This window comes from Leeia oryzae DSM 17879 (assembly GCF_000376945.1).
Lineage (GTDB): Bacteria > Pseudomonadota > Gammaproteobacteria > Burkholderiales > Leeiaceae > Leeia > Leeia oryzae.
On record NZ_AQXU01000024.1, the window covers coordinates 57,672 to 287,115 of the forward strand.

General features: G+C 54.1%; 224 protein-coding genes, 1 tRNA gene and 1 riboswitch (2 of these 226 only partly in view). Of the genes, 136 read left to right on the plus strand and 89 right to left on the minus strand.

What is annotated here, in order from left to right:
* The 4 genes in view from F552_RS19255 to F552_RS0111780 are tightly spaced (at most 23 nt apart) and all read left to right on the plus strand, a layout consistent with a single transcriptional unit that may run on beyond the window.
* Window positions 1-1,428: the 3' portion of a two-component system sensor histidine kinase NtrB gene (locus F552_RS19255; protein ID WP_018151944.1), read on the plus strand. 141 nt of this gene lie to the left of the window's left edge; 1,428 of the gene's 1,569 nt are visible here — the last part of the coding sequence; the start codon falls outside the window, past its left edge; it ends in the stop codon at window positions 1,426-1,428.
* 10 nt (window positions 1,429-1,438) lie between these two features.
* Entirely contained in the window at window positions 1,439-2,818 is a 1,380-nt protein-coding gene (locus tag F552_RS0111770) for a sigma-54-dependent transcriptional regulator (protein WP_018151945.1), read from the plus strand.
* Between the two features lie 23 nt (window positions 2,819-2,841).
* Complete coding sequence (locus F552_RS0111775; protein ID WP_026182652.1) at window positions 2,842-3,678, plus strand: isocitrate lyase/PEP mutase family protein; 837 nt, start codon at window positions 2,842-2,844, stop codon at window positions 3,676-3,678.
* 9 nt (window positions 3,679-3,687) lie between these two features.
* Window positions 3,688-4,446: a HesA/MoeB/ThiF family protein gene (locus F552_RS0111780; RefSeq protein ID WP_018151947.1), complete on the plus strand. Its 759-nt coding sequence runs from the start codon at window positions 3,688-3,690 to the stop codon at window positions 4,444-4,446.
* A gap of 37 nt (window positions 4,447-4,483) precedes the next feature.
* On the opposite strand, the gene F552_RS0111785 is transcribed toward F552_RS0111780, so the two are convergent.
* Window positions 4,484-5,929 (minus strand): M48 family metalloprotease, encoded by a 1,446-nt coding sequence (locus tag F552_RS0111785; RefSeq protein ID WP_018151948.1) that lies wholly within the window; start codon window positions 5,927-5,929, stop codon window positions 4,484-4,486.
* A 332-nt stretch (window positions 5,930-6,261) separates the two neighbouring features.
* Here F552_RS0111785 and F552_RS0111790 point away from each other — a divergent pair, with 332 nt between their 5' ends.
* From F552_RS0111790 to xylB, 8 genes are all read left to right on the plus strand, one after another.
* The gene (locus F552_RS0111790) at window positions 6,262-7,566 is read left to right on the plus strand and encodes an ABC transporter substrate-binding protein (RefSeq protein WP_018151949.1); all 1,305 of its coding nucleotides are present in this window, start codon (window positions 6,262-6,264) and stop codon (window positions 7,564-7,566) included.
* Between the two features lie 124 nt (window positions 7,567-7,690).
* A complete protein-coding gene (locus F552_RS0111795; RefSeq protein WP_018151950.1) occupies window positions 7,691-8,551 on the plus strand; it encodes a carbohydrate ABC transporter permease in 861 nt (286 codons plus the stop codon).
* Between the two features lie 10 nt (window positions 8,552-8,561).
* Entirely contained in the window at window positions 8,562-9,377 is an 816-nt protein-coding gene (locus F552_RS0111800) for a carbohydrate ABC transporter permease (RefSeq protein ID WP_018151951.1), read from the plus strand.
* 9 nt (window positions 9,378-9,386) lie between these two features.
* Window positions 9,387-10,439, plus strand: a complete 1,053-nt coding sequence (locus F552_RS0111805; protein ID WP_018151952.1) for an ABC transporter ATP-binding protein — start codon at window positions 9,387-9,389, stop codon at window positions 10,437-10,439.
* Window positions 10,436-11,809, plus strand: coding sequence for a D-arabinitol 4-dehydrogenase (gene dalD / locus F552_RS0111810; RefSeq protein WP_018151953.1), 1,374 nt, complete (start codon window positions 10,436-10,438; stop codon window positions 11,807-11,809). Before F552_RS0111805 ends, dalD begins: the two co-directional genes overlap by 4 nt.
* Window positions 11,810-11,815: 6 nt before the next feature.
* Complete coding sequence (locus tag F552_RS0111815; protein WP_018151954.1) at window positions 11,816-12,604, plus strand: L-iditol 2-dehydrogenase; 789 nt, start codon at window positions 11,816-11,818, stop codon at window positions 12,602-12,604.
* Window positions 12,605-12,755: 151 nt separating this feature from the next.
* A complete protein-coding gene (locus F552_RS0111820; protein ID WP_033375549.1) occupies window positions 12,756-13,676 on the plus strand; it encodes an AraC family transcriptional regulator in 921 nt (306 codons plus the stop codon).
* 81 nt (window positions 13,677-13,757) lie between these two features.
* Window positions 13,758-15,218 carry a xylulokinase gene (gene xylB / locus F552_RS0111825; protein WP_018151956.1) on the plus strand — a complete coding sequence of 487 codons (1,461 nt, stop codon included), beginning with the start codon at window positions 13,758-13,760 and terminating at the stop codon, window positions 15,216-15,218.
* A 12-nt stretch (window positions 15,219-15,230) separates the two neighbouring features.
* Here the strand turns inward: xylB and F552_RS0111830 are convergent, their stop codons facing one another.
* Entirely contained in the window at window positions 15,231-16,163 is a 933-nt protein-coding gene (locus F552_RS0111830; RefSeq protein WP_018151957.1) for a DMT family transporter, read from the minus strand.
* Window positions 16,164-16,249: 86 nt separating this feature from the next.
* Between F552_RS0111830 and F552_RS0111835 the strand changes: the two genes are divergently transcribed.
* The gene (locus tag F552_RS0111835) at window positions 16,250-17,080 is read left to right on the plus strand and encodes an AraC family transcriptional regulator (protein ID WP_245546686.1); all 831 of its coding nucleotides are present in this window, start codon (window positions 16,250-16,252) and stop codon (window positions 17,078-17,080) included.
* A gap of 201 nt (window positions 17,081-17,281) precedes the next feature.
* Window positions 17,282-18,349: a transaldolase gene (tal, locus tag F552_RS0111840; RefSeq protein WP_018151959.1), complete on the plus strand. Its 1,068-nt coding sequence runs from the start codon at window positions 17,282-17,284 to the stop codon at window positions 18,347-18,349.
* A 75-nt stretch (window positions 18,350-18,424) separates the two neighbouring features.
* Here tal and F552_RS19260 read toward each other — a convergent pair whose 3' ends face one another.
* From F552_RS19260 to ampD, 3 genes are all read right to left on the minus strand, one after another.
* Entirely contained in the window at window positions 18,425-20,446 is a 2,022-nt protein-coding gene (locus F552_RS19260; RefSeq protein ID WP_018151960.1) for a methyl-accepting chemotaxis protein, read from the minus strand.
* Between the two features lie 212 nt (window positions 20,447-20,658).
* Window positions 20,659-21,465, minus strand: coding sequence for a tRNA threonylcarbamoyladenosine dehydratase (locus tag F552_RS0111850; protein WP_018151961.1), 807 nt, complete (start codon window positions 21,463-21,465; stop codon window positions 20,659-20,661).
* The gene (ampD, locus tag F552_RS0111855; protein ID WP_018151962.1) at window positions 21,462-22,034 is read right to left on the minus strand and encodes a 1,6-anhydro-N-acetylmuramyl-L-alanine amidase AmpD; all 573 of its coding nucleotides are present in this window, start codon (window positions 22,032-22,034) and stop codon (window positions 21,462-21,464) included. The genes F552_RS0111850 and ampD overlap by 4 nt, the downstream gene beginning before the upstream one ends.
* Window positions 22,035-22,183: 149 nt before the next feature.
* Here ampD and F552_RS0111860 point away from each other — a divergent pair, with 149 nt between their 5' ends.
* Window positions 22,184-23,065, plus strand: a complete 882-nt coding sequence (locus F552_RS0111860) for an HD-GYP domain-containing protein (RefSeq protein WP_018151963.1) — start codon at window positions 22,184-22,186, stop codon at window positions 23,063-23,065.
* A gap of 88 nt (window positions 23,066-23,153) precedes the next feature.
* Here F552_RS0111860 and F552_RS0111865 read toward each other — a convergent pair whose 3' ends face one another.
* The 5 genes from F552_RS0111865 to gpmI all read right to left on the minus strand — a co-directional run bounded on the left by F552_RS0111865 (window position 23,154) and on the right by gpmI (window position 30,437).
* Window positions 23,154-23,990, minus strand: coding sequence for a CsgG/HfaB family protein (locus tag F552_RS0111865; protein WP_156802310.1), 837 nt, complete (start codon window positions 23,988-23,990; stop codon window positions 23,154-23,156).
* Window positions 23,991-24,240: 250 nt separating this feature from the next.
* Window positions 24,241-25,530 carry a guanine deaminase gene (gene guaD / locus F552_RS0111870; RefSeq protein WP_018151965.1) on the minus strand — a complete coding sequence of 430 codons (1,290 nt, stop codon included), beginning with the start codon at window positions 25,528-25,530 and terminating at the stop codon, window positions 24,241-24,243.
* A gap of 191 nt (window positions 25,531-25,721) precedes the next feature.
* Window positions 25,722-27,182 (minus strand): S41 family peptidase, encoded by a 1,461-nt coding sequence (locus F552_RS0111875; protein WP_018151966.1) that lies wholly within the window; start codon window positions 27,180-27,182, stop codon window positions 25,722-25,724.
* Between the two features lie 124 nt (window positions 27,183-27,306).
* Window positions 27,307-28,671, minus strand: a complete 1,365-nt coding sequence (locus F552_RS0111880) for a murein hydrolase activator EnvC family protein (protein ID WP_033375518.1) — start codon at window positions 28,669-28,671, stop codon at window positions 27,307-27,309.
* Window positions 28,672-28,892: 221 nt separating this feature from the next.
* On the minus strand, window positions 28,893-30,437 hold the full coding sequence (gene gpmI / locus F552_RS0111885; protein WP_018151968.1) for a 2,3-bisphosphoglycerate-independent phosphoglycerate mutase: 1,545 nt from the start codon (window positions 30,435-30,437) through the stop codon (window positions 28,893-28,895).
* 262 nt (window positions 30,438-30,699) lie between these two features.
* Between gpmI and grxC the strand changes: the two genes are divergently transcribed.
* The 4 genes from grxC (at window position 30,700) to F552_RS0111905 (ending at window position 32,992) form a co-directional block, all read left to right on the plus strand.
* Window positions 30,700-30,954 (plus strand): glutaredoxin 3, encoded by a 255-nt coding sequence (gene grxC, locus F552_RS0111890; RefSeq protein WP_026182658.1) that lies wholly within the window; start codon window positions 30,700-30,702, stop codon window positions 30,952-30,954.
* Between the two features lie 123 nt (window positions 30,955-31,077).
* Complete coding sequence (gene secB / locus F552_RS0111895) at window positions 31,078-31,536, plus strand: protein-export chaperone SecB (RefSeq protein WP_018151971.1); 459 nt, start codon at window positions 31,078-31,080, stop codon at window positions 31,534-31,536.
* A gap of 43 nt (window positions 31,537-31,579) precedes the next feature.
* A complete protein-coding gene (locus F552_RS0111900; protein WP_373280221.1) occupies window positions 31,580-31,981 on the plus strand; it encodes an SH3 domain-containing protein in 402 nt (133 codons plus the stop codon).
* 3 nt (window positions 31,982-31,984) lie between these two features.
* Window positions 31,985-32,992 (plus strand): NAD(P)H-dependent glycerol-3-phosphate dehydrogenase, encoded by a 1,008-nt coding sequence (locus F552_RS0111905; RefSeq protein ID WP_018151973.1) that lies wholly within the window; start codon window positions 31,985-31,987, stop codon window positions 32,990-32,992.
* 69 nt (window positions 32,993-33,061) lie between these two features.
* Here F552_RS0111905 and F552_RS0111910 read toward each other — a convergent pair whose 3' ends face one another.
* On the minus strand, window positions 33,062-34,333 hold the full coding sequence (locus F552_RS0111910) for a COG3904 family protein (protein ID WP_018151974.1): 1,272 nt from the start codon (window positions 34,331-34,333) through the stop codon (window positions 33,062-33,064).
* A 130-nt stretch (window positions 34,334-34,463) separates the two neighbouring features.
* Between F552_RS0111910 and F552_RS0111915 the strand changes: the two genes are divergently transcribed.
* Window positions 34,464-35,513, plus strand: coding sequence for a DUF475 domain-containing protein (locus F552_RS0111915; RefSeq protein WP_018151975.1), 1,050 nt, complete (start codon window positions 34,464-34,466; stop codon window positions 35,511-35,513).
* A 94-nt stretch (window positions 35,514-35,607) separates the two neighbouring features.
* Here F552_RS0111915 and F552_RS0111920 read toward each other — a convergent pair whose 3' ends face one another.
* From F552_RS0111920 to bioB, 6 genes are read right to left on the minus strand one after another with little or no spacing between them, the layout of a single operon-like run.
* Window positions 35,608-36,072, minus strand: a complete 465-nt coding sequence (locus tag F552_RS0111920; protein ID WP_018151976.1) for a tRNA (cytidine(34)-2'-O)-methyltransferase — start codon at window positions 36,070-36,072, stop codon at window positions 35,608-35,610.
* A gap of 2 nt (window positions 36,073-36,074) precedes the next feature.
* Window positions 36,075-36,782 carry a dethiobiotin synthase gene (gene bioD / locus F552_RS0111925; protein ID WP_018151977.1) on the minus strand — a complete coding sequence of 236 codons (708 nt, stop codon included), beginning with the start codon at window positions 36,780-36,782 and terminating at the stop codon, window positions 36,075-36,077.
* A gap of 23 nt (window positions 36,783-36,805) precedes the next feature.
* The gene (bioC, locus tag F552_RS0111930; RefSeq protein WP_018151978.1) at window positions 36,806-37,684 is read right to left on the minus strand and encodes a malonyl-ACP O-methyltransferase BioC; all 879 of its coding nucleotides are present in this window, start codon (window positions 37,682-37,684) and stop codon (window positions 36,806-36,808) included.
* Window positions 37,681-38,484 (minus strand): pimeloyl-ACP methyl ester esterase BioH, encoded by an 804-nt coding sequence (gene bioH / locus F552_RS19265; RefSeq protein ID WP_018151979.1) that lies wholly within the window; start codon window positions 38,482-38,484, stop codon window positions 37,681-37,683. Before bioH ends, bioC begins: the two co-directional genes overlap by 4 nt.
* Window positions 38,481-39,659, minus strand: coding sequence for an 8-amino-7-oxononanoate synthase (gene bioF / locus F552_RS0111940; protein ID WP_018151980.1), 1,179 nt, complete (start codon window positions 39,657-39,659; stop codon window positions 38,481-38,483). Before bioF ends, bioH begins: the two co-directional genes overlap by 4 nt.
* 6 nt (window positions 39,660-39,665) lie before the next feature.
* The gene (bioB, locus tag F552_RS19270) at window positions 39,666-40,766 is read right to left on the minus strand and encodes a biotin synthase BioB (RefSeq protein WP_018151981.1); all 1,101 of its coding nucleotides are present in this window, start codon (window positions 40,764-40,766) and stop codon (window positions 39,666-39,668) included.
* Window positions 40,767-40,886: 120 nt separating this feature from the next.
* On the opposite strand from bioB, the gene F552_RS0111950 reads away from it, so the two are divergent.
* Entirely contained in the window at window positions 40,887-41,579 is a 693-nt protein-coding gene (locus F552_RS0111950; protein WP_026182662.1) for a ComF family protein, read from the plus strand.
* 14 nt (window positions 41,580-41,593) lie between these two features.
* On the opposite strand, the gene F552_RS0111955 is transcribed toward F552_RS0111950, so the two are convergent.
* Entirely contained in the window at window positions 41,594-42,535 is a 942-nt protein-coding gene (locus F552_RS0111955; RefSeq protein ID WP_018151983.1) for an ABC transporter substrate-binding protein, read from the minus strand.
* 536 nt (window positions 42,536-43,071) lie between these two features.
* Between F552_RS0111955 and gap the strand changes: the two genes are divergently transcribed.
* From gap to F552_RS0111990, 6 genes are all read left to right on the plus strand, one after another.
* The gene (gene gap / locus F552_RS0111960; protein ID WP_018151984.1) at window positions 43,072-44,088 is read left to right on the plus strand and encodes a type I glyceraldehyde-3-phosphate dehydrogenase; all 1,017 of its coding nucleotides are present in this window, start codon (window positions 43,072-43,074) and stop codon (window positions 44,086-44,088) included.
* Between the two features lie 272 nt (window positions 44,089-44,360).
* Window positions 44,361-45,839 (plus strand): pyruvate kinase, encoded by a 1,479-nt coding sequence (gene pyk, locus F552_RS19275; protein ID WP_018151985.1) that lies wholly within the window; start codon window positions 44,361-44,363, stop codon window positions 45,837-45,839.
* A 92-nt stretch (window positions 45,840-45,931) separates the two neighbouring features.
* Window positions 45,932-46,303, plus strand: a complete 372-nt coding sequence (gene mgsA, locus F552_RS19280) for a methylglyoxal synthase (protein ID WP_018151986.1) — start codon at window positions 45,932-45,934, stop codon at window positions 46,301-46,303.
* A 330-nt stretch (window positions 46,304-46,633) separates the two neighbouring features.
* Window positions 46,634-47,236 (plus strand): hypothetical protein, encoded by a 603-nt coding sequence (locus F552_RS0111980; RefSeq protein WP_018151987.1) that lies wholly within the window; start codon window positions 46,634-46,636, stop codon window positions 47,234-47,236.
* Window positions 47,236-47,982 carry an oxygen-binding di-iron domain-containing protein gene (locus F552_RS0111985; RefSeq protein WP_018151988.1) on the plus strand — a complete coding sequence of 249 codons (747 nt, stop codon included), beginning with the start codon at window positions 47,236-47,238 and terminating at the stop codon, window positions 47,980-47,982. The genes F552_RS0111980 and F552_RS0111985 overlap by 1 nt, the downstream gene beginning before the upstream one ends.
* A 184-nt stretch (window positions 47,983-48,166) precedes the next feature.
* Window positions 48,167-49,561 carry an MBL fold metallo-hydrolase RNA specificity domain-containing protein gene (locus F552_RS0111990; protein WP_018151989.1) on the plus strand — a complete coding sequence of 465 codons (1,395 nt, stop codon included), beginning with the start codon at window positions 48,167-48,169 and terminating at the stop codon, window positions 49,559-49,561.
* A 15-nt stretch (window positions 49,562-49,576) separates the two neighbouring features.
* On the opposite strand, the gene F552_RS0111995 is transcribed toward F552_RS0111990, so the two are convergent.
* Entirely contained in the window at window positions 49,577-50,941 is a 1,365-nt protein-coding gene (locus tag F552_RS0111995) for an NAD-dependent succinate-semialdehyde dehydrogenase (RefSeq protein ID WP_018151990.1), read from the minus strand.
* Between the two features lie 129 nt (window positions 50,942-51,070).
* Here F552_RS0111995 and F552_RS19285 point away from each other — a divergent pair, with 129 nt between their 5' ends.
* Window positions 51,071-52,999 (plus strand): transglycosylase SLT domain-containing protein, encoded by a 1,929-nt coding sequence (locus F552_RS19285; RefSeq protein ID WP_018151991.1) that lies wholly within the window; start codon window positions 51,071-51,073, stop codon window positions 52,997-52,999.
* A gap of 61 nt (window positions 53,000-53,060) precedes the next feature.
* Here F552_RS19285 and F552_RS0112005 read toward each other — a convergent pair whose 3' ends face one another.
* The 3 genes from F552_RS0112005 to F552_RS0112020 form a co-directional block, all read right to left on the minus strand.
* On the minus strand, window positions 53,061-54,200 hold the full coding sequence (locus tag F552_RS0112005; RefSeq protein ID WP_018151992.1) for an MFS transporter: 1,140 nt from the start codon (window positions 54,198-54,200) through the stop codon (window positions 53,061-53,063).
* 304 nt (window positions 54,201-54,504) lie between these two features.
* Window positions 54,505-55,395, minus strand: coding sequence for a DMT family transporter (locus tag F552_RS0112015; protein ID WP_018151994.1), 891 nt, complete (start codon window positions 55,393-55,395; stop codon window positions 54,505-54,507).
* A 1-nt stretch (window position 55,396) separates the two neighbouring features.
* Complete coding sequence (locus F552_RS0112020; protein WP_018151995.1) at window positions 55,397-56,572, minus strand: S1C family serine protease; 1,176 nt, start codon at window positions 56,570-56,572, stop codon at window positions 55,397-55,399.
* 17 nt (window positions 56,573-56,589) lie between these two features.
* Here F552_RS0112020 and F552_RS0112025 point away from each other — a divergent pair, with 17 nt between their 5' ends.
* From F552_RS0112025 to F552_RS0112075, 9 genes are all read left to right on the plus strand, one after another.
* Window positions 56,590-57,336 (plus strand): Nif3-like dinuclear metal center hexameric protein, encoded by a 747-nt coding sequence (locus tag F552_RS0112025; protein WP_018151996.1) that lies wholly within the window; start codon window positions 56,590-56,592, stop codon window positions 57,334-57,336.
* A 169-nt stretch (window positions 57,337-57,505) separates the two neighbouring features.
* Complete coding sequence (locus F552_RS0112030) at window positions 57,506-59,530, plus strand: methyl-accepting chemotaxis protein (protein ID WP_018151997.1); 2,025 nt, start codon at window positions 57,506-57,508, stop codon at window positions 59,528-59,530.
* A gap of 256 nt (window positions 59,531-59,786) precedes the next feature.
* Window positions 59,787-60,197, plus strand: coding sequence for a type IV pilin protein (locus F552_RS20975; RefSeq protein ID WP_018151998.1), 411 nt, complete (start codon window positions 59,787-59,789; stop codon window positions 60,195-60,197).
* Complete coding sequence (gene pilV, locus F552_RS0112040) at window positions 60,191-60,763, plus strand: type IV pilus modification protein PilV (protein ID WP_018151999.1); 573 nt, start codon at window positions 60,191-60,193, stop codon at window positions 60,761-60,763. Before F552_RS20975 ends, pilV begins: the two co-directional genes overlap by 7 nt.
* A gap of 27 nt (window positions 60,764-60,790) precedes the next feature.
* Window positions 60,791-61,987 (plus strand): PilW family protein, encoded by a 1,197-nt coding sequence (locus tag F552_RS20370; RefSeq protein WP_156802311.1) that lies wholly within the window; start codon window positions 60,791-60,793, stop codon window positions 61,985-61,987.
* Window positions 61,984-62,493: a pilus assembly PilX family protein gene (locus F552_RS0112060; protein ID WP_018152002.1), complete on the plus strand. Its 510-nt coding sequence runs from the start codon at window positions 61,984-61,986 to the stop codon at window positions 62,491-62,493. The genes F552_RS20370 and F552_RS0112060 overlap by 4 nt, the downstream gene beginning before the upstream one ends.
* 19 nt (window positions 62,494-62,512) lie before the next feature.
* Window positions 62,513-65,629, plus strand: coding sequence for a pilus assembly protein (locus tag F552_RS0112065; RefSeq protein WP_018152003.1), 3,117 nt, complete (start codon window positions 62,513-62,515; stop codon window positions 65,627-65,629).
* A 38-nt stretch (window positions 65,630-65,667) separates the two neighbouring features.
* Complete coding sequence (locus F552_RS0112070; RefSeq protein ID WP_033375578.1) at window positions 65,668-66,180, plus strand: GspH/FimT family pseudopilin; 513 nt, start codon at window positions 65,668-65,670, stop codon at window positions 66,178-66,180.
* A 46-nt stretch (window positions 66,181-66,226) separates the two neighbouring features.
* Complete coding sequence (locus F552_RS0112075) at window positions 66,227-66,892, plus strand: energy transducer TonB (protein WP_018152005.1); 666 nt, start codon at window positions 66,227-66,229, stop codon at window positions 66,890-66,892.
* On the opposite strand, the gene ispH is transcribed toward F552_RS0112075, so the two are convergent.
* From ispH to F552_RS0112110, 7 genes are all read right to left on the minus strand, one after another.
* On the minus strand, window positions 66,876-67,805 hold the full coding sequence (ispH, locus tag F552_RS0112080) for a 4-hydroxy-3-methylbut-2-enyl diphosphate reductase (protein ID WP_018152006.1): 930 nt from the start codon (window positions 67,803-67,805) through the stop codon (window positions 66,876-66,878). The genes F552_RS0112075 and ispH overlap by 17 nt on opposite strands.
* Complete coding sequence (gene lspA, locus F552_RS0112085; RefSeq protein ID WP_018152007.1) at window positions 67,802-68,311, minus strand: signal peptidase II; 510 nt, start codon at window positions 68,309-68,311, stop codon at window positions 67,802-67,804. The genes ispH and lspA overlap by 4 nt, the downstream gene beginning before the upstream one ends.
* Window positions 68,304-71,099 (minus strand): isoleucine--tRNA ligase, encoded by a 2,796-nt coding sequence (gene ileS, locus F552_RS0112090; RefSeq protein ID WP_018152008.1) that lies wholly within the window; start codon window positions 71,097-71,099, stop codon window positions 68,304-68,306. Before ileS ends, lspA begins: the two co-directional genes overlap by 8 nt.
* Window positions 71,100-71,182: 83 nt before the next feature.
* Complete coding sequence (locus tag F552_RS19290) at window positions 71,183-72,154, minus strand: bifunctional riboflavin kinase/FAD synthetase (RefSeq protein ID WP_051078311.1); 972 nt, start codon at window positions 72,152-72,154, stop codon at window positions 71,183-71,185.
* A gap of 120 nt (window positions 72,155-72,274) precedes the next feature.
* A complete protein-coding gene (locus tag F552_RS0112100; protein ID WP_018152011.1) occupies window positions 72,275-73,237 on the minus strand; it encodes a sensor domain-containing diguanylate cyclase in 963 nt (320 codons plus the stop codon).
* A gap of 1 nt (window position 73,238) precedes the next feature.
* Window positions 73,239-73,853 carry a chemotaxis protein CheC gene (locus F552_RS0112105; protein WP_018152012.1) on the minus strand — a complete coding sequence of 205 codons (615 nt, stop codon included), beginning with the start codon at window positions 73,851-73,853 and terminating at the stop codon, window positions 73,239-73,241.
* On the minus strand, window positions 73,850-74,218 hold the full coding sequence (locus tag F552_RS0112110; RefSeq protein ID WP_026182664.1) for a response regulator: 369 nt from the start codon (window positions 74,216-74,218) through the stop codon (window positions 73,850-73,852). The genes F552_RS0112105 and F552_RS0112110 overlap by 4 nt, the downstream gene beginning before the upstream one ends.
* 359 nt (window positions 74,219-74,577) lie before the next feature.
* On the opposite strand from F552_RS0112110, the gene F552_RS0112115 reads away from it, so the two are divergent.
* The 7 genes from F552_RS0112115 to fliR all read left to right on the plus strand — a co-directional run bounded on the left by F552_RS0112115 (window position 74,578) and on the right by fliR (window position 78,892).
* A complete protein-coding gene (locus tag F552_RS0112115) occupies window positions 74,578-75,075 on the plus strand; it encodes a flagellar basal body-associated FliL family protein (protein WP_018152014.1) in 498 nt (165 codons plus the stop codon).
* Window positions 75,076-75,124: 49 nt separating this feature from the next.
* Complete coding sequence (gene fliM / locus F552_RS0112120; RefSeq protein WP_018152015.1) at window positions 75,125-76,126, plus strand: flagellar motor switch protein FliM; 1,002 nt, start codon at window positions 75,125-75,127, stop codon at window positions 76,124-76,126.
* Window positions 76,119-76,553, plus strand: coding sequence for a flagellar motor switch protein FliN (gene fliN, locus F552_RS0112125; protein WP_018152016.1), 435 nt, complete (start codon window positions 76,119-76,121; stop codon window positions 76,551-76,553). Before fliM ends, fliN begins: the two co-directional genes overlap by 8 nt.
* 15 nt (window positions 76,554-76,568) lie before the next feature.
* On the plus strand, window positions 76,569-77,009 hold the full coding sequence (fliO, locus tag F552_RS19295) for a flagellar biosynthetic protein FliO (protein WP_018152017.1): 441 nt from the start codon (window positions 76,569-76,571) through the stop codon (window positions 77,007-77,009).
* Window positions 77,010-77,022: 13 nt separating this feature from the next.
* Complete coding sequence (fliP, locus tag F552_RS0112135) at window positions 77,023-77,745, plus strand: flagellar type III secretion system pore protein FliP (RefSeq protein WP_018152018.1); 723 nt, start codon at window positions 77,023-77,025, stop codon at window positions 77,743-77,745.
* A gap of 65 nt (window positions 77,746-77,810) precedes the next feature.
* On the plus strand, window positions 77,811-78,080 hold the full coding sequence (gene fliQ, locus F552_RS0112140; protein ID WP_018152019.1) for a flagellar biosynthesis protein FliQ: 270 nt from the start codon (window positions 77,811-77,813) through the stop codon (window positions 78,078-78,080).
* 17 nt (window positions 78,081-78,097) lie between these two features.
* Window positions 78,098-78,892: a flagellar biosynthetic protein FliR gene (gene fliR, locus F552_RS0112145; protein ID WP_018152020.1), complete on the plus strand. Its 795-nt coding sequence runs from the start codon at window positions 78,098-78,100 to the stop codon at window positions 78,890-78,892.
* A 12-nt stretch (window positions 78,893-78,904) separates the two neighbouring features.
* Here the strand turns inward: fliR and astE are convergent, their stop codons facing one another.
* Window positions 78,905-79,945: a succinylglutamate desuccinylase gene (gene astE / locus F552_RS0112150; protein WP_018152021.1), complete on the minus strand. Its 1,041-nt coding sequence runs from the start codon at window positions 79,943-79,945 to the stop codon at window positions 78,905-78,907.
* A 214-nt stretch (window positions 79,946-80,159) separates the two neighbouring features.
* Between astE and F552_RS0112155 the strand changes: the two genes are divergently transcribed.
* From F552_RS0112155 to F552_RS0112175, 5 genes are all read left to right on the plus strand, one after another.
* Entirely contained in the window at window positions 80,160-82,073 is a 1,914-nt protein-coding gene (locus F552_RS0112155; RefSeq protein WP_018152022.1) for a DUF294 nucleotidyltransferase-like domain-containing protein, read from the plus strand.
* A 223-nt stretch (window positions 82,074-82,296) separates the two neighbouring features.
* Window positions 82,297-82,842 carry a cytochrome b gene (locus tag F552_RS0112160; RefSeq protein ID WP_018152023.1) on the plus strand — a complete coding sequence of 182 codons (546 nt, stop codon included), beginning with the start codon at window positions 82,297-82,299 and terminating at the stop codon, window positions 82,840-82,842.
* A 4-nt stretch (window positions 82,843-82,846) separates the two neighbouring features.
* Window positions 82,847-83,401 carry a YceI family protein gene (locus F552_RS0112165; protein WP_018152024.1) on the plus strand — a complete coding sequence of 185 codons (555 nt, stop codon included), beginning with the start codon at window positions 82,847-82,849 and terminating at the stop codon, window positions 83,399-83,401.
* 73 nt (window positions 83,402-83,474) lie between these two features.
* Entirely contained in the window at window positions 83,475-84,038 is a 564-nt protein-coding gene (locus tag F552_RS0112170; RefSeq protein ID WP_018152025.1) for a YceI family protein, read from the plus strand.
* A gap of 174 nt (window positions 84,039-84,212) precedes the next feature.
* Window positions 84,213-85,664: a DNA recombination protein RmuC gene (locus F552_RS0112175; protein ID WP_211208274.1), complete on the plus strand. Its 1,452-nt coding sequence runs from the start codon at window positions 84,213-84,215 to the stop codon at window positions 85,662-85,664.
* A gap of 9 nt (window positions 85,665-85,673) precedes the next feature.
* Here the strand turns inward: F552_RS0112175 and F552_RS0112180 are convergent, their stop codons facing one another.
* Window positions 85,674-86,318 (minus strand): DedA family protein, encoded by a 645-nt coding sequence (locus F552_RS0112180; protein ID WP_018152027.1) that lies wholly within the window; start codon window positions 86,316-86,318, stop codon window positions 85,674-85,676.
* 186 nt (window positions 86,319-86,504) lie between these two features.
* Here F552_RS0112180 and alr point away from each other — a divergent pair, with 186 nt between their 5' ends.
* The gene (alr, locus tag F552_RS0112185) at window positions 86,505-87,575 is read left to right on the plus strand and encodes an alanine racemase (protein WP_018152028.1); all 1,071 of its coding nucleotides are present in this window, start codon (window positions 86,505-86,507) and stop codon (window positions 87,573-87,575) included.
* Window positions 87,576-87,579: 4 nt separating this feature from the next.
* Here the strand turns inward: alr and F552_RS0112190 are convergent, their stop codons facing one another.
* Window positions 87,580-88,041: a hypothetical protein gene (locus F552_RS0112190; protein ID WP_018152029.1), complete on the minus strand. Its 462-nt coding sequence runs from the start codon at window positions 88,039-88,041 to the stop codon at window positions 87,580-87,582.
* Window positions 88,042-88,086: 45 nt separating this feature from the next.
* Window positions 88,087-89,523: an aminotransferase-like domain-containing protein gene (locus tag F552_RS19825; RefSeq protein WP_018152030.1), complete on the minus strand. Its 1,437-nt coding sequence runs from the start codon at window positions 89,521-89,523 to the stop codon at window positions 88,087-88,089.
* 123 nt (window positions 89,524-89,646) lie between these two features.
* Between F552_RS19825 and F552_RS0112200 the strand changes: the two genes are divergently transcribed.
* From F552_RS0112200 to F552_RS0112320, 25 genes are all read left to right on the plus strand, one after another.
* On the plus strand, window positions 89,647-90,561 hold the full coding sequence (locus F552_RS0112200) for a PhzF family phenazine biosynthesis protein (RefSeq protein ID WP_018152031.1): 915 nt from the start codon (window positions 89,647-89,649) through the stop codon (window positions 90,559-90,561).
* The gene (locus F552_RS0112205; RefSeq protein WP_018152032.1) at window positions 90,552-91,451 is read left to right on the plus strand and encodes a DMT family transporter; all 900 of its coding nucleotides are present in this window, start codon (window positions 90,552-90,554) and stop codon (window positions 91,449-91,451) included. Before F552_RS0112200 ends, F552_RS0112205 begins: the two co-directional genes overlap by 10 nt.
* A gap of 122 nt (window positions 91,452-91,573) precedes the next feature.
* Window positions 91,574-92,623, plus strand: a complete 1,050-nt coding sequence (ltaE, locus tag F552_RS0112210) for a low-specificity L-threonine aldolase (protein WP_018152033.1) — start codon at window positions 91,574-91,576, stop codon at window positions 92,621-92,623.
* A gap of 43 nt (window positions 92,624-92,666) precedes the next feature.
* Window positions 92,667-93,248: a D-sedoheptulose 7-phosphate isomerase gene (gene lpcA, locus F552_RS0112215; protein WP_018152034.1), complete on the plus strand. Its 582-nt coding sequence runs from the start codon at window positions 92,667-92,669 to the stop codon at window positions 93,246-93,248.
* Window positions 93,249-93,301: 53 nt separating this feature from the next.
* Window positions 93,302-94,177: an NAD(P)-dependent oxidoreductase gene (locus F552_RS0112220; RefSeq protein WP_018152035.1), complete on the plus strand. Its 876-nt coding sequence runs from the start codon at window positions 93,302-93,304 to the stop codon at window positions 94,175-94,177.
* Window positions 94,178-94,359: 182 nt separating this feature from the next.
* Window positions 94,360-95,094, plus strand: coding sequence for a 30S ribosomal protein S2 (rpsB, locus tag F552_RS0112225; RefSeq protein ID WP_026182671.1), 735 nt, complete (start codon window positions 94,360-94,362; stop codon window positions 95,092-95,094).
* 147 nt (window positions 95,095-95,241) lie between these two features.
* The gene (gene tsf / locus F552_RS0112230; RefSeq protein ID WP_018152037.1) at window positions 95,242-96,120 is read left to right on the plus strand and encodes a translation elongation factor Ts; all 879 of its coding nucleotides are present in this window, start codon (window positions 95,242-95,244) and stop codon (window positions 96,118-96,120) included.
* A gap of 145 nt (window positions 96,121-96,265) precedes the next feature.
* On the plus strand, window positions 96,266-96,985 hold the full coding sequence (gene pyrH, locus F552_RS0112235) for a UMP kinase (RefSeq protein ID WP_018152038.1): 720 nt from the start codon (window positions 96,266-96,268) through the stop codon (window positions 96,983-96,985).
* A 25-nt stretch (window positions 96,986-97,010) separates the two neighbouring features.
* Window positions 97,011-97,568 carry a ribosome recycling factor gene (gene frr, locus F552_RS0112240; RefSeq protein ID WP_018152039.1) on the plus strand — a complete coding sequence of 186 codons (558 nt, stop codon included), beginning with the start codon at window positions 97,011-97,013 and terminating at the stop codon, window positions 97,566-97,568.
* 195 nt (window positions 97,569-97,763) lie between these two features.
* On the plus strand, window positions 97,764-98,516 hold the full coding sequence (gene uppS, locus F552_RS0112245) for a polyprenyl diphosphate synthase (protein WP_018152040.1): 753 nt from the start codon (window positions 97,764-97,766) through the stop codon (window positions 98,514-98,516).
* Window positions 98,517-98,518: 2 nt separating this feature from the next.
* Window positions 98,519-99,343 (plus strand): phosphatidate cytidylyltransferase, encoded by an 825-nt coding sequence (locus tag F552_RS0112250; protein ID WP_018152041.1) that lies wholly within the window; start codon window positions 98,519-98,521, stop codon window positions 99,341-99,343.
* The gene (gene ispC / locus F552_RS0112255) at window positions 99,343-100,542 is read left to right on the plus strand and encodes a 1-deoxy-D-xylulose-5-phosphate reductoisomerase (RefSeq protein WP_018152042.1); all 1,200 of its coding nucleotides are present in this window, start codon (window positions 99,343-99,345) and stop codon (window positions 100,540-100,542) included. Before F552_RS0112250 ends, ispC begins: the two co-directional genes overlap by 1 nt.
* A 31-nt stretch (window positions 100,543-100,573) precedes the next feature.
* Window positions 100,574-101,926 carry an RIP metalloprotease RseP gene (rseP, locus tag F552_RS0112260; RefSeq protein ID WP_018152043.1) on the plus strand — a complete coding sequence of 451 codons (1,353 nt, stop codon included), beginning with the start codon at window positions 100,574-100,576 and terminating at the stop codon, window positions 101,924-101,926.
* Window positions 101,923-104,220: an outer membrane protein assembly factor BamA gene (gene bamA, locus F552_RS0112265; protein ID WP_018152044.1), complete on the plus strand. Its 2,298-nt coding sequence runs from the start codon at window positions 101,923-101,925 to the stop codon at window positions 104,218-104,220. Before rseP ends, bamA begins: the two co-directional genes overlap by 4 nt.
* 1 nt (window position 104,221) lies before the next feature.
* Window positions 104,222-104,788, plus strand: coding sequence for an OmpH/Skp family outer membrane protein (locus F552_RS0112270; protein WP_211208275.1), 567 nt, complete (start codon window positions 104,222-104,224; stop codon window positions 104,786-104,788).
* 98 nt (window positions 104,789-104,886) lie between these two features.
* Window positions 104,887-105,906 carry a UDP-3-O-(3-hydroxymyristoyl)glucosamine N-acyltransferase gene (gene lpxD / locus F552_RS0112275; protein WP_018152046.1) on the plus strand — a complete coding sequence of 340 codons (1,020 nt, stop codon included), beginning with the start codon at window positions 104,887-104,889 and terminating at the stop codon, window positions 105,904-105,906.
* A 10-nt stretch (window positions 105,907-105,916) separates the two neighbouring features.
* On the plus strand, window positions 105,917-106,363 hold the full coding sequence (gene fabZ, locus F552_RS0112280; protein ID WP_018152047.1) for a 3-hydroxyacyl-ACP dehydratase FabZ: 447 nt from the start codon (window positions 105,917-105,919) through the stop codon (window positions 106,361-106,363).
* A 9-nt stretch (window positions 106,364-106,372) separates the two neighbouring features.
* On the plus strand, window positions 106,373-107,152 hold the full coding sequence (gene lpxA / locus F552_RS0112285) for an acyl-ACP--UDP-N-acetylglucosamine O-acyltransferase (protein WP_018152048.1): 780 nt from the start codon (window positions 106,373-106,375) through the stop codon (window positions 107,150-107,152).
* A 94-nt stretch (window positions 107,153-107,246) separates the two neighbouring features.
* Window positions 107,247-108,404, plus strand: coding sequence for a lipid-A-disaccharide synthase (gene lpxB / locus F552_RS0112290; protein WP_018152049.1), 1,158 nt, complete (start codon window positions 107,247-107,249; stop codon window positions 108,402-108,404).
* Window positions 108,401-109,018 carry a ribonuclease HII gene (gene rnhB / locus F552_RS0112295; protein WP_018152050.1) on the plus strand — a complete coding sequence of 206 codons (618 nt, stop codon included), beginning with the start codon at window positions 108,401-108,403 and terminating at the stop codon, window positions 109,016-109,018. Before lpxB ends, rnhB begins: the two co-directional genes overlap by 4 nt.
* An 88-nt stretch (window positions 109,019-109,106) precedes the next feature.
* The gene (motA, locus tag F552_RS0112300) at window positions 109,107-109,964 is read left to right on the plus strand and encodes a flagellar motor stator protein MotA (protein WP_018152051.1); all 858 of its coding nucleotides are present in this window, start codon (window positions 109,107-109,109) and stop codon (window positions 109,962-109,964) included.
* Between the two features lie 52 nt (window positions 109,965-110,016).
* Window positions 110,017-110,916: a flagellar motor protein MotB gene (gene motB / locus F552_RS0112305; RefSeq protein WP_018152052.1), complete on the plus strand. Its 900-nt coding sequence runs from the start codon at window positions 110,017-110,019 to the stop codon at window positions 110,914-110,916.
* A 34-nt stretch (window positions 110,917-110,950) separates the two neighbouring features.
* Window positions 110,951-111,733, plus strand: coding sequence for a class I SAM-dependent methyltransferase (locus tag F552_RS19305; RefSeq protein WP_018152053.1), 783 nt, complete (start codon window positions 110,951-110,953; stop codon window positions 111,731-111,733).
* A gap of 5 nt (window positions 111,734-111,738) precedes the next feature.
* Complete coding sequence (locus F552_RS0112315) at window positions 111,739-113,187, plus strand: HDOD domain-containing protein (protein ID WP_018152054.1); 1,449 nt, start codon at window positions 111,739-111,741, stop codon at window positions 113,185-113,187.
* A gap of 11 nt (window positions 113,188-113,198) precedes the next feature.
* Window positions 113,199-113,999 carry a TrmH family RNA methyltransferase gene (locus F552_RS0112320; protein ID WP_018152055.1) on the plus strand — a complete coding sequence of 267 codons (801 nt, stop codon included), beginning with the start codon at window positions 113,199-113,201 and terminating at the stop codon, window positions 113,997-113,999.
* A gap of 103 nt (window positions 114,000-114,102) precedes the next feature.
* Here F552_RS0112320 and guaB read toward each other — a convergent pair whose 3' ends face one another.
* Window positions 114,103-115,563, minus strand: coding sequence for an IMP dehydrogenase (guaB, locus tag F552_RS0112325; protein WP_018152056.1), 1,461 nt, complete (start codon window positions 115,561-115,563; stop codon window positions 114,103-114,105).
* 184 nt (window positions 115,564-115,747) lie between these two features.
* Here guaB and F552_RS0112330 point away from each other — a divergent pair, with 184 nt between their 5' ends.
* From F552_RS0112330 to F552_RS0112345, 4 genes are all read left to right on the plus strand, one after another.
* Window positions 115,748-116,227 (plus strand): low molecular weight protein-tyrosine-phosphatase, encoded by a 480-nt coding sequence (locus F552_RS0112330; RefSeq protein WP_026182673.1) that lies wholly within the window; start codon window positions 115,748-115,750, stop codon window positions 116,225-116,227.
* A gap of 70 nt (window positions 116,228-116,297) precedes the next feature.
* A complete protein-coding gene (locus F552_RS0112335; protein ID WP_018152058.1) occupies window positions 116,298-116,672 on the plus strand; it encodes a response regulator in 375 nt (124 codons plus the stop codon).
* A 92-nt stretch (window positions 116,673-116,764) separates the two neighbouring features.
* Entirely contained in the window at window positions 116,765-117,253 is a 489-nt protein-coding gene (ispF, locus tag F552_RS0112340) for a 2-C-methyl-D-erythritol 2,4-cyclodiphosphate synthase (RefSeq protein ID WP_018152059.1), read from the plus strand.
* Window positions 117,254-117,379: 126 nt separating this feature from the next.
* Window positions 117,380-117,503, plus strand: a riboswitch (cyclic di-GMP riboswitch).
* Window positions 117,504-117,610: 107 nt separating this feature from the next.
* Window positions 117,611-119,893, plus strand: a complete 2,283-nt coding sequence (locus F552_RS0112345) for a DUF1631 domain-containing protein (RefSeq protein WP_083917505.1) — start codon at window positions 117,611-117,613, stop codon at window positions 119,891-119,893.
* Between the two features lie 83 nt (window positions 119,894-119,976).
* Here F552_RS0112345 and aroG read toward each other — a convergent pair whose 3' ends face one another.
* On the minus strand, window positions 119,977-121,062 hold the full coding sequence (aroG, locus tag F552_RS0112350) for a 3-deoxy-7-phosphoheptulonate synthase AroG (protein WP_026182674.1): 1,086 nt from the start codon (window positions 121,060-121,062) through the stop codon (window positions 119,977-119,979).
* Window positions 121,063-121,491: 429 nt separating this feature from the next.
* Window positions 121,492-122,928, minus strand: coding sequence for an oxygen-independent coproporphyrinogen III oxidase (gene hemN / locus F552_RS0112355; RefSeq protein ID WP_018152062.1), 1,437 nt, complete (start codon window positions 122,926-122,928; stop codon window positions 121,492-121,494).
* 1,012 nt (window positions 122,929-123,940) lie between these two features.
* On the opposite strand from hemN, the gene F552_RS0112360 reads away from it, so the two are divergent.
* A tRNA-Gly gene (locus F552_RS0112360) sits at window positions 123,941-124,014 on the plus strand.
* Window positions 124,015-124,299: 285 nt separating this feature from the next.
* On the opposite strand, the gene F552_RS0112365 is transcribed toward F552_RS0112360, so the two are convergent.
* Window positions 124,300-124,725 (minus strand): hypothetical protein, encoded by a 426-nt coding sequence (locus F552_RS0112365; protein ID WP_018152063.1) that lies wholly within the window; start codon window positions 124,723-124,725, stop codon window positions 124,300-124,302.
* Between the two features lie 317 nt (window positions 124,726-125,042).
* Here F552_RS0112365 and F552_RS0112375 point away from each other — a divergent pair, with 317 nt between their 5' ends.
* Both F552_RS0112375 and F552_RS0112380 read left to right on the plus strand, forming a co-directional pair.
* Window positions 125,043-126,239, plus strand: coding sequence for an amino acid aminotransferase (locus F552_RS0112375; RefSeq protein ID WP_018152064.1), 1,197 nt, complete (start codon window positions 125,043-125,045; stop codon window positions 126,237-126,239).
* Between the two features lie 236 nt (window positions 126,240-126,475).
* The gene (locus F552_RS0112380) at window positions 126,476-128,887 is read left to right on the plus strand and encodes an AsmA family protein (RefSeq protein ID WP_018152065.1); all 2,412 of its coding nucleotides are present in this window, start codon (window positions 126,476-126,478) and stop codon (window positions 128,885-128,887) included.
* A 98-nt stretch (window positions 128,888-128,985) separates the two neighbouring features.
* On the opposite strand, the gene F552_RS19310 is transcribed toward F552_RS0112380, so the two are convergent.
* From F552_RS19310 to hutH, 9 genes are all read right to left on the minus strand, one after another.
* Window positions 128,986-129,522, minus strand: a complete 537-nt coding sequence (locus F552_RS19310) for a MarR family winged helix-turn-helix transcriptional regulator (RefSeq protein ID WP_018152066.1) — start codon at window positions 129,520-129,522, stop codon at window positions 128,986-128,988.
* 104 nt (window positions 129,523-129,626) lie between these two features.
* The gene (locus tag F552_RS0112390) at window positions 129,627-129,863 is read right to left on the minus strand and encodes a DUF2789 domain-containing protein (RefSeq protein WP_018152067.1); all 237 of its coding nucleotides are present in this window, start codon (window positions 129,861-129,863) and stop codon (window positions 129,627-129,629) included.
* Between the two features lie 167 nt (window positions 129,864-130,030).
* Window positions 130,031-130,825 carry an N-formylglutamate deformylase gene (gene hutG, locus F552_RS0112395; RefSeq protein WP_018152068.1) on the minus strand — a complete coding sequence of 265 codons (795 nt, stop codon included), beginning with the start codon at window positions 130,823-130,825 and terminating at the stop codon, window positions 130,031-130,033.
* A gap of 12 nt (window positions 130,826-130,837) precedes the next feature.
* On the minus strand, window positions 130,838-132,223 hold the full coding sequence (locus tag F552_RS0112400; protein ID WP_018152069.1) for a formimidoylglutamate deiminase: 1,386 nt from the start codon (window positions 132,221-132,223) through the stop codon (window positions 130,838-130,840).
* Between the two features lie 4 nt (window positions 132,224-132,227).
* On the minus strand, window positions 132,228-133,436 hold the full coding sequence (hutI, locus tag F552_RS0112405) for an imidazolonepropionase (protein ID WP_018152070.1): 1,209 nt from the start codon (window positions 133,434-133,436) through the stop codon (window positions 132,228-132,230).
* Between the two features lie 29 nt (window positions 133,437-133,465).
* Window positions 133,466-134,050 carry a HutD/Ves family protein gene (locus F552_RS0112410; RefSeq protein WP_018152071.1) on the minus strand — a complete coding sequence of 195 codons (585 nt, stop codon included), beginning with the start codon at window positions 134,048-134,050 and terminating at the stop codon, window positions 133,466-133,468.
* A 2-nt stretch (window positions 134,051-134,052) separates the two neighbouring features.
* Window positions 134,053-135,726, minus strand: a complete 1,674-nt coding sequence (gene hutU, locus F552_RS0112415) for a urocanate hydratase (RefSeq protein WP_026182675.1) — start codon at window positions 135,724-135,726, stop codon at window positions 134,053-134,055.
* 70 nt (window positions 135,727-135,796) lie between these two features.
* Window positions 135,797-136,492 carry a histidine utilization transcriptional repressor HutC gene (gene hutC, locus F552_RS0112420; RefSeq protein ID WP_026182676.1) on the minus strand — a complete coding sequence of 232 codons (696 nt, stop codon included), beginning with the start codon at window positions 136,490-136,492 and terminating at the stop codon, window positions 135,797-135,799.
* A 6-nt stretch (window positions 136,493-136,498) separates the two neighbouring features.
* Window positions 136,499-138,028 (minus strand): histidine ammonia-lyase, encoded by a 1,530-nt coding sequence (gene hutH / locus F552_RS0112425; protein ID WP_018152074.1) that lies wholly within the window; start codon window positions 138,026-138,028, stop codon window positions 136,499-136,501.
* Window positions 138,029-138,427: 399 nt separating this feature from the next.
* Between hutH and mutY the strand changes: the two genes are divergently transcribed.
* From mutY to F552_RS20100, 5 genes are read left to right on the plus strand one after another with little or no spacing between them, the layout of a single operon-like run.
* A complete protein-coding gene (gene mutY, locus F552_RS0112435; protein ID WP_018152076.1) occupies window positions 138,428-139,477 on the plus strand; it encodes an A/G-specific adenine glycosylase in 1,050 nt (349 codons plus the stop codon).
* A gap of 28 nt (window positions 139,478-139,505) precedes the next feature.
* Window positions 139,506-140,741, plus strand: a complete 1,236-nt coding sequence (gene argJ / locus F552_RS0112440) for a bifunctional glutamate N-acetyltransferase/amino-acid acetyltransferase ArgJ (protein ID WP_018152077.1) — start codon at window positions 139,506-139,508, stop codon at window positions 140,739-140,741.
* Window positions 140,742-140,759: 18 nt separating this feature from the next.
* Entirely contained in the window at window positions 140,760-141,599 is an 840-nt protein-coding gene (locus F552_RS0112445; RefSeq protein WP_033375590.1) for an ATP-binding protein, read from the plus strand.
* Window positions 141,600-141,607: 8 nt separating this feature from the next.
* Window positions 141,608-142,306, plus strand: a complete 699-nt coding sequence (locus F552_RS20375) for an NUDIX domain-containing protein (protein ID WP_018152079.1) — start codon at window positions 141,608-141,610, stop codon at window positions 142,304-142,306.
* A complete protein-coding gene (locus tag F552_RS20100; RefSeq protein WP_018152080.1) occupies window positions 142,296-142,748 on the plus strand; it encodes a hypothetical protein in 453 nt (150 codons plus the stop codon). The genes F552_RS20375 and F552_RS20100 overlap by 11 nt, the downstream gene beginning before the upstream one ends.
* A 35-nt stretch (window positions 142,749-142,783) precedes the next feature.
* On the opposite strand, the gene F552_RS0112460 is transcribed toward F552_RS20100, so the two are convergent.
* The 8 genes from F552_RS0112460 to F552_RS0112495 form a co-directional block, all read right to left on the minus strand.
* On the minus strand, window positions 142,784-142,981 hold the full coding sequence (locus F552_RS0112460; RefSeq protein ID WP_018152081.1) for a DNA gyrase inhibitor YacG: 198 nt from the start codon (window positions 142,979-142,981) through the stop codon (window positions 142,784-142,786).
* A gap of 40 nt (window positions 142,982-143,021) precedes the next feature.
* The gene (gene zapD / locus F552_RS0112465; RefSeq protein ID WP_018152082.1) at window positions 143,022-143,777 is read right to left on the minus strand and encodes a cell division protein ZapD; all 756 of its coding nucleotides are present in this window, start codon (window positions 143,775-143,777) and stop codon (window positions 143,022-143,024) included.
* A 120-nt stretch (window positions 143,778-143,897) separates the two neighbouring features.
* Window positions 143,898-144,548, minus strand: a complete 651-nt coding sequence (coaE, locus tag F552_RS0112470) for a dephospho-CoA kinase (protein WP_018152083.1) — start codon at window positions 144,546-144,548, stop codon at window positions 143,898-143,900.
* 3 nt (window positions 144,549-144,551) lie between these two features.
* Window positions 144,552-145,451, minus strand: a complete 900-nt coding sequence (locus F552_RS0112475; RefSeq protein WP_018152084.1) for a prepilin peptidase — start codon at window positions 145,449-145,451, stop codon at window positions 144,552-144,554.
* The gene (locus tag F552_RS0112480) at window positions 145,451-146,686 is read right to left on the minus strand and encodes a type II secretion system F family protein (protein WP_018152085.1); all 1,236 of its coding nucleotides are present in this window, start codon (window positions 146,684-146,686) and stop codon (window positions 145,451-145,453) included. Before F552_RS0112480 ends, F552_RS0112475 begins: the two co-directional genes overlap by 1 nt.
* Before the next feature lie 18 nt (window positions 146,687-146,704).
* Window positions 146,705-148,417, minus strand: a complete 1,713-nt coding sequence (pilB, locus tag F552_RS0112485; protein ID WP_018152086.1) for a type IV-A pilus assembly ATPase PilB — start codon at window positions 148,415-148,417, stop codon at window positions 146,705-146,707.
* Between the two features lie 263 nt (window positions 148,418-148,680).
* Window positions 148,681-149,943, minus strand: coding sequence for an HlyC/CorC family transporter (locus F552_RS0112490; RefSeq protein WP_018152087.1), 1,263 nt, complete (start codon window positions 149,941-149,943; stop codon window positions 148,681-148,683).
* Between the two features lie 56 nt (window positions 149,944-149,999).
* Window positions 150,000-150,806, minus strand: coding sequence for a cytochrome C assembly family protein (locus F552_RS0112495; RefSeq protein ID WP_026182679.1), 807 nt, complete (start codon window positions 150,804-150,806; stop codon window positions 150,000-150,002).
* Between the two features lie 301 nt (window positions 150,807-151,107).
* On the opposite strand from F552_RS0112495, the gene ffh reads away from it, so the two are divergent.
* From ffh to F552_RS0112555, 12 genes are all read left to right on the plus strand, one after another.
* A complete protein-coding gene (gene ffh, locus F552_RS0112500; protein WP_018152089.1) occupies window positions 151,108-152,466 on the plus strand; it encodes a signal recognition particle protein in 1,359 nt (452 codons plus the stop codon).
* A gap of 144 nt (window positions 152,467-152,610) precedes the next feature.
* Window positions 152,611-152,847 (plus strand): 30S ribosomal protein S16, encoded by a 237-nt coding sequence (gene rpsP / locus F552_RS0112505; RefSeq protein ID WP_026182680.1) that lies wholly within the window; start codon window positions 152,611-152,613, stop codon window positions 152,845-152,847.
* A 35-nt stretch (window positions 152,848-152,882) separates the two neighbouring features.
* Window positions 152,883-153,419: a ribosome maturation factor RimM gene (gene rimM, locus F552_RS0112510; protein WP_018152091.1), complete on the plus strand. Its 537-nt coding sequence runs from the start codon at window positions 152,883-152,885 to the stop codon at window positions 153,417-153,419.
* Window positions 153,420-153,482: 63 nt separating this feature from the next.
* A complete protein-coding gene (gene trmD, locus F552_RS0112515; RefSeq protein WP_018152092.1) occupies window positions 153,483-154,298 on the plus strand; it encodes a tRNA (guanosine(37)-N1)-methyltransferase TrmD in 816 nt (271 codons plus the stop codon).
* A 10-nt stretch (window positions 154,299-154,308) separates the two neighbouring features.
* Window positions 154,309-154,692 carry a 50S ribosomal protein L19 gene (gene rplS, locus F552_RS0112520; protein WP_018152093.1) on the plus strand — a complete coding sequence of 128 codons (384 nt, stop codon included), beginning with the start codon at window positions 154,309-154,311 and terminating at the stop codon, window positions 154,690-154,692.
* A 161-nt stretch (window positions 154,693-154,853) separates the two neighbouring features.
* Complete coding sequence (locus F552_RS0112525) at window positions 154,854-156,524, plus strand: hypothetical protein (RefSeq protein WP_018152094.1); 1,671 nt, start codon at window positions 154,854-154,856, stop codon at window positions 156,522-156,524.
* Complete coding sequence (gene xerD / locus F552_RS0112530; RefSeq protein WP_018152095.1) at window positions 156,521-157,429, plus strand: site-specific tyrosine recombinase XerD; 909 nt, start codon at window positions 156,521-156,523, stop codon at window positions 157,427-157,429. Before F552_RS0112525 ends, xerD begins: the two co-directional genes overlap by 4 nt.
* A 149-nt stretch (window positions 157,430-157,578) precedes the next feature.
* The gene (locus F552_RS0112535) at window positions 157,579-159,465 is read left to right on the plus strand and encodes a potassium transporter Kup (protein WP_018152096.1); all 1,887 of its coding nucleotides are present in this window, start codon (window positions 157,579-157,581) and stop codon (window positions 159,463-159,465) included.
* Window positions 159,466-159,491: 26 nt separating this feature from the next.
* Window positions 159,492-159,986 (plus strand): pantetheine-phosphate adenylyltransferase, encoded by a 495-nt coding sequence (gene coaD, locus F552_RS0112540; protein ID WP_018152097.1) that lies wholly within the window; start codon window positions 159,492-159,494, stop codon window positions 159,984-159,986.
* Window positions 159,983-160,969, plus strand: a complete 987-nt coding sequence (locus F552_RS0112545) for a class I SAM-dependent methyltransferase (protein ID WP_018152098.1) — start codon at window positions 159,983-159,985, stop codon at window positions 160,967-160,969. The genes coaD and F552_RS0112545 overlap by 4 nt, the downstream gene beginning before the upstream one ends.
* A gap of 63 nt (window positions 160,970-161,032) precedes the next feature.
* Window positions 161,033-161,572 (plus strand): adenine phosphoribosyltransferase, encoded by a 540-nt coding sequence (locus F552_RS0112550; protein WP_018152099.1) that lies wholly within the window; start codon window positions 161,033-161,035, stop codon window positions 161,570-161,572.
* Between the two features lie 237 nt (window positions 161,573-161,809).
* On the plus strand, window positions 161,810-163,000 hold the full coding sequence (locus tag F552_RS0112555; RefSeq protein WP_245546688.1) for a BaiN/RdsA family NAD(P)/FAD-dependent oxidoreductase: 1,191 nt from the start codon (window positions 161,810-161,812) through the stop codon (window positions 162,998-163,000).
* Between the two features lie 31 nt (window positions 163,001-163,031).
* Here F552_RS0112555 and tatC read toward each other — a convergent pair whose 3' ends face one another.
* The 25 genes from tatC to F552_RS21115 form a co-directional block, all read right to left on the minus strand.
* Window positions 163,032-163,757 (minus strand): twin-arginine translocase subunit TatC, encoded by a 726-nt coding sequence (tatC, locus tag F552_RS0112560; RefSeq protein WP_018152101.1) that lies wholly within the window; start codon window positions 163,755-163,757, stop codon window positions 163,032-163,034.
* Entirely contained in the window at window positions 163,754-164,293 is a 540-nt protein-coding gene (gene tatB, locus F552_RS20105; protein WP_018152102.1) for a Sec-independent protein translocase protein TatB, read from the minus strand. Before tatB ends, tatC begins: the two co-directional genes overlap by 4 nt.
* Window positions 164,294-164,361: 68 nt before the next feature.
* A complete protein-coding gene (tatA, locus tag F552_RS0112570) occupies window positions 164,362-164,607 on the minus strand; it encodes a Sec-independent protein translocase subunit TatA (RefSeq protein WP_018152103.1) in 246 nt (81 codons plus the stop codon).
* Window positions 164,608-164,665: 58 nt separating this feature from the next.
* Entirely contained in the window at window positions 164,666-164,998 is a 333-nt protein-coding gene (locus F552_RS0112575) for a histidine triad nucleotide-binding protein (RefSeq protein WP_018152104.1), read from the minus strand.
* A 60-nt stretch (window positions 164,999-165,058) separates the two neighbouring features.
* Window positions 165,059-165,394, minus strand: a complete 336-nt coding sequence (locus F552_RS0112580; protein WP_018152105.1) for a phosphoribosyl-ATP diphosphatase — start codon at window positions 165,392-165,394, stop codon at window positions 165,059-165,061.
* Window positions 165,381-165,806 carry a phosphoribosyl-AMP cyclohydrolase gene (hisI, locus tag F552_RS0112585; RefSeq protein WP_018152106.1) on the minus strand — a complete coding sequence of 142 codons (426 nt, stop codon included), beginning with the start codon at window positions 165,804-165,806 and terminating at the stop codon, window positions 165,381-165,383. The genes F552_RS0112580 and hisI overlap by 14 nt, the downstream gene beginning before the upstream one ends.
* A 48-nt stretch (window positions 165,807-165,854) precedes the next feature.
* Entirely contained in the window at window positions 165,855-166,625 is a 771-nt protein-coding gene (hisF, locus tag F552_RS0112590; protein WP_018152107.1) for an imidazole glycerol phosphate synthase subunit HisF, read from the minus strand.
* Window positions 166,626-166,679: 54 nt separating this feature from the next.
* A complete protein-coding gene (hisA, locus tag F552_RS0112595) occupies window positions 166,680-167,420 on the minus strand; it encodes a 1-(5-phosphoribosyl)-5-[(5-phosphoribosylamino)methylideneamino]imidazole-4-carboxamide isomerase (protein WP_026182685.1) in 741 nt (246 codons plus the stop codon).
* A gap of 21 nt (window positions 167,421-167,441) precedes the next feature.
* On the minus strand, window positions 167,442-168,092 hold the full coding sequence (hisH, locus tag F552_RS0112600; protein ID WP_018152109.1) for an imidazole glycerol phosphate synthase subunit HisH: 651 nt from the start codon (window positions 168,090-168,092) through the stop codon (window positions 167,442-167,444).
* 5 nt (window positions 168,093-168,097) lie between these two features.
* Window positions 168,098-168,691: an imidazoleglycerol-phosphate dehydratase HisB gene (hisB, locus tag F552_RS0112605; RefSeq protein ID WP_018152110.1), complete on the minus strand. Its 594-nt coding sequence runs from the start codon at window positions 168,689-168,691 to the stop codon at window positions 168,098-168,100.
* An 8-nt stretch (window positions 168,692-168,699) separates the two neighbouring features.
* Complete coding sequence (gene hisC, locus F552_RS0112610) at window positions 168,700-169,773, minus strand: histidinol-phosphate transaminase (protein ID WP_018152111.1); 1,074 nt, start codon at window positions 169,771-169,773, stop codon at window positions 168,700-168,702.
* A 104-nt stretch (window positions 169,774-169,877) separates the two neighbouring features.
* Window positions 169,878-171,185: a histidinol dehydrogenase gene (gene hisD / locus F552_RS0112615; RefSeq protein WP_018152112.1), complete on the minus strand. Its 1,308-nt coding sequence runs from the start codon at window positions 171,183-171,185 to the stop codon at window positions 169,878-169,880.
* 21 nt (window positions 171,186-171,206) lie between these two features.
* The gene (hisG, locus tag F552_RS0112620; RefSeq protein WP_018152113.1) at window positions 171,207-171,848 is read right to left on the minus strand and encodes an ATP phosphoribosyltransferase; all 642 of its coding nucleotides are present in this window, start codon (window positions 171,846-171,848) and stop codon (window positions 171,207-171,209) included.
* A gap of 8 nt (window positions 171,849-171,856) precedes the next feature.
* A complete protein-coding gene (locus F552_RS20570; protein WP_156802312.1) occupies window positions 171,857-172,231 on the minus strand; it encodes a hypothetical protein in 375 nt (124 codons plus the stop codon).
* A gap of 18 nt (window positions 172,232-172,249) precedes the next feature.
* Window positions 172,250-173,503, minus strand: coding sequence for a UDP-N-acetylglucosamine 1-carboxyvinyltransferase (gene murA, locus F552_RS0112630; RefSeq protein WP_018152115.1), 1,254 nt, complete (start codon window positions 173,501-173,503; stop codon window positions 172,250-172,252).
* A gap of 174 nt (window positions 173,504-173,677) precedes the next feature.
* The gene (locus F552_RS0112640; RefSeq protein WP_018152117.1) at window positions 173,678-173,923 is read right to left on the minus strand and encodes a BolA family protein; all 246 of its coding nucleotides are present in this window, start codon (window positions 173,921-173,923) and stop codon (window positions 173,678-173,680) included.
* Between the two features lie 14 nt (window positions 173,924-173,937).
* Complete coding sequence (locus F552_RS0112645; protein WP_018152118.1) at window positions 173,938-174,693, minus strand: ABC transporter permease; 756 nt, start codon at window positions 174,691-174,693, stop codon at window positions 173,938-173,940.
* A complete protein-coding gene (locus F552_RS0112650) occupies window positions 174,690-175,595 on the minus strand; it encodes an ABC transporter ATP-binding protein (protein ID WP_018152119.1) in 906 nt (301 codons plus the stop codon). The genes F552_RS0112645 and F552_RS0112650 overlap by 4 nt, the downstream gene beginning before the upstream one ends.
* Before the next feature lie 127 nt (window positions 175,596-175,722).
* Window positions 175,723-176,457 (minus strand): MlaA family lipoprotein, encoded by a 735-nt coding sequence (locus F552_RS0112655; protein WP_018152120.1) that lies wholly within the window; start codon window positions 176,455-176,457, stop codon window positions 175,723-175,725.
* 73 nt (window positions 176,458-176,530) lie between these two features.
* A complete protein-coding gene (locus tag F552_RS19330; RefSeq protein WP_018152121.1) occupies window positions 176,531-176,830 on the minus strand; it encodes an STAS domain-containing protein in 300 nt (99 codons plus the stop codon).
* Complete coding sequence (locus tag F552_RS0112665; RefSeq protein WP_018152122.1) at window positions 176,827-177,438, minus strand: MlaC/ttg2D family ABC transporter substrate-binding protein; 612 nt, start codon at window positions 177,436-177,438, stop codon at window positions 176,827-176,829. The genes F552_RS19330 and F552_RS0112665 overlap by 4 nt, the downstream gene beginning before the upstream one ends.
* A 37-nt stretch (window positions 177,439-177,475) precedes the next feature.
* Entirely contained in the window at window positions 177,476-177,946 is a 471-nt protein-coding gene (mlaD, locus tag F552_RS0112670) for an outer membrane lipid asymmetry maintenance protein MlaD (protein ID WP_018152123.1), read from the minus strand.
* A gap of 1 nt (window position 177,947) precedes the next feature.
* Window positions 177,948-178,727 carry a lipid asymmetry maintenance ABC transporter permease subunit MlaE gene (gene mlaE / locus F552_RS0112675; protein WP_018152124.1) on the minus strand — a complete coding sequence of 260 codons (780 nt, stop codon included), beginning with the start codon at window positions 178,725-178,727 and terminating at the stop codon, window positions 177,948-177,950.
* Complete coding sequence (locus tag F552_RS0112680) at window positions 178,724-179,536, minus strand: ABC transporter ATP-binding protein (protein ID WP_026182688.1); 813 nt, start codon at window positions 179,534-179,536, stop codon at window positions 178,724-178,726. The genes mlaE and F552_RS0112680 overlap by 4 nt, the downstream gene beginning before the upstream one ends.
* Before the next feature lie 378 nt (window positions 179,537-179,914).
* Window positions 179,915-180,004 carry a two-component regulator propeller domain-containing protein gene (locus F552_RS21115; protein ID WP_169333599.1) on the minus strand — a complete coding sequence of 30 codons (90 nt, stop codon included), beginning with the start codon at window positions 180,002-180,004 and terminating at the stop codon, window positions 179,915-179,917.
* Between F552_RS21115 and mshL the strand changes: the two genes are divergently transcribed.
* The 10 genes from mshL (at window position 179,972) to F552_RS20110 (ending at window position 190,408) form a co-directional block, all read left to right on the plus strand.
* The gene (mshL, locus tag F552_RS19335) at window positions 179,972-181,540 is read left to right on the plus strand and encodes a pilus (MSHA type) biogenesis protein MshL (protein ID WP_245546689.1); all 1,569 of its coding nucleotides are present in this window, start codon (window positions 179,972-179,974) and stop codon (window positions 181,538-181,540) included. The genes F552_RS21115 and mshL overlap by 33 nt on opposite strands.
* Window positions 181,537-182,205: a hypothetical protein gene (locus F552_RS0112690; protein WP_018152127.1), complete on the plus strand. Its 669-nt coding sequence runs from the start codon at window positions 181,537-181,539 to the stop codon at window positions 182,203-182,205. Before mshL ends, F552_RS0112690 begins: the two co-directional genes overlap by 4 nt.
* Window positions 182,195-183,889: a GspE/PulE family protein gene (locus F552_RS0112695; RefSeq protein ID WP_018152128.1), complete on the plus strand. Its 1,695-nt coding sequence runs from the start codon at window positions 182,195-182,197 to the stop codon at window positions 183,887-183,889. Before F552_RS0112690 ends, F552_RS0112695 begins: the two co-directional genes overlap by 11 nt.
* A 2-nt stretch (window positions 183,890-183,891) precedes the next feature.
* Window positions 183,892-185,094 (plus strand): type II secretion system F family protein, encoded by a 1,203-nt coding sequence (locus F552_RS0112700; RefSeq protein WP_033375527.1) that lies wholly within the window; start codon window positions 183,892-183,894, stop codon window positions 185,092-185,094.
* A 2-nt stretch (window positions 185,095-185,096) separates the two neighbouring features.
* A complete protein-coding gene (locus F552_RS0112705; RefSeq protein WP_018152130.1) occupies window positions 185,097-186,548 on the plus strand; it encodes a hypothetical protein in 1,452 nt (483 codons plus the stop codon).
* A 119-nt stretch (window positions 186,549-186,667) separates the two neighbouring features.
* A complete protein-coding gene (locus F552_RS0112710) occupies window positions 186,668-187,168 on the plus strand; it encodes a hypothetical protein (RefSeq protein ID WP_156802314.1) in 501 nt (166 codons plus the stop codon).
* Window positions 187,169-187,218: 50 nt separating this feature from the next.
* The gene (locus F552_RS0112715) at window positions 187,219-187,593 is read left to right on the plus strand and encodes a hypothetical protein (RefSeq protein ID WP_018152132.1); all 375 of its coding nucleotides are present in this window, start codon (window positions 187,219-187,221) and stop codon (window positions 187,591-187,593) included.
* A complete protein-coding gene (locus F552_RS0112720; protein WP_018152133.1) occupies window positions 187,590-188,768 on the plus strand; it encodes a hypothetical protein in 1,179 nt (392 codons plus the stop codon). The genes F552_RS0112715 and F552_RS0112720 overlap by 4 nt, the downstream gene beginning before the upstream one ends.
* Window positions 188,762-189,589, plus strand: a complete 828-nt coding sequence (locus tag F552_RS0112725) for a type II secretion system protein (protein WP_018152134.1) — start codon at window positions 188,762-188,764, stop codon at window positions 189,587-189,589. Before F552_RS0112720 ends, F552_RS0112725 begins: the two co-directional genes overlap by 7 nt.
* A gap of 87 nt (window positions 189,590-189,676) precedes the next feature.
* The gene (locus tag F552_RS20110) at window positions 189,677-190,408 is read left to right on the plus strand and encodes a type II secretion system protein (protein ID WP_018152135.1); all 732 of its coding nucleotides are present in this window, start codon (window positions 189,677-189,679) and stop codon (window positions 190,406-190,408) included.
* Window positions 190,409-190,484: 76 nt separating this feature from the next.
* Here F552_RS20110 and F552_RS0112735 read toward each other — a convergent pair whose 3' ends face one another.
* Window positions 190,485-192,470 carry a monovalent cation:proton antiporter family protein gene (locus F552_RS0112735; protein ID WP_018152136.1) on the minus strand — a complete coding sequence of 662 codons (1,986 nt, stop codon included), beginning with the start codon at window positions 192,468-192,470 and terminating at the stop codon, window positions 190,485-190,487.
* A gap of 253 nt (window positions 192,471-192,723) precedes the next feature.
* Between F552_RS0112735 and F552_RS0112740 the strand changes: the two genes are divergently transcribed.
* The 12 genes from F552_RS0112740 to F552_RS0112800 all read left to right on the plus strand — a co-directional run bounded on the left by F552_RS0112740 (window position 192,724) and on the right by F552_RS0112800 (window position 201,768).
* Window positions 192,724-193,719: a KpsF/GutQ family sugar-phosphate isomerase gene (locus tag F552_RS0112740; protein ID WP_018152137.1), complete on the plus strand. Its 996-nt coding sequence runs from the start codon at window positions 192,724-192,726 to the stop codon at window positions 193,717-193,719.
* A 71-nt stretch (window positions 193,720-193,790) separates the two neighbouring features.
* Window positions 193,791-194,315 (plus strand): KdsC family phosphatase, encoded by a 525-nt coding sequence (locus F552_RS0112745; RefSeq protein ID WP_018152138.1) that lies wholly within the window; start codon window positions 193,791-193,793, stop codon window positions 194,313-194,315.
* Window positions 194,316-194,318: 3 nt separating this feature from the next.
* A complete protein-coding gene (gene lptC, locus F552_RS19345; RefSeq protein ID WP_156802315.1) occupies window positions 194,319-194,903 on the plus strand; it encodes an LPS export ABC transporter periplasmic protein LptC in 585 nt (194 codons plus the stop codon).
* Between the two features lies 1 nt (window position 194,904).
* Window positions 194,905-195,453, plus strand: a complete 549-nt coding sequence (gene lptA, locus F552_RS0112755) for a lipopolysaccharide transport periplasmic protein LptA (protein WP_211208277.1) — start codon at window positions 194,905-194,907, stop codon at window positions 195,451-195,453.
* A 24-nt stretch (window positions 195,454-195,477) separates the two neighbouring features.
* Complete coding sequence (gene lptB, locus F552_RS0112760; RefSeq protein WP_018152141.1) at window positions 195,478-196,200, plus strand: LPS export ABC transporter ATP-binding protein; 723 nt, start codon at window positions 195,478-195,480, stop codon at window positions 196,198-196,200.
* Window positions 196,201-197,619: an RNA polymerase factor sigma-54 gene (locus F552_RS0112765; protein WP_018152142.1), complete on the plus strand. Its 1,419-nt coding sequence runs from the start codon at window positions 196,201-196,203 to the stop codon at window positions 197,617-197,619.
* A gap of 48 nt (window positions 197,620-197,667) precedes the next feature.
* Window positions 197,668-198,000 (plus strand): ribosome hibernation-promoting factor, HPF/YfiA family, encoded by a 333-nt coding sequence (hpf, locus tag F552_RS0112770; protein ID WP_018152143.1) that lies wholly within the window; start codon window positions 197,668-197,670, stop codon window positions 197,998-198,000.
* 234 nt (window positions 198,001-198,234) lie between these two features.
* A complete protein-coding gene (locus F552_RS0112780; RefSeq protein WP_018152145.1) occupies window positions 198,235-198,687 on the plus strand; it encodes a PTS sugar transporter subunit IIA in 453 nt (150 codons plus the stop codon).
* Window positions 198,688-198,690: 3 nt separating this feature from the next.
* On the plus strand, window positions 198,691-199,638 hold the full coding sequence (gene hprK / locus F552_RS0112785; RefSeq protein ID WP_018152146.1) for an HPr(Ser) kinase/phosphatase: 948 nt from the start codon (window positions 198,691-198,693) through the stop codon (window positions 199,636-199,638).
* 4 nt (window positions 199,639-199,642) lie between these two features.
* Window positions 199,643-200,530: an RNase adapter RapZ gene (gene rapZ / locus F552_RS0112790; RefSeq protein WP_018152147.1), complete on the plus strand. Its 888-nt coding sequence runs from the start codon at window positions 199,643-199,645 to the stop codon at window positions 200,528-200,530.
* On the plus strand, window positions 200,511-201,140 hold the full coding sequence (locus F552_RS0112795) for a surface-adhesin E family protein (RefSeq protein WP_373280223.1): 630 nt from the start codon (window positions 200,511-200,513) through the stop codon (window positions 201,138-201,140). The genes rapZ and F552_RS0112795 overlap by 20 nt, the downstream gene beginning before the upstream one ends.
* The gene (locus F552_RS0112800) at window positions 201,118-201,768 is read left to right on the plus strand and encodes a flavin prenyltransferase UbiX (protein ID WP_051078313.1); all 651 of its coding nucleotides are present in this window, start codon (window positions 201,118-201,120) and stop codon (window positions 201,766-201,768) included. The genes F552_RS0112795 and F552_RS0112800 overlap by 23 nt, the downstream gene beginning before the upstream one ends.
* A gap of 41 nt (window positions 201,769-201,809) precedes the next feature.
* Here F552_RS0112800 and F552_RS0112805 read toward each other — a convergent pair whose 3' ends face one another.
* From F552_RS0112805 to F552_RS20380, 7 genes are all read right to left on the minus strand, one after another.
* Window positions 201,810-202,556, minus strand: a complete 747-nt coding sequence (locus tag F552_RS0112805) for a flagellar motor protein (protein WP_018152150.1) — start codon at window positions 202,554-202,556, stop codon at window positions 201,810-201,812.
* A gap of 11 nt (window positions 202,557-202,567) precedes the next feature.
* A complete protein-coding gene (locus tag F552_RS0112810) occupies window positions 202,568-203,272 on the minus strand; it encodes an RNA polymerase sigma factor FliA (protein WP_245546690.1) in 705 nt (234 codons plus the stop codon).
* A 65-nt stretch (window positions 203,273-203,337) separates the two neighbouring features.
* A complete protein-coding gene (locus F552_RS0112815) occupies window positions 203,338-204,231 on the minus strand; it encodes a MinD/ParA family ATP-binding protein (RefSeq protein WP_018152152.1) in 894 nt (297 codons plus the stop codon).
* A 10-nt stretch (window positions 204,232-204,241) separates the two neighbouring features.
* Window positions 204,242-205,813, minus strand: coding sequence for a flagellar biosynthesis GTPase FlhF (gene flhF / locus F552_RS19350; protein ID WP_018152153.1), 1,572 nt, complete (start codon window positions 205,811-205,813; stop codon window positions 204,242-204,244).
* 78 nt (window positions 205,814-205,891) lie between these two features.
* Window positions 205,892-207,970, minus strand: a complete 2,079-nt coding sequence (gene flhA / locus F552_RS0112825; RefSeq protein WP_156802317.1) for a flagellar biosynthesis protein FlhA — start codon at window positions 207,968-207,970, stop codon at window positions 205,892-205,894.
* Window positions 207,971-208,086: 116 nt separating this feature from the next.
* Entirely contained in the window at window positions 208,087-209,220 is a 1,134-nt protein-coding gene (flhB, locus tag F552_RS0112830) for a flagellar biosynthesis protein FlhB (RefSeq protein ID WP_026182697.1), read from the minus strand.
* A gap of 142 nt (window positions 209,221-209,362) precedes the next feature.
* Complete coding sequence (locus F552_RS20380) at window positions 209,363-209,683, minus strand: PilZ domain-containing protein (RefSeq protein ID WP_018152156.1); 321 nt, start codon at window positions 209,681-209,683, stop codon at window positions 209,363-209,365.
* Between the two features lie 754 nt (window positions 209,684-210,437).
* Here F552_RS20380 and F552_RS0112840 point away from each other — a divergent pair.
* From F552_RS0112840 to fabG, 10 genes are all read left to right on the plus strand, one after another.
* Entirely contained in the window at window positions 210,438-211,367 is a 930-nt protein-coding gene (locus tag F552_RS0112840) for a branched-chain amino acid ABC transporter permease (protein WP_018152157.1), read from the plus strand.
* Between the two features lie 19 nt (window positions 211,368-211,386).
* Window positions 211,387-212,589 carry an ABC transporter permease subunit gene (locus F552_RS19355; protein WP_156802318.1) on the plus strand — a complete coding sequence of 401 codons (1,203 nt, stop codon included), beginning with the start codon at window positions 211,387-211,389 and terminating at the stop codon, window positions 212,587-212,589.
* Between the two features lie 3 nt (window positions 212,590-212,592).
* Entirely contained in the window at window positions 212,593-213,378 is a 786-nt protein-coding gene (locus tag F552_RS0112850; protein WP_018152159.1) for an ABC transporter ATP-binding protein, read from the plus strand.
* The gene (locus F552_RS0112855) at window positions 213,371-214,087 is read left to right on the plus strand and encodes an ABC transporter ATP-binding protein (protein ID WP_018152160.1); all 717 of its coding nucleotides are present in this window, start codon (window positions 213,371-213,373) and stop codon (window positions 214,085-214,087) included. Before F552_RS0112850 ends, F552_RS0112855 begins: the two co-directional genes overlap by 8 nt.
* Window positions 214,088-214,255: 168 nt before the next feature.
* Window positions 214,256-215,032 carry an energy transducer TonB gene (locus F552_RS20115; RefSeq protein ID WP_018152161.1) on the plus strand — a complete coding sequence of 259 codons (777 nt, stop codon included), beginning with the start codon at window positions 214,256-214,258 and terminating at the stop codon, window positions 215,030-215,032.
* On the plus strand, window positions 215,025-215,765 hold the full coding sequence (locus F552_RS19365; RefSeq protein ID WP_018152162.1) for a MotA/TolQ/ExbB proton channel family protein: 741 nt from the start codon (window positions 215,025-215,027) through the stop codon (window positions 215,763-215,765). Before F552_RS20115 ends, F552_RS19365 begins: the two co-directional genes overlap by 8 nt.
* 10 nt (window positions 215,766-215,775) lie before the next feature.
* A complete protein-coding gene (locus F552_RS0112870) occupies window positions 215,776-216,219 on the plus strand; it encodes an ExbD/TolR family protein (RefSeq protein ID WP_018152163.1) in 444 nt (147 codons plus the stop codon).
* 159 nt (window positions 216,220-216,378) lie between these two features.
* On the plus strand, window positions 216,379-218,568 hold the full coding sequence (locus F552_RS0112875; protein WP_156802319.1) for a TonB-dependent receptor: 2,190 nt from the start codon (window positions 216,379-216,381) through the stop codon (window positions 218,566-218,568).
* A 63-nt stretch (window positions 218,569-218,631) separates the two neighbouring features.
* Window positions 218,632-219,315, plus strand: a complete 684-nt coding sequence (locus F552_RS0112880) for a Fe2+-dependent dioxygenase (RefSeq protein WP_018152165.1) — start codon at window positions 218,632-218,634, stop codon at window positions 219,313-219,315.
* A 343-nt stretch (window positions 219,316-219,658) separates the two neighbouring features.
* Window positions 219,659-220,399: a 3-oxoacyl-ACP reductase FabG gene (fabG, locus tag F552_RS0112885; protein WP_026182700.1), complete on the plus strand. Its 741-nt coding sequence runs from the start codon at window positions 219,659-219,661 to the stop codon at window positions 220,397-220,399.
* 45 nt (window positions 220,400-220,444) lie between these two features.
* Here fabG and F552_RS0112890 read toward each other — a convergent pair whose 3' ends face one another.
* A complete protein-coding gene (locus F552_RS0112890; RefSeq protein ID WP_018152167.1) occupies window positions 220,445-221,173 on the minus strand; it encodes a TetR/AcrR family transcriptional regulator in 729 nt (242 codons plus the stop codon).
* Between the two features lie 95 nt (window positions 221,174-221,268).
* On the opposite strand from F552_RS0112890, the gene F552_RS0112895 reads away from it, so the two are divergent.
* Window positions 221,269-221,667, plus strand: a complete 399-nt coding sequence (locus F552_RS0112895) for a nuclear transport factor 2 family protein (RefSeq protein ID WP_156802320.1) — start codon at window positions 221,269-221,271, stop codon at window positions 221,665-221,667.
* Window positions 221,668-221,701: 34 nt separating this feature from the next.
* On the opposite strand, the gene hrpA is transcribed toward F552_RS0112895, so the two are convergent.
* Complete coding sequence (hrpA, locus tag F552_RS0112900; RefSeq protein ID WP_018152169.1) at window positions 221,702-225,589, minus strand: ATP-dependent RNA helicase HrpA; 3,888 nt, start codon at window positions 225,587-225,589, stop codon at window positions 221,702-221,704.
* Between the two features lie 160 nt (window positions 225,590-225,749).
* Here hrpA and panD point away from each other — a divergent pair, with 160 nt between their 5' ends.
* From panD to dinB, 4 genes are all read left to right on the plus strand, one after another.
* The gene (gene panD, locus F552_RS0112905; RefSeq protein ID WP_018152170.1) at window positions 225,750-226,130 is read left to right on the plus strand and encodes an aspartate 1-decarboxylase; all 381 of its coding nucleotides are present in this window, start codon (window positions 225,750-225,752) and stop codon (window positions 226,128-226,130) included.
* Window positions 226,131-226,280: 150 nt separating this feature from the next.
* Window positions 226,281-227,282 (plus strand): ABC transporter substrate-binding protein, encoded by a 1,002-nt coding sequence (locus F552_RS0112910; protein WP_018152171.1) that lies wholly within the window; start codon window positions 226,281-226,283, stop codon window positions 227,280-227,282.
* A gap of 285 nt (window positions 227,283-227,567) precedes the next feature.
* The gene (locus tag F552_RS0112915; protein ID WP_018152172.1) at window positions 227,568-229,196 is read left to right on the plus strand and encodes a GGDEF domain-containing response regulator; all 1,629 of its coding nucleotides are present in this window, start codon (window positions 227,568-227,570) and stop codon (window positions 229,194-229,196) included.
* 105 nt (window positions 229,197-229,301) lie between these two features.
* Window positions 229,302-229,444: the start of a DNA polymerase IV gene (dinB, locus tag F552_RS0112920; protein WP_018152173.1), read on the plus strand. It continues 931 nt past the right edge of the window; 143 of the gene's 1,074 nt are visible here — the first part of the coding sequence; its start codon is at window positions 229,302-229,304; the stop codon falls past the right edge of the window.

Genomic DNA, 229,444 nt, shown 5'->3' on the forward strand with positions numbered 1-229,444 from the left:
TTTGTATCATCATCTCTTGTCAGTGAAATCCTGGCTGGGTACGGGGCGTTTGCCCTGCTGGCCGGGGTAAGCGCGCACCGCCGCTGGCTGGCATTTGATGCCTTGCTGACCTCGCAGATTGCCGGGGACATCGTATTCATCATCTCGCTGGGCGTGGTGGCAGGGGGGGCTCGTACCGGTCTTCCTTTACTGCTGCTGCCGTACCTGGCGGCAGCCGGGCTGATCAGCCGCGGGCGGATGTCCATGCTGCATGCCGCACTGGCGAGTATTGCCCTGATCGGCGCTGAGCTGGCGCGCGGGTACGGGCAGAGCATGTCGGATAACCTGCCGCAAGCCGCGATGCTGGCGCTGGCCTATTTTGCCGTGGCGTGGCTGGCTTTCCGTTTTTCTGTCTACGCGCGGGAGAAGGAGCTGCTGGCCGAGGAACGGGGGGTGGATCTGGCCAAGCAGGAGGAGGTCAACCGGCTCGTTATCCGGGATATGCATGATGGCGTGCTGGTGATCGACCAGAATGCCCTGATCCGCCACTACAACCGTCAGGCACTGGTACTGCTGGGGTTGCCGGAGAATATCGAGTCTCGGCCTTTGAGTGACTGGCCCCATGTGTATCAGGCCCTGTCACGCTGGGTAGAGTTTGGCCCGTCCGAGGTGACGCTACAGATACCCGAGATGGGGCATCTGGTGACCTTGAATATCAAGCCGGTTGGTGAACATCGCCAGGCTGGGGCGGTTATCTATGTGCAGGATTCGATTGCAGAACAGAAACTGGCGCAGCAGCTGAAACTGGCCGCCTTGGGCCGGCTGACTGCCAATATTGCCCATGAAATCCGTAATCCGCTATCGGCCATTACCCATGCGGCTGATTTTCTGGCGGAGGACGAGCATGACCCGGTCCAGCAGCGGCTGATTACCATTGTGCGTGACAATGCCAACCGGCTGGAACATATTGTGCAGGATGTTCTGCAACTCAACCGGCGTGACCGGCTGCGGGTCGAACATTTTGACTTGCCCGCTTACCTGGCCGAGTTTGTTAACCAGTTCTGCCAGGTAGAGCAGCTGGACACCGGCCTGATGGTGCTGGACGTGGGGGACGGGCTGGATGTGCCGTTTGACAAAGAACACCTGAACCAGATTTTGTGGAACCTGTGCCGTAACGCCGTGCGTTATTGCCAGAAACACCCGGGCAGTATCCGCTTATCGCTGCGGAAGTCTGGGCGATCGTGGTATTTCCGCATTTTTAATGACGGACCGCCGATTCCGGCAGAATTGCGTGTACAGTTATTTGAACCGTTTTTCACGACCCAGTCGTCCGGAACCGGACTGGGGCTGTATATTGCCCGTGAACTATGTGCCGCCAATGGCGCCACCCTGCAGTATATCGATGCATCCGAGCATGCCATCTTCGAAATTGTGGGTAATCTGAATTAGACGAGGTTGTATGTCCCGTTACAAAACTGCTTACCGTGCATTGATCATTGATGACGAGCCGGATTTGCTGGAGCTGCTGGACCTGACCCTGATGCGCATGGGGGTGAATGTCGAGCGGGCCGCCAACGTGAAAGATGCCATTGCCAAATTAAGCCAGGGGGCGTTTCATCTGTGCCTGACCGACATGCGTTTGCCGGATGGCGAAGGCTTGCAGGTGGTGGAGTATATCCAGCAGCAAGGGCTGGATGTGCCGGTGGCGGTCATTACCGCGTTTGGGAGTACCGAAAATGCGGTAGCCGCGCTCAAGGCGGGTGCGTTTGATTATCTGTCCAAACCGGTATCGCTGGAACAGTTACGCACGCTGGTGAAATCGGCGCTGAACCTGGACCAGCACAAGACGGCTGCGATGCCGGTAACGGAGCGGCATGAAGCCCATGCGATTTTGCTGGGCGAGTCACCGGCCATTGCACAGGCACGGCAACTGATCGAGAAAGTCTCAAAAAGTCTTGCGCCGGTCTACATTACCGGCGAATCCGGCAGCGGCAAAGAGCGTGCCGCCAGGCTGATTCATGCCTTGTCTGTCCGGCAGGAAAAACCCTTTGTGGCCGTAAACTGTGGCGCTATTCCGGAAAGCCTGATGGAAAGCGAGTTTTTTGGTTATCGCAAAGGCGCGTTTACCGGCGCCAACGAAGACCGCGACGGGTTTTTTCAGGCCGCTCATGGTGGCACCCTGTTTCTGGATGAAGTGGCTGATTTGCCGCTGGCCATGCAGGTGAAGCTGTTGCGCGTCATTCAGGAAAAAAAGGTACGCAAGCTGGGCAGCCCCCAGGAGGAACCGGTCGATGTGCGGGTGATTTCGGCCACGCACCAGAACCTGACCGATTGCGTCGAGAACGGCACCTTCCGTCAGGATTTATTCTATCGCCTGAACGTGATTGCCATCCGCATGCCGTCCCTGCGTGACATGCGCGAAGACATTGAGCGCATTGCCAGTCATATCCTTGCGCGGTTGAGCGAGTCCCAGCACATACCACAGCCGCTGTTGGCCAAGCCGGCCGCTACGGCGCTTAGCCAGTATGATTTTCCGGGCAATGTCCGCGAGCTGGAGAATATTCTGGAACGTGCGATGGCTTTGTGCGATGGCGGTACCATTCAGCTGGAAGACCTGCAACTGGCCCCCAGCGCGGAAGTGCACACCCCGCGTACCATCGAGCAAGGCGAGAAATGGCCGTTGCAGGATTATCTGGACCGGGTCGAGAAAGACGCCATTCTGGAGGCATTGCAAAAAACCCGCTTTAACCGCACGGCTGCCGCCAAATTGCTGGGCATTACCTTCCGGGCCATGCGGTACCGGATGGAGCGGCTGGGGCTGAATGAACTGGATGCATGAATGCCTGCCGGAATGAACCTACGATGAAATTTCAATCTGAAAAAGCCCGGCTGTTTGCGGACCTGCACCGCCGGCAGAACGGCCTGTTTGTGATGCCGAATGCGTGGAATGCCGGCAGTTGCCGCATGCTGGCAAGCGAAGGCTTTGCCGCCATTGGTACCACCAGTGCCGGGATTGCGTTTTCACTGGGGCGTCCGGATTATGCCGGCGCGGTTTCCCGCGAAGAAATGCTGGACGAGGTTGCCCGCATTGTGGCGGCAACGGATTTACCGGTCAGTGCCGATCTGGAATCCGGCTACGGACAGATGCCTCGTGACGTGGCGGATACCATCCGGCTGGCGATTGAGGCTGGGGTGGTGGGGGCCAATATTGAAGATGTTTCTCCGGAGACGGGGCAGTTGTTTGCGGTGGAAGAAGCGGCGGAACGACTGAGCGCGGCCAAAGCCGCTGCACAAGTGGCTTGCCCGGATTTTGTGCTGACGGGCAGAACCGATGTGTTCCTGACTGGGGAGCCAGACGCGCTTGCCGCCGCCATTCAACGGGCTCGCACCTATCATCGGGCGGGTGCCGATTGCATCTTTGTGCCCGGCGTGCGTTCTGCATCCGATATCCGTATCCTGGCCGAACAAATTCCGGCGCCCTTGACCGTGGTCATGGGCTTTGCTGGTGCCACCATGGCATTATCCGAGCTGCAGCAACTGGGCGTACAACGCGTCAGCATAGGCGGTAGTCTGGCGCGTGCCACCTTTGGCCTGATTCGCCGGGCTGCGAGGGAGATCCGGCAGCAGGGGACCTTCGGATTTGCCGACTTGCAGATTCCGGATGGCGAGTTGTGCCAGTTTTTTAATCAGGAAGATTGAAAGCCATAGATGGATGATCCGCAGCTGCTTCGTTATTCACGGCATATCATGCTCGATGAAATCGGGATTGAAGGGCAACAGCGCCTGCTGGATGCGACGGTCCTGATTGTCGGCCTGGGCGGGCTAGGGTCTCCGGCTGCCTTGTATCTGGCGGCGGGCGGCGTTGGACGTTTGTTGCTGGCAGATGGCGACACGGTGGATCTGACCAACCTGCAACGGCAGGTGATTCATACCGAAGACAGTGTTGGCGTGAACAAGGCCGAATCAGCCAGGCAACAGCTTGCCCGGATGAGCCCGGCAACACAGGTAGAGGTGATACCGGCACGGCTGGACGAGGCGTCGCTGGATAGCTTGGTCGCACGGGCCGATGTGGTGCTGGACTGTACCGACAATTACAAGACCCGCCACGCGATTAACCGTGCCTGCGTGCAGCATCGCAAGCCCTTGGTGTCTGGCGCGGCCTTGTCGTTTGCCGGCCAGCTGGCCGTCTTTGACAACCGGCAGGCAGAAGCACCTTGCTACCATTGCCTGTTTCCGGAACAGGGCGACGGTGGCGCGCAGAACTGTGCGACCTTCGGGGTGTTTTCGCCGCTGGTGGGGATTATCGGTACCATGCAGGCGGCCGAAGCCATGAAATTGCTGGGTGAATTCGGAAGCCCGGAAACCGGGCGTTTCCTGATGTTTGATGCCTTGAAAAACGACTGGCAGACCCTGCGCCTGCCACGTGACCCGATGTGCCCGGTGTGTGGCGGGAAACCCCGCCCCTGATCTGCATCATCTGCAGACTACCAGCCAAGGGGAGCGCTTAGCTCCCCTTTTTCTTGACCAGTTCCTGTTCTTCCTGAAGGTTCTTCAGGCGGGCTTCAATGGCCGACTGGCGATAAAAATCATTATTCTTGGCGTGCGCGGCCATTTGCAACTGGATGATGGCCTCGTCCAGCAAGCCCTGCCGGTAGTAGTACTCGGCTTGTGCCTGCTGCTGGGCACTTTCCTGACCCTGTTGCGCGTAGGCCTCTGCCAGCAAGGCATAGAAATCGCCATTGCTGGTCCTGGCGGCGATCTGCTGTTGCGCCAGTTTGATGGCCTCGGTCGGCTGGTGCTGTGCCAGACGACACTGGATCAGGCCATAGTGCAGCCCGTAGTGGTTGGGGTATTTACCCAGTGCCGCCAGATACTGGCGGACGGCTTCGTCCTTGTTGCCCAGGGCCAGCGAAATCTGTGCGTCCAGCGATTCCAGCAGCGGGTGGGACAGGGTTTTGCGTGCCTGTACCACGGCCTGGTGGGCTTTCTGGAACTGATGGTCGCGGAAGAGCGCCGTGGCCAGGCCATAGTAACTGGCAGCTTCCAGATTAAAGCGCCGATCGTTGATGGCGGATTCGAAATAACGGATCTGTGCTACTGCCGAACCGTCTTTGGCCCGCAGTTTTTCGCGCATCAGATGAAATTCCGGGTTTTCTGCATACTGTTTGTAAGGGTAGGCCGCCGACCGGTTTTGTGATTCGGCAATACGCGCACTATCCAGTGGGTGGGTCCGCAAATACTCGGGGGCATTGTTATCGTACAGGCGGTTGGTTTTTTCCATGCGGCCAAAGAAGACCGGCATGGCGCGCGGGTCGAAACCGGCTGCCGCCAGAATCTGGATGCCGATCCGGTCGGCTTCATATTCATGCTCGCGGGTGAAGTTGAGCTGGCCCTGAATCGTCAGTGCCTGCGAGCCGGCAATGGCGGCTTCCGTGATCTGGCCACTGTTGCTTCGGGACGCCAGCAACCCCGCAGCCAGTACCGCCAGTCCCAGCAGCATGACGTTCTGGTTTTTCTCGATCGAGCGCGACAGGTGGCGTTGCGTGACGTGCGCGATTTCGTGCCCCAAAACGGCCGCCAGCTCGGATTCGCTTTGGGCGGTAAAGATCAGTCCGGTATGCACGCCGATATAGCCGCCCGGTAGCGCAAACGCGTTGAGGGTGGGGTCGGAGACAATGAAAAACTCGAAGCGCTGGCGAGGGTCCGGACTGGCCGCCACCAGCTTGCCCCCCAGGCGGTTGAGATAGTCCTTGATTTCCACGTCATCAACCACGTCTCTGGACATGCGGATCTGGCTCATGATGCTGTCGCCCAGTGCTTGCTCTTGCTGGCGGGACAGGGTGGTCTGCGCGGAGTCGCCCAGGTCCGGCAGGCTGTCTGCCATGACGGGCAGCAGGGTGACGGAGCTCGTGAACGACACAATCAGTAGCGACGAAATCAGTTTTTTCATAGGCATATGATAGGTGGAATCCCGAACAGTTCCAACGCTTTGTCCCGTGTTTTTCTTGGATGGCAGCAGAAAAAAACACCCCTTATGCTGCACTGCAATATTTTGTTCTCCTGTTTATTTAAAACGTCAAGATTAGTTTCCTGAAAATATACTAATATTTGCAAGCTAATTATTTATACTTTTTCACAAAAATCAATTTTAAGCTGCAATAAAGTATTGAAATTGGTTTTTACAGTACCGAAAGTACAGGTGAATACGTACTAAAGTTACAACCGTCGATGCGTAAAAACATCTGGGGTCGACAATACCTACAAATACGAGGAGATGCACCAATGAAACTCAAACTTACTGCTGCCCTGTGCCTGGTTGCTTTTGCGGCTGCTGCCCACGCGGATACCGAACTGGTCATTGCAACCGTAAACAACGGTCACATGGTAACCATGGAAAAAATGGGTAAATTCTTTGAAAAAGATAACCCAGGCATCAAACTGAAGTGGGTGACACTGGAAGAAGGTACCCTGCGTCAGCGCGTAACAACCGATATTGCCACCAAAGGTGGTCAGTTTGACGTGATGACCATTGGCATGTACGAAACACCGATCTGGGGCAAAAAAGGCTGGCTGGCCGAGATCAAGCCAGATGCCAAGTATGACATTGATGACATGCTGCCTGCCATGCGCCAGGGTCTGTCTGTCAATGGCAAACTCTATGCTGCGCCGTTCTATGGCGAAAGCTCCATGCTGATGTACCGTTCTGACCTGGTTGAAAAAGCCGGCCTGAAAATGCCAGCCAATCCGACCTGGACTCAGATTCGTGATATCGCAGCCAAGATCAATGACCCGGCCAAAGGCGTGTATGGTATCTGTCTGCGCGGCAAGCCGGGCTGGGGTGACAACATGGCCTTCCTGACCACATTGGTCAACTCTTATGGCGGCCAATGGTTTGACATGAAGTGGAAACCGCAACTGACCACCAAACCATGGAAAGATGCGATTACCTTCTATGTCGACCTGCTGAAGAAATACGGCCCTCCAGGATCATCTGCCAACAGCTTCAACGAAATTCTGGCCCTGTATAACGAAGGCAAGTGCGGCATGTGGGTAGATGCCACCATTGCAGCATCCTTCATTACCGATCCTAAGCAAAGTAAAGTGGCCGATAAGGTGGCGTTTGCACCAGCTCCTGTCCAGGTAACAGCCAAAGGCTCTAACTGGTTGTGGGCATGGGCACTGGCCGTACCTGCCAGCTCTACCAAGCAAGAAGCGGCCGAGAAGTTCATCCGCTGGGCCACCTCCAAGGATTACATCAACCTGGTGGGTCGTGAAGTGGGCTGGGGCAATGTACCAACCGGTACCCGCAAGTCTACCTACGCCAATGCAGACTTCCTGAAAGCGGCCAAGTTTGCCGACGCAGAAAAAGCTGCGATCATTTCTGCCAATCCGAAAGACAGCACACTGCCTAAGTCTCCGTACGTTGGCGTTCAGTTTGCGTCTATCCCTGAATTCCAGGCCATCGGTATTGCCACCGGTCAGCAAATGTCTGCTGCACTGGCCGGCAAAGTCTCTGTAGACAAGGCGTTGGAACTGTCTCAACAAGCAGCCGATCGTGAAATGAAAAAGGCTGGGTACTATAAGTAATCTCTGACTCGCCCTGATGAACCATGGCAACAAGCGGGTTCGTCAGGGTTGTACCAGAGGTTTTAGTCACCAATGGATCGGGTATGCGGTTGGTACCTGATCCATGCAGCTTTGTAGACAGATCATGAAAAAATTTACTGCCCGCTTTCTGCTTACACCTGCGGTAGGGTCCCTGTTTCTGTGGATGATCGTACCCTTGGTGATGAGCATTTATTTCTCGCTCATCCGTTACAACCTGATGTCGCCCGGTGAGCACGAGTACATTGGTCTGATGAACTATGAGTTCTTTGTGACCGACCCGGCTTTCTGGCCTGCGGTACTCAATACCTTCTTGCTGATCGGCTCCGTGATTGTCATTACGCTGGTCTTCGGCATGGCGCTGGCGCTGCTGGTCAATGACAAGTTCCCGGGCCAGTCGATCGTGCGCGTGTTGCTGATTTCTCCGTTCTTTGTCATGCCGGCCGTGAACGCCTTGCTGTGGAAGCACATGATGATGAACCCGATTTACGGGGTGCTGGCGCAAGTTTGGCGTTTCTTTGGTGCGCAGCCCGTCAACTGGCTGGAAAGCTACCCGCTGCTGTCGGTCATCATCATGGTGTCCTGGCAATGGCTGCCGTTTGCCTGCCTGATTTTCATTACGTCCTTGCAGTCGATGGATCGTGAACAACTGGAAGCGGCCCGCATGGACGGTGCCAATTATGTCCAGCAGTTCCGATACCTGTACCTGCCGCATCTGTCACGTTCCGTGGCGGTGGTGGTGATGATTGAAATGATTTTCCTGCTGTCTGTGTTTGCCGAGATCTTTACCACTACCGGTGGTGGCCCCGGCTTTGCAAGTACCAACGTGGCCTTCCTGATTTTTGTTCAAGGGTTGATGAACTTTGATGTCGGAGTGGCTTCTGCAGGTGGTCTGTTTGCGGTTCTTCTCGCCAATATTGCGTCAGTGTTCCTGATCCGCATTATCGGCAAGAGCCTGGAAAAATAAGGAGTCAGGCATGGATAAAACATTACTCTGGGTAAGAACCGGGGCTGCCTGGCTGGTGGCACTGCTGATTTTCTTCCCGATTCTCTGGCTGGGCATGACGGCGTTCAAAACCGAACTGCAGGCGATTTCCGTCCCGCCCAAGTTCTTTTTTACCCCGACCCTGGAAAACTTCATCGAGGTCCAGTCACGCAGCGATTATTTGCTGTATGCCAAGAACTCGCTGATCACCAGCGTGGCATCTACCTTGCTGGGTTTGTTGATTGCAGCGCCTGCGGCTTATTCGATGGCGTTCTTCCAGACTCGCCGGACCAAAGACCTGCTGGTATGGATGTTGTCGACCAAGATGATGCCGGCGGTTGGCGTGCTGATCCCCGTGTATGTGGTGTACCAGCAATTCCAGTTGCTGGACACCCGCCTGGGTCTGACCATCATCTTTACCATGTCCAACCTGCCGATCATGGTGTGGATGCTGTATTCGTACTTCAAGGATATCCCGCGTGAAATCCTGGAGGCAGCCCGAATGGATGGCGCCACCCTGTATGACGAGTTCCGCCATGTGATCCTGCCGCTGGGGATCGGTGGTCTGGCCTCTACCGCCTTGCTGTGTCTGGTGTTGTCTTGGAACGAATCTTTCTGGTCATTGAACCTGAGTTCTGCCAAGGCCGGCACGCTGGCGACGCTGATTGCGTCTTACTCAAGCCCTGAAGGTTTGTTCTGGGCCAAATTATCGGCTGCATCGCTGATGGCCATTGCGCCCATCATCGTGTTCGGCTGGTTCTGTCAAAAACAATTGGTGCAAGGTTTGACCTTTGGCGCGGTTAAATAGGGATACATCATGTCATTTCTTCAATTAAAAAATATCGAGAAGTTTTTTGGTGATCACCGCGCCATCAAAGGTGTCGATCTCAGTATCGAAAAAGGTGAATTCATCGTGTTCGTGGGGCCGTCCGGCTGTGGCAAATCAACACTGCTGCGCCTGATTGCCGGTCTGGAAACCATCGACGGCGGTAATCTGCTGCTAGATGGCAAGGACATTACCCACGCGCCGTCCTCCAAGCGGGATCTGGCGATGGTATTCCAGTCGTATGCCCTGTATCCGCACATGACGGTGGCCGAAAACATGTCTTTTGCGCTGAAGCTGGCGGGAGAAGACAAAAAGGTCATCAAGGAAAAGGTTGAGCATGCGGCAGAGATCCTGAACTTGACCCGCTATCTGGAGCGCACGCCCAAGGCATTGTCGGGTGGTCAGCGTCAGCGCGTGGCCATTGGCCGTGCCATTGTACGTGCACCCAAAGTGTTCCTGTTTGATGAACCGTTGTCGAACCTGGATGCGGCGCTACGGGTACAGACCAGGGTCGAGATTGCCAAGCTGCACCGCGAGCTGGGGGCAACCACCATTTATGTGACGCACGATCAGGTCGAGGCCATGACCATGGCAGACCGGGTGGTGGTCTTGCGTGATGGCGCCATCGAGCAGGTGGGGCGTCCGCTGGAGTTATACGACCGTCCGCAGAACCGGTTTGTGGCGCAGTTTATCGGCATGCCGCAAATGAACATGCTGCCGATCGGAGAATTTGGCAGTTATGCAGAGTCGCTGGTGCGTCCGCTGCCAGTCGGGGGCCATATCGGGGTTCGCCCTGAGCATGTGACGATTACCAATGCTGGTGAAGGCCAGTTACTGGCTACCGTGGATTTTGTGGAATCGCTTGGCGCCGAGTCATTGGTGTACGCGACAACGCCGCACGGGGTGCAGGTGGTGTCCAAACAATCGGTCAGAAGCAGCGTGCGTGCCGGGGATACCGTGAGCCTGAAGTTTGAGCAGGACTGGCTGCATGTCTTTGATGCCGATGGCCAGGTTGTGTCGAATGCCAAAGGGGTGGCGAAGTGAGTCAGCCAAACATCATGTTTCATCTGGGGCTGGGGTCGTTTCACCGGGCCCACCAGGCGGTGTATCTGCAAAACCTGATCGATAGCGGTGACGACAGCTGGGTGCTGGCGGGTACCAATATTCGCCCGGACATGCAGGCCACGCTGGACCAGCTGGTCAAACAGCATGGCCAGTACACGCTGGAAACCGTGACGCCTGCCGGCGAGCGCAGTTACCAGACCATTTCGTCCATTCGCCATGTGGTGCCATGGGACGAAAACCTGGCGGGACTGATCGACATGGGCGCCAGGGAAGAAACGCGCATCATCTCGTTTACGGTGACCGAGGCCGGTTATTACCTCACGCCGCAAAACACGCTGGATCACAGTTTTGCCGATTTGCAGAGTGATCTGCAAAACGGCACCCGTCTGACCATCTACGGGGCGCTGGCGGCCATTCTGGCAGAGCGCATCCGTCTGGGTCGCGGACCGGTAACCTTGTTGTCGTGTGACAACCTGCGTTCAAACGGTGATCGTTTCCGTGCCGGTTTCCGTGCTTTCCTGCAGCAGCGCAATGCACCTGATCTGCTGGCCTGGGTGGATGCCAACACCACCAGTCCGAATGCCATGGTGGACCGGATTACCCCGCGTCCGTTGCCGGAGGTGGCAGAACGGGTGAAGGCTGCTACCGGTAAAGACGATGGCTGCCCGGTGATGGGCGAACGGTTTATCCAGTGGGTGATCGAAGACCATTTCATCAGCGGCCGTCCAGCGTGGGAGAAGGTCGGCGTGGAAATGGTAGCGTCGGTACTGCCTTATGAAGAAGCCAAGATCCGCATTCTGAATTCCAGTCACAGCTGCATTGCCTGGGCGGGGACCCTCAAGGGATATCGTTATATCCATGAAGGGACGCAGGATAAAGACATCCACAAGATGGCCTTCGATTACGTGACCGATGACGTCATGCCGTGCCTGTCCCCAAGTCCGATTGATCTGGCTACATACCGGGATACGGTGCTGGACCGTTTCAGTAATCCGTATATCCAGGATACCAATCAGCGCGTGGCGGCAGATGGCTTTGCCAAGATACCGGGGTTTCTGGTGCCGACCTTCAAGGAGTGTCTGGCTGCCGGCAAGTCCATGGATAGCGTAGCCATGTTGCCGGCCCTGTTCCTGGCCTTCCTGCAACGTTGGGCGGCTGGGCAGCTGCCGTATGCGTATCAGGACCAGGGGATGGATGAAGCGGCTGCCCGTGCCATGGTTGCGGCGGCAGACCCGGTAGCGGCCATGACGCAAGATCGCATTTTATGGGGGGACCTGGCGGGCAATGCCACGCTGGAGGCCGCCGTTCGTCGCGCATATCAGCGTGTTTCAGACTGGATTGGAGCATAATCAGAGATGGCTAATGATTTATTGCAGGGCAAGCATGCCTTGCTGACTGGGGCCGGTGGTGGCATCGGTCTGGCAACGGCGACGGCATTTGTACAGCAAGGTGCCCGTTGTAGTATCGTAGATATGCATGCCGCGCCGAGTGAAGGGGTTGCCGCGCTGATTGACCAGTATCCGGATGCCGTACAGTACATCCGCGCCGATATCACCCACATGGCCGATATTGATGCGCTGGTGGCCACTGCCATCAGTCGCTTTGGCCAGATTGACGTACTGTTCAACAACGCGGGTATTGCGATTTTCGAGAAGCTGCTGGAATCGACAGAAGCGGCTTACGACAAGCTGTTTTCTGTGAATGTCAAAGGCTTGTTCTTTGTGATGCAGAAGGTGTTGCAGCATATGGTGGATGCCGGCGTCAAAGGCTCCGTGATCAACCTGTCGTCCCAGGCAGGGCGGCGTGGAGAAGCGCTGGTGGCGCATTATTGTGCCACCAAGGCGGCAGTCATCAGCTATACGCAATCGGCTGCGCTGGCCATGGCGCCGCATGGCATCCGGGTGAACGCGATTGCACCAGGGGTGATTGATACCCCGATGTGGCAGCACGTGGATGCCATGTTTGCCAAGCTAGAAGGCCTGGCCATTGGCGAGAAGAAAATCGCCGTGGGCAAGGCTGTTCCGCTCGGGCGATTCGGGTATCCGGAAGAAGTTGCCGATGCGGCGGTGTTTCTGGCCAGCGAACTGTCTCGTTATATTACGGCACAGACGCTCAATGTCGATGGCGGCAATGTCATGAGCTGACACGCGCTACCGTCACCCGGTCTGTGTTGGCCAGCGGGGACGGACGTGTCGTGAGGCATTGAATCGCGTCAACGCAGCAAAACCGTATCACCGCTCAGGGCATGTCACAGTGCCTGAGCGGGTGGTGCAGCAGGACTTGGAGGCAAAAATCGTGACCAACCGATTACGCAATCGCTCGCCAGAGCTGGAACATTACCGCTTGCGGGAGCCCACGCACGGGTTCGAGCCCAAAGAAACCTATGGTTTTTTGCGCTATCTTCAGCACGGGTTTCCCAACCCGCTGGTCCGCTGGCACTACCATGAAGAATACGAGCTGCACCTGATTGTCGATACCAAGGGCAAGGTGTTTGTGGGCGATTACATCGGTCAGTTCGAGCCCGGCCATCTGGTGCTCACCGGTCCGCGTTTGCCGCATAACTGGATTTCTGTAGACGTTGCCGACGAGGGGGTTGCCCTGCGGGACATGGCACTGCAATTTGCCCATGAGCCGCTAGAGTCTGCCATCCAGCTGATCCCGGAAATGCGCGAGATCCTGCCGCTATTGGAGCGGGCCCGTCACGGTATCGAATTCTTTGGCATGAGCGAGGCGGCCGAAGACTACTTTATCCAGATTCGCGAAACCAGCGGACTGGAGCGCTTTATCTGCTTTTTGCGGTTCATGCGTGAGCTGGCCCTTTGTCAGAATTACCGGCTGCTGTCTACGTCCCAGCTGCAATCCTTTGACGATGACGCCTCGCTTGCCCAGGTCAGTACCATCGTGAACTACATTACCGAGCATTGCGAAACCCAGTTCTCGATGACAGAACTGGCAGACCGGGTCGGCATGTCGGAAAGCAAATTCTCGCGCTTCTTCAAGCGTGCCACCGGCAACAGCTTTACCGACTTTGTGAACCGTTTGCGCATCAACAAAGCCTGCCAGCTGCTGATGGAAACCGACCGTTACATCACTAACGTCTGTTACGACGTCGGCTTTAACAATGTCGCCAACTTCAATCGGCGGTTTCTGGCCCTCAAGGGCATGACCCCCAAAGAGTTTCGCCGGCAGGCCGAAGACCGGTTCGGTCGTCTGTAACCCGTTTTCCCTATCGATTTTCCATTCGCCCCCCGCTGACCGTGTGGCAGGGGGACGTTTGCCCTGAAAAAGGATTGCACCATGTATCTCGGGATTGATCTCGGCACCTCCGAAGTCAAGGTTGTCTTGCTCGATGCAACGCATCAGCTGGTGGCGACGCATGGCGTGCCATTGTCCATCAGCCGGCCACAGCCGTTATGGTCCGAGCAGCAGCCGGAAGACTGGTGGGCGGCCTTGCTGCAAGCCTGTGATGCCCTGGCGCGGGACTATCCGTCTGACATGCAGCAGGTGCGCGCCATCGGCCTGTCTGGCCAGATGCACGGCGCGGTGCTGCTGGATCACCGGCACCAGGTGCTGCGCCCGGCCATTTTGTGGAACGATGGCCGCTGCGGCGAAGAATGCCGCCTGCTGGAAGACAAGGTACCCGAGTTGCGGCACATTACCGGCAATATGGCCATGCCCGGTTTCACCGCACCCAAGCTGCTATGGGTGCAGCGACACGAACCGGATATCTTCCGGCAAATCAGCAAAGTGTTGCTGCCCAAGGATTATCTCCGTCTGCAACTGACGGGCGAGATGGTGTCCGATTGCTCGGATGCGTCTGGCACGCTGTGGCTGGATGTGGCCAGACGGACGTGGTCGGATGTCATGCTGGCTGCTTGCGGCCTGACGGAAGCACACATGCCCAAACTGGTCGAAGGCAGTGAGCCATCCGGCATGCTGGCCGCCGGACTGAAAGCCCGCTGGGGGATGATAGGCGAGGTCGTGGTGGCCGGAGGTGGCGGCGATAACGCTGCCAGTGCCGTCGGCATGGGGGGCGTGGAACCGGGGCAGGGGTTTGTCTCGTTGGGGACGTCCGGGGTAATTTTTGTCGCGTCTGATCAGTTCCGACCCAATCCGGATTCGGCCATGCACGCGTTTTGCCATGCCTTGCCGGGGCGCTGGCACCAGATGTCGGTCATGTTGTCGGCAGCCAGCTGTCTGCGCTGGGTAACCCGGCTCACCGGCTATGCCAACGAAGCCACGCTGCTGGCCGACGTCGAGCAGCTGGACGCCACGGACCGGGCCCGGGCACCGCTGTTCTTGCCCTACCTGTCTGGTGAGCGTACACCGCACAATAATCCGGATGCGCAAGGCGTGTTCATGGGGCTGACCCATGACCATGGCGCAGCGCATCTGGCGTATGCCGTCATCGAAGGGGTGAGTTTTGGCCTGAAAGACGGACTGGCCACCTTGCAAGAAACTGGACAGCCCGTCTCAGAACTGATGCTGGTCGGTGGCGGTGCCAGAAGCCCTTATTGGGCCCAGTTACTGGCCGATACCCTCAATGTTCGCATGGTGGTAACAGAAGCCAGTGCCGCGGGTGGTGCGCTGGGGGCCGCCCGGCTGGGCTGGCTGGCAGATGGCGGCGTGGTCAGTCAGGTTTGCCGGCCTCTGGCCACCACCGGGGTGTTTGTCCCCGATGCCGATGCCCGGACGCAACTGCTGACCCGCTACCAGCGGTTCCAGCGTCTTTATGATCATCTGGCGGATCTGTTTTAAGCCTGTTGGCTACTAGCGGCGGGCAGGAGCCCGGCCCAGCAACTGCAAGAACCATTCATAGCCACTGACCAGGATCACCCCGGCCAATACCAGCAAGGCGCCTATCACAAAGCCGTGTTCCAGTGGCTCATGCAATAACGCCACGCCAAACATGACCCCGAACAGCGGGGTCATGAAAGAAAACACGCCCAGCCGGGATGCCAGGTATTTGCGCAGCAGCCAGAACCAGGTCAGAAAGCTGGCAAAAGAGACCACTACCGACTGAAACGCCAGGCTGGCCAGGGCCAGCGGGCTGGGATTAAACCGCAGTTGCCCCAGCAACGCCGCCGCTACCAGCAGCAGCACCAGACCCACCAGCAGTTGGTAGAGCAGGGTTTGGGTGGCAGGGGCTTTGGCCAGCCGGGTGCAGCGAACCGCCACCGTGGTCGCTCCCCATGAGGCACCCGCCAGCAATCCCAGGAAATCGCCCAGCAAGGTATGGTTACCTTGCGGCGTAACAGGGGTATCCCGCAGCAAAAACGCCGTTGCAATGCCGATGAAGGCAATCAGGATACCAACCCACTGCAAAGGCTTTAGCCGCTCTGCCGGCAGTAGCCATTGCATGCCCAGCGACGCAAAGATCGGTGCCGTATAGACAAATACGATCACGTGCGACGCCGATGAATAGCGTAGCGCTTCGCCGACCAGCAGAAACTCCAGCGCAAACAGGACACCCGCCAGCAATCCCGGCCGCCAGGTGTCTTTAAAGAAGCCCAGCGGTTCGTGCCGGTAGATCATCAGCCCGATGACCAGCAAGGCCGATATCCCGGAGCGGAGTGCAATCTGCAGGAGGGGGGTGATATCCGCGGCGGAGGCCTTGAGCGTGATCTGCTGGAAACCCCAGATCATGCACAGCAGCAGCATGATCAGAATGGCAGGTAGGTCGAGAGGTTTGCGTACATCCATATGTTTCTGGTCTTCAGGTTGGATAAAGGGACAGTCGCATTATGCGCTTGACTGATTTGCAGTATATAGCGAGTATGTGACATCTCATGCCGCAAACTCGCCAACCCATGCCATTCATCTCACCGGACTCCGCCAGACATCTGGCCATTCCTCCCTTTACCGACCAGTTGCCCGAGCCCATCTGGTTCCGGCTGGTCTGCATGCCGGCAGAGGCAACGTACCCGCTGCATCAGCATGCATGGGGCGAGTTTGTGTATTCTTACAGCGGGGTGATGGAAGTCAAACTGACGGATCATCATTTTCTGGTGCCGCCACAATACGGCGTCTGGCTACCACCGGACGAGACGCACATCGGCATGAACCAGGCTGAAGCCTGCCATTGTTCAGTCTACATTGCCCGCCCGCATTGCGAGTTGTTGCCGGCCAAACCCTGTGCCCTCACCGTCGGACCGCTCTTGCGGGCCATGCTTGACCATCTTCGCCAGCATCCGCCGGTAGTCCCGAGGACAGCGGCAGATACCCGCATGTTGCAGGTCATGGTTGACCTGCTGGGTCAGGCGCCTTGCGCCGGCAGCTATCTGCCCATGTCCACAGACCCTGTGCTTGGCAAGCTCTTGCGCTGGCTGGAGCTGCATCCGGAAGATCACCGCCCGCTGACTGAACTGGCCAGAGAAGCTAATACCTCGGAACGCACCCTGATCCGTCGCTGCCAGCGGGATCTGGGCATGTCGTTTTCCGAATGGCGTCAACGGCTGGCGGTGATCAAGGCCATGCCGCTGCTGGAAGCCGGGCAAACGGTGGAAACCATTGCGCTGGACCTGGGCTATAACAGCGCCTCGGCATTTATCAGCATGTTCCGCCGGCTGATGGACATCACGCCGGACGAATTCCGCAAACGGGCCGACAGCCTCGCCTGATTGCCGGGGGATAAAGACTCCCAGGGTGGGTTTTTAGCACATATCATGGAATATCTGCATGAAGGTACTGGAAAGTAGCCCGCGTTAGTAGGTACACTTAGGCAAGTTATTAACCGCTTCCCCCCAAAAACGAATGCAGACCGGTCCTTGGTCTTTTGCCTGCCGGTTTGCTGTCTGGATGTGTCAGTGTCAGGATCAATCATGAGTCGCCTATCTGCTATTACCCAATATGGCCAGCAAATCTGGCTGGATAACCTTTCCCGTCATTTAATCGAAAGCGGCCGGCTGGCACAGTGGCTTAGCGAAGACAACATCGCCGGTGTCACCTCGAACCCGGCCATTTTCTACAATGCTATCAGCAAGGATGCCGCTTATCAGGACGACTTGGCCCGCCTGAAACAATCCGAGCCCGATACCGAACGCCGCTTTGAAAAGCTGGTGCTGCCAGATGTCCGGGCCACGGCCGACCTGTTGTTGCCACTCTATACCAGCAGCAAGGCAGACAAGGGGTATGTGAGTTTTGAGGTATCCCCGACCCTGGCCAACGATGCAGAAGGAACCATCGCGGCAGCCAAACGCCTGTGGGCAGAAATCGGCAAGCCAAACGTGATGATCAAGATTCCGGCCACCAAAGCCGGTATCGTCGCCATTGAGGAAAGCATTGCCGCCGGTATCAACATCAACGTTACCCTGATGTTCTCGCCACAGCACGTGCACGATGTATTCGGTGCCTATATCCGCGGGCTGCAACGCCGCGCTGACGCCGGTCTGCCGATTGACCAGATTCGTTCCGTGGCCAGTATTTTCATCAGCCGTGTTGATTCTCTGGTAGATAAATCCCTGCCAGCAGCCGGACAGCACCTGCAAGGCAAGATTGCCATCGCATCGGCCAAGGATGCCTACGCCGCGTGGCAGAAAACCTTTGGTGGCGAAGCCTTTGCAGCCTTGCGCGCAAAAGGCGGCCGTCCGCAAACCCCGCTGTGGGCCAGTACCGGTACCAAAAACCCGGCGTATCGGGATGTGATGTATGTGGAAGAACTGATCGGCGCAGATACCGTGAATACCGTGCCGGACGCCACCATGGCTGCGTTTGCCGACCACGGTGAAGCCCGTGCCAGCCTGACCGAGCAGATGGATGTTGCACAACAGCAACTGACTGAGCTGGCGGCACTGGGGCTGGACCTGAATCAGCTGGGCGAGCAATTGCAACAAGAAGGGCTGAAACAGTTTGACGAAGCCTTTGAAAAACTGATCGCACTGGTTGCCTAAACGTTCTGCCTGAGCAATAAGTCAAAAAGCCGTTCGTGGTATCACGAACGGCTTTTTTATGGATGAAAGCAGCCATCAACTCATCGACAGGCGATCAATCTTGCGCATTTCGGAAAGCGTTGCATCCAATGTGGCCAACTGGCCCAGAACCTGTCCGGAGCGCTGGCTTGCTTCAGCCACGGTTTCACTGGTCATGCGAGAGCGGGCTGTAATATCTTTGAGCTGGTTTTCCATATCCTGATTACTGCTGGCCTTGTTCTCCAGGTTGGCATGCAATTCTTTCAAGCCCTGGCTGACCAAGCCTACCGCTTGCAGGACCGCATCTGTGGAGGCACGGATATCTTCCAGACTGGACTTGGTATTGGTGGCCAGTTTACGAACTTCATCAGCCACGACAGCAAAACCGCGGCCTTGTTCCCCCGCACGCGCGGCCTCAATGGCGGCATTCAGCGCCAGCAGGTTGGTTTGGTCTGCAATGCCGGCGATCACGGTCAGAATGGAGCCAATTCTGCCTGCATCTGCTTCCAGTCTGGCAATTTCGCCAACAAAAGCATCACGCAAGTGCATGCTTTCAGAAACACCATGCAAGAAAGTGGCAAAGTCTTTCTCAATGATCCCCAGATCATCCTTCAGGCGCAGGGATGCATCGCCCACGGAATTCAGCGTGTCAATGATACTTGCGCCGTATTCCTTGTAATGCAGTAACTGTTCGATCAGCTGGTTTTTCAGCCTCAGACTCTGGTGGTTTCTGTTTAGGCGCACTTGGTCAAAATATGCCCGGAAAGCGGCATACAGCACCGGGAAGTTATCCAGAAAATCATCCTGAAAGGGCTGAGCCGGGTTGTCTTTATAAAAGAACAGGGCAGTGAGCGTCTGGTTAATGTGGATACCCAGAAGTTCGCCAAACGTAGAAAATCCGGCAACGGGTACGTCTGCAAAGTTTGGTGCCCGGCTTAGCTGGCTGCTGTTAAATAGCCGGCGCAGAATACAGTCATTGAATATGGCGCCAACCGGCTTGGGTTTGTTCGCTGCAAAGCGCTGATAGTCGGTTTCGGTTTGTGATACAAAGTCTGTGGCTTTGACCAGTATCAGCTCATCCCCGAACGAAATGTCCGCGTAGAAATAAACCCGGTCCGTGTGCAGGTCGATTTTAGCCACAGACCGGATATAAAGCTCACCATCCACATTGACCGCAAAGGTATGGTCTTGAAGTTTGCTGTCTAACTGACTCGGGCTACAGGAGAAATGGGCACATAACTTATCGATAAAAGACACCAGCCTGCCAGTGGAGGCATCAATGACGGAGGCAACATAACGCAACGCCGGGTCGGATTCGGCAATGTTGAATCGGGTTTGTGTCTGAGAAAAATTTTGCGATTTGAACACGCTGTAGCGGTAGCTGGGCGCCATTTCGACAAAGCCGATCAAGGCATGGTTTTCCAGTATGCGTTGCCCGTCAAAAAGCCAGGTATTTTTGAAGTCCAGTTTACCGCCGGCAGAGCCGCCAATAAACAGCACAGGAAATTTGCCGCTTTGATAAACCGCTTCCATCAGGAAAGATTCAGAAGCAGACAAGCCGTCCACCCAGGTGAGCGCAAAGGTCCGCTGACTGTTAAGCGGCATCGACGGCTTGATCTGCTCAAGATTGCGACGAATCGCCGCTACCCGTTCTTTCGGGTTCAGCTTGACCTGCCCTTGCTTCAGATCCTGGCACTCAAGCGATACGGCGTGAATGCTGACTTTGCTGAATAAGGCGGCCGAAAAACTCTCAAGTACGATGGAGTCCCATTTGTCACCCGCTTGCTGATACAGGCCGCAGGCATCGCCTTGCTTGCCGGTATTGCACAATTCGCCTGCCGTGGTGGTCATCATCAACTCTGTACCCGTCGGCAAGGCAGATTTGACCAGTTTGCAAACCTGTTCAAAGTCCAGATGGGGGGAGACGAATCCAGTGACCAATGCCGGTGTTTCTGTACCCAGCCATGATTTGACCTCGTCCACTGTCCGCAGCTGGCTCATGTCAAAGGTTCTGGATTTCACCAAACGGGATTCAGAGGGAGACTTGTTTGTGACAGTCTGCTTGCGAGAGAAGAACATACTGGTATCTCCTGAGGCCCGTCGGGCTTTTTATAATGGTGGGAGGTACGAGTATAGTAGTTATTTACCCTTATGATTGGGCCAAAAAAGGCGCCGGGCAAAGATAATCAATCAGACTTTGACATAAGGCAAAATTGCGAACATGTCACGGCATGTCGTTATCTAAATACATGATATTGCTGATAAATTTTTCTGATGCAGATGATGCCTGATTACAGGCGCGCCAGTATCTGCGCAGCCAGCATCATGCCTGCCGTTGCCGTTACCACCATGGTTGACCCATAGCCCGCACAGTTCAATCCGGCAGATGGATCAATACTGCCGATGTCACAGCTGTCAGCCACCGGTTGTTGCAATGGTTCTTCCGAAAATACGCAAGTTACCCCCATTTTCTTGCCGGTTCCGCCTTTGGCAAACCCATGCTCACGGCGTAACAGGGTGCGCACTTTGGCCAATAACGGGTCCTGGATTACCTGGGCCAGATCGGCCGCTTTGAGCAGGGTCGGGTCCAGCTTGCCACCGGCACCTCCTGCAACAACCAGCGGGAGTTTCTGCTTGCGGCACCAGTGAATCAAGGCCGCCTTGGTCCTGACCTGGTCAATCGCATCTACAATGCCGTCCGGCCGGCCGAAAGGCTGCTGCAACAGCAGGGTATCCAGATTGTCCTGTGCCACAAAGTCTTCGATCTCGTGTACCTGGCAAAACGGGTTGATCAGACGGATGCGCTCCGCCATGGCAGTGACCTTGGCTTTGCCGAACTGGCCTTCCAGCGCATGCACCTGCCGGTTCACGTTGGAGACCGCTACATTGTCCAGGTCGATCAGCGTGAGCCTGCCCACACCGGTCCGGGCCAGCGCTTCGGCCACCCAGGAGCCCACACCGCCCACGCCAATCACGACAATATGTGCCTGCTGGAAGCGTTGCGCCTGTGCATTGCCGTACAGGCGTGCAATGCCGCCAAAACGCCGTTCGGTGGTGTGGCTGTCTTCTGCGTCAGCCGGTAAATCGTGTGTGGTCATGAAGGTTCTTGTGAAAATGGGTGTGTCGGGCCAACCAGCCGGGTCCAGTCAAAGCAGGGGCCAGGGTCGGTCTTGCGTCCAGGAGCAATGTCGCTGTGGCCGGTAACAGCAGTCAGGCTGGGCAGAAAGGTGCGCAGGGCGGTCGCCAGATCGTGCAGCACGGCGTATTGCGCTGCCGTGAAAACCTCATCATCTGTGCCTTCCAGCTCTATGCCGATCGAAAAATCATTGCAGCGCTCGCGGCCTTGCCATTGGGATACGCCCGCATGCCAAGCCCGTTTGAGCACCGGTACAAACTGGATCAGCTCGCCTGTCCGGCGAATCAGGAAATGGGCCGATACCCGCAAATGGCAGATGCCGGCATAGTAGGGGTGTTCGTTGGCATCCAGCTGGTTGGTAAACAGTTCAATCACGCCCGGACCGCCATACTGCTTGGGTGGCAAGCTGATGTTATGAATGACCAGCAGGCTGGGCAATTCATTGCCTGGCCGGTCATCCTGATTGGGTGACGCTATCCGGGTAGCCGGCTGGCACCAGCCGGCAGAATCAAAAACAAAAGTGGTATGCATCCCGCTATTTTGACAGGAAAGCCCGCAATGATAAATGCTTTGCCGTGGCCAGCACCCAAGCCCGCTGTAAGATGGGTGGACCCAATCCGACTAATCCGGCATGATCCATCCATTATCAACCGGTCTAACCCCCGAAGGAGCGCTACCGCATGAATGCCGCCATCGATTTGCTGAAGTCTCTCTACACCATGGCCATGATGGTAGAAGCACGGGATGCCTACACCGGCGGCCATTTGTGGCGCGTATCCCGTTTTAGCATGTTGCTGGCCCAGGATGCAGGCCTGTCGGCTGCAGAGGTCAAGAAGGTGGCGTTAGGCGGTTTTTTACATGATCTGGGCAAGGTGGGTGTGCCGGATGCCATTCTGAACAAGCGCGACAAATTGACGGACGAAGAATACGACATCATCAAAAACCATCCGCAGGTCGGTGCTGACTTGCTGAGTGAACATCCTTTGTCCGCACTGGCTATCGATGCTGTGCTCAAGCACCATGAAATGCCGAACGGACGCGGTTACCCCGCCGGTCTGTCGGCAGACGATATCCCGCTGGTCGCCAAAATGGTCGGAATTGCCGATGCGTTTGATGCCATGACCAGCTCCCGCCCGTATCGCGCCGGCATGCCGATCGAGCGGGCACTGTCGATCATCTCAGACAACCTGGGCAGCCAGTTTGACGAGGCCTTGGGGCAGCGGTTTATTGCCTTGGGCAAGCAAGGGAAACTGGATCATATTGTCGGACATAGCGAGCCGGGTATTCCGATGCAGGCCTGCCTGGCCTGCGGCCCGATCATCGCCGTACCGCGTGCCCGCAAAGACGGACAGACACTCTATTGCCCCTCATGCACCACAGAATACCGGCTTAGCCGCCAAGGGCGGCAACTCTCGTTATCGCCCACCGGCTTCAAGAATGCCGCTGCTGCCAGACGGCCATTGGTCGATCAGGATCTGATTGCCGATCTGGTCGAAGAGGCCAGGCAAGTATTGAATGTCAATCGGCCTTCAGGTAGCTGGCTGACCCGGTTGTGGCAGTAGCTTGCATTAGCCATTCTGCCGTGTGTGTACCGGGTGGCTGTTTTTATATCCAAATGGTACATGGATAGCAGGGGCAATGGATCGGGTCTCAAGCTCCCACTTTCAATTGGCCACCTTTCCCCAGACCGCCTTTGACTTCTTGTGCCTTGTAGTTTCGTAGCGAGCGAACCATCTGGTTAAAGGCATCCATAAAGGCAGCCGCAATCACTTTGCCTTGCGGGGTGTTGGAATATCCACCGATGGATCCTCGGCCGGATGCCCCTGCCAGGCCAGCAAACAGATCAAAGTCACTCTTGGAAGCACTGCCTTCTGCAGAGGCAATCTGCACGCTTGAACGGTTATCGATCAGTGTGAGCAATGTGCTGGCTTCTCTGGTTTTGATGCTGCCACCCAGTTTGGCAACGGCATTGCCCTGTGACCCGCCAATCAATGCGCCGAACAGCGCAGATGCACCAGCTGCATTACCCTCATTAAAGACAATTTCAGGTGATAGTCCATAGTCGGACGAAACGACTTTCCCTTTACCGAAATTACTACCTTTGCGCAGTTCGCCTGACTGTTGCAATTGCCGTTCTCTGCTCATGGCACGCAGGCCTGCTGCGCCACGCTCAACCACCACAAAACAATTGGACTGCTGGATGATGAGCCGCAGCAAGTTGGCGGTTGGTGGCAGCTTGTATTCATCCCGTATGATGCTGTACCAGCTGGAGGACTCGTTCTCGATCAATGAAACCGTACCCAGCGGGGCAGTGCATTTCTCCAGTGCACTATTTGCGTCACTGGTGGCACTGCCGGCCGCACTTCCTGTGGCGACTGTCTTTGCACTGGCACTTCCCATTTTCATGTCCATTGACGAACAGCCTGTGAGCAGGGCTGCACTTGTACCAATGATGAGTGTGAGAATCTGTGCCGGAGTAACTCGCATGCTTACCTCTTTATGATATTTGAATATTAAAGGTCGGCATGATACGTGAATTTAAAATACATTGGAATATTCCAATTGCTTATTTGATGATGTGTTGCGCATGATAAGTAGGGGCGATTCGCCAGGGCTCAGTGGCGGGATATGGCGACTCCCTGATCTGTGCGGTATGTCACTGATCAGGGAAAAGAAAGAGGAGGGTAGGGAAGGGCGTGCGTTTGGCCGCGCAGGGTGATACGCGTGCTACAGCCGCTTATTGCAATCGGCCCATGATGTAGGTGGCCGCAATGGCTCGGTCGTCTGCCAGAACCATCAGGGCAAACAGTCTTTCGTCCAGCCCATGCGTGTGTTCGCTGCGCCGTGCCAGCAGCGGGGTGGCTTCAAAATCAATCACGTTGAAATCGGCTTCTTTGCCAATGGCGAAGTTGCCGATGTGTTCGTCCAGATACAGGGCGCGCGCGCCGCCCAGCGTCGCCAGATACAATCCGCGCCATGGGTTGAGCGTCTGGTGCGCAAACTGCAAGACCTTGTAGGCGGCTGACAAGGTACGGAACATGGAGAAGCTGGTGCCGCCGCCGACATCACTGGCCATGCCAATGCGGATATTGGCAGACGCTGCATTTTCCAGGTTGAAGAAACCACTACCCAAAAACAGGTTAGACGTCGGGCAGAAGGCAATCGACGTGCCAGTCACGCCCATCAGGTGGCGGTCAGTCTGGTCCAAGTGCACGCTGTGAGCGTAGATGGTCCGTTCGCCCAGCAAACCATAATGGTCATACACGTCCAGATAACTTCGCGAATCCGGGAACAGCTCCTGCACCCAGCGGATTTCGTCGGTATTTTCTGCCAAATGGCTTTGCAGCCATAACCCGTCATATTCGGCAAACAGTCGGCCCGTCATGGCCAGCTGTTCTTTGCTGGATGTCGGCGCGAAACGGGGTGTCAGCGAATAACCCAACCGCCGTTTGCCATGCCACTGTTCGATCAGGGCACGGTTGTCTTCTTCGGCCTGCTTGACGTTATCCTGCAGATAGGACGGGCAGTGGCGGTCCATCATGACTTTGCCGCACAGCATGCGCATGTTGCGCTTGCCGGCCGCATGAAAGAAGGCATCCACCGAATTTTTGTGCACCGTCGGGAACACAGAGGCCGTGGTTGTCCCGTTGCGGATCAGTTCGTCCAGAAAGAACTCGGCCACGGTACTGGCGTGGTCCGGGTCAGAAAACAGGCGTTCGACCGGGAAGGTATGCTTGGTCAGCCAGTCCAGCAGGGTGGTGCCATAGCTGGCGATCACATCGGTCTGGGCGTAGTGGATATGGGTATCCACAAAGCCCGGCATGATCAGCTTGCCACTGTAGTTGGTCACATGGGCATTAGGGTAACGCAGGCATAAGTCATGAGCAGTGCCGATATCGGTAATCTTGCCATCTGTCACCAGCAAGGCGCCATCAGCAATATATTCCCAAGCGGAAGGGTCTGCTTCCAAGCCCGGGTCTTTCAGAAAGTGAAGAATGTCTGCTTTAAAAAGCTGGCCTGACTGCACGTGCGGTATCCATAACTTAGATGATTGAATGCTCAGGTTAGCGCGATGTCTGGCGCTTGTCACCTGTCTTTTTCAGGGGCTGTGGAAGGGTGATTCTGCTTTCCCCGCTGGTGGGCATCCTCGTTTCAGGTTGCCCAGAATGACAAACGCCCCGCAGGGTGACGGGGCGTTTGCAGGGCAATATCAGTTACTTATTGTTTCAGCAGGATCTGCTGCACTTTCAGCACGTTTAGCGCCTGGGTCAGCTGGAAGTCATCCTTGGTGGCTGCATCCGCAGTTTTGCTGGCGTCATCCGGCTTGTCGGTCTGGACCGGCGGGATCAGCGGCTGTTTGGCAGGCGCTGTCTTGGTTGCCGGGCTGTTGGTGGTCGGGTTATCCAGATGGTGCTCCAGATCCGCCTCCCGGATGCGCAGAGAATCCTGCGTATCATCTGCCTTGATGGTGGCTTCCTGAGCTTCGACATCCGGCTTGATGCCTTGTGCCTGAATTGAGCGGCCATTTGGCGTGAAGTAACGCGCCGTGGTCAGCTTGATGGCAGACTGCGGGCCCAGTGGCAACACGGTCTGTACCGAGCCTTTGCCAAAGGTCTGCGTGCCCACAACAATCGCCCGTTTATGGTCTTGCAGGGCGCCGGATACAATTTCAGAGGCTGAAGCGGTACCACCGTTCACCAGGACAACCAGCGGCACGGTTTTGCTCTCTTTAGGCGCCAGTTTCAGCGGGTCCGTCGAGCCCAGCGTAGCACGTGGGTCATAGTATTCGCGGCTGGCGTAGAACTTGGATTTGGAATCTTCAGAGCGGCCATCGGTGTACACCACCAGCGATTTTTCCGGCAAGAACAGCGATGATACGCCCACCGCACTGGTCAGCAAACCGCCCGGGTCATTGCGCAGATCCAGCACCAGACCTTTCAGCGGGGCCTTGTTCTGTTTGTAGAGGGTATCAATGGCCTTGGCCACGTCTTCCGTGCTGCGCTCCTTGAACTGGGTCAGGCGCACATAGCCATAGCCGGGTTCCAGCATGCGGGATTTCACGCTGGCTACCTTGATGATGGCTCGCTTGAGGGTGACCACAATCGGCTTGGATTCGGTTTTGCGGAAAATGGTCAGGGTAATCGGTGTATCTGGCTTGCCGCGCATTTTTTTCACGGCGTCTTCCAGCGTCATGCCTTTTACTGGTGTGTCGTCCAGTTTGACAATGTAATCACCGCTCTTGATGCCTGCACGGTATGCCGGTGTGTCATCAATCGGGGCGGTGACCTTGACAATGCCGTCTTCCATGCCGACTTCCATACCCAGTCCGCCAAACTCGCCTTTGGTTTCTTCGTTGAGTTCCTTGAAGGCTTCTTCATCCAGATACGAAGAGTGCGGATCCAGACCGGTCAGCATGCCGTTGATGGCTTCCTTGATCAGCTTTTTGTCTTCAACCGGCTCGACATAATCCTGTTTGATACGCCCGAAGACCTGCACGAATTCATTCAGCTCATTGACGGGCAGGGTATTGCCTGCGGCCGTAGCGGTGGCGGTCGCGCCGCTCGCTGCGGGCGCCGGGGTGTTTTTATCGGCATACAGATGCAGGCTGACGCTAATCATGACGCCAATACTGGCGCCAACGGTGACCAGACCGAGTTTTTTCATGGTTTGCTTGGGCATACCCGTTAATCCCTTGGCGATTTCGCCATTTCGTGACCACCAGTCAGGCGGCAGTCTTGCCTTGCCAGCCCGGTTGCCCGGGGTGGCAGATACTTTTAAAAAGATGGTGCAGTATGGCGCAATCTCAACCCCTTAACCAGCCTGCAGGGTCAAAAGCTTTGCCTTTATATCGTAGCTCAAAATACAAGCCTTGCTTGTCGCTGCCACCGGAGTTCCCCGCCTTGGCAATGGTCTGCCCGGCATCCACCCGGTCCCCCACGTGCTTGAGCACGGATTCCGCAGAACCGTAAATGCTCATCAGGCCGCCGCCGTGATCCACAATGATCATGTTGCCAAAACCTCGTAGCCAGTCTGCATACACCACTTGTCCGGCGGCCACGCTACGGATGTCGGCCCCTTCGCTGGCGGGGTAGAACCAGCCTCGCCAGGCCACGCCGCTATCTGCCCTGGGGGCGCCAAACCGGTTGGAAGGACTACCGCTGATCGGTGCAATCAGCTTGCCTTTCAGCGCTTGGGCATTGCCGGTCACAATGGTGTTGTCCGCAGGCAAAGTCACTTTGGTCACCGGTTTCTCGACCTGTGCCACGGGTGGCTCCACCGTGGCGTCGTTACCCGTGAGACCAGGGGTGGTGGTTTTGCCAGCTTTGCCCGTGTTTTTGTGCTGTTTGGCCAGTTTCTCGGCTTTGAGCTGCTGTTCACGGGCGAGTTTTTCCGCTTTGGCTTTGGCCGCCGCTTCTGCTTTGAGCCGGATTTGTCGCTGGCGTTCCTGCTCGGCAATAATTTTTGTCAGCTGGTCGACCAGCTCGGACAAGCGGGCCTGATCGCGTTTCAGTTTGTCGATTTGCTGTCGCTGCTGGCTGAGCTGGGTGCTGACTTTTGCCAGTGTGGCAGCGCGATTGGCCTTTTCGGTTTCCAGTTGCTGCTTTTCTGTCTGGCGTTGCTGTTCCACCGTCGTCAGTTTTTGCTGCCGCTCCTGAATGCCGCTTTCCGTTTCTTTAAGCGATGACAGGTTTTGCTGCAAGGCATTTACCTGTGCCTGGTGTGCGGCGGCAATGTATCTCAGGTAGGCCAGATCGCGGGTAGCCGTATTCGGATCGGTATTGCCCAGCAACAAGCGTAACGAATCGCTATTACCGTTTTTGTACTGGGCTTTCAGTTTGTGGCCCAACGCGGCTTTCTGGGATTCGATGGCTTTGTGCAACCGCTGTGACTGTTGTCCCAGTTGCTGCAACTGGTCTTGCAGCTGGTCCTTTTCGTCGGCCAGGTCGGCCAGCGTACGATTGGCGTTACTGATGGCGGACTCGGACTGTTGCAGCGCATCGCTGGCATCTTTCCGGGTCTGTTCGGACTTGGCTACTGCCTGTTGCATCTGCTGAATCTGCTTTTGCAGGTCGTTCAGTTCGGCTTTGGAGTTGTTCAACTGGCCGGTGGTGGCCTGCGGTAATGCGGTATCAGCCTTGTTGCTGGCTGCACAAACGACTTGGGTCATGCCCAAAAAGACGATACTGAAAACTTGCCATGCAGCAGGGCGAAGCAAAAGCCATCTTTTTGAGGGTACAAGCATGAATTATCCAGTGATGACGACAATGTGTTGGCAGACACAAAACCAAGCCGGATTATATGACATCGGTCTGTGTCTGCGTAGGTTTACTTCAACAACTGCTACTCTAATGTCTCTTATTTAAGGTATGAGACGGTGCATCAGGCCGGTCAGGAAAACTGTACCAGCGGTTTGCCCGTCATTTCAGACGGAATTTCCAGCCCCATCATGCTGAGCAGGGTTGGCGCGATATCTTGCAGCGCACCGCCTTCGCGGGTCTTGGCAGGTCGGCCAATGTACAGAAGTGGTACTTTGTACATGGTGTGCTGGGTGTGCTGCTGATTACTGGCTTCATCAAACATGTCTTCGCAGTTGCCGTGATCCGCCGTGATCAGCACTTCGCCACCGACTTTGCGCATAGCGTCTACCACGCGCTGCACGCATGCATCCAAGGTCTCGACCGCTTTGACCGCAGCATCAAAGTTACCGGTGTGTCCAACCATGTCGCCATTGGCATAGTTCACAAAAATGGCGTGATATTTACCGCTGGCAATGGCTTCTTCGATTTTGGTGGTTACTTCGAAGGCGCTCATCTCGGGTTGCAAGTCATACGTTGCCACTTTGGGAGACGGGACCAGTACCCGGTCTTCACCGGCAAACGGGGTTTCTTCACCGCCAGAGAAGAAGTAGGTTACATGCGGATACTTCTCGGTTTCGGCAATCCGCAACTGGTTGAGTCCTTTACTGGCCAGATATTCACCAATGGTGTTCGACAGCTTGACCGGTGGGTAGGCGGCCGGGTTGGCGTAGGCTTCCCCGTAGCTGGTCATGGAGGCATACAGGGCCAACTTGGGATGTGCCTTGCGGGCAAACCCGTCAAAGTGATCCCAGTCCAGTGCCTGGGTAATCTGGCGTGCGCGGTCGGCGCGGAAATTGGCAAAAATCAGGACGTCGCCATCCCGCATGGTGCTGACCTGGCCAGCCGCATCCTGAATGGCGGTAGCCTGAACGAATTCATCGTTTTCGCCACGGGCATACGCGGCAGCCAAACCTTCTGCGGCAGAGCGGGCGCTAAACGGGGCCATGCCCTGGGTCAGCAGGTCATAGGCGGGTTCCACACGCTCCCAGCGCTTGTCACGGTCCATGGCAAAGTAGCGGCCGACGATGCTGGCGATGCGGGCTTTGCCACCGGTCTTGGCGCACACGGCTTCCAGTCGTGCCAGATAGGTTTCTGCACTGCGCGGCGGGGTGTCGCGGCCATCCAGGAAGGCGTGCACGATAATCCGCTCTACGCCGGCCGTTGCTGCGGCTTCGATCAGGGCAAAAATATGGTTCTCATGGCTGTGCACGCCACCGTCAGACGCCAGCCCCATGATGTGCAGGGCGTGACCGGTACTGCGAGCCAGTTCGATCGCGCGGGCGATCAGCGGATTTTGCCCCAGCGTACCGGCTTCGATATCGACATCAATGCGGGTAATGTCCTGTCGCACGATCCGGCCTGCACCAATGTTCAGGTGCCCCACTTCGGAGTTGCCGAACTGCCCTTTAGGCAGGCCGACCGCATGTTCGGACGCATCGATGGTGGTGTGCGGGTTGCTGGCCCACAGGTGGTCCCAGTTCGGTTTTTTGGCATGAAGAATGGCATTGTCGGAGCCTTCTTCCCGATAGCCAAAGCCATCCAGAATCAACAGGGCAACGGGCGTGATCTTGCTCATGGAATATAACCTTAATATGCAACGTCAGGACAGACCCTGCGCAACCGGCGGATCTGCTGATGAATTTATTGAAATAAGCGTTTTTTCAGGGGGTTAGGCTGAATTTTAAAGGAATCCGGGGCTGGCTGATAGGGTGTAGCGCATAAACTTTCCGGCGCAATTACGGTCAGAGATAAAAGCCGCCCCTTAACTCGGGGCGATAAAGCGTGTATCGTACTCGATCGCAATCTTGTTCACCCATGTCTGATTAGGTTTAAGCATCATGCCACACATTACCATGTACACCACCGCGGTTTGTCCGTACTGCATCATGGCCAAGCGTCTGCTGGCCAGCAAAGGCATTTCGGACATTGAAGAAGTACGTGTGGATACAGATCCGGCTCGCCGGGAAGAAATGATGACGCGCACCCAGCGCAGGACCGTGCCGCAAATCTATATCGGCGAGGTACATGTCGGCGGATTTGACGATCTTGCTGCATTAGACCGTGCCGGACAGTTGGACCCTCTGTTAAAATAGGCAATCCGGAGCAGAAGAGGCCACTTCATGCGCGCAGGCGGATGAGGGGTGGCCCGGTCGTCATCCAGAATTTTATTTAGTCTGAATCAACTTCATTAATTTGACCATAAAGTCGAGAACGCAATGAGCGAACAACAAGCAGAAGAAAACAACCCGGTATTCAATATCGAAAAACTGTATGTCAAAGACCTGTCTCTGGAAGTGCCACACGCACCACAGATTTTTCTGGAAAGCGGCGACAATGAAATCGGTATGCAACTGCATAACGAAGGCGAGCAGATTGGTGATGGTTTCTTTGAAGTGACCCTGACCGTGACCGTGACCAACAAGATCGGTGACAAGACCGTGTTCCTGGCGGAAGCTTCCCAGGCCGGTATTTTCCAGATCCGCAACGTGGATGAAGAAGACATGCCTGCCATTATCGGCATTGCTTGCCCGACCATCCTGTTCCCGTATGTTCGCGAAGTGATTTCTGACGTGGTTAACCGTGCCGGCTTCCCGCCAGTCATTCTGTCACCAGTTAACTTCGAAGCCTTGTTTGCCCAGCGCATGCAAGAAATGGAAACCCAGGGTAATGCCTGATTTCCGTACTTTGATTGCCATCAGCCTTGGCGGGCTGGTGGCCATGCAAGCATCTGCCGTCGAATACCGCTCTGCCAGCAAAAATGGCGTGGTGTTGTACGAGGCGCCTGCATCATCCGCCAAAAAGCGTTTTGTGGTTTCGGCCGGGTATCCGGCCGAGGTGGTGATTACCCAAAACGACTGGCTCAAGCTGAGAGACCGCAACGGCATGCTGGCCTGGGGCGTGACCAAGGATTGGTCCGACCGGCGCACAGTGGTCGTGGTGGCAGATAAAACCGCCTTGTATGGCAAGCCGGATGCATCAGCATCCATTACCGGCCAACTAAACAAGGATGTCTGGTTGCAGTTGCTGCCGGCATCCGCTGCGGCACCCGGCTGGGTGCATGTGCAGCACAAATCGGGTGTGAGTGGCTGGGTTCGCGTGACTGATGTTTGGGGTATGTAGTTGATGATGCAGAAGCAGCAAGCGGTTCAAATGGCAGTGCTCGGGGCGGGAGCCTGGGGGACTGCCTTGGCGATATCCTATGCCCGTTCTGGTCATCAGGTGACCTTATGGTCGCGTGACGAGGCGCATGCAAGCGCCATGCGCACCGAACTGCGCAATACCCGCTATTTGCCAGAAGCCCCTTTGCCTGCCGACCTGCGGATTACTTCCGTGCTGGCCGACGCGGTATCCGGGGCGGATTTGATCCTGATCGTGACGCCTATTTCCGGCTTGCGCGGCACCTTGCAAGCGATTGCGCCATGCCGGCAAGCGGACACCCCGGTGTTCTGGGCTTGCAAGGGGTTTGAGGCCCACACCAGGCTGTTGCCGCATCAAGTGGTCAAAGAGGTATTGGGGGATATCCCGTGCGGTACCATCTCTGGCCCGAGCTTTGCCCGTGAAGTGGCGCTGGGGCAACCTACCGCCGTGACACTGGCCTGTGCCAGCCTGAATCTGGCCACCGAATGGGTGCAAAAACTCAATAGCCCGCGTCTGCGCTTGTATGCGACGGACGACATGGTGGGGGTTGAGGTAGGCGGCGCCGTCAAAAACATTCTGGCCATTGCCGCGGGCGTGGCCGACGGGCTGGCACTGGGCTATAACGCCCGGGCCGCTCTGATTACCCGGGGTCTGGTGGAATTGACCCGGCTGGCGATTCGTCTGGGGGCCCGACAGGAGACCATGATGGGTCTGGCCGGTCTGGGTGATCTGGTACTGACCTGTACCGGTGATTTGTCGCGTAACCGGCGTGTTGGCATGCTGCTGGCCGAAGACAAGCCGCTAGACGAGATTCTGGCCCAGCTTGGCCATGTGGCCGAAGGCGTACCGACCGCGCTGGAAACAGACCGGTTGGCGCAGTCGCTTGGTGTTTCCATGCCGATTACCGCTGCCGTGTGCCGATTGCTGCGTGGTGAAGCCAAAACCCAGGATGTGATTGCCGATCTGCTCGCCAGAGCACCTGCCGTCGAATAAATGGCCTCACCGGCGTATGCCGGTGCCGTTAACCATTCGCCACAGGTGGCTAAGCCCCTCAAATTTCTCCTAGTAGTTCAAAATCAGGGCCCGAACCAGTGTATGCCGTTCCGGTTCCTGATAGGTCATGATCTGCTCATAAAGACTTTGCATGTTTTGGCAGCGCAACGCCGCTTCTTGGGCATCGGCTGGCGCATTGCCGGCAAACATCTTGCGCCTGCTGATGGTGCCTTTGGCATCCAGCTGGTCGATGATGCTGTCCAGTTGCAGTCTTGCCCGCACGCCTGCCAGTTGCGGTTTGGTTTGCAGGTGCCGGACGGCCTGATTCAGCCATTTCTCGCGCGGGTAGTCATCGCCGTTATAACGTTTTTCCGGCGCATAGATACCAAACATCGGGCAGTACCCGCCCATGACTTGCTGCTGGTCCTTGGCCATATTGAGCAGGATTTGCGCATAGTCGAGTACGTCACTATCCGGCATATACGGGATCAGCTGGTCAATGCCATCGTTGATCAGGCGGCCGATTTCCTGATACACCGGCCGGATACTCTGCGGGGTGGCGCTCATCTCTTGCATGGCCGCAACCCGTGTCGCATACAGCTTGGGTAATGTCTGCCGGATGATCTGGACCATCGGGTCTTTATCGAGCAGCCGTTGTACTTCTTCGTTAAAGACGATGGGGGCGGGTTGGGCGAGCTTGTCTGTCGGGTTCAGCAATGACGTGACCATGCCGCTACGCCTTAGCAAGGTCTCGGAAGGTATCCACAGGGTATCAAACGGGGTCTGGTAGGTCTGGTCGAGAATCCGGTCTGGAATCCCCGCCGCATGCATTTGGGCACGGGTGGCAATGTCGGTGGCCGGGTCCGGGTTCAGATCTGCGCTTAGGGGATGATGAAATCCGAGTTCGGCCCCTTTCACGAGCAGGCGGTCATCGCCCGCTGCAAAGATCATGGTGCAGGCACTGCTGCAGCTGCTGTCGACCAGCGTATCGAGTTTGTATTGGCGAACCAGGTCGACCATTTTCATGGCTTCTGACAATAACCCGCCACCGCTCTGCAAGCGCAGTCGCCGGATACCCGGGTTTTGCGCCAGTTTGATAGCCAGCAGGCTTGCAGAGCCCGGCGCGATGGAGCCGGATACTTTCAGTTCTTCCGGACCGGTGTTGATGATGGTGAGTGGCACCGTTTGCTGCTGGATCCTGACAAACCTGGGATTGATGTCTTCTTCGTCTTCTGCATGCAGGTGCGGCGAGAAGCTGACGGTCAGCAGGCTGAGCAGCAGAAAAGACAGTGTACGGCAGGAGATAGGCATAGATCGGGTCGGGTTATCCAATGCCACCATGCGACAGACATTTGTGCGGCATGGCGGGCCAGGTTAGGTAAACATCGTGTATTCGTATATTATGCGGACATCTTGATGTGATCACCAGTGATAACGACAAAGTCATACATTCATTTGATGATGGGAGTATATGTTGGGCATTTTGTTCAGGTTTTTCAAAGGATCGGCCATTACCCTGGTGGTGGGGCTGGTGCTGGCTTATTTTGCAGGCGAGGCGTTTCATCTGGGCGGGGGCAAGGCTGTTTTCATTACGCTGATCCTGTCTGTGCTGGAGGTGTCCCTGTCGTTTGATAACGCGGTAGTGAATGCGACAGTGCTAAAAGACATGGATCATGTCTGGCGCAAGCGTTTCATGACCTGGGGGATGCTGATTGCCGTGTTTGGCATGCGGGTGGTGTTCCCGGTGCTGATCGTCGCAGTCATTGCCCATGTAAACCCGTTTGCGGCTTTTATGATGGCAGTCAATTCGCCTGACCAGTATGCGCAGACACTGACTTCTGCCCATGTGGTGGTGGCCGGCTTTGGTGGCACCTTCCTGCTGATGGTGTTTCTGAAGTTTTTCCTCGACAAGGAAAAAGACGTGCACTGGATTCGGGTGATCGAATCTCCGCTATCGCAGATCGGGCGGATGCAGTCGTTCGAGATCGCAGCCTGCCTGATGGCGGTGTATGCCATGAGTTCTGCCATGCACGAACACGAACAGCTGCCGTTTCTGCTGGCCAGCATGGCCGGTCTGGCATGCTATATTCTGGTTGATGGTTTTAGTGCTCTGCTGGAAAGCGGCGAAGAGAAAAAACATGGCCATGGTGTGGCGACCACTGCGGTGCGTACCGGCCTGTCGGCCTTCCTGTATCTGGAAGTGCTGGATGCCAGTTTCAGTTTTGACGGCGTGATCGGGGCGTTTGCCTTGTCCAACAACATTTTCATCATTGCCATCGGTCTGGGCGTCGGCGCGATGTTTGTCCGGTCACTTACGGTGATGTTTGTGGAGCAAGGGACGCTGGACCAGTTCCGTTATCTGGAACACGGCGCGTTTTACGCCATTGGCGCGTTGGCGGCCATCATGTTCCTTGGCACCGTGCACGAAATATCCGAAGTGGTGACGGGCCTGATTGGTGCCGGGTTCATCGGTCTGGCGCTGATTGCGTCGATCCGGCATAACCGGCTGAAAGAGGAATAAGCACTCTGTCAGTCATGCGTGCCTGAAGTTGTAAAAAAAGCGGTAGATCCGGACAGGACTACCGCTTTTTTTATGGTGTACATGGATCGGGATGTCAGGCCATTCCCGCAAAACCTGTCTGGCGCAGCGCCTCAAACACGGTAATGGCCACCGCGTTGGACAGATTCAGGCTGCGCTGGGTGGGCAGCATGGGCAAGCGCAGGCGAAAATCCGCTTCAAACCCGGCCAGGACATCGGCGGGCAAGCCACGGGTTTCCGGTCCGAAAACAAACACGTCTTCATCCTGAAAGCTGGCGCTAAAGGCATTGCGGCTGCCCTTGGTGGTAAAGGCAAACAGGCGCTTTCCGGCCAGGGCGGCCTGGCATGCGGCCCAGTCTTTGTGGACATGCATCTCGGCGTATTCGTGGTAATCCAGCCCGGCGCGTTTCATTTTGGTATCGTCGAGCGGGAAGCCCAGTGGTTCGACCAGGTGCAGCTGGCAACCGGTATTGGCGGCCAGACGGATGATGTTGCCCGTATTGGGCGGGATTTCCGGATTAAACAAGACAATATGGAACATGATCAGTTTTCCAGCGGAACCGGTGCGAGTGGCAGCAGGGTTTTCAGGTCCAGCTGGTCTACGGCGGCGGAGGCCGCCGCTTCGCTGTCCAGATATGGAACAACGCCCAGACAGGGGGCTGCAATGCGGGCTTGCAGGGTGGCCAGGTTGTCTTCAAATCGCAGTTGACGTGGTTCTACCCGGTTGGCCACCCAGCCGAGCAGGCGGCAGCCGCTGTCTTCAATGGCTTTGACGGATAGCAAGGCATGGTTGATGCAGCCCAGACGCATGCCTACCACCAGTACGACAGGCAGTTGCAGGCTGCGGGCCAGATCAGCCATGTCACGGTTATCGCTGATCGGTGCAAACCAGCCACCGGCACCTTCGACCAGTACCATGTCTGCCTGCTGGCGCAACTGATTGAGGTTGGCCGCAATGTGCCACAGATCAATCTCGGTCTTGGCATCTCTGGCCGCCAGATGCGGAGAAATGGGCGGCTCGAAGGTGTACGGGTTCATCAGGCTGCGGTCAACCGGGAAGCTGGCCGCTGCCAGCAAGGCTTCTGCATCTTCGCTGATCATGCCGACATCGCCCGGAATACACCCGGATGCGACGGGTTTCATTCCCAGTACGCTGAGTCCATGGCGTTGCAGGGCCTGCATCAGCAAAACACTGACCATGGTCTTGCCGACTTCGGTATCGGTACCGGTAATAAAGAATGCGCCGCCCATGGCTGGGTCTCCTGTGCTGTGGCTTATGTGTTGCGAGGGCGGAATTCTATCACTTGTCGGCCGTCTGCCAAGACCCGGACCGGTTTGGGCTCCGGTTTCCAGGCATGACCATAGACGATTTCATAGGTGGCGGGCAGCTGGCCGTCTTTGCGCAGCGTTTCGTAGTTGTCGATCACCCGTTGCCAGCGCTGCTTGCCCATCAGGCCGGCAGGGCGGCCATGCATGACGTTGTGGGCGCCAATCGCTTTCAGGTCCTGCATTACGGTGCGCACGTCCTGATAGGTGAGGGTGATGTATTCCATGTCCATCACCGGGGTGGCAAACCCGTTCTTCACCAGTCCGTCGCCAATGTCGTGCATGTCGACAAAACGGTTGACGTGATCGGCCTGGTCTACGCCTGCAAAGGCCTGACGCAGTTCTTTCAGGGTGTCGGGCCCCAGGGTAGAGAACATCAGCAAGCCATTGGGGGCCAGCACGCGGTGAAACTCGGCAAACGCCTTGTCCAGGTCGTTGACCCACTGAATCGCCAGGTTGGACCAGATCATGTCCAGACTGTTATCGGCCAGCGGCAGTTGTTCGATGTCACCGCACACGGCGGGCGGGTCTTTGAACAGTCGTTTCCAGCGCGAGGTTTTCTGGCGGGCTGCCAGCAGCATGGCGTGGGCAATGTCCAGCTCGATGACGCTGGCTTTCGGATACGCGGTCTGCAGCTTGTCGCGGCCAAAACCGGTGCCGGAACCGGCATCCAGCACAGTGGCGGGCTGGTGCTTGATGTATTCCAGCCGCTCTGCCATGCGATTACAGACTTCCTGTTGCAGAATCGCCGCTGCATCATAGCGGGAGGCGGCCTCGTTAAAGGCTTTGCGCATCAGCCGTTTGTTGGGTAAGAAGTGCTCGGTCATTGAGAGTCGCTTTGTAGTATCAGTTGTCTTGCCGCATCCAGACATACCTCCGGATGGGTCAGAAAAGGGGCGTGGGCCGATTGTGCCAGTAAGTGCAGCCGCGCATGCGGCAGGGTCTCTGCCAGCCAGCGGGCGGTGGCAGCAGGTACCAGAGCATCGCGCTCGCCGTAGATCAGCTCGACCGGACAGGTAATCTGGTGCAGGCGATGGCGCAGGTCGGCATCGCGCAAGATGTGCAGGCCGCCGGTAAGGGTATCCTGATGCGCCAGCGGGCGGCTGGACAGTGCCTGCTTCAGCTGGACGACCTGGGTTCTGGCGCTTGGACTGCCCATGGCCTGCAAAGCTAGAAACCGGTGCAGGGTGGCTTCAGCATCGCTGGCCAGTTCGTCGGTAAACTGCGACAGTACCTGCGGTTTCATGGCATTGGGCCAGTCCTCGCGGGTGGTAAAGCAGGGTGAACTGGCAATCAGCCCCAGGCCCAGTACGCTGTCCGGGTGATGCAGCGCGACATATTGCGCCACCATGCCGCCCAGCGACCAGCCCATCCAGATGGCGGGTTGTGGCAGGGCATGCTGCACGGCTTCGGCCATGCTGGCCAGATCAAACGGATCGGTATGGCCGGAGTGGCCGTGCCCGGGCAGGTCGATCACATGCACGGTGGCCAGTTCGGACAGGCGGGTTGCAAATTCTCCCCATACCTGACCATGCATGCCCCAGCCGTGCAACAGCACCAGTTCCGGAGATGCCTTGCCGGGCGTTGCATGCGCATGAGGTAAGGTATCGATATGTAAGCGGGTCATGCCATGCTTGCCTGTGTAGGGTGTGATTGTGCGATACGGGTCAGGCTGACTAGCAACTCGTCTACATCTGCCAGGGTATGGCTGGCGGAAAGCGAGATCCGCAAGCGGGCAGTTCCCTCGGGCACGGTAGGCGGGCGAATGGCCGGTACCCAGATGCCGTCTTGCCAGAGGGCATTGGCCAATGCCAGCGTATCTTCATTGCTGCCAATCACCAGCCCCTGGATGGGGGTCTGGGATGGCAGGGCGGCCCAGGGCAGACCCCGGCTACCTTCTTGCCAGCGGGCAATCAACGCTTGCAAGTGTGCTCTGCGGTCATCGGCCTGTTGCATGATGTCGATACTGGCGCACAGGCTGGCAGCCAGTAGCGCTGGTGCTGCCGTGGTGAAGATATGGCTGCGGGCATGGTGCATCAGCCAGTCGATCACCACCGGTTCTGCGCAGACAGCCGCCCCTTGCGAGCCTGCTGCCTTGCCAAAAGTGACCAGCTGAATCAGTCGCGGATGATTGTGCAGCCCGAAGTGCGAGGCAGTGCCCCGGCCTTGTTCACCCAGTACGCCAATGCCGTGTGCGTCGTCCAGATAAATCCAGGCATCGAATGCTTCTGCCAATGCGAGGATGGCTGGCAACGGGGTCATGTCCCCGTCCATGCTGAAGATGCCATCCACCACAATCAGCTTTTGCCGAGCGTCGGATTTCTCCAGCAGCTGGCGCAGGTGCTCGGTGTCATTGTGGCGGAACCGGTGCGTGCTGGCGCGCGACAGCAGGCAGCCATCGTTCAGCGACGCATGGTTGAGTTTGTCCATGAAAATGGCGTCGGCCCGGTCTACCAGTGCGGGAATGATGCCGACACTGGCGGTATAGCCGGTAGCAAACGTCAGGCAGGGGCGTCCCAGCCAGCTGGCCAGCGCCTCTTCCAGTCGCTCGTGCCAGAGATGATGCCCGCTGACCAGATGCGATGCACCGGTGCCCAAGCCACTGGCCGACAATGCCTCGCACGCAGCGGCTGCCAGCGCGGGGTGAGCTGCCAGTCCCAGATAGTCGTTGCTGCAAAATGACAGTTTGGCAACGCCATCTACGGTCAGATGCGGTTGTTGCGAGCTCTGGACAATACGACGGTGACGACGGCGATGCTCACGAGTGAGCGCCGCCAGACCTTCGGAGAAACGTTCGAACATCCGGGCTTAGCCGTGATGGTGGTGGCCGCTGCCACAACCGCAGCCACCTGTTGGCGAGGTGTGATCTTCGTCCTCATCCAGATCGGCTTCGGTATGAGTCACACTGGCAGCGTTGATGTTCAGCTTGGCCAGTAGCGCCTGGTCGCGGCTGACATCCGGGTTGCCAGTGGTCAGCAGTTTTTCGCCATAGAAAATCGAGTTGGCGCCGGCCATAAAACACATGGCCTGCATGGCTTCCGGCATTTGCTGGCGGCCGGCAGACAGACGGACATAGCTCTTTGGCATCAGGATGCGGGCCACGGCAATGGTACGGACAAACTCGGTCCAGTCGATCGGCTCGGTGCCATCCAGTGGCGTACCTTCTACCTGTACCAGATTATTGATCGGGACGGATTCCGGTTGCGGTTCCAGATTGGCCAGTTGTGCCAGCAGACCGGCACGGTCCAGGCGCTCTTCGCCCAGGCCGACAATACCGCCACAACAGACGTTAATGCCAGCCTGGCGCACCTTGTTCAGGGTATCCAGACGGTCTTCGTAGTCACGGCTGCTGATGATGTCGCCGTATTTTTCTGGAGCGGTATCCAGGTTGTGGTTGTAATAATCCAGACCGGCATCACGCAGTTGCTCTGCCTGGCCGGATTTCAGCATGCCGAGCGTGGCACAGGTTTCCAGACCCATGGCCTTCACGGCCTTGACCATCTCCAGTACCGAGGCCAGATCATCCTGGCTTGGGCCACGCCAGGCGGCGCCCATGCAGAAGCGGCCAGCGCCTGCTGCTTTAGCGGCCTTGGCGGCATCCAGCACCGTGTTCAGGGCCAGCATTTCCTGGTTTTCTACGCCGGTATCGTGCATGGAAGATTGCGGGCAATAGCTGCAGTCTTCGGTACAGCCGCCAGTCTTGATCGACAGCAAGGTAGACAGCTGGACACTGTTTGGGTCGAAATGCTCGCGGTGCACGGTTTGTGCCCGGTACAGCAGGTCATTGAAGGGCAGGGCAAACAGGGCTTCGACATCGGCCGCACTAAAACGGGCAACTTCCGGGTGCAATACCGGTTTGGTGCTGGCGTGAAATTGCAGCACAGAAGGAGTAGTGGTTTCTTGGGTCATGACAAGCCTGCTGGGTAAGTGGTTGCCAGAGCAGATTCATGACATTTGAATGTGTTCTGGGCGTAAAATAGCGGATTGCCTGAGGTTAATGCTTCGCCTGTTGCTTGTCAAATTTGAGAGATGAATTTTCTAAACAAGTGTATAAATTTTGCACAGAACATACTGCCCGGTGGCTGCCGCTTGTGTGGCATGCCGGGCAGGGATGCCATCTGTCACTACTGCGAGACCCGTTTGCCGGTCATGACAGCCGCGTGCTGTGCCCGCTGCGCCTTACCCTTGCCCGCCGGAGAAGTGTGCGGGCACTGCTTGCAGCATGCGCCGGTGATTGATTCGGTGACGGCCCGGTTTGCCTATCAGGAGCCGTTGCGCAGTGTGCTGATCGGGTTCAAGCATCAGCAGCGCTGGCCGGATGCCCGGGTGCTGGCTGACCTGATGTTGCAAGTGCCGCCGCCACAGACGCAGGGCCTGTTACTGGTGCCTGTTCCCTTGCACCCGTTGCGGGTCAAGGCTCGGGGCTACAATCAGTCTGCGGAGTTGTGCCGGCGATTGGGCCGGCAACTGTCGCTCACCGTAGATCCTTATGGTTTGCAAAGGATATTGCCCACGCCGCCCCAGCAGCAGCTGGACCGCACGGCGCGGCTAAGAAACCTGAAACAGGCATTTGTGGCGGACAGGGAACGGGTGATAGGGAGAGACATCCTGCTGATCGACGATGTCATGACCACAGGTGCCACCCTGGATGCTGCAGCAACGGCACTCAAGTCTGCCGGTGCTACTTCGGTACATGGCTGGGTGGTAGCGCGAGCCCTGTGAGCCCACCGCCGGGGTCAGTATTTGGCGCCTGACCCCCAACCTTTGTACTGTTTGACATTCTGTTTGGTAATCCAGACCGGCGGAATCAGGATGGTGGTCTGTTTGGGCGGCTTACCGTTGATCATCTGGTACCCCACCTCTACGGCCAGCTGCGCCATCTTGTCCGGTGACTGGGTGGCCGAGCCTTCTATCATCGAGGTCGGGTCTTTTAACCGGGCTTCAATGGATGGCGCACCGTCAATGCTCATGATGATCATCCGTTTGCGCCGGGTCTGGATAATGGCTTCTTCCGCACCAATAGCGGTCGGGTCGTTGATGGTGAACAGTCCCTGGATATTGGCGTAGGTCGACAAAATCTCGGTCATTTTGGCGATGCCCCCCTCCCGGCTGCCGCCGCCGTTTTTGTCCTGGGACAATAAGCGGATACCCGGATATTTGCCGAGTATCTGCTTGCAGCCGCGGACCCGGTCAATCACGGAGGATACCGGCGGGCCATTGAGGATGACCACATTGCCTTTGCCACCCAGCTTGTCGGCTAGTGCCTGGCAGGACATCTGTCCCGCTTTCAGGTTGTCGGTCGTAATGGTGACATCTGCTCCGGTGGCGTTGACATCCACGGCGACCACCTTGATGCCAGCATCTCTGGCGCGGCCGACTACCGGTTCGATGGCCACCGGGTCGGCGGCGTTCAAGACAATCAGATCCACTTTGCGGGTGATGAAATCTTCCATCTGGGCGATCTGGCGCTGCAGGTCGTAAGCGCTGGACACTACGGTTACCTTTACCGACGGGCCGGCAATGCGATGGGCGGTTTCTTCCACGCCTTCTGCGATCCGGACAAAAAACGGATTACCAAGGTCAGACAGCGAAACGCCAATATGCTTTAGTGCGGCTGCCTGGGCACTACTGATCATGCCGAGCAACATCAGGCCAGCGGTAATACGGGAATACGGCACGTGTCTTTCTCCTCTACGGATTGTGCGGCGTGGCACCTGGAAGTATCGTTTTTGCATGTAGTGCAGTTACTTGCACGCAAATCGTCTTCGCATTCTTGTTAGCACGAACTATAACCGAGTTCAGCCCGCGTTTTGAAAAAATCACCGCCAGACAAACTGCGGTGGCGCTAAAGCGGGTGATCTCGCTGGCTATCAGCACTGTTGCGGCATTCGTGGCGCCTACAGTATCCAGTCTTTGAAGATCGGGCAGCTAGTACAGCTGTTTTCTGCTGCTGGTTGGCTGTTTAGTTTGGCGGCTTGTTGCGATCCGTTATCGTTGTCTAATTTTGCAACAAAATATATGGAGTTAGTATTGTAATTTAGCTACATTTGGTCTAGAGTTATCCCTGAGCCCCCACCAATACGCCGCAGTGTGTTGTCTGGCAAATATCGAGTCACCAGACGGGTGATGCCAGTAATAAAACTGGCACGTGCCAGATACCGGTTGTTTTGGAAGCAGAACTGCCCTCATACAAGAAAACGAGTGGAGACGGAACATGACGATCAAGGTTGCTATTAACGGATATGGCCGTATTGGCCGCAATGTACTGCGTGCCTTTTATGAAGGCGGCAAAAAACACGATATTCAAATCGTTGCCATCAATGACCTGGGCAACGCCAATACCAATGCTCATCTGACCCAGTACGATACAACCCACGGCACCTTCCCAGGGACCGTCTCGGTAGATGGCGATTACCTGGTGGTTAATGGCGACAAGATCCGCGTGACAGCCGTGCGCAATCCGGCTGAACTGCCATGGAAAGAACTGGGTGTAGACGTGGTCATGGAATGTACCGGTCTGTTCACCAGCAAAGAAAAAGCCGGCTTGCACCTGCAGGCAGGCGCCAAGAAAGTCATCATTTCTGCACCAGGCGGCAAAGACGTGGACGCGACCATTGTGTACGGCGTAAACCACAACGTCCTGAAAGCAAGCGACACCGTGATTTCCAACGCATCTTGCACCACCAACTGTCTGGCACCGCTGGTCAAGCCGCTGCACGACAAACTGGGTGTGGTAAACGGTCTGATGACCACGGTTCACTCGTTTACCAATGACCAAGTGCTGACCGATGTGTATCACGAAGACCTGCGCCGTGCACGTTCGGCCGTGTCTTCCATGATTCCGACCAAAACCGGTGCCGCTGCAGCGGTCGGTCTGGTATTGCCGGAACTGAACGGCAAGCTGGATGGTTTTGCGATTCGCGTACCTACCATTAACGTATCACTGGTAGACCTGACTTTTGTCGCTGCCCGTGACACCACGGTTGAAGAAGTCAACAGCATCCTGAAAGCGGCCGCTGATGGCGAACTGAAAGGGATTCTGGCGTATAACACCGCACCACTGGTGTCGGTAGACTTTAACCACAATCCGCATTCCAGCATTTTTGATGCCACGCTGACCAAAGTGTCAGAAGGCAAACTGGTCAAGATTTCCAGCTGGTACGACAACGAATGGGGTTTCTCCAATCGTATGCTCGATACCACTGTCGCATTGATGAAAGCAGCAGGCTAAGTTAGCTGATCGCGCAAATCGTTATGAAAACGGTTTGTCATTCAATGCAAAACGGGGTTCACGAGTGGGGGGCGCAGGATGGCCAATGCTTCTGGGGGGAGGTATTGTCTGTCTTGTGCCCTTCTTTTTTTGCGCCTGCACCTTGCTGCGGCGCAAGATATCTATCCTGCATCAGGTGCGCTATAACCATAGCGTACCGCCAATATACCAAGCTGTTCATCCAGAACGGCATATCAACAGGAGGCACGCGCTGTTTCGCGTGATAGTCGCTTATGTTTCGTAATACCAAAATCGTTGCTACCTTGGGCCCGGCCAGTTCGTCAGAAGACGTATTGGCCCGCATGATTCTGGCGGGGGTGAATGTTGTCCGCATCAACTTCTCGCACGGCTCTGCAGAAGAACACATCGCACGCGTCAAACTGGTCCGCGAAATTGCCACCCGTCTGGGTAAAGACGTTGGGGTGATGGCCGATTTGCAAGGCCCGAAAATCCGTATTGGTACGTTTGTAGACGGCAAGATCCAGCTGGCATCAGGCAGCAAGTTCATTCTGGACGCAACGGCTACCATTGGCGACGAAACCCGCGTCGGGCTGGATTACAAAGAACTGGTCAATGATGTCAAGGCGGGGGATACCCTGTTGCTGGACGATGGCCGTATCGAAATGAAGGTCGAAGAAGTCTTCGGGTCCGAGATTCACTGTCTGGTGGTGCACGGCGGCGTGCTGAGCAACAAGAAGGGTATCAACAAGCTGGGCGGCGGTTTGTCTGCCCCGGCGCTGACAGCCAAAGACATGGACGACATCAAGACTGCCGTGGCGTTCGAGGCTGACTTCATGGCCGTGTCTTTCCCGAAAAACGGTGCCGACATGTACATGGCTCGCGAGCTGATGCGTGCGGCGGGTGGCCACGCCCTGATGATTGCCAAGGTAGAACGTACCGAAGCGCTGTACCAGAATCTGGAAGAGCTGCTGGCTGCCAGTGATGGCGTGATGGTGGCGCGTGGCGATCTGGCCGTCGAGATTGGCGATGCTGCCGTGCCGGCCGCTCAGAAGCGCCTGATCCGCACCGCGCGCGAAATGAACAAATTGTCCATTACCGCTACCCAGATGATGGAGTCCATGATTCTCAGCCCGGTGCCAACCCGTGCCGAAGTGTCTGACGTCGCCAACGCTGTGCTGGATGGTACGGACGCGGTAATGCTGTCTGCTGAAACGGCCAGTGGCCAGTTCCCGGTAGAAACGGTAGAAACCATGGCCCGTATCTGTGTCGAGGCCGAAAAGTCTTCCGAAATCACGCTGGATAAAGACTTTCTGGACCGTACCTTTACCCGTATCGACCAGTCCATTGCCATGGCGGCGCTGTTTACGGCCCACCACCTGAAGGTCAAGGCGATTGCGGCACTGACCGAATCCGGTTCTACCGCCCTGTGGATGAGCCGCCTGAATGCCGGTGTGCCGATTTTTGCCCTGACGCCAAAAGAAAGCACCCGTCGTCGCCTGGCTCTATACCGTGACGTGCGGACCATCCTGATGGAAACCTCCGGCCATGACCGTGATGAAGTGCTGGCAACTGCCGAGCAAAAATTGCTGGAAGAGGGCGTTGTCGAAGTGGGTGACCTGATCGTATTGACCAATGGCGAGCCGATCGGCAAGCCGGGTGGCACCAACACCATGAAGATCGTCAAGGTCGGGTTTGCAGAGAGCAAGCCGGCAGAGGCCAAAAAAGCCCCTGCCAAGCGCAAATCCAGCTAAGGCAGCTTCAGGCCGCTCACATGAAACAGCCACTTGATGTTTGAAGTGGCTGTTTTGCATTCAAAGTACCTATAACTCACAAGGATGTCATCGTGATCACGATTGCACTGATTGCCCACGACCGCAAAAAAGACGACATGGTCGCCCTGGCCACCCGCTACAAAGATCTGCTGGGCCAGCACGCGCTATTGGGCACCGGCACTACCAGCGCCAGAATCCGCGAAGCCACGGGCCTGAATGTTCAGCCGTACCTGTCTGGCCCGCAGGGTGGGGATCAGCAGATTGGCGGGCTAGTGGCCGAAGGCAAGGTCGATATGGTGCTGTTTTTACGGGACCCGATGATGGCGCAGCCCCATGAGCCGGACATTACCGCGCTGATGCGGGTATGCGATGTACATAACGTACCTCTCGCAACCAATGTGGCAGCCGCTTCCAGGTTGCTGGATTCACTGGCCGATGAGTAAACCTGCCAGGGCCACTTGCAGGCGGTTCCATCCGCCCGCACGCTGCCCATTTTGACGGATATCAAAAAAATGAATTTGCTACCTGCAAAGAGGCAAAGTTCGCACTATAGTGATTAAGACCGCGTGTGTCCGGGATTCGTTGACGCGGGTCAAAGAAAATTGACTATATAGTCATTAAAGTAACAAACCACCAAGAATGGTGCTGATGGTATTTGTCCGCCTGCCCGGCAATCAGACGTTGCCGCAGTGTAAGCCCTGTACCCCGGGCCACCCCCGCGGTACATACTCTGGTTACAGTGTATCCGGATGTCACCAGTAAAGGTATTTGTCATGCAATTGCATCAGTCACAAGCCGCAGACGATCTGCTGGACATGGTCCGGCTGAATGAAGGCATCAAGAAAGTTGTCATTATTGCATTTCACATCAACCTGATGGCCCTGAACGCCATTCTGCTGGCCAATCGGGCAGGCAGAACCGCACTGGGTTTCGGGGTGATATCTAAAGAACTGCGCGTACTGGCGGTAGACCTGACGCATCTGATGCATGATCTGAAAGCCGATGCTTATGAATCGGTTAACCTGATTACCGTGTTGCTCCGTCAGGAGCGTCGCAAAATTTTGCTGGAAAGTGCCCGGCAAAGCCTGAGTCAACATCAGGACGCGCTGGTGGCCGTTATTGAAACGCAGCAAAATGAGCAAACCAGTCAACGCCAGCGCATTTCCCAGTTACGGGTCAAACTGCTGGAAAAACTGGACGATGCCCGGCGCATCTGCCAGTTCGGTATTGCCATTTCCCGCTCGGCCAAAATCGAGGCAGCCTATGGTGCCGGCTACAGCATGCAACTGAGCGACGTGTCATCCGATTTTGATCAGAACATTCATGCCATTCTCCCGGCGCTTGACCTCTTGTGCCAGAATTTAAAGGATCATTGATGAAGCAGGCTCAAGTCATTTTTCAGGAAGGCGATCTCAGCTGGACCATGATTGCCAGAGATCCTGCCAAGCATGGTTATGTCATCGATACCAACGAATACGTTATCACCTATGGTGGCGAATCCATACTCACCGACCCCGGTGGCAGCGAAATTTTCCCGGCGGTGTTTTCGGCCATTTGTACGGTGATCGATCCGCTCAGCATCAAATCCCTGTTTGCCTCCCACCAGGACCCGGACATCATTTCCTCACTCGGCCTGTGGCTGGACTTTAACCCCTCGCTACGCTGCTATACCAGCCGGCTGTGGACCAGTTTCATTCCGCATTTTGGCGGGGACGATGAAACCCTGATCGGCATCCCGGACGAAGGCATGCCGATCAGTCTGGGCGAACACCGTCTGGACGCCATTCCGGCTCACTTCTTGCATTCTTCCGGCAATATGCAGTTGTATGATGGTACGGCCAAGATCCTGTTTTCCGGGGATGTGGGCGCGGCGTTGCTGCCGGACGATGCCAACGAGGTGTTCGTCAAGGATTTTGACCGCCACATAGATTATGCGCGCGGGTTTCATCAGCGCTGGATGGGGTCTACCGAGGCCAAACTGGACTGGTGCCAGCGGGTGTCCAGCATGAACATCGATATGCTGTGTCCGCAGCATGGAGCCATTTATCAGGGGGCGGATGTGATGCGCTTCATTAACTGGTTTGCCGAGCTGCCCGTTGGCCTCATGACTTTCCGCAAATAAAATCAGGCCATCGTCACGATGGCAACATGATCTCCAAGCCCCGTGTTCGGACCACTGAATGCGGGGTTTTTGCTTTTTCCAGAAACGTCGAACTTGCTGAGCGTGCGTCTATGCGTGCAAACACCTCGAAAAATCAGCTGGCACGGGCTATCATGAATCAGACCCATTCTAAAAAGACCATGACATGCAGTTAACGTTTTGTGGCGCCGCAGGCGAGGTAACCGGTTCATGCTATTGGCTGCAAGGAGCCTGGGGGCAAGGCTTGATCGATTGCGGCATGTTCCAGGGCGGGATGCGTGCAGATCTGAAAAACCGGGCCCCTTTTCCTTTCAACCCAAGGCAACTGGATTTTGTCATCCTGACCCATGCCCATCTGGATCACTCCGGCTTGTTGCCCAAACTGGCGGCAGAAGGGTTTCGTGGGGATATCTATTGCACCATGGCAACGGCCGACCTGCTGGGCGTGTTATTGCCTGACTCGGCACATATTCAGGAAAAAGATGCCGAATGGCGCATCAAGCATCACCGTGGCCGTATGCGTCCTAATGCGACCGCGCTGTATGATGCCGCCGCCGCCGAGCAGGCACTGAAACTGCTCAGGCCCCAGCATTACAACCAGCCATTTTCTCCGGTGGAAGGTATTCAGGTCACGTATCGGGATGCCGGGCACATTCTCGGCTCTGCCTTTGTCGAGCTGCAATATCAAACCAAGTCCGGCCTAAGAACCCTGGTCGCCAGTGGCGATGTAGGCCAGCCTTCGCGACCCATCGTGAAAGACCCTGCTTTCCCCACGCACGCGGATTATTTGCTGATCGAATCCACCTACGGCAACCGTTTGCATAAAAGCATGGCAGAAACGCTGGATGAACTGACCGAGGCAATCAACATTACCCGGCGTTACGGCGGCAATGTGGTGATTCCGGCGTTTGCCGTTGGCCGGACGCAGGACATGCTGTATCTGTTGGGGCAACTCACAGAAGAAGGGCGGATCGATGACGAATGGCAAATCTATGTCGATTCCCCCATGGCCACCAAGGCCACCGATATCACCTTGCATCACTTTGAAGACCTCGATACCGAAACCCAGCTGGCGCTGAGCCACAACGGGCACCGTTTTCTGAAGCGGGTCCACTTTACCGAGACGGTGGAAGACTCGATGGCCATCAACAAGATTCCCGGTGGTGCCATCATTCTCTCTGCTAGCGGCATGTGCGATGCCGGACGTATCCGCCACCACTTGCGCTGGCAACTGCCGCATCGCAAAAACAGTGTCGTGATTGTCGGCTTTCAGGCCATGGCATCGCTTGGGCGACGTCTGGTCGATGGCGCCAAGAAAGTGCGTTTGTTTGGGCGAGAGGTAGAAGTTGCCGCCAGAATTTTTACCATTGGCGGCTTGTCGGCCCATGCAGACCAGGCGGCCCTGATGAATTGGGCGGGACATCTGCAAACACCTCCCCGCAACACCTGGGTGGTACATGGAGAGGCACAAGCGTCGGCCAGTTTCCGTGATTTGCTGGGGAGCAAGTGGCTAAATGTGGCGGTCGCAGAGGCTGGTGCCACCTGCGACCTGTCAGACTAGTTTTCGTGCCGTCGTTTACTTGATCCAGACCGAGCGGATGTTGGTAAATTCCCGCAAGCCAAAGCGGGACAGCTCTCGTCCGTAACCGGATGCCTTGGTGCCGCCAAACGGCAACCGGTTATTGGAGCGCAGCTGGCCATTCACATAGGCCATGCCGGATTCGATTTTGTGGGCAAACGCCTCGGCGCGATCGGTGTCCTGGCTCCACACCACGGCCCCCAGACCATAACGGGTGTCATTGGCAATCCGGAGGGCATCGTCCTCGTTCTCTGCCCGGATGACGCAAGCCACCGGGCCGAACAGTTCCTCAAAGTAAGCCGATGCATGCGGATGCACATGGTCCAGCACCATGGGCGAGAAGAAAAAGCCGTTATCCGGGCGTGGCTGTGGCGTTCCTTGCAACACCGCCCCGGTGGCGACACTGGCATCTACCTGGCGCTGCAGTTTGTCGCGCAGGTCTTTTCTGGCCATTGGCCCCATGCGGGTCGTGTCGGCAAACGGGTCGCCCATCGATAATTCTGCTACTTTGTTCGCCAACTGTTCGACAAACGCGTCGGCAATCTCTGGCACCACAATCATGCGCTTGGCCGCCGTGCAAGCCTGGCCGGCATTGATAAAACGCGCGGCAACCGCTTGTTCTACGGCGGGGGCCAGATCGGCATCTTTCAACACCACCCATGGGTCGGATCCACCCAGTTCCAGCACCGACTTTTTCAGGTATTGCCCCGCAGTAGCCGCTACCAGCCGGCCCACCGTCTCGGAGCCGGTAAAGGAGATGGCCCTGACGGATGGATGGGCAATGATCCGGTCCACATCGTCGTTGTCGGCAAACAGGTTGCGAAACACCCCTTCCGGCAAACCGGCGTGAGTGAACACTTCTTCGATGGCAATGGCACACTGGGGCACATTGGCAGCATGCTTCAGCAGGCAGGCATTGCCCGCCAGCAGTGCCGGCACAGCAAAGCGAAAGACCTGCCAGAACGGATAATTCCAGGGCATGATGCCCAGCACTGTCCCCAGCGGCGGGTAACAGACATAACCACGGCCGGAGGGTAGATCCACTGCTTCATTGGCCAGCATGTGCTCGGCCTCGGCTGCATAAAACCGGGCCAGATCGGCACACTTGTCAATTTCGGCCAGCGACTCCCGCCAAAGCTTGCCCATTTCCAGCGTCATCAAACGGGCAAAATGCTCTCTGCGCAGTACCAGCTGGTCTGCGACAGCCAGCAAGGCCTGGCAACGCTGGGCCAGCGATAGTCCGGCCCAGACTTTTTGTGTCTTTTCGGTGTGCTCAATCAACACACCGATCGCATTTGAGGGTAATGTATCAAAACGGGCCAGTAATTCTTCTGTGGCCGGATTCCGGCTCTCGTATGGCATTGTGTTATCCTTACAACTGTTACATGCGGGGATAGGTCTGATCAGTCCCTCGTTGCAGAACTTACCGGCTTGATCGGTGTCATCCCTTTTGGTTGTGCCTTGTTTAACGAATCAAGAAATCAGCGTTGTATGAAATCTGCTTACTATTCTACCCGTATTCTACTACCCGCTGCCCTGTTCATGGCATGTCAGCTGGTCAGGGCCGGTATTCCGGAAGACCTGACTGCGGCCAGAGATGCCTTCCGGGCGCGTGATGCCGGTAAATTGTCGCAGATGGCCAGCCGTCTGGATACTACGCTGTTTGCAGCCTATCCGCGCTACTGGCAATTGTCGCTGGATATCGACAACACGACCGATGACCAGATTCAGGACTTCCTGAAGCACTATCCGGATACGCCGCTGGCAGAAAAACTGAAAATGGACTGGCTGGGCAGCCTGGGCCGCCGCCAGCAATGGCGCAATTACCTGGCGTACAACTGGACGTTTGCCAGCGAACCGGTCGAGCTGGCCTGCTACCGTCTGACGGCCACACTGCAACAAGAAAACCGTGTAGACGCTGCCGAAGTCAAATCGCTATGGTTATCCGGCAGCAACCAGCCAAAAAGCTGTATCAGCCTGTATTCGCTACTACAAGCCAAAGGCAGTTCGCTGCTTGCCAACCCGTGGGCCAGAATGCGCAATGCCCTGCGGGAAGCACGTATCAGCAAGTCGGATAATCTGGATGCCGTTCGCGATGCCAATCCGTTTTTACCCGCCAAAGAACAGCTCGACCTGAAACAGCTGGAGCAAATCTATAAGTCACCACAAACCTGGCTGGACAAGCAGACCGCGTTCCCGGCTTCTCAGCCTGCTAAAGAAACCGCCCTGTTTGCGCTCAATCGCCAGGCGATGAACGACCCAAGCAGTGCCGCCAGTACCCTGGCTGGCTGGAAAGACAGCATGTCACCCGCAGACCGTCAGTACGCCTGGGGGTTGGTAGGCTATTGGGGGGCCTACAATCTGGTACCGGATGCTGTTGCCTGGTTCAAGCAGGCCGGGGACGCCAGCCTGACGGATACGCAGTTGGCCTGGAAGGCAAGGGCCGCGCTTCGCGCCAAAGACTGGGAACAACTGCTGGACGCGATCAATGCCATGGGGCAGAAGCAAGCCACCGAACCCGCCTGGCGTTACTGGAAAGCCCGCGCGCTGGCGCAGCAAGGGGATCTGGACAATGCACGAACCCTCTATCAGGACTTGGCCGGTGAATACAACTTTTACGGACTGCTGGCCGCCGATGAACTCGGGCAGAACCTCCTCAATCTGAAAGACCAGTACAAGGCCACAGAAGAAGAAATCAAGCAGGTTGGCCAGATACCGGCACTGCAACGGGCGTTAACCCTGTATCAGATGGACTGGAAAACCGAGGCCAATCGCGAGTGGACCTTGAGCATGCGCAGCATGGATGACAAGCAGCTACTGGCCGCTGCTGAGCTGGCCAAGCGTAACGACTGGTTTGACCGTGCCATCAATACCGCCGAGAAAACCAAAACCCTGCACAACTTTAGCCTGCGCTTTCTCAGCCCCTACCGGCAAGTCATGAAATCCCAGACGGGCCGTGTCGGGCTGGATGAGTCCTGGGTGTTCGGCCTGATCCGTCAGGAAAGCCGTTTTGCGTCAGTGGCGCGTTCGGTAGTTGGTGCGGCAGGGCTGATGCAGCTGATGCCGACCACCGCCAGCTGGATTGCCAAGAAGATCGGCTTTGCCGAATACAACCCTAAAGGCATACATGATATTGAAACCAACGTATTGCTGGGGACCAGTTACCTGAAGTACGTGCTGGACAGTCTGGGCCATCCGGTGCTGGCGACCGCAGCTTACAATGCCGGCCCCGGCAGGGCCAGGGCATGGCTGGGTGGTTCACCGCTGGAAGGTGCCGTGTACGCAGAGTCCATCCCGTTTGATGAAACCCGCGACTACGTGAAGAAGGTCATGTCCAATGCCGTCTTTTATGCGGCGGTACTGGGTGACCCTTACGTGAGCCTGAAACGGCGCATGGGCATCATGCCCGGCCGCCAATAAATCCCTGAGGCATCTTGGTCTTGCCCGTTATGAAGGCCAGATGCCGTGGTGGTGCACAACCCTACAATCGTTGATCGTGCTTTCTCAAGAAGATGGCAATCAGGCCCATCAAGAAGAAACAACCCGCTGCTGTCAGCATCACGACATTGAGCGAGAAATGCGTGGCGATCCGGCCAAAGAACAACGGCCCAAGCAGGCTGCCTGTAGAAGCAAAGGTCATGATGGCCGGGATGGCGCCAGCCCCTAACCGCCCTGCAATCGAGTAAATCAGCGGGAAGCTGGCCGCATGGCCAAGCCCGATAAAGACCAGTCCGATCAGCATCACATCGTCACGATGAATCAATACCACAGCTGTCAGAATGGCGGCAGATAGCCACGTGCCAAAGCGAATCAGCTTATAAACGCCCAGACGCTCTGCGTTGTAATCTCCCAGAAAACGGCCAGCCATCATGGCCAGCGAGAAGATACCCAGCCCCATGGCGGCCATGCTTTCTGTCGACCCAAGACCCCGGTTCATGTAAAGGGTACTCCAGCCGTTAATCGCCCCTTCCGTAATGGCGGCAAAGGCCGCCACCAGACCTACTGGCAGAATGACTTTCATCGGCGTTTCACGTGCCGCCTTTTTCTGCTGCAGGTGGGTGTCCTGAATCAGCTTGCTGCCAACCAGCAGGTAAACACACCACAGCAAAATCCCAACGATCAGAAAGTGGATTGGTAGGGGGACATTGAATTTGGCAAACAGGCTGCTGGCCGCAGCGGCAATGAAACTGCCAATGTAATACACCGCGTGGTGGAAGCCCATTTGCCGCTTGCCGGTTTCAGATTCCAGCAGTGCGCCTTGTGTATTGATGGCCGCACCAACGCAATTATTCAGAATGCCGGAAATAAACAGACTGATATAAAAGAGCCAGGTCGTAGGCGCCAAGACGAGGACTATCATCCATAGTGCTTGCAAACCGCCACAGCGCCGGCACATGCGCCTGCTGCCCCAACGGGCCAGCAGAAAACGGCTGATCGGGTGAGCGGCAACCCCCCCCAGCCCAAGCAGAAACAGTACCCAACCCCATTCGCCGGTATCCAGTGCGTAGCGCGTTTGCAGCGCGGGCTGTCTGGCGAGCAAAGAGTTAACGACAACGCCATAGGTGATGAAATAAACCGCAAGGGATAAAAACTGGCGGCGCTGTTGCAGTGGGTTTAGCATGTGGGTCGCTAGGCTTCTGGAAAGTGTTAAACACATGGCCCTGTCTGGTCAGGTCGTGCCTGACGGGGGGCAAGAATTGCACAATACTGGGGGTGGTTTCATCATACTGAAACTGCCCGAAAAGAACAGTAGTTCCATCTGAAAATGCAGCGAAACAACACCGTGCCATCTCAGTTTAGTATTGATCGGCTAAACATGGTGATGGTTATCGTGAGGGGGAAACTGCGCGGTTGCACCTTATGCAAGTTCAGACGAGGAGTTGTCTGCCGATGCTTGACTGCGCATGATGACTGGCGCGGATACGCTAGTGAGCGCGGGATGTGATGGCAATGCCGGCAAAAATCGCCAGAATGCCCGCCAGATGGTATGGATGAAACTGCTCGCCCAAAAACAGAATGGATAACAGCGGCACAAATACCGGCATCAGATGAATAAACTGCCCGGCTTTGGGCGCTCCCAGACGGCTAACCGCCAGCGTATAGAACAAGTAGGCAATAATCGACGGGAACGTCCCCACATAGGCCAGTCCGGCAAGATTGGCCAGATTACCCGCAATGTGGGCTGCGTGCATGTACTCCAGCAGGTAAAAGGGCAGTAAGACCGCACACCCCAGTAGAATGGTGGCCAGTAATAACGCCATCCGGTCCAGTGTAGGCGGAATATGGCGCAAAGTCAGCGTATAGATGGCCCAGGCAACACCAGCCAGGATCACCCAGCCATCACCCATGTTCAGCCTGACATTCAGCAAGTGGTTAACATCTCCCTTGCTGACAATCATCATCACGCCCAGCAAAGAGACCGTGATGCCGGCAATGGCAAGCCACCCCAAGCGGTGCTTGAAGGCAATCGCCCCAAACAGCAGGATCAAAATCGGGATAAACGCATTGAGGAGACCGGCATTGGTTGCCGTGGTTTGTTGCAAGCCAAGGTAGGCCAGTGTGTTGTAGCCGGCGACCCCGGTCAGGGTCAATAGCCACAACTTGCCGGGTATCTGTCTCAGCTCGGGCAGGGCGCTTTTAAAGCGTGGCCATACAAACGGCGCCAGAATCGCCCCGGCTATGCACCAGCGCCAGAAAGACAGCGCCACTGGTGGGATACTGTTATGCAGCGCCCGCGCCAGTACAAAATTGCCCGACCAAAACAGGGTGGTCAGTACCAGCAGGACATAGGCACTACGATGACTGGATAATTGCAAGTTATTGTCGTTTCGCTTGCGTCGGACGCTTCCCGACCGTAATCGACAGCATTTGCGACTGGTTGTTTCGAATCAGCTTGAGTGGCACGGTGCTGCCTGGTTGCAATGACGCAATCACGTCCAGCATGCCATAGGAGTCCTTCAGCGGTTTGTTGGCAATCTCGGTCAGCAAGTCACCTGCCCGCACACCCGCGCGGTCTGCTGGCCCGTTACGGACCACGCCCGCAATCAGCGCCCCTTCACTGGTCGACAGATTAAACGAACTGGCCAGTTCCTGACTCAGATCCTGCACCTCGACACCAATCCAGCCGCGGGTAACACTCCCGTTCTTGATGATCTGTTCCATCACGTCTTTGACGGTAGAGGCAGGGATGGCAAAGCCGATCCCTTGCGAACCACCACTCTGGGAGTAAATGGCGCTATTGATCCCGATCAGGTTGCCATGGTTATCCACCAGCGCGCCACCCGAATTCCCCGGGTTGATGGCGGCATCGGTCTGGATAAAGTTCTCGAAGGTATTAATGCCCAGATGGCTGCGGCCCAGTGCCGATACAATCCCCATGGTCACGGTTTGCCCAAAGCCGAACGGCTGGCCAATGGCCAGAACCACGTCTCCCACCTTGACGGTATCCGACGGGGCAAAGCGTACGGCTGGCAAATTGTTGCCGTCAATTTTCAGCACGGCCAGATCGGTATCCGGGTCTGCTCCTTTGACTGTAGCAGTGACTTTGCGGCCGTCACCCAGTGCCACACTGATTTCATCCGCCGCTTCAATCACGTGGTTATTGGTAATAATATAGCCGTCCGAGCTCACAATCACGCCAGAGCCCAGACTGGATGAGTCTTCTGTATCATTATCAGGGGTGTCGCCAAAGAACCGGCGCAGCACAGGGTCTTCCAGAAAGGCACGGTTAGACCGGCGAACCTGCTTGCTGGTAAAGATGTTGACCACGGAAGGGATGGCATGCTTCACCGCATCGCTATAAGAGCCTTCCAGCGCAAACGGCGTACCTTTGGATTTGGCGGCCGGACTGGATTCATGCAAGGTCACTACCGGTGCCGGTATTCTGGCTTGTTGAAAAGGCAACCCCCACTCAGGCTTGAATGTCCCGATCACCATCAGGATAGCCAAGACGATCGTGATGGTTTGCGCAAATATTAACCACAGTTTTTTCATGGGAGTCGTAACAAGAAATGGTGCAAATAACTGAATTACTTGATTATACCGCACAATTCCTCAATGTTCGCCTGTTCCGTGATTATTGCCCCAACGGTCTGCAGGTGGCCGGAAAAGACGATGTCGAAAACGTCATTGTGGGGGTTTCCGCCAGCAAAGCGCTGATCGAAGAAGCCATCAAACGGCAGGCAGATACCATCCTGGTACATCATGGCTATTTCTGGAAGAACGAAGAGCCCGTACTGACCGGGCTGAAAAGAGAGCGTATTCGTCTGCTGCTGGAACATGACATCAATCTGATTGCTTATCATCTGCCACTGGATGCCCATGCAGAGGTCGGCAACAATGCAACGCTGGGGCGTCGTCTGGGTTTTGAGCCGCTTTACCTGTGTGCCGACCAGAATCTGCTGAATATTGGCACCTGCGAGCCCCAAACCCTGGATACGCTGGCGCAAACCATTCATCAGCAACTCGTGCGTCAGCCTCTGGTCATCGGGCAACCCGGCAAACCCGTCCGCCGTGTGGCCTGGTGTACCGGTGGGGCACAAGGCTACTTTACCGAGGCCATCAACCAGCAGGTAGATGTGTTCATTACCGGTGAAATTTCCGAGCAAATGGTGGATATGGCGCATGAAAGCGGCGTGGCTTTTATTGCTGCCGGCCACTATGCCACGGAACGCTATGGGGTTCAGGCGCTCGCACAGCATTGGGCTGACCGGTTTCAGGTTTCCTGCGACTTTGTAGAGCTCACCAACCCGGTATAAGCAGCTTTGTTGATTTTTCGACTCGTAAAATCATAAATGCGACTTGGCGATTGAGTCCGGATAAGCTATCGTTCGTCTAGTAGCCCCCCATCCGGATTACGACTGCCCTCCGGATTGTACTAAGCAAATAAAACAACTAAACATAATAGAGAAATTAATAGGAGGAGGCATGAGCGCATTGTTCCAGCCTGCCGTAGCGCTTTTTAATCGTTTAGGCTATAGCAAGAAATTCACACTTTTTGGTCTGCTGATGCTGGTGCCAATTGTCATCCTGACGCTGATGCTGGGAGGTGCCATGCGCGAAAACGCGGCATTTGCCAACAGTGAGCGTGATGGCCTGAGACTGGTTGACAAAACCATTCGCCTGATGGAAGCCGTGGGCCAGCGTCGTGCGCTGGCAACGGGTGTTGCCATGGGTGAGAAAAAAGTCTATCCGGGCCTGCTGCAACAGCAAGACCAGCTGATCGCCAAACAACTTAAAGCCCTGGAAGAGGTCGAAACCGATCTGTCCGATCGCCTGGGGACTAAAGCCGATTTCCAGAAACTCAAAAAAGCACTCACATCCCTGCCCAAGCCAGATGGTTCTGACGGTACAAAAAACCGCGAGAACAATGCGCAGACCATGGAAGCAATCGATCATTACCTGTCTGCCGTGGGTGAAAAATCCAAGCTGATTCTCGACCCGAACGTCGATTCCTTCTACATCGCCGATACCATCGTCAATCGCATCCCCGGCCTGATCGAGTCTGTCAGCGAAGTGGGTGACCTGGGTACCGGTGTACTGGTCCGTTCTTTCCCGGATGTTTCCGAGAAAGATCCGATGCAGATCAGCTATTACGGTCTGGAACCTGGTTTTAGCATGATTGATACCAACGTCGCTCGTTTGGGAGAATTGTTTCCGACCTATAAACAGCGTTTTGCCGACAAGACCGCCCAGCTGAAAAAACAGGTTGTCGATCTGAAAAGCAACTACGGTAAGAATATTGTCAGTACGCTAGCCTATACACTGCCTGCCGAAGACTTTGTGAAACAGATCAATTCGGTGATTACGGGGATTGATGGCATGGCCAACACCATGCTGCCAGAACTGGACCGTTTGCTGACCGATCGTGCCAGCAAAGCCAACCTGCAATTCATGATTGCGCTCGGCATTGCCATCGCCATGATGGTGATCGCAACTTATCTGTTTGTAGGAGCCTATCTGTCGGTCGTGAATGCCATCAATGCACTGGAGCTAACTTCTGGGCAGCTGGCTAACGGCAAGCTGTCTGTGCGTGTCCGGCTGGATGCCAAAGACGAAACCGCCAGAGTGGGTAACAGCTTTAACAACATGGCTGAACAGGTCAGTAACCTGATCCGCCAGGCGTCTGAATCAGCCAATGCAGTGGTGGGCTCGTCTACTGCCTTGGTGGCCAGTTCTTCTACCGTTGTGGATGGTACACAGAAGCAGACAGAAGCCGTTTTGTCTGCATCCAGCGCGGTGGAAGAAATGTCCGTCAGCATTGGTGCAGTTGCCGAGAGCGTCAAAGAAACTGTACACATCTCTGGCATCGCCAGAGACCTTTCCGTGCAAGGTCAGCAATCAGTTCACAATGTGGCCAGCGAAATTCATGCGGTGGCAGAGTCTGTTCGGCAAGCTGTTAGCACCGTCGAAAGCCTGGCGCAGCAGTCCGCAGACATTGGCCAGATCGTCAACGTGATTAAAGAAGTCGCCGACCAGACCAACCTGTTGGCACTGAACGCAGCCATTGAGGCCGCGCGGGCTGGTGAGCAGGGCAGGGGCTTTGCCGTGGTAGCGGATGAGGTCCGCAAACTCGCTGAGCGGACAGCTGGCGCTACCGCAGAAATCAACCAGAAGATTCTGTCTGTCCAATCGCAGGTCAAAGCCACGGTGGATACCATGATGGTCGGTAACCAGCGCGTCGGACAATGCGAAAAACTGGCACAAGAAGCCGCTACGGCACTGTCAGCCATCATGGAACAGACGCAGTCTTCGCAAGACCGTATCCAGCAGATTGCCATCGCAGCAGAGCAGCAAAACTCAGCCAGTCATAGTATCGCTACCAATATTCAGTCCATTGCCGAAATGGCAGACCGAAACCGCTGGGCGATCGAGCAAACGGTAGAACAGATCAAGGGCATGGAGCAACGCGCCCTGAGCCTGAACGAAGCCGTGAGCAAATTTGAACTATGATGCACTGATGTCATAAGGCGGGTTTGCCTTGCATGTAATCAAAAGCCCCTTCTGACCAGCAGCAGGGGCTTTTGTTTTGCCGGCTGCCACGGATTAGCTGTTTGTCCCTAGAGAATGGTTTGCGTAAAAGAATAAGCAATCGCTGTATTACAATGGAATTTTCCGTTCATACGGTCATGGATGCCGGTTGTCCGGAACGCTTTTGTGTTCTATTGTGATTGGTGAGATGATAAACGGGTAAAAAGAGGGAAGTGATATGAAGCGGTTCAATCAACAACTGGCCAAAGGCTTTACACTCATCGAACTGATGATCGTCATTGCAATCATCGGCATTCTGGCAGCTATTGCTATACCCAATTACCAGTCTTATGTCATGAAGTCCAGAAGAGCCGCCGCCCAGACCGAGATGATGACCATTGCCAACAAAGAGCAAGAGTATTTGCTGAATATGCGGGCATATGCAAACAAAGCAACCATCGTTTCTGCTGGTTATACCTATCCAAGTAATCTGACCAATTATTATAGTTATGATGTCACCGTCGACAATACCTCAACGCCCACCTATACCATTACCTTTACCGCGATTGGCGGCCAGGCCAGTGATGGAAATCTGGTAGTGTCGAGCGATGGAACCAAAACACGTGATGGTAGTGCCTCAAAATGGTAAACAATCAGAAGTTCGCATATCAAACTGGCGTAACACTACTTGAAGTATTGGTAACCCTGATCATCCTTGCGATCGGTTTGTTAGGATTGGCAGGACTCCAGATGAGACTTCAGTCATCGCAAATGGAGGCTTTTCAGCGTTCACAAGCGCTTATTATGCTCAACGATATGGCCAGTCGGATTGCTGCAAATAGAACGAATGCAGCCTCATATGTGACCGGCACCACAAATCCATTGGGAACTGGTGCTACGTGTCCATCTGGCTCCTCCTCAAATGCTGTACAAAACGACAAACATGAGTGGTGTCTTGCTCTGCAGGGAGCTGGCGAGAAAGTATCAACAACCAATGCTGGTGGGCCGGTTGCGGCAAGAGGCTGCGTTGAGCAGCCAGATACAGGGGTTAAGGAATTTATCGTTACCATAGCCTGGCAGGGGTTGACGCCGCTGACCGCTCCTTCATCCGGTTTGGCATGTGGCCAGAACAGCTATGACATCGGAACCAATTGTGTAGATGATCTTTGCCGAAGAACGGTGTCGACGGTAGTTCGGGTTTCGACGCTTAATTGATATGCCGTATAAAAGTCAGTGACATACATGATGATAAAGAATAATTTACAGCAGATCAAAAGAATTCAGGCTGGTTTTAGCCTGATTGAAGTGATGGTTGCAATTGCTATTGGGATGCTGATCACGGCAGCTTTGTTTACACTTTTTGTAAATGTAAATCGTACCAATACCGAAATGGAGAAATCCAATAGCCAGATTGAAAATGGAAGATTTGCGATCCAGCTGATTCAGAATGATTTGATACATGCAGGTTACTGGGGAGGGTATATACCTAAATACGATAATCTTTCTTATGATACGGCTGCTCCGGATGATTATCCTTCGGCAATACCGGATCCATGTCTTGCATTTGTCAGCTGGAATGCGGCATATAAAAACAATCTGATCGGGTTGCCAGTCCAAGCTTACTCTACTGCGCCTAGTACGTGTGCATCGGTTGTGACCAACCAGAAAAGCAACACAGATATGCTTGTCATCCGCCATGCTGCAAATTGCATAGCAGGTACAAGTGCAACAGCTGGGGATTGTGAGGCATACAATGCCAATAAACTCTACTTTCAATCATCCTTGTGCAAGACTGAAGATCAAAATACCTACATTCTTGCAACTTCAGGGTTTAGCTTGCACAAGAAAGACTGTGCTACGACAGCAGATTTAAGAAAATTTGTTTCTTCGATTTATTACGTTCGTGACTATACAAAGACAGTTGGAGACGGTATTCCAACCTTGATGCGCTCCTCGTTTGATTATGCTGCAGGTTCACTGGCTCACCAGGCACCGCAAGCGTTGATTGATGGTATTGAAGGATTTCATATCGAATATGGTATTGATCGTATTGGAAGCACAGGCATTGACATTATTTCTGATGCTACAGCTGCCAATCAATATACCGCTGCAATAAAGTGGGCAGATAGTTCCACCATGGCATCTGCTGTAAATAGAGGGGACGGTATTCCGGACGGACTATATGTACCTTGTGGTTCTACTTCGGGTTGCACAGCTGCAGCGCACGCTAATGTTTCTGTTGCGCAACTCACTCATGCTGTAGCCGCAAGGATATATGTGCTGGCCAGAAATACCACAGAGACAACTGGATATACTGATACCAAAACCTACCAACTAGGCAGTGTTACATTAGGGCCGTTCAACGATCATTTCAAACGCCACCTATTTTCGACTACGGTCCGTTTTGTCAATATCTCGGGCCGAAGGGAAGTGCCATGAGACAAGCCCTCGTTCTAACGCAAGCAGGTCAGAAAGGTGCAACTTTGCTAGTTGGCCTGATCATGTTGGTTGTCATAACGTTACTACTGACCAGCGCTTATACCCTTAGCAATACTAACCTGCGAGCAGTCGGCAACATGCAGTTTCGGCAAGAGGCAGTTGCTGCTGCCAATACGGCCATTGAGCAGGTAATCAGCTCAAATTTTTTGGTGTCGCCAGTCAGCCAGACGATTGGGGTAGATATTAATAATGATGGTGCGGAAGAATACTCTGTAGTTCTCGCTACGCCGGTTTGCTCCCAAGTTAAGTCATTTACTGCTGATACAGAAGGTGATGAAACTTCAAAGTTGGCACCCGGGTTTACCACCAGTCCGACATATTACTGGTCTCTGTGGGATCTTAGAGCGACAGTAACAGATAACGTAAGTGGCACATCAATTGTTGTCCATCAGGGTATTCGGGCTAAGCTGACTGAAACTCAATATAACTCGTCTGTCTGTGTTTAAACGATAATGAGTCGATATCATGAAAACTAAATTTGCAAAATGGTCATTATTACTGACGTTGATAAGTGCAGGTTTGGGGGCGCATGCCGAGGATACGGATCTTTTCGTAGGCACCCCGAATGCATCTTCATCTTCCTTGCCAAATGTGCTTATTGTTATTGATAACACGGCGAACTGGAGTACCGCATTTGATAATGAGAAAGCTGCATTGAAAGCAGTTTTTGATAGTCTGCCTGCAAATAAGGTACGTGTAGGTGTGATGCTCTTCACAGAAACAGGTAGTGGTAACCCTAACCCAGGGGGGGGGTATGTGCGTGCTGCAATCAGGACCATGGACAGCACCAATACGGCGCTCTATTCTGCTTTTGTGAATAGCTTAAGTAACAGCAATCCGAACTCTGACAAGGCAAATAACCGTTCTCTTGGCTTGGCAATGGCAGAGGCCTATCTCTACTTTTCAGGTGGTACTGCATATGGTGGGATAAAGGCAAAGCGTGATTATCATAATAATTCTGTGTCACCAAATTCAGCCTATTCTGCATCCAATGCCTTGTATGCATTATCTGATAATGCCTTTACAACATCGACTAGCACAACATATGTAAGCCCAGTGAATGCAAGTGCCTGTCAGAAAAATTACATCATCTATATTGGGAATGCCACCGGTGGAACGGTCACCAAAGACAGCATGTCGCAGAACTCCATAGCAACCTCCATTCTAACGGATGGTGTGGGCGGGGATGCAACAACAATCCCTCTTTCTCCATCTGCCTTTCAGGATAATATTGCAGACGAGTGGACAAGGTTCATGAAACTGAGTTCTTATGCAATTACCACCTATACCATCGATGTGGACGCGCCAACAGGCGGAAATGGCCCTGCGAACACAGAGTTGTTGAGGAGTATGGCTGAGGTTTCTGGTGGTAAAAAGTATGCCGCAGCCTCTGCTTCTAATGCTGGAGCCGAAATCAAAGAAGCGTTGAATCAGATTCTCAGTGAAATTCAATCGGTGAACAGCGTATTTGCATCTGTGAGTCTACCGGTTAGTGTGAATACCCAGGGTACTTACCTGAATCAGGTGTATGTTGGTATGTTCCGTCCAGATGAGCATGCCAATCCAAGATGGAATGGTAACCTTAAACAATACAAGCTTGGATTTAACTCTGCGAAGACACTGTTGCAATTGCAAGACGCGGATAGTAAGTCTGCAATTAATAGCTCAACCGGTTTTATTGCGGAATGTGCCAGAAGTTTCTGGACGCCATCTTCCATTGATACTTACTGGAACTTTCAGGCAAATGACCAGACTTGTTTGTCAATTGCTAATTCGGCCAACTCTAACTATCCGGATGGCAATATCGTTGAAAAAGGCGCGCAAGCCTATATGGCAAGAAATAATGCGTCAAGAGGCCTGTTGACGTGTGGTCTGAATAGTTGTACGTCATTGACGTCATTTGATACTGGCCATGTATCAGCAGCTGATTTGGGTGCAAGTACCGCTACTGAACAGACGCAACTGGTAAACTGGGCCATCGGCAAAGACGTTGACGACGATAATACGACAGACGGTATTGCACCATCATCAAATACCTCAACCGCACAGCGCCCATCCATTCATGGTGATGTGGTGCACTCCAGACCGGTTGCCATCAATTATGGTACGAATGCCTCTCCGCAAGTCGTTGTATTCTATGGTGGTAACGATGGGATTTTACGCGCGGTGAATGGCAATAGGGACAATGCCGCTTCTAGCACAGCGAATAATATCGGATCGGTCACTCCTGGTAACGAGTTATGGGCATTTATGGCGCCAGAATCTTATCTGAACATCAAACGGTTGCGTGACAATTCGATCCCTGTCAAATACAAAGGTAGTACGAATAGTAGTGCAGTGGCAAAGCCATATGGCATGGATGGAGCTGTGGTTGCCTATACATCAGGCAGCAATAAGTGGATTTATGCCAGCATGCGTCGGGGGGGGCGTTCAATTTACGCATTTGATGTCTCTACCGCTGCATCACCATCCTTGAAATGGCGTGCAGGTTGTCCAACCAGTAGCCTGACCGATGATACAAATTGTACGACGGGTATGACTGGCATGGGACTGAGTTGGTCATCACCAAAAATTATTTCAGCCAGCGGAGCAGGTACAACCCCTATTCTGGTCGTGGGAGGGGGGTATGATACTTGTGAGGATGCTGATCCGAATACTTGCACCTCTTCAAATAAAGGAAACAAGGTTTATATCCTGAATGCAGATACTGGAGCCCTGCTAAATACATTAACTACTTCCAGAGGGGTCGTTGGAGATATCAGCATATTGACCGACAGTAGCGGGAACGCAACGTATGGTTACTTTGGGGACTTGGGAGGGAATGTCTACAGACTCAATATAGGAACAAGTGCCCCAGCCAGTTGGACGTTGACACAGATAGCCTCTCTGGGCTGCAGTACGACGGCAACATGTACAGCCAATCGCAAATTCATGTTTGGCCCGGACATTGTTTATGAAGATGGCTCGTATTACCTGCTACTTGGGTCTGGAGATAGGGAAAAACCACTGTCAGCCTATACGAGTGCAGCAAGTGTAAATAACTATTTTTTCATGCTCAAAGATCATCCAGAAGATTCAACCTGGCTGTCATCAGAAAATACGAATTGTTCTGCTAACATGATTTGCATGAACTCTCTTACGGCTATCACTGCGGGTTCTCCACCAACAGCTGCGTCTATTGCAACCTATAAGGGATGGTATCTTGGTTTGCAGAGTGGCGAGCAAGTGGTGACATCTGCCGTCACGGTGTATGGTACAGTGACATTCAGTACCCATCAGCCTACTTCGGCATCATCTACCAATAGTTGCGACCCAAATCTTGGAACTGCAAGGGTCTATAACATCAGTTATTTGAATGCTGCCAGTACGAATGGGTCAACTACGCCTTATGAAAATGTTGCCGGCGGTGGTTTGCCGCCTTCGCCTGTAATTGGCAAGGTTACCTTGGATGATAATACAACGGAACCATTCTGCATTGGTTGCTCAGGCAGCTCTCCTCTTGAAGGGAAAAAGCCAACAGGCGGGACAGTTACATCACCTATTACACCTAAGCGCAAAGTCTACTGGTACCTGGAACAATGAGCATGAAGCGAGCGGCTAATCGTACTGAAAACTGCTGGATGCCAATTACTCAGCACAATGAGTGTCAGCATGGGTTTTCCATGATTGAACTGATGATTGCGATTGCCGTATTTGGCATTTTGCTGATGATTGCGATTCCATCATTCAACGATTTACTACTATCTTCTCGATTGAAAGGGTATGCAAACGATATGGTGGCTAGCTCTTATCTGGCCAGAAGTGAGGCTATCAAGCGAAACCAAACCATGACGCTTTGCATGTCATCTAACGGGGCCAGTTGTGCAGCAACCGGTGATTGGAGCCAAGGATGGGTGTTGTTAAGGGGGACAACGGTGGTTCAGGTGCATGCCGCACTAAAAGATGGTTACAGCCTGAAAGACAGTAGTAATCTCACCTCATTAACGTTTCAGCCAACGGGTTACGGTGCTACTCAGGCAACATTCACACTATGTAAACTAACGCCGGAGGTCGGCAATCAGGAGCGCGTGATTACCATCAGTGCGACGGGAAAACCTTCGGTGACACGAACAAGCACAGGTTCTTGCTCCTAGACAGAAAACATTGATTTTGAAATTTAAGGATATATTACCCGCACAAATGGGCTGCTTGTATCGCAAGCAGCCCGTTTTCTTTAAATCCTTGCTGGCTTCGTGTGCTTTGCATCTGCTGGTTTTCAGTTATGTTGATATCGGTGGTGAAGCAGCGCATGGAGGTCGAGCGGCAACACTGACGATCCGGTTTTTACGACATGTGCACCAGCTAGATCAGCAGGCGTCGGTTGTCACCGCCAATCACCGCGGTGATTGGCAAATGCCTGCTCAAGCGCCAATCACGACCTCTCAGACAGAACCATTACCCATGCAAAGCGAAACCAGCCAGGGAGAAGGGGATGTTTCTTTGCCCGTTTATCCGTTGGCGGCGTTAGATAACTCGGCAGTAGTTAAGCAGAACCTCATGCTGGATCCTCCGGACTTGTCAGCGTTCAACCAGAGTGGTGATATCAAAGTGAAGCTGTTGGTGGATGAGTCAGGTAGCGTGGCGAGTACAGAAGTACTGGTATCTAGCTTGGGTAATCCACTGATGGAGCAGCAGGTTCTGACATATTTGCAGACATTGCATCTGGAGCCGGGCAGAGTGTTGCAAAAGCCTGCCCGCTATTTTGTCATCATCAACCTGCACTATGATGCATTGCCAGCGCATGGCAATGCATCCAGTGACACTAGCCAAACACTAAAACAAGTCCCGCTCAGGCAAGTCCCTTAGGTAGATTGAAGATTACGTTTTCTTCTACCGTTTTCAGGGTTTTTATCTCGCCCTCGGTCCATTGTTTCAGTTGTTCCACAACGCCTTCCACTAACACTTCAGGTGCTGAAGCGCCAGCGGTAATACCGATGCGGGTTTTGCCCGCGACCCATGCCTGCTGAAGTTCGCTGGCATTATCCACCATATAGGACGGGATGCCGCTCTGCTGTGCTACTTCGCGCAGGCGGTTTGAGTTGGAGCTGTTTTTGGAGCCAATCACGATAACAACATCACTCTGGGCGGCCAGCTGTTTGACGGCATCTTGCCGGTTCTGGGTGGCGTAGCAGATATCGTCTTTTTTAGGGCCAACAATGGCCGGGAATTTCTCGCGCAGGGCGTTGATGACGATGCTGGCATCGTCTACAGACAGCGTCGTTTGCGTGACATACGCCAGTTTGTCAGGGGTGGTCACGGTTAGCCGTGCAACATCGTCCGGGGTTTCAACCAGATACATGCCACCATCGGTCTGGCCCATGGTGCCTTCAACTTCCGGATGGCCTTCATGGCCAATCATGATGATCTCGAAGCCCTGTGCGCGGAGTTTTTTGACTTCCAGATGCACTTTGGTGACCAAGGGGCAGGTGGCGTCAAAAATGGTCAACCCCATTTGCTCTGCTTCCTGGCGTACGGCTTGTGATACGCCATGGGCGCTGTAAATGAGCGTACTACCGCTGGGCACATCTTTCAGGTCGTCAATGAAGATGGCGCCTTTGGCTTTCAGGCTATCCACCACAAAACGGTTATGCACCACTTCATGCCGTACATAAATGGGCGCGCCGAATTTGGCCAGTGCCTGTTCAACGATGCTAATTGCCCTGTCTACGCCAGCGCAGAAGCCGCGTGGGCTGGCGAGCATGATCTGATGCGTGGTCATGGTGTATTTCCGTGTTTGTCCGATTTACTCAGAAAGCTGTCTAGTACCAATAGCATGGCGCCGCCAACAATGGCACAGTCAGCAATGTTGAATGCCGGCCAGTAATGCGTACCGATATGGAGTTGCAGAAAGTCGATGACCTTCCCGAGGCGCAGGCGGTCAATGACATTGCCTAATGCGCCGCCCATGATACCGGCAAGTGCCATGCAGAAGCGGCTTTGATGCTGGTGTCTCCACAGCGCAATGGCAATGATGACGCTAATGACCAGCGCCAGCGCCGAGAAAAACAGCATCTGCCAGCCACCGGCCTGCGCCAGGAAGCTAAAGGCTGCACCAGTATTGTAAACCAGCACCAGGTCAAAAAAACTGGTGTAACGAATCAGCTGATAATCATGCAGGTTCGACACAATGGTGATCTTGCTGACTTGATCCAGCAAGATCACCAGTAAGGCAACTGCAAGCCAGCCAATGTACCGGCTGGCCGATCCGGCTCCTGTATTAGGCATGCTGACGAGACTCTCCAGCACCGTGCAGGTTGCTGACGCAGCGGCCACACAGGTGGGCATGCGCTTCATTGGCACCTACATCAGCGCGATAATGCCAGCAGCGTTCGCACTTGGTGTACTTGGTTGGCACAGCCTCGATGCGGGTTTCCCCGGCGGACTCTACGACGGTTGCTGCCGAGGTAATGAAGACGAATCGCAGATCATCCCCGATAGATTGCAGGGCGTTCAGTAAGTCACCATTGGTGTGGATGCTGACTTCTGCTTGCAGGGATGCGCCAATCTGGCCTTCTGTGCGCAGACCTTCCAGTACCTTGGTAACCTGGCTGCGCAGGTCGCGGATCAGTGTCCATTGCGCCAGCAATGCATCTTTGTCTGCTACTGTCGGGAAGCTGTGATGCAGGTGTTCGAACACGCTGTCATTGTGACCCAGCGTTACCCATACCTCTTCACAGGTAAAGCTCAGCACCGGTGCCAGCATGATGGTCAGGCTGTTGGTCAGGTGCCACAGCGCCGTTTGCGCTGAGCGGCGGGCATGTGAGCCTGCGGCAGAGGTATACAGGCGATCTTTCAGTACATCCAGATAGAAGCCGCCCAGATCTTCCGAGCACCAGGTGTTGATAGAGGCCATTGCCTGGTGGAACGCATACCGGTCATAGTGTGGCAGGATGTTGTCGTTCTGCAACTGGCTGGCCAGCGCCAAGGCATAACGGTCCAGCGTCAGCATGTCTTCTACCTTGACGCCATCTTTCTGGATGTCAAAGTCGGTCAGGTTAGAGAGCAAGAAGCGCAAGGTATTGCGAATGCGGCGATAAGCCTCAGTCACCCGTTTCAGGATTTCATCCGAAATGGTCAGCTCACCAGAGTAGTCTGTAGATGCAACCCACAAGCGCAACACATCCGCACCCAGTGAGTCGATGACTTTTTGCGGGACGATCACATTGCCAAGAGATTTGGACATTTTGCGGCCATGGCCATCTACCACAAAGCCGTGGGTCAGCAATTGCTTGTACGGCGCTTGGCCAAAAGTGGCACAACCGGTCAGCATGGAGGACATGAACCAGCCACGGTGCTGGTCTGAGCCTTCCAGATACAGGTCTGCCGGGTGTGCCAGTTCAGGACGGGTTTTCAGTACCGCAAAGTGGGTAGAGCCCGAGTCAAACCATACGTCCAGTGTGTCTGGCAGTTTGGTGTATTTGGCAGCATCTTCACCCAGCAATTCTTTGCTGTCGATATTCCACCAGGCTTCAATCCCTTCTTGCTCGATGCGCTGGGCAACTTTTTCCAGCAGGCCCAACGAGTCTGGGTGTAATTCACCGGTCTCGTTGTGAGCAAAGAAGGTCATTGGTACCCCCCAGAAACGCTGGCGGGAAATACACCAGTCAGGGCGGTTTTTCTGCATGGCTTCCAGACGTGCACGACCCCATGACGGGAAGAATTCTGTTGCATCTACTGCGGCCAAGGCTTTGTCGCGCAGGGTTTTTCCATCCGGCATCTCTTTGTCCATGGAGATGAACCACTGGCTGGTGGCGCGGAAAATGATTGGGGTTTTGTGGCGCCAGCAATGCGGGTAGCTATGCTTCAGCTTGGTATTGCACAACAGAGCTTGGCGTTCGGTCAGGATTTCTACGATCACCGGGTTGGCTTCCATCACGTTTTTGCCTTCTACAAAGGCAGTGCCGGTGAGGAAACGCCCATCACCACCGACCGGGTTGTCGATCGGCAAATGGTATTTCAGTCCAACAATGTAATCTTCCTGACCATGTGCTGGCGCGGTATGTACCAGGCCGGTACCGGCTTCCAGCGTGACGTGGTCGCCCAGAATCAGTGGAACAGTACGGTCCAGAAACGGATGCTGCAGGCGGATATTTTCCAGCGCCTTGCCGCTGGCCTGACCAACGACTTCTACCGATTCAAAACCGTAACGCTGGATGGCGGCTTCTGCCAGCTCTCGTACCAGAATCAGCAAACCAGCCGGGGTTTCAATCAGATCGTAGGTGAAGTCTGGATGTACGCTGACGGCCTGGTTGGCAGGCAAAGTCCATGGGGTGGTGGTCCAGATCACGGCATAAGCGGCTGCATCGCCAATGGATACACCAAAGGCTTGCTCCAGTTTGGCTTTGTCTGCATCTGTCACCCGGAAGGCAACGTCGATGGCAGGAGAAACACGGTCTTCGTATTCGACTTCTGCATCTGCCAGCGATGAACCGCAATCAACACACCAGTGGACCGGCTTCTTGCCAGCTACCATGTAACCGTTCTGGTAGATTTTCCCAAGGGTGCGGACAATCTCGGCTTCGGTTTTGAAGTCCATGGTTTTGTACGGATTGTCCCAGTCACCCATTACGCCCAGGCGGATGAAGTCGGCTTTCTGGCGCGCAATTTGCGACTCGGCATATTCCCGGCACAGTTCCCGGAACTTGGCTTTAGGCAGCGCCTTGCCATGGGTCTGTTCGACTTTGTGTTCGATAGGCAGGCCGTGACAATCCCAGCCTGGCACGTAAGGCGCGTCAAAGCCAGCCAGTGTCTTGGATTTGACGATCATGTCTTTCAGGATTTTATTGACCGCATGACCAATATGAATGTCACCGTTGGCGTACGGAGGGCCATCATGCAGGATGAACTTAGGGCGGCCGGCACTGGCCTTGCGAATCCGCTGATAGCGTTGTTCATCAATCCATTGTTTCAGCATGCCAGGTTCACGTTTGGCGAGATCGCCACGCATCGGGAACGTGGTATCTAGCAGGTTAAGAGTGCCTTTGTAGTCTGGCTTGTCACTGGCTTGCGTCATAATGGGTTAAATCCTGTTATGGATAAGATGCCAACATGATGTTGGACGTCTTTTCTTAAAAGCATGAATAAAATAAACAATTTTTAATAGGTTTTCAGGAGCGGGCTGGCATCTGCTGTCAGCAGGTGGGGGTGCTCATTGAAAAAGGTTCTGACCTGATCAACATCTTTGTGAATCTGGGCAATCAGGGTATCCAGATCCGGGTATTTTTCTTCCTGCCGCAGTTTCTTATGGAAGCGGACGCCCACATGGGTGCCATACAGGTCACCGCTGTAATCCAGCAAAAAGACTTCCAGCGTCGGCAGTCCATTATTCATGACTGTCGGGCGGACACCAAAGCTGGCGGCACCGGCAAGCGGTCTGTCCGCGATGCCATCTACAGACACGGCAAAAATGCCGGACAAGGGAGGACGGTTATGCTTGATCTGGATGTTTGCCGTCGGAAAGCCGATGGTGCGGCCCAGCTTGTTGCCATGGACGACTTTGCCACTTACCCGGTAGGGGCGGTCCAGCATTTGGGCTGCAGTTTCGAGTTCGCCTTTTTCCAGCGCCAGACGAATATTGGTACTGGAGACTCTCAGGTTTTCCCAAGCCACTGTATGCATGGCATCCAGTTCAAATACCCCTTGATCGGCGTACTGTGACAACAAGGCAAAGTTACCCAGGCGTTTAGCACCAAAACAGAAATCATCGCCAATCAACAGGTACCGGGTCTGGATTTGGGCCAGTAGTTGTTTCTCGACAAACTCGGTGGCACTTTGGCTGGCAAGGTTGGCCCGAAACGGATAGACATAGACCGTATCGATACCCATGGAGCGGAACAGCTCCAGTTTTTCTCGCAAAGACGTCAAACGGACGGGAGCCGCTTGCGGCGTAAAGAATTCTTTTGGATGAGGCTCAAAGGTTATGACGGATGTGCTCAACCCACGGGTGTGTGCTTCTTGCTTGAGACGACGAAGCAGGGCCTGGTGTCCGAGATGGATGCCATCAAAATTGCCGATCGTCACTGCGCAAGGCAAGCCTGGCGAAGCATGAAGTCCCCTGTGAACCCGCATAACTACCTCTTTGAAAAACAAGATTTTATCGGGGCTTGGGGAGTGGGTCTAGTCTCTTGAAGACGTAAATGCCGAATTCGCCATCTTAGACACAGTTTTGAGGGGCGTTTTGCCTGAAAATCAGGTTGATGAAGTAGGGGTGAAGGCTCGAACCTGATTGCGGCCGTTGTGTTTGGCTTCGTAGAGCGCCTGATCTGCCGAGTTAATCAGCTGTTCGTGATTTTTCATCTCGGACGTATATTCGGCGACACCCAGGCTGGCCCTGACGTCAATGGTCGATTGGCCGCTGGTGACGGGGGTGGCCGCAATTTGGGCTCGGATACGTTCTGCGAGTGTCATGGCACCATTCAAACCGGTGTCTGGCAGCAAAACCGCAAATTCTTCACCGCCGTATCTGGCGGCAACATCCTCCGTCCTGACAAGGCTTTTGATCACCTGGGCAACGGTTTTTAGGACGTCATCGCCTGCCAGATGGCCGTAGGTGTCATTGATTCGCTTGAAATGATCCAAGTCAAACAGGATCAGGGTCAGTGTTCCGCCATGTCTTTGTATGCGACCAAATTCGCTCTGGAAACGCTGCTGCAGGTGGCGCCGGTTGTAGATGCCGGTCAAGCCGTCCGTGACGTTGCTTTCTTCCAGTTTCGCCAGTGCTTCTGTTAATTGCTGCTGGTAGATGGCCGTATCCGTGACATCAAAAATGGTGACGGATACATACTCTACCAAACCGGTGTCGGGGTGTTTTAGCGGGGTGAAAACACAATTCTGACGCATGCAGTCTATGCCGCCTGTGATCGGCCGATTGTGCGAAAACCTGAATAGCCACGGGCGCTGCTCCCAAGAAGTAAATGCAAAATTCTTGAGTAGCAATACACTTTGCAGTTTCTTTTTCAGCCATTTTTCCGGTAGTTCGGGAAAGGCTTCAAACAGGTTTCTGCTCAGTAATTCACCTTCCAGGCGACCGCTGTGCTTTTGCAGGTAGGCATTCCACATCACGATGTTAAATGCCTGATCAACAATAAATACGCCTGCCTCTATGTTGTCGATAACGGCGGGAGCCAGTGCAGCGACAGAAATATCTGTCATGTCAGAGGGATTCCATAAAATCGTCTAGCGAAGTCTGCAGGGTGCTGATGGACTCTTCCGGCATGAGTTGTGTCAGGTGACAGGTGAAGTTTCTGGCCTCAAGGGCAAAGTTCACTTCTACCACCAATGCACAACGCCAAGTGAGCTGATCTGGCTGGAACAAGGATTGCACCGGTGTGCTTTTGGCCATCATGGAAGGAGCCGAGAAGCTCATGCTTGCCCCGAGTAGTTCACCAATGCCGGTCAGACAGGCGCCGATCAGGACATTGGCTACATCAAGCAGCAGCTCGTCTTCTTGCGCCTCTGACAGATCACCTTCGTAACCCATCAGGTCGGCAATGTCTCCATGACTGTCTTTATGGAAAATGGCGATCGCCTCGCCTCTGAAACTACCCAGAAAGGCTTGCCTGACAGCTGACACCTCAACGTGGTCCCCCAGAATCTTGCCGATAGTGTCGTTGATGTCGGCGACATCCACAACATTGATTCTTGGAACTGACAGGGTGACAAATGTGCCTAATAACTGGGCCAGTGAATTGCCGGCTTGCCCCATCGCAATGTTGGTGACTTCCTGCAATACGTCCTTTTGGTCCTGGGTAAGCAAGGAAATCGTCATAACGTGACCCCGTATTGTTTCAGTACCTGCAACACGTCTTGTGCATTGACCGGTTTTTTCAGGAAGGCAATTGCCCCCAGCGCTTTGACCCGTTCCTGGGCGATGGGTTGAATATCCGCGGACACGACAATCACAAAGGTATTCATGCCTTCGGTTCGCAAGGCTTCCAGTACGCCAAAACCATCCAGTTCCGGCATGGTCAGGTCAAGAAACATGATTTCCGCTTTGCCTTCGCGGTATGCTTGCAGAGCCTCCAGGCCGTTGCCCGCCTGAGAAATACTTACATCCCAGCCTTCAGGCAATGCCTTGATAAGCATCTTTCTGGCCATGGGAGAATCATCAACTACAAGTATGGGTGTCGTCATGGATAGCGGTCTGATGTGTTGTTTTCGTTGTTATATTGCTATGTAATAAAGTAATGCGCGCGTGTATTGGATAAATTACATATTACATGGATAACGATTCTGTCAAAATGTCGTTTGTCAGGTCAGCAAAATTTATCCGCAAGTATAGGCTCGTATTTTTTAAAAATACAACCATGTCATGTTTGTTATTTGCGCATATCTGCGCAAATGACTGTGTTCTTCTTACAAAGAACATCAAGAAGTGTTGGAAAAGTGTTGTTTTTTAATTAGAATTCGGTTATCAGTGAGCTTTGAAAAATACATTGTTGCGCCCGTATGTTATGGTATGGGCTAATTGGTCTTGGTAGTCAGAGGGTTGAATGAAAAAAATTGTCATCATAGTCGTTGCGGTGCTTCTGGTTTTGGTAGGTGTAGGTGGCGGCGTATGGTTCTTTATGTCCAAGCAGCATCCGGCCAAAGCGGCGAGTGCTGAGGGCGAAGCAAAAGGCGATGCAGCAGAAGCGGACGCACCCGCAGACGAGGGTGAGAAGAAACCCCCTGTATTTGTAAAGATTGACCGGTTTGTCGTGAATGTGGATGGCGATCCCGAGCATCGTGGCGTGATGTCGGTTGAAATTCAGGCGGAAGTGGCGGATGCCAAGAAGGTAGAAGAAGTTGATGCCTTCAAGCCAAAAATCCAGAGTGAAATCATCATGCTGCTGGGAAGCCAGAAATATAGCGAGCTATCTACGCCTGAAGGCAAAACCAAGCTTCTGGAAGAAGTAAGAGACAAGGTGAACGAAGTCATTGGCGCAAAATCGCCAAAAACCGGGGTAAAGAGTATTGCATTTACTTCCCTGATTCTGGAAGACAGATAAGCGTGTCTTTGCAGAGTCTCATCAGGATTGATACAGGTACGTAGAGGCCATGGCTGACGATATTCTGTCACAAGAAGAGGTTGATGCGCTTCTCCGGGGGGTAACCGGAGAAGAGGACTCGTCTGAGGAAGTCTCTGACGCTGGTGGCGTGCGCCAGTATGATATTGGTCGTCAAGAACGTATTGTCCGTGGTCGGATGCCGACCTATGAGATCATCAATGAGCGGTTTGCGCGGTATTTCCGCATTGCCATCTTTAATTTCTTGCGGCGTAACGCCGAGATTTCTGTCGGACCCGTGCGGGTACTGAAATACAGCGAGTTCATCCGTAACCTGGTGGTGCCGACCAACCTGAACCTGATACACATCAAGCCACTAAGAGGCACGGGCCTGTTCATTTTTGATCCGGACCTGGTGTTTCTGGTGGTGGATAACCTGTTTGGCGGCGATGGCCGGTTCCACATGCGGGTGGAGGGCCGTGATTTTACCCCAACTGAACAACGGGTCATTCAGCGGATGCTGCAATTGGTGTTTGAGGAATATGCAAAGGCCTGGTTGCCGGTGTATCCCGTCGAGTTCGAGTATGTGCGTTCGGAAATGAATACCCAGTTTGCCAACATTGCAACCCCGACGGAAGTGGTGGTCGCGGTGTCATTCAAGATTGAACTGGGCTCGGGTGGTGGTGATTTCCACGTCTGTTTGCCGTATTCGATGATCGAACCGATACGTGATTTGCTGTACAGCTCCATGCAGGCTGACAGGGCCGAGTCTGATGACCGCTGGGTGAAATTATTGTCTCATCAGGTGCAGGCGGCAGAGGTGGATCTGATTGCCAATCTCGGGTCCGCACCCGTGACGCTGGGCCAGATTGTCAATCTGAAGGCTGGCGATGTGATTTCTCTTGATATTCCTGAAGCAATTGTTGCTGAAGTAGATGGTGTGCCAGTGTTAGAATGCCGCTACGGTATTCTGAACGGGCAGTATGCCTTAAAGGTAGAAAAAATACTGGCCGGCACAGACATCATGATGAATGCAGGGGAAGAAAATGGTTGATTCAGACGATACTCAAGGTACTGAAGATTCCGGGATGGATGATTGGGCCGCTGCGCTGGCCGAGCAAGAGGCTTTTGATGCGGCTGCTGCACAAAAACCGGCTGAACCAGCGCCTGCAACGAACCTGTTTCCGCAGTTCAATGAGTCGGTAACAACGGGTACTCCCGGCAGTCTGGACATGATTCTGGATATTCCGGTGAGCCTGACGGTTGAACTGGGGCGCACCAAAATTGCGATTCGCAGCTTGTTGCAGCTGGCGCAAGGGTCTGTGGTAGAGCTGGATGGCCTGGCCGGTGAGCCCATGGATGTATTGGTGAATGGCTGCCTGATTGCGCAGGGTGAAGTAGTAGTTGTTAACGACAAGTTTGGTATCCGTTTGACGGATATCATCACGCCGGCAGAACGTATTCGCCGTCTTCACAAATAAGTGGCTAGCACTTTCATGCGTGTGAATCGCCAATGGATGCTGCTGGCTGGCTTGACGCTGCCTGCTATCGTACTGGGAGGCAGTGCTTCTTCTGCTTCGCCACTCTCACTGGGGTATTTTTTCCAGGTCGCCCTTAGCCTCGGGTTTGTGTTGGTATTGGTCGTCGGCGCTGTCTGGGCCATGAAACGCTTGTCGGTGGGCATGCCGGGTACCCGTTCGCCCTTAAAACTCATTGGTGGCACTTTGCTGGGCGGCAAAGAGCGGGTGGTGGTGGTAGAGCTTGGCGATAAATGGCTGGTGCTGGGTGTGACGCCGCAATCCGTCAACCTGCTCACCGAATTACCTCGCCCTGCAGTGGATGAGCAACTTCCTTCGCAAGATGCACCTGCCAAATTTCAGCAATGGCTGCAACTCGCGCTAAAACGTAAGTTACCGAATGACCAAGTCAAGCCATAAACTTATTCTCGGATTGTTGGTGTTTCTTGCATTGGGGTTGGGGCCTGTCTGGGCCGCCAATACCTTGCCGGCATTTACCAGCCAGCCAACCCCTGGCGGCGGTACTGAATATACCTTGTCCATTCAGACGCTGCTGCTGCTTACCTCGCTGACTTTCCTACCGGCCGCCTTGCTGATGATGACGGCCTTTACCCGGATTGTGATTGTTCTGTCGCTGCTGAGACAGGCCATTGGTACGGTACAGGCACCCCCCAACCAGGTAGTGGTCGGTCTGGCGCTGTTTTTGACGTTTTTTGTGATGTCTCCAACGCTGGACCAGATTTACCAGCAGGCATATGTGCCTTTTTCCCAGGACCAGATGACGTTTAACCAGGCGATTGATGCCGGTGCCAAACCTTTGAAGGCGTTCATGCTGAAGCAGACCCGGGAAAAAGACCTGGGATTGTTTATCGAACTGTCGAATAGTCCCAAGCCGAATGGCCCTGACGATATCAGCATGAAGGCGTTGATCCCGGCGTATGTGACCAGTGAGCTGAAAACAGCTTTCCAGATTGGTTTTCTGGTGTATATCCCGTTCCTGATCATTGACATGGTGGTGGCGTCGGTGCTGATGTCGATGGGGATGATGATGATTTCGCCCGTGACGATTTCCCTGCCTTTCAAGTTGATGCTGTTTGTGCTGGTGGATGGATGGCCATTGCTGATTGGCTCGCTGGTGAAGAGTTTTTATGTATAGTCATCACTGGATGTTACGATGGTAAGTCATGATGACGCAGTTATGCATTGCAAAGGGGTAAGTCAATGACGCCCGAAATGGTGATTACGCTGATTGAGCGCGCGTTGATGGTGTTGATCATGGTCGCTTCGCCCATGTTGCTGGCAGGGCTTGTCACCGGTCTGGTGGTGTCCATTTTCCAGGCGGCGACCCAGATCAACGAAATGACACTGACTTTTATCCCGAAGCTGATCGTTACCTTTCTGGTCATTGTGTTGGCGGGGCCGTGGATGCTGTCGGTGCTGACGGACTATACCATCCGCCTGTTTACCGATATTCCTAACCTGATCGGTTAAGCCATGCGACCTGGCATATGATCAGTATTACCCAAGAACAGCTGTATTTTCTGATCAACCAGTTTTTCTGGCCGTTGGTGCGCATTCTGGCCTTCCTCGCCGTTGATCCGATCTTTTCTATCCGTACCATTCCCCGCCGTGTCACCATTGGGCTGGCCGTTGCCTTGACCGTAGTGGTTGCACCGTCTCTTGAAACCTTGCCGCTAGGGCAGCCAAGCGGGCCGTCTGCCTTGTTGTTGCTGATGCAGCAGATGGTGGTGGGGGTATCCATGGGGTTTGTCAGCCGCATGACCTTCACGGCGATCGAGATGGCGGGTAACTTGTCGGGCATGCAGATGGGGCTGTCATTTGCTGCCCAGATTGACCCGGTGCATGGTGCACAGACACCGGTGATTGGCCAGTTGATGAGCATTTTTGCGACGTTGCTGTTTTTGGCCATGAACGGGCATCTGATGATGCTGGCGACGCTGGTGGAAAGTTTTCACGTGTTGCCGATCAGCCCATCCCCGGTGGCGGCAGGCGCCTTTTCGTCCATTGTGTATTACGCGGAAAAGATCTTCAGCCTTGGCATTGTGCTGGCGCTGCCAGTGGTTGCGACGCTGCTGATGACCAACCTGGTGATTGGCGTCATTGCAAGGGCATCACCACAGATGAACCTGTTTGCGGTGGGGTTCCCGATTACGCTGGTGGTTGGCTTTGCCGCCCTGTATTTTGCCTTGCCTGCCATGCCAGCGATTCTCGGTGGTGTATTTGACCAGATGGTAAGGTTCGAGATGGAGTTGTTAAAAGCTTTCCGTCCGGTCGCCGGTTAAACAACTCCCCGTCTAACCGACGTGTTGTTCCAAACGGGTTTCTACGACCATCAGGCCTGCGCGCAGACCAGGCTTGACGGTTCTGTTCGGAAACACGATCCGCTCTTCTTCATGCTGAACCACATACTGGTAATTTTCGTCTTCTGCCAGTACGGTGCCTTTGGCAAACGGGGTGAAATTCTCCACATCATCGGCAATGTGCAGCTGGAAGTTATCCACTGTTCTGCGTTCGATTTCACCTGCGATCTGAAATACATGCAACGGGTGAGCGACCTGGGCTGCGGCGTCACCGGTTATCAGTTCCTGCAACCCTTTGTGAATGCCTGCAAACTGGCTCAGGTCATTTTGGCCAAATGGCCTTACTTTGCCCAGTTCCAGTGTCAGTGACTTTGCCTGGAAGGCATTGCTGGTGAAGTAGCTAAAGGTACCGGCAGGTTTGGCGTTCAGGAGCACCGCGTCAATTTCTGCCCGTTGTAACCAGTCCACCGTACTTTGTGCCAGTAAAGGGCCTGGTTTGTAAGGTGCGACGGCAAAACGGGCGAAACGCGAACCCCGGATGGCAGTGTGAAGATCCAGATGCAAGCGCTCTACTGGATTGGTCGCTGGCGGGGCCTCTTCAAAGAACGTCTTCACCCAGTTTTCCAGCTGGGCAGCCCTTGGCGCCTCCCGGCTCTGGGTCATGGTGGCATGCTTGCCGGAAAATAGCCGGTTGAGGTCATCGTCGAGGTAGCGTTTGGCTGCCCGCATGGCTGGCAGGTTACCAAACAGGAACAGAATACGGTTCTGGGCTACCAGATTACCGGCAGCCAGATCCTGAATAAGCTGGTTGCAGACCTCAATGGGCGCAGTTTCATCTCCGTGAACACCACTCGAAATCACGATGTCGCGCTGGCGAAGCGACGGATTGGCCGGTTGCCAGACAAGGGCACCTTCGCCTATCCAGTGCCAGCTTGCTCCGTTCGGCAGGGCGCCGCTGGACGGTTTGTCTGGCTGGTTGCCCGTTAGCGTGGCATTCAGGAAGTCTTTCAGAAAGTTGGGGGCGATTTGATGCATGGCAAAACCCTGTAAGTGGCGTTTAGGCATTATGGTCGTTCATTGTATGGGGTTGTCAGCAAGGCTGGCGGCTGGTGCCGCATAATTGACACTCCATGGCGCATCTGGGCGGCGTCTGGCCCGTTAAAAATGGTGCGGTACGGTTGTATGTTGCAGAAACGCTGGTTATGCTGTCCCGATACAGATACGTATCGGCTGCGGATAGGGGAAACGGATGAAAAGCTTGTCTAACGAGGTTCTGGCAGAGGTGGTGTCATTCCTGCGTGACCATGAACCTTTTCGGGCGATGAGTGCCAGCCATCTCGACCGTTTGCTGGAAACGGCAACGCTGGTGGATTATCCGCACGACAGTATTCTGATTTCGCCTGAGCAGGGTGACCGGGATACGTTCTTTATCGTGTTGCAGGGTAGTGTGCTGGGCGAGCAGCCCTTGATGGGGCATAACACGGTAGAGCAAGAGCCGATCTGGTGGTTGACCGAAGGTGAATGCTTTCCGCTGGGGGCGTTGTTACTGCATCGGCCGGTGACCGGTGTGTATCGCGCCAATGCCAATACTCGCTGCCTTGAAGTGCCGGGGGCGGTTTTCCGCGAACTGGTCCAGTTGTCTGCTGTGTTCTCTGATTTTTGTACCCGCCGGCTGGCGAGCCTGCTGGAAGCTTCCAAACGCACGTTCCAGGCTGAGTTTGCGCACTCTGTGCGTGAGCAGGGTTCCATGCAGACTGCCCTAGGCCATATCCTGCGCCGGGCGCCGGTGCACTGTCTGCCCGATACCCCGATTTATCAGGTGATGCAGGCCATGGATCATGCCCGCATTGGATCGATGGTCATTACCGATGAGCATGAGCATCCGGTAGGGTTGTTTACCTTGCAGGATGTGCTGAACCGCGTGGCGGTGCCACAAACCGATCCGACCTTGCCGATTTCCATGGTGATGAGCCAGGGGCTGGTGACATTGCCGTCCCATGCCTCTGTGCTGGAGGCTACTTTGACAATGGCCCGCCATGGTGTGCGGCACGTTCTGGTGGTGGAACAGGAGCGGCTGGTCGGCGTGGTATCTGAGCGTGATCTATTCGGGTTGCAGCGTACCAGTCTTCGGCAGGTGGGGCAGTCAATCCGGTTGGCGACGACCGAATCTGAACTGTTGCAGGCCAGCAAGGACATCCGTCAGTTGTCTTTCAACATGCTGGCGCAGGGGGTGTCTGCCGAGCATTTGACGCAAATTGTATCCACACTGAATGATGTCCTGACCGAACAGGTATTGTCGATCTGCCTGCGGGATGCCGTACCGGATGGCGTCAGTTATTGCTGGCTGGCATTTGGCAGTGAAGGGCGGATTGAACAGACCCTGGCGACGGATCAGGATAATGGACTGGTGTTTGTGGCACCGGACGGTATGTCGGATGAGGCCGTCCGGCAGGCGTTATTGCCGGCTGCCGTCAAGGTAAACCAGATGCTGGCGGCGATTGGCTTCCCGCTGTGTTCAGGGAATGTCATGGCGGGAAATCCGGCCTGCTGTCTGAGCGTGATGGAATGGACCAACCGCTTCGCGACCTGGATACAGCAAGGCTCGCCTCAAGAGTTGCTCAATGCCAGCATTTATTTTGATTTCCGGGCCATTTATGGGAACCGCTCTCTCGCGGACAAGCTGCATGCCGGGTTAAAAGAGTTGCTGCACGATGCCCGGCTGTTTATTCAGGAAATGTCGCAAAATGCGCGCGGGTTCCGTCCTCCCCTGAGTTTTTTTGGCGAAATCTCGGTGCCGGACTCAGGGGCAGAGGCTGGCTTGCTGGACCTGAAAAAACAGGGGATTACGCCATTTGTGGATATTGCCCGCATCTTTGCTTTGAAGGCTGGTCTGACCGAAACCAATACGCCAGCCAGATTGCGGCTGGCAGGTGAAATTTGGGGGCTGGACACGCATGTGGTCGAAGCATGGATAGATGCTTTTCATTTTATCCAGATGCTGAGGGTGCGCTTGCACCAGCAGCAGCTCGGGCGTGGCGAGCCATTGTCCAACTGGCTCAGGCTGACAGACCTGAATGATCTGGATCGGCGGATTTTGAAGGAGTCATTCCGTCAGGCCCGGAAGTTGCAGAACCTCGCACAGAAGTACTTTCAAATTATCTGAACTTGCCTTTCAGTTTATTTCAGCAAGGTGGTCGGGTATTTCTGCAAGAATGCTCGAACTGCCTCCAGAGACCGCATTTACGCGCTGCCTGAGGAACCTTTTCCCGGCGGCGCATTCATAATGCATGAAACAACGCACTACAAGAGTCCTTGAGCAAGCAGATAGACTGTTCTTGTGGTGATAAAAGTGTAAATAGGTCTCAATCGTATTTAAAGGAAACATCATGCAATTGGAAAAGTATCCGTTGCTATCACAACTGTTGCACTGGCTGGTAGCCGGTTTGATGCTGGCAGCCTTTGGCTTGGGGATCACCATGACCGATCTGCCCATGTCACCGCAAAAATTTAGCTGGTATGCCTATCACAAGTGGATAGGGATTACCGTGTTGGCGCTGGTGCTGTTCCGTCTGTTGAACCGCTTGTTCAAAGGTGCGCCGGCTTCGCCGACTCACATGAAAACCTGGGAAAAGGGTGTTGCCCACCTGACACACTGGGCACTGTACGGACTGATGTTCGGCGTACCACTGGTGGGCTGGTTGTCGACCTCGGCACTCGGGTTTCCGGTGGTGTACCTGAAGCTATGGAAATTGCCTGACCTGGTAGGCAAGGACGAGATGCTGGGACAGAACCTGCAAGACCTGCACGGCGCGTTGGCGTGGACCATGCTCGTGCTGATCGGCTTACATATTCTGGCGGCGTTTAAACATCATTTCATCGATCGGGATGAGGTGCTGGGAAGAATGTTGCCTTGGTCAGTAAAACGGAGTTAATCAATTGAAACAATTGAATAAAAAGTGGTTGTTGTCTGCCAGTTTGGCATTGCTGGCTGGCATGGCGTCTGCACAGTCTGTGGATTTGTCCAAAAGCCAGCTGGGCTTTACCTTCTCGCAAGAGGCCGTTCCGGTGGAAGGTAGCTTCAAGAAATTTGCTGCCACTGTGAGTTTTGACCCTGCCAAGCCGGCGGCCGGCAATGCAGATATCGCAATTGATTTGTTGTCTGTCTATGGCGGTAGCCCGGATGCGACGACCGAGCTTGCCAAACCCGTCTGGTTTGATAGTGCCAAGTCACCCAAGGCCCGCTTTGTGGCATCTGGCTTTAATGCGATTGCCGGTGGCAAGTTCCAGGCACCCGGCAAGCTGACGCTAAAGGGCAAGACGCTGCCGGTGGTCGTGACTTTTACCGCCAAGCCTGCAGGTAAAGCCTTGTTGCTGGATGGAACGGCGGTGGTGAACCGTCTGCAATTTCTGGTGGGGGACGGGGTCTGGAAAGATACGGATACCGTCGCCGATGCTGTGAATGTGAAGTTCCATTTGCTGGTGAACCCATAACGTTGTCTGGATTGTTGTTTGTCTGTTTATGCTGACGGGTCTGTGCCCGCTTTACCTTGTTAAGGATATGTTCATGAAGAAACTGTTTGCTGGTCTGGTTGTTGCTGCTTTGGGTTCTGCTGCATTTGCTGCGGATACCTACCAACTGGATGCTACCCATACCTACCCAAGCTTTGAAGTCAGTCACTTTGGTTACTCCATCACCCGTGGCCGTTTTGACAAAACTTCTGGCAGCATCAAGCTGGATCTGGCCGCTAAATCCGGTAGCCTGGATGCCGTTATCGATACGACCTCGTTGACCACTGGCTACGACAAGCGTGATGCCCACCTGAAGAGCCCGGACTTCTTCAATGTGGAAAAATTCCCGACAGCGACCATCAAGGCGGACAAGTTTGTATTCCAGGGTGACAAGCTGGTCGCCGCAGAAGGCAATCTGACCATGCTGGGTGTGACCAAGCCGGTAAAACTGAATGTCGAGAACTTCAAATGCGCCATGCACCCAATGATGAAGAAGGATGTATGCGGTGCAGAAGTCTCTACCCAGATCAAGCGTTCTGATTTTGGCATGATGACCTTCCTGCCAGCCATTGGTGACGACATCAAGATCAGCGTACAGGTTGAAGCGGTAAAGTCATAAGCAGTAAAGCGATTCAGCGGATGTATTCTGCTGCATGACAAAGGGCGCCTGGTGCGCCCTTTGTCATTTGTCTTTAAATCATACGGTACATGAGGGATTCGTTTAAAATGCAGCCATGCGCGGGTAACCGGGGCAGAATGAATTTTTTGGAATAACCGTTAGGAAATGACAGTGGTGAATTTGCTACTTATCGTGATGACATCCATGGCAGCGCTTCTGGCTGCCGTTTGTTTTTTGACGCTACGGAAAATGCAGGCGCAACTGGCGGCGCTGCCAACGGCCGACGCCATGGAGCAACGTCACCGCGAGATGCTGATGGACATGCAGCAGGGACTGGCCTTGCAGGCGGAACGGGTGTCTGGTGCCTTGCAGGATGGCAGCGAGCGGCAGCAGCGTGGACAGCTGGATCTGGCAGAGCGTTTGCGCCAGATGGTGCAGGCCAGCGGGGAATCCTTGCGCCAGGCGGTGAGCCTGGAGCTGACTCAGACCCGGCAAGGGATGGACCAGCTGGCACGTTATCAGCAAGAGCGTTTGGCTATCGTGCAAAATGCCATGCAGCAATCCCTTGGGGATTTGACGCTGGACCTGCAGTCCAGACAAGACCGTTTGCGGGGCGAGTTACTGGAAAAACTGGCCTTGTCGCTGGCTGAGCAAGGGCAGCAATCCCAGGTGGCCTTGCAAAATACCATGAAGCTTGCAACCGAGGCCCTGACGGGGAATATCGAAAAACTGAACCAGATGGTCGCCGAACGACTTGAGCAGATTTCCGGCAAGGTGAATGAGCGCCTGGAAGAAGGCTTCAAGAAGACCAACGAGACCTTTGCCAGCGTGATGGTGCGCCTGGCCGTGATCGATGAAGCCCAGAAGAAAATCGACGGACTGACCACCAATGTGATCAGCCTGCAGGAACTGCTGGGCGACAAGCGCTCGCGCGGGGCGTTTGGCGAAGTGCAGCTGGAGCATCTGGTGCGTAACCTGCTGCCGGAACAGGTCATCGAGTTTCAAGCAACGCTGTCGACCGGTGTACGGGTGGATTGCCTGCTGGATCTGCCGGCGCCAACTGGCAAGGTGGCGGTGGATGCCAAGTTTCCGCTGGAAAACTACCAGCGCATGTTTGATGCCACGGATGAATCAGAACGCAAGCTGGCGCGCACCCAGTTTGTGCGAGACATTAAAAAGCACATTGATGACATTTCTGGCAAATATATTATCCCGGGAGAAACCTCTGACGGTGCGGTCATGTTTGTGCCGGCAGAAGCGGTTTTTGCAGAGATTCATGCTTATCATGAAGATGTGGTCAACTATGCCCAGCAAAAGCGGGTATGGATTGTATCGCCAACCACCTTGATGGCGGTACTGAATACCGCCCGTGCCGTGCTGCGGGATGCTCAGATGCGGGAACAGCTGCATGTCATGCAGAAAGAGCTGGTGAAGCTGGCAGAGGAGTTTTTGCGCTTTGACAAACGGATGAAGAATCTGGCGACCCACATCGAACAGGCGCACAAAGATGTGCAGGATGTGCACATTACCAGCCAGAAGATTACCCGCCGCTTTGCCGCCATCGAGCATGTGCAGCTGGATGAACTGGAAGATGAAGCCCCTACGCTGGGCAGCAGTACGGATTAAACGGGTAAATTAGTGCGGGTGCTTGTCGGTATGCGGATGTTTCTTTTTGAACACATAGATACCGGCAATCACCAGTAACAGGCAAAGCAGGATCAGCAGAATGCCGCTTTGGCCTACGTGAATCCATTTCAGTAGCCATTCGCGCTTGTGTGCCCCGTAGTAGCCCAGGTAAACCCAGAACGGAGCGCTGATCAGGGCGGCAAAACCGTCCAGCAGCAAGAAACGCCAGAACGGGATTTTGCGGGTCATGCCGGCGGTCAGGAAAATGGGAGAGCGTAAGCCGGGCAAAAAGCGGGCTACAAACAATACCCGTTTTCCGTAGCGGTGAAATTTGTCCTGCACGGCTTCGTAACGGGCTTCGGTCAGGAATTTGGCCACCAGCGGGAAGCAACGGACCCGTTCGCCAAACACACGCCCGGCAATAAACATGGTGGCATCTCCCACCAGCACACCTGCCAGTCCCACCACGCACATGGTATCAACATCGGCATAGCCCAGACCGGCAATGACCCCCCCGGCGACCAGCGAAATATCTTCAGGAATGGGCACGCCAAAGCCACAGATAAGCAATACGGAAAACACCGCCGCATAAGCAAATACAGGGTTTTCATGCGCATGTGAAAATAAATTGACCAGCAGTTGCAGGTTATCCATGTGCCTCTAGTGTCTAGCGTTTGTGCAATTGGAGCGGGCATCTTACCCTAAATTGCAAGATTCATGACGATTTCCAGGTATAGCGTGTGTGGCCACCTGCTGCCCGGCTTGTTGCGATGAAACCTGTTTTTAGGAACGCGCTATAATACCACAGCCTCTTTCATGCCGGATTTATCAGGATAGACCATGACACGTCCTATTGCTGCTGTTATTGACCGTGGTGCGTTGTTGCATAACCTGCAACTGATACGCGCCAGGACGGCGGGCAGCCGTTTGATGGCTGTACTGGCGGGCAATGCCTACGGACATGGTCTGCAAGAGGTTGCCTCGGTACTGTCGGAGGTTGATGCGATTGGTGTGATCCGGCTTGAGGATGCCGTGGCGCTGCGCTACCAAGGGCTGAAATGCCCGATTGTCTTGCTGGAAGGGATTCACGCCGAACAGGATCTGGACATCGTGGCCGAGCATCAGCTGGGGATGGTGATTCACCGCCAGCAGCAATTGCAATGGCTGCTGGCTGCATGGCTTTCCGTCAGGATCGACGTCTGGGTCAATCTCAATACCGGCTTGAATCAATTCGGCTTTTCTGCGGATGAACTGCCACACGTCATGGCGGGCCTTGCCAAAGCCAACCAGGCGGGACGCATTGTGTTGATGTCGGAACTGGCGACAGCCAACGAGGAAGATGGCTGCCTGATGCAGCAATCGGTCTTCGAAATGGAGATTGCGCCCTATGCCAGTCCAGCCAGCCTCGCCAACTCGGATGCCGTTCTGTTGCATGACGGTATGTCGCATGCCTGGGTGCGCGTCGGCAAAGCACTACTCGGCCTCGGTAGCGTGGCCAGAGCGGATGAGGGCGCTTTGCGGCCGGTCATGTCACTACAGAGCCAGGTGGTTGCAGAACGGATGATTGCGGCTGGCGAGCCCGTGGGGTACGGCGCCACGTTTCATGCCGATCACGATATGCGCATCGGTATAGTTGCGTGCGGTTATGCGGATGGCTACCCGGCGCAGTTGCCAATCGGTACGCCGGTGTTCGTGAATGGTCACCGTACCCGTTTGCTGGGACGGGTGGCGATGCATACCTTGATGATTGATCTGACTGGCTTTCCAGATTGTCAGGTAGGGGCCAGCGTTGAACTGTGGGGCGAAGGTGTTCCATTAACTGCGTTGGCCAGCATCTTGGACCTGCCTGCTGCTACGGTGGCAACCCAAGTGCCTGCCACCGTTCCCCGTGTATTACGTTCAGTGGGCTAGGGGTTTACTTGACCGCCAGCTTGTCGGCGCACTGGTTCAGCAGTTTTTCAATTGAGGTAAAGCCTGCAGCAGGGCCTGTTTGCTCAACATACAGTGCGTAGGTACCCATACGCTCTTCGTGATCCAGTTCCACCACGTAGCCCTGAAATTTCTTGCCCTTGGCAAATCCGGTTACCCCTTGCACGGTAAACCGTTCGCCAGCCTTAAAAGGGCGCACTTTGGGCTGCCCCACAAAATCAGGCGCTTTGCCTTCTGCCGGCATCTTGTTCACGCTCCCCAGATAGCAAGCGGTGTAGTCGGTTTGTTGTAACAGGGTAAAAGACAGGTTTTGCTGGATGGTCATTGGTGTTTTGACCACCAGCTGCGTCTTGGCAGGCATGTCGATCACGTTTTGCTGCATGTTCAATGCATTGACTGCCAGCGGGCTAAACAAAGCGATGATCAGAGTGCGGGTAAGTGCCTTCATGTAAAAACCTGTTATCCGGTGAAGGGTGGCTAAAAAGGGTGTCTGTTAACACGTGGAAAAGCAGTGTTTCATTGTAGCACTTGTTTGCAGCAGTCCAAGCTGTTCGTACAGCGATGGATGCTGGGCGTGCGCAATATTGAAGCGCAAATACTGGTTGGCGTTGGGTGATGTACTCATCAGGTTGCCGGGTGCCAGCACGATATGCGACCCCAGCGCCCGTGCTGCCAGATCCGGCGCCTGAATGCCGTCAGGTAATTTGCACCACAAGAACATGCCGCCTTCCGGCTCTGCATGGATTTGCCAGCCCAGACGGTTTACCCGTGGCCTGGCATACGCCATGGCGCTGCCGAGCTTGCTCCTGAGTTTTTCCACATGTTTGCGGTAATAGCCTTCCGTTAATAACTGGTACACCACCTGCTCGACAGCTTCTGACGAGGTAATCCCGGTCAACAGTTTCAAGTCAGCCAGTTCAGAGACCAAGTCTTTATGCGCAGTCAGAAACCCCACACGGAAGTTGGCAGACAGCGTTTTGGAGAAACTACCGACATAGATAACCCGCTGCAGCTGGTCGAGGGCAGCCAGTCGCTGGGTGGGGATGGGTTGCAGGTCCCGGTAAATGTCGTCTTCCACAATATGGAAGTCGTGCAGATGAGCGAGTTGCAGCAGCTTGAAGGCGATGCCTGGCGCAATACTGGTACCCAGCGGATTATGCAAGACGCTGTTGGTCAGGTAGAGCCGTGGCTTGTGCTGCTGGATGACCTGTTCCATGATGGCCAGATCCGGCCCCTGGGCGTTGCGCGGCACCGGAATGATGTTGACCCGATGGATTTTCAGGTTGCCCCTGAAATTGAAATAGCTGGGGTCGTCAATCATCACGCTATCGCCGCTACGCAGGAAGTAGCGCAAGATCAGGTCAATTGCAGGCATGGCGCCGCTGGTCAGCAGGATTTGTGACGGACGGGTATCAATGTCGATTTCTGCCAGTCGTTGCTGCAGTTGTTGCCGCAGCGGCAAGTAGCCGGCCGGCAGCCCATAACTGGTCGGGCGCAAAATGGGGGAGCGCGACAGTGTACGCATGGCCCTGCGGGTATCTTCCGTCATTAGCCACTCGGTTGGCAGCCAGCCACAGCCCGGTTTTTGCATGTCGTTGTCTTGTAGCAGCATTTGCCGCATTAACCAGACGGTATCAATGGCCCGGTCGATGGGCGTATCCGCTTCCACGATAGACGGAATACTGGCTTTGCCTGCCACAAAAAATCCGGCGCCGCGCCGGGATTCCAGATGCCCTTTAGCCACCATGCGATCGTAGGCCTCTACCACGGTAAATTTGCTCACCGACAAGGCCTGTGCCATTTGGCGAATGGACGGGAGACGGGTGCCCGGCAGCCAGATGCGGTGATCAATGTTGCGCACAATCTGCTCGACAATCTGCTCGACCAGCGGCGTGTTTCGATTGTGCTCGACAACGGGCAATGCTTGCATGGTGTTTTCCTACTTTACCGGTACAGTTAGGGTTAATTGTATGGTAACTGTATCTGCTTGGCGAGAAGTGTGTGGCATACGATGCAATCATTCTCTTGTCATCCATTCATCCGGAGTGAGTTCATGGAACCTGTATTCTTTACCTATGATGTGTTTACCCAAACGGTTTTTGGCGGCAACCCGCTGGCCGTGTTTCCGGATGGCAGCGACATCGTGGACGCCAAGAAGCAGCAAATTGCCAGAGAATTCAATTTGTCCGAGACGGTGTTTATCGAGCCAGCATTTGACCACACACATGCGGCGCGTTTGCGCATCTTCACGCCAGCCAAAGAGCTGCCGTTTGCCGGTCATCCTACGATTGGTGCTGCATTGCATCTGGCATGGTCAGGGGCATTGGGCACGTTGCAGGATGGCGATGTACGGATATTCGAAGAGCTGGCCGGTACTGTTGCAGTCCGGTTCGGAGTGGAAGATGGTGCAGTTAAAACCGCTCGGTTGATGGCACCACAATCCCCGCGTTTTATCGAATCTACCCATACAAACGATTTCTTGTCAGATCTGACCGGAGTACCGGCTGCAGACATTGGTCTGGCAGACTTTCGTCCTGCCTACGTGACGTGTGGTACGGACTATCTGTTATTGCCGTTGGCCAATGTGACGGCCCTGGAGAAATTCTGGATGCGGGCCGATTTGTACCCGCAAGCGATGGCGTCTGCCAAAGCGTCGGGTGTGGATTTGAACGGTCTGTTTGCCTTTACACAGCATGACGGACATTGGCAGGCGCGTATGCTCTGGAACGATATGGGCATTGCCGAAGATCCAGCCACGGGAAGTGCTGCGGTATGCTTGGCCGGTTATCTGGCCAGACATGCATCAGCGTCCAACGGGCATTGGCAGTATTCACTGTTACAGGGCGTGGAAATGGGGCGCCCCAGCCAATTGTCCATCGAGGCCAGCAAAGAGGCCGGGGTGGTGACGCGCTGTTATGTGGGCGGGAGTGCCGTGCTGATCAGCAAGGGGACATATTTATGTCTATAGCAGGCAGTGGCAAGCCTTCTTCTCGCCAGGTCTGGCAAGGCATGGCGTGGGGACTGCTGGGTGTCGTCGGGTTTGCCGGCTCTTTTCCCTCGGCCAAATTTGCCGTCATGACGCTGGACCCCTGGTTTATCGCGCTTGGACGGGCGGTGGTGGCAGGGGGCTTGTCCGCGTTGTTACTGTTGTGGTTCAAGGCAACGCCACCCAAAGGGAGAGCGCAATGGCGCGATCTGGCCTTTGCCGTCGCTGGCGTGGTGGTTGGCTTTCCGGTGCTCTCCACCTTGTCGCTCAAGCACATCCCGGTTGCGTATGCGTCAATTGTGTCCGGTGCTTTGCCGCTGATGACGGCCGTGGTGGCGTCGGTTTTTGCCGGAGAACGTCATCGTCCCGCCTTCTGGCTGTGGTCATTGCTGGGGTGTGCGCTGGTCGTCGGGTTTGCCGTCTGGCGATCGCTGGGCATACAAGCCACCGTCTCTGATCATATCGGCTTTGTGCTGATCTTCTCTGCTGTCATTGTCTGTGCCTTTGGCTACGTGGCGGGCGCAAGGCTGGCACGTGCCGTGGGCAGCTGGCAATCCATCTGCTGGTCATTGGTGGTCAGCGCACCCTTCCTGCTGGTGCCGGTCTGGCTCTTTCGGCCGACCCATGACATTCCGTTACACAGCTGGCTCGGATTTGGCTATCAGTCGCTGATCAGCATGTTTCTTGGTTTTTTTGCCTGGTATCGCGGTCTGGCATTAGGGGGCATTGCCCGGGTGGGGCAGGTGCAGTTGTTGCAACCGTTTATCAGTTTGCTGCTGGCCGCATGGCTGCTCGGCGAGGTCATTTCTGTGTGGATGTGGTTTGTCGCCGTCGGGGTGGTGGCCTGTGTCTGGATGGGCCGTCGAAGCTGACACTTATCTGTATTGGTTCATGGCATGTAACTGTTACTGTCTGCTGTGTGGATCTGCATAGTAGAATGTTCCTCACGATCAGTTTGTTCATGCAAGTGACCCATTAAAACAGGAGAGTGTCGATGTACCCAACCCAGCAGAGTGATTCTGGCGATTTGAACGTCGTGGCTGACTTCCGTAGTGATACCGTCACGCGTCCTACCCCTGAAATCCGCGCACTCATGGCAACCGCCCCGGTGGGGGATGACGTGTTTGGGGACGATCCCTCCATTAACCACCTGGAGTCATTTGCGGCAGAAATGATGGGTTTTGAAGCGGCCTTGTTCGCACCCAGCGGCACCCAAACCAACCTGATCGGCCTCATGACGCACTGCCAGCGGGGAGATGAATATATCGTCGGTCAGGAGGCACATACCTACAAATATGAAGGGGGTGGCGCAGCCGTACTGGGTAGTATCCAGCCGCAACCCCTGAATAACCAGCCGGATGGCTCGATTGCCATCAAAGACATTTTGGCCGCCATCAAACCCGATGATTGCCATTTTGCCAAAACACGCCTGTTGGCACTGGAAAACACCATTGGCGGACGCGTACTGCCAATGTCTTATGTCAAAGAGGCGACAGACGCCGTCAAGCAACGGGGTCTGGCCACCCATCTGGATGGCGCCCGTCTGTTTAATGCCGCCGTGGCGCTGGGCGTGGAACCTCACCACATTGCCCGTTCTTTTGATTCGGCTTCTATCTGTTTGTCCAAGGGGCTGGGGGCACCAGTCGGCTCGCTGCTGCTTGGCAACAAAGACTTTATCAAGGCTGCCCGACGTTATCGGAAGATGCTCGGTGGTGGTATGCGTCAGGCGGGTGTGCTGGCGGTGGCTGGTGAATATGTGCTCAAGCATCACGTCGAGCGTCTGGCGGAAGACCACTATCACGCCAAGCGCCTGGCCGAAGGGCTGGCGTCCACCGGCGTGCTGAAAGTCACCGAGCCGCAAACCAACATCCTGTTTGTCGAGGTGCCTCAAGAGATTGCCACCGAGTTCGCTGCATACTTGCAGCAGCAACGCATTCTGGTCACAGGAACCACCCTGCAGCGCTGGGTTACCCACCTGGACGTTACCCGCTCGCATGTGGATGAATCCATCCGGATTGTCCGCCGCTTTTTTGAAGGCGCCTGAGTTTGTGATAGTGTTGCAAAAAAATGGCTCAACAGGAATGAACATGTCTCAAACTCTGATTCAACAACATCTGACCGAAGCAGTAGCGCTACTGGAGAAGGTGCTCAACGACCAAAGCTTTCTGCAAAGTATCGAGGCTGCCGGCAAGGTATTGGTGGATGCATTCAAGACCGGAAATAAGGTCATTTCTTGCGGTAATGGCGGCTCGCACTGCGATGCAATGCATTTTGCCGAAGAACTCAGTGGCCGCTATCGCGACAACCGCCCTGCGCTACCGGCTATGGCTATTTCGGATGTCTCTCACATTACCTGTGTCGGTAACGATTACGGCTTTGACCACATCTTTTCACGGCATGTCGAGGCTTTCGGGCGACCTGGAGATGTGTTGTTGGCCATTTCTACCAGCGGCAATTCAAAGAACGTGATTCGTGCCATTGAAGCCGCCAAATCCAAAGGCATGCGTGTCATTGCCATGCTGGGTAAAGATGGCGGACAGATCAAAGGAACGGCCGATGTAGAAATTATCGTGCCGCACTTCGGGTTTGCAGACCGGACTCAGGAAATCCACATCAAAGTGATTCATACACTGATTCATCTGGTCGAAGTGGGTATGGCATACGCCTGATTGCGCGCGTCGCCTTCTGGCAAGACTCAACATCATCTAAGGAAGCAATCATCATGACGTTAATTGCAGGTTATGCCGGTCTGGGGATCATGGGGCGGCCAATGGCTGCCAATCTGAAAGCGGCGGGTATTCCTTTGGCGGTCTTCGCCAGAAAGGCAGCATCAGCCCAATCCCTGGTTGATAGTGGCGCTACTTACCATGCAACAGCGGCTTCACTTGCCGCCAATTGTGATGTCCTGTTCATTAATGTCTCGGATACCCCCGATGTAGAGGCGGTATTGTTTGGCCCTGGAGGCGTGGTAGAGGGCGCACGGCCTGGTCTGGTAGTTGTGGACATGGGCACCACGTCACCATCTGCAACACGTCAGTTTGCCGAGCGTCTGGCGCAGCAAAAGATCGACATGCTCGATGCGCCGGTATCCGGTGGCGAGATTGGCGCCATCCAGGGGACGCTGACGATCATGGTAGGCGGCAAGCCGGCCGTGTTCGAAAAAGTAAAACCCCTGTTTGAAGCCATGGGCAAAACCATCACCTACGTAGGCGACCATGGTGCGGGGCAGGTGGCCAAAGCCTGTAACCAGATTGTGGTGGGCGGGACCATTGTGGCAGTGGCAGAAGCACTGCTGTTTGCCGAGCAGCAAGGGGTGGATGGCGCCAAGGTTCGGGAGGCGCTGCTGGGTGGCTTTGCGCAAAGCCGGATTCTGGATGTGCACGGCCAGCGCATGCTGGATGACAATTTCAAACCGGGTTTCAAGGCCAAGCTGCATCAAAAAGACATGCGCATCGTGCTCGAAGAAGCACTGGCCAGCAACCTGGCTTTGCCGGGTGCGGCACAGGTGCTGCAGTACCTGAATGCCCTGGTGGGGAGTGGTGAAGGCGAGCTTGATTCTGCCGCCATGTTCCACATTCTCAAAAAAATGTCGCACTGACAGTGGGTTTACGCCATCAGACGGGATTGATCATAGGTGGCGTTTTGTGCTAATATCTTCGGTTAGCTTAGTCCGTTTTTGGATTGAGTAATTTCACCTGTCCGCAATTTAAGGGTGCATCAGCCATGGCTGGTGTGTAGTTGTTGCGGGCAGCAGTGTATAACCCTGAGATGGAGCAAATAATGTCAGTATCTATGCGCGATATGCTGGAAGCCGGTGTTCACTTCGGTCACCAAACCCGCTTCTGGAACCCAAAGATGGCCCCGTTCATTTTCGGTCATCGTAACAAAATCCATATTATCAACCTTGAGAAAACCGTTCCGTTGTTCAACGACGCGCTCAAGTTTGTTCGCACCCTGTCTGCCAATGGCGGCAAAGTCCTGTTCGTTGGTACCAAGCGCCAGGCTCGCGAAATCGTTGCTGAAGAAGCAACTCGCGCAGGTGCTCCATTTGTTGACCAGCGCTGGTTGGGTGGCATGCTGACCAACTTCAAAACCGTTAAGCAATCCATCAAACGCCTGCAAGAAATGCAAGTGATTGTTGAAAACGGTTCTGACAAGTACAACAAGAAAGAACTGCTGGATCTGCAACGCGAATACGAAAAACTGGAAAAAAGCCTGGGTGGTATCAAAGACATGGGCGGCTTGCCAGATGCGATTTTCGTGATCGACGTTGGCTACCAGAAAGGTGCTATCGTTGAAGCCAAAAAACTGGGTATCCCGGTAATTGGTGTTGTTGACTCTAACAACTCTCCAGACGGTGTTGATTACATTGTTCCAGGTAACGATGACTCAAGCCGTGCAATCCGTCTGTACGCTCGTGGCGTTGCTGATGCGATTCTGGAAGGCCGTAACCAAGTGATCAAAGAACTGGTTGCCGGTCAGCAAGATGACGTAGTAGAAGTGGCTGCTGAATAATTATTTGACGCCAGTTCAAACACAAAGGGGCGAAAGCCCCTTTGTTGTATGTAGCGTCAAAAATTCACAGAATTGCAAACCATGACCCGCATCATGAGGGGTCTGTGGTCTGACAAACAGATTGTAAATTGATCAGGAAGATGAAAAATGGCTGAAATTACCGCAAAAATGGTTGCCGAACTGCGCGAACTGACCGGTCTTGGCATGATGGAATGTAAAAAAGCCTTGGTTGAAACCGAAGGCGACGTAAAAAAAGCAGAAGAAGTGCTGCGTATCAAGTCTGGCGCGAAAGCCGGCAAAATGGCAGGCCGTGTGGCTGCTGAAGGTATCATCGTTCACCACGTGACTGCCGATGGCAAACTGGGTGCGCTGGTTGAAGTGAACTGTGAAACCGACTTTGTTGCAAAAGACGAAACTTTTGTTGCAATGGCAAAAGCTGCTGCCAAGGCCGTTGCTGATGCAAATCCAGCTGATGTAGAAGCCCTGAGCGCGGTGAAAACCGAGTCTGGCGATTCTATCGAAGACGTGCGCAAAGCAGCTATCGCCAAACTGGGCGAGAACATGACCATCCGCCGTTTTGTGCGTTACGCAACAGAAGGCAAAATCGCCACTTACCTGCACGGCAGCAAAATCGGTGTGATCGTTGATCTGTCCGGTGGTGACGAGCAGCTTGGTAAAGACATTGCCATGCACATTGCTGCCAGCAAGCCAGTGTGTGTTTCCAAAGAGCAGGTTTCAGCAGAGCTGTTGGACAACGAGCGTAAAATCTACACTGCGCAAGCCGCTGAATCTGGCAAGCCAGCTGACATCGTTGCAAAAATGGTTGAAGGCCGTATCAACAAATACCTGGCCGAAATCACACTGGTTGGCCAGCCATTTGTTAAGAATCCGGATGTTACCGTTGAGAAACTTCTGGCGCAGAACAGTGCCAAAGTTAACGCATTCACCATGTTTGTTGTAGGTGAAGGTATTGAAAAAGCAGTGGTTGACTACGCTGCCGAAGTTGCTGCTGCTGCCAAGGTTTAATTGACCTGAAGGTCGCTCAAGGCCTTGTTTAATAGCTTTGCAGTTGTCTGTGCTGACACAAACGGCGCAGGCAACTGTCGGGCTGTCAGTCTGAAAAAGATATGCTAAATTCAAATACACCCGACAAACTTACGCGAGGTCAACTATGAGCCAAACCCCTGCTTATCAACGAATCCTGCTGAAATTGTCTGGTGAAGCCCTGATGGGTAGCGATAGCTATGGCATTAATCGTGCCACTATCGAGCAAATGGTGCTGGAAGTCAAAGAAGTCGTTGAGATGGGTGTTCAGGTGGCTATCGTGATCGGTGGCGGCAACATCTTCCGTGGTGTGGCGCCTGCTGCAGCCGGTATGGATCGCGCGACAGCGGATTACATGGGTATGCTGGCAACCGTCATGAATGCACTGGCGTTGCAAGATGCCTTGAAACACATTGGCGTTGTCAGTCGCGTGCAATCTGCACTGACCATGCAGCAGGTTGCAGAGCCTTATATCCGTGGCAAGGCCATGCGTTATCTGGAAGAAGGCAAGGTAGTCATTTTTGCTGCCGGTACCGGTAACCCGTTTTTTACGACTGATACCGCAGCGGCGCTGCGCGGCATGGAAATCGGTGCAAACATCGTGTTGAAAGCCACCAAGGTGGATGGTGTTTACACAGATGATCCAAAAACCAATCCGGACGCGACCCGCTATGAGCACTTGACGTTCGATGAGGCCATTGCCAAGAATCTGAAAGTGATGGATGCGACTGCACTAACGTTGTGTCGCGACCAGAAAATGCCACTCTCCGTATTTAGTATTTTCAAGCAAGGCGCGCTGAAACGTGTTGTCAGTGGCGCTAATGAAGGTACTTTGGTTCACGTATAAATCAAATCGGTGCAAGGAGTTTCCGATGATTGCTGACGTAAAAAAGAACGCAGAACAGAAAATGCAGAAGTCACTGGAGTCGCTAAAGGCAGACTTCGGTAAGGTCCGGACCGGTCGTGCACACACAGGCCTGCTGGACCATGTGATGGTTGACTATTATGGTACGCCTACTGCCGTGCCTCAGGTAGCAAGCGTGACCCTGGTTGATGCTCGCACGCTGGGCGTTTCTCCTTGGGAGAAAAAGCTGATGGGGCAAATCGAAAAAGCGATTCGCGATTCGGATCTGGGCCTTAACCCGGCTTCCAGTGGCGACCTGATTCGCGTGCCAATGCCTGCCTTGACTGAGGAACGCCGCAAGGACCTGACCAAGGTAGTGCGTAGCGAAGCCGAGAATGCGCGGGTTTCCATCCGTAACATTCGTCGTGACGCGAACGACCAGCTGAAGAAACTGATCAAGGACAAGGCAATTTCTGAGGACGACGAACGTCGTGCCCAGGATGATGTCCAGAAGCTGACTGATAAGCATATTGCCGAAGTCGACAAGATGCTCCAAGCCAAAGAAGCGGAACTGATGGCTGTTTAAGCCTGTTGTTCAACTGCCTTTGACCATCGCCGCTGCAAGTCATATTGCAGCGGCGATTTATTTTAGTCGCCTAAGCGGGACACTCCCCCTATAATCGCAGATAAATCCATTGGCGAGATGATGTCCGCTAACGGATGTGTGGTGCCGATGTACAGGCCGCCAAGCGCTGCCTTCTAATTTTTGCAGGGATACTGCATGTTTGTAAGCTCGACAGAACTCGTACCAGATGCCCAAAGCGTGCCGACGCATATTGCCATCATCATGGATGGCAACGGGCGCTGGGCAAAAAAACGCTTTTTGCCACGCGTTGCCGGGCATGTTAAAGGGGTGGATGTTGTACGGGATATCGTCAAAGCCTGTATTGAACAAGGTGTGAAATACCTGACCCTGTTTGCTTTCTCCAGCGAGAACTGGCGCAGGCCTCAGGAAGAGGTTTCTCTCCTGATGCAACTGTTTGTGAAAGCGCTTAACGGCGAGGTTTCAAGGCTGCACAAGCATGGCGTCAGTTTGAAAGTCATCGGTGATTTGTCACGATTTTCGAGCGAATTACAGGCGTTGATCCAGAATGCTGAGCAATTGACTGCCAATAACACACAATTGACGCTGACGATTGCAGCTAATTATGGCGGACGCTGGGATATCCTGAATGCGACCCAGCGTATGCTCAAAGCCAGGCCGGAGCTGGTAGCCGGTTTTACGGAGTCGGATCTGGCCGAACACCTGTCCATGGCCTATGCGCCAGAGCCTGACCTGTTCATCCGGACTGGTGGCGAAGAGCGGATCAGTAACTTTCTACTATGGCAATTGGCGTATTCCGAGCTGTATTTCACGGCTGAACTCTGGCCGGACTTTGATGCGAACTCTCTGCAGAAAGCCATTGATTCTTATCGCAGCCGGGAACGACGGTTTGGCCGAACCAGCGAACAGCTGCAATCCACAAAAGCATAAACATGTTAAAAACCCGCCTCCTTACCGCTCTGTTTTTAATCCCGCTGGTGTTTCTTGCCTTGTTCAAAGCCAGCCCCTACGCATGGCAAGGCATCATGGCTGGTGTCGTGTTGCTGGCTGCATGGGAGTGGTCACGGCTGGCCAAGTTCTCGCCACTGATCAAGGTGCTGTTCATCGGACTTACCGCGGTCGCCGGGGTTGGCGTCTATATCGGCTGGCACATGGCGGCTTTCAGGGCTATCTGGATCGTGTTTACGCTGGGTTTCTGGTTTGTGCTGGTGCCGCTATGGTTGTGGAAAAAAGCCAAAATAGACCAGCCAGTGGTGATGTGGCTGGCCGGTTGGCTGGTGCTGCTACCCTTTTGGCTGGGTATGGAAATCTGGCGTAATCACGCACCTTCCATTCCCTCTGGTGCCCGTTTATTGCTGGCCATCATGATGCTGGTGTGGGTGGCTGATACGGCAGCATACTTTGCGGGCAAGGCATTTGGCAAACATAAGCTTGCCCCTGCCATCAGCCCGGGGAAAACCTGGGAAGGCGCAGTCGGTGCGGCTGTGGGTGTACTGATATACGCCTACGCCATGAGTTTTACGCACTGGCTGCTGCCGCTAGGATTATCGTTGCCAGCCTTGTTATTGCTGGGCGTGGTCATGACACCCCTGTCCATCATTGGTGATCTGTATGAGTCCTGGCTAAAGCGTTGTGCAGGCGTCAAGGACAGTAGCCAGTTGCTGCCTGGCCATGGCGGTATATTAGACCGGATTGACGCGCTGATGGCAGTCGTTTCGGTCAGTCTTGTCTTGTTTGAGTTGTCCCGGAGTATTTGATGCGCCAGATTACCGTTCTGGGAGCTACAGGTTCCATTGGCTTGTCCACGCTGGATGTGGTGAAACGACATCCAGAGCGATTCTCTGTGTTTGCGCTATCCGCAAACAGCCAGATCGAAAAACTGTTTGAATTGTGCCTGGTGCATAAGCCCACGTTTGCCGTGGTGGCCTCGGCACCCTATGCTTCCCGGCTGCAAGACATGCTGCGCGATGCACAGCTTCATACTGAAGTGCTCTACGGCCCGGCTGCACTGGATCAGGTGGCGTCAGACCCTGCCGTCGATACCGTGATGGCTGCCATCGTCGGCGCTGCGGGTCTGTCATCCAGTCTGGCGGCAGCAAAGGCGGGCAAGCGTGTTTTGTTGGCCAACAAGGAAACGCTGGTGGCTGGCGGTGCACTCTTCATGGATGCGGTGGCGGCTTCCGGTGCCATTCTGCTACCCATTGATTCAGAACATAACGCTATATACCAATGCTTGCCGACGGTGTATCGGGAGAAGCACCCTGTCCATAATGGTCTGAATACCGCAGGCATTCAGCGGCTGCTCTTGACAGCATCCGGTGGCCCATTCCGCGATGCGCCGCTGGCCTCACTGAAAGATGTGACCCCCGAGCAGGCATGCGCACATCCCAACTGGTCCATGGGTCGCAAGATTTCTGTCGACTCAGCCACCATGATGAATAAAGGCCTGGAAGTGATTGAGGCGCACTGGCTATTTGCAGCGCCAGCCGCCCAGATTGATGTGGTGATTCATCCGCAGAGTATCATTCACTCCATGGTGGAGTATGTGGATGGGTCTGTCCTGGCGCAGTTGGGTAGTCCGGATATGCGTACGCCGATTGCCTATGCGCTGGACTACCCGGAGCGGATTGCATCCGGTGCCAACCGTCTGGACTTTACGACCATGAAATCCCTGACCTTTACGCCGCCTGATCTGGCTCGTTTTCCGTGTCTGAGACTGGCTTTTGAGGCCTTACGTCAGCACGGTGCCGCCCCCGCCATTCTGAATGCCGCGAATGAAGTGGCAGTTGCTGCATTTCTAGAGCGAAAACTGCGATTTACAGCCATCGCAGAGTTGGTGGAATCCGTATTGGCGCGCATGACAGCGACAGCGCCAGCATCGCTGGATGACGTGCTGGCAATTGATGCAGAGGCCCGACAAACGGCGGTGCAACTTATCCCTGCTTTGGCGACCTAACAATGACGCTTACGACAAAGGGCTCACATTCATGGTAACTGTGCTGGCTTTTCTGCTGACACTCACCGTGCTGATCGCCGTACACGAGTTTGGTCACTTTTGGGTAGCCAAGCGCAATGGCGTCAAAGTGCTACGATTTGCCATCGGCTTTGGCAAACCCTTCTGGACCCGACGTTTTGGTGCCGACCAGACCGAATTTGCCATCTGCATGCTACCACTGGGCGGCTATGTGAAAATGCTGGATGAGCGCGAAGCACCGGTTGAAGCATCGGAAGTACACCGGGCGTTTAATCGCCAATCTGTCTGGGTGCGGATGAAAGTGGTCCTGGCGGGGCCATTTGCCAATTTCCTGCTGGCGATTGTGCTATACACGATCGTCATGATGGTGGGTGTCAGCGATGTGGCGGCCAGACTCGGCGATGTAGCGCAAGGTTCATTTGCCAGTAGGGCCGGTTTCAAGGCGGATGATCTGATTACCGCTGTCGAAGGTGCCCCCGTTCGAAGCTGGGAAGATTGGCGTTCCGAAGTGCTGGATAAAGTCGTTGATCGCAAGGATGTGTCCGTGATGGTCATGACCAGAGGCGATGTGGCTGTCGAGCGGATCTTGCCATTATCCGCCATGGCCGAGACTGCGCTTGATGACCATTTTTTTGACCGTCTGGGTTTTTCGCCCTTGCACTTTAATCGCACTCTGGCGGGTTTGGTCCGCGGAGATGTCGCTGATAAGGCAGGGCTGAAAACAGGGGATGAAATCCTCGCTCTGAATGATATTCCGGCAGAAAGTGGTGCTGACCTGATTCAGCAGATTCGCAATTCGCCCGGCAAACCGCTGAAAGTCACCTATCAACGCGATCAGACTGTACATTCTGTTGTTCTGGTGCCACGTACCGTAGGCACTGGCTTACAAGCCGTGGGGCGCATTGGCGTCGCTCCTTCCGTGGACGAAGAAAGTATCCAGAGCCGGCAAATAACGGTCAGGCTCGGGTTGCCAGATGCCGTGGTGGCTTCTCTGGATAAAACATGGCGGTTATCCCGCCTCAGTATTGTCATGATGTGGAAAATGCTGATCGGGCAAGCATCACTGGATAATCTGGGCGGGACGCTGACCATTGCCAAAGTGGCGGGTCAGGCGGCTTCATACGGGATTATTCCTTTTATTGAATTCCTGTGTTTTGTCAGTATTGGCTTGGGTGTGCTCAACCTGTTGCCCATCCCTGTGTTAGATGGTGGCCATTTCATGTATTATGTGGCAGAACTGTTTAAAGGAAGTCCGGTTTCTGTCAGAACCCAGGAAATCGGTCAGTATATTGGTGGCGCTTTGTTGCTCTCATTAATGACATTCGCTCTGTATAACGATATTCAACGCCTATTTTTGAACGCATGATCAAACAGAAAACCATTGCTGTTGTATTAGCCACGCTCTTCTCCGCCTCCGTCTGGGCAGCCGAGCCTTTTGTGATCAAAGATATCCGCATCGAGGGTATTCAACGTACCGAGCCTGGAACGGTATTCAGTTACCTGCCAGTGAAAGTCGGCGAGTCTTTCGATGATGACAAGGCCACGGCGACAGTCAAATCCTTATACAGCACCGGCTTCTTTAAGGATGTCCGCCTGGAAATTGATAACGATGTACTGATTGTGCAGGTAGAAGAGCGCCCGGCCGTCGGTGACATCAAGATCAATGGCGCCAAGGAATTCAGCGCAGACCAGTTGAAAAAAGCCATGAAAGAAGCAGGTCTGGCGGAGTCTCGCATTTATGACAAGGCCTTGGTGGATCAGGCAGTTCAGGAGTTGAAGCGCCAATACTCCAATAAAGGCAAATACGGGGTCGAAATCAAGGCGACGGTCTCTCCAATGGAGAGAAACCGGGTAGCGATCAGCTTTGACATTTCTGAGGGTGTGGTTGCCCGCATCAAGGAAATCAGTATCGTTGGTGCCCATGACTTCAGTGAAAGCGACGTCATTGACCAGATGCAGTTGTCTACTGGCGGCTGGATGACGTGGCTATCCAAAAACGACCAGTACTCCAAGCAAAAACTGGAAGCGGACATCGAGTCCATCCGTTCCTTTTACCAGAACCAGGGTTATCTGGAGTTCAACGTCAACTCCACCCAATTGAATATCTCTCCTAACAAAGAGGATATTTACATCACGCTGAACATCAGCGAAGGCAAGAAATACAACGTATCGGATATCAAACTGGCGGGCGACATGCTGGTGCCGGAAGCAGAGCTGAAGTCACTGATCAAGCTGCAGCCAGGCGAAGTTTTTTCGCGTGAGAAACTGGTGGAAAGTACCAATGCCATTGCTGACCGCCTTGCGAACGACGGTTATGCATTTGCCAGCGTCAACGCCGTACCGGAACTGAACCGTGAGAAACAGACGGCTTCATTTACCTTCTTTGTCGATCCTGGTCGCCGCGTATATGTGCGCCGTATCAATGTGGTAGGCAACACCCGTACCAAGGACGAAGTCATTCGCCGTGAAATGAGGCAAATGGAAGGCGCCTGGTACGATGGCCAGAAAATCAAACGTTCACGTGACCGCGTGGATTTGCTCGGGTACTTCTCTGAAGTGACGGTTGATAATCCTGCTGTACCAGGCACCACCGATCAGGTGGATGTGAACATGAATGTAGTGGAGAAGCCAACCAATAACATTCAGATGAGTGTAGGCTATGGCCAGTCTGATGGGGTTCTGCTGGGTGCTTCCATTACCCAAAACAACATTTTCGGTACCGGAAAATATCTGTCTGCGTCGATTGATACCAGCAAGAGTACCCGTACCTTGGCCCTGTCGTTTACTGATCCTTACTTCACACCTGATGGTGTAAGTCTTGGTTATGACATTTATCACAAGACCAATAAGCCGGACAAACTGGATACCGGTAAATACTACACCTCCAGCAGTGGTTTGGGCGCTCGTCTGGGTGTGCCAATTTCTGAAGAGGATACTGTCAACTTCGGGTTGACCTATGACCAAACGTCGTTGACGAGTGATCAAAGTACCGGTTCGCCAGTTGCCAATGCCTTTATCACCAAGTTTGGTGACAAAATCAGAACCGTGTCGGCAACCGCCTCTTGGGCACGGGATTTGCGTGACAGTGCAACAGCACCGACCACGGGTAGCTACCAGTATGTCTCTGGTGAGCTGGCTTCCGGGGATGTTAAATACTACAAACTGGGTTACCAGTACCAGCATTTCTTCCCGCTGAGCAGAGATTATACCTTGATGCTCAATGGCGAGATTTCCATGGGTAATGGATTGGGTGGTAATGATTTACCGTTCTATCGCAACTATTATGCCGGCGGTATCGGTTCTGTCCGAGGTTATCAAGGTAGTTCTCTGGGGCCAAGAGATTCGACCGATGCTTCCATCGGTGGTAACAAACGCCTGGTATTGAATGCAGAGATGTTCTTCCCGTTTCCGGGCATGAAACATGATAAAACTTTGCGTTTGAGCACATTCCTGGATGCAGGTAATGTATTTGGACCTGGTGATGTGAGTGGGCTTGGCTCGGACAAATTCAGTTTGTCTAACTTGCGCTATTCTGCGGGTGTGGCATTATCATGGATATCACCTATCGGACCACTGAAGTTCAGTATTGCCCAGCCGCTGCATGCCAAGCAGGGCGACAAGAAAGAACGCTTCCAGTTCCAGATTGGTACCACCTTCTGACATGGTGGGAGCGGCGGCATCGCCGGGTGTAAAGATAGATAAGTTAAGTGGATTGGAGATTAAGTTGATCAAGATGTTGCGTTCGTTGGCGATTGCGGTTGCGGTCATTGCAACAGGTGCTTCTGCTGCAGAGTTGAAGATTGGTGTGGTAAATACTGACCGTTTGTTCCAGCAATCGGCCCCGGCACAAAAAATTAACAAACGTTTACAAGACGAATTCTCCAAGAAAGATGCAAACTTGCAGCAGATGCGTCAGCAGCTGAAAGACTTGCAAAATGATCTGGAAAAAAATGATGCAACCCTGTCAGATTCTGACAAAGCAAAGAAACAGGCTCAGATCCGTGATCTAAACACGCGCTATCAGCGTTCTGAGCGGGAGTTCCGTGAAGATCTGAATACTCGTCAGGGTGAGGAAATGGCCAAGTTGCAAGAATTGGCCATTAAAGCGGTGCGGCAATTGGCTGAAACCGAAAAATTTGATCTGATTTTGCAGGGTCAGGACTTGGCTTATGTCAGTCCGCGTGTGGATGTCACTGACAAGATTCTGAAACTGATGGGTGACAAGTAATCTGTGCCACTCGTTAGGCTGGCCGGTGAAGACCGGCGGATGATGGTGTGATTCATGGAAAATAATGCCCTTCGGGGCATTATTTTTTGGGGAGTAGTATGCGGCTGTCTGAACTTGTAGAAAAACTGGGTGGCGAACTGAGAGGCCCGGATCTGGAGATTAGCCAGGTAGCACCACTGGATACCGCAGGGCAACAGCATCTGAGCTTTCTGGCCAACAGGAAATACGCCAGCCAGCTGAAAGAAACCAAGGCAGGCGCCGTCTTGTTACCGCTAGACTTGGCAGATGCGTTTAGCGGTAGTCGCATTCTGACGGCAAATCCGTATCTATATTTTGCCAGAGCCTCCCAACTGATCAATCCGTTACCCAAGGTAATGGCAGGCATCCATCCGTCTGCCTATGTGTCTCCATCTGCGGTTGTCGACGCATCGGCAGAAATCGGTCCGTTTGTCTATGTGGCGGATTTTGCGACAATTGGCCCAGGCGTTGTACTGGGGTCACATGTTCATGTCGGTGAGCGTGCCTCAGTGGGGGCGGATACCCGTTTGATGCCGCACGTGACCTTGTCCTATGGTTGTTCGATTGGTGAACGGGGTATCGTCCATGCTGGTGTGGTGATTGGTGCAGATGGCTTTGGCATCGCGAATGATCAGGGCACTTGGGTCAAGATCCCGCAAATTGGACGGGTTGTGATTGGCAATGATGTGGAAATCGGTGCCAATACCACGATTGATCGTGGTGCGATGGCGGATACGGTGATTGAAGACGGGGTAAAGCTGGATAATCAGATCCAGATTGCGCATAACGTGATTGTTGGTGCACATACGGCCATGGCCGGTTGTGTTGGTGTGGCAGGTAGTGCGAAAATTGGCAAGCACTGTACGGTGGGCGGTGGTGCCATTATTTTGGGGCATCTTTCCATTGCGGACCATGTGAATGTGTCCGCCGGGACCCTGATTACTAAAACCATACGTCAGCCAGGTACGTATACGGGGGTGTTCCCGTTTGATGAACACGATGCATGGTTAAAGCATGCTGCACAGCTCAAGCAATTTGGCCGCACGGCCGCCAGGCTCGCAGCATTGGAATTACAGATGAACGAACAGGACAAGTCTTAATATGGCAACAATGGATATTCATGATATTTTGAAACATCTTCCGCATCGTTACCCGTTTCTGCTAGTAGACCGGGTACTGGAAGTCGAGCCGGGGAAAAACATTGTTGCCTTGAAAAACGTGACAATCAATGAGCCGTTTTTCCCGGGGCATTTCCCGCATCATCCGGTCATGCCTGGGGTATTGATTCTGGAGGCGCTGGCACAAGCTGCTGCGATCCTGTCATTCAAGACCATGGGTACGCTGCCGGATGATAACTCTGTCTATTATTTTGCCGGTATCGACGGGGCACGTTTTAAACGTCCGGTCTCTGCTGGTGACCAACTGCACTTGTGCGTAGAGATCGTTGCGCAGAAGCGGGGCATCTGGAAGTTCAAGGCAGAGGCCCGTGTGGATGGCCAGGTAGCGACCGAGGCTGATCTTACTTGCGCCGTGCGCCAGCTGGAAAAGTCTGAGTAAAGGAAGTCTATGACCGTCTCCATTCATGAAACGGCGATTGTTCATCCTAAAGCCAGACTGGGTACCAATGTCAGCGTGGGGCCATACTCGATTATCGGCGAGCATGTAGAAATTGGTGATGATTGCCAAGTTGGCCCTCATGTCGTGATCGAGGGTCATACCACGATCGGCGCCAGAAACCGGTTTTATCAGTTCAGTTCGATTGGTGCCAATCCGCAAGACAAAAAATATGCGGGCGAGCCAACCAGACTGGAGATTGGTAGCGACAATACCATCCGTGAGTTCTGTACCTTCAATACCGGTACGGCGCAAGACGGTGGGCTGACCAAGGTGGGTAACCATAACTGGATCATGGCGTATGTGCATATTGCCCATGATTGTCTGGTCGGTGACAGGACGATTTTTGCCAACAATGCCCAGCTTGCCGGTCATGTGCATGTCGGGGACTGGGTGATTCTCGGCGGTTTTACCGTCGTTCACCAGTTTGTACAGATTGGCGCCCACAGCATGACGGCGATGGGGACGATCCTGTTCCAGGATGTGCCAGCTTTTGTCATGGCGTCTGGCAATCCGTCTGCTGCGCATGGCATCAATGCCGAAGGTTTGAAGCGCAGGGGGTTTTCGGCAGAAGATATCCAGATGATTCGTCGTGCCTATAAGACCCTGTACAAATCCGGCAAGACATTTGCGGAAGCAAAAGTCGAGATTGCGGCCATGGCGTCGGAAAGCCAGGCAATTGGTTTATTGAGCCAGTCGTTGGAAAATGCAACGCGTGGCATTGTCCGTTAACGGTGTTTGATTCGTCACACTTATAACAGCAGACACAAGAAATTCATGCCAGTGAATCATGTCTGTATATCTAGTCAGAAAAGGGAGGTGGTAAATGGTCGATACACGGCCTTTTACCATTGCAATGGTAGCAGGAGAAGCATCGGGTGATTCTTTGGGGGCGCATCTGATCAGTGCCCTGAAAGCACATCTGCCGAATGCCCGTTTTGTGGGTATTGGTGGCCCGAAGATGATTCGCGAGGGATTTGAAACCTGGTGGCCGCAAGAGAAATTGGCGGTCATGGGCTATGTCGAAGTCCTGAAACACTATCGTGAAATTGTCGGTATTCGTAAAGCGCTCAAACAGCGTCTGCTGGATCTGAAACCGGATGTTTTTATCGGTATTGATGCACCGGGTTTTAATCTGGATCTGGAACTGGACCTGAAGCGCAGGCATATTCGCACGATTCATTATGTCAGCCCCTCCATCTGGGCATGGAAGGCCAAGCGCATTCATAAAATCAAGCGTGCGGTTGATCATGTGCTGGCGTTGTTTCCGTTTGAACCTGAGCTTTACAAGGCCGAGCAGATTCCCGTGACGTATGTCGGTCATCCGCTGGCTGATATCTTTCCAATGACGCCGCCCAAACAGGAAATGCGCGAGCAGATGCGCATTGCACAGGCTCGTCCGGTATTTGCCTTGTTGCCGGGTAGTCGTCAGAGCGAAGTCCGTCAGCATGCGACATTGTTTGTGCGTACGGCTCGCAAAATTACCGAGTCCGTGCCGGATGCATTGTTTCTGGTGCCGTTAATGACGCGAGAAACTCGCGAAATCTTCGAAAAAGCGTGCTATACAGAAGGTGCCGGTGAGCTAGACATCACGCTGATGTACGGGCACGCACCAGAAGCCATGACCGTGGCTGATGTGGTATTGGTTGCCAGTGGTACTGCCACTCTCGAAGCTGCGTTGTTGAAGCGTCCGATGGTGATTACTTACAAAATGTCGGCAATTACCTGGTGGCTGATGACCCGGAAAATGTACCTGCCGTATGTCGGTTTGCCCAACATTCTGAACAAGGCATTTGTGGTGCCAGAAATTCTGCAAAAGCAAGCAACACCAGACCGGCTGGCTGAGGCCGTGGTGAGTGCGTACAAGGACAAGGATGGGCAGAAAGCCCTGGTGGCCAAATTCACCAGCATGCATCAGCTTTTGAAGCAGAATACTTCGCTCCGTGCAGCTGAAGCCGTATTGCATGTACTAGGAGCAGAATGATGGTGGACGCATGGCCTGATGGCCATTGCGGGGTGGATGAGGCTGGCCGTGGCCCACTGGCCGGTCCGGTGTATGCTGCCGCGGTAATGCTGGACCCCGAAAAGCCGATTATCGGTTTGGCGGACTCCAAGAAATTGAGTGAAAAGCAGCGTAACCTGCTGGCGCAGGAGATTCGTGAAAAGGCCCTGGCCTATTGCGTCACATTTGCGACGGAAGCAGAAATTGACCGCCTGAACATATTGCATGCAACCATGCTGGCCATGCAGCGTGCGGTCGCTGGGCTGAGCCAGCTGCCCCGGATTGCCTTGATCGATGGTAACCGGACACCCAAAATGCTGGTGCCAGCCAAGGCCATCGTCAAGGGGGATGCACTGGTGCCCGCCATTTCGGCGGCGTCCATTCTGGCAAAAACGGCACGGGATGCCGTGATGGTGGAGATGCATGAGCAGTATCCGCAGTATGGTTTTGATCAGCACAAAGGCTACCCGACGGCAGCCCATTTGGCGGCCATTGCCCGGTTTGGGGTGTTACCGGTGCACAGAAAATCTTTTGCGCCGGTCAGAAATGCACTGAATCAGTCGCAACCTGCGCAAAACCTGCTGGATTTTCAGTAGGGAAGTGTCTTTACTGAGCATATCGGCAAGCGATAATGTCGTGGCATAATGAAATAAAGTACCGGAAAGCTTTTAAAGGAAAACAACGATGTTTGTGATCATCGGTTATGTTGTCATGTTTGGTGCCATTTTTGGTGCCTATGCTTCGCATGGCGGGCATTTGGGGGCTTTGTGGCAACCGTCGGAAGTGGTGATGATTTTTGGTGGCGGCCTGGGCGCGATGGTGGTCGGGTTTGGCGGCAAACCCCTGAAAGCCACGCTGAAAGCATTGCCATCGGTCTTCAAGGGCAGTCCGTTCAACAAGGCATTCTATATGGACTTGTTTGCGGTTCTGTTCGAACTGCTGACCAAGGTGCGTAAAGAAGGCTTGATGTCTATCGAAGGGGACGTGGAAGAGCCTGAAAAAAGCCCGATTTTCAGCAAATACCCCAAGATTCTGCATGATCATCATCTGATTGATTTCATCACCGATTATTTGCGCCTGATGGTGGGGGGCAACCTGAACGCGTTTGAAATTGAAAACCTGATGGATAACGAAATTGAAACCCATCATCACGAGGGTGCCATCCCGAGCGGAGCCATTGCGAAACTCGGTGATGCGTTGCCTGCATTCGGTATTGTGGCTGCGGTGATGGGGGTGGTGCATACCATGGGCTCGTTGCAGCTACCACCACCTGAGCTGGGTGAACTGATTGGCGCGGCCCTGGTGGGTACCTTCATGGGTATTTTGCTGGCCTACGGGATGGTGGGGCCTTTGTCTACCGTACTGGAATTCAAGGCGGATGAGTCCACCAAAGTTTATCAGACCGTCAAGGTGACTCTGCTGGCCAGCCTGAACGGTTATGCGCCACAGATTGCGGTGGAGTTCGGACGCAAGGTACTGTATTCCACCGAGCGCCCATCCTTTAAAGAGCTGGAAGATTTTGTGAAACAGAAGAAGCAGTAATGGCTTTGTGTACTGAAACCACTAACATGCTTTATCTGTTGAAAGTTGCAAGATGAGTGATGATTCCCAACGTCCGATAGTCGTCAAGAAAATCAACAAAGGTCACGGTGGCCACCATGGGGGCGCCTGGAAAATCGCGTATGCTGACTTTGTTACTGCGATGATGGCGTTTTTCTTGTTGATGTGGCTGTTGGGTTCAGTCTCCAAGGGCAAGCTGTCGGGTATTTCGGATTACTTTAATACGCCGCTGAAAGTTGCCCTGATGGGCGGGGATAGTACGGGGAATGCCAGTAGCGTGATTCCCGGTGGTGGCCAGGACTTGCAGCGTGTATCCGGCGAAATTGCCCATGGACAAAATTCGGATCCGGTAGCAGACAAGAAAGCACGTCAGCAGGCAGAGAAATTGAAATTCGAGGCCCTGAAACAAAGTATTCAGGCCGCAATTGATAAAAACCCGGAATTATCCCAGTTTAAAAATCAGCTGTTGATAGACATGACCCCAGAGGGGTTGCGTATCCAGCTGGTGGACGAAAAAAACCGGCCAATGTTTGATACGGGCAGTGCCAAATTGCAGCCTTATTCGGTGCAGTTGCTGCATGATCTGGGTAGCCTGCTCAATGAGGTGCCAAACAAGATCAGCCTTTCCGGCCATACGGATACGCTCCAGTATGTGGGGGGCGACAAAGGCTACAGCAACTGGGAGCTTTCTGCAGATCGTGCCAATACTTCTCGGCGCGAGATGGTGGTAGGGGGCTTGCAGGAAGGCAAGGTACTGAGGGTCGTCGGTCTGGGGCCAGCGGTGCCACTGGATAGCGAGCATCCGGATGCGCCGATTAACCGGCGGATCAGCATCATTGTACTGAATGAAGAAACAACCGCCTCGATTATCAAGAATAGTGGCAAGACCGACCCAGGCGGAGAGGCTTTGCTTGAACAGGCTGCTTCAAAGTAAGCATGTTGTCTGACATGCATATGTGTTGTTTTACATGACCAGCAAGCTGCGCTTTGTTCGTTTGACATTCAGCTTTCTGCTGGTGGTCTTGAGTGGCTGGATGGCGACTTCGCTGGTATTGTCCTTGGGGCAATTTGGGTCACCCTGGTTACGGTTGGCCTTTGCCATTGCCTGTTACTCAGGTGTTGTCTGGTGGCTGTCTGCCATCTGTTTGCATAACCGGGTCTGGCGCTCTGCTGCATTGCTGTTTTATCCCGTTACCTTGCTGGCGGTTGCGGCGAATGTGCCCGTCTGGCTGCCATTGGTTGCGTTGTTGTTGTTGATATTGGCTGGCGGACAGGCATGGAGAGGGCGCGTTCCTTTGTTTCTGAGCCATGCTGCAGTGCTTGATGCGTTGAACCAGATTTTGCCGGAGACGCCCCGTCTGGTATTTGCCGAGCTGGGGAGTGGTACAGGAACGGTGCTTGCGCATATTTGCAGCAGACGACCGGATTGGCAGCTTCATGGCTATGAACTGGCCTGGTTGCCATACAGCTATTCCTGGTGGAGGTTCCGCCGTCAGAAGCGTGTGACCTTGCACCGGCAGGACTTCATGGCGACAGACTGGTCTGGCTTTGACGTGGTTTATGCATTTCTTTCTCCACTGGTGATGGAGGATGTCTGGCAAAAGGCGATGCAGGAAATGAAACCAGGCAGTCTATTGATCAGTAATTCGTTTGACGTGGCAGAGCACCCTGCAGATATCATGCTGGATACCGGCAAGCACCGTCAGGCGCGTGTGCTGGTCTGGAAAATGAAGGCTAAAGAAGAGGCTTAATCAAGGTGACAACTGAATTCACGGTTGATCAATTTCCCGCAGCAGCACCTTATCTGAAGGGGTGGCAGACCCTGCCATGGCCAGCCAGACTGTCGACCCTCGAGCAGTTGCGATCTGCCAAAACCCAAACCTCCATGACGACCGCCCGGCTGGCGTCAATTATCCGGCACGACCCCTTTTTGACTGCGCAATTGCTGGGTTATGTGAATAGCGCACCCAGAGGCAACTTTGCCAGTGATGTTACCACCATAGAGCATGCCTTGATGCTGGTGGGTATCGAGCCATTCTTTGAACGGTTTGGCCGCCGTATGCCGGTTGAACGCCTGCTAGAGAAAGAACCTGTTCGCTTGTCGCTCATGCAGCAGCGTTTGGCCATTTGTGAATACGCAGGCATGGTTGCCGAAGAGTTGGCCAATATCCGCCATGACAGTAAAGCCGAGGAAATCGGGATTGCTGCGTTGTTACACGACCTGGCTGAACCGCTGTTACTGCTGACGCACCCTCAGCTCATGACGGACCTGAAAGAGTTTGCCTTGAGCAACCGGATGTGGTTTGACCCGGTGCAGCAACAGGCACGGTTTGGTGTTACTTATGGCGCCATGCGTATATTGCTGGCAAAGCAGTGCGGTTTGCCCAGCCTGTTTACCGACCTGATGACGCAGGAAGAAAGCGAACATCCACGGGTATTGACTGTCCAGTTTGCCGTGAAGTGGGCACATTGGCTATGGCATGGCTGGTGGTCGGAAGAGTTGCATCAGGCTTTGCATGCGCTGGCGGCCGTCTTCATGAAGCCTGCTGATCTGATCTGGCAACGCCTGATACAACTCACCCTTAGACTGGCACATCAGGATAACTGGAAGAACATGCCAAGTCCGGCGTGCTGGCTACCGATGCTGCCGGGTGACTGGCCATTGCCTAAAGCAGCACCCAAAGCTCATGCATGGCCGGATGTGGCGATGGTCGACAAGGTGATCAAGCAGCTGCAGCAGAAAGATGAAGATCTGGATGTCGGACAGGTAATGACCATTTTGTTCCGTGGCGTCCGATTGGGGGCTGGTCTGGACCGGGTGGCTTTTTTAGTGCAACCCAAGGGCGAATTGCTGCTCAAGCCCCGTTTTGTCGTGGGCATACCGGAAGAGCACCCGATGCATTCGCTCCAGACCGACCTGAACGCCCCCCATTTGTTTACCCGTCTGTCTTCCAAAACCCAGGGGGTTTGGTACGGACAGCATAATCGTGCCACCATGCAAAGTCTGTTACCGCATGTGGTTGCCACCGAACCGGATCGTGACTGGGTTGCCATGTCATTATGGGTGCATGGGCATCCCTTGGGGATCCTGTATGCCGATGGCGGCAAGCATCGCTCCCAGCTGGAAGAGCCAACGTATCTGGCATTCAAGCAACTGGCCCTGGCTGCAATTACAGCGCTGGAACATTCCGCAAAGCTTAGGTAACCCATCAGATCATGTCGTTTGTCTTAATTCAATCTGCTGCCAATACGAGATTCAAGCATCTGAAAAAACTGGCCACGAGCCGGCGTGAACGTCTTGAGTCCGGCCAAACCCTGCTGGATGGCATTCATCTGTTGCAAAGTGCATTGGCACATGGCTTACCGCTTGCGGAACTGATCGTTAGTGAGTCTGGCCTGTTAAAGCCGGAAATCAGTGCTTTTGTCTCTTTGCATGATGACATGCCGGGTGTCATCCTCTCTGATGCGCTGTTTGCGCAACTGACTGAGTTGCCTTCCCCGACCGGGGTGATGGCCCTGTTTGCCATACCTGGGGAGCAAGCGGTGGATGTATTGCATGCACCCGTATCCAATGTCTTGTTGCTGGACGGAGTGCAGGACCCTGGCAATGTCGGGTCTATTCTGCGTACGGCCGCTGCTGCGGGCGTATCTCATGTGATGATGTCTGATGCCTGCGCAGACGCCTGGTCGCCCAAGGTGTTGCGAGCAGGGATGGGGGCGCATTTTGGATTGTCTCTCCTGACGAAGGTTGACCTGATTGCTTACGTGGCCTCCTTGCCGGCATCTGTGTTGTCCGTAACAACGGCGCTGGATGCCACGCATAGCCTGTATGACCTTGACCTGCGCCAGCCGGTTGTCTGGGTGATGGGGAGCGAAGGACAAGGGGTGCGCAAGGATCTACAGGCGAGTTGTAATACGGCGATCCGGATTCCGATGGCGGGCATGACGGAATCTTTGAATGTTGCCGCTGCAACCGCGATTTGTCTGTTTGAGCAGCATCGGCAAAATCTGGTGTGAATTAAGCTGAAAAGTGTTGTGCCAGTGAAATGGTGGGCCATTTAGCACAATAAAAAACCGGGTCGAAACCCGGTTTTTTATTGTGCTAAACACTAGCAGTGGATTACTCCATGCGATAGTTCGGCGCTTCTTTGGTGATTTGTACATCGTGTACATGGCTTTCGCGCACACCAGCAGAGGTAATTTGCACGAATTCAGCCTTGGCTTTAACATCGGCAATCGTGGCGCAACCAAGGTAGCCCATACTGGAACGCAGACCACCCATCAGCTGATGAATGACTGCGCTGATCGGGCCTTTGTATGGTACACGGCCTTCGATACCCTCAGGAACCAGCTTCTCGGCATTCCCTTCGTTATCCTGGAAGTAACGGTCACTGGAGCCTTGTTGCATGGCACCCAGAGAACCCATACCGCGATAGGACTTGTAAGAACGACCTTGATACAGTTCGGTTTCGCCAGGCGCTTCTTCCGTACCGGCAAACAGGCCGCCCAGCATGACGCAATCTGCGCCTGCGGCAATTGCCTTGGAGATATCGCCTGAGAAACGGATACCACCATCGGCAATCAGCGGGATGCCCGTATTAAGCAGAGCTGTCGCTACGTCATCAATCGCACTGATTTGTGGTACACCCACACCGGCTACGATACGAGTCGTACAAATGGAGCCTGGACCAATACCGACTTTTACGGCATCGGCACCATGGTCGGCCAGTGCACGTGCAGCAACACCGGTTGCAATGTTTCCACCAATGACTTGCACCTGCGGGAAGTTCTTTTTCACCCACTCAACGCGTTTCAGCACGCCTTCTGAGTGGCCGTGTGCGGTATCTACCACAATTACGTCAACACCGGCTTCAGCCAGCAGCGTCACGCGCTCTTCGGTGCCTTCGCCCACGCCAACCGCTGCGCCTGCGCGCAAACGGCCTTGCTCATCTTTGCACGCCAGCGGGTGTTCGGTAGATTTCAGAATGTCTTTGACGGTGATCAGGCCGCGGAGCTCAAATGCATCGTTTACGACCAGTACCCGCTCGATGCGGTGGTCGTGCATCAGCGTCATGGCTTCTTCGCGGCTTGCGCCTTCCTTGACGATGACCAGGCGCTCTGCCGGGGTCATGATGCTGGATACCGGTGCATCCAGACGATTTTCAAAACGCAAGTCACGGTTGGTCACAATGCCTACCACTTTGCCGTTATCGACCACAGGCAGGCCGGAAATACGGTGCATGCGGGTCAGCTGCATCACGTCACGAATGGTCAGGTTTGACGAAATCGTGATTGGATCTTTGACCACACCGCTTTCAAAGCGTTTTACCTTGGAGACTTCTTTGGCTTGCTTTTCGGCAGACATATTCTTGTGAATAATCCCGATGCCGCCTTCTTGCGCCAGGGCAATGGCAAGGCGAGCTTCTGTAACCGTGTCCATGGCGGACGACAGTAGCGGAATATTCAGGCTGATCTGACGGGTAAGGCGTGTTGCCAGTGTGACATCGCGAGGAAGAACGGCTGAATGGGCTGGAACAAGAAGAACATCGTCAAAAGTGAGGGCTTGTCGGATGACGCGCATGTGTGATTCCTTCCGGCAAAGCGAAATTATAGCGAAAACAGGTACTTGCGGTAAAGGTGTGTATAGCGAAATTATTGTGCAATATCCACGGGCATCCCAATTTAAGCTGCCTTTGTGATCCAACTGGCAAGGCGATCATCGCTTCGTAGTAATATGACGTAAAAGGCTTGTAGAAAGTGTTGTCATGATAAAAGTGCTATTTGTGTGCATGGGAAACATCTGCCGAAGCCCGACCGCCGAAGGTGTGTTTCGTGATGTCCTGACAAAAGCCGGGATGGATGCTCACGTGCAGGTGGATTCGGCGGGTACGCACGCTTATCACGTGGGGGAGGGGCCTGATGCGCGTTCTCAGGAAGCGGCGCAAAAGCGCGGTATAGACCTGTCGGGTATTCGTGCCAGACAATTGCAGGAAGAGGATTTCTTTCGGTTTGATTACATTCTGGTCATGGATCAGCGAAACCTGAGGGATCTGCGGCAGATTGCACCCTTGAACCTGGCGGACAAAGCCGAGCTGTTGCTGAATTTCAGCAGCAACTATAGTGGCCAGGAAGTGCCCGATCCGTATTACGGCGGGGAGTCCGGATTTGAGCAGGTGCTGGACCGCATAGAAGATGCGGCACAAGGGTTATTGCTGCATCTGCAGATGCAGGTTGATAAAAATTAAATGCGCTTCCCGCTGTCTTTAGTATACTGGTTTATATGAATAACCGGATTTAGTGTAGGGTAAATAGCGTATGAAACATCAGGATATTTCTGTTCTGATTATTGATGATGATGCCATCCTGCGTTCTTTGATGGGCAGCTTGCTGCGGCAAGAGGGGTATCAGGTTGTCGGTGACGCGTCATCCGCTGAATCTGGCATGCGCATGTTCGAACAATACCAGCCCAAAGCGGTGTTGCTGGATATCAATCTGCCGGGCATGGATGGCTTGACCATGCTATCCGAGTTGCGCAGGGAGAGTGAAAGTGTGAAGGTCATCATGGTGAGCGGGGATGCAACGCTGGATCGGGTCAGAAGTGCATTGTCATCTGGCGCCAGCGGATTTGTTGTCAAACCGATTAATGCAAACAAGCTACTGTCTGCCATTGAGTTTGCATTTAAAGAATAAATAGAGCACAGACTAACAAAGCGGCTTCGAGCCCGGACGGGCCTCGTCTGATGAGGGGCTTGGCAAGGCGGCTGCGGACCAGGGAGAGCTTGATGAAGCATTGTCCATTCAGGGTAGGTCAGGGGTTTGACGTACATGCGCTGGTACATGATCGTCCATTGATTATTGGTGGCGTCACCATCCCTTTTGAGAAAGGGCTGGCTGGTCATTCGGATGCTGACGTCCTGCTGCACGCGATTACCGATGCTTTACTGGGGGCTGCCGGGCTTGGCGATATCGGCAGGCATTTTCCGGATACCGATGTCAGTTATCTGGGGGCTGACAGCCGTGTGTTGCTGCGCCATGTGGTAGGGCTGGTGCAGGCCGGTGGCTGGCAGGTGGCCAATATTGATGCCACCATTATTGCGCAAGCACCCAAAATGGCGCCGCACATTCCGGGCATGGTGGAGCTGATTGCGCTGGACGTGGGGATTTCGCCAAAAGCGGTCAACATCAAGGCCAAAACGACCGAGCGTCTGGGTTTTACCGGCCGGGGAGAAGGGATTGCAGCAGATGCGGTATGCCTGCTGTGGTCTGAATAAACCCGAGATTCGCCGGCAGATAACCGTTTGTCAGTTGCCTGCCGGCGCTGCTTTATTTTTGTTTTAAACAGGTATAAATTTGTACCAAGCGAACGTGTTTTCGCTGTTCGGTTTTCATGTAATTTGATGTGAAAATGGCAAACCCGTCGTAAGGCGGCGACGCAAAGCTTCCGGTCTTGTAGCTGTTAAATGATGACTGCTTTTTTGAGTGAGTCGTGATTTGATGTGACAAGATAGCGGGGCCACTCTCATCGTTATCGATGCGTCATCTGCCATTCTCACTTGTATTACGCTAAAAATATGCGTCTGCCCTTGTACAGGGTGCGGCCATATTAGAATGGTATTAAGGTGATGTAAATGGCAATCTCCGTTGCGGGAAATGTCGTGTCAATTTCAGACTACCATCAACGCAGGACGTTAAGCGCTGATGAGTCTCGACGTCTGCTCCTCTCATGTCGCGATATTGCGCTGGATCGCCTGTGTTCTGCTTTGGCCGGGATGTTCGACAAGCTTGAACCCGCCTTGTATGAACTCGCCAGCAAGGCCGGCAATCCGGATAAATCTGGTCAATACCTTAGCGCCAAGACGCTGGCGAACAAGCATCGTGCCAGTCTGGAGTCGCAATTCAAGCAGCAGATGACCAAAGCGTTTGATGGCGCCATGCAAAAAGCCAGAAAGCAGGCTGGCGAGGTCGGTTTGATGAGCTTTGACACCCTTGAACTTGCACTGGTAGATACCTCTGATTTTGAGCAAACCCTTGCCTTGCAGCAAATTGCAGGCAAGTGGCGCAGTGAATGCAAAGATGAACTGGCTGCGCTGGAGCTGCGCATCAACCTGTTGCTAAAAGGCCAGGAAGACAGTCAGGAAGTACCTGTGTCGCCCCGGCAGATCTGCGAAGCATTTGACAGTGCATGCCGTTCGCTGGATGCCAGTCTGAATGTTCGTCTGATCATTCTTGCGCAGTTTGAACAAGCCATGCTGGAGGAAGTAAAGCGTCTGTATGGACGTCTGAATACCATGCTGGTTGCCAGCGATGTCTTGCCAAAGATTTCCATGGGGGTCAGGCGTGCATCTGCCGCCCAGCCAATCAAAGCGTATGGCAGTGGTGGTTCTGCCTCTTCAGAGGGTGAGAGGGGTTTTCAGCGGCAGGGTGGCGGCATGGCTTCAGAGGCCGATGCTGTCAAAATGATGCCCGTTACCGAAGACGAAGCCTCGATGCTTGGGTTGATGCGTCAATTGGTCAACCATGGGCAGTTCCCTGCTTCTAATATCCCTGGCGCAGCCGTGATTCCGGTATTGAGCCGTTTGCAACAAGGGGAAGTGCCAGAGAAGGTTCGCCCCGGGTCTGTCATGAACTGGGCAAATGTGGGTAGTTTGGGGACGGAAAATACCCTGCGATTGTTGAAACAGGACTTGCTGGAAGGGCAGGTATCCCAGGTTGAGTCTTTAACCATTGATATCGTCGCCATGCTGTTTGACTATGTTTTCGATGCCCCGAATATTCCGGGGGACCTGAAAGCGTTGATCGGGCGTCTGCAGATTCCTGTCCTGAAAGCCGCGTTGCTGGACAGCAAGTTTTTCTCTCGCAAGAATCATCCCGTTCGTCGATTGCTGGATTTGCTGGCCCAAGTGTCCATTGGCTGGCAGGCCACCCATGACAACAGTGCGCTGTTGTCGCTGGTGGATAATGTAGTCCATACCATCCTGACGGATTTTACCGACGATATCGTCATTTTCGAGGCGCAAGAATTGCGTTTGATCGCGTATCAGCAGGAGGAGTCTGCGCGTGCGGCGCGCGAGGCTGAACGCTCTGCCAATGCCATCTTGCTGAAAGAGCAACTGGAAGTCGCACGGGGCGAGGCCATGTCGCTGGTTGAGGCCCGTCTGCAAAAGCATGGTGTGCCACAGGCTGTTCGAGATTATCTGGCCCGTTACTGGGTTAGCGCCTTGCTGGATGCTTGTAATGAAGGCGGCCTGAATTCTGATGCCTGGAAAGCGACCATCGGGATGATGGATGATCTGATCTGGTCATGCGAGCCCAAGATGACAACCGAAGACCGGATGCGTCTGGTTGAGCTGCTGCAACCCATGCTGCGCAAGATTGAAGACGTGATGCTGGCCCATGGTGCCACAGAAGCAGAAAAAGAAGCTTTCCTTGCCGATATGGTGAGATGCCATTCCACCGCCATCCGGATGGGGGTCAAACAGGATACGCAAGGGATGGTCATCCGCCAGCCAGTGTCCCTGATGGAAATCTCTGTACCGGTGCTGGACGACGTGATTCCTGAAGATTTTGCTCCTGTGCTCATCAAGGAGAATGCGCCGACTGCGACCGTGCCGGAAGAACTGGCCAGCAAAGCAGCCGAAAAATGGACGGCGGCCGGGTTGAAGCGCGGCGAATGGGTGGAGGTTGACTTGGGGCAGGGCGTCCAGCAGATGAAACTGGCCTGGATCAGTCCCTACAAAGGCATGTACCTGTTTACCAACCGGATGGGCGGAAACGCTATTTCTGTGTCGCAAATCGTGTTGATGGAGTACCTGGCCGATGGCACGGTAAGGCGTCTGGAGGGCGATTCATTCTCCGAACGCGCAGTGAGCGACGTGATGGTGCGGCTGGAAAGAGAAGAGCGCCTGCATTAATCGCTTGTCAGGTAATGACCAATAAAAAAACCAGCAATTTGCGTTGCTGGTTTTTTTATTGTGTCCGCGATGGCGGGCCGGGTTTAGTCTACCTGGCTGCGTTTCAGGCGGCGCTGCCGCACGCCCTCTGCCAGAGTTGCCAGCAGGGACTCGCTGTCCTCCCAGCCAATGCAGGCATCGGTCACGCTTTGACCATAGGTCAGCGGGTGGCCTGGTTTCAGATCCTGACGTCCTTCGCACAAGTGGCTTTCTACCATCACCCCGAAAATGCGGTCGTCGCCATTGCTGATCTGGCCTGCAACATCCTGACAGACTTCCATCTGCTTCTGATATTGCTTGCTGCTGTTAGCGTGGGAGAAGTCGATCATCACCTTTTGCGCCAGGCCGGATGTACTTAACTGCTGGCAGGCAGCATCAATGCTGGCCGCATCATAGTTAGGCGTTTTGCCGCCGCGCAGGATGACGTGACAGTCCTCATTGCCCAAGGTAGAGACGATGGCAGAATGCCCTGCCTTGGTCACAGACAGGAAGTGGTGCGGTGCATTGGCGGCCTTGATGGCATCCACGGCAATGCGCAAGTTGCCGTCGGTACCATTTTTAAAGCCTACCGGGCAAGACAGACCGCTGGCCAGCTCGCGATGCACCTGGCTTTCTGTCGTCCGCGCACCAATGGCACCCCAGCTGATCAGGTCAGACAGGTATTGCGGGGTAATCATGTCCAGATATTCGGTAGATGCTGGCATGCCGGCATCGTTGATGTCCAGCAACAGCTTGCGGGCAAGACGGATGCCTTCGTTAATGCGATAGCTGCCGTCCAGCATCGGGTCATTGATCAGACCTTTCCAGCCAACGGTGGTACGCGGTTTCTCAAAATACACCCGCATCACGATCAGCAAGTCCTGGCTGTATTTTTCTTTCTGCGCAACCAGACGGGTGGCGTATTCCATGGCTGCATCGTAGTCATGAATCGAGCAAGGGCCGATGATGACCAGCAGACGGTCGTCTGCACCGTGCAGGATGCGGTGAATATCTTGCCGGGTTTCATGGGTAATGTTGGCCGCATGGTCAGAAATCGGGTATTCGCGCAGCACATGCGAAGGGGGTGCCAGCTCCTTGATCTCTTTAATCCGGGTATCGTCTGTTTTCACGGTAGATTTTGAGTGCGTCATGTGGTTGCTTCCCGTCAATGTATATGGTGCGTGGTTATCAGCCAGATCATGCAGCCGGTCCATCCAGAATGGGGCCAGATTGCAGGCCTGTTCGATTTTTCTGGATAACTCATCCCCCAGGTTGCGTCTGCCTGTGGGCGTATCATTTAGCAGGCGGGAAACATAAGACGCCTGGTTAATGCCGGCCGCTTTGGCAAAGTCAACCTGACGACCGTTATAACGGTGCGTGATCAGGTAATGAAGATTGTTTCTTCTGATGTCATGGATACTAGGCATGGAATGATTAAATCATAAATTTACCTGTTTGGTAATCTTTTTTGAAAGAGAATTTTTGCAGTACATCCATAAAAATTACCATTAAGGTAATTTTTATGGATGTAAAAAAGCCACCCTGTGCAAATCGGGTGGCTTTGTCAGGTAATGAATTGGTCAGATAACTTTAGAATAGCGGGCTTCCGCCTGCTTTTCTCTCAGGTGCTGGTCAAAGACCATGGCGATATTCCTGACCAGTAACCGCCCCTTGGGCAGAATCTGCACCAGTTCATCCGAGATGTTCAATAAACCATCCTGCTGGTAGGCCAGTAGCTGCGGCTGCTCAGCCACAAAGTAATCCCGGTAGTGGATGCCGAACGTCTTTTCCAGTGCCGGAATATTCAGCTGGAATTCACACATCAGCTGCTGAATGATATGTCGGCGGATTTCATCATCCGGGGTCAGTTCAATACCGCGGAACAATGGCATGACACCTTCGTCCAGGGCGGCATAATAGGCTTCCGTTGTGCGTACGTTCTGGCTGTAGCTGGTACCCACCTTGCTGATGGCCGATACGCCCAGTGACAGCAGGTCAATATCGTCGTGGGTGGAGTAACCCTGGAAGTTGCGATGCAACGTACCGGCACGCTGGGCAATGGCGAGTTCATCGTCCGGCAGGGCAAAGTGATCCATCCCGATATACACATAACCGGCATCAGTCAGTTTCTGGATGGCCAGGCTCAGAATATCCAGTTTGGTATCCGGGCTTGGCAGATCATCATCATTGATGCGGCGCTGTGGTTTGAACAGATGCGGCAGGTGCGCATAGTTATAGATAGACAAACGGTCCGGACGGGCAGCAATCACCTTGTCCAGTGTCACAGAAAAGCCTGCTACCGTCTGGTGTGGCAGGCCGTAAATCAGGTCGATGGAAATGGACTTGAAACCGTACTTTCTGGCGGCGGCCAGCGTGCCCAGTGTTTCTTCTTCACTCTGCACGCGGTTCACGGCTTTTTGGACGACCGGGTCAAAATCCTGCACACCCAGGCTCATGCGGTTAAAACCAAGGGCACGCAACAGGGCGATGGTATGTTCCTGTACTTTGCGCGGGTCTATCTCAATAGAAAACTCACCTTCATCGTCCGGTGCAAACTCAAACGTCTGGCGCAGCTTGCCGATCAGTCTGGCCAATTGTTCGTCAGACAAAAAGGTGGGTGTGCCGCCACCAAAGTGGAGCTGCTCGATCCGGGCATGCGAGGCAAACAACGGCGCTTGCAGGTCGATTTCTTTTTCCAGGTAATCCAGATAGATGTCGGCCTTGCTCTTGTCTTTGGTAATGATCTTGTTACAGGCACAGTAATAGCAGATGGTATTGCAGAAAGGGATATGCACATACAGGGACAAAGGCCGCTTTACGTTCGTCCCGAAATGCCGGATGGCTTGTTCGCGGAAGTTACTTTCAAAAAAGCGGTCATGAAAACGGTCTGCGGTCGGGTAAGACGTATAGCGAGGTCCATTCCCCGCCAGGCGCTCGATCAGTTCTTTGTCAAAACTGACGCCTTGGACATCAAAGCGGGAAGAAGAAAGTGTGTGTGCAGCTGCAGGCGAATTCATGATTGTTTGCCGGTAAGATTTGACATGTGCCGATCATAGCGTGTAGGTGCGACGATTAACTTGACGCGCATCAACTGTGACCGGGTTTGCTTGGATAAAATCCGGCAGCAAAAACACAAAAGCCCTACCGGCATGATGCACGGTAGGGCTCTGTGTTGTCTCGACTCTCTTTTATTCAGTCCCGGCGGTTAAGACCACTCTGTCGGACTGTTCTCCTTTGCTAGCTTGCTTTCTGGCTACAGCGCTCGCGGCGTTTTTGGCTCGACCTTGCTGTAGCGAAACTGCGTCTTAAGCAGATGTCGCTATTCTCCGTATTATTTCGTTAGCGTCAATAGGTGGGGCTTTTTTTACATTACGTAAACGTAAACGTAACATATGAATTTCCGATAATGGAAAACAAGCAATCATGCGGGTTGTAGCGGCAGTTAACAAAACCTGACTAAACGGTCAATGGTGGCTCGTGCAGGCTCTGCCTTGTCTGAGGTCAAAAAAGAGGAAAAAATGCCCAGGGAACCATAAAAAAACCATATAAAAAACAATCGCTTATATTTGTGCGCTGCATCAAAAATAATGGTGGGCAAAAAAACATGCAAAAAACTGAACTTTTTTTAAATTTTTTTATCTTTGAGCCGATATATACCATGAAAGGGACATCGTCCTTGCAAAGGTACCTAGCCTGCGTTAAGCACTGGCAGAAAAACCAGCGACAAGTTTCTGTGGTTGTCATCTCCTTGTCATACTGGTTTGCTTTAATGTGAAACGTGCAACAAGCTAATGCAGCTACACCGCTCCGGGTCGGGGGAGCGGAAAGAATACCCGACACCAATACGAGAGACCTGGTTTTGTTCCGTTGCAAGGCCAGGTCCGGTCAGCGCCCGTCACGGTTGACGGGCGTTTGCTTTTGAAGCTGAGCATGATCTGCGGTAGCGAGATTTCATCTGTCGACCGTCAAGTTTCTGCCGGCATGGCTTCCGGTCTGCAGAAATCCTGCGTATAATGCATAGCTCTCAACGCGGGCGTCGTATAATGGTAATACCTCAGCTTCCCAAGCTGATGCCGTGAGTTCGATTCTCATCGCCCGCTCCAACCGAATTTCGTCAGGTCAATGATCTGATAAACAAAAAGCCAACCGGAGACGGTTGGCTTTTTGTTTTTCTGCCTGGCATGAAATTATGTGAGTATTTGTTTTTATGAGCTGGCTAGAATAGTCACACTGTCCGAGTTACGCATGTGTCTGGATTTGACCCAAAGCCGCTGGTTGTCAGGATTGAGGGGGGCGGGCCGCATTCCTTTTGATTTAAGTGGATGGAAATTTTCCAGCATGGCATCTGCATTCGCGTCACCGTAAATTTAGACCGAAGCTCTTGATCGTTACCCACGCTTAGGTATGCGTGCTGTCCACGCATCCCAATATTTTTTACTTGCGATTACTAGTTCATCGAACGAGATCTCTTCGCCTGTATCCAAGTAGAGTGAAACCGCTCCGTAGGACATTGTAAGGGTACCCATCACACAGTTCACCACCACGGGATGTTCACCCTTTCCAACGCCTAGAATTTCGGGTGACAACGCGACTATCGCATCAATATTCTCAATCAATGATGAATCATATTCCTGATATGTGAACCGCGTGCAATCTGACAAGTTGACTCTGAACCCAGTACCTTCGCCGGGAAATTGTTGACGCAAATATCGGACTGAAATTTCAACTGAAACTTCCCCTGGAACCGTTCCTGTTATGACTTCAATACCCCCATCATGCAATAGTGCCCAAAACCCAACGTCCATATTGTTCATATTTATCCCTGCCTATTAGTTACTATGCACGAGTCTGCCGCTGTTCAACAGCAACCATCTTAGCGCAATGACATAATTATCGGTGTTGGCAATCATATCTGATCCTTGAACGTCTTCATCAAGCAGCCTACTGATGTCAGTATCACCAGATAGCTTCATTATTTTTGAACGACTTTACCGTTTCTCTCATGGGCAGGAGGGATGAACCTGTGTAATAATTGAGCAGGGGATTTTGTGGTCCTGCGTCGCTGGTTTGCAGCGGCTTGCGGGAGAGGTTTTGTGCTTTACTTTAACTCGTCAACAGAAAGAATGATCTTATGTTCCAGCATGTAGATGCCTACGCCGGTGACCCGATTTTGACGTTGGTAGAAACGTTTAACAAAGATACCCGCCCTTTCAAGGTGAACCTGGGTATTGGCCTGTATTACGATGAAAACGGCAAAATTCCTTTGCTGAACTGTGTAAAAGTGGCTGAGCAGCGCCGTGTGGCAGCAGAGCAGCCGCGTCCTTACCTGCCAATGGAAGGTTTTGGCCCATACCGCGAAGCGGTGCAGCGTTTGCTGTTTGGTGCCGACCATAAAGTGCTGGCAGAAAAACGTGTAGCGACCGTGCAGACCATTGGTGGTTCTGGCGCGCTGAAAGTAGGCGCTGATTTCATCAAGCGCTACTTCCCTGCGAGCGAAATGTGGGTGAGCGACCCGACCTGGGATAACCACCGTTCGATTTTTGAAGGGGCAGGCGTTAAGGTAAATGCTTACCCGTACTACGACAATGCTACTGGAAAAGTACGCTTTGACGACATGATTGCTTGCTTCAAGTCGCTGCCTAAGCAAACCGTGGTGTTGCTGCACCCATGCTGCCATAACCCGACCGGTGTGGACCTGAGCAAAGAGCAGTGGCAAGAAGTGATCAAGGTGGTGAAAGCCCAAGAACTGATCGCCTTCATGGACATTGCTTACCAGGGCTTTGGTGAAAGCCTGGATGACGATGCGTATGCAATCCGTGCCATGGCCGATGCCGGCGTGAGCTACTTTGTCAGCAACTCGTTTGCCAAGAACCTGTCTCTGTACAGCGAGCGTTGCGGTGGCCTGTCTGTGGTGTGTGCGTCTGAAGAAGAAGCCAACCGTGTACTGGGTCAGCTGAAGTTTACCATCCGCCGTAACTACTCCAGCCCGCCTGCGCATGGTGGCCAAGTGACCGCAACCGTGATGAATGATGCAGAACTGTACGCTGACTGGGTAAAAGAAGTGGCCAATATGCGTGACCGCATCAAGTCTATGCGCAAGGCACTGTTTGACGTACTGACTGCTGCGATCCCTGGCCGTGATTTCTCTTACTTCATGACCCAGCGTGGCATGTTCAGCTACACCGGTTTGTCTCCAGAGCAAGTGGACCGCCTGCGTGAAGAGTTTGGCGTGTACATGGTACGTTCTGGCCGCGTGTGTGTGGCGGGTCTGAACCACAGCAACATCGAGTATGTTGCCAAATCAATGGCGACTGTACTGGCAAGCTAAGCTGCGCTTGTCTTTGCCTTAAAAAAATACCCCGGTTGATCCGGGGTATTTTTTTGATTTTTTAGCGGCCGGTTTGAACTTTATCCACATTCAGACCAGACTAATACTGGTATAGTTGGAATGCATAAGCTGGGTTGCCGTAACAGGACTCTGGCTGGATTGGCTGCGTGATGACCGGGAACTAACCGGTTGGTTTGTCTTCAAATTTGTCTTCAATCTGTTTGGGCGGGTGAACGATGCAATTGCTGAAAAAAGTGGGTCTGGGTGTCGCTGGGGTTGCCGGGGTGGCGGTGATTGGTGCAACCGGTTTTCTGCTGACCTTTAACCCGAATGATTACAAGCCCCAGTTGGTGGATTGGGTTAAAACCAACAAGCAGCGGACGCTGGCCATTAATGGCAACATCAGCCTGACGGTGTACCCGCAAATCGGCCTGAAAGTGTCGGATGTTACTTTATCTGAACATGCCAGCAGCGAGCAGTTTGCCAAGGTGGGCGAATTGCAGGTGGGTGTGCAGCTGATGCCGCTATTCAGCAAAAAAGTCATTGTGGATTCGGTAGACATCAGCGGTTTGCAGGTGTCCGTCAAACGGGACAAGCAAGGCCAGTTTAACTTTGCCGACTTCATGGAAAAGAGCGCCACACCTGAGCAGGGTGGCAGCAAAGTTGAACTGAAAGTGGCCAAGGTGGCGTTGAAAGACAGCGCTGTGAGCTGGCACGACGCAATGACGGACCGTGCCCTGACGCTGGATAAGCTCAATGTGCTGGCGACGGATATTGATCCGGAGCGTGGTGCTACCCTGAAGGCTGATGGCCAGCTGGCGACAGGGCCGCTGGCACAGCCAACTGCTCAGGCAGAGGGCGCGTTTACGGTGGCGACTGCGGTGACCATGGATAAGGCGACCGGGCAGATTGACGCGAAGCAGCTGGTGACGACGTTTGAAGGGGCAGCTGCCGGACAGCAAGGATTGAAAGCCGGTTTTGACGGCAATGTGACGGTACTGAAAGACCAGGTGAGTGTGCAGCCACTCAAGCTGACCGTGAACCAGACTGCCAAGGAGCAGCAGGTGGCGGCGGTGATTGGCGCAGAGCAGTTTGCTCTGGTGGGTGGTTTGGTCAAGGCGCAAAAGCTGGCGGTGAATGCCGATTTGGCCCAAGGGGGTAACAAGGTCAAGCTGGATGTACAAGTGCCCGCGGTGGCGGTGGAGCAGGGCAAGGTCAATGCAGGTAACGTAGTGCTGTCAGCCGACTTGAACGGCAACGGCAACACGGCCAGCATCAAGGGCCAACTGAATGGGGTGGCGCTGGCAGGCAACCTGCTGACTGTTAAACAGCTGAGCAGCAAGATTCACGGGCAGTTTGGTGACAAACAGGTGAATACCACGGTTGCCAGTCCGCTACAGGTGAATCTGGCTGACCAGCACGTGCAGTTGTCTGCCTTGAAAACCCAGGGGCAGATTCAGCTCAAAGGCATGCCGGCCAGTGTCTGGCAGCTGGCGGGTTCTGTGGATGCCGCCATCAAAGCCCAAGTCGTGAGCGCCCGGCTGAACGGCAAACTGGATGCGTCTAATCTGTCTTTGCAGGCGGATGTAAAACAGTTTGCCAACCCGACTTTCAAGGCCAAACTGGATCTGGATGCGCTGGATGTGGACCGCTATGTGGCCAAGGCACCAGCCAGTACCGCAACCACTACAGCGCCGGTCGATGGCAATGCGGCACTGATTCCGGATTTACCGATCTTCCATAAACTGAGTGGGGTGGCGGATGTGCATATCGGGCATCTGCACCGTGCGCCGTGGGACGTGAACGATGTCACCGTGCATTTTGAAGCGCAGCCTGGCCAATGGCATGTAGACCCGGTGGCCGGCAAGTTATTGCAGGGACAGGTCAAAGCGGCGGTGAATGCCAAATGGGGTGCAACGCCCGTGATTACCGTGGCGCCCCAGGTGGATGGCCTGGCACTGGGGGAGTTGTTGAAGGTGTTGTCCGGGGATGACAAGATCTCGGGCAAGACCGATGTCAGCGGGCAATTGAGTTTTTCCGGCCGTACGCTGAATGCCATCAAGCAGTCGCTGGGTGGGAATGTGAAGGTGAAGGTCAGCAATGGGGCCATCAAGGGTATCAGCATGATTGATACTGTGCAGAAGGCCCAGACCTCGATTAACACCCTGCGGGAAAAAGCCAAGTCTGGGGCCAGCGCCACGGCCAAAACCGAGTTTTCGGATTTGAATGCATCATTCCAGATTGCCAACGGTATTGCCAAAAACTCGGATTTATCCATGGTGGCACCGCTGTTGAAAGCCAGCGGCAAAGGGCAGTTCAATATTCCGGCCAGCGGCATTGATTACAACGTGCTGGCAGGGGTGGAGTACAAGAAAGATGCCGGTTCGCTTGGCGGCATCAATGTACCGGTGCATGTGGGCGGCACATTTACCCAGCCAGTGTTCACGGTAGATTATGCCTCTGTTGCCAAACAGATTTTGCAGAACCAGCTGAATGTGGATACCAAGGCAGCCCAGGAAAAAGCCAAGGCGGCGCTGGCGGCTCAGCAAGACAAACTGAAACAGGATGTCCAGGCCCAGAAAGACCAGTTGAAGACCCAGAGCCAGGATCAATTGAAAAACAAACTGAAAGGTTTGTTTGGAAAATGACCGTTTGAACGGACGGTTGTTGCAGAAACAAAAAATGCCGCGTGATCAACGCGGCATTTTTTATGCGGTCAGCTGTTGGCCGTTGACCTGCGGTGGGATCAGACCGCGTTTGCGGCGGCACTTTCTTTCAGGTGCAGGGCCTGATCGTGCGCAGCCAGGCGCAGTTTGCCCATCAGGGTTTGCAAGGTTTGGCGTTCTGCTTCGCTGAGCACCGCAAACAGACTGGCAATGCGGGCATAGTGAGGCGGCAGCAAGGTGTCCATCAGCTGTTTGCCGGCGTCGGTCAGGTTGATCATGGCGCTGCGGCGGTCGGTCGGGATGTCGATCCGTTCGACCAGGCCATCACGGGCCAGACGGTCTACAATCCCGGTCATGGTCGGTGGTGATACGGCCACCCCTTGTGCCAGGCGGGAGGGGGTCAGGCCATCCGGATGGCGTTTGAGCAGCAGCAGAACAAAGAATTTGGTCTGCGATACACCGTACTCGGCCAGGAATTCGTCAAAAGCGGTCAGTTCATCACTGGCGGTTCGCAGCATAGTCAGCCAGCTTTCCAGCGCACTGATGTCCAGGTCCGGGTAGCTGCTGGCAAAACGCAGCATGGTGTCGTGACTGGGTAGTTCTCTGAGGTCAAACATGGTGATAGTGTCTTCTTGTTAATATCGAGCGAAATGTGGCTGAGAAGGCCGGGAATGTCAATCTTCGCTTTGCAATGTGATGTTGCAAAAAACGAAATCTGGGTTCAGCCACGATGTAATCGGTTGTTGAGCTGGTCGATTACATGCGACCAGTCTGCATCATCCAGTATTTCTTCTTTTAAAAACTGGGCTTGTGCCGGCAGCCAGAAAGCGGCTTCACTGAGCGGTGTGTCTGCCGGAATGGGGGAGTGGGTGCTGATAAACGTTTCAATTGAAGCGGTATCGGATGCAAGCCCCAGTTGCTGAAACAGGTTTTCCAGCGTGTGTAATCCTGATTCCATGGTTAACCTCCTGTCGCTGATGTGTGCGTTGCAGGTGTGGCCACAATGAGCCAGTCAGTTGTATAGCTTACCTGTAATGGCGGCTAAACAAAACACTTATTATGCCAGCTAAGCAATTCAGTAGGGGGCTTGGTCAAACCTTGGCCCGGGGTATCAGGCCAAGGTGCTCAGGCGAGTTGTTGCAGGCAGGTCGTCAGCAGGTCCTGAATGACGGGCTGTACCTGACTGGCTTTCTCGTCCAGATACGGGTAGGGGCGTGATTCTTGCATGTAGGTGGCTTGCGAGAGTTCCAGCTGGATGCTGTGGATGTCTTCATCTGGCTTGCCATAAGCGCGGGTAATCTGCCCGCCCTTGAAGCGGCCATTGAGCACCCCGGTATAAGCCGGGTAGCGAGACACCACGTCCAGCAGGGCTTCTCCAAGCCCGGGCTTGCAGGTATTGCCGTTGAGGGTGCCAAAGTTGAAGTCCGGAAGCTGGCCCTCAAAAAAACGCGGTACGTGCGACAGGATGGAGTGGGCCTCCCAGATACAGACACGGCCATGCAAGGCCTTGAGGCGTGCTACTTCTTGCTGCAAGGCCTGATGGTAGGGCTGCCAGTACAACCCCACCCGACGCTGGATTTCGGCCTCTGTCGGCTGGTTGCCTGTGGCGTAGAGCGGTGCCTTATGGAAGGTATCGACCGGACACAGGCTGGTGGTATCTTGCCCAGGATACAGGTTGGCATTGTCGGATGGCCGGTTGAGGTCGACCACGTAGCGCGAGTAGGTGGGGATCAGCACCGATGCCCCCATGCCGATGGCAAAGTCGTACAGGCGAGGCAGGTGCCAGTCGGTATCGTCCAGATGCTGCGCTACCGGTTCCATCTGCGCCAGAATGTCGGCGGGGATTTCTGTACCGACGTGCGGCATGGAGATCAATAACGGGATGCTGCCTTGGTGCAAGGAAAAAACCGGTGTATTCATGATCATTCCTTTTTATGCGTCCAGCAGGGTTTTCAGTGCGGCTTTATAGCCGGTGCTGGTTTGCGATTCAGTGGCATGTACTTGCTGTTTTACCACAAACTTGCCGCCAGACATCACATCCCGGATTGGCGTGGTGTTGTGCTGGCAGAAGACCAGCCCTGCCAGCAGCTGGTGCTGTGGTTTGTGGACCAGGTTGGCGTGTTCGGCATCCAGTACCAGCAAGTCAGCCCGTTGACCTGTTTGCAAGCCGTTGACCGGCCGGCCGGTGGCTTGTGCACCGCCCGCAAGGGCGGATTGATACAGGTATTCGGCCAGATTCGGATGGTCTGCTGTCGCCAGTGCATTGCGGCGACGGTCGCGCAGGCGCTGGCTGTATTCGAACAGGCGCAGTTCTTCGACCATGCTGACGCTGATGTGGCTGTCCGAGCCAATACCCCAACGACCGCCCATTTGCAGGTAGTTAACGCCATCAAAAATGCCGTCGCCCAGATTGGCTTCGGTGGTGGCACAGATACCGGCAATGGCTTGGCTGGCAGCCATGGCGGCAGTTTCTTCCGGTTGCAGGTGGGTGGCATGTACCAGACACCAGCGTTCATCGACTGGCAGGTGGTCCAGCAGCCATGCCACCGGGCGCTGGCCGGTCAGGGTCACGCAATCATCCACTTCTTTGGTTTGTTCTGCGATGTGGATGTGAATAGGTGCGCCGGGTAATTGCTGGTGCAGGTGCTGTTGCATGTATTGCAGGGCGGCAGGGCCGACCGCACGCAGCGAGTGAGGAGCAACCCCATAGGTCAGGCCGGTATGGGCCGGGTGCTGCTGTTCCAGGCTGGCCAGGAGGTTCAGCATCCAGTCCGGGTTGTTGATGAAGCGGGCTTGCTCTGGCAAGGGGGCTTTTTCACCGAAACCGCTGTGCTGGTACAGCACCGGTAGCAGGGTCAGCCCCATGCCGGTTTCTGACGCAGCCTTGACCAGCCGGGCAGACAGCTCGGCCGGGTTGGCATAGGGCTTGCCGCCTACGTCATGGTGTACGTAGTGGAATTCGCACACCGAGGTGTAGCCGGCTTTCAGCATTTCGGTGTACAGCTGGCGCGCGACGGCTTCCAGGGTATCCGGGTCGATCTTCTGGGCGAACTGATACATCAGTTTGCGCCAGCTCCAGAAACTGTCCTGCGGGTCGCCAAGGTATTCGGTCAGGCCGGCCATGGCACGCTGGAAGGCGTGCGAGTGCAGGTTAGGCATGCCGGGGATGACCGGGCCGGCAGCCACCTCTGCCCCTGCCGGGCCGGTGGTATCGGTCGTGACGCTGGTCAGCAGGCCATGTGTGTCCCACTGGAAAAGGACATTCTGGGCCCAGCCGGATGGCAGCAGGGCATCTTGGGCAAATAGCGCATTTGTCATGATGTTATCGCTTATGTAAGGTTTTTCCGGCTTTCACGACCTGTTTGCACAAGGGTCTGCCAGACCAATAGGCAAGCTCGGCCAGGGTCTGGATGTCCCAGACGGCAAAGTCTGCCTCGCGGCCCACTGCCAGACTGCCGTGACGGGCAGACTGGCCCAGTGCTCGTGCCGCGTGGGTGGTAACCCCGGCCAGCACTTCGGGTACCGTCATGCGGAACAGGGTGCAGGCCATGTTGAGCATCAGTTGCAGCGAGGTGGTCGGGGAGGTGCCGGGGTTGCTGTCGGTCGACAGGGCCATCGGAACCTGATGCTTGCGCAGCAGGTCAAGCGGCGGCAGTTTGGTTTCGCGGATGAAGTAAAAGGCACCCGGCAGCAGTACGGCGACGGTGCCGGCTTCTTTCATCTGAATCACGGCGTCTTCGTCCAGAAACTCCAGATGATCGGCAGACAAGCCTTTGTAACGGGCGGTGAGCGCAGCCCCCCCCATGTTGGAGAGTTGCTCAGCGTGCATTTTGACCGGCAGGCCCAGTGCTTGCGCCGCTTTGAACAATTGCTCGCTTTGCGCCAGATTAAATCCGATTTTCTCGCAGAAAATGTCTACGGCGTCGATCAGGCCCTCGCTATGTAGCGTAGGTAGCATGTCGTTGCAGACGTGGTCGATATAGGCATCTGCCCGGCCGGCGTATTCCGGTGGCAAGGCATGTGCGCCCAGGAAAGTGGTATAGACGGTGACCCCGAAGTGTTCCCCCAGGCGTCTGGCCACACGCAACATGTTGCGTTCTGAAGGCAAATCCAGCCCGTAACCGGACTTGATCTCCACGGTGGTCACGCCGTCCTGAATCATGGCTTCTAGTCGCGGTGCAGACTGGGCAAACAGTTCGTCTTCGGTCAGTGAGCGGGTCGCGTTGACGGTGGAGACAATGCCGCCACCCCGCTTGGCAATTTCTTCGTAGCTGACACCCGCCAGCCGCATGGCAAATTCGTCTGCGCGGTTACCGCCATACACCAGATGGGTATGGCAATCAATCAGCCCCGGGGTAACCCAGGCGCCTTGCAGATCAATATGGGGCAGGGCGTGATATGCCGCCGGGCATTCTGCCTTAGGGCCTAGCCAGACCACTTTGCCAGCTTCTACAACCATGGCCGCATCCCGGATGAACTGTTCCGGATGGGCATTGGGGCTTAATGTCATGTGGTGCCAGACAGCATTCATGGCGATTCTTCCGTATCTTGAATGAGCGCCTAACTGGCGCGGATATGGGCGTGGATCAGAAATCCGCTGTCGTTTTTGGTGAGCGTGCCGCGTTGCGGCTGACTGGTCTCGATCAGCAGGCTGTCTCCGGCTGCCAGCAGCCATGCGCCATGACCGGGGACGTGGATGTCCATGCTGTCATGGATGGCGTGTAACAGGTGGGTGCCAGGCAACAGATCCAGCAGTTGGGATGATTCACAGATGGTGACATCACCTTTGACCAGCGAACGGCGCCACATCAGGTTAAAGTCGTGCGTGGTGCCATGGTGCAAGGTCGACGTAATGCTGGCCTCTCCGGGAAATCTCAGTGCGTCGCCCGGCGATTGCAGCAGGGTAGGGCTACCCTCGGCGTCTGCCAGTTCCATCCCTTGGCCTTCGACCAGTACCAAGACCCTGTCGATTCCCTCAAAACGGGAAAATGGCCCGGACTGGGCCACTTCGGCAAGGCTGATGCGCCAGACAAAATCCTCCAGTCCGGCGCCTGTCGGCCACACAGCGACCTCCCGGGTCACCCCGCCGCCATTTTTCCATGGCATGGGGGTCAGGTCGGTCGCTTTGATCTGTGTGACCTGCATGATTACTTGCCCAGCATTGGCAGGTTCAGGCCGGCTTCACGGGCAGTTTTCTGTGCCAGTTCGTAGCCTGCATCGGCATGACGCATCACGCCAGTGGCCGGGTCATTGAACAGCACGCGGCCCAAACGCTGGTGCGCTGCGTCGGTACCGTCGGCGACGATCACCACACCGGAGTGCTGGCTAAAGCCCATGCCTACGCCACCACCGTGGTGCAGGGATACCCAGCTGGCGCCGCCTGCGGTGTTCAGCATGGCGTTCAGCAATGGCCAGTCGGATACGGCATCAGAACCGTCTTTCATGGATTCTGTTTCGCGGTTAGGGCTGGAAACAGAACCGGTATCCAGATGGTCACGACCAATCACGATCGGGGCCTTCAGTTCACCGTTCTTGACCATCTCGTTAAAGGCCTGGCCCAGACGATAGCGGTCTTTTACACCTACCCAGCAAATACGGGCTGGCAGACCCTGGAAGGCAATGCGTTCACGTGCCATGTCCAGCCAGTTGTGCAGGTGAGGATCGTCCGGGATCAGTTCTTTGACTTTCTGGTCGGTCTTGTAGATGTCTTCCGGATCACCACTCAATGCCACCCAGCGGAACGGGCCTTTGCCTTCGCAGAACAATGGACGGATGTACGCTGGTACAAAGCCCGGGAAGTTGAACGCGTTTTCCACGCCCATTTCCAGTGCCATCTGGCGGATGTTGTTACCGTAATCGAGTGTTGCAGCACCTGCATCTTGCAGGGCCAACATGGCTTTTACCTGTACAGCCATGGATTGCTTGGCTGGCAGTACGATGGATTGCGGGTCGTTCTGGCGAGCGGCTTTCCACTGTTCCATGGTCCAGCCTTGTGGCAGGTAACCGTTGATCGGGTCGTGGGCAGAAGTCTGGTCAGTCACACAATCCGGGGTAATGCCACGGTTAACCAGTTCGGTAAAGACGTCAGCTGCGTTACCCAGCAGACCAACAGAAACTGGTTTGCCGGTTTGCTTGGCTTCTTCCACAATCGCCAGTGCTTCGTCCAGTGTGGTGGCCTTGCGGTCAACGTAACGGGTCTTGATGCGGAAATCGATACGGGTCTCGTCGCATTCCACGGCAATCATGGAGAAACCTGCCATAGTCGCGGCCAGTGGCTGTGCGCCACCCATGCCACCCAGACCACCGGTCAGAATCCAGCGGCCGGCTGGTTTGCCATCAAAGTGCTGGTTCGCCACAGAGTAGAAGGTTTCGTAGGTGCCTTGCACAATGCCCTGGCTACCAATGTAGATCCAGCTGCCGGCAGTCATCTGGCCGTACATCATCAGACCTTTTTTATCCAGCTCGTGGAAGTGGTCCCATGTTGCCCAGTGAGGTACCAGGTTAGAGTTGGCCAGCAATACGCGTGGTGCGTTTTCGTGGGTCTTGAACACGCCAACCGGTTTGCCTGACTGGATCAGCAGGGTTTCGTCGTCGTTCAGTTCTTTCAGCGAAGCCAGAATCTGGTCATAGCATTCCCAGTTGCGGGCTGCACGGCCAATACCGCCGTATACCACCAGAGATTGCGGGTGTTCGGCCACTTCTGCGTCCAGGTTGTTCTGGATCATGCGGTAAGCGGCTTCGGTCAGCCAGCTCTTGCAGGTTTTTTCTGAACCGCGGGGGGCGCGGATAACACGGGTAGGGTCAAAACGTGGGTCAGACATGTTGGTCTCCATTCATGAATGCGTGTGGTGCAAACATCAAAATATTCGGTCGGTTGACGGTCAACGTCGGTCAAAAATGGCCGGTAAACTGGTAACGGCTACCCGGGTGCCACAAGTTGGCCACCGAGGCGACCAGTCCTTGCGAGAACGTCCGGCGGTGCAGCAGCAGGCAAGGCTCGCTGCTTTCCATTTTTAATGCGGCACGGGTAGAGGCATCCGGGCTTCTGGCTTCGATGCGGTATTCCACTTTTTGTAAAGGGGCTACACGAACCAGGTATTCGTTGGGGGTACTGGTCGTAAAGTCCTGTGCAGCATAGTCTGGTGCCAGCTCCGGGTTTACCCAGCGCTCTTCCAGCTGGATCGGCGTACCGTTTTCCAGGTGCAATAACACGGAGTGAAACGCCGGTAGCTTGGGTTTCATGTGCATCTCATGGGCAAGGACTTCATCCAGTACCACGGCATCCAGTTTCAGTACGATGGCCTGATGCTGATGTCCCCGCGCCATGATTTCTTCGGCAATGCTTTTGATCTCCACCAGCGTCGACTGATACTTGGGCTGCGCCACAAACGTACCTGCGCCTTGTACCCGGTTCAGAACCTGGTCGGCCGTCAGCTCGCGGATCGCACGGTTTACGGTCATGCGCGCCACGTTAAACTGCCTTGCCAGTTCATTCTCGGAAGGTACCAGATCACCTTCTTTCCATTCGCCGCTTTCAACGCGGGTCAGAATGAAGTCTTTGATGGCCTGATAAGCTGGTGTACTCATTTGCATTTACCCTTGTGACCCGAAACTGAACGGGCTGTGTTTGACAAACTCAGCACCTTGCACCAGTTGCGTCATCACTTCAATATCTGGCGCAAAATAGCGGTCGATATCGTAGTGTGGTACGCGGCTGCGGATCAGTTCCATGACCTTTTGCAGGCGCGGGCTGGTCAGGTGTGGTGCGTGCATGTCGACACCTTGCGCAGCAGCCAACAGTTCGATCGCCAGGATGGCGGCGGTGTTGTACGCCATGTCACCCAGTTTGCGTGCAGCAAACGTGGCCATGGACACGTGGTCTTCCTGGTTGGCAGAGGTTGGCAGAGAGTCAACAGACGCTGGGTGCGCCAGGGTCTTGTTTTCAGACGCCAGGGCTGCAGCGGTCACGTGGGCAATCATGAAGCCAGAGTTCACGCCGCCGTCTTTCACCAGGAAAGGAGGCAGGCCGGACAAGGTGGCATCAATCAGCAAGGCAATGCGGCGCTCGGACAAGGCACCGATTTCGGCTGCGGCCAGCGCCAGGTTGTCAGCAGCAAAAGCCACTGGTTCAGCATGGAAGTTACCGCCAGACAACACTTCCAGTGTGTCAGGGAACACCAGCGGGTTATCAGATACCGCATTGGCTTCGGTCAACAGGATGCCGGCAGCGTGGCGGATCTGGTCCAGACATGCGCCCATCACCTGTGGCTGGCAACGCAGAGAGTACGGATCTTGTACCTTGCTGCATTCGCGGTGAGACTGGTTGATGTCAGAGCCTTCCAGCATGGTGCGGTAAGCGGCAGCAGCGTCGATCTGACCTTGCTGGCCACGCAGTGCGTGGATGCGATGATCAAACGGCTTGACCGAGCCGGCAGCGGCGTCCACAGACAGAGAACCGGAAACCAGTGCGGTGTTGTACAGGTCTTCGATGTCAAACAGGTGTTTGATGGCCAGCGCGGTAGAGGCTTGGGTGCCGTTCAGCAGCGCCAGACCTTCTTTGGCGGCCAGTGTCATTGGCTCCAGTCCAACCGTGGCCAGACCTTCTACGGCAGGTGCGCGACGGCCCTTGATGAATACTTCACCTACGCCCAGCAGTACAGCCGCCATGTGGGCCAGTGGTGCCAGGTCGCCAGATGCGCCAACAGAGCCTTTCACAGGGATCAGTGGCAGCACATCGGCGTTGAACAGTTTGATCATGTTTTCGATCACGACCAGACGGATGCCAGAATGGCCACGGCCCATGCTGGACATTTTCATGATCATCAGCAAACGGACAACAGGCGCAGACATTGGCTCACCCACACCCACGGCGTGAGACAGCACCAGGTTTTTCTGCAACAGTTCCAGCTGGTCGTTAGGAATATGGGTGCTGGCAAGACGGCCAAAACCGGTGTTGATACCGTAAGCAGGAGCGCCACGCTCGACGATGGCCTGAACCGCTTTTGCGCCTTCGTTAATGATGGAAACAGATGCTGGGTCTAATGTTAACTGAACAGACTCACGCGCAACTTTGCGCAGATCGGCGAGGGTCAGTTTGCCTGGGGTAAGGGTCAAGGTTGTCATTTCGTCTTCTCCTGTCTATACAACTTGAGTGCAGTATAGAACAAACATCTTGTCTATACAAGTTAAATTTCAAGATTTTTTACACGTAAAAATACGGATACGAAAGTGGCGCTACAACCCGCACCAGGACTTGGTCCAGCAGTACTGGCTTTGCGCGTGACAGGGTGTTGCCACGGCAGGCTCATGCATCCATCAGCCTGCCAGCCGTGTGTCACGCCGGATGAGCATGCCAAAGCGCATATGGGGATGCCAGGTAATGACTGTCTGACGTTCACGGTACGGTAAACGGACCGGATAATGCATATAATGCAACTGCTGCCGGGGTGGTTGCACCACCTGTCTGGCTAGACGGCAATCGTTTCTTTTTGACTGCACCTTCAAGATACAGAAAGCAAAAGCTTGGTCGACCATTCGTTTTTTACCCGTGTCATCGCATGGCAACAGGTCTCCGGCCGCAAAGGTCTGCCTTGGCAAGCCACGCATGATCCATACCGGATCTGGCTGTCAGAAATCATGCTGCAGCAGACTCAGGTCAGCACCGTAATTGATTATTACCAGCGTTTTCTGGCCAGTTTTCCGGACGTCAAAAGTCTGGCCGACGCTTCGACAGAAGCGGTGCTGGCGCACTGGAGCGGTCTGGGCTACTACGCCCGGGCACGTAATCTGCACAAAGCGGCACGCATGGTCATGGAAGAATTCGCTGGCCAGTTTCCTGGTGCACCAGAGGCACTGGTCCGCTTGCCCGGAATAGGGCGCTCAACGGCAAATGCCATTGCCGCCTTTGCGTTTGGCGTACCAGCCCCGATTCTGGACGGTAACGTCAAGCGGGTGCTGATGCGTCATCTGGGGATTGAAGCACCGCCCACCGGTGCCGCGCTCGAGCAGCGCCTCTGGGCGGTGGTACATGATCGCGTGCCGGCCGATGCAACGCATGCACAGATGATTGCCTACACCCAAGGGATGATGGACCTTGGCAATATGGTTTGCGCCCGCAGCAAACCTGCGTGCCAGCTGTGTCCGGTCGCGTCCGATTGCGAGGCATTGCACCGCGGGTTGCAAAACGTCATTCCGCTGCCCAAACCCAAAAAGACCGTGCCGGAACGCGAGACGGTGATGGCTGTCTGGCAGCATGATGGACAACTTGCCTTGCAAAAGCGGCCAGACACCGGTATCTGGGGCGGCTTATGGAGCTTTCCCGAATACCCGGCAGTCGATGATGTGCCTGGCGGCAAGGGGCAGCTGCTGCCGGCTTTTATGCACGTTTTTACCCATTTCAAGCTGCATATCACACCCTTGCTGATGCAGGGGCCAAATATCCCGCAGGACCTGTCACTGCAATGGTTTCCGCTGGCAGACGCCCTGGCGCTTGGTTTGCCGCAACCGATACGGCGAATAATTGAAACCATCGCCGCATCGCAGCAAGAATATCGTTTACAATCACGTACCTAGATATATTTCAGTTTTCGGAGAAAACCAAATGCCAGTCAATATCCCCTCCCTTCAAGCTTCTGATCTGTTACCTGTTGCCGGTGTAGAACTCGGCTGGGCAGAAGCGGGTATCAAAAAGCCAAACCGCAAAGATGTACTGGTGGTGCGATTGGCTGAGGGAAGTGCGGTCGCTGGCGTCTTTACCGAAAACCGCTTCTGCGCTGCGCCTGTGACGGTGAGTCGTCAGCATTTGGCCAGTAGCGCCATTCGTGCGCTGGTGGTGAATACCGGCTGTGCCAATGCCGGTACTGGCGAAGAAGGTCTGAAAAATGCACAGGCAACGTGTCAAGCCGTGGCTGACCAGCTGGGTCTGCCAGCCAGCAGCGTACTGCCATTCTCTACCGGCGTGATTCTGGAACAGCTGCCGATGGATCGCCTGCTGGCCGGCGTGCCAAAGGCTGTTGCGAACCTTAAGGAAAACAACTGGTTCGATGCTGCGTTTGCCATCATGACAACCGACATTGCACCCAAAGCCATGTCCAAACAAGTCAGCATCGCGGGCAAAACCGTCACCATTACCGGTATTGCCAAAGGCGCAGGCATGATTCAGCCTAACATGGCCACCATGCTGGGCTATCTGGCGACCGACGCTGCCATTGACGCCACCACCTTGCAAAGCTTTGCCAAACGTCTGGCCGATGAATCCTTCAACTGCATTACCGTCGATGGCGATACCTCGACCAACGACTCCTTCATCGTCATTGCGACCGGCAAAGCCGGCAATGCCCCGCTGCAAGCGGGCGCGGATCTCGATACCCTGTATGCAGCCATGAAAGAAGTCGCCCAGTATCTGGCCAAAGCCATTGTGCGCGACGGCGAAGGCGCCACCAAGTTCATGACTATCCAGGTCGAAGGCGGCAAAACCCAGGCAGAATGCAAAGCCGTCGGTTACGCCATTGGCAACTCGCCACTGGTCAAAACTGCCTTCTTTGCGTCAGATCCTAATCTGGGCCGCATTCTGGCCGCCATTGGCTATGCGCCACGCCAGTGTGACAGTCTGAAAGACCTGAATACCGATACCATCAAAGTCTATCTGGGTGATGTGCTGGTGGCCGAAAATGGTGGTCGTGCCGCTTCATACCAAGAGTCCGCCGGGCAGAACGTCATGAACGAAGCCGAAATCACCATTCGTGTAGTCTTGGGCCGCGGGGCAGAGAACGCCACCGTCTGGGCTTGCGACTTCAGCTACGATTACGTCAAGATCAATGCGGATTACAGGAGCTAAGCGGTGAATGATCTGCTGATGCAAGACATCCTCAGCCAGCTGACGCGGATTGCCGATGCACTGGCGCCAGCACCTGTCACTTCGGTTGACTGGAACGCCACTGCATTTCGCTGGCGCAAGCGCGGGCAGCAGGGTTTTTTGCAGGCCATTGCCCATCCGCACAAGGTAACGCTGTCCTCCTTGCAAAACATCGAGCCACAAAAAGCCCAAGTGTTGGCCAATACCCGCCAGTTTGTCGCGGGTAAGCCGGCCAACAACGTCCTGCTCACTGGCGGGCGGGGTACCGGCAAAAGCTCGCTGATCAAAGCCATGCTCAATGAGTTTTCCGCCCAAGGGCTGCGTCTGGTGGAAATCGACAAGGCCGATTTGATTGATCTGGCTGATCTGGTCGAACAACTCTACGACCGGCCGGAACGGTTCATCGTGTTTTGCGATGACCTCTCGTTTGACGAGGGCGATGCCAGCTACAAGGCGCTGAAAACGGCTCTGGATGGCACCGTCTCTGCACCGGGTGAAAATGTCCTGATCTATGCCACCAGTAACCGGCGCCATTTGCTTCCGGAGTATTTCGAAGAAAACGCCGCCAGTCGCAAGGTGGGGGAAGAAATTCACCCGGCCGAAGTGGTCGATGACAAGATAGCCTTGTCCGAACGTTTCGGCCTGTGGCTATCCTTTTACCCGTTCAGCCAGCCAGAGTATCTGGCCGCGGTTAGCCAATGGCTGTCCAGCCACGGACTGGTGCTGGATGCCCACAATGAGCGTCTGGCGCTGCAATGGGCGCAGGCTAGGGGCGGACGCAGCGGGCGTATCGCCTGGCAGTTTGCCAGGGATCTGGCCGGTAAACAGGCAAAAGGATAAGAATCGTCATGACCAAGCGTTTTGTGCATGTGGCAGCCGGGGTTTTGCTCCAGCCGGATGGCCGCTTTCTGCTGGCCAGTCGCCCGGAAGGCAAACCCATGGCCGGCTATTGGGAGTTCCCCGGTGGCAAGATCGAGGCAGGAGAAACCCCGTTTCATGCCTTGGTACGTGAGCTGCACGAAGAGCTGGGCATCGTGGTGAAATCCGCTTATCCATGGCTGGTACAGTCGTTCGACTATACCCACGCCAGGGTTAAACTGCACTTCTTCCAGATTTGCGACTGGGAGGGTGAACTTCATTCCAAAGAACAACAATTGTTTGCCTGGCAGACTATCGGCGCGGTCGATGTAGCACCTGTTCTGCCAGCCAATACCGGCATCTTGCGCTGGTTGGCCTTGGCCCCCCGCTTGACGCTCTCCCAAGAAGATGCGGATGCGGGCGAATCCAGTCTGCCAGTTTTTCCGCAGCAAGACAGACCCTGGAAAGGCCTGCAGGTCCACGATCTGAACGACTTCAAGGCCGCTGTGCAATCTGGTCTTGACTATCTGGTCTGGATGCCTGCTACCTTGCCGGAAGAAGATGGGCAAAGTGCGCTGCTGGAACATGCCATTTTGCCGGTTTATGTCCCTGAGCAGAGTGTGGGCGGGGATGTGAACAGGGCCAGACAGCTGGGGGCGCATGGTATCTGGAGTTTCGGTGACAAGTAAGACGCAGCAAAAAGCGCATTGGCTGAACCGGCTGGCGTGGGGTGCGATTATCCTGCTGGTGCTGGCTGCTGGCATCTACTATCAGTATACCCAGCAACAATTAAATCATCTGATGGTCACCCGCTGTGATCCGGTTCTCGGCTGTACTTTCAGTGATGCGTCCGGCAATGCCATTGCAACGCTCAAGTTTGCCCAGAAACCCAGTCCGGTTCAGGCATTTGGGGTCAATGTCACGGCAAAGGCCGGGGAGCAGGTGACTTTACGCTTTGACATGAAGGGTATGGCCATGGGACCGGCAGCTTATAAGCTGCAATCTGCATCCGGTGGCGTGTTCACAGGCAAGGTCATTTTGCCCGTCTGCATTCAGGGTCGGGCAGACTGGCGAGCTACGCTCACGCTGGATCAACAATCCTGGGTGTTTTTCTTCACCACTCATTCCTGACCCTGTACATAGCCAGGCCTTGCCAAACGGTGCGCTTATTGCAGGGAAGGCGGGTTATCAAACTCGTCCTGTTCAATGACAGGCACGCGATAAGACTCGTTGGCCCATTGGCCCAGATCAATCATCTTGCAGCGTTCAGAGCAAAAAGGCCGGAAACGGTTGTCTGGTGACCAGATCGTTTCTTTCTTGCAGGTGGGACAACTGACTTTTTTCGGGGAACTGGAAGTGTTCAAGGTGAGGCTACCTGATAAAACACGAATGACAGATGACGAATTACAGATTGCAATAGGTCAGCGTAAACGGGACATCACAATCCATGGTCTTTGGACGGCCTTCACCACCCTGGGTGGTAAAGCGGACATTGATGGCATACTTGTTGGCTGACAACTCAGGGACTCCTGCCAGCTCTGGCGATACGTCGACCCGCAGCAGCTGAACCAGCTTGCCACCTGACATCTGCTGAAACATGCCATTACGTGCGACAAACTGGTGTGATTTGCCTGAATCTCTCAGTAGTTTTAATACAATGGCAGTTGCATCGCGGATCGGCAATAGTGGCCGGCTCCAGATGCCCAAGTCCTGCTGGCGGGTTGCTACCTCGTGCCGAAGCCAGAAATGGTAAGAAGGGATATCAAACTCGCACACGCCACCAGGGATACTCATGCGCTGCTTGATACCCATGAGCCATTCGTTTTCACGGATGTGCTGGCCGAATTTGCCGGTTACATCCAGCAAACGTCCGCTGGTCTGCTCAATTTCCAGCAAGACCGAGTCAAGTGCCGCTTCAGAAATCTGCGGGTTATTGCGCAAAGATTCCAGCGAACTGCGCTGACGTTCCAGCTCCTGCAGCAGATCCGATTTCAGATCGGCACGTGCGCCGGTTTCGATAATCTCAAATAGTGTCTGCAGCGCAAAGTGGTGTTCAAACGCGCCGGTTTTATTCACGAAGTGATCAAAACGCTCATACAAGTCCTCTAGCCGGAGCAGGCTACGGATTCGTTCGTTTAGCGGAAATTCATATTTGATCACGGATGGCTGGGTCTTTATTGATTTTGCGTTATTCTGCACCAAGGCAAGGATTTATACAAACTGATCCTGCAAAAAACACGTTCTAATTGCCATGGAATTGCAAAAAAGAAATTTAATTACTTAATGCCGGGTTTTTGCACGTGCCAAGTCGAGTAATTCACGGTGCAACTGGTCTATCAGGGCATGCAGTTCGGGCACGCTACCCTGGTTCAGCAATACCTTGTCTGCCTTGGCTATTCGCGTGGCGCGCGGCGTCTGGGCGGCCATAATGCGCTGTACTTCATCAGCCGTTAAACCGGAGCGCTGCATGACACGGTCGATCTGCAATTCTTCCGGACAATCCACTGCAATTGCCAAGTCAAGTAAGTCGGCATAATGCTGGTTTTCAAACAGCAACGGAATGACCACGACAACATAATCAAATACGCCACGACCTGACTGTATTCTGTCGAATACAGTCATTTGGATCATGGGGTGAAGAATTCGTTCCAGCTGATGACGTTCTGCCGGGTTCGAAAAAACCAGCTGTCGCATTTTGGCTCTGTCCATTCGTCCATCATCGGTGATGTAGGCCGGGCCAAACGTCTTGAGGATTTCCGGAATCGCCAGACCATTCGGCCCGGTCAGTTCATGGGCAATCGCATCCGTATCGATGACTTGTACGCCTAGCTGCTCAAAATAAGATGATGCGGCACTTTTTCCGGATCCAATACCGCCGGTTAAACCGACCAGCAGTTTGTGGGTATTGGCCGCAATGTGCTTGGAGGTCATGGCTTAGAGAATGAAATTGCCGGCAAACAGGGAAATCGCACCACCAATGGCCAGATAGGGGCCGAATGGTATGGCTTGCTGTCGGGTCTTGTTGCCCAGCACAATCATCGTAATGCCGATAACGGCACCTGCAGCAGAAGCAATCAGAATGGTCTGTGGCAAGACTTGCCAGCCCAGCCATGCGCCAATGGCGGCCAATAACTTGAAGTCACCATAACCCATGCCTTCTTTGCCGGTTACCAGTTTAAATAGCCAGTAAACGCTCCACAGCAACAGATACCCGCCCGCCGCACCCAGTAGCGCACTGCCAAGGCTGGTAAACCCGCCGTGCCAGCTAAACAGCAGGCCAGCCCACATCAGTGGCAAGGTCAGGCTGTCGGGCAAGAGCATGGTATCCAGATCGATCCAGGCCAATACCAGCAGAACGGCAAGAAAGGCAAATGCGGCCATGGCGATAGACAGGCCATAAGGGGCGAACAGGGCTGCGGATAGCGCGGCCAGACTGCCCGTGAACAGTTCTATCAGCGGATAACGCACACTGATGCGGGTTTTGCAGTGCCTGCACTTGCCACCCAGAAACAGGTAGCTGAACACCGGGATGTTTTCCAGTGCACTGATCTGATGCCCGCACTGCGGGCAAGCCGAGCGCGGATGTGCCAGATTAAAGGCCGGTGCTTTCTCAAGGTGAGCGGCAATGGCACTTCTGGCATTTGCCAACGCAGGGACAGAACCCTCGCCCTGAATAATCAGGCTTGCCTCATCCAGCCCAGCCTGCATGTCAGTCAACCAGCCTCGTTCCATCATTTTGGGGAGGCGGTAAATCACCACATTCAGAAAGCTGCCAATCAACAAGCCAAAGACAAAAAATACAACAATCAAAAACGACAAGGGAAGATTCGACATTAACCACCCACAACCGAGCCCATTTTGAAAATCGGCAGGTACATGGCAATGACCAGACCACCAATCAGCACGCCAAGCACGACCATGATCATCGGTTCCATCAGGCTGGACAGACTCTCAACGGCACGGTCGACTTCTTCCTCATAAAAGTCGGCTACCTTGCTCAGCATGGCATCCAGAGAGCCGGATTCCTCACCAATGGCAGCCATTTGCAGCACCATGTTCGGAAACACCTTGCTGTTCTGCATGGCCACGGTCAAAGACGTACCCATGCTTACTTCCGACTGGATATTCTTGGTGGCTTCAACGTAAATCTGGTTGCCGGATGCGCCACCCACGGAGTCCAGCGCTTCTACCAGCGGAACACCCGCAGCAAACATGGTAGACAAAGTACGCGTCCAGCGGGCGATGGTGGCTTTGCGAATGACTTCCCCGAATACCGGGAGCTTCAGCATGATCTTGTCCATTCGGGTCTGCAGGGTTTTGGAGCGCTTCCATGTATAAAAGAACGCATACAAACCACCACCAAGGATGCTGATAATCATCCACCAGTACTGAACAAAGAAGTCAGACATGGCAATCACGATTTGCGTTGGGGCTGGCAGGTCAGAACCAAAGTTGCTGAACAGGTCCTTGAACGCCGGAATCACGAAAATCATGATCACAGCAGTAATCACAAACGCTGCGACCAGAATCGAGGTCGGGTAAAACAAGGCCGATTTGATCTTGCCCTTGATGGACTGGATCTTTTCCTTGTAGGTCGCCAGACGGTCGAGCAGGGTATCCAGAATACCCGCCTGCTCACCCGCTTCCACCAGATTACAGAACAGGCTGTCAAAATACAGCGGATACTTTCGGAAGGCTTGCGACATGCTGCTACCGGTTTCGATATCAGATTTGATATCCATCAGCAGGCGTGTCACGGACGGGTTACCGTGCCCTCTGGCGACAATGTCAAACGATTGCAGCAACGGCACACCGGATTTCATCATGGTGGCCAGCTGACGGGTAAAGAGGGTAATGTCCTGATCGGTAATCCGCTTGCCCCGGCTGCGTTTTGCGGGTTTCACCAAGACTGGTTGCAGGTTTTGGCGGCGTAGCTGTGCAGCAACCACCTCCTTGCTCACCGCGCGCATTTCCCCTTTGACAACCTTGCCAGCCTTGTCTTTGGCTTCCCAGGCAAACATGCCTTCTTTGGATGAAGCCGTCTTGGCGGTATTCTTTGCAACAGCCATATCGATCAACCTTTATGGTTATTCGTTGGTGACAGACTCGACCTCTTCCAGGGAGGTCAGTCCTTGTTTTACTTTGCGCAAGCCGGATTGCCGAAGGTCAAGAATGCCTTCTTTCTTGGCTTGGGCCGCGATATCGAGCGCATTGCCATTTGTCATGATGATACGCTGAATTTCTTCAGAAATCGGCATGACCTGATAAATACCCACCCGGCCTTTGTACCCGCTACCCTTACAGTGGTCACAACCTACATGCTGATAAGGGGTCCAGCTGCCGTCCAGTTCTTCCCGCTCGAAACCGGCACTTAACAGCGCCTCAACAGGGATATTGGCTGGTTTTTTGCACTGCGGGCAGAGTTTTCGGGCCAGGCGCTGGGCAGAAATCAGAATCACCGAGCTGGCAATGTTAAATGGTGCCACCCCCATGTTCATCAGACGGGTCAGCGTCGTGGGTGCGTCGTTGGTGTGCAGGGTAGAGAACACCATGTGGCCTGTTTGCGCCGCCTTGATGGCGATGTCCGCGGTTTCCAGGTCACGAATCTCACCCACCATGATCACGTCCGGATCCTGACGCAGGAATGACTTCAATGCTGCTGCAAACGTCAAGCCGGCAGCATCATTCACGTTCACCTGGTTGATCCCCGCCAGGTTAATTTCGGCAGGGTCTTCAGCGGTGGAAATGTTAATGCCGGGTTCATTCAGAATGTTCAGGCAGGTATACAGCGACACGGTTTTACCCGAGCCTGTCGGACCTGTCACCAGGACCATGCCGTAAGGACGCTTGATGGCCTGCATCAGGAACTCTTTTTGATCCGGATCATAGCCAAGCGCATCAATCCCTAGCGTGGCACTGCTGGGGTCCAGAATACGCATTACAATCTTTTCGCCATGAATCGTAGGCAGTGAAGAAACCCGGAAATCAATGGCGCGCGTCTTGGAAAGCACCAGCTTCATGCGGCCATCTTGCGGCACGCGCTTTTCCGCAATGTTCAGTTTGGAAATCACCTTGATACGGGAGGCAATCTTTTCCTTGATGGCCAAGGGAGGCTGTCCGATTTCGGAAAGTATGCCGTCAATCCGGTACCGTACCCGGTAGAATTTCTCGTAAGGCTCGAAGTGGATATCCGATGCGCCAGCATTAATCGCATCCAGCAAAACTTTGTGAATGTAGCGGACGATCGGCGCATCGTCGATATCTACGTTATTACTATCATCCTGGGGTTGTTGCGATTCTTCGTTTTCAAACTGCAGATTGATATCATCAATGGCCATCTTCTGGAAGTTGGCGCCACTGGCCTCTGCTTCCATGTTGATGAGTTTTTCCAGCTTGTCGTCTTCGGCGACAATGGGCTCAATATTGGTACCCAGCTTGAACTTGATTTCGTCCAGCGCATCCAGGTTGGTCGGATCACTGGTGGCAACAAAGGTGATGTTTCCACGCTTGAAGAGCGGAATGCACCGGCGGGTCGCGATGATTTTCTGGTCAAGAATGTTCTTGGGCAGATAATCGATATTGAAGGTACTCAGATCAATGATCGGCAGGCAGAAGGTGCGTGCCGCAAATTCCGCAATCTGGTGAGCATTCAGTTTCCGGCTCTGTACAAGCTGTTGAATAAACTGTTTGCTGTTCTGGTTTGCCTGTTCTTGAATGGTTAAAGCGTCTGCTTCTGAAAGCAGATTATGCTGAATCAGGGCACGGGCCAGGCCAGTGAGTGAATTTGGGTTAATAGCCACTTTAATACATCCTTTGGGCGCTAAGTCAGCACGTCAAATTCTTGTTTGGCAAGAACAGGGTCGTACCGACAGCCATACAAAATCTATCTGACTTGCAAGTTGTTTCTGTTTGCATCCCATCTATTGACCTGTGTTCTGGTGTGTAACACAGATCTGATATCGGTCATTACTATCCGGGCATGATGATGGGATGTCTGAATTTATCACATAATCACGCGAGCTGGCTTCTGTATGCGCTAATATGATTATACATACTGTCAGCTTTATAGCTTGAGCTTGACTACTTTCACGGTTCTTTCCTGCGTACTGATCACTTCAAGAATGTGCTGGTTGATCTTCATGCACGTCCCGGTTTCTGGCAATCCTTCAAAGTGTTCGATGATCAGGCCATTCAGTGTCTTTGGACCCTCTAGCGGAAACGAGAAGCCAAACTTCCGATTCAGGTCACGCAGCAAGCAGCTGCCTTCCGCCAGCAGGCTGCCATCTTCATGCCGAGTAATGGAGTTGAGCTGCCCCGGCGCATGGGTGGTGAATTCCCCGATGATTTCTTCCAGAATGTCCTCAATCGTAATCAGCCCCTGAATTTCACCGTACTCATCCACCACCAGACCGATTCTGCGCTTGTTTTGCTGAAAATTTTGTAATTGCGTGAATAAAGGGGTGCCGGCAGGAATGAAATAGGGTTCCCTGGCGATTTCTTTCATTTTTTCGATGCTGAATTCGTTGGCCTGAGTCAGGTGCAGTACTTTGCGTGCATGGACAATTCCCAGAATACTGTCCGGATTGCCTTCATAAACCGGTATCCGGGTGTGATGCGCCGTGGCAAATTCTTTATGCAGTTCATCCAGTGGCTGTTCAAGGTCAATGGCCTCCATCTGGTGTCGGGGCGTCATGACGTCATCGACGGTAATGTTTTCCAGTTCAAACAGATTCAACAGGATGCTTCGGTGCTTGTTCTCGATCATGTGGCCGGATTCCAGCACCATGATTCGCAGTTCTTCCGGGTCGATGGATGTCGTGTGGCTATGCTGAACGGACTTCAGGTGAAGCAGGTGCATTAGCCCCGAGACGAGTATGTTGATAAACCAGACCGCAGGTGCTGCCAGTTTGAGCAGGGGGGTGAGGATATAGCTGGATACATGGGCAATGGGCTGCGGATACGTGGCTGCAATCACCTTGGGGGTGGCTTCGCTGAAAATGATCAGCGCAAACGCCACCAGGCCAGTCGAGATGCCGATGGCAGTATCGTTGTGAATGCCAAAGGCGCGCTGTGCTATCAAAGTGCCCAGCGTTGCAGCCCCTGTTTGCATCAGGGTGTTGCCCAGCAAAATCACGGCCAGCAGCTTGTCTGTTCTGGCCAGCAGGGATTGTGTCAGCCTGGCGCCCTTATGTCCCTGCTGCGCCTGATGTTTCAGGCGGTAGCGGTTCAGGGCCATCATGCTGATTTCAGCCAGCGAGAAAAAAGCGACCCCGGCCAGCATGGCCAGCAAGGCAATAATCAGTGTGGAAATCGGAAAATCGTTCAAGGGATGCGCTAATAAAGACTGGTAATGTCTTGATTATCAATCCTTTTGGCGCTACGTCAAGAGCGATGCAACAAAACTTCGAGTACAAATTTGCTACCGACATAGCCCAAGACCAGCATGACGGAGCCAAAAATGGTCAGTCTCGCAGCCAGTCTGCCACGCCAACCCCAAATCAGATGCCCTGCCAGCAGTATCCCAAATACTACCCACGATAACAGGGAGAACATGTTTTTATGGTTAAGTACAAACCACTGATTGGTCAGAATGTGCGTGAAGTAACTGCCTGAAATCAGGGTTGCCGTCAGTAGGAGAAAACCGCTCTTCATGATGTGAAACAGCAGTTTTTCCAGTGCCAGGAGTGGTGGCAGATTTCTCAATAGTTTATTGCCGGACTTCAGGTGGTGCAGGTTGTATTCGATCACGGTAATGAAAACGGCCAACAGCGTCGTGATGGAAAGCAGGCTATAGGCAGACAAGGCTATCAGCAGATGCACTTTGAACAAAGGCAGGCTGCTGTTTAGCGGGACATGGTGCTCGGGGAGCAGGCTCTGGAAACCGGTGCACAAGGCTGCCAGTGGCAGCAGGGCGGGGTACAGGCTGGCCAGGTTTTGCAGCAGATTACTGCCAAATACAAAAACCACGACCAGCCATGCAAGCATGGACAGTGTATTCCCGATGCCCAGATCCAGTCCTTGCGGGGTGATCAGGCTCATGCCCAGTTGCCAGCCATGCAACAAGATGACTGCCCCCATGAGCAGGGTTTCAGATTTCAGAGAGAATGGATTGGTTTCGTCCTTCCATCTGGTGCGATAAAAATGCCACGCTAAAACCAGATAAAGCAACGTAACTAGAAATGAGAGCATGTCAGCTACCAGCGACTAGGGTAAAATAAGCAAGATACTAACCGTTTTCCCCGGAATAATCCGGATACCCGGCTAGCTAAGATAATATAGTATGACCCAGATGGTAAAAATTTTCCAACCGGCCGCACAGAAGATTGCTTCCGGTATGTAAACTGGTTTTGCGGCAGTATGGTGGTTTGGATGCTGGCGTGGATCTGTTTTGGAGATGCATTTGCAGCACGGCTAGATAGTGCAGCCGGGTAAGGTCTGATTAAACGAGGTGGCGTTCCACCGTGCCCGTTCGGGCTGGAGAGTAGAATTTATGCTGGATAATCTAACCAGTCGTTTATCGGCTGTGATGAAGAATTTGCGCGGTGAAGCGCGGCTGTCTGAAACCAATATCAGTGATGCCATGCGTGAAGTCCGTATGGCGTTGCTGGAGGCGGATGTCGCGCTTCCTGTCGTCAAGGAGTTTGTTTCTCACGTCAAGGCTCGGGCACTGGGGCAGGAAGTCATCGGTAGTTTGAGCCCAGGCCAGGCGGTGATTGGTGTGGTGCATGATGAGCTCACCAAGCTGATGGGCGAGGCCAATGTCGATCTGAACTTTGCTGCTCAGCCACCGGCAATCATCCTGATGGCCGGTTTGCAAGGGGCGGGTAAAACCACCACCGTAGGCAAGCTGGCCAAATACATCAAGGAAAAGCACAAGAAGAAGGTGCTGGTGGTTAGTTGTGACGTATATCGTCCTGCAGCGATCGAGCAGTTACGATTGTTGTCCGAGCAAGTGGCAGTGGAGTGGTTTCCGTCCAGCGACAAGGATGATCCGGTCAAGATTGCACAGGCTGCAGTCGAGCATGCCAAGCGTCATTTGTTTGACGTGTTGATGGTGGATACGGCGGGCCGGCTGGCCATCGACGAAGCCATGATGAATGAAATCAAGGCATTGCATGCAGCACTGAATCCGATCGAAACCCTGTTTGTGGTAGATGCCATGCAGGGTCAGGATGCCGTGAATACCGCCAAGGCGTTTAACGAAGCCTTGCCGCTCACCGGGGTCGTATTGGCCAAGGTGGACGGGGATTCTCGTGGTGGTGCGGCGCTATCCGTACGTCATGTTACCGGCAAGCCGATCAAGTTCGTCGGTGTGGCAGAAAAGGTAACCGGGCTTGAGCCGTTTCATCCGGAACGAATGGCATCACGCGTGTTGGGGATGGGCGACGTACTGTCTTTGATCGAAGAAGCGCAGCGCTCGGTCGATCAGGATGAGGCCAAGAAAACCATTGCCAAACTCAAGTCAGGCAAAGGCTTTGATCTTGAGGACTTCAAGTCGCAAATCATCCAGATGCGCAAGATGGGTGGCATTTCCGGTTTGATGGACAAGCTGCCGTCCCAGCTGACTGGTCAGCTAGGTGGCCAGTTGCCTGCCGGTGCGGATGAAAAGGGGATTAACCGCATTGAAGGCATCATCAACTCGATGACGCCGCTAGAGCGAGCCAAACCCGAGCTGATCAAGGCATCACGCAAGCGCCGAATTGCCGCAGGGGCAGGCGTGTCTGTTCAAGAGGTGAACCGTCTGCTGAACCAGTTTGAGCAGATGCAGAAAATGATGAAACAATTCAGCAAAGGTGGCATCGGTAAAATGATGCGCGGCATGAAAGGCATGTTGCCTGGCATGCGTTAATGTGCCGGGGAATGGTTTGTTTGTGGTTTATGTGTGGTAAATGGTGATTGTCTCAGGTTGTTGGCAAAGTTTGTCTTGCAAATGCTTTGGGATGTATCGTAAAATTGAAAACTTTTGACGTAACCCAATTTTAGGTATAAGACTATGGTCGTTATTCGTTTGGCTCGCGGTGGTGCGAAGAACCGTCCCTTCTACAACGTAGTTGTTGCTGACTCTCGCAATCGTCGTGACGGCCGCTTCGTAGAGCGCATTGGCTTTTACAACCCTGTTGCTCCAGAAGGTACTGAAGCGCTTCGTATTAATGGCGAGCGTCTGACTTACTGGCAAGGCGTTGGTGCACAAGTGTCTGACACTGTTGCACGGCTGATCAAGCAGAAGTAATAAGTTTAAAATTACATCAGGCGCGTTTTTCTGTGATGAAACCTTCATCTGCAGCAAAAACTAACCCGATGCCGCCAACCGACCTTGTGCCCATGGCTAAGGTCGGTTCGCCTTTTGGGGTTCGCGGCTGGGTACATGTTTTTGCGGATACTGAATACCCGGACAGTTTGTTTGATTATGACGAACTGTGGCTGGGCCGTGATGGTGTCTGGCGTTTGTATACGCTTGAAGAAGCGCAATTGCATGGCAAAGGCATGGTGGCCAAGTTCTCGGGGTGTGAAGACCGAGATCAGGCCATGATGCTGAGAAACATGGATGTTGCGATTCCAAGAAGCGATTTGCCTAAACCGGATGAAGACGAGTTTTACTGGGCCGACCTGATCGGTCTGGAGGTCAGAAATACGCAAGGTGAGACACTGGGTACAGTGGATAGCCTGATGGAGTCCGGTGCGCACGATATTCTGGTCGTCAAGGGTGACAGGCAGCGCCTGATCCCGTTTGTGCGGGATATTGTGCTGAACGTGGACAATGACGCAAAAGTCATCGAGGTCGAGTGGGGAAGTGATTACTGATAACCGGTAGTTGCTGCTGAGTTCGGTAGTCTCGTGTTTCACTTTTCTCTGTCTGGATGATCTGTGTACTTTGATGTCATTACGCTATTTCCTGCCATGTTTGATGCCATCACGGCATCAGGCATTGTGAGCCGTGGTTTCAAGAAGCAACTGTGCCACTTTCGTAGCTGGAATCCGCGTGATTTTGTAGCTGATGTGCATCGTACCGTGGATGACCGGCCTTATGGTGGTGGTCCTGGCATGGTAATGCTGGCAGACCCGCTGGCTCAGGCGGTGGAAGCTGCGAAGCAGGCACAACAGAGTGCAGGCGTCAGCAAGCCGCATGTGGTGTATATGTCACCGCAAGGCGCCCGCCTGGACCATGCAAAAGTGGCCGAGCTGGTTGAGCGGCCTGGCCTGATCCTGATCGCAGGGCGCTATGAAGGTGTTGATGAGCGCTTTATCCAGCGTTATGTGGATGAAGAAATCTCGATCGGTGACTATGTGCTATCGGGCGGTGAACTGCCCGCGATGGTGCTGATGGATTCGGTGGTGCGACATTTGCCGGGTGTGCTGAACGATGCGCAGTCTGCTGTCGAAGACTCGTTTGTCTCCGGTTTGCTGGATTGTCCGCACTACACCAGGCCGGAAGAATATGATGGAATGCGGGTGCCAGATGTGTTGTTGTCTGGCAACCACAAAGAGATCAACCGCTGGCGGTTGAAACAGGCGTTGGGCAGGACCTGGCTGAGAAGGCCGGACATGCTGCAACAACGGCCGCTGAGTAAAACTGAGTCTCGTCTGCTGGCTGAGTTTCAAGAGGAAACAGGGCAGTCCGGGTTGCGTGAGCGCGGTTCGGATACGGGTAGTCTGCAGCAGGAACAAGATTCTTTAAATTAGGAAATGAAGCATGAACCTGATTCAAATTCTAGAGCAAGAAGAAATCGCTCGTCTGAACAAATCCATCCCTGAATTTGCACCTGGTGATACCGTTGTTGTGCAAGTTAAGGTTAAAGAAGGTAACCGTGAACGTCTGCAGGCTTACGAAGGTGTTGTTATCGCCAAACGTAACCGTGGCCTGAACAGTGCTTTCATTGTTCGCAAGATCTCTTCTGGTGAAGGCGTTGAGCGTACATTCCAGACTTACTCTCCACTGGTTGCTACCATTGAAGTGAAACGTCGTGGTGATGTTCGTCGTGCCAAACTGTACTATCTGCGTGAGCGTTCAGGTAAATCTGCACGTATCAAGGAAAAGTTGCCAGCACGTAAAGTGGCTGTTGCAGCTGCAGAATAAGTTTTTCTGCCAGCAGGTAAAAAACGCGAGGATTTCCTCGCGTTTTTTTATGTCTGCGCGGTCTGTACGTGCTGGCTTTCTGGCGTTGTTGTGGCTATGACATGGCACGACATCGCGTTATGATGGCGCTACGTTGATAACAATGCATTTCAGGTAAATTCATGATGTCTAATGTTAATGCAGCGACCAGGCTTGGTGCATTGGTGATCTGTTCTGTACTGGTTTGTCCGACCCTGAGTGCGGATGAGTTATCGGATGCTCAACGGCTGCTTCAGCAAGGCATGCCGGATAGCGTCATTATGCTGGCTGACCAATATCAGCCTGCCAAGCGCAGCGAGGATCCGGCATGGACAACCTGGGAGCAGTTGCGCCTGAATGCCATGATGTCTGGCAAACGTGATCTGGCGCTTCAGAAAATTCTGGCGGCAGGGGATGAAGCGCTGCTGTCGCCGGATGCCACACTATACAGTGCCGAGCAGCAACTGGAGAAAAGTCCCGAGGCGGCACAACAGTTATTATCCACCTTGCTGGCCAGCGAGTCGCAGCTCGGCAAGCCGCAATGGCAGCGAGCCAACCAGCTCTTGGTGCAATCGCTGGTGAACCTTGGGCTGATTGATGATGCTTTGAAAGAAGCGGCCCGGCTTCAGCAAATCAAGGTGCCTTTGCTGGAGAAGACCCAGGCGCAGTTACTGGCCAGTGCACTCGTGATGGGCGGTTCGGATGAGGCGATTCGCTATGCGACCAATTTAAAGCCTGACTCCCTGGAGCGACTGGCTTATCAATGGAAATCTGGCAAAAGTGATGATGCGGTGCTTAAAGCTGCATTGATCAAGCAGATGTCTGTGAATGAATGGCGCCCGGATGGGGCTGTAGCCAGGCTTCCGCTCTGGCTGGCCGAACAGTTTCATCATGATGCCTTGTCGTATCAGGTGGGGGTCTGGGCACTCAGTCAGCCGAATCCGCCAGCTGGTATTGATGGCCCTGCTTTCTTGAAACAGCTGAAAGCTTTGGGTGAAAGAGCCGCAAATCGTGCCCAGCTATTAAGTGGCGATGATGAGTCATGGTGGCAGGTTCAGGCGAGCCAGCCAGCCGAAACGCGGTGGCAGTCTACAGCCTTGCTGGCCGTCTTGCTAACGGATGCCCAAACGCCAGAAATGCAGCAAAAGGCCAGGGAGGCTATGCTTGAGTCGCTGTCTGCGACCCCGTTGGTGCAGTGGCGTTTGCTACCGGCACTGGGCATCGCGCCCCAGACTTGGCTGTCAGCACAACCGCAAGATCAGAGACAACAACTGGCTCTGATGCTGGGTGATGCGGGCTTGCCACAGGAAGCATTGGCTGTCTGGCAGGGCGTGCCTTTGTCATCTGCGGCGAACATCAACCTGACGCGGGTGAAAATAACGCTTGCGGCGGGTAGTCCGACAGAAGCCGCTGGATTGATCTCCCGCTGGGTGGTAGCCAAAGACGCTGCCGCCGATGACTGGCTGCCAGGCGCCAGGCTGGTTGCCAAATGGTGGCTAAAGCAGGGGAGCGCCGAAATGGTAGATGACATGTGGCAACACTGGCGTAGCCAGGCGCCTGCGGCACTGTCTGATACGGGATGGCTGGAGCGTGCCCGCTTGGGCGCCTTGTGCAATGCCTGGCGCTGGGTAGTTCTGGATTCAATCAAGGCGCAGGGAAGCGGTAATGCGGCCATCAGAAGTGAAGCGCTGCAGCTGGCTAGACTGGCACTGGAAAAGCTGGGTAGTCCGGTTGACCCGGAGGTGATTCAGAAGCAAATCACCGTGCCGGCTGGTCAGACAGCTGCCAAAAAGGGTAAAGCGAAGAAGTCATGACTGCGGATAAGTCAGCATGCACAGATGCCATCTGGACGGAGCGCTTTCTGAACGCGATCTGGCTGGAAGACGGTTTATCCCGATTGACAGTCGACGCGTATCGGCGTGATCTGGCCCAATTGATGGTTTATCTGGGTGAAGGCGATGTATTACGTCTCGTGACGCCGGATGCATTGTCCGGATTTCTGTCATTCCGCCTGGGCCGTGTGAAAGCCAGCAGTGTCAGGCGTACGTTGTCGACAATCAAGCGATTGTTTGCCTATCTGCAGCGTGAGGCGCTGCGTGCGGATAATCCGGCCATGCAACTGGAGATGAAGGCACCACCTAGGCTATTGCCGGTTGCCCTGTCTGAACAGGACGTCGAACGACTATTGTTACAACCAGACCTGGATACGGCACTTGGACTGCGAGACAAGGCCATGCTGGAGACGTTGTACGCGACAGGGTTGCGGGTTTCTGAGCTGGTAGAGCTAACCATCAATCAGGTGAATCTGAATGATGGCGTGTTGCGGGTAAGAGGCAAAGGAAACAAGGACCGGCTGGTGCCATTGGGGGATGTAGCCATTCAGTCTGTGCGGCAATATTTGTCTCAGGGGCGCGCTGAGATTCTGGGCAAGCATGCGCATGCGATTGCGCTTTTTGTCACGTCCAGAGGTGAGCCCATGAGTCGCCAGCGCTTCTGGCAGCAGGTCAAGTTTTATGTGGCCCAGGCAGGTATCAATAAACCGGTGTCACCACATACGTTGCGACATGCATTTGCTACGCACCTGATTAACCATGGTGCCGATTTGCGCGTGGTTCAGTTATTGCTGGGGCATTCGGATATTTCTACCACACAGATTTACACGCATGTGGCCAAGGCCAGGCTGCAAAGAATGCATGCGATGCACCACCCGAGAAAATAAGCCGATGCATCATGCTGATGTTTAGTGTTCCATATAGGTGCACAACCACCTCCAAAATGGTGCAATCCCTTTTAACTGGGTCACTAAGCTGATACGATTCGTGCACTGCAAAAAAGTTGGCAGGGAGCAATAATAATGAAAGTAAATGCATGAGCAGCAATACGGCAGGGCACGCCAGACAAGGTGCGGGCGGTCTGATCCTTGGTGCGATTGGGGTTGTTTACGGTGATATTGGCACAAGCCCGCTCTATACGCTGAAAGAGTGTTTTGGCGGTAGCCACAAGATTCCTTTTTCCGCCGACAGTGTGTACGGTATCTTGTCCCTGATTTTCTGGGCATTGATGATCGTTGTGTCCATCAAGTACGTGATCTTCATCATGCGGGCGGATAACAACGGCGAGGGGGGCATTCTGGCGCTGATGGCGCTGGCGCTTCGGGGTACAGAACGGCAGAGAACCCGCTGGATCCTGATGGTATTGGGGATCTTTGGTGCATCCATGTTCTTTGGCGATGGCATGATTACACCGGCCGTATCGGTACTCTCTGCGGTGGAGGGCTTGTCCCTGATCAACCCGGCCTTCGAGCATTATGTCCTGCCTGTGGCCATTGTGGTGCTGATCGGCCTGTTTGCCATCCAGAAGCATGGTACCGCGAGCGTCGGCAAGCTGTTTGGCCCGGTCATGCTACTGTGGTTTGGTTCATTGGGCCTGCTGGGGGCGCTACAGATCATGGAGCATCCGCAGGTACTGAAAGCCCTGAATCCCTATTATGCTTTGTCGTTTATTGCGGAGCATCGCATCCAGGCATTCTTTGTCATGGGATCTGTGGTGCTGGCCATTACCGGTGCCGAAGCCCTCTACGCCGATATGGGCCATTTTGGCAGTTTTCCGATTCGTGCTGCCTGGTTCGGTTTTGTCCTGCCAGCCTTGGTACTTAATTATTACGGGCAGGGCGCGCTGATTATCAACGACCCCAAAGCGGTGACCAGTCCGTTCTATTTGATGGTCCCGGAGACTATCCGCTGGATGATGGTGCTGCTGGCAACCGGCGCGACCGTGATTGCCTCCCAGGCCGTGATTTCCGGTGCATTTTCTGTTGCCCGGCAGGCTGTTCAGCTGGGTTATTGTCCGCGTCTGGACATCTTGCATACCTCGGAAAATGAAATCGGCCAGATTTACATCCCGTTCATTAACTGGTTGTTGCTGACCATTGTGCTGTTATTGGTGGTGTCGTTCCGTTCTTCAAGCAATCTGGCTGCCGCGTACGGTATTGCCGTGACGACCGAGATGGTGATGGCGACCATTCTGACATTTGTGGTGATGCGCAGAATCTGGAAATGGCACATCGGCCTGATCAGTGTCGGCATTTCACTGCTGCTGGTTGTGGACATTACCTTCTTCTCTGCCAATGCGATCAAGATTCCGGAAGGCGGCTGGTTCCCGCTCGCCATTGGGGCGGTCACCTTTACCCTGCTAACGACCTGGAAACGCGGGCGCGAACTGCTATTCAAGCGGCTGTCAGAAGATTCGTTGCCGCTGGATATCTTTATTGAGAGCGTGGGTGCGCATCCGCCCCATCAGGTGGAAGGCACGGCCGTCTTCATGACCGGGAGCCGTTTTGGTGTGCCGCATGCACTGTTGCATAACCTGAAACATAACAAGGTGCTGCATCAGCGTAATGTCTTGTTGACCGTGTCTACCGAGGACGTACCGTATATCAAGGACGAAGATCGCCTGAAAGTCGAATCCCTTGGGTATGATTTCTGGCGTGTAGAGGCAGTTTACGGGTTCAAGGAAGAACCGGACATTCACCAGATTTTGGCATTGTGCGAAGCACAGCATGGGCTCACGTTCGAGATGATGGAGACCTCTTTCTTCCTGGCACGTGAAACCCTGATTGCCAGCAAGATGCCGGGCATGGCACTCTGGCGTGAGCAGTTGTTTGTCTGGATGTCACGTAATGCAACCAAGGCTACGGATTTCTTCAAGATTCCGACCAACCGCGTTGTGGAACTGGGAACCCAGGTTGAGTTGTAAATGAATCGCCAGAACAAGGAGTCATCATGACAAAAGCCGTTTATGCGGGTAGTTTTGATCCGGTGACCAAAGGCCACTTATGGATGATCGAACAGGGAGTGAAACTGTTTGACGAACTGGTGGTGGCTGTGGGTATCAACCCGGATAAAAAGTACTCCTTTACCAAGGCTGAGCGGCTCCTGATGCTGAGAGATTCCACCCGCCATTTGCCGAATCTGCAAGTCGACGCGTTTGATAACCAGTTTCTGGTGAATTACGCCCAGCGCATGGGGGCGCAGTACATTCTGCGCGGGATACGGACGGGTAGTGATTACGAATACGAACGCAATATGCGTTATGTGAACGATGACCTGGTTCCCAGCGTTAATACCGTGTTCCTGATGCCGCCACGGGAAATTGCCGAGGTCAGTTCGACCATGGTGAAAAGTCTGGTGGGACCGGAGGGATGGGAGTCCATCCTGGGCAAATATGTACCGGAACCGGTACTCGAATTATTCAAAGCAAAGACCGTAGATCGATGAAGCCAGCAGTACAGTTACCCGATACCCTGATCCCTGTCGGGATAGACACCGCACCGCTCAGAAACCGTCTGGGCAAGAATGCCAAGCACTGGGGTAAATGGGCACGGCGTCAGCAGATCAGCTGCTATCGCATTTATGACCGGGATATTCCCGAGTTTCCAGTCGCAATCGACATGTATGAAGACAAGGTCTGTATCCAGGAGTTTGATACGGGCTGGAAGCAGACGGATGCAGAACATGCCGCATGGGGTGTTGCTGTCAAAACGGCTGTATCTGACGTGCTGGGTGTGTCCGAATCACAAGTCTGGTTCAAATTGCGTCAGCGCCAGAAGGGCGAAGAGCAATATGAAAAGACCGGGGAAATGGGGGAGGATTTCATCGCCCATGAAGGCGGGCATCTGTTCTGGGTCAATCTGGGGGCGTATCTGGATACCGGCTTATTCCTCGACCATCGCCCGACCCGCATGCGGGTTGGCAGCATGGCTCAGGGCAAGCGGTTTCTCAACCTGTTTGCCTATACTGGCAGCTTTTCTGTCTATGCGGCCAAGGGAGGTGCAGTTTCTTCTGAGACGGTAGATTTATCCAATACCTATCAGGCATGGACGGCCCGCAATTTTGAGCTGAACCAGATCGACCGTACGCAGCATATTCTGACCCGTGCAGATGTCTTTACCTGGCTGCGTGAAGCGGTGGATGAGGGAAAACGCTTTGACCTGATTGTGCTAGACCCGCCTACCTTCTCGAACTCCAAGAAGATGCTGGGGATTCTGGACATTCAGCGTGACCACCCATGGCTGATCCGTCAATGTTTGTCGCTGCTGACCCGGGGTGGGACGTTGTTCTTTTCGACCAACCTGCGTAGTTTCGAGCTAGACCCTGGTATCCAGGCCATGGCGGACGTGAAGAATATCTCTGCCCAAAGTGTGCCAGAGGACTTCCGTAACAAGAAAATACACCAGTGTTTTAGCATTCAGCATCGCTAAACGAGATTTTTAGCCGGCATGGATGCATCATGCCGCTTTGATGGTTTTATAGAGATATCCCAAATGAACGCAGCAACATACATTCGCGACAATATTCGTACCGTACCGGACTGGCCGCAACCCGGGGTTCAGTTTCGCGATATCACGCCCCTGCTACAGAACCCGAAAACCTTCCGTGTGCTGGTAGACATGTTTGTCCACCGTTATATGGATGCCAATCTCAGTCTGGTTGCCGGTGTGGATGCGCGCGGTTTTATCCTGGGCGCGGTGGTGGCGTACGAGCTTAATCTGGGATTTGTACCGATCCGTAAAAAAGGCAAGTTGCCATTCCATACCGTGTCAGAAGAATATGAGCTGGAGTATGGCAGCGCGACGGTCGAATTGCATTCCGATGCCTGCAAGGCCGGTGACCGGGTATTGCTGATCGATGATCTGGTTGCGACTGGAGGTACCATGCTGGCAGCGGCCAAGCTGCTGAATCGTTTGGGTGCCACCGTGGTGGAAGCGGCAGCGATTGTGGACTTGCCCGAGCTGGGCGGGTCGGACTTGATCAAAGCGCAAAATATTCCGCTGTATACCGTGTGTGATTTTTCGGGTCATTGAACCGTTTTTCTCGGCTGTGTGCACAGGTTGTCAGGAAGACTGCCTGTATCAGCATAGGCGTTACGCCTACCAATTCTGCTGACAGGGCAGGGCTTCATTTGGATTGTCCTTGCCGCCTTCAGAGTCTCCATTCCTGTTAGTTGCGTGTTTACCTCGGACTGATACTACCGCATTGGTGCGCCATGGTTCGGGTCGGTACAATAGCAACTCCAAATTCAGTCAAAAAGTGATGTTGTGGTGAAAAACAAAGTCGTGGATGTCGTGGTCATTGGCGCAGGTGCAGCCGGGATGATGTGCGCCGGGGTTGCCGGACAGCGGGGACGTCGTGTCCTCCTGATTGATCATGCCGAAAAACTGGCCGAGAAAATTCGTATCTCGGGGGGCGGCCGCTGCAACTTCACCAATCTGCATACATCTCCTCAGCAATTCTTGTCCGAGAATCCGCACTTTTGCCGCTCTGCATTGGCCAGATATACCGCGCAGGATTTCCTGAAACTGGTACAAGCCTACGGTATCCGCTGGCATGAGAAACACAAGGGGCAGCTGTTTTGTGACGAGAGTAGCCAGTCCATCATTGATTTACTGGCCAGTGAATGTGACAAGGGGGGCGTGGAATGGTGGATGCCAAGCACCGTACTGGATGTGACCCAGCAACCACTTGGTCACTGGCTGATCAGCACCGATAGAGGCCTTGTGGAAGCCACATCAGTGGTGATTGCGACAGGCGGGATGTCGATTCCCAAAATCGGCGCAACTGACTTTGGCCTGAAGATAGCAAAAGCCCAAGGCCTGAAGCTGATTGATCCGCGACCTGCACTGGTTCCGTTGACATTCTCCCCGGAGACCTGGGCACCCTTTGTGGCGCTGGCAGGGGTCTCATTGGAGGTTAATATTACCTCTTCGCAAGGTGGCGAGTTCCGTGAAGACTTGCTATTCACCCACCGGGGCTTGTCCGGGCCCGCCGTACTGCAGATATCTTCTTATTGGCAACATGGAGATCAGCTCGAAGTCGACCTGGTACCGGATGTGGCATTGGAAGATTATCTTGTCGAGCATAAACCGGGTAACCGCCAACATGTGGCCAATGTACTGGCACATCTGATGCCTCGCAAACTGGCAGAGTTCTGGGTGACCAATGCGGGACTGGAGGGCAAGCACATGGCCGATGTCAGTGATAAGGCCTTGCGTAGCCTGGCAAATTCCTTGAAACACTGGAAGATTACCCCCAATGGTTCCGAAGGTTTCAAGAAAGCGGAGGTCATGCGGGGCGGGGTAGATACGCGACAGCTAGATTCCAAAACCATGATGGCCAAGCATCGGCCGGGGCTGTATTTTGTAGGCGAGGTCATGGACGTTACCGGCTGGCTGGGGGGGTATAACTTCCAGTGGGCCTGGGCGAGTGGTCAGGCAGCCGGTTTGGCAGTCTGACTATCGGCAGGATGGTCAGACGTTAACAGGATTAACTGGCAGTCTTGGGTTTCACCAGCACGAAAGCGGCCAGAATGCCAGCCTCGTACAGTAGCCACAAGGGAATGGCCAGCATCAGTTGGGATGCAACATCCGGCGGGGTGACCACCGCTGCAATCGCGAAAGCCGCGACAATGATATATGGACGCACTTCGGTCAGCTGCTTGACGCTGACGACCCCGATCTTGGCCATCAGCACGACCGCCACCGGTACTTCAAAAGTCAGCCCGAACATGAAGAACATGTTCAGGATAAATTCGAAATACGTGCCTGAATCCGGCATCCAGCGCATGTTGGGGGGCAGGATGCTGGCAATAAACTTGAACACCATGCCAAAGACAAAGAAGTAGGCAAAGCACATTCCCAGCAGGAACAGCAGGGTTGCCGAGATGATGAAGGGCAGCAACAGGCGTTTCTCGTGCGCATACAAGCCCGGTGCGACAAATGCCCAGATCTGGTAGAGGGTATGTGGCAAGGTCAGCACAAATGCAACCAGCGCCGATATTTTCATCAGTACCACAAACGGTGAAGTAATACCGGTTGAAATCAGGCCGCCCGGCAAGAATTTCATCAACGGTGCGGTCAGCAGAGTGTACAGGTTCTCAGAGAAGTAAATGGCAACCAGGAACACGACAGTAAAAACCGCCAGGGTTCTGACGAGGCGGTTTCTGAGTTCGATCAGGTGGGATAGCAGGCTTTCCGGGGCGTGCTCGGTCATGCGTCACTCTTTGCGCTGGTGGGAGTATCAAACAAGTCCAACTGGGTTTCTGTATAAGCAGGCGAAGTGTCTACCGGTTTGCTTTTCTGTGGAACAACCACGTCGGCTTCCGGTTGGCTGACCGCTGTCACCAGCGGTGCTGCTGCTACAGTCGTCTCAGTCACCTCTGGTTCAGGGCTAGGCGCTGCCACAGCCTGAGCATCGGTTGTGATTGTCGCATCGGGCAGCGGTGCATCCACTGTGCCATGTGTCACTTGATGAATATCATGCCGCAGTTGCTGTTCCGCTTCTGTCAGCGGGGCAATCATCTGTTGCCCGACTTCCTGCAACGACCGGCTGGTTTCTTCATGAATTTTGCGCAGCTCGGCCAGCTCGCCCTCTTTGGCCAGCTCCTGCTTCAGATTGGCTGCATGCATCTGCAACTGGCCGATCATTTTACCTACCATGCGGGCCACCTTGGGCATCCGTTCTGGCCCCAGTACCAATAAGGCGACAATGAAGATCACCATCAATTCGCCAAAACTGATGTCAAACATGATCTGGCACCTTGTATGTGCAACCGGGCAAGCCGGGTAAACGCATGGACATGGTCATGAGAATGCGGTTAATCCGGTTTCTTGGTGCTTTGGTCTTCAATGGTTTGCGTTTCTTTGCTGGCGGGTTTGGTAGTGTCATCCCCCTCGCCATTCATGCCATCTTTGAACCCTTTGACAGCCGAGCCAAGGTCCTTGCCCAGGTTTTTCAGTTTGCCGGTGCCAAAAATCAGCACCACAATCACCAGTAGAATCAATAGATGCTGAATGCTCAAAAAGCCACGTTGACGGGCTAGGGTATTGCGCTGGAATTTCATGTTCATACTCCTGATTCGGTAAGTTCAGTCATCCTGCCTTTGACAGGTGCTGTTCTGCTTATTTGACAACCGGGCCGCCACCATAGACGTGAATGTGCAGGTGGAATACTTCCTGGCCACCGGCAAGGCCGGTATTGATGCTGGTCTTGAAACCGTCACCCAAGCCGTGCTCACGGGCCAGCTTGGGCACCAGCAGCATCATTTTCCCGAGCAGGGCTTCATGTGCCTCGGTCACTTCCAGCATGGAAGCCACATGCAGCTTGGGGATGATCAGAAAATGTACGCGTGCCGCTGGGCGAATGTCATGGAATGCCAACAGTTCGTCGTCTTCGTAAATTTTGTTGCAAGGGATCTGGCCTGCTGCAATTTTGCAAAAAATACAATCCGTCATGGCGTGTCCTGTGTCATCAAAGGGGATGGTTTCTGTCTATCTACAAGTAATTGTTCAGTGTCAGCCGTCTTTACGGGCGGCTTTTTCTGCCAGGCCGGAAAGACCTTCTCGCCGGCCTAGTTCGTTGACGACATCGACAGGGGAGAGTCCATGCTGTGCCAGCAGGACCATGGTATGAAACCACAAGTCTGCTACCTCATAAACAATGTGTTCCTTGTCGGCATCCTTGGCTGCCAGCACCACTTCTGTCGCTTCTTCACCAATTTTCTTCAGGACTGCATCAGGTCCTTTGGCGAACAGCTTGGCCACATAAGAGCTGTCTGGTGATGCGGTTTTGCGCGCATCAATGGTGGCTGCCACCCGCAATAAAACATCATTCAACTCAGCGTTTTCCATGGTCATGGCCTTTATGATCTGCACCATATATCTGGGCTGGATCTTTCAATACTTTATCAACGGCTTGCCACTGGCCCTCTTTCAGCACAGAGAAAAAGCAGCTTTCTCTGCCGGTATGACAGGCGATGCCGCCTTCTTGTTCAATCTGCAGCAAAATAACATCTCCATCACAATCAAGACGGATTTCGCTGACGCGCTGGAAATGGCCGGATTCTTCGCCTTTATGCCATAGTTTGCTGCGAGATCGGCTGAAATAGTGGGCGGTGCCTTTTTCGGCCGTCAGGCGCAAGGCTTCCGCGTTCATCCACGCCACCATCAGGATGCGTCCTGTCTTTTCATCCTGGGCGATGGCCGGCACCAATCCATCGGCGTTCCAGCTTACCTGTGTTAACCAGTCAGGGTTCTGTGTCATATCAAGAAATGTATCCGGCTTGGTGTGAATCTGTCGTTGGCAGCTTGCTTACAATCGTACTTCGATACCAGCTGCACGCATGGCTTCTTTGGCTTGCTGAACCGTGTATTCGCCAAAGTGGAAAATACTGGCTGCCAGTACCGCATCAGCGTGACCTTCCAGTACGCCGTCGACCAAATGCTGCAAATTGCCAACGCCGCCGGATGCAATGACCGGAATATTGACGATGTCGGATACCGAACGGGTGAGCGGCAGGTTAAAACCGATCTTGGTGCCATCACGGTCCATGCTGGTCAGCAGGATTTCTCCTGCGCCCATGGCTTCCATTTTCAGCGCCCATTCAATGGCATCCAGCCCGGTATTTTTGCGGCCACCATGGGTAAAGACTTCCCATTTCGGGAATTCTTCACTACCGGTGTTTTTGGCATCAATCGCCACCACAATGGCTTGGGAGCCAAATTTTCCGGCTGCGTCTGCGACCAGCTGCGGGTTGGTGACGGCAGAGGAGTTGATGCTGACTTTGTCTGCGCCGGCATTTAACAGTCTGCGGATGTCTGCAACTTCCCTGACCCCGCCGCCAACCGTGAGCGGAATGAAAACCTGGCTTGCCACATCTTCAATGATGTGCAAAATCAGGTCGCGGTTATCCGAACTGGCCGTAATATCCAGGAAAGTCAGCTCATCGGCGCCTTGCTCCTGATAGCGGCGCGCAATTTCTACCGGGTCCCCTGCATCACGCAAGCCGACAAAATTGACACCCTTGACCACGCGGCCGTCAGTGACATCCAGACAAGGGATAATGCGTTTAGCTAATGCCATGTTTCCTGAGGGCTGCATTTGTTATGCAGCACACTTCCTAAAGTAGGTTGTCGATCAGAGATCGGATAACTCGTCCGCCAGGTTTTGAGCGCTGGCAAAATCGATGGTGCCTTCGTAGATGGCACGACCGGTAATGGCGCCAGAGATGCCTTCGCCTTCTACTTCGCACAGGCGACGGATATCATCCAGCCCGGTCAGGCCCCCAGAGGCAATCACCGGAATGGTCAGGTGTTGCGCTAGTCGCACAGTGGCTTCAATGTTGACACCGGTCAGCATGCCATCGCGACCGATATCGGTATAAATGACACCTTCCACACCATAGTCCTGAAAGCGACGGGCCAGGTCTACGACCTCATGCTTGGTGATCTTGCTCCAGCCGTCGGTGGCCACCATGCCATCCTTGGCATCCAGTCCCACAATGATGTGGCCCGGGAAAGCATCGCAAGCTTCGTGCAGGAAGCCCGGGGTTTTTACCGCAGCCGTGCCGATGATGACGTAGCTGATCCCGGCATCCAGGTATTTCTCGATGGTTTCCAGATCACGGATACCCCCGCCGAGCTGTACGGGCATGTCACCCGCCTCGGCCAGGATTTCCCGGATGGCGGGCAGGTTTTTGGGTTTACCGGCAAATGCACCATTCAGGTCGACAACGTGAAGGCGACGTGCCCCCTGGTCGCGCCAGTGCTTAGTGGTTTCACCAGGGTTTTCAGAAAAAACGGTCGACGCATTCATGTCGCCTTGTTTCAGGCGAACGCACTGTCCATCTTTTAGGTCAATAGCAGGAATTATCAGCATGATCGAATCACGTGTGAGTTGTTAGGAGGACGACTTGCCGTCCCAGTTTACAAAATTACGGTACAACTGCAGGCCAGCCGTATCGCTTTTCTCCGGGTGGAACTGCACGGCAACCAGTTGCCCTTGTGCGACTGCACCACAGAAAGTAAATGGATAGTCCGAGACGCCGATCACCAGATCGGTATCTGCCGGGTGCACAAAGTAACTGTGCACATAGTAAAAACGGGCATTGTTTTCAATGCCTTGCCAGATCGGGTGCTGGCGCACCTGTTTGACATTGTTCCAGCCCATGTGCGGCACTTTGAGTTTTTGCCCGTTTTCGTCGATCATCAGGGCGGCAGGGAAGCGCAAGCTCCGGCCTTTGAAAATGCCCAGCCCGGTGGTATCGGCTTCTTCACTGTGTTCAAACAGCATTTGCATGCCGACACATACACCCAGAAATGGCTTTTCCCTGGCGGCGGTTTCTACCACCGCACGCAATCCGGATTCGTTCAGGTTTTTCATGCAATCGCGCATGGCGCCCTGACCGGGGAAAACCACTTTGTCTGCAGACGCCACAACATCCGGGTCATGCGTCAGGACGACTTCATGGCCATCGGCAACATGTTTGACGGCCTGATAGACAGAACGCAGGTTACCCATACCATAATCGACAATGGCAATTTTTTGCATTTGACTCATCCTGCCAGTGTCCCTTTGGTGGAGGGCGTAATGCCTGCCATGCGCTCATCAAAGGCAACAGCCATGCGCAGTGCGCGGCCAAATGCCTTGAAGACGGTTTCTGCCTGGTGGTGGCTGTTAACCCCGCGCAGGTTGTCGATATGCAAGGTCACTGCCGCGTGGTTGATGAAACCGCGGAAGAACTCCAGAAACAGATCGACATCAAAGGTGCCAATGGTGGCCCGGGTAAAGGGGATGTGATACTCGATGCCGGGGCGTCCAGACAGGTCAATCACGACACGCGACAGGGCCTCGTCCAGTGGGACATAGCTGTGTCCGTACCGGGAGATTCCCTTTTTGTCGCCCAGTGCCTTGGCAAACGCCTGGCCGAAGGTAATGCCTACATCTTCGACGGTATGATGCGCATCGATATGCAAATCGCCAGTGGCTTTGATATCCAGGTCGATCATGCCATGCCGGGCGATCTGGTCCAGCATGTGATCAAAAAAGGGAACGCCGGTATCCAGTTTGGAGACGCCGGTGCCATCCAGATTGATCGTGATCGTGATCTGGGTTTCCAACGTGTTTCGCGTGACGGTTGCTTGACGCATAGTGGGGCTCAACTTGCAAAAAAATCAGAAATGGCGGCTAGCAAGACTGCATTTTCCGCATCGGTGCCGGTAGAAATGCGAATGCAGTTTTCCAGCAGCGGATGCCAGTTATAGGCCTGACGAACCAGAATCTTGCGCTCGCGCAGGTACGCATGCAGCGCCTGTACTCTGGGGCATCGCACCACAAACATATTGGCCTGGGACGGATAGACCGTCAGTTCCTTGAACTGCCGGAGCTTGTCGATCAGGTTATCCCGAGCGGTTACCACCTCATCTACCTGTGCCTGAATCGCATCATAGTGGTCGAGCATGAACTCGGCGGCGACCTGGGTCAGGGTGTTGATGTTGTATGGCATGCGCAATTTGTCGAGTTCGACCAGCCATTCCGGCCGCCCGACCAGGTAGCCGAGCCGCAAGCCTGCGCCACCAATTTTGGAGAAGGTGCGCATGATCAGCAGGTTCTGGTGTTCATCCAGTAAATGCAGCAGCCGATGGCTGGCAAATGCTTCATACGCTTCGTCAATCACGACCAGACCAGGTGTAGCACGGATCAGGCGTGACACGTCTTCTGCACTGATGATGTTGCCGGTAGGGTTGTTGGGCGGGGTGATGAACAGCAGTTTAGGCTGGTGCTCTTGGATGGCTGCCAGCGTGCGTTCCACATTGACGGAGAAGTCTGCGTTTAGCTCGACACCGATATAGTCCAGACGCTGGGCGCGGGCGGCAATGCCATAGACCACAAATGTGGGTTCCAGTGCCATGACCTTGACACCATCCCCTGCAATGGCCTGGATCAGCAAGGCAATGCATTCGTCAGAGCCGTTGCCAAACAGGATATCGTATTGGTCAGACAGGCCCAGGTGCTGTTTCAGCCGGGCCTTGAGCTGACTTGCCGCTCCATCCGGATAGCGGTTCAGCTCGACTGCAGCCAGTTTTTCTGCCAATGCCTGTCTGAGTGATTCGGGAAGCGGATGCGGGTTTTCGTTTGCATCCATCTTGATACAACCAGTGCTATCGTGAACCTGATAGGCTTTTTGTGCTATCACGTCTGCGCGGATGACGGATGCCGGAGTAATGGACATAGCCAGGACTTCTTTTGGGTCAGTAGTGTACGGGATAGGTTTGATTGTAACAGATCATGTCAAATAGGGTAGGTTTCTAGTCGACATGGCTGCAACAACCGTCATCATGCCTCAGCTCTTACACGCAAGCGTGCGGCCAGTGCGTGGGCCGGCAAGCCTTCGCCAGTCGCAAGGGTGTCGGCAATCTGTCCTAGCTGATGTGCACCATCGGCTGATACGCAAATCAGACTGCTGCGTTTCTGGAAATCATACACGCCCAGAGGGGATGAGAAACGCGCGCTGCGAGCCGTCGGCAGGACATGATTCGGACCTGCACAGTAATCACCCAGCGATTCTGAGGTATAGGCGCCCATGAAGATGGCACCTGCATGGCGAATCTTGCTTACCAGCTGGTGCGGGTCAGCGACCGATAGCTCCAGATGCTCCGGGGCGATCTGGTTGGCAATCTCGCATGCCTCATCCAGGTCTGCTACCTGAATCAAGGCACCACGGTTGCCGAGGGATGCACGGATGATGTCTGCACGTGGCATGCCGGGCAGCAGCTTTTCAATGCTGGCTTCGACCTTGGCAATATAGTCTGCATCCGGGCAGAGCAAAATGGCTTGCGCCACTTCATCGTGTTCTGCCTGGCTAAACAGGTCGATAGCTACCCAGTCCGGGTTGGTGTGACCATCACAAATCACCAGAATCTCAGAAGGACCCGCTACCATGTCGATGCCGACCTGACCAAAAACCTGGCGTTTGGCGGCTGCAACGTATGCATTGCCCGGGCCGGTGATTTTATCGACAGCCGGCACGGTCTCTGTCCCGAAGGCCAATGCCGCGACCGCCTGCGCACCACCAATGGTGAATATCCGTGTTACGCCGGCAAGCCAGGCGGCTGCCATGACACGGTCTTGTTCTGCACCGCCACGCAGCGGCGATACCATGATGATTTCCGGTACCCCCGCGACATGTGCGGGGATCGCGTTCATGATGACGGAAGACGGGTAGGCTGCCGTTCCACCTGGCACATAAATGCCGACGCGGTCGAGGGGGGTGATCTGCTGGCCGAGCAGAGTGCCGTCTTCATCTTCATACTGCCAGGATGGCTGTTTTTGGTGCTCATGATACTTGCGTACCCGTTCGCAGGCCGTCTTTAGGGCGTTCTGTTCTTTGGTTGGCAGGCGTTCATAAGCGGCTTTCAGATCTGTCTGGGTGACTTCCAGATCGGCCATGCTGGTCGCGGAGAGCTTGTCGAAGCGATTCGTGTATTCTACAACTGCTGCATCACCACGGTGTTTCACATCGGCCAGAATGGCCGCTACCCGCTGTTCGATTTCAGGTGAAAGCGTGGCATCAAATGACAGCAATTGCTGGAGTTGTTGTGCAAAGTCGGGCTGTGCGGCACTGAGTTTACGAACGGTCGTCATGATGGTTTCTTAAAATGAAGGTCAGTCTTGTTTAATGGCACTGGCAAAAGCATCAAGGATGGGCTGGATGCGGTCACGTTTGAGTTTGAGTGCAGCCTGGTTGGCGATCAGGCGCGAGCTCACTTCGTAGATGTGTTCAACCGCTTCCAGGTCGTTGGCTTTGAGGGTGCCGCCAGTGCTGACCAGATCCACAATGGCATCGGCCAGCCCGACGAGCGGAGCCAGTTCCATTGAGCCGTACAGCTTGATCAGGTCTACGTGTACGCCTTTGGCGGCAAAGTGTTTGCGGGCAGAATCGGTATACTTGGTGGCTACCCGCAAACGTGCGCCCCGTTTGACCGAGCCTTCGTAGTCAAAGCCCTTGCGTACGGCCACCATCAGCTTGCAGCGGGCAATATTCAGATCCAGCGGCATATACAGGCCGTTACCACCGTGTTCTTGCAGGACATCCTTGCCGGCAATGCCCAGATCCGCGGCCCCGTATTCCACATAGGTAGGCACATCCGACGCGCGGACAATAATCAGCCGTACGTCTTCGCGGTTGGTCCCGATAATGAGCTTTCTGGATTGCTCCGGTGCTTCTTGAGGCACAATGCCCGCCGCAGCCAGCAGGGGGACGGTTTCTTCAAAAATGCGACCTTTGGACAGCGCTAAAGTAATCATGGTTTCAATCAGTAATATATCCAGATGGCACAAAACAGCAAAAGTGCCAGTAACAAAATAAATGGCAAGGTGCTTGCCAGCAAGGCTTGCTGCAGCTGCTTATGCAAGGCTGCTACCTGCATGTGTTCAGGGCCGGATCTTGCAAAGAGACCAAGCTGGGCAATGGCCTGCTGTGCGGTCTTTCTGTGCCTGAACTTGCCTAACAGGACACGGCGGCCAATGAGTTCATACAGCGTGCTTTCCGTCTGCATGGTGCGCAGGCGAAAAGCAGACTTCCTGAATTTCTCGGCGACTAGCGGAGACTCGGCCTTGTGGCTCAAAGTTTCCAGCTCGGCTATTTTTGCCTCGAGGCCTTGCGAGACCGTCTCCGCGCGTGTTGGCAACTTCAAAAGTCCGCGCTCTTAGCGGGTACGTTCAATTTTTGCGCCAACACCGCCCAGTTTGTCTTCAATGTGCTCGTAGCCCCGGTCCAGATGGTAGATACGGTCAACAATGGTTTCACCTGACGCAATCAGACCGGCAATGACGAGCGAGGCCGAGGCACGCAGGTCGGTTGCCATGACGGTCGCGCCGGACAGGCCGGTCACCCCGGTCACAATGGATGTATTACCTTCCACGTTGATGGTGGCGCCCATGCGGCGCAGCTCTGGTACATGCATGAAACGGTTTTCAAAAATGGTTTCGGTCACCAGCCCCGTGCCTTCCGCAACGGTATTCATGGCCATGAACTGTGCCTGCATGTCGGTCGGGAAAGCCGGGTAAGGCGCTGTCCGGATGGTGACGGCTTTGGGGCGGTTGTTCATGACAATGCGAATCCAGTCGCTACCAGTGGTGAGCTCTGCACCGGCTTCGCGCAGTTTGTCGAGAACGGCATCCAGTGTGTCTGGGCGTGCGTGTGTCAGTGTGACATCACCGCCCGTCATGGCCACGGCGCACAGGAAGGTGCCCGCCTCGATGCGGTCGGCAATGACGGCGTGTTCCGTGCCATGCAGTTTTTCGACGCCTTCGATGGTCAGCGTGCTGGTACCAACGCCGCTGATTTTTGCACCCATCTTGATCAGGCATTCGGCCAGATCAGTGACTTCAGGTTCCTGAGCGGCATTTTCAAGAATGGTGGTGCCTTCTGCCAGCACGGCTGCCATCAGCAGGTTTTCCGTACCGGTTACGGTCACCATGTCGGTCACGATGCGGGCACCCTTCAGGCGCTTGGCGCGTGCATGAATATAACCATGCTCGATGGTGATTTCTGCACCCATGGCTTCCAGACCCTTGATGTGCTGTTCGACAGGGCGTTCGCCAATCGCACAGCCACCAGGCAGGGAGACGCGCGCTTCGCCAAAACGGGCGACCATCGGTCCCAGCACCAGAATGGAGGCGCGCATGGTTTTGACCAGCTCGTATGGTGCTTCCAGTTTGTCGATGTTGGCGCAGGTCAGTTCAAATTCATGCACGTTATCGGTCATGACCCGTGCGCCCATGCCTTGCAGCAGCTTCTGGATGGTATGGACGTCTTTTAGTTGCGGGACATTGGTCAGCCGTAGCGTGTCTGCCGTCAGCAGAGAGGCACACAAAATAGGCAAGGCGGCATTTTTGGCGCCAGAGACACGAATCTTGCCGTTGAGCGGGCCATTACCGGTAATTTTCAGTTTGTCCATGTTATTCCTGTATCAATTCTATCAATATCGCTCAAGGCCAGAATCGCCAGATCAGATAGGCCACCAGGGCAATCACGAAAGGCAAATTGGACAGCAGGATCAGTCCGGCTAGAGATCCATCTTTTTTCGGTTGCTTGTCTGGCTCGTTGTCTGATCCGGACTGCTTCTGCATGGTTACTGGCCGTTGGCGGCTGCCCATTCAGACGGGCTGTAGGTTTTCATCGAAAGCGCATGAATCTCTTCACGCATCCGCTCTCCCAGTGCCTGGTAGACGCGCTGATGCTGCTTGATTCTGGAGAGGCCGGTAAATGCCTCGCTAACGATAATGGCTTCAAAATGATGCCCATCACCTTTGACGTCCAGCACGTCGCATGGCAGACCGGCGGCAATATAATCTTGAACTTGTTGTGGAGTTACCATAATGACTTACATCCTCAGTGGCGTAGCTTGTAGCCTGTTTTGATCAATTGCAGTGCAATCACTGTCAGTACGAATGTGCAACCACTGACAACCGCCAGGCTTTGCCAGACAGGGACATCTGATGCACCGATAAACCCGTATCTGAAGCCGTCAATCATATAAAAAAACGGGTTCAGGTGGGAAAATTGTTGCCAGACTTCCGGCAAGGAGTGAATCGAATAGAATACTCCGGCGAGGAAGGTCAGCGGCATGATGATAAAGTTCTGGAAGCCTGCCAGCTGGTCGAATTTTTCTGCCCAGATCCCGGCGATCAGTCCCAGAATGCCCAGCATGATGCTGCCTAGCAAGCCGAACAGAATCGACCACAAGGGGTGGGGCAGGGAAACAGGAACAAACCAGATTGCGACAACAAAAACACCTGCACCAACGACGAGGCCGCGAACAACCGCCGCCAGGACGTACGCCATGAAGAACTCGAAATGCGAGAGTGGCGGCAGCAAAATAAAGACCAGGTTGCCGGTAATCTTTGACTGGATCAGGCTGCTGGAGGTGTTGGAGAAGGCATTCTGCAGCATCGCCATCATCACCAGGCCCGGAACGAGAAAGCCATTGTAAGGCACGCTGTTATAGACTTTCACGTGGCTGCCAATGGCATGCCCGAAAATGGTCAGGTATAGAAGCGCAGTAATCACCGGCGCCAGAATCGTTTGCAGACTGACTTTCCAGAAACGCAATACCTCTTTGTAGAACAGGGTGTAAAAACCGGTCATGATTGTGATTCCTGCATCAGGCGGACAAAGGCATCTTCAAGTGATGCTTCAGGCAAGGAAATGTCTTTGATCTGCCGGCCAGCCATTCTGACCAGCGACATGATGTCTTCCAGTTCGCCCAGGTTATCCAGAGTGAAATGGAAAGTATCTTTATCCTGCGACTTGCAGCGAGACCGCAACTGTTCCGGCAGTTCAGCCGAGTCCAGACGCAGATGAAGTTCACGCTTGCCAGTCTTGTTCAGGAAATGGGTCTTGTCATCCAGCGCAAGGATACGACCTTGCTTCATCATGGCAATCCGGTTACACAGTGTTTCGGCTTCTTCCAGATAGTGGGTGGTCAATACGATGGTATGGCCTTCGCGGTTCAGGCGCTGGATGAATTCCCACAAGGATTGCCGTAATTCGACATCCACGCCAGCGGTTGGCTCGTCCAGTACGATGACCGGTGGTTTGTGAACCAGCGCTTGAGCCACCAGTACGCGACGTTTCATGCCGCCAGACAGGCTACGCATGTTGACATTGGCCTTGCTGGTCAGTCCCAGATTTTCCAGTAGCTCATCAACCCAAGCGTCATTATGCTTGAGGCCAAAGTAGCCGGACTGGAAGACCAGGGTTTCCCTGACAGTAAAGAAGGGGTCAAAGACCAGCTCTTGCGGCACCACGCCAATGGCACGTCGGGCATGACGGTAATCGCTAACAACATCATGGCCCATGACCTGAATATGGCCGCTGTCAGCGCGAGTTAACCCGGCCAGTATGGAGATAAGCGTCGTTTTTCCGGCACCGTTGGGGCCGAGGAGGGCAAAAAACTCACCTTGATTGACGGTAAACGAAACCTGATCAAGGGCTTTTAGAGAGCCAAAGCTTTTGCTGATGGACTGAATATGGATAGCTGCCGACATGGGGCAATGAACCTGAGCGCCAAATGGGCTATTGTACCTGATTTATAAGCCGAATTTACGTGCGTGCTCGGGATTTATTGTTGCATTTGCTGCCAGGGTTTCTGGTCTTCTGGCAGCAGTCCTGATTTTATGGGGTGACTTCTGAAGCCGGAGCTTCTGGTGTCGGGCCCGGATCGTCTTCCAGTGGTGCGGGTTCAACCTGCCCGATAATCTTGTTTTGTCTGCCTTGCAGGTAAGTGCTTCTGACAAAAGCATATTCATCCGGTCCACTGGACTCCAGCAAGCTATCAACGCCCAGAAGTTGAGCCCGGGCATCCAGCACCCTCACCGGATTGATTTTGTCCCTGGTAGACGCTTCCGGCGAGATGTGCTGATACAGGGCAATGTTGGCTACAATATCAGAGCTATCCCGCAGTGTTGTGCTGCCAAAGAAAGGGAGGACCAGGTACGGGCCTGAGCCGAGTCCCCATTTTCCAAGCGTCTGGCCGAAGTCGGCGTCGTGTTTTTCAAGCCCCACTTTGCTGGCAACATCCACCAGACCGACAACACCGACCGTTGAGTTGATGACAATGCGTCCCAGGTCACTGGCTGTCTGGTCCGGGTGTCCTTGCAGCAGGTTGTTCAGGCTGACAAAAATATCTCCAATATTATTGAAGAAATTGTGAACCCCCGTTCTGGCAGGTCTTGGCACTACCGCCGCATAGCCTTGGGCCAGCGGCTTGAGAGCAGCTTTGTCAACGGCAGAGTTGAACCGGTAAACCTGACGATTCAGCCCCTCAAGCGGGTCCCCCTGGTTTTCGGGTGTGGCACACCCTGCGAGCAGGAATGAACAGCATAGGGTAACTGGCAATAATCGGCGCATGATATTCAAGTAAGTCAATGTTTGGTGAGGGGGCTGCTACTACAATTACATTAGCACGTGTGTTTTCTGCAGGCTAGGGTGCCAGGCAAAGCATTTCTTCCACGTGATACAACGCGACCAGTTGCAGCAAGGCGTCGGACGGCGAGGTGATCTTGAGGGGAAGATTGTATCTCAGCGCGAGACGTTTTGCATGGAGAAGCAGGCTGACAGTGGCCGAGTCTACTTTGGTTGCTTTGGCGCAATCCAGTTCGACAGAAGACCCGGCCAGACTGGCCAGGCCTTGTTCCAGCGAGGAAGCCAGCTTGCTAATGACGGCTAGCGAACTGTCTTCCGGCAGGAAAAATGTATTACCTGTCTGTGTCAGGGCAGTCATGGTTTGGCTTGCGGTTGCTGGTTTTTACTGGCCAGTTCCTTGATCAGGCCATCAATGCCGCTTTGCGTGACGACTTGGGAATAACTGCTGCGTTGCGCCGTGACAATAGAGCGACCTTCGGCGATGACGTCATAAACTTTCCATGTGCTGCCATTGCTGGCCATGTGATAGTCGACAGGAATGGCGGCTGCACCCGAGCGATTGACGACGGTTTTGACCATCACGTCTGTGCTGGTATCCGGGTCCTGAACCGGCTTGACGGTAATGTTGTCCACCTTGGTCGAGGTCAGTACATTGGAGTACGTCTGGATCATTAGCGTCTTGAATTCTTTAGTCAGGCTGGCTTGTTGGGCCGGGGTGGCGGAACGCCAGTTTTTGCCTACGACCAGTGCAGTCATGCGGGTGAAGTCAAAATACGGCAATAACTTCGCAGTGACTTGATCCCTGACCAGTTTTTCGTTGCCGGGCTTGTTATCCCGTTTCAGAATGGTCAGGACATCCTGGGTGGTGGTTTTGACAAGGTCTTCTGCCGGATGGGCGTAAGCCGCTACCGAGACAAGACAGGCTGCGCCAGCCAGTAACCGGGTCATGTATTGAGTGTTCAGCATGTGTTTTCCTGAATTCGATAATAATGTTGCTTTGATGCTATTGAGATGCTTTAGTTTCGGCCGCTTTGTCCAGCATGAACTTGCTGATAAGCTGTTCAAGTACCAGCGCGGATGACGTAATGCTGATGGTGTCGCCGTTTTTCAGCATGGCTTCATCGCCACCTGTCTCAAGTCCTACATACTGTTCACCCAGCAGGCCTGCGGTCAAAATGTCTGCAGAACTGTCTTTGCTGAAGTCAATGCCCTTAAACAGGAGAATGGTCACTTCTGCCTGATAGCGTTTCGGGTCGAAGCGGATGTCGGCAACCCGGCCAACCACCACGCCAGAGCTCTTGACTGGTGCATTGAGTTTGAGTCCGCCAATGTTGTCAAATCGTGCAATGACGCTGATACCATCATCCGACGTAAAACTGCTGGGGCTGCTTACCCGCAGGGCCAGAAAAATCACGGCAGCAATACCCGCTGCGACAAAGATTCCTACCCAGATATCAATGGTAGAACGGTTCATGTTAGTTTCCTTGAAACATCAGTGCGGTAAGTACGAAGTCCAGCATCAGGATGACGACTGAGGACGTGACAACAGTGCGGGTGGTTGCGGCCGAAACCCCTTCTGCGGTTGGTTGGGCGTCATACCCTTCAAATACGGCAATCAACGACACGGCAATGCCGAATACCAGGCTTTTGATGCCGCCATTGACCAGGTCATAATGAAAGTCGACATTGGCCTGCATTTGCCCCCAGAAGATCCCATTGTCAATGCCGATGAGGGGGACCGCAATCAGGTATCCGCCAAAAATGCCGACCACATTAAAGAGAGCCGCCAGCAAAGGCATGGAGAAAACACCTGCCCAGAAGCGAGGTGCCACCACACGGGCGACTGGTTCAACGGCCATCATTTCCATGGCGCGTAGCTGTTCGGTTGCCTTCATCAGGCCGATTTCCGCCGTGATGGCTGAGCCAGCGCGGCTGGCGAACAGCAGCGCAGCCAGTACCGGGCCCAGTTCGCGTAGCAAGGACAGTGCGACCACTGTACCAACGCCGTCTCCGGAGCCAAAGCGTTTGAGCACTTCATACATCTGCAGGCCAAGCACCATACCGACAAACAGCGCCGAAACACCGATGATGACCAGCGACATGACGCCAGTAAAATACATCTCGCGGATGGTCAGATGAAAGCGGCGGAAACTGGTGCCAGACTGGGTCAGCAAAAAGCCCATAAACCGGGCTGCAAACCCAAGACGAGCCAGTGAGCGGAGGGTGATCCTGCCAAGCCATGCAAAAAAATTCATTGTTTGGCGCCCAATCCCAAGTCGGAAGAATAATCGTTGGCGGCGATATGGAAAGGAACCGGGCCGTCCGGTTCTGCATGAACAAACTGATGCACAAACGCATCTGACGAATTGGAAATGTCAGCAGGCGTGCCTTCTGCAACCAGTTTGCCGGCAGACATGAAGTACACATAGTCGACGATTTTCAATGACTCGGGAATATTGTGGGTGACCAGGATCGAACCGGTACCCAGTGCGTCATTCAGTTCTTTGATCAGGTTGGCAATGATACTCAGAGAGATCGGATCCAGACCTGTGAAGGGTTCGTCATACAGCATCAAAAGCGGGTCAAGTGCAATGGCCCTTGCAAGCGCTACCCGTCTGGCCATCCCCCCCGACAGTTCATGCGGCATCATGCGGGCAGCGCCTCGCAATCCGACGGCATGCAGCTTCATGAGGACCAGGTCTTTGACCATGTGTTCGGGTAGCTGAAAATGTTCCCGCAGCGGAAATGCAATATTGTCAAAGACATTTAAATCCGTGAACAGTGCGCCAAACTGAAACAGCATGCCCATTTGTTTACGCATCGCGTATTGATCGGCATGACTTTGTCCCAGTGTGGACTTTCCCCGAAAGCGAATATCTCCGCTTTGTGGTTTTAATTGCCCGCCAATCAGTCTTAGTAAGGTGGTTTTCCCGCTACCACTGCCACCCATCAGAGCCGCTATCTGTCCTCGCTTAACATGTAGCGAAATATCTTGCAGCAAGGCAAGTTTGCCATATGAAAAGCAAACGTGGTCTAGCTCAAGCAGCGGCGCAGATGAAGTCAAAAGTTACTCCGGAGCAATATTGAAAGTGGATGACAATTTTACAGACATGGTGCGACCTAGCCAAGTTATTGAATTGTAAATAATAGTTTTTTTCATGGTTTTGTCATTTAACAACAGTTATTGGCAGATATTGCCATATCAGCAGGGTGTTTTCATGTAGTTTCATGACAAATAAATTTTTGATTGACGGCATAATGACATGTGTATATATTGCGCATCTTTTGAAAATACAATGTCATAAATATGAAGTCGTGTGCGGTACGCTTAACATCTGCTGCGGTGCTCATGCTGCTCCTGAGTGGCTGTGCGTCGCAGTCATTGCCTGTGGTCGATGGGCATCCTGCCCCTGCTACGGATATGCCATTAGCGCCGACATCATCAGCGATGCCTGACATTGTTGGTCCCAAGCCACAACCTGTGATCCAGCAAGAACGCATGAACGTGATTGTCAGCAAGGCCCCGGTTCATGATTTGCTGTTTGCCCTGGCGCGTGAAGCAAACATGAATGTAGACATCCAGTCAGGCGTTGATGGCCTAGTCACCCTGAATGCTATCGACCAGACCTTCCCGCAAATTCTGGCCAGAATCTCAGAACAAGTCGATATCCGCTATGGGTTAAAGCATGGAACCCTGGTGATCGAGCCTGATACCCCTTTCCTGAAAAATTACCCCATCGATTATGTCAATCTGAGCAGAACGGCAAAGGGAGATGTGTCCATCTCGACGTCGATTGCCAGTCCCGGTAATGCTGGTGCAGCCAGTTTGAACAGTTCATCCACCGTCCTGACCAATACAGTCGAGCATAATTTCTGGCGGACGCTGACGGAAAATGTCCAGGCGATATTGCGGGAAGAGGATCGCCTGGTTGTGGTCAGCCGGGCTGTGAATACCAACCCGAGTGGTTCCAACAGCACAGCCAGTACACAAGCAGTGCCGGTGGGCAGTTCCGGGGCAATGCAGGTTCAGGCTGCAGCGGCACCGGCCAATCAGGAGGTATCAGTCAATGAGCGAGTCGTCAATGTGATCGCTAGCCCTGAAGGTGGGGTACTGGCTGTGAGGGCAACGGCCAGACAACACGAAAAGGTAAAGGCTTTCCTTGACAAGGTCATGCAAAGCGCGGGCAAGCAGGTGCTGATTGAAGCGACAATTGTCGAAGTGCTGCTGTCTAACGACTTCCAGGCCGGGGTGGACTGGAGCCGTTTGATGCAAGGCGGCAATGGATTCGGCATCTCGCAGCAACTCTCTGCTGGCAGGCTTTCTGCGGCGCCTGCTACTACGCTGACGTATAACAACAAGGATAACGCGCTGTTTTCCGGGCAGTTCTCGGCCACTATCCGTTTGCTCGAGTCGTTTGGCAAAACCAAGGTGTTGTCCAGCCCCAAGGTCATGGCCCTGAATAATCAGACGGCTTTGCTGAAGGTGGTGGATGAGAAGGTGTATTTCACAGTCACGCTGGATGAATCCCATAATGACAAAGGCGATATTACCGACCGGAAATATACCAGCGCCTTGCATACCATTCCTGTCGGCGTGGTCATGAGTGTAGTGCCGCAAATCGGTGAGGACGACCAGATTACGCTCAATATCCGTCCGACCATTTCGAGAATCACCGGTTACAAAGCCGATCCGGTGCCGCAATTGATGAATGCCAGTTTCCAGAATCTGGTACCGGAAATCCAGATGCGGGAAATGGAGTCCATCCTGAAGGTGCCTAACGGGCAAACCGTTGTACTGGGCGGGCTGATGCAGGACGAACTGATTTCTCAGAAAGATGGTGTGCCGCTATTAAGCCGTGTGCCCTGGATTGGTGACTTGTTTACCTATCAGAGTCAGACCAACACCAAAAGCGAGCTGGTGATTTTCTTGCGTCCGATGCTGGTCAATGGCGGGTTGAAACCCTCGACGCAGGCTGGTTATTCATCATTATTGCCTGACGCCAATTCCCTGGCCTCCCCTCAAGAGGTGCGCTCTCCTTCGACTATATTGTTTCCGGAGGGATCATGAGTGCAGTTGGAGACGATCGTCGTCCGGTTGTTAAGACAGAGATGAATCAGGCGTTACCCGCATGGGTACGGCCATCTGCCAGTGGGTGGCAAATGTCACGGCCGTTTTTGGCCTACGGTATTTTGTTGTTGGGTGCAGGCGTGGGTATTGGGTGGTTCTGGGCCGATTGGACGGAAATGATGGGGCTATCCACTCATGATGCGCACCAGACCGTTACTGCAGTTATGTCATCAGTAGTCAATCCTCAGCCTACGGTGGGACTGATGCCTGTTACCAAGGCTACGCAGCCGGTGAGTGGAGACGCATTTGCAGGCATCTCGCTAACAACCGAAGTGTCCAATACTTCGCAGAGCTTGCCTGCCACAAACGACTGGGTGCATGTTTTATCACGGCAAGAGCGTGCACATTACAAACAGCATACGCCACTTTCCACTTTGTTTGCTGCGTTTGCTGAGCGGGCCGATGACATATACAGCATGTCAGCCATCCCGGAGATGAGTGAAGAAGCGATACCCCGTGAAGTGGTGCAAACGCATTGGTGTGTTCACACCGGTCGGCCGGATGAGGCATGGGTGGTTTTGCCTTCCGCTATTTCCAGCGTATCTGAGGCGGGGTCTGATAGGGTAAGTCGCAATGACGGGGAGCTTGACCGCCATGGTTGCTAATGATGATCAGCGACTGGGCGGGAAATTATTGCAGCAAGGTGTGCTGACAGCCGATCAGCTGGGTATTGCCTTGAAGGAGCAGCAGCATTCCGGCTTGTTGCTGGGACAACAACTGGTGCATCTGGGGTTCGTGACTGACACGGCCATTCAGCAGGCACTGGAAGCGCATTTGGGTCATAAAGTGATTTTGATGCTGGACCGGGTCGTTGCGGATAATGACGCGCTGGCCCTGGTCCCGGAAGAGCTGGCCAGACGTTTAAAGGTATTCCCATTAAGTTGGGACGTGGCCAGCCAGGTACTGGTGCTGGCCATGCAGACCCCCTCAGACGTCATGGCCCAAGACCTGATTCAATCTCGGCTAGCACGGCCTGTCATTCTGGATGTCTATCAAGCAGCTGCATCAGATATTTTGGCCGCTATCGACATGCATTACGGTAACCAGAATTCTGTAGATGACATTGCTGATGAATTGGAACACAACGTATCGCATGATGTCTCTGGCCCCCTTTCCGAACAGCCCGTTGTAAGGTTGATTGATGCATTCCTGATGGATGCCGTGCGGTCACGGGCATCGGATCTGCATTTTTCGCCAGAGCAGGGCTTTATCCGGGTGCGCTACCGGATTGACGGTGTGCTACAGCAAGTCAGGTGTTTGCACAAGCGTCATTGGCCGGCCATGCTGGTACGGCTAAAAGTCATGACTGACATGAATATTGCGGAAACCCGGGCCCCTCAGGATGGCCGGATGTCCATGCTATTGCTGGGGAGAATGGTGGACTTCCGGGCATCCGTTTTCCCGACCCGACATGGCGAAAATGTCGTGTTAAGGGTACTGGATCGCTACAAAAAGCAATTGTCCCTATCCATGCTGGATGTGCCGGACTATCCCGAGTCGCAGCTAAAGGCGTTATTGCGACAGGTGAATGGGCTGATTCTCGTTTGTGGCCCCACGGGCAGCGGAAAAACCACCACCTTGTATGCCATGCTGGGCGAGCTTAGCCATATGGGGGTGCATATCATGACCCTCGAAGATCCTGTGGAATATCCGGTGCCCTTGATTCGGCAAACGTCGATCAGCGATGCCGTCAAACTGGATTTTGTTTCGGGGATCCGTGCCATGATGAGACAAGACCCGGACGTGATGCTGATTGGTGAGGTGAGGGATGATGAAACTGCCGCCATGTCTTTTCGGGCAGCGATGACAGGGCATCTGGTGCTGAGTTCTTTGCATGCGCATTCGGTTGTGGGCGTGATTGCCCGCCTCAAAGAGCTGGGTATCAGCCATGCCGCCATGGCAGGGCAAATCAAAGGCATTATTGCTCAGCGTTTGTTACGCAAACTCTGCCCTGTCTGCAAAACCGGTTATACCGCAAATGAAGATGAAATAGCCGCATTGGGTGTGTCGGGCGAGGGCGCTAGTCCAGTTTTGTTCCGTGCTGTTGGTTGCAGGCAATGCCACGGTACCGGCTATCAGGGGCGGTTTCCCTTGATGGAAGTCTTGATCATGGATGACGAGCTGGCTGAATGCCTGGAGCAGCAGGTCAGCCAGCTTCATCTGCATCGGATTGCTGTCAAGAAGGGCATGCAGACCTTGGCACGGCAGGCACAGTCCGCTGTGCTGCACGGGCTGACCTCGCTGGAAGAGGCATCCCGTGTGGTGGTGATATACCAAGGGATGGTGTAGCCATGCCTGTTTATCATTATCGTGCACTCAATGCGGGGGGGATGGTTGTGCGCGGGCAGTTGCATGCCGACACGCGACACGCACTTGAAGCCTATCTGCAAGCTGCCGGACTGGATGTGCTATCGGCCCGCAGAGCCTGGGTCAGCAAGTACAGTTTCAGGGGGTATCAGACCCTGAAGGTGGATGTATGTACTTTCCTGTTTCATCTGCAACGCATGCTGGATGCCGGCATACCCTTGCTAGCGTCGCTGGCATTATTACAGTCTCAAGCGTCTCCTGTGTTAAGTAGCAAGATTCTTTGTGTCCGGCAACGGGTAGAAAGTGGCGATCAGCTATCGACTGCGCTACACAAGTCTATTGCGCATATGGATGCTGTCACGATTGCGTTGATCCATGCTGGCGAGCAGGGAGGCCTGCTAACGAGCCTGCTGCTTCTGGCCGCCCGCCGTTTGCAAGCGCAGGAGAACCGCAGGCGCCAGTTGCTGACCCTGCTCTTGTACCCTCTGCTGACACTGGTGTTGACAGGAATGGCTCTTCTCGTGCTGTTGATAAAGGTGGTACCCGAATTAGCCCTCTTTTTAAGAAATCTGCAGATACCAGCCCCCTGGTACACACAGGGATTGCTCGGATTGTCGGGCATGATTGTGACCCATGGTGTCACGATCATGATCGTTTCAAGTGTATTACTACTGGTGCTGGGGGCTGCGTATCTGATGTTCCCCGTGTGCCGTCTATGGGTGGCTCATGGTGCTTTGAAGGTCTGGATACTGGGAAAGCTTAATCAAAAGGTCCAATTATCAAGATTCATTCATGCGCTGGGTGCTTTGTATGAGGCAGGTGTGCCCTTGCTGGATGCATTGGGCACCTCGCTGGCGGTTGTGACGAATCCGGTATTGAAGACCGGGTTGGCAACAGCCAGACATTCCATTGTGCAGGGCATGGGGTTGGCACAAGCCTTTGCTGGTGCAGGTTGTTTCCCTCCCTTGATGCGAGAGATGCTGCATGTTGGCGAGCAGACGGGCACATTAGCCAGCGCACTTCAGCATCTGCAGGCACTCTATGAGCAAGATATTCAGGCCACCGAGGCCAGACTGTTGGCCTTGATACAGCCCACTATCATGGTTCTGCTGGGTGCCATGCTCGGCTGGATGTTGATGGCAGTGTTTGGCGTGATTTATGACAACCTTGACCGCATGGTGCTGTAGCAATGGCACACTGGTATTTGCTGAGCGATGAAGCAGGGATGCAGGTATGGCGAAAACAGCATGCCAACATGCAGCAACACGCTTTTTACCCGGCGGATGATGCAGGCATCACCTCGTTCCGCTTTTTCCTGAACACACATGCACGTGACCGGTTTAGCTGGTTATTCGAGACAGCACAAGAGACCGTGCATCATGAACGCCTGCCGGCAATTGCCAGAAAACTGGCCACCCGGGTGTTAAACAGGCGGTTGCTACAGCGTTTTGCCACTGCAACCTATCGGATGAGCATTCTGCAGCAACCGTTCCTCACTGCAGATCACCAATGGTTGGGGCAATTATTGGTACTGGAAGAGGAGGGGGGCTTAGCACCCTGGGCAGCGTTGATTCAGGCATCCGCCATTCAAGTGGATACCATGCAGTCCGTATTTGGTGTGATGGCAAGGCCAAAGCTGCCTGTGCCGGTACCGTCGCATAGGCATGCGGTCTGGGTCGTGATGGAGAACCGCTATCTTCGCGTGCTTGTATATAGCGATGCCGGGTTGTTGTTGATCCGTAAATTACCAGCCAGTCTCGTGCAGGAACATACCAAGCTGGGTAAAGAAATTCAGAAAACCTGTGATTTTGCCTTTCAACAGGCAGGCATTGCCACCATAGCGGATGACGTGCCGGTATTGGTCTCTCTGGAAAGTGTGCGCGCCGCAGAAAGCCGGTTTGTGTTTGAGCAGTTAGGGTGGCAGATTGATGATCGACCGACGACCGGCCTGACGCCGCTTATGCTGCATGCGTTGGCTGACCTGCAAAACGAGCCGGGTTTTTTACCGGATGTTGCCAAGCAGATGCGCAAGCACAAGCAAGTGAAGCAACAACTATGGTGTGCTGCTGCTGCGCTCTTGCTCGTCCTGCTATTGGTCTCTGGGTTTGTCTATCAGCGTAGTCATGTCAAGCGCTACGAGCAAACGCGGCTTGAGCACGATTATGCAAGGCTGCTGACTCAGCCTGAGAGCAAGATCGCCTTGTTGGCCCCTGATAATGTTGATGTTGCCCAAGCCCAAGCGGTTGTTCAGACCGCGCGATTGTTAGCGCAATGGCCTGAACCTGCTGACATATTAACCAGGCTGAGTCAGGGAATTGCTGCTTTTCCCTCTATCCGGCTTGACGAAATCAACTGGCAGCTTGGGGTGGCAGACAAATTGCATACGTGGCCGCCACAGCAGATGAGTCTGGTGTTGCAGGGGCATTTTGTCGATGTTGCTTCAGATCTGACTGCGCATAATGCGCAGGTGGTCGGGTTGCAGTCGGCATTGTCTCGTCTCTTTCCCCAGACCAGCATCCTGATACTGAAATGGCCAGTGGATACCGGGTCCACGGTTGAAATTTCTAATGAAGCACTGCATGGAGACACAGCAAACCGCTTTTCCATGCAGCTAAACCATCCATTGATCAGCCGCAAATGAAACGACAGGCCACAGTCATCTCATGTTTGCCCGTGATTGCGAGTCTGGTTGTGCTTGCGATTTGCTTGTGCGCAGTCATCGGTTATGGGGCCTGGTATCAGACCCGTATTGATGAGCGAATGTCTGGCCTCAGAGTGCGCATAAAGGCGATTCAGTCTGCCCGGCTGGAGGCGAAGGCTCGCCAGCAATGGCTGCTGGCGCATCAGGGGGAGCTGAGCCGCTTAAGCAGTTATGGCTGGATGAGGCCTGAGTCACGCACCCTGTGGCTGCAACGGCTGGATCACTGGCAGGTACAGCACCCGTATGCACAGCTTGAGTACCATCTTTCTCCCAGACAGCCCGTGTCAGAAGGAGGGCTGGGAGGTTGGCAACCCGTCTTTACCCGCATGTCGGTATCCCTGCAGATTGTGCAGGAAGGGGAATGGTTTGACTTTCTGGATGCTATCCGCGGGACGGAAGGTACTGCAAAGGTGCATCAATGCCAGTTGCAGCGGCATGCGGCAGAAGAGAGGACGGCCTCCGAGATGGATGCACCTACCCTCTCTTTACATTGTGAAATTGACTGGTTTGGCGTTGAACGGTTACCCGCCAAGACCGGCACGCAGGAAGTCCTTCCTTGAGGCAGAAACATCATTCCGTTAAAAGCCTAATGGTTATTGTTTGGGCAAGCATGCTGGCGGGACAACTGTTTGCCAGTCCGTTGGGAACATTGGTCTTTTCTGCCGAAGAGCGGCATGCCGTGCTTGCGGGGCGTAGTCATGAGACGGCATCAGGGCAGATTGTCCATGTTGCAGGCATGATCCAGATACGGCATCGCCCAAAAAAATTATTGTTGAACGGGCAATGGATATCTGCTGGTGAACAAGCGACAGAGGATGTGGTGATCGAGCCAACAGGAGGTCGTCTGGTGCGGGTGATACACAAGCGTGCAGAAAAAAAGCAGGGGATCTATACGCTAAAAGTCGGCCAGCACCTGGATATGGCCAATGGCCGTGTTCAGGAAGGCCCGCCGCCTGAGGATAAAGCTCGGCAGGCTATGCCATGAGTATACGTTGCAAACACCTGCGGGGGGCCGTATTGCTGCTGATGTGCATGGTGTGGCTGGTTTTGCTGGCCGGCTGGTGGCTCATGCACTGGCAGCAAAGTGCAACCGTGATGCATGGTATCCGTCAACAGCAATCGCATTTGCAACACATCAAGCAGAGTTTGCTCGATGCCATGGCATCCGATGATGCTGGGTCAGTGCTGGGCAGCGCATTTGCCCCGGACATTTTGCTGAATGGGTCATCACATGGCATCGGTGATTATGGTGTCTGCCTGGATGCCCTGGCTGCGGATGGTTTGCCTTATGCAAAGTATGGTATCAATGCCACGGCTTATGCGGGCTTGCGCTGTATCGGCCGATTACCAGTCCGGGATGTCAGGATACCGACGACGTCAGGCATGTGGCAAGGCGACCCGACCGGGGAGTCGATCTGGTATGCCGTATCCCCTAATTTGCTGGATGTGGCGAGTGACCCGGCCTCACCAGGCGGGGCTTGTCTTGATTTCCTGAATGCAGACATCTTGAGTCAACCTGCAGGGACTGCCATATGCCAGCATGGCGCGTTGCCTTATCCTTGGTTAGTCATTCGTGATACGAATGGCAAGGTGATTAGCGATCAGGTCGCCATGATTCTGATCGCGCCTGGTCGTGCTGATGCACCAAGGACATCTCAATGGACCCAGCTTAGCCGCTCCATACTGTCGCAGTATCTGGATAACATCACCATTGGGGCTGGGCATGCATTCATGGTATCGGGGCACTATGACAATGCGGCACTCACTTTGAGCCTGATTCAGGCGCCCATCAGCCGGGATGATGCTTCATCCGCATTGTATGAGTCACCCTATCGGTTCAATGATCAACTGGTCTGGATTACCCGTCAGGAGCTGGTGGATCGATTGGTGTGGCATGTGGTGCAGGTACTGGCACATGACCTGAACTATCCATATCCGCCTTTTCGCCCGCCGCTGGATACGCTGCACCCGTCCGCACCAGGAAAAATCAACCGCTGGACTCGCCTGGAAAGGCATTGGGGCTATACCTTCCGCTATCAAAAACTTACAGATGATCACGTTCAGGTGCAGTTATCCGGATGCCAAAGCGAGTTTGATCTTGTGTACGTTGCGGCCGGCAGTCAGCCATATACCCAGATAAGGAGAACGGGGCCATGTTGAGATATGCACAGGTGTCCGGTAGGTGTCGTTTGGGACGCTGCCGCTCAGCGGGCTTTTCTTTGCTGGAACTCGCGATTGTTCTGCTGGTAATCAGTATCCTGACAGCGGGAGCCTTGCGGCTATTGGGCACCATGAATCAAAACCGTCAACAGGATGAAACCCGTCAGCGATTAGACATTGCACGCATTGCTGTACTGGATTATGTGGCGTTATATGGTCAATTGCCTTGTCCTGCCTCTGCCGCTAGTGCGGGTCAGCCAGATGTGGATGCCCAAGGACATTGTACGCATCCTTACGATGGTTTTTTACCCGCAGCGGCCTTGGGAATTAGTGGTGTTGATGGTCAGGGCTTTATAGCGGATGCCTGGGGGCAGACAGCCAATCGTGTCCGGTATGCCGTGGCGGTCAATGCTTTTTCCGGCGCAGTTTCTTGTCTGTCTGCACCCGGCAGCAATTATGCCGGACTATGGACGGCGAACCGACAAGCCTCGCCAAATCTGGCGTCCAATTTTTATCAGGCCACACCACTTTTACCCGAGTTATGCGTATGTAGTACCGCGAGTTGTTCACCATCCGCTACCTGGCTGGCACCAGGCGTAGCGGTGGTTCTGTATTCGACGGGTGGTAATGCGCTTGCAGGGGGTAAAAGCAAGGATGAAGCTCAGAATCCGAATCAGAATGGAGGAAGCGCAGACCGTATCTTTGTGTACCACGCACCGACAATGGCAGGGACGATTGGTGGCGAATTTGACGATCAAATGACCTGGATTTCATCGGCGGAAATTTATGGCCGCATGTTAATGGCAGGGCGTTTGCCCTGACAGGATAGCTTGCCCTTCTTCTAATTTGACGCATGATTTGTTTCTTTATAAAATGACATTGTCATTTTATGGTTGGGTGAAAAATCAATGCGGTACAAATGTTTAGAGCGACTGAAACCATATGCCTCATATACCGGTTTTACCATGGTCGAGATGGCCATCGTACTGGTGATCATGGGGCTGCTGCTGGGTGGTATTCTCAAGGGGCAAGCAATGATCAATAATGCCAAGGTCAATAGCCTGATCGCTGATGTTAAAGGCATCCAGACAGCTTTCCTTGCATTTCAGGACCGCTACCATCATGTACCGGGGGACTGGGATCAGGCCAGTACGGCAATACCCGGGGCCGTTAATTGCAGCAGTAACTGCAATACCGGCGCGATTGATACGGCACAAAAATCCGTGCTGGCATTTAATCACCTCAGTGCCGCAGGGTTTCTGGCGGGAGATTATAGCGGGGCAGGGGCGATCAATACGGCGGCAAATTCACCCGTAAACCGCTGGGGTGGCGTCATGCAAATTGCGTTTGACGGAAACTATGCGACAGCCACTGCGACCAGTGGAAATACGCCAAGGCACAACATCAAAACCGGCAACATGATGCCGGTGAGCGTGCTACGGGAGCTGGATACCAAACTGGATAATGAAAGTCCGGTGTCGGGTGGCTTTCGCTTCAGTGCTTGGTCCTCTGGTTCTACTGCGCCGGCTGTGGCTGGGGCGGGTGGCTGCACGACGAATGGGGCAGCGGCAGATTCTCTCTGGGATGCAGGTAATACCTCTGCGGCCAGTAATTGCGGTGGTGCCCTGCTATTGGACTGATCTTGCCTGCTTGTCATGCTGACACGGTGGGGTTTGTAAACCACCGTGCCGGTATTAGCCTATCAATGTGACGTTTTCAGTGACCTTGCAGCAGCAGGCTTTCAGCCAGGCTTAAGGTTTCTGGTGTGCCTAACAGCACCAATGTGTCGTCACTGAGAATTTCAGTTTCTGCTTCTGGAGATACCGTTCTGGTATTGCGTCTGCGGATGGCGCGAACCTCAACGTCAATGCGCTCAAAATTCAGGGTGCTCAGGGTTTTCCCCACGGCCGATGCCCCAGGCGGGATGTGGACAGTATGCAACCTTGGCTGGTTGATGTCGGCACCGCTTTCCTGAACATCGCTTTCCCCCACAAAGAATCCCTTGAACAAGGCGTATTGCTCCTCCCTTGTTTGCCGAATACGACGAATCACCCGCGAAAGCGGGACCCCCAGCAACATCAGGGTATGACTGGCGAGCATTAGGCTGCCTTCTTGCAGTTCGGCGACCACTTCGGCCGCACCTGCATCCTTGAGCTTGTCAATGTCCGTGCCGTCCACGGTGCGTACTATGATGGGCAGTTCGGGTCGTATGCTTTGGACATGACTCATGATTTTCTGGGCCAGATGGGTATCAGAAAATGCCACCACCACGGCACTGGCCCGCTTCAGGCCGGCGGCCAGCAGCGCTTCTTTCTTGCCTGCATCGCCGAAGACTACTGACTCCCCGGCAGCGGTCGCTTCAGCAATTCTTTCCGGGTCAAGGTCCAGTGCCATGAAGGGGACATTTTCCTGTGCAAGCAATCTGGCCAGGTTTTGCCCGCTACGTCCATAACCACAGATCAGCACATGGCCTTCGGAATCCATGCTCTGCATGGCAATGCGGGTCAGTTGCAGAGACTGGGACATCCACTCGGATTTGACAAACTTGAGCACCAGCTTGTCACTTTTCTGGATCAGCAATGGTGCAACAAACATGGCGATGACCATCGCGCTGAGCAGGCTTTGTTGTAGGTAGTCCGGCAATAGCTGTTGGCCACTTTGCGTGGCCAGGGCCAGTAACACAAACCCAAACTCACCAGCTTGGGCCAAGTAAATGCCGGTTCTGAGCGAGACCCCGGCAGGCAAGCCAAATGCTTTACCAAGGCCTGCGATCATGAGCATTTTCCCTGGAATCAGTAACAGCAGGAAAATGGCGATCCAGCCTGCATGTTGCCAGATTGTCAGGATATTCAGCTTCATACCGATGGTGACAAAGAACAAGCCCAGCAGTACATCCCGGAACGGACGAATGCTGTCTTCCACCTCAAACCGGTATTCGGTCTCGGAAATCAGCATACCGGCGAGGAAGGCGCCCAGTGCTAAAGAGAGTTCTGCCTGCGCGGTAAGCCAGGCGATACCAAGCGTGACCAATAACACGTTCAGGATAAAGAGTTCTGAGGATTTCTGCCTTGCAACCAGATGAAACCAGCGGCGCAGCAATTTATCCCCCAGATAGAACACAATCACAAGGACGATAGTCGCCTGTACCGCCGCAATACCCAGTTGCATGAACAAGGCTTTGCTGCTCGGATTTGAGGCCAGTGCAGGAATCAGGATCAGCAAGGGGACCACAGATAAATCCTGAAATAGCAACACCCCGAAGATCTGACGACCATGCGGTGATTCAAGTTCCATCCGTTCAGAAAGCAGCTTGCTGACAATGGCGGTGGACGACATGGCAATCATCCCGCCAATAGCCAACCCGCTTTGCCATTCCAGTCCGATCAATATGCCCAATAGTGTCAGGCTTAACAGGCTGATGATGACTTGGGCGCTGCCGAGTCCGAATACACTGTGACGCATGGCCTTGAGTTTGCCCAAGCTGAATTCCAGACCAATCGAGAACATCAGAAAGACAACGCCGATTTCTCCCAGTACTTCGCTGCCGGTAGACTCCTGTATCCAGCCGAACGCATGTGGCCCGATCACTACCCCAACCAGCAAGTAGCCCAGAATAGGGGGCTGACGCAGTTGCCGGCATAGCACAACCACGATCACCGAGGCGGCCAATAACAGAAGAACGGGTTCAAGTACGTTATGCATTCGTTTCCCAGCAGGTGCTTGCCGATAAGTTCAGTGCCATGCACGGCCAGGCAGGTGGCAATGGCGTCTTTGTGTCAGGTTTGAGGGTATCACAGACTATCGGTCTATGGCATTGTGATACGCCGTGATTCGTATGGACCCGCAGGTTTTGCCATCAGTTCCCTTAAGCTTTGTTAAATACAAGCTAAAATCATGCCAACTAAGCCAATGTCAATGCTGCCTTTTCTGCTTATCCTAGCTATACTAGGCAGCTATGAATGATTTTTCTGAATTACAACTGTCCGCAGAGACCTTGTTGGCACGTGGTCGTCAGGTGCTGAAAACCGAATCGGATGCGATTGCGGCCATGATGTCCCGGCTGGACGAAACTTTTGTCAGTGCGATCAAGGTATTGCTGGCTTGCAAGGGCCGCGTGGTTGTCAGCGGCATGGGTAAGTCCGGTCATATTGGTAACAAGATTGCTGCGACATTGGCCAGTACGGGGACGCCAGCGTTTTTCCTGCACCCTGCCGAGGCATGTCATGGTGACTTGGGCATGTTGCAACAGGGGGACGTGCTGATCGCGCTGTCAAACTCTGGCGAGAGTGATGAAATCCTCTCGATCCTGCCCTACGTCAAGCGCCAAGTCATTCCCGTGATTGCGTTGACCAGTAATGTTAAATCCAGCCTGGGGCGAGCGGCCGATGTGCATCTGGATGTCTCCGTGGCGTATGAGGCGTGCCCGCTAGGACTGGCACCTACGTCGAGCACGACGGCTGCGCTGGCCATGGGCGATGCCTTGGCTGTGACGCTGCTGGACGTGAAGGGATTTGGTGCTGAAGACTTTGCCTTGACGCACCCGAGTGGCCGCCTTGGTCGCCGCTTGCTGATGCGGGTGAGTGATGTGATGCACCGTGGCGATGATCTGCCTGTCGTTGGGCTGAAGACCTCTTTGCCGGAAGCGCTGGATGTGATTACCCGCAAACGTCTTGGATTTGCTGCCGTGCTGGATGAGCAAAACAATCTGGTGGGCGTGTTTACCGATGGGGACTTGCGCCGTGCATTTGGTAAATTTGGGGACCTGCGTCAGGTGTCCATTGAAGAAGCCATGAGCAAGACGCCAAGGAGCATTGCCGCGGACCGTCTGGCGGTGGATGCGTTCGAATTGATGGAGTCTGCCAAAATCACGGTATTACTGGTGCTGGATGAGCAGCAACACCTTGTCGGGGCCATTCATATGCATGATCTGTTGCAGGCGGGCATTGTTTGATTTTCTGATCAGGCTGTTATACACAAACATAAAATACAAAGCCATTCCGGCATGGCTTGTCTGGAAAATGTATGTCAAGTTTTGAAGCACGTGCAAAAAAAATCCGCCTGATGGCATTTGATGTGGATGGCGTTCTGACGGATGGTCGCTTGTACCTCAATGACCGTGGCGAAGAAATGAAAGCGTTCAACACACTGGATGGACACGGCCTGAAAATGTTGCAGGCCAGCGGCGTAGAGCTGGCCATTATCACCGGCCGCAAGTCTGAAACGGTTGCGCTACGGTCCAAAAACCTGGGCATCAAACATGTTTTCCAGGGGGTAGAGCACAAGAAAGCCGCATTTGCCGAGCTACTGGCGACGTTGGGCGTTGCGCCTGAAGAGGCCGGGTTTATGGGGGATGATGTCGTGGACTTGCCGCCGATGAGGATGTCGGGGCTCGCCGTTAGCGTGCCTGCCGCACCGGAAGTGGTCCGTCAATATGCGCACTATGTCACTCAAAAGCAGGGGGGCGAAGGGGCCGTCAGAGAGTTGTGCGAGGCAATCATGGCTGCTCAGGGTACGCTGGTTGCCCAATTAGCCCCATATCTGGACTAAACAGTGCGCAACTCTCTTTTCAGGAGCGCGCCCTGGTTTCCCCTGATGGTCTTGGGGCTGCTAGCGGCGTTGTCCTATTGGTTAAGCCAAGTTGTTCAGCCACACAAGCCGCGTCTTGATGGTAGCGACCGGCATGATCCGGATTATGTGATCGAACATTTTGTGGCTACCCGCATGGGGGCTGACGGCTTGCCGCAGCATGTGCTGACTGCCGATAAACTGCTGCATTTTCCGGACAATGACGTGAGCGAACTGTTTGTCGCGCGTTTGACCCAGTACAAGCCGGGGTTGCCCTCGGAACATGTGGTTGCCGAACATGCGCTGCTAGACAAAAGTGGCAAGAAAATTACCTTTCTGGGCGGTGTGACGCTGACCAGAGAAGCAAGTAAAGTGAAACCGGCGCTCCGGATTTATACCACCTCGCTGATTGCCCTGCCGGACAGTAAACGCATCATGACCGATGCAGTGATCGTGCTGACTGAAGGTACGACAAAAATTACCGCGCAAGGCATGGACTATGATCAACTGACGCGCAAAGTGCTGTTCAAGCATCGTGTCAGGGCGCAATACCAGAAGGGACGAAATTAATATGCTATCTATGTCAAATGGCCGTTTGCTGAAGGCTTTGATCCTGATGTCCGGTGTGATGCTTGGTGCATCGGGCCATGCTGAACAGGCAGACCGTGACAAGCCGATCAATATCGAAGCCGACCAAGGGACCACCGATATGGCAAATAGCACCAGCCGTTATGAAGGCAATGTGATCATTACCCAAGGTACCTTGCGTCTGCGGGCTGACCGTATTGATGTGGCGTCTGACAAGGATGGCAAAATGCAGGCGCAGGCACTGGGCAAGCCGGTGACGTTCCGCCAAAAACAGGATCAGAGTGATGAATATGTAGAGGCACAAGCGGCACGGATCGATTATGACAGCGCCAAAAGCCTGTTGAAATTGTCCGGAGATGCACGCGTACGGCGTGGCGGTGACGAGTTGCGAGGCGCAGTCATCATTTATGATGCTGCCACACAGCAATATAGCGTGCAGGGTGGTGCAGCGACGGCAGGCAAACCGGCAGGCCGGGTGCATGCCATCATCCAGCCCAAAGCAAAACCAGCTACCACGCCCGCGGCTCAATAAGCGGCACACGGATAACGGAATCGTATGAGCAAGCTTCGCGCTGAACAATTACAAAAACGCTACCGCTCGCGCACGGTCGTTCAGGATGTTTCCCTGGAGATCAGTAGTGGAGAGGTTGTGGGTCTGCTCGGGCCTAACGGTGCTGGCAAAACTACCAGTTTCTACATGATTGTAGGGCTGGTGCCCGCCAATGGCGGTGCCGTCTATCTGGACGGGGAGGATATCGGACGCTGGCCTATTCATCGCCGTGCCCGGGCCGGGTTGGGGTATCTGCCGCAAGAAGCCTCCATTTTCCGTCGCATGACGGTCGCCGAAAATGTCATGGCAGTGCTGGAACTGCATATTCCCGACCTTCGGGAACGTACCCAGCGGCTCAATACGCTGCTGGAAGAACTCCATGTGTCTCATTTGCGGGATCAGCCAGCCATCAGCCTGTCGGGCGGTGAGCGCAGGCGTGTGGAAATCGCCAGGGCGCTAGCCAGCGACCCCAAATTCATTTTGCTGGATGAGCCGTTTGCGGGGGTTGATCCGATCGCCGTGATCGATATCCAGCGCATCATCAATTTTCTGAAATCCAGAGGCATTGGCGTACTGATCACGGATCATAATGTGCGCGAAACCCTGGGTATCTGTGATCGTGCCTATATCATTGCAGAGGGCAAAGTGCTGGCGGCCGGTGTGCCAGATGAGATCGTACAGAACGAATCCGTACGACGTGTCTACCTTGGTGAACAGTTCCGGTTATAGATGATGAAACCAGGCCTGCAACTCAAACTTTCCCAACAGCTGACGCTGACTCCCCAATTGCAGCAGTCCATTCGCCTGCTGCAATTATCAACGCAGGATTTGCAACAAGAACTCGAACAGTTCATGGAAATGAACCCCTTGCTTGAGCGTGCCGATGGCTTCGAGCAAGACGGTGACCAGATACCTGTGGCATCCTCCGACAATACGGTTTCCGAAGGCGACAGCGTCGCCGGGGACGAATGGCAGGTCGCTGGTGAAGCGCTTGGCGAGTTGAGCTGGACCGCTGCCAGTGGTTCTTCGGATGACGAAGAAAGCGACTGGGGGCAGCAAACGCCCGAGGCCTTGTCGCTGCGCATGCATCTGCTTTCCCAGTTAGGTGAAGTCAGTCTCTCTGAGCGTGATCAGGCGCTAGCCATGCTGATTATCGAGGCGCTGGATGACGATGGGTATCTGTCGGCCAGCTGGGACGAGCTGGCCGAAATGTGTCCGGAAGACTGGTGCCCGGAAGAGGATGAGTGGCGTACGGTGTTGCATCACGTGCAGCATTTTGATCCGGCAGGTGTTGGCGCGCGTCATCTGGCCGAGTGCCTGGACCTGCAATTGCAGCGTTTAACCGTATCCGACACCCAGAAACTGGCCCGGGAAATCGTTTGTTCACATTTGGACTTGCTAGGTGCACGAGATTATACCAAACTGAAGAAAAGGCTCGGCTGTGACGATGATGCGTTAAGACAGGCACAATCCCTGATTGCCGGGCTGGACCCCAAACCGGGCCGTCCGTTTTCAGAAGAAAAAGCCCACTATATTGTGCCCGACGTGATCGTGATCAAGGAAAAAGGCCAGTGGGTGGCGCATCTTAATGCTGAAGCGGTACCTAAAGTCAGGGTCAACCAGTTGTATGCCAGCATTCTCGGGCGACAACGTGGCGGAGATGGTAAAGGGCTGCAAGAGCAGTTGCAGGAAGCCCGCTGGATGATCAAGAACATTCAGCAGCGGTTCACCACCATCCTGCGTGTGACCCGTGCTATTGTGGCAAGACAGTGGAAATTTTTTGAATATGGCGAAGTCGGCATGTCTCCGCTAGTATTAAGAGAGATAGCAGATGAATTAGGGTTGCACGAGTCGACCGTTTCTCGGGTAACCAACCAGAAATACATGATGACGCCCAGAGGTATTTTTGAACTAAAGTACTTTTTCGGCAGTCGATTGGATACGGACACCGGCGGCGCTTGTTCCGCTACTGCGATACGGGCGCTAATTAAGCAGTTGATTCAAGCGGAGGATGCAAACAAACCACTCAGTGATAGCCAGCTTTCTGACATGCTAGCCAACCAGGGGGTCATTGTTGCCCGGCGTACAGTTGCAAAATACCGGGAAGCAATGCAAATACCACCTGTTAATTTACGCAAGGCTTTGTAACGGTTCAACCGAATAATGGCTAACCGTGTTTAATACAGGAGATACACCATGAATCTGACCATGAGCGGACATCATCTAGAGATCACCCCAGCAATTCGCGAGTATATGAGTTCCAAACTGACAAGGGTGACGCGCCACTTTGACAATGTCATTGATGTGAATGTGATTATGTCTGTTGATAAACTGGTACAGAAAGTGGAAGCAACTTTGCATGTGCGTGGCAATGATATTTTTGCAGAAGCAACGCATGCCGATTTGTATGCCGCCATTGATTCTCTGATCGATAAACTGGACCGTCTGGTGCTCAAGCACAAAGAGAAACGCGCTGAAAAACGTTATGAAGGTGGTCATCGTCACCTGAATGACCAACTGGCAGAATAATGTATCAGCCTCATGAAGCTGCGCCGGCAGGACAATCCAAGATGTCATGCTGCAACAGTTTTATGACAGTAACGAGATTAAACAGCGAGACAAGCATTGTCTCGCTGTTTTTCTATGTATAATTGCCCAACAAGGGTTATTCCCACCAATTTTATTGATTAATGGCACAATGCATAATGCCAGGCGCAAAAGGGACTGCAAACAGTTTCTGAACGTGCCCAGAATGGCCATCTTATGAGCTTTATTCGCAAAATTCTAACACCCGATCATATCTTGCTGGACCTGGATGTCAGCAGCAAGAAACGCGTTTTCGAGCAAGTCGGGCTGATTGCTGAAAACGACTATCAAATCGCCAGAAGCAAAGTATATGACAGCCTGTTTGACCGGGAAAAACTCGGCTCAACCGGCCTTGGACAAGGCGTTGCCATTCCGCATGGCCGCATCAAAGGTCTTAAGGAGGCTGCAGGTTTCTTTGTTCGCCTGAAAGAAGCCATCCCTTATGATGCACCGGATGCCAAGCCTGTCCGCCTGTTGTTTGTGCTGCTGGTGCCCGATAATGCCAGCGAGCTGCACCTGCAGATTCTGGGCGAGCTGGCCGAACTCTTCTGTAGCCGCTCTTTACGTGAACAGCTATTGACGGAACAGGACCCGGACAATCTATATCAGCTGCTGGTGGGACAAGGTTAATTCATGCCGCAAATTAGCGTTCAGCAGTTATTTGATGATAATCGGGAAAAACTGGATCTGGTCTGGGTTGCAGGCCTGTCTGCCGCTGAAAGCACCATTTCAAATAACGATGACGCAGACCGGACATCCCTCGCGCTCGTCGGGCACTTGAACTTCATCCACCCCAACCGCATTCAGGTGCTGGGGTTGGCCGAAATGGAGTACCTGCGTAGCCTGAATTTCCCGTCGCTCCATGCCTCCATTACCCGTTTGTTTTCCAGCCCGATGGCGGCCATGGTTGTCGCCAATGGCGAGCAGGTGCCGCCGATTCTGGCCGAGTTTTGTGAGAAATATCACGTACCGCTGTTTTCATCGTCCGAACATAGCCCGTACCTGATGGACGTACTGCGCGGCTATCTGGCCAAGGCGCTGGCTGTATCCACCGCCTTGCACGGCGTGTTTCTGGATGTGCTGGAAGTTGGGGTCCTGATTACCGGCGAGTCAGCAATGGGTAAGAGCGAATTGGCACTGGATCTGATCAGTCGCGGCCATGGCCTGGTTGCAGATGACGTGGTGGAGTTTTACCGCGTGGCACCGGAGCTGCTTGAAGGCCGCTGCCCGTCGTTACTCAAGGATTTTCTGGAAGTGCGCGGGTTAGGGATTCTGAATATCCGTACCGTGTTTGGTGAAACGGCCGTCCGGCCACGCAAGACCCTCAAGTTGATCATCCATTTGCAAAAAGCCAGTGGAGAAAACCTGGCGGCACTGGACCGGCTGGAAATGGATGCCCAGACCCAGGATATTCTTGGTGTACCGGTGCGCAAGGTCATGCTGCCGGTAGCGGCAGGCCGTAACCTGGCTGTGCTGGTGGAAACCGCGGTCAGGGCGTATATCCTGCAATTGCGGGGTATTGACAGTACGCGCGAATTTATCGAACGCCAGCAGAAAATGCTGGAACAGGGAGACGAGTGAGGCCATGGCTGACCTGACGGATGAAACACCTTCTGCGCTGTTTCAGCTGGTGCTGATTACCGGTTTGTCCGGGTCTGGCAAGAGTGTGGCCTTGGCGGTGCTGGAAGATTCGGGTTATTACTGTGTGGATAATCTGCCGGCTCACTTTCTTCCCCAGATGGCAGAATTTCTGTCTGCGCAAGGCTACCGTAAAGCAGCCATCAGCATTGATGTGCGTAGCAGCCAGAGTGTGTCTTCACTTCCTAATTATCTGCATGCCTTCCTGGTGGCAGGTCTGGATGTACGACTTCTGTTTCTGGAATCCAGAACGGATGTCCTCGTCAAACGTTTTTCCGAAACCCGGCGCAAGCATCCACTATCGGAAGGACAAAGAACCGTCGCCGAGTGTATTGAGCTTGAGCGTGAGCAACTGGCAGAAGTGGTGGATGATGCCCACCGGATTGATACCAGCGACATGCTGGCCAACCAGCTCAGAAGCTGGGTCAAGCTGGTGGTCGGGGTTGAACAGAATCAGATGACGTTGATTTTCCAGTCTTTTGGCTTTAAGCACGGTTTGCCGCTGGATGCCGATCTGGTCTTTGATGCCAGAGCCCTGCCAAACCCGCATTATGATCCCTTGCTACGCCCGCTGACGGGCAAGGATGCACCGGTGGCCGAATTTCTGCAGCAGGCTCCTGCCGTGGGCAGCATGCTGGACGACATCCAGCAGCTGGTGGCCAAGTGGCTGCCTGCCTATGTTGAAGAAAACCGGAGTTATCTGACGGTCGCGGTTGGCTGTACGGGTGGACAGCATCGGTCGGTGTATCTGGTAGAGTCCCTCGCTGCCTATTTCAGTCAACATCAACCCGTTCTGGTGCGACACCGTGAGCTGCATGACAGCCGAACGCTTTAGACTCGACAGGCGGTTCCTGATTGGCGTTCTATCGTTCTGGATGCTGAGCTCGAGTATATGCGCTGCCGCCAGCTGGCTGTCCGTGGGTAATCTGGCGGATGGAAATACTCATTCTTACGATGCAACCAAACTGAATTTCGAGCCGGATGAAGTAACCTACTGGCGCCGTATCGTGTTTACCACGCCGGTCGAGATCGCCAAGGGGCGCGTCGTGCTGGGGCTTTACCGTGAGCGGATCAATTGCAAATCGCATACACTGCTGTTGCTGGACTGGCTGCTGTATGATGCCCAGAATAAGCTGCTCGAGCGGGCGAGCCAGACGGATACGGATGCCAAGGCGATTGTCCCGGATACCATTGGGGATGCCTTTGCCAGCAAGTTATGTCCGCTGGTGCCGGTGATGCCTGTTCCCGTACCTGTCGATAATGCGGTGGCTTCTGCACCGGCTGCCAAGTCCAATAAACCACTGGTACCGGCGACGCCAGCCAAGCCTGCACAACCGGTGGCTCCGACTGTCCCGGCCAGTACCGCAGCGACGACAACCCCTTCTTCAAACCCTGATGATCAAATGATTGTGATCCCTGGCAATGGCGAACCCCAAAAGCAGTAATCATTCCAAGCGCTATACCGTCTGTGTTGCTCTGACTGGAGCTTCCGGTATGCCATATGCTCTCCGGTTGATCGAGTGCCTGGCACAGGCTGGCGTACGGCAGTTTGTGCTGACATCACAAGCGGCCCAAGTGGTATTGAAGCAAGAGTTGCCAGCACTGGAGATTCCCGCTCGGGCAGGTGAATTTCAAACCTGGTTGCAGCAGCGTTTTGCCATTACGGAAGATGATCTGTACGTCTTCGGACGTGAAGAGTGGTTTGCCCCAGTGGCCAGCGGTTCCAACCCGGCAGATGCCATGGTGGTGTGCCCTTGCAGCATGGGCTCACTGGCGGCCATCGCCCATGGCATGAGCGACAATCTGATTGAGCGTGCGGCAGACGTGATGCTCAAAGAGCAGCGCAAACTGATTCTGGTACCGAGAGAAATGCCATTTTCCGTGATTCATCTGGAAAACATGCTGACCCTTGCCAGGCAAGGGGTGGTGATCATGCCGCCGTCACCCGGATTTTACCATCATCCGGCGTCAGTCGAGGACATGGTGGATTTTGTGGTGGCACGCGTACTGGACCATTTGCAGGTCGAGCACCGTATCATTCAGCGCTGGGGCGATGATCGGACCGGTGCTTAAAAGGCGGTTTTGATGCTAGTTGCCGTTCATCAAGAAGAGCATCAATTGAGATAGCCGCGTACTTTGGCTTCGATGATCCTTGGATTCTCGCCATTGGCAATGGCAATCAACCCTTCAATAAACATCTCGCGCCGGGTAATGTCTTCCTGGACGATACTTTTGAGCTTGTTGGCAACCGGCAGGAAAAACAGGTTGGCCGAGCCAACCCCATAGATGGTTGCGACAAACGCAACGGCAATCCCGGCCCCAAGCTTGGACGGGTCAGACAAATTCTCCATCACGTGAATCAGGCCTAATACGGCGCCCAGAATGCCGATGGTGGGAGAATAGCCGCCGGCAGCCTCCCACACCTTGGCGGCTTTCTTGGTTCTCTCTTCATAGACCGCTATATCAATCCACAAGGCGGAACGCAATACATTGGGTTCTACGCCATCAACCAGCATCTGGATACCCTTTTTCATGAAGGGATCATCCTGGTCTTCCATCACGGGTTCCAGGGCCAGCAAACCGCCGCGGCGAGCGAGGTGACTCCAGCTGACCAGGTCTGCTGCCATCTTGTGAAAGTCATTCAACGGCGGGCGGAAAACCCACTTGAGCATTTTGACGCCACGCAGAAAAACGGGCAAAGAATGCTGCAACATGATCGCACCCAGCGTTCCGCCAATGACGATCATGAACGCGGTTAACTGTATCAGCGACCCGAGGTTGCCGCCTTCAAGGAATTGCCCACCCAGAATGGCGATAAGCGCAAGCGAAATACCGGTCAGGCTAATATAGTCGAATTTCATGGGCTGTCGTCTTAGTTGGTTTGTTTATCTGCTATCCAGTCCGTCAGGTGGCTGCGCAAACGGCTGATGGCCTGTGTGTGCAGCTGGCTGACACGTGATTCACTCACGCTGAGTACTTCGCCTATTTCTTTCAGATTCAACTCTTGCTCATAGTATAGCCCCATCAACAACTGCTCCCGCTCAGGCAGTGCCTTGATGGCATTGACCAGCACTTGCCGGAAATGCTGCTTTTCCAGCAGCAGGTGTGGGTTGGCTTCCGTATCCGGCAGCAACACATCCAGCAGGTGATGATCGTCATCATCGCCAAAATCGTCCAGATAAATCAGTTGATGCCCGCGGCCATCATCTATGGTTTTCTGCAGGTCTTCCAGTGGCAGGCCCATATGGCGGGCAATTTCATTTTCTGTGGCTGCGCGTCCTAACTGGTGTTCCAGCTTGTGCATGGCCTGCTCAACTTCTTTGAGCTGTTTCCGGACCTGGCGTGGCAGCCAGTCCTGTCCCCTCAGTTCATCCAGCATGGCACCTCGAATGCGCTGAGACGCAAACGTCTCAAATAACACCCCTTGCTGCTCATCATAATGCTGCGCAGCCTCCATCAGACCCAGCATGCCTACCTGGATCAGGTCGTCTACTTCGATATTCGGCGGCAAGCGCATCATCAGGTGATGCGCAATCCGCTTGACCAGTGCAGCATGCTGATCAACTCGTTCAATCAAACGTTGTCTAGGGTCTGGCTTGTACATTCAACCCTCTACGTGATGGGATAACAGCTGGTTCGGCATTATTGTAATACCGGGGGAACAAATGCTCTACAGCTGGCAATCAACCGGTGCATGAATGCACTCGGCGTTGTACTGGCGGAAGAGGCTGGGGCAAGACGGGTCAGTGCTTCTGCCAGTTGCAGGCATGCCTGGCTGGCTTCTGCATCCGTAAACGCCGGAATCAGGGGATGCAGTAAATGGTTGGCCCGGTGCAATTTCTCATCTTCTGGTACAAAACCCAACATCCTCACGTCGGCATCCGTAAATTTGCGTGCTACTTGCGCAATACGGTTGAACAGCTTCTGTGCAGAAGGGTAGTCCTTCATGCGGTTGACCAGTAACCAAAAGTCCCGCTTGGCAAAATGCTGGGACAGCAGCTTGATGAAAGTATAAGCATCGGTGATGGCCTCTGCACGGTCGGCCAGCACAATGATCCGTTCTTCCGTGACCAATGCCATGCTCGGCTGGTCCGGGCTGGTGAGTGGTCTGGCATCTACCAGCAGAAAATCGATATCTTCGCTCAGTTCGGCGAAATCATCCGTCAATCGTCGTTCTGCTTCTTCAGACAACATGGCCAGTGCGGATGCTGGCGTGGCAAACGGCAGTACCAGCAAATCAGGCTGTGCTTCCAGTACCAGACTGGATAGAGGTTGTTGTCCATTCAGGACGGCCGAGATTCCGTACCGGGGATAGAGTCCCAGCCGGGCTGTCACATTACTGGAGCCGGCAAACTCATCCAGAATCAGCACGCGTTTGCCGAGCGCCGTCAACGCGGCCCCCAGGTTGACAACCAGACTGGTCTTGCCAACCCTGCCGCGTCCGCCTACAAAGCCGATGCTTCTCATCTGGCGCTGGTCAAACAGGCGGCGGAGGCCACTGGCCTGGTCGTTACGTGACGAATTGAACGGTTCCATCGCCGGCTACCTATTTGCGGTTGGAACGTAATACGGAGGCGCTGCTTTGCGGGTCCCGGTTGGTTCTTCTGACACTCGGGCTGACTGCCTCAGGTTGCTGAGAGGCGGGCTGGGCAGCCATGAACAGGGGGAACTCGTCCTGCTGCAAGGTGAAGGTATCCGAATCGGCCTGATTCTTAAAGGCCCGGTCAATCAGGTAAAGCGGGTTAGCCAGATGCAAGTCTTCCGGTACGCGCTGCCCATTGGTGACGTAACATAGCGTCAACCGGTGTCTTAACATGGCGTCCAGCCCTGCGCCAAGGCTGGTGGCTTCGTCAATTTTTGTCAGGATGCAATGCGTCAGGGTTTGTCTTGCATGCCCGATATAACGCTTTACTACGTCATCCAGCGTGCTGGCTTGCGTATTGGCGGCGAGCAACAGAATACGTGCAATGGGGACTCCGCGTCCGCCCAGCATGCTGGCCTGTTCGATGACGCGCTGATCCCGCTGGCTCATCCCCACTGTATCAATCAGGACCAATCGCTTGGAAGCCAGGTCGGCCAGGGTGAGTTGCAGATCGTCTTCATCTTTGACCGAGTACACGGGGACGTTCAGTATCTTGCCGTAAATCCTCAACTGGTCATGTGCACCGATCCGGTAGCTATCGGTTGAAATCAGTGCAACCTGTTCCGGGCCGTACCGCAAGGTATAACGTGCTGCCAGTTTGGCAACCGTGGTGGTTTTGCCGACGCCGGTCGGACCCACCAGGGCGAATACGCCGCCCCGGTCGATGATTTCATTGTCCGGTGTCGTGGATTTCAGATTATGTAGCAGGGCATTGCGGACCCATTTGAAGCCTTGATCTGGCGTCTGGTTGTCCGGCATCTTGTCGAGCACTTCACGTGACAAGCGCGGACTAAAGCCTGCGGCCAGCAACTGCCTGAGAATTTCCAGGCGCTCCGGATGATGCTGGGTCAGATCACCCCAGGCAAATCCGGCCAACTGGCTTTCCACCAGTGCACGCAACATTTTGACTTCTTGCAAAATGGCTTCTGAGGCGGCGTTGCTTTGGGCGCTGGCTGTCGCTTGTGTCATGGCAGGCGCAGGAGGCTCAACCGCTGCTTCTTCAAACAGTTCTGGTGCCACATATCGCGTGCCATTCGGGCGCAGTGGCGGCGTTTCTGCATAGGTGGCCTGCCGCTGCGAATGCCCATTGGCGGGTGAGGCAGATGGCTTGTGTGGCGTATGGCTGATCAGGAACGGTTCGTCTTCGACCGTTGGCCTTGGTTGCTGCCCGCGTGGTCTGGTGACTTGAGGCCATTCCGGTTGCGGAAAAGCGGATTCCGGTTCTTGTCCGTCAGGGGCGTAGACATGTGCCAGACGGCTACTCATGGCATTCTGCTGAGGGGCAGGCTGGTGCTGGCTGATGGAGGCCGGCTGATTGGTCAGCATGGCAACATCGGTATCTGCCACTGCCATGATTTCAATACCGCCGCCAGCTATTTGACGGTTTGAAAGAATGAGTGCATCCGGGCCAAGTGCGTCACGAACCTGGCGAAGTGCTTCTCTTGTATTGTTGCCGTAGAATTTTTTAACCACCATAACCCGAACTGTAGCTGATGATTGCTTGTACAGGAAGTGCTTCTAGGGGGGCTAATATGGAAAAGTCATGTAAATTGATCATCCGTTACGGCCTCCTATTACCCCAACCACCTGAATAGAGCGTGTATCCGGAATTTCTGCATGTGCCAGGATCCGCAATTGCGGAATGGCCCGACGAAGAAAACGTGACAAAATGGTCCTTAGCGGGCCGGGCACCATCAGTACCGAAGGCTGACCCTGCTGCTCACGCTGCTGGACAATCTGAGAGGCTTGATGCAGCAGGTTTTCTGCCAGGCTAGGTTCAAAACCGGCACCTTCACCCCCTTTGGTTTGCGTCGCCTGCAACAGGATATTCTCCAGATTGGGGTCCAGCGCCAGTACGGGGAGTGCATCGCTCTCCTTGATGCCAAATCCCTGATAGGCTTGATGAACGATCGCACGACCAAGTGTTACCCGCACGTGGCTGATCAGCTCGTCAATATCCTGAATCTTGGGTACCCATTCGGCCAGTGTTTCCAGAATGGTGCGCATGTCACGGATATGAACATCTTCAGACAGCAAGCCTTGCAGAACCCGATGCAGAATACCGATCGGGATGACTTTGGGAACCAGGTCTTCGACCAGTTTCGGGTATTCCTTGCCGACGTGCTCCAGTAATTGCTGGACTTCTTCCCTGCCAAGCAGTTCGGCGGCATGGCTCTGGATGATATTGGAGAGATGGGTGCCAATCACCGTGCTGGTATCCACCACGGTATAGCCGAGTGACTGTGCTTCTTCTTTGCGACTGGCCTCAATCCAGATGGCCGGCAACCCGAACGCAGGATCTTTGGTGGGTGTTCCGGGCAAGGGGCCTTGAACTCGCCCCGGATTAATGGCCAGGAACATGCCTGTATAGGCTTCACCTTCTGCAATATCCACGCCTTTCAAAGCCAGGCGATACGTATTGGGCTTGAGTTCCAGATTGTCTCGGATATGAACGGCAGGCACCAGAAAGCCGATATCCTGTGCGATTTTCTTGCGAATCCCCCGGATGCGTCGCAGTAGTTCGCCATCCTGGTTACGGTCAACCAGCGCAATCAGCCGGTAACCGACTTCCAGTCCGATCATGTCGACGGGTTGTACATCTGCCCAGCTGACTTCCGGCGCTGCTGCGGCGGGTGCTGGTTGCAGGGCTGCAGTTTCCTGCTGAGTGGCCGCTTCCTTGGTCCGTTTGTCCAGATTGTAACCAATGGCGGCTATCATGCCTGCGAATAGCAGAAAGGCAAGGTGGGGCATGTTGGGAATCACGCCAAACAGTGCCAGCAGACCGGCCGTGATGTACATGATCTGACCACGGCGGAATAGCTGCCCCACCATCTGGGTGGAAATGTCTTCATTGGTATCCACCCGGGTCACGACAATGCCGGCCGCGGTAGAAATGATCAGCGCCGGGATCTGGGCAACAAGACCATCACCAATCGTTAGCAACGTATAGGTTTTGGCCGCGTCCGCAAAACCGAGATCATGCTGCAGCATGCCCACAAACAGGCCGCCAATCACGTTCAGCAGCATGATGATGATACCGGCAACGGCATCCCCGCGGACGAACTTGGAAGCACCATCCATGGAGCCAAAAAATTCTGCTTCCTGCGCGATGGTCATCCGGCGTTTGCGTGCTTCTTCTTCGCCGATTAGCCCCGCGTTGAGGTCGGCATCGATGGCCATCTGTTTACCGGGCATGGCATCCAGAGTGAAACGTGCGCTCACCTCGGCAATACGGCCGGCACCTTTGGTAATCACCGCAAAGTTGATCACGATCAGGATGATGAACACCAGAATACCGATGGCGTAATTACCGCCCACCAGAAAGTGGCCGAAGGCTTCAATCACCTTGCCCGCCGCGTCTGGTCCCGTGTGGCCTTGCAGCAGCACGACCCGCGTCGAAGCAACGTTCAGTGATAGTCGAAGCAGGGTGGTAAGCAGCAAAACAGTCGGGAATGCAGAAAATTCAAGCGGCTTGAGTGTATAGAGTGACACCAGCAGCACAATAATGGACAGTGCAATATTGAACGTAAAGAAGAAGTCCAGCAAAAGCGCAGGCAATGGCAAAATCATCATGGTGAGCATCATGATGATTAATACTGGGCCGGCGAGTTTACTTAGGCTGAACTTTGGCATATCCGTTATCTGGGTTGGCACTTAGGCGTACTTAACATGAGATTGTAACGGAATATTCCGGACATACGGCAAACTGTTGGAATTTTTGTGTTGCAAATACGGGTTTCATCCAGCCTTTATGATTCGCCAGGCGGAATAAGCTCTGCAGGGATGGTAAGGTCAGTTGGCAAATCAGGCATGACACCACCGGTTTGCTCATAGATTTGCAACTGGTACAGGTAGGCAAACACTTCCGCCGTTGCGGTAAACAACGGTGCCGGAATATCCTGCTCCAGCTCCGCGTGTTGATACAATGCCCGTGCAAAAGGTGGCAAACGCAGGATAGGGATGTGATTGTCGCGTCCAAGCTCCATGATCCGTTCCGCCAGCATGGATTTGCCCTTGGCAATGACTTTCGGCGCTTCCATCGACTCATCATAAAGCAGCGCGACGGCATAGTGGGTCGGGTTTGTGACGATCACACTGGCTTTGGGCACATTACTCATCATCCTGCGGCGAGCCGCTTCTCGCTGCATGCTGCGAATCTTGCCTTTGACCTGCTGGTTACCTTCTGCTTCTTTGGCTTCGTCTTTGACTTCCTGCTTGGTCATGCGCATGCTTTTATAGTACTGCCATAGCTGATAGGGCACATCAATCGCAGTAATCAGCAGCATGCCGCCCAGTGCGTACAGCAGAACCTTGGTGCCTAGCGTCCACACCAGCTCAAATGCGCTCAGGGTATCCATGCGTGATAGGGCGACCAGGGTTTCACGTTCGCGCCAGATGACCATGATGGCTGCGCCACCAATCAGGCTGGATTTCAGGACTGCTTTGCCGAGCTCGACAAAACTCGACAGTGAAAACATTCTTTTCAGCCCGTTCAGCGGGTTGATCTTGTTCAAGTCGGGCGAGATGGGGGTCAGTGTAAATAGCCAGCCATGCAGCAACAACGGAGCTGCAATGGCCGCAACGGCAATAAAGGCAAGCCAGGGGATGGCTGCCAGCAACATATGTAATGCCTGTTCAAACAGATGGCGCGTCATGGATGCAGGCGCGGAATCCAGTCGCCAATCCAGCGTCAGTCCGTCACGCAGCATGATTTTGAGTGCAGACATGATGGATCCGCCAAAGACCATCAATCCGATGACACCTGCTGCCAAACCGACAAAGGTCGATAGCTCACGGGAAGTTGGAACCTGACCTTTGTTACGGGCTTCGCTTATTCGCCTGCCCGAGGCGGGTTCGGTCCGTTCTGCGTCATCTTCTGCCATACGCTGCCAAGGAAATTAATACGTGGATAAGGTTAATGCCATCAAAGTCACTGACAGTATAACAATTGAGCAGGGGAGGGGACTACTGGTGTCAGGATGTTACGGATAAATTGCATTGGCAAGTGCTAAACCGCACGAATGCCTACATCACCATCATTGGTGGATTTCTGACATGCATGCGCGAATCGTCGATCCGGATGGCAACACCTGTCTTGGCGCCACGAGGTACCGTCCGGATGACGGTTCCTTTGCATTGAAATACGAGGGTCAGATCCAGGGTGTCGAGTTCCAGCTCACAACTGATCTCGCTACCAACAAGTGGAGCATGATCAATTTCAAAAAAACATCCACCGGCACTCACGTCCTGAGTCATTCCGGTGTACTGATCCAGTTTGACAGGCAACACGACAGGCATACGCTCATATTCGCGTCTTTGTGCCGGGGATATGGTGGTATGTGTCATGATGAATCTATGTTAGCGCATTTGCTGCCTAAATGCATGATATGAATACACAAATTTTATTTGGGCATATGCATGCACTTCGCAGTCATCATTTCAGGTCCATTGTCCACTCACGCTGCAGTAGGCCCATAGTGTGAGTTGTGAGTTCGGGGGGGAGGCTGTGAGATCACATATGTTGGCTTTATAAAAAAGACATATCTAGTGATGTCTCTACAATTTTCATCACAAATGCTGGTTTGAGGCCGGTCCGCAATTAAGGATAGATTGGTTGTTTAATTAATTAGCGCGCAAATCAAATGATTGGCATTGTTAATTTTTGTTAGCTTCAAATTAGCTTAGCCTGCTAACTAGCAAATCCAGCATCAATGCAAGCCAAATACGCGCTGGATTCCGTGTGATAAACGATAAAAAACAATATTTATACGTATAAATACGTATTGCTAACACCCTGTTCAGAAGGAGTACCGTAATGTTTTGAATATTAAAGGGATTTTTGCCTGTTTTTATTGCAATGCATCATAAGTCAGTACAATTGACAGCGGTTTGATCGCTCCGGATAATCCGCCGTCACAAACAGGTAATCTTTTTTTAATACCTGTGTCGCGCTTGTTAGAATGCAAGTAGGGACAAAATGGATGAATGTGCAGGTTATTTCACTTGGCAGGTGCAATTATCCGTGTTTGTGATTACATACATATAACAGGTTGGCAATCCTGCAGCGAATTTTGCTGCGAGAATAAGAGGAATCAAATCCGTGGAAATCTTTCTGCAACAGATCCTGAATGGACTGGTCCTCGGTAGTGTGTACGCTTTGGTGGCTTTGGGCTATACCATGGTGTACGGCATTATCGGGCTGATCAACTTTGCGCATGGTGAAGTCGTGATGGTGGGCGCAATGATCACGATTTCAATGTTGACCATGTTTAGTGCAATGGGTATTCAATTACCTGGCGTGGTTGTACTTTTGATGGCAATGATGATTTCTGTCCCTGCCTGTATGATTCTTGCCTACTTCATGGAAAAAGTGGCTTACAGACCACTGCGTAAGGCACAGAAACTGGCTCCGCTGATTACCGCTATCGGTATTTCCATCATCTTGCAAAACCTGGCCATGATGATCTGGGGCCGTGGCTTCAAATCATTCCCGAGCGTGATTGATGTTGAACCGATCGACTTCATGGGCGCAACGGTGACCAACTTGCAAATCGCTATCATGATCGTTGCCGTGCTGATGATGCTCGGATTGTGGTTCCTCGTGGAAAGAACAAAGCTTGGCAAAGCCATGCGGGCTACCGCGGTTAACCAGGAAGTTGCCGGCCTGATGGGCATCAGCATCAACCACATCATTTCCATGACCTTTGTGATCGGTGCCGGTCTGGGCGCTATTGCTGGCGTTATGCGTGCTGCCAACTACGGTCAGGCAGATGCTTACATGGGCGCCATTCTGGGTCTGAAAGCGTTCTCTGCTGCGGTGCTGGGCGGGATCGGTAATATCTTCGGCGCGATGGCCGGCGGGATCTTGCTGGGGGTTATCGAGAGTCTGGCTGCTGGTTATATCGGTGACCTGACGGGTGGCTTCCTGGGTTCTCATTATCAGGATATTTTTGCCTTTATCGTGCTGATCCTGGTACTGGTGTTCCGTCCTAGTGGTTTGCTCGGCGAACGTGTTGCTGAACGCGCATAAGAATACGGAGAGAACACGAATGAACAAGACTATGAAGTATGGCTTGCTGCTGGTTCTGCTGGTAGCTCTGCCATTTATCGTAAATGCAACGCCTTTCCTCGGGCCAACCTGGGTCCGGATTCTGGGCTATGCCATGCTGTATGTAATGCTGGCCTTGGGGTTGAACATCGTGATCGGTTATGCCGGTTTGCTGGACATGGGTTACATCGGCTTCTACGCCGTGGGTGCTTATCTGTATGCCGTACTGTCTTCTCCTCACCTGTTTGAGAATGCACTGGCATCTGGCCCGATGGACTGGCCGTTCTGGGTCGTGATCCCGTTGTGTGCCATTGTTGCGGGTATCTTTGGTGTGCTGCTGGGTGCGCCAACCCTGAAACTGCGTGGTGACTATCTGGCGATCGTGACGTTGGGTTTTGGTGAAATCATCCGTATTTTCATGAATAACCTGGATCGTCCATACAACCTGACCAATGGCCCTCAAGGTATCAACAACATTAACCCGTTGCATATTGGTACCCATTCGCTGAAAAGCACCTGGACGCTGTTTGGCCTGGAATTTACACCCGTGATCAACTATTACCTGGTGTTCTTGGGTATCGTGATCTTCGTGATTTTCCTGTCTTCCCGTCTGGAAAACTCCCGTATCGGCCGCGCATGGATGGCCTTGCGTGAAGATGAAATTGCTGCAGAAGCCATGGGTCTGAACAAACGCAATATCAAACTGCTTGCGTTCGGTATGGGTGCTACATTTGGTGGTGTTTCTGGTGCCTTGTTCTCAAGCTACCAGGGTTTTGTCAGCCCGGAGTCATTCGTACTGATGGAATCCATCATGATTCTGGCCATGGTCGTGCTGGGTGGTATGGGCTCTATCTCTGGCGTAGTGATTGGTGCCGTGATTCTGTCCGTGATGCCTGAACTGTTCCGTGACGTGGTGAATGCGATTCAGCCTGTGCTGGTAAACAACATTACCTTCATCAGTGAAGACACCCTGCGTAACGTACTGGATGCCTCTACCCTGCGTATGCTGGTATTCGGTCTGGCCATGGTGCTGGTGATGCGTTACCGTCCGGAAGGCTTGTGGCCATCTGCCCGTCGTCGTCAGGAACTGCATGATAAAGACGAAGAGCCATTTGACTCAGCCCACTATGTAAAAGAAACATCGCACGCCAAAATTTCTGCCGATGAGCCAGATAACCGCGATACAACTGGGGAAGGACGCTAAGCCATGTCTGAAGTGTTGCTAGATGTTAAAAACATCAACAAACGATTTGGTGGTCTGCAGGCGCTGACTGATGTTGCGCTGACGATCAACCGTGGGGAAATTCGCGGTTTGATCGGCCCTAACGGTGCTGGCAAGACAACCCTGTTTAACGTGCTGACCGGTTTGTACCAGGCTGATACCGGTACCATGATGTTCAACGGCAAGAAACTGGATGCAACCAAGTCTTATAAAGTGGTTGAGGCCGGTATTGCCCGTACGTTCCAGAACATTCGCCTGTTTCACAACATGACTGCGCTGGAAAACGTGATGGTTGGCCGTCATGTACGTACCAAGGCTGGGGTGATCGGTGCCATGCTGCGTACGCCATCTGCCCGCAAGGAAGAAAAAGAAATCCTTGAGCAGTCACGCTACTGGCTTGACTATGTGGGGATTGGCCGTTTTGCCAACGAGACCGCAAAGAACCTGTCCTATGGTGACCAGCGCCGTCTGGAAATTGCCCGTGCACTGGCAACTGATCCATTGCTGATAGCACTGGATGAGCCTGCTGCCGGCATGAACGGTGCAGAAACCGAAGGCCTGCGTGAGCTGATGGTCAAGATGCAGAAAGACAACAAGTCTGTTCTGTTGATTGAACACGATGTGAAGCTTGTGATGGGATTGTGTGACCGTGTCTCTGTACTGGAATTTGGTAAGAAGATTGCGGATGGTGTGCCATCAGAAGTGCAGAACAATCCACGCGTGATTGAAGCATACCTGGGTACTGAGGCAGGAGAGGAAGTCAATGAGTAATATCCTAGAAGTCAAAGACCTGAAAGTTTCGTATGGTGCGATTCAGGCGATCAAAGGCATTACCTTTCATATCAAACAGGGTGAAATGGTTGCCCTGATTGGTGCCAACGGAGCAGGTAAAACCACCACACTGAAAACGCTGGCAGGCATGCTGAAGCCGGTAGGCGGCGAGATAGTCTACATGGGCAAGCCGCTTTCCAGCATCAAGAACTATGACCTGGTTCGCGAAGGCCTGGCGCTGGTACCGGAAGGCCGTGGTATTTTTGGCCGTCTGACCGTGACGGAAAACCTGGAAATGGGCGCTTACTCCCGTACCGACAGCAAGGCGAACATCCAGGCTGACATTGATCGCATGTTTGAGATTTTCCCGCGTTTGAAAGAGCGTGCTTTCCAGCTGGCCGGTACGATGTCCGGTGGTGAACAGCAAATGCTGGCTATTTCTCGTGCTTTGATGAGCAAGCCAAAGCTGCTGCTGCTGGATGAACCATCCATGGGCTTGGCACCAATCATCGTCCAGAAAATCTTTGAAACGATCCGTGAAGTGGCCAAGGATGGCGTGACGCTGCTGCTGGTTGAGCAGAATGCCAAGCTTGCCCTGCAGACTTGCCAACGTGCCTACGTGATGGATGGCGGCAAGATTACCCTGGAAGGTGATGCCAAAGAGCTGCTGCATGATGAAGCCGTTCAGAAAGCTTACCTTGGCGAGTAATCGTTAAAGCAAGTTTTGCAAAAGGGGTCGCTTAAAGCGGCCCTTTTTGTTTTTAAGCCCGCCTGCCATGGCGGGCTTGTTGTTTTCTGTTAATGAGAATTAATTTCATTTGTATGTTGTAAATATAAATAGAAACTATTATCATTTGTTTTATTTGCGAATGCCGACATGGAACTGTCTGTTAGGAAAGACGCGTGGATCTGGCCAGTGGTAATGGCGGGGCATGCTGCCATATTTGCCTTAGTGCTATCCATGGGGATGACAGTCAAGAAGCCGCTCATCGTGCCTGCCGTGAATGTGGCGCTGGTGGTTGATGAGTCTGAACGAGTGCTGGAAAGCAAGCGGCAGGATATACCACTGCCAATGCCTGAGACAAAGGACATAAAGGCGGCTGATCAACCTCTGGCAAAGCAGGCTGTGAAGCTGACACCGCTGAACCCTGCGCCGGCTGTTACAACGGTAGCGGCGGTGAAAGAAACGAAGTCTGAGGTGCCTTCATTGCCCTTTTTCAGTTCCTTGGAGAAGACTGACAGGGAGGATATACCGGTTAGTGACGCTGGCAAGAGCAGCGCTGTCACGGGGTCTGATAAGCCGGTGACTGAGGCAGTGGATGCAAAAGCAGCAAAAGTGGCTGATGCCAATACCGCGTCGCGAAAAGTTTCTGCACTTGCGTATTTGCGCGCGCCGCAGCCGCTGTATCCGGCAGCTTCTCGACGCCTGAACGAACAAGGGACGGTGGTGCTAAAAGTGATGGTAGATGAGGCAGGCAGGGTTATGGAGGTGATGGTGCAGACGTCTTCCGGCTTTACGCGACTGGATGAGGCAGCAAGGCGGGCGGTACAGGCTGCTGTGTTTCGCCCTTATGTTGAAAATGGTCATTCCATGAAAGCGTGGGCGTATGTTCCGATCAGTTTCGGTTTAGTTGAAGGTGGTAATAATGAGTAATGCTGTGGTGGTTTCTGCTGGTGTGTTTCACTTTTTGTCGCAGGCAGATGGTGTGGGTAAAGCGCTGTTTGGTGTGTTGTGCCTGATGTCTGTACTGGTATGGGGCGTTCTGTTAAAGCGCATCTGGCGAATGTACATCGAGGGTAGGCAAGAAAAAGACTTTAGTGAGGCATTTTGGCATGCCACTTCCCTGGAAGAAGTTTCCAGCATGGTGAATGATAAGCCGCACCTGCATCCGCTGGGTAATCTGACCAAGACCGTTCTGGTGGCCAAATCGCAATTTGCCGGACAGCGTGCCGGGCGCCTGGCTGAAATTGGCGGTATGTCGGAGTATATGACCCGTGAACTGCGCAAGGCGCTGGATGCGCAGACGGCGCGTCTGGAGTCCGGACTGACGTTATTGGGCTCCATTGCGGCAACCGCACCTTTTGTGGGGTTGTTCGGGACGGTGTGGGGTGTTTATCGTGCGCTGGTGGGCATCGGTTTGTCTGGTGCTGCGGGCCTGGAGCAAGTGGCTGGCCCGGTGGGGGAAGCCCTGATCATGACCGGCGTCGGGCTGGCGGTGGCGATTCCGGCCGTGCTGTCGTACAACATGCTGACCCGGTATAACCGCTTGGTACTGGGACGGCTGGATGCCTTTGCGCATGATTTGTACCATTTGGCGTTGGTTGGCGAGGTGTCACAGCTTTCTACTGCCAAACGTCCGTTGTTTGAAATCCCTGTGGCGGCGTGAGGTAACGTATATGGCTTTTGGCAAATTCGAACAGGGAAAAACTACTGGCGCGATGGCGGAGATCAATATGGTGCCGCTGATTGATGTGATGCTGGTGTTGCTGGTGGTGTTCATGATAACGGCCCCCATGATGAATCACGGTGTAAAGCTGCAGTTGCCCAAGGTATCCTCCACCGTCGTCCAGGAGGCGCCCGAGACGGTGAATGTGAGCGTGGATGCCAGTGGTGCATTCTTCTGGAACGAGGATGCGGTCGATTTGGCCGTACTTGAATCACGCATGCAGGCTGCCGCGGCACTGCCGGTTCAGCCAACCATTCGTCTTCGAGTGGATGAGGTGGTCCCCTATCGGGATGTGGCTGACATCATGGGCGCTTCTGCCCGGGCGGGGCTGGCCAACTTGCAGTTTGTGACAAGCCCTGCGCCAGCCGTGGTTGCAGAAGCAAGATCAAAATAGCCGATTTACCGGTTCGGGTAGTTGCTGCATCGGCGGCGACTGCCTGGCCGGGTCTTCATTGAGTCAGTCATCCGGCTGATTCATTTTCATAGAGTGGTGGTCTTTTTATGCGTTTTTTGCAACGCAGGGAGAGACTTTGTCTGATGTTTGGGAGGATGTATGCCGAAATCGGCTAGCCGTAAATCGCAGCGACCTAGAGAAACCGCTGCGTTGTTATTGCCTCTGGGCGCGATGATGGTTCTGGCTGTTCCGCTGGTGGCGGTGGCAGAAGACGCAATAGAAGTGACGACGTTGCCGACCGTCAAGGTGCAGCAAACCAAAGTGTTGGAGAATCAGGGCTATGTGGCCAAAAAGACGTCTGTCGGCAAGCTGGTGCAAGATCCGAAAGAGATTCCGCAGTCTTTGACGATTGTGACAGAACAGAAGATGGATGACCGTAATGCCGATACGTTGAAAGAAGCGTTACGGGACGTGGCTGGGCTGACCTTCAATGCAGGGGAAGGTGGCCGTATCGGGGACAATATGACCTTGCGTGGTTACTCGGTGGTGGGGGATCTTTACCTGGATGGTATCCGTGATGCTGCCCAATATAACCGGGAGGTATTTAACCTGGAGCAGGTCGATGTCTTGCGTGGTTCTGCATCCATGCTGTTTGGTCGCGGTTCTACCGGTGGCGTGATTAACCAGGAAAGCAAGACGCCAAAGCTGATGGATGAATACAAGGCATCCGTGACGGTGGGGGATAACCACTATAAACGCGCAACGGCTGATATCAACAAGCAACTGGGTGAAACGACGGCACTACGCTTTAATGCCATGAAAACAGATACAGACTCGTTTGCGAAAGGTGTCAGCAATAGTCGTGAAGGATGGTCGGCTGCGCTTGGATTTGGCATAGGCACGCCCGATGAAGTTAATGTATCTCATTATCATTTGGAAACGGATAATGTGCCATTCTTCGGCGTGCCATATCAGAATGGTACCCCTGCCCATTTGCCGCTTGATACCTTCTATGGCCTGGCAAATTATGATTATGAAAGAGACAACACGGATATCAGTACGGTGACCTGGAAGCACACGTTTTCTCCAACGACCGTGCTGAAAACCACTATCCGCCATGCTGACTATTGGCGTGATCTGGATGCAACGGCACCTCGCTTTAACAACACATCGACTGCCATCAACCGGCAGACCCAGGCGCGCGGTGGTGCGGTGTCAAATGACACGATTCAGTTTGATTTGACCTCTATTGTGAATACGGGTGACTGGAACCATGAAGTTCTGGTCGGGGCTGAATTTGCCAAAGAAACATCTAATACGTGGGGTTATCAGCATGGCCTATTGGGCGCTAGCGTGGCGGCCCGCCCTGGCACCAGCATTTATGGCCCCGATGGCAACCCGACGCTGTCATCTGATTTCTTGAACAGGATTCAGAGAAAAACCGGGGACTATAGTGGCAAAACGATTGCCGCGTATGCCCAGGATATGATTCAGGTGGCGCCCGAGTGGAAGTGGCTGCTTGGGGCCCGTTTTGATCAATTAAAAGCGGATTACAACAGTTATACCTATCCAAACGGGGTTGTCAGCCAGACGCCTACGGCTGTGACGCCCGTTGCACGCGCCGATCGCATGTGGAGTTATCGTACCGGGGTTATTTATGAGCCGGATGACACCGCTTCTTACTATGCCTCTTTTGGGTCTTCGTTTAATCCATCTGCAGATTTGTATCAATTTGATACACGAGGCAGTAATACGCCACCGGAAGAAAGCCGGAACTTTGAAATTGGCGCCAAGTGGGATTTGCTGGATGGTGACATGTCTCTGCGCACGTCTTTGTCCCGTACCGAAAAATACAATGAACGCAATACGGACGTAGATTCGGCTGCGACCCAGTACCTGTTATCGGGCAAGCGCCATACCGATGCGTTTGAAATCGAGCTAAGCGGAAAACCTACGCAAAATCTGGAGCTGACCGCAAGCTGGGCTTTGATGAAGGCAATTGTTGATAACGACCCGGGGACGAATAATTCGGCGCAAGGCAAGCGGCCGGTCAATACGCCAAGCCATACGGCCAGTATCTGGGCCACCTATGATTTTGGCGGAGGCTGGAAGGCTGGCCTGGGTGTGGAGCGGGTGGGGGCCCGCTATGCCAACACGAGCAATACCACGCTGGTAAAGGGGTATACCCGGTTCGATGGGCTGGTGAGTTATGAGTTAAACAAAAACGCAAAATTCAGTTTGAATGTGTTCAATCTGGCGAATACCCGTTACTACGAGGGGGTGTATACCGGTCATGTGGTACCCGGCACGCCGAGAACCTGGCAGCTGACCGCTGATTTCAAGTTCTAACGATTGGTAAATTGAGATTTGACCCGGCCGTGCCGTGCCGGGTTTTTTGATGGAGTCTGTGACATGCTGATTCGTATTCCCGAGGTGCTGAGTGGAGAGTCGCTTGCCGCGTGCCAGAAGATCATGCTTGAGTCCGAGTGGGTGGATGGTGCAGTGACGGCTGGCAAGCAATCGGTCAAGGTGAAAAATAATCTGCAATTACCTGAGCAGGGGGCCGCTGCTGCTGCAGCCAGAAAGTTGGTGTTGGAGGGGTTGGCCAATCATGCGCTTTTCATTACGGCGGCCCTGCCCAAGAAGATCTTTTCCCCGCTGTTTAATTGTTATACCGGAGAACATAATGCCTTCGGCAACCATATCGACAATGCCATCCGTACTCACAAGGGGGAGGGGGGGAGTGTGCGGACCGATATTTCTGCCACGCTGTTTCTGTCTGAGCCGGACAGTTATGAAGGGGGCGAGCTGGTGATTGAGGATACCTTTGGTACGCAGCGCATCAAGCTGGCGGCAGGTGACATGGTGCTGTATCCGTCTTCGAGTGTGCATCGTGTCGAGCCGGTGACGAGCGGGGCCAGGATTGCCTCCTTTTTCTGGATTGAGAGCATGATTCGCGAAACTGAACGCCGCCGCCTGTTGTTTGAGATGGATATGGCGCTTCTGGATTTGCGGAGCCGTGAGGGGGATACGGATGCGGTTGTGCGACTGACCGGGAGTTATCACAACCTGATCCGCATGTGGGCAGATAGCTGAGGGTGTTTAATATTTTAAATTGACGCATACGTTATTTTGGTGGTTTTTGCAAGCGTACTTTTACCGAAATAGTGTGTTTTCTTGCGCAAAAATGCTGCGTTGCACTCATTTGTCATGATGGTGCGTGTTATTTTTAATATTAACCAATTGATTTTAAAGGTAAAAATAGTTCATTTTACGTAAACGTAAACTAAAATATTTGTGCATCGCAAAAGAATGGTATACAGTGCGCGTATGGAGGCGCTAGTGAACGATCTGCGGCCTGGTGTCAAAACCTGCATTACATAAACGCAGAAAATTGTTTATTTGTCAGCCCGTCTGGTTTTAATAAAGGATTACGTAAATGAGACTGTCTAATAAAGTATCAATGATTACTGGTGCAGCCAATGGTATCGGTCGTGCGACCGCACTGAAGTTTGCACAAGAAGGCGCAAAAGTGGTGGCCTGTGATGTGAATGCCGCCGCGCTGGAAGCGCTGGTTGCTGATATTAAAGCCGCTGGTGGCGAAGCCATTTGCTTTGTGGTGGATGTGACCAACAAAGAACAGATTGCTGCTGCTGTAAAAGGCACGCTGGACAAATTTGGCCGCATTGATACGCTGGTGAACAACGCCGGTATCGTGATGGATGCCCGCCTGCAGAAGATGACTGACGAGCAGTTCGACCGTGTGATCGATATCAACCTCAAAGGCGTGTACAACTGTACCAAAGCCGTGGTTGACCTGATGGTTGAACAACAGAGCGGTGTGATCCTGAACGCTTCTTCCATTGTTGGCCTGACCGGCAACTTTGGCCAGACCAACTATGCCGCAGCAAAATTCGGCGTGATCGGTTTCACCAAGACCTGGATGCGTGAACTGGGCAAAAAAGGCATTCGCGTGAACGCGGTATGTCCTGGCTTTATTGCTACCCAGATTCTGAAAGACATGCCGGAAAAAGTGATTACCGCCATGGAAGAAAAAGTGCCTATGGGCCGTCTGGGTCAGCCAGAAGAAATTGCGAACATCTATGCCTTCCTGGCCAGCGATGAAGCAAGTTACATGAACGGTGCCGTGATTGAAGTTACTGGTGGTCTGACCATGTAATTTCAGGCATTGCCTGTTAAAAACGCGCCCTGGTGGCGCGTTTTTTTATGCCTTGATTTCTTCTGCGGGTCTGGTTGACTGCCGGGCCAGCAGTTGTTCCAGCCCGAGGATAACCGTCTCAGTGTAGTGATCAAACGAAGTGTCCATGGGTTGCTGCTTGCCGTTGTCCCACCTGAAGATGAAGCCCTGATTTTGCACGCCCGGCAACAGGCTGGCGAGTACCGGATAGCGGCCGCTTTCCAGTGTATCCAGCCTGTGCTGTAGCTGCTGTTGCCAGTTTTCCATATCGTCTTCCGGCTGTGCTGCAAATTCCAGCGTGGTGAAGCCGGTCATGGCGGCGACGACTGTATTGTAGGCGTGCAGCAAGGCCGGCATGACAAAACCGGCTTCCTGCAGTTTGCCGAGGATATATTCCACCTGCACCAGATCGACCTCGCTATTGGCACTGAGATGCGCGCCAATCAGCGGGGCAGTGTTCGGATGCGCTTTCACTTTTTCCCTGAAATTGTGCAGTAATTGCTTCAGCCAGTCTTGCCAGGACGCCAGATCGGGTGACGGCATCATGCCGTGTTGTACGTGTGCGACAACGGCTGCTTGCAGGGCGGCCAGATTGGGGACGTGCCAGTAGATGGCTGTCGGATAGACCCCCAGTGCTTTGGCGACTTGCCGGATGCTAAAGCCAGCGAGGCCTTGGGTGTCGATCAGGTCGAGTGCCGTCTGGATAATGCGTTGCCGGTCCAGAGCGGGTTGTTGCGGAAGTGTCGTTTTGCGCATGGAGGATATGTACTGTTAGTTTATTGTTCACTGTACAGCAAATGTGTTAAGGTATAAATTGTACGGTGTACAATAACGATGTGAAAACGGAGAGCATGATGGCAGCAATACTCAAGGAACTATGTGAACGTTATCTGGATGCCCTGAACCAGGGCGATCTGGCGGCCGTGATGTCCTTATTTACGGAAGATGCGGTGATCAAGTCTCCGCTGTATGGAGAGATGCCTGCCAGCACATTTTATCGGGACCTGTTTGCCGATACGACCCGGTCGGTGACTACCCTGAAAAATGTGTTTACCCAGTCAACGCAGGTACCCGCGGTGGCTTTGCACTTCTCTTATCAGTGGACTTTGAAGAGCGGTAAACAGGTCGCGTTTGAATGTGTGGACGTGTTTGAGTTGTCTGACAGCCGGGATCGTTTTCGCCAACTGACCATCATTTACGATACCGCTCACTTGCGAGAAGACTTTTACCAGTCGTCTGCCCGCCAGTGAGCGGATGTGCCGGAGCCGGTCAGGAAACACTAACTCAGGAAAACCCGGCATCCTGCCAGAATTTTTCCAGACGTTTGCCGGAGACCGGGTAGGGCGTACGCAGTTCCTGAGCAAACAGGGAAATGTGCAGCTCTTCAAGCATCCAGCGGAAGGCTTCCAGCGCTTCTTCTTTGCGATTGAGCTGCTGGTTGAGCTGGGTACGTGCCAGATACTTGTTCCACAGGGTTTGCACGGTGGCGGTGCTGCGCTGGTCGCGTTCTTTGGCCGTTGGATATTTGTCCAGCCGCAGTTGCATGCCTTTCAGGTAGCGTGGCAGCTGGGTGAGCTGTTGCCAGGGTGTGTGTTGCAAAAAGTCCTTGTATACCAGCCGTCCCAGTTGGGCCTTGAGCTGGCTTGCCAGTGGTTTGATGCTGGCATCGCCTTTATCCAGACGCTGTTGCAGGTTACTCCAGAGCGGGGCAATTTCGCCCAGTGTCCTCAGCAAGCCTTGCGTCACGGCGGGCAGCCGGGTGCGCGCCCGGGCCCGCTGTTCTTCAAAAGCCTTCTGGTTGCGTGGCAGCTCGTCGTCCCCGATAAAAGCACGGTCGGCAACTGCCGTCATGAAGTCTTCCAGTAACTCGTCGCTGTTGCATAACGTCCGCAGTTGCATGCAGAGCTGGGTCCAGTTGGCCAGTCCCTTTTGCCATTGCTTGAGATGGTCTTTGAGCACCAGACGCAACAGGCGCCGGACCCCGGCACGATGCGCCGCCTGCGCTTCTTCGGCGGTATCCAGCAACATGACGGCGACCGAATCATTCATGTCCACCAATGCCGGGTAGCCGGTGAGGACCGTGCCATTCTGGGTAAAGGTGAGCGATTCGGGCAGGTCACCACAGCTCCAGCTGGTGAGGCCGCTTTGCTCCAGCGGGGCGGAGACGGTTTGACGGAAAGTCAGCTGCGCTGCATCACCCAGCTCGCGTTGCAGTGCGGGCAGGTCGCGCCCGCAAGCCAGTTCCTGTCCTGCTTCGTCCAGCACGCGATAGTTCATCTGCAGGTGGGGCGGTATCTCCTGCATGGGCCAGTCATCGGCTTTCACGGGTTGCTGGGTGCGCTTTTGCAGATGCTGGGCCAGCGTCTCAAGCAGGTTGCCTTTGACGGGCATGGTTTCCAGCAGGGCGGTGACGGTGTCCGGCACCGGCACGCACAGCCGGCGGATGGATTTGGGCAGGTTCTTGACCAGCCAGGTAATTTTCTCGCGCAGCATGCCGGGTACCAGCCAGCTGAAGTCTTCGGCACGCAGGGTGTTGAGCATGGCCAAGGGAACCGCCACAGTCACCCCGTCTAGCGGGTGGGCCGGTTCAAAGCGGTACGACAGGCTCAATTCATGTCCGCCTACCAGCATCTGGTCCGGGAACAGTGTTTCGGTGACGTGCGCAGCCTCATGCTGCATCAGCAGGTCTTTGTTCAGGAACAGCAGTCTCGGGTTTTGCTGCTCGGCTTTTTTGCGCCAGGCTTCAAAACTGGCGCCACCAACGATGTCTGCCGGGATGATGGCATCAAAAAAGGCGACCAGCCGGTCGGCATTGACCAGTACATCCTGCCGACGTGCCCGGTGCTCCAGTTCTTCCACCTCGGCAATCAGCTGGCGGTTGTGGACAAAGAACGGGGCTTTGCTGTCGTAGTCAAAGTTGGCCAGGGCTTCGCGAATAAACAGCTCGCGTGCCTCTGCCGGATTGATCTGGCCGTAGCTGATCCGCCGGCGCGGCACCAGCGTCAGGCCAAACAGGGTGACTTTTTCGAAGGCAATCACCTGCTTGCTGCCACGGTCCCAGCGGGGATCAAACCAGTGCGTTTTGATCAGGTGGCGTGCGACTTGTTCGATCCATTCCGGTTCGACCTTGGCCACGCAGCGGGCATACAGCTTGCCGGTATCGGTCAGCTCAGCCGCCAGTACCCACTTGGGCCGCGACTTCTTAAGACCAGAATTGGGGGCGATCAGGAACCGGCTGCCACGGGTACCCAGATAATCTCCTTGCTCGGTCAGGAAGCCGATATTGCCGACCAGGCCTGCCAGCAGGGCTTTGTGCAGCTGCTCGAACGTCCCGGCGTTTTCATTGAGCCGTAAATTGAGTTCTGACGCAATGCTGGCCAGCTGGCCGTGCAGTTCGCGCCATTCACGCAGTCGCAGGTGTGAGAGGAAATGGTCATGGCAGCGCTGTACCAGCTTACGGTTGGATTCTTTGTGCTTGAGGGATTCTTCAAACCAGTCCCACAGTTTCAGGTAGGCCAGAAAATCGGATTTCTCGTCATTGAACTGGGCGTGTTTCTGGGTGGCAGCTTCGCGGGCCTCGATGGGCCTTTCGCGCGGGTCTTGCATCGACAAGCCGGAGGCAATGACCAGCATTTCTTTCAGGCAGTGGTGTTCTTCCCCGGCCAGTAGCAGACGGCCGATTTTCGGGTCGACCGGCAGACGGGCTAGCTGCTCGCCCAGACGGGTGAGCTGGCGTTGCTCGTCGACTGCCCCCAGCTCTTGCAGCAATTGGTAACCGTCATGAATGGCGCGGGTGGTGGGTGCTTCCAGAAACGGAAACTCGTCGACCGACCCTAGCCGCAGGGCTGCCATGCGCAAGATCACGCTGGCCAGGCTGGAGCGCAGGATTTCCGGGTCGGTAAACGGGCTGCGCAGTTTGAAATCGTCTTCCGAATACAGACGGATACAGACGCCGGCCGCTACACGGCCGCAACGCCCGGCCCGCTGGCGCGCGGCCGCCTGGCTGATCGGCTCGATCAGTAACTGGGTGACTTTGGCCCGCGGGCTGTAGCGGTTGACCCGCGCCAAGCCAGTATCGACCACATAACGGATGCCCGGGACGGTGAGCGAGGTTTCGGCCACGTTGGTGGCCAGCACGATGCGGCGACCGCCGTGCTGTGAAAATACCCGTTGCTGGTCTTCGTGTGACAAGCGCGCAAACAGTGGCAGGATTTCCGTGCCGGGCTTGTGGTGCTTGCGCAAGGCTTCGGCGGTATCGCGAATTTCACGCTCGCCCGGCAGAAACACCAGGATGTCGCCTGGCCCCATCTGTGACAGCTCGTCACAGGCATCGACAATGGATTGCTCCATGTCCACTTCGCGATCGTCCTCATCTTCTGCCAGCAACGGCCGATAACGCATCTCCACCGGGTAGGTCCGGCCGGAGACTTCAATGACCGGGGCGCCGTGGAAATGTTTCGAGAAACGGTCGGCATCGATGGTGGCCGAGGTAATGATGATCTTCAGGTCAGGCCGGCGCGGTAACAGCTGTTTCAGGTACCCCAGCAGAAAGTCGATGTTCAGGCTGCGTTCATGCGCCTCATCGATGATGATGGTGTCGTAGTTCGATAACAGGCGGTCACCCTGGGTTTCGGCCAGCAGGATACCGTCGGTCATCAGCTTGATAAAACTGTTGTGCGAGTAGTTGTCGGCGAAGCGGACCTGATACCCCACTGCCTGCCCCATGGGCGACTTCAGCTCCTGCGCGATGCGGGACGCGACCGATCTGGCCGCCAGCCGGCGCGGCTGGGTATGGCCGATCATACCATCCACGCCACGTCCTAAAGCCAGACAGAGCTTGGGTAGCTGGGTGGTTTTGCCCGAGCCGGTTTCCCCGCAAACAATGACCACCTGATGCTCGGAAATGGCCTTGGCGATATCCTCCAGCTTTTCATGCACCGGCAGGTCGCCCGCAAACGTGACCTCTGGTCGCAGCGCCAGTTTCTGGGCGCGCTGGGCGCTAGACTGGGCAATGGCTTTTTCCAGGTCTTGCACGATGCGGTCAATCGGCTGGCCGCTTTTCTGGCGCTGATAGGCGTGGTGCAGTTTCTTCTGGAAAGCCGGACGATCTTTGGCCAGACATTGGTCGATTTGCTGGCGCAATGCCGGCAGGGCTGGGTGTGTTGCTGTCATCAGGTTGGGCTGTCTACTATAGGGGTAAATGACTGAATAAAAAATACATTCCGGATTTTAGCATGTTAGGGGCCGTAACTGATTGCATCACATTCTCATCCCCCTTAGAATCGCGCAGCTTTTACCGATCCCCACCCTGAACCAGCCACGAAGGAATCCCATGCAACGCACCCTGCTGAAGTCCAAACTGCACCGCGTGACCGTTACCCATAGCGAACTGCACTATGAAGGCTCATGCGCCATTGATGAAAACCTGCTGGAAGCGGGCAATATCCGCGAAAACGAGCAGATCGATATCTACAACATCAATAACGGCGAACGGTTTACCACCTATGCCATCCGTGCCGAGCGCGGGTCGGGCATTATTTCGCTGAATGGCGCCGCCGCCCGGCGTGCGATGGTGGGGGATCTGGTCATCATCGCGACCTATGGCAGTTACGACGACAAGGAGCTGGCCGGTTATGCGCCTTCTCTGGTGTATGTGAACGAGCAGAACCAGATCAAAGGCACTGCGGGCGCCATTCCGGTGCAACTGGCGTAAGTCGTTCACTCTGCCTGATTGTTGCAAGAACCGGAGGTATCACACCGGTATCTGCGATTCTTGCAATGCTGTATTGCAGTTGTCTTCTTGCCGATGGCCTGTCTATCCCCGTAAATTCAATCACTTATCACAACAGGGTGGTTGGGGATCATGAAACGGATTCGGTGCGTACTGTTGGTCATGCTTTGTCTGTCTGCCAGTATGGCCATGGCGCGACGTATTGAAGTCGGGGTGACCTCCTGGATCGGGACCGCGCCGCTCAACGTGGCCGACGTTAAAGGCTACTGGACGGAGCAGGGGCTGGATGTGCATCTGGTCAAGTACGCCGACTATTCCGTCATGTTCAAGGACTTCCGTGCCAAAAAACTGGACCTGATGTACGACATGACCGGTACCTGGGTCGATCTGTATCAGCAGGGCTACCCGATTACCATTCTGGCCGAGACGGACTGGTCTAATGGCGGGGACAAGCTGATTGTCAAAAATACCCTCACCGATTTTCAGAAACTCAAAGGCCAGACAATCGGCATCTACCTGAGCCGTTCGTCTGTCACCTATCTGCTGGACAAATTTCTCAAATCGCACGGCTTGAAGCTGGCGGATGTCAAACTCACCGAGCTGGATGGCGAGCCGCTGGCCAAGGCGTTTATCCAGAACAAATTTCCGCTGGTGCTGCTGTATGACCCGCCTGCACTGTTGGCGCGCAATAACGGCAATGGCCATGTGGAGGCCGATAGCGCCAGTTACCCGGGTGTCATGCCGGAAGGTTTTGCCATTCATAACGACAGCAAGGCAGAACTGGGCACCGAAACGCTGAGCCGCTTCTTTACCGGCTGGATGAAAGGACGGCAGTGGATCAGTGAAACCAACCGCTGGAGCGAGTTCGAGAAGATCCTGAACCAGCGCACCTTTGCCGGTGAAAAACCTTATGCCTCGCTTGACCTGATCGGCATGCTGAATTCCATCAAGTTCCATAGCAGGACTGCCTTGCAGCAGCGTAACCAGCCTGATGGCGGCATGACGGTTTACCTGAACGAGCTCAAGCAATTCCTGAAAGAAAACGGCAAGTTGCAAAAGAATTTTGACCAGCAGCAGCTGGTAGATACGTCAGCGCTGATGCTGGCCATCAAACGTATCGATACCGTGAACTGATCTCCCGCTTTTGCCTGGCATCAAGCAAATATCCGTATGATGACTGATTATTCATCTGGGTACTTGGTGCCGGCTTTCTTCGGTGTTAATATCGTTTAAACGACTGTATTGGCACGCAAATTTTTATCTTTCTTCACCGGGCAGTGATACGTCCTTGCACATTTCCGGTACCTCATGCCTGAACGTCCGTTTTTTTGATCATGCTGTTTAAAAACATGCCGGCTGTGTGTGATGGTGCCTGTGGCAAGGCGGTAGTGCACTTGCAGAAAGATAGACCCGATACCCATGAATACGCTGTATACACCGACCGAGCTGTTTGAACGCCGACGCAATCTGGTAGAGGCATGGCAGCGTTATGAAGCCTGTGCGGCATTCGATCATTTTGTCGAGTTTGTCGTGTGCCTCAGCAGTACCACCGAATTCTTAATCAACAAGGGTATTGCCGGCCTGATGCAGCATGCACAGGCACTGGAACAGCACGCGCTGGAACTTTTTGGCGCCACGCACCCGCTGGAGCGCACGCAGACCGAGCAGTTATCCGACAAGCTGGTAGCGCTTGAGCGACAGCTGCAACAGCATATCGAGCGACTGCAAATGGCGCAGGAGCGCCGGCGCGCGGTGTCAGAGGACGGGTTGCCGCATGAAGTACCGGGGTTTCGCAGTGTCTGGCTGCTGAGCGAGCGACCTGACAAATGGCAGGGCATGCTGGTGCAACTGGGCTATTTTGGCTTGTCTGCCAGTGCGCATCGCTGGGGTGAAGTCCCGCCCGTGACCGACGACATGCCGATGCTGCTCATCGATGCCCACGACGTCGAACAGGACGTCTGGCGGCAGCGGGTTCAGAGTTTGCGTAACAGTTTCCCGACCTGTCGTATTGTGGCGTTTGCCGTGCGGTCCGAATTCTCTCTCTTGCAACAGTCGCTGGCAGAAGGTTGTGACCTGTGCCTGCTGGAAGGCACCCCGGTGCACCAGATCGTGGCCCAGTTGCTGACGCTGAGCGAGGCAAAGGCAGACGACCCTTACCGCATTCTGATCGTCGAAGACTCCAAAACCGCGACCAAAATTACCCAGCTGGCTTTAAATGAGCCCGGCATCACTACCCATGCGATTGATCATCCCGACAAGGTCTTGCATGAACTGGCGGCTTTCAAGCCGGATCTGATCCTGATGGACATGCACATGCCCGGCTGTACCGGAGTGGAGGCTGCCCGGGTGATTCGCCAGCATAATCAGTATCTGTCGATCCCGATTCTGTACCTGTCCAGCGAAACCGATGTGGCGCTGCAGATCGAAGCGCTACGCTTGGGCGGTGACCTGTTTCTGACCAAGCCGTTTAACCCGGTGTTTCTGAATGCGATTGTCAAAAGTACGGTAGAACGTTACCGGGCGCTACGCTGGTCGATGTTCCGCGACAGCCTGACCGGCTTGCATAACCACACCAGCACCAAGTCTGCACTGGAAAGTACGATGCAGACCATGCACAAGCAGCAGCGCCCCATGTCGGTCATCATGATCGACATCGACCGCTTCAAGCAGGTGAATGATCAGTACGGGCATCCGGTGGGGGATCAGGTGATCCGCAGCATGGCCTGGATGTTACGGCGACGTTTGCGCAAGAGCGATATTGTCGGGCGATACGGTGGCGAGGAGTTTCTGGTGGGCTTGCCGGGGGCCGATGCCGAGCAGGCCAAACAGGTCCTGGATCGTATCCGGGAAGACTTTGGCCAGTTGCAGCACCCGAATGGACACGGGGTATTTCAGGTGACCTTCAGCGGCGGCATTGCCGATAACCGCGAATCTGTGCACGTAGAAGACCTGATCAAGGCGGCGGATGCTGCCTTGTACGAGGCCAAGCGTGCCGGCCGTAACCAGTTGCAATGTCATGTGCTTACCCGGGATGCCTCCCTGGTTTGACGGCATACAAGTCGCTGACAAATATATAGAACGAACGTACAATAACGTTTCTTTGTTTCTACAGGACACTATCCGACACATTCGCCTGTCGATAGCCGTTGCCGCATGTCATCAGATGCCCGGAAAATCATACATATTGATTGCGACTGTTTCTATGCCTCGGTAGAAATGCGCGACGAACCGGCCTGGCGGGATATTCCGCTGGCGGTTGGCGGGGCGGCAGATCGCCGTGGCGTGATTGCCACCTG

What these genes read in the sequence shown, in the direction of transcription:
- F552_RS0111770 (WP_018151945.1), top strand. Translation starts at nt 1,439, where the DNA reads ATGTCCCGTTACAAAACTGCTTACCGTGCATTGATCATTGATGACGAG.
- F552_RS0111775 (WP_026182652.1), top strand. Translation starts at nt 2,842, where the DNA reads ATGAAATTTCAATCTGAAAAAGCCCGGCTGTTTGCGGACCTGCACCGC.
- F552_RS0111780 (WP_018151947.1), top strand. Translation starts at nt 3,688, where the DNA reads ATGGATGATCCGCAGCTGCTTCGTTATTCACGGCATATCATGCTCGAT.
- F552_RS0111785 (WP_018151948.1), bottom strand. Translation starts at nt 5,929, where the DNA reads ATGAAAAAACTGATTTCGTCGCTACTGATTGTGTCGTTCACGAGCTCC.
- F552_RS0111790 (WP_018151949.1), top strand. Translation starts at nt 6,262, where the DNA reads ATGAAACTCAAACTTACTGCTGCCCTGTGCCTGGTTGCTTTTGCGGCT.
- F552_RS0111795 (WP_018151950.1), top strand. Translation starts at nt 7,691, where the DNA reads ATGAAAAAATTTACTGCCCGCTTTCTGCTTACACCTGCGGTAGGGTCC.
- F552_RS0111800 (WP_018151951.1), top strand. Translation starts at nt 8,562, where the DNA reads ATGGATAAAACATTACTCTGGGTAAGAACCGGGGCTGCCTGGCTGGTG.
- F552_RS0111805 (WP_018151952.1), top strand. Translation starts at nt 9,387, where the DNA reads ATGTCATTTCTTCAATTAAAAAATATCGAGAAGTTTTTTGGTGATCAC.
- F552_RS0111815 (WP_018151954.1), top strand. Translation starts at nt 11,816, where the DNA reads ATGGCTAATGATTTATTGCAGGGCAAGCATGCCTTGCTGACTGGGGCC.
- xylB (WP_018151956.1), top strand. Translation starts at nt 13,758, where the DNA reads ATGTATCTCGGGATTGATCTCGGCACCTCCGAAGTCAAGGTTGTCTTG.
- F552_RS0111830 (WP_018151957.1), bottom strand. Translation starts at nt 16,163, where the DNA reads ATGGATGTACGCAAACCTCTCGACCTACCTGCCATTCTGATCATGCTG.
- F552_RS0111835 (WP_245546686.1), top strand. Translation starts at nt 16,250, where the DNA reads ATGCCGCAAACTCGCCAACCCATGCCATTCATCTCACCGGACTCCGCC.
- tal (WP_018151959.1), top strand. Translation starts at nt 17,282, where the DNA reads ATGAGTCGCCTATCTGCTATTACCCAATATGGCCAGCAAATCTGGCTG.
- F552_RS19260 (WP_018151960.1), bottom strand. Translation starts at nt 20,446, where the DNA reads ATGTTCTTCTCTCGCAAGCAGACTGTCACAAACAAGTCTCCCTCTGAA.
- F552_RS0111850 (WP_018151961.1), bottom strand. Translation starts at nt 21,465, where the DNA reads ATGACCACACACGATTTACCGGCTGACGCAGAAGACAGCCACACCACC.
- ampD (WP_018151962.1), bottom strand. Translation starts at nt 22,034, where the DNA reads ATGCATACCACTTTTGTTTTTGATTCTGCCGGCTGGTGCCAGCCGGCT.
- F552_RS0111860 (WP_018151963.1), top strand. Translation starts at nt 22,184, where the DNA reads ATGAATGCCGCCATCGATTTGCTGAAGTCTCTCTACACCATGGCCATG.
- F552_RS0111865 (WP_156802310.1), bottom strand. Translation starts at nt 23,990, where the DNA reads ATGCGAGTTACTCCGGCACAGATTCTCACACTCATCATTGGTACAAGT.
- F552_RS0111875 (WP_018151966.1), bottom strand. Translation starts at nt 27,182, where the DNA reads ATGCCCAAGCAAACCATGAAAAAACTCGGTCTGGTCACCGTTGGCGCC.
- F552_RS0111880 (WP_033375518.1), bottom strand. Translation starts at nt 28,671, where the DNA reads ATGACCCAAGTCGTTTGTGCAGCCAGCAACAAGGCTGATACCGCATTA.
- gpmI (WP_018151968.1), bottom strand. Translation starts at nt 30,437, where the DNA reads ATGAGCAAGATCACGCCCGTTGCCCTGTTGATTCTGGATGGCTTTGGC.
- grxC (WP_026182658.1), top strand. Translation starts at nt 30,700, where the DNA reads ATGCCACACATTACCATGTACACCACCGCGGTTTGTCCGTACTGCATC.
- secB (WP_018151971.1), top strand. Translation starts at nt 31,078, where the DNA reads ATGAGCGAACAACAAGCAGAAGAAAACAACCCGGTATTCAATATCGAA.
- F552_RS0111900 (WP_373280221.1), top strand. Translation starts at nt 31,580, where the DNA reads ATGCAAGCATCTGCCGTCGAATACCGCTCTGCCAGCAAAAATGGCGTG.
- F552_RS0111905 (WP_018151973.1), top strand. Translation starts at nt 31,985, where the DNA reads ATGATGCAGAAGCAGCAAGCGGTTCAAATGGCAGTGCTCGGGGCGGGA.
- F552_RS0111910 (WP_018151974.1), bottom strand. Translation starts at nt 34,333, where the DNA reads ATGGTGGCATTGGATAACCCGACCCGATCTATGCCTATCTCCTGCCGT.
- F552_RS0111915 (WP_018151975.1), top strand. Translation starts at nt 34,464, where the DNA reads ATGTTGGGCATTTTGTTCAGGTTTTTCAAAGGATCGGCCATTACCCTG.
- F552_RS0111920 (WP_018151976.1), bottom strand. Translation starts at nt 36,072, where the DNA reads ATGTTCCATATTGTCTTGTTTAATCCGGAAATCCCGCCCAATACGGGC.
- bioD (WP_018151977.1), bottom strand. Translation starts at nt 36,782, where the DNA reads ATGGGCGGCGCATTCTTTATTACCGGTACCGATACCGAAGTCGGCAAG.
- bioC (WP_018151978.1), bottom strand. Translation starts at nt 37,684, where the DNA reads ATGACCGAGCACTTCTTACCCAACAAACGGCTGATGCGCAAAGCCTTT.
- bioH (WP_018151979.1), bottom strand. Translation starts at nt 38,484, where the DNA reads ATGACCCGCTTACATATCGATACCTTACCTCATGCGCATGCAACGCCC.
- bioF (WP_018151980.1), bottom strand. Translation starts at nt 39,659, where the DNA reads ATGTTCGAACGTTTCTCCGAAGGTCTGGCGGCGCTCACTCGTGAGCAT.
- bioB (WP_018151981.1), bottom strand. Translation starts at nt 40,766, where the DNA reads ATGACCCAAGAAACCACTACTCCTTCTGTGCTGCAATTTCACGCCAGC.
- F552_RS0111950 (WP_026182662.1), top strand. Translation starts at nt 40,887, where the DNA reads ATGAATTTTCTAAACAAGTGTATAAATTTTGCACAGAACATACTGCCC.
- gap (WP_018151984.1), top strand. Translation starts at nt 43,072, where the DNA reads ATGACGATCAAGGTTGCTATTAACGGATATGGCCGTATTGGCCGCAAT.
- pyk (WP_018151985.1), top strand. Translation starts at nt 44,361, where the DNA reads ATGTTTCGTAATACCAAAATCGTTGCTACCTTGGGCCCGGCCAGTTCG.
- F552_RS0111980 (WP_018151987.1), top strand. Translation starts at nt 46,634, where the DNA reads ATGCAATTGCATCAGTCACAAGCCGCAGACGATCTGCTGGACATGGTC.
- F552_RS0111985 (WP_018151988.1), top strand. Translation starts at nt 47,236, where the DNA reads ATGAAGCAGGCTCAAGTCATTTTTCAGGAAGGCGATCTCAGCTGGACC.
- F552_RS0111990 (WP_018151989.1), top strand. Translation starts at nt 48,167, where the DNA reads ATGCAGTTAACGTTTTGTGGCGCCGCAGGCGAGGTAACCGGTTCATGC.
- F552_RS0111995 (WP_018151990.1), bottom strand. Translation starts at nt 50,941, where the DNA reads ATGCCATACGAGAGCCGGAATCCGGCCACAGAAGAATTACTGGCCCGT.
- F552_RS19285 (WP_018151991.1), top strand. Translation starts at nt 51,071, where the DNA reads ATGAAATCTGCTTACTATTCTACCCGTATTCTACTACCCGCTGCCCTG.
- F552_RS0112005 (WP_018151992.1), bottom strand. Translation starts at nt 54,200, where the DNA reads ATGCTAAACCCACTGCAACAGCGCCGCCAGTTTTTATCCCTTGCGGTT.
- F552_RS0112020 (WP_018151995.1), bottom strand. Translation starts at nt 56,572, where the DNA reads ATGAAAAAACTGTGGTTAATATTTGCGCAAACCATCACGATCGTCTTG.
- F552_RS0112025 (WP_018151996.1), top strand. Translation starts at nt 56,590, where the DNA reads ATGGTGCAAATAACTGAATTACTTGATTATACCGCACAATTCCTCAAT.
- F552_RS0112030 (WP_018151997.1), top strand. Translation starts at nt 57,506, where the DNA reads ATGAGCGCATTGTTCCAGCCTGCCGTAGCGCTTTTTAATCGTTTAGGC.
- F552_RS20975 (WP_018151998.1), top strand. Translation starts at nt 59,787, where the DNA reads ATGAAGCGGTTCAATCAACAACTGGCCAAAGGCTTTACACTCATCGAA.
- pilV (WP_018151999.1), top strand. Translation starts at nt 60,191, where the DNA reads ATGGTAAACAATCAGAAGTTCGCATATCAAACTGGCGTAACACTACTT.
- F552_RS20370 (WP_156802311.1), top strand. Translation starts at nt 60,791, where the DNA reads ATGATGATAAAGAATAATTTACAGCAGATCAAAAGAATTCAGGCTGGT.
- F552_RS0112060 (WP_018152002.1), top strand. Translation starts at nt 61,984, where the DNA reads ATGAGACAAGCCCTCGTTCTAACGCAAGCAGGTCAGAAAGGTGCAACT.
- F552_RS0112065 (WP_018152003.1), top strand. Translation starts at nt 62,513, where the DNA reads ATGAAAACTAAATTTGCAAAATGGTCATTATTACTGACGTTGATAAGT.
- F552_RS0112070 (WP_033375578.1), top strand. Translation starts at nt 65,668, where the DNA reads ATGCCAATTACTCAGCACAATGAGTGTCAGCATGGGTTTTCCATGATT.
- F552_RS0112075 (WP_018152005.1), top strand. Translation starts at nt 66,227, where the DNA reads ATGGGCTGCTTGTATCGCAAGCAGCCCGTTTTCTTTAAATCCTTGCTG.
- ispH (WP_018152006.1), bottom strand. Translation starts at nt 67,805, where the DNA reads ATGACCACGCATCAGATCATGCTCGCCAGCCCACGCGGCTTCTGCGCT.
- lspA (WP_018152007.1), bottom strand. Translation starts at nt 68,311, where the DNA reads ATGCCTAATACAGGAGCCGGATCGGCCAGCCGGTACATTGGCTGGCTT.
- ileS (WP_018152008.1), bottom strand. Translation starts at nt 71,099, where the DNA reads ATGACGCAAGCCAGTGACAAGCCAGACTACAAAGGCACTCTTAACCTG.
- F552_RS19290 (WP_051078311.1), bottom strand. Translation starts at nt 72,154, where the DNA reads ATGCGGGTTCACAGGGGACTTCATGCTTCGCCAGGCTTGCCTTGCGCA.
- F552_RS0112100 (WP_018152011.1), bottom strand. Translation starts at nt 73,237, where the DNA reads ATGACAGATATTTCTGTCGCTGCACTGGCTCCCGCCGTTATCGACAAC.
- F552_RS0112105 (WP_018152012.1), bottom strand. Translation starts at nt 73,853, where the DNA reads ATGACGATTTCCTTGCTTACCCAGGACCAAAAGGACGTATTGCAGGAA.
- F552_RS0112110 (WP_026182664.1), bottom strand. Translation starts at nt 74,218, where the DNA reads ATGACGACACCCATACTTGTAGTTGATGATTCTCCCATGGCCAGAAAG.
- F552_RS0112115 (WP_018152014.1), top strand. Translation starts at nt 74,578, where the DNA reads ATGAAAAAAATTGTCATCATAGTCGTTGCGGTGCTTCTGGTTTTGGTA.
- fliM (WP_018152015.1), top strand. Translation starts at nt 75,125, where the DNA reads ATGGCTGACGATATTCTGTCACAAGAAGAGGTTGATGCGCTTCTCCGG.
- fliN (WP_018152016.1), top strand. Translation starts at nt 76,119, where the DNA reads ATGGTTGATTCAGACGATACTCAAGGTACTGAAGATTCCGGGATGGAT.
- fliO (WP_018152017.1), top strand. Translation starts at nt 76,569, where the DNA reads ATGCGTGTGAATCGCCAATGGATGCTGCTGGCTGGCTTGACGCTGCCT.
- fliQ (WP_018152019.1), top strand. Translation starts at nt 77,811, where the DNA reads ATGACGCCCGAAATGGTGATTACGCTGATTGAGCGCGCGTTGATGGTG.
- fliR (WP_018152020.1), top strand. Translation starts at nt 78,098, where the DNA reads ATGATCAGTATTACCCAAGAACAGCTGTATTTTCTGATCAACCAGTTT.
- astE (WP_018152021.1), bottom strand. Translation starts at nt 79,945, where the DNA reads ATGCATCAAATCGCCCCCAACTTTCTGAAAGACTTCCTGAATGCCACG.
- F552_RS0112155 (WP_018152022.1), top strand. Translation starts at nt 80,160, where the DNA reads ATGAAAAGCTTGTCTAACGAGGTTCTGGCAGAGGTGGTGTCATTCCTG.
- F552_RS0112160 (WP_018152023.1), top strand. Translation starts at nt 82,297, where the DNA reads ATGCAATTGGAAAAGTATCCGTTGCTATCACAACTGTTGCACTGGCTG.
- F552_RS0112170 (WP_018152025.1), top strand. Translation starts at nt 83,475, where the DNA reads ATGAAGAAACTGTTTGCTGGTCTGGTTGTTGCTGCTTTGGGTTCTGCT.
- F552_RS0112180 (WP_018152027.1), bottom strand. Translation starts at nt 86,318, where the DNA reads ATGGATAACCTGCAACTGCTGGTCAATTTATTTTCACATGCGCATGAA.
- alr (WP_018152028.1), top strand. Translation starts at nt 86,505, where the DNA reads ATGACACGTCCTATTGCTGCTGTTATTGACCGTGGTGCGTTGTTGCAT.
- F552_RS0112190 (WP_018152029.1), bottom strand. Translation starts at nt 88,041, where the DNA reads ATGAAGGCACTTACCCGCACTCTGATCATCGCTTTGTTTAGCCCGCTG.
- F552_RS19825 (WP_018152030.1), bottom strand. Translation starts at nt 89,523, where the DNA reads ATGCAAGCATTGCCCGTTGTCGAGCACAATCGAAACACGCCGCTGGTC.
- F552_RS0112200 (WP_018152031.1), top strand. Translation starts at nt 89,647, where the DNA reads ATGGAACCTGTATTCTTTACCTATGATGTGTTTACCCAAACGGTTTTT.
- F552_RS0112205 (WP_018152032.1), top strand. Translation starts at nt 90,552, where the DNA reads ATGTCTATAGCAGGCAGTGGCAAGCCTTCTTCTCGCCAGGTCTGGCAA.
- ltaE (WP_018152033.1), top strand. Translation starts at nt 91,574, where the DNA reads ATGTACCCAACCCAGCAGAGTGATTCTGGCGATTTGAACGTCGTGGCT.
- lpcA (WP_018152034.1), top strand. Translation starts at nt 92,667, where the DNA reads ATGTCTCAAACTCTGATTCAACAACATCTGACCGAAGCAGTAGCGCTA.
- F552_RS0112220 (WP_018152035.1), top strand. Translation starts at nt 93,302, where the DNA reads ATGACGTTAATTGCAGGTTATGCCGGTCTGGGGATCATGGGGCGGCCA.
- rpsB (WP_026182671.1), top strand. Translation starts at nt 94,360, where the DNA reads ATGTCAGTATCTATGCGCGATATGCTGGAAGCCGGTGTTCACTTCGGT.
- tsf (WP_018152037.1), top strand. Translation starts at nt 95,242, where the DNA reads ATGGCTGAAATTACCGCAAAAATGGTTGCCGAACTGCGCGAACTGACC.
- pyrH (WP_018152038.1), top strand. Translation starts at nt 96,266, where the DNA reads ATGAGCCAAACCCCTGCTTATCAACGAATCCTGCTGAAATTGTCTGGT.
- frr (WP_018152039.1), top strand. Translation starts at nt 97,011, where the DNA reads ATGATTGCTGACGTAAAAAAGAACGCAGAACAGAAAATGCAGAAGTCA.
- uppS (WP_018152040.1), top strand. Translation starts at nt 97,764, where the DNA reads ATGTTTGTAAGCTCGACAGAACTCGTACCAGATGCCCAAAGCGTGCCG.
- F552_RS0112250 (WP_018152041.1), top strand. Translation starts at nt 98,519, where the DNA reads ATGTTAAAAACCCGCCTCCTTACCGCTCTGTTTTTAATCCCGCTGGTG.
- ispC (WP_018152042.1), top strand. Translation starts at nt 99,343, where the DNA reads ATGCGCCAGATTACCGTTCTGGGAGCTACAGGTTCCATTGGCTTGTCC.
- rseP (WP_018152043.1), top strand. Translation starts at nt 100,574, where the DNA reads ATGGTAACTGTGCTGGCTTTTCTGCTGACACTCACCGTGCTGATCGCC.
- bamA (WP_018152044.1), top strand. Translation starts at nt 101,923, where the DNA reads ATGATCAAACAGAAAACCATTGCTGTTGTATTAGCCACGCTCTTCTCC.
- F552_RS0112270 (WP_211208275.1), top strand. Translation starts at nt 104,222, where the DNA reads ATGGTGGGAGCGGCGGCATCGCCGGGTGTAAAGATAGATAAGTTAAGT.
- lpxD (WP_018152046.1), top strand. Translation starts at nt 104,887, where the DNA reads ATGCGGCTGTCTGAACTTGTAGAAAAACTGGGTGGCGAACTGAGAGGC.
- fabZ (WP_018152047.1), top strand. Translation starts at nt 105,917, where the DNA reads ATGGATATTCATGATATTTTGAAACATCTTCCGCATCGTTACCCGTTT.
- lpxA (WP_018152048.1), top strand. Translation starts at nt 106,373, where the DNA reads ATGACCGTCTCCATTCATGAAACGGCGATTGTTCATCCTAAAGCCAGA.
- lpxB (WP_018152049.1), top strand. Translation starts at nt 107,247, where the DNA reads ATGGTCGATACACGGCCTTTTACCATTGCAATGGTAGCAGGAGAAGCA.
- rnhB (WP_018152050.1), top strand. Translation starts at nt 108,401, where the DNA reads ATGATGGTGGACGCATGGCCTGATGGCCATTGCGGGGTGGATGAGGCT.
- motA (WP_018152051.1), top strand. Translation starts at nt 109,107, where the DNA reads ATGTTTGTGATCATCGGTTATGTTGTCATGTTTGGTGCCATTTTTGGT.
- motB (WP_018152052.1), top strand. Translation starts at nt 110,017, where the DNA reads ATGAGTGATGATTCCCAACGTCCGATAGTCGTCAAGAAAATCAACAAA.
- F552_RS19305 (WP_018152053.1), top strand. Translation starts at nt 110,951, where the DNA reads ATGACCAGCAAGCTGCGCTTTGTTCGTTTGACATTCAGCTTTCTGCTG.
- F552_RS0112320 (WP_018152055.1), top strand. Translation starts at nt 113,199, where the DNA reads ATGTCGTTTGTCTTAATTCAATCTGCTGCCAATACGAGATTCAAGCAT.
- guaB (WP_018152056.1), bottom strand. Translation starts at nt 115,563, where the DNA reads ATGCGCGTCATCCGACAAGCCCTCACTTTTGACGATGTTCTTCTTGTT.
- F552_RS0112330 (WP_026182673.1), top strand. Translation starts at nt 115,748, where the DNA reads ATGATAAAAGTGCTATTTGTGTGCATGGGAAACATCTGCCGAAGCCCG.
- F552_RS0112335 (WP_018152058.1), top strand. Translation starts at nt 116,298, where the DNA reads ATGAAACATCAGGATATTTCTGTTCTGATTATTGATGATGATGCCATC.
- ispF (WP_018152059.1), top strand. Translation starts at nt 116,765, where the DNA reads ATGAAGCATTGTCCATTCAGGGTAGGTCAGGGGTTTGACGTACATGCG.
- F552_RS0112345 (WP_083917505.1), top strand. Translation starts at nt 117,611, where the DNA reads ATGGCAATCTCCGTTGCGGGAAATGTCGTGTCAATTTCAGACTACCAT.
- aroG (WP_026182674.1), bottom strand. Translation starts at nt 121,062, where the DNA reads ATGACGCACTCAAAATCTACCGTGAAAACAGACGATACCCGGATTAAA.
- hemN (WP_018152062.1), bottom strand. Translation starts at nt 122,928, where the DNA reads ATGAATTCGCCTGCAGCTGCACACACACTTTCTTCTTCCCGCTTTGAT.
- F552_RS0112365 (WP_018152063.1), bottom strand. Translation starts at nt 124,725, where the DNA reads ATGAACAATATGGACGTTGGGTTTTGGGCACTATTGCATGATGGGGGT.
- F552_RS0112375 (WP_018152064.1), top strand. Translation starts at nt 125,043, where the DNA reads ATGTTCCAGCATGTAGATGCCTACGCCGGTGACCCGATTTTGACGTTG.
- F552_RS0112380 (WP_018152065.1), top strand. Translation starts at nt 126,476, where the DNA reads ATGCAATTGCTGAAAAAAGTGGGTCTGGGTGTCGCTGGGGTTGCCGGG.
- F552_RS19310 (WP_018152066.1), bottom strand. Translation starts at nt 129,522, where the DNA reads ATGTTTGACCTCAGAGAACTACCCAGTCACGACACCATGCTGCGTTTT.
- F552_RS0112390 (WP_018152067.1), bottom strand. Translation starts at nt 129,863, where the DNA reads ATGGAATCAGGATTACACACGCTGGAAAACCTGTTTCAGCAACTGGGG.
- hutG (WP_018152068.1), bottom strand. Translation starts at nt 130,825, where the DNA reads ATGAATACACCGGTTTTTTCCTTGCACCAAGGCAGCATCCCGTTATTG.
- F552_RS0112400 (WP_018152069.1), bottom strand. Translation starts at nt 132,223, where the DNA reads ATGACAAATGCGCTATTTGCCCAAGATGCCCTGCTGCCATCCGGCTGG.
- hutI (WP_018152070.1), bottom strand. Translation starts at nt 133,436, where the DNA reads ATGAATGCTGTCTGGCACCACATGACATTAAGCCCCAATGCCCATCCG.
- F552_RS0112410 (WP_018152071.1), bottom strand. Translation starts at nt 134,050, where the DNA reads ATGCAGGTCACACAGATCAAAGCGACCGACCTGACCCCCATGCCATGG.
- hutU (WP_026182675.1), bottom strand. Translation starts at nt 135,726, where the DNA reads ATGTCTGACCCACGTTTTGACCCTACCCGTGTTATCCGCGCCCCCCGC.
- hutC (WP_026182676.1), bottom strand. Translation starts at nt 136,492, where the DNA reads ATGAGTACACCAGCTTATCAGGCCATCAAAGACTTCATTCTGACCCGC.
- hutH (WP_018152074.1), bottom strand. Translation starts at nt 138,028, where the DNA reads ATGACAACCTTGACCCTTACCCCAGGCAAACTGACCCTCGCCGATCTG.
- argJ (WP_018152077.1), top strand. Translation starts at nt 139,506, where the DNA reads ATGCCAGTCAATATCCCCTCCCTTCAAGCTTCTGATCTGTTACCTGTT.
- F552_RS0112445 (WP_033375590.1), top strand. Translation starts at nt 140,760, where the DNA reads ATGCAAGACATCCTCAGCCAGCTGACGCGGATTGCCGATGCACTGGCG.
- F552_RS20375 (WP_018152079.1), top strand. Translation starts at nt 141,608, where the DNA reads ATGACCAAGCGTTTTGTGCATGTGGCAGCCGGGGTTTTGCTCCAGCCG.
- coaE (WP_018152083.1), bottom strand. Translation starts at nt 144,548, where the DNA reads ATGACCTCCAAGCACATTGCGGCCAATACCCACAAACTGCTGGTCGGT.
- F552_RS0112475 (WP_018152084.1), bottom strand. Translation starts at nt 145,451, where the DNA reads ATGTCGAATCTTCCCTTGTCGTTTTTGATTGTTGTATTTTTTGTCTTT.
- F552_RS0112480 (WP_018152085.1), bottom strand. Translation starts at nt 146,686, where the DNA reads ATGGCTGTTGCAAAGAATACCGCCAAGACGGCTTCATCCAAAGAAGGC.
- F552_RS0112495 (WP_026182679.1), bottom strand. Translation starts at nt 150,806, where the DNA reads ATGCTCTCATTTCTAGTTACGTTGCTTTATCTGGTTTTAGCGTGGCAT.
- ffh (WP_018152089.1), top strand. Translation starts at nt 151,108, where the DNA reads ATGCTGGATAATCTAACCAGTCGTTTATCGGCTGTGATGAAGAATTTG.
- rpsP (WP_026182680.1), top strand. Translation starts at nt 152,611, where the DNA reads ATGGTCGTTATTCGTTTGGCTCGCGGTGGTGCGAAGAACCGTCCCTTC.
- rimM (WP_018152091.1), top strand. Translation starts at nt 152,883, where the DNA reads ATGAAACCTTCATCTGCAGCAAAAACTAACCCGATGCCGCCAACCGAC.
- rplS (WP_018152093.1), top strand. Translation starts at nt 154,309, where the DNA reads ATGAACCTGATTCAAATTCTAGAGCAAGAAGAAATCGCTCGTCTGAAC.
- F552_RS0112525 (WP_018152094.1), top strand. Translation starts at nt 154,854, where the DNA reads ATGATGTCTAATGTTAATGCAGCGACCAGGCTTGGTGCATTGGTGATC.
- xerD (WP_018152095.1), top strand. Translation starts at nt 156,521, where the DNA reads ATGACTGCGGATAAGTCAGCATGCACAGATGCCATCTGGACGGAGCGC.
- F552_RS0112535 (WP_018152096.1), top strand. Translation starts at nt 157,579, where the DNA reads ATGAGCAGCAATACGGCAGGGCACGCCAGACAAGGTGCGGGCGGTCTG.
- coaD (WP_018152097.1), top strand. Translation starts at nt 159,492, where the DNA reads ATGACAAAAGCCGTTTATGCGGGTAGTTTTGATCCGGTGACCAAAGGC.
- F552_RS0112545 (WP_018152098.1), top strand. Translation starts at nt 159,983, where the DNA reads ATGAAGCCAGCAGTACAGTTACCCGATACCCTGATCCCTGTCGGGATA.
- F552_RS0112550 (WP_018152099.1), top strand. Translation starts at nt 161,033, where the DNA reads ATGAACGCAGCAACATACATTCGCGACAATATTCGTACCGTACCGGAC.
- tatC (WP_018152101.1), bottom strand. Translation starts at nt 163,757, where the DNA reads ATGACCGAGCACGCCCCGGAAAGCCTGCTATCCCACCTGATCGAACTC.
- tatB (WP_018152102.1), bottom strand. Translation starts at nt 164,293, where the DNA reads ATGTTTGACATCAGTTTTGGCGAATTGATGGTGATCTTCATTGTCGCC.
- tatA (WP_018152103.1), bottom strand. Translation starts at nt 164,607, where the DNA reads ATGAAATTCCAGCGCAATACCCTAGCCCGTCAACGTGGCTTTTTGAGC.
- F552_RS0112575 (WP_018152104.1), bottom strand. Translation starts at nt 164,998, where the DNA reads ATGACGGATTGTATTTTTTGCAAAATTGCAGCAGGCCAGATCCCTTGC.
- F552_RS0112580 (WP_018152105.1), bottom strand. Translation starts at nt 165,394, where the DNA reads ATGGAAAACGCTGAGTTGAATGATGTTTTATTGCGGGTGGCAGCCACC.
- hisI (WP_018152106.1), bottom strand. Translation starts at nt 165,806, where the DNA reads ATGACACAGAACCCTGACTGGTTAACACAGGTAAGCTGGAACGCCGAT.
- hisF (WP_018152107.1), bottom strand. Translation starts at nt 166,625, where the DNA reads ATGGCATTAGCTAAACGCATTATCCCTTGTCTGGATGTCACTGACGGC.
- hisA (WP_026182685.1), bottom strand. Translation starts at nt 167,420, where the DNA reads ATGCTGATAATTCCTGCTATTGACCTAAAAGATGGACAGTGCGTTCGC.
- hisH (WP_018152109.1), bottom strand. Translation starts at nt 168,092, where the DNA reads ATGCAAAAAATTGCCATTGTCGATTATGGTATGGGTAACCTGCGTTCT.
- hisB (WP_018152110.1), bottom strand. Translation starts at nt 168,691, where the DNA reads ATGCGTCAAGCAACCGTCACGCGAAACACGTTGGAAACCCAGATCACG.
- hisC (WP_018152111.1), bottom strand. Translation starts at nt 169,773, where the DNA reads ATGTCCATTACTCCGGCATCCGTCATCCGCGCAGACGTGATAGCACAA.
- hisD (WP_018152112.1), bottom strand. Translation starts at nt 171,185, where the DNA reads ATGACGACCGTTCGTAAACTCAGTGCCGCACAGCCCGACTTTGCACAA.
- hisG (WP_018152113.1), bottom strand. Translation starts at nt 171,848, where the DNA reads ATGATTACTTTAGCGCTGTCCAAAGGTCGCATTTTTGAAGAAACCGTC.
- murA (WP_018152115.1), bottom strand. Translation starts at nt 173,503, where the DNA reads ATGGACAAACTGAAAATTACCGGTAATGGCCCGCTCAACGGCAAGATT.
- F552_RS0112640 (WP_018152117.1), bottom strand. Translation starts at nt 173,923, where the DNA reads ATGGTAACTCCACAACAAGTTCAAGATTATATTGCCGCCGGTCTGCCA.
- F552_RS0112645 (WP_018152118.1), bottom strand. Translation starts at nt 174,693, where the DNA reads ATGACCGGTTTTTACACCCTGTTCTACAAAGAGGTATTGCGTTTCTGG.
- F552_RS0112650 (WP_018152119.1), bottom strand. Translation starts at nt 175,595, where the DNA reads ATGTCGGCAGCTATCCATATTCAGTCCATCAGCAAAAGCTTTGGCTCT.
- F552_RS0112655 (WP_018152120.1), bottom strand. Translation starts at nt 176,457, where the DNA reads ATGCGCCGATTATTGCCAGTTACCCTATGCTGTTCATTCCTGCTCGCA.
- F552_RS19330 (WP_018152121.1), bottom strand. Translation starts at nt 176,830, where the DNA reads ATGACTGCCCTGACACAGACAGGTAATACATTTTTCCTGCCGGAAGAC.
- F552_RS0112665 (WP_018152122.1), bottom strand. Translation starts at nt 177,438, where the DNA reads ATGCTGAACACTCAATACATGACCCGGTTACTGGCTGGCGCAGCCTGT.
- mlaD (WP_018152123.1), bottom strand. Translation starts at nt 177,946, where the DNA reads ATGAACCGTTCTACCATTGATATCTGGGTAGGAATCTTTGTCGCAGCG.
- mlaE (WP_018152124.1), bottom strand. Translation starts at nt 178,727, where the DNA reads ATGAATTTTTTTGCATGGCTTGGCAGGATCACCCTCCGCTCACTGGCT.
- mshL (WP_245546689.1), top strand. Translation starts at nt 179,972, where the DNA reads ATGAACGTGATTGTCAGCAAGGCCCCGGTTCATGATTTGCTGTTTGCC.
- F552_RS21115 (WP_169333599.1), bottom strand. Translation starts at nt 180,004, where the DNA reads ATGAACCGGGGCCTTGCTGACAATCACGTTCATGCGTTCTTGCTGGAT.
- F552_RS0112690 (WP_018152127.1), top strand. Translation starts at nt 181,537, where the DNA reads ATGAGTGCAGTTGGAGACGATCGTCGTCCGGTTGTTAAGACAGAGATG.
- F552_RS0112695 (WP_018152128.1), top strand. Translation starts at nt 182,195, where the DNA reads ATGGTTGCTAATGATGATCAGCGACTGGGCGGGAAATTATTGCAGCAA.
- F552_RS0112700 (WP_033375527.1), top strand. Translation starts at nt 183,892, where the DNA reads ATGCCTGTTTATCATTATCGTGCACTCAATGCGGGGGGGATGGTTGTG.
- F552_RS0112705 (WP_018152130.1), top strand. Translation starts at nt 185,097, where the DNA reads ATGGCACACTGGTATTTGCTGAGCGATGAAGCAGGGATGCAGGTATGG.
- F552_RS0112710 (WP_156802314.1), top strand. Translation starts at nt 186,668, where the DNA reads ATGTCTGGCCTCAGAGTGCGCATAAAGGCGATTCAGTCTGCCCGGCTG.
- F552_RS0112715 (WP_018152132.1), top strand. Translation starts at nt 187,219, where the DNA reads ATGCTGGCGGGACAACTGTTTGCCAGTCCGTTGGGAACATTGGTCTTT.
- F552_RS0112720 (WP_018152133.1), top strand. Translation starts at nt 187,590, where the DNA reads ATGAGTATACGTTGCAAACACCTGCGGGGGGCCGTATTGCTGCTGATG.
- F552_RS0112725 (WP_018152134.1), top strand. Translation starts at nt 188,762, where the DNA reads ATGTTGAGATATGCACAGGTGTCCGGTAGGTGTCGTTTGGGACGCTGC.
- F552_RS20110 (WP_018152135.1), top strand. Translation starts at nt 189,677, where the DNA reads ATGCGGTACAAATGTTTAGAGCGACTGAAACCATATGCCTCATATACC.
- F552_RS0112735 (WP_018152136.1), bottom strand. Translation starts at nt 192,470, where the DNA reads ATGCATAACGTACTTGAACCCGTTCTTCTGTTATTGGCCGCCTCGGTG.
- F552_RS0112740 (WP_018152137.1), top strand. Translation starts at nt 192,724, where the DNA reads ATGAATGATTTTTCTGAATTACAACTGTCCGCAGAGACCTTGTTGGCA.
- F552_RS0112745 (WP_018152138.1), top strand. Translation starts at nt 193,791, where the DNA reads ATGTCAAGTTTTGAAGCACGTGCAAAAAAAATCCGCCTGATGGCATTT.
- lptA (WP_211208277.1), top strand. Translation starts at nt 194,905, where the DNA reads ATGCTATCTATGTCAAATGGCCGTTTGCTGAAGGCTTTGATCCTGATG.
- lptB (WP_018152141.1), top strand. Translation starts at nt 195,478, where the DNA reads ATGAGCAAGCTTCGCGCTGAACAATTACAAAAACGCTACCGCTCGCGC.
- F552_RS0112765 (WP_018152142.1), top strand. Translation starts at nt 196,201, where the DNA reads ATGATGAAACCAGGCCTGCAACTCAAACTTTCCCAACAGCTGACGCTG.
- hpf (WP_018152143.1), top strand. Translation starts at nt 197,668, where the DNA reads ATGAATCTGACCATGAGCGGACATCATCTAGAGATCACCCCAGCAATT.
- F552_RS0112780 (WP_018152145.1), top strand. Translation starts at nt 198,235, where the DNA reads ATGAGCTTTATTCGCAAAATTCTAACACCCGATCATATCTTGCTGGAC.
- hprK (WP_018152146.1), top strand. Translation starts at nt 198,691, where the DNA reads ATGCCGCAAATTAGCGTTCAGCAGTTATTTGATGATAATCGGGAAAAA.
- rapZ (WP_018152147.1), top strand. Translation starts at nt 199,643, where the DNA reads ATGGCTGACCTGACGGATGAAACACCTTCTGCGCTGTTTCAGCTGGTG.
- F552_RS0112795 (WP_373280223.1), top strand. Translation starts at nt 200,511, where the DNA reads ATGACAGCCGAACGCTTTAGACTCGACAGGCGGTTCCTGATTGGCGTT.
- F552_RS0112800 (WP_051078313.1), top strand. Translation starts at nt 201,118, where the DNA reads ATGGCGAACCCCAAAAGCAGTAATCATTCCAAGCGCTATACCGTCTGT.
- F552_RS0112805 (WP_018152150.1), bottom strand. Translation starts at nt 202,556, where the DNA reads ATGAAATTCGACTATATTAGCCTGACCGGTATTTCGCTTGCGCTTATC.
- F552_RS0112815 (WP_018152152.1), bottom strand. Translation starts at nt 204,231, where the DNA reads ATGGAACCGTTCAATTCGTCACGTAACGACCAGGCCAGTGGCCTCCGC.
- flhF (WP_018152153.1), bottom strand. Translation starts at nt 205,813, where the DNA reads ATGGTGGTTAAAAAATTCTACGGCAACAATACAAGAGAAGCACTTCGC.
- flhA (WP_156802317.1), bottom strand. Translation starts at nt 207,970, where the DNA reads ATGCCAAAGTTCAGCCTAAGTAAACTCGCCGGCCCAGTATTAATCATC.
- flhB (WP_026182697.1), bottom strand. Translation starts at nt 209,220, where the DNA reads ATGGCAGAAGATGACGCAGAACGGACCGAACCCGCCTCGGGCAGGCGA.
- F552_RS20380 (WP_018152156.1), bottom strand. Translation starts at nt 209,683, where the DNA reads ATGACACATACCACCATATCCCCGGCACAAAGACGCGAATATGAGCGT.
- F552_RS19355 (WP_156802318.1), top strand. Translation starts at nt 211,387, where the DNA reads ATGAACAAGACTATGAAGTATGGCTTGCTGCTGGTTCTGCTGGTAGCT.
- F552_RS0112850 (WP_018152159.1), top strand. Translation starts at nt 212,593, where the DNA reads ATGTCTGAAGTGTTGCTAGATGTTAAAAACATCAACAAACGATTTGGT.
- F552_RS0112855 (WP_018152160.1), top strand. Translation starts at nt 213,371, where the DNA reads ATGAGTAATATCCTAGAAGTCAAAGACCTGAAAGTTTCGTATGGTGCG.
- F552_RS20115 (WP_018152161.1), top strand. Translation starts at nt 214,256, where the DNA reads ATGGAACTGTCTGTTAGGAAAGACGCGTGGATCTGGCCAGTGGTAATG.
- F552_RS19365 (WP_018152162.1), top strand. Translation starts at nt 215,025, where the DNA reads ATGAGTAATGCTGTGGTGGTTTCTGCTGGTGTGTTTCACTTTTTGTCG.
- F552_RS0112870 (WP_018152163.1), top strand. Translation starts at nt 215,776, where the DNA reads ATGGCTTTTGGCAAATTCGAACAGGGAAAAACTACTGGCGCGATGGCG.
- F552_RS0112875 (WP_156802319.1), top strand. Translation starts at nt 216,379, where the DNA reads ATGCCGAAATCGGCTAGCCGTAAATCGCAGCGACCTAGAGAAACCGCT.
- F552_RS0112880 (WP_018152165.1), top strand. Translation starts at nt 218,632, where the DNA reads ATGCTGATTCGTATTCCCGAGGTGCTGAGTGGAGAGTCGCTTGCCGCG.
- fabG (WP_026182700.1), top strand. Translation starts at nt 219,659, where the DNA reads ATGAGACTGTCTAATAAAGTATCAATGATTACTGGTGCAGCCAATGGT.
- F552_RS0112890 (WP_018152167.1), bottom strand. Translation starts at nt 221,173, where the DNA reads ATGCGCAAAACGACACTTCCGCAACAACCCGCTCTGGACCGGCAACGC.
- F552_RS0112895 (WP_156802320.1), top strand. Translation starts at nt 221,269, where the DNA reads ATGATGGCAGCAATACTCAAGGAACTATGTGAACGTTATCTGGATGCC.
- hrpA (WP_018152169.1), bottom strand. Translation starts at nt 225,589, where the DNA reads ATGACAGCAACACACCCAGCCCTGCCGGCATTGCGCCAGCAAATCGAC.
- panD (WP_018152170.1), top strand. Translation starts at nt 225,750, where the DNA reads ATGCAACGCACCCTGCTGAAGTCCAAACTGCACCGCGTGACCGTTACC.
- F552_RS0112910 (WP_018152171.1), top strand. Translation starts at nt 226,281, where the DNA reads ATGAAACGGATTCGGTGCGTACTGTTGGTCATGCTTTGTCTGTCTGCC.
- F552_RS0112915 (WP_018152172.1), top strand. Translation starts at nt 227,568, where the DNA reads ATGAATACGCTGTATACACCGACCGAGCTGTTTGAACGCCGACGCAAT.